Below are 230,686 nucleotides of genomic sequence, written 5' to 3' on the forward strand. Positions count from 1 at the left end.
CCGAGGGCGGTGCCGGTGCTGGCGTTCGTCCTGTCCGGGCCGGTGGTACCGGACGACCTGGGGAACGTCGTCGTCCACCTCGGCCGCGCCGCCGTCCCGCTGGCGCCCGCGCTGCGGCACCGGCTGGCCACCACCGCCCTCCACTCCCCCGAGGCGTATGCGCGGGCGACGCCCCTGCTGTCGGCGCTCGCCGCGCTGCGGGACGCGCGCGCCGTGCCCGAGGTGCTCCGGGTGGTGCTGGGGGTGCCCGAGGGGGTGCGGTCACGCGAGGTGCTGGTGGCGTCGGCGGTGCGGACGCTGGGGGCGTTCGGCCCCGCGGCCCAGGACGCGGCGCCGGTGCTCCGCTCCCTGCTCGACTCCGAGTGGGCGGTCACCGCGGCGGACGCGCTCTGGTCCCTCCAGGGCGACCCGGACGCCGTACGGCCGGTGCTGATGAGGGAGTTGGCGAACGAGCAGTCCCGGACACGGCTCGCGGCGGCCGACTCGCTGGCCAGGCTCGGGCAGGCGGCCCGTCCGGCACTGCCCGAGCTGCGCCGCATGGCGCGCTCCGCGCAGCCGTGGGAGCGGGTGGCGGCGGCGTGCGCGGTGTGGCGGATCGGAGGGGGCGAGGCGCCGGGGCGGATCGGAGGGGGCGGGGAGACCAGCGGGCCCGGCGGGGGTGACGGGAGCGCGGGTGGAGGGGACGCGGCCACGGCGGCGGCGGTGCTGCGGGCCGCCTGGGCGGAGGACCCGCTCACCCGCCGCCCGATCGCCGACTGCCTGGCCGCCCTCGGCCCTGCGGGCGCGCCCCTGCACGATCTGGTGCGCGCGGAACTCGCCTCGCCGCGCCGCCACACCGCCTCCCCCGGCGGGTGGGCGGGGCACGGCGCGTTCGCGGACGAGCGGCTGCTGCGGGTGTGCCGGGAGGTGCTGGAGGGTGGCTGAGCCCGCGGCCGGGGCGGCTCAGCCGGTCCTGCGGTCCCCCAGCGGGTCGAAGCGCGCCCATGCGACGTCCCAGCGGTCGAGCCGGTGGCGGCGCAGCCGGCCGCACAGGAGCCGGCCGCCGACGAGGGGCATCGCCGCCGCGCTCAGGCCCACGAGACCGCCGACGAAGGTGGCCCTGAGCCGGGCCTCGGCGGCGGTGGCGGGCTCGGACACCAGGCGGCCGACCCGGTCCGTCCACACGGTGACCGGGGTGCCGGCCACGCTGCCCGGGGCGACCCGGATCTGGCCGGTGGCGCGGGTGCCGTCCGGGGCGACCCAGCGGACGGTGCCCCACACCCGGTCACGGGAGTCGGCGGTCTCCCGGTCGGTGCGCCCCGGCGCCTTCTCGACGAGGACGCCCCGCACGACCGTCCACTCGACGCGCTCGCGCGCCATCCCGTTCTCGACGGACCGGGCCGCCGCATGCCCCGCGGACACCCCGAGCAGCGCGGTGAGCAGCCACGTGCCGAGCAGGACCCACGCCTCCACGGTGTCGGCACGGCGCTTGAGGGGGTTGCGCCGCCAGCGCCACAGCCAGACCCTCGGACCACGGAACGCCATCGAAGGCACCCTCCTCATGCGCGCACGACCTCCCCCGATCGCTCTCCCATACGCGCCGGGCGCACCGATTGCTCAGGCCCACGGCTGTGATCCGACGGTGGCGGCCGGCGGCCGCCGTGAGCGGACGTCCGCGCTCAGCGACCGCACTGGCCCCCGCGCTCCCCTCCCATCAACGCACCGACCTGCGGCGGCACCTCTTCCGAGGGGCACTGTCAGTGGTGGGGTGCAGACTGGCGAACAGCGGATGGCCCGGGGCGGTCGAGGCCGCGCCCGTCCCTCGGCGACCTCGGCCTCCCCGTCTCCTTCTTCCGCTTCGCCTGCCCCGCCCGCTCCGCCCGATCATCGGGTTACTGCCACTGCACCCGTCGCACCCGTAACTCCCTAACTCCCCTAACTCCCGTAGCTCCCGTAGCTCCCGTAGCTCCCGCTCGATCCTGCCCGTCCCTGTGAAAGGCGCTCATGAACAGCACCACCCGGCCCGGCCGGTCCCGCCTCGACCACTGGGTGATCTCCGTCTCCCGTACGGCAGTAGGGTGACGCCCGTGGCACCACGACCTTTGCATGAGATCGTCGAAGCAGGCTGGGCGGACGCCCTCGAACCCGTCGCGGGACGGATCGCCGAGATGGGGGACTTCCTGCGCGCGGAGATCGGCGCGGGACGCACCTACCTCCCGGCCGGGGCGAACGTCCTGCGCGCGTTCCAGCAACCCTTCGACGAGGTACGCGTCCTGATCGTCGGTCAGGACCCCTATCCGACCCCCGGGCACGCGGTGGGCCTGTCGTTCTCGGTGGCGCCCGACGTGCGGCCGCTGCCCGGCAGCCTCATCAACATCTTCCGGGAGATGAACACCGACCTGGGGCTTCCCCAGCCCTCCAACGGCGATCTGACGCCGTGGACGCGCCAGGGCGTCCTGCTGCTCAACAGGGCGCTCACCACCGCCCCGCGCAAGCCGGGCGCCCACCGCGACAAGGGCTGGGAGGCCGTCACCGAGCAGGCGATACGCGCGCTGGCCGGACGCGGCAAGCCGCTGGTCTCCATCCTCTGGGGCCGGGACGCCCGCAACCTCCGCCCGCTGCTGGGGCAGTTGCCCTCGGTGGAGTCGGCGCACCCCTCGCCGATGTCCGCCGACCGCGGCTTCTTCGGTTCCCGTCCCTTCAGCCGGGCCAACGACCTGCTGGTCGGCCAGGGCGGACAGCCGGTGGACTGGCGCCTGCCGTGACCGGCCGGGGTGGACGAGGGACCGGACCGGCGCGGCGAACCAGGCGGGACCGGCCGGACACGGCAGCCCGCGACGACACGGCCGGCACCGTCGGCACGGACCACGCGGGCGGCTCGGGCGGCTATCTCGCCGTCGACTCCGGTGGGTCGGGGCTCCGGGTGGCCGTCGGGACCGTGGCGCGCGGGGTGCTGGCCGAACGGCGCTCAGGTGAGCCGGTGCGGACGGGCCCGCGGGGCATCGACCCTGAGCATCTGATGGGGCAACTGGTGCCGATGGTGCGGGCGTTGACCGAGGAGAGCGGTGTCGGCCGCCTGGACACCGTCGTGGTCGGGGCCACCGGGCTCGCCACCCTCGGTGACGCGCTGCGCGCCGAGCTGCCGGCCGCCGTGAGGCGGGAGTTCGGGGCCGACACCCTCGCTCTGGCCGCCGACGCGGTGACCGCCTACGCCGGTGCCCTCGGCCCGCGTCCCGGCGCGGTGGTCGCGGCCGGCACCGGTCTGATCGCCCTCGGCACGGACCTCACCGGCTGGCGTCGGGCGGACGGCTGGGGGCATCTGCTCGGCGACTGCGGGGGCGGCGCCTGGATCGGGCGGGCCGGGCTCGAAGCGGCGTTGCGCGCGTTCGACGGCAGGGCGGGCGGCTCGACGGCGCTGCTGGCGTGCGCCGAGCGGGAGTTCGGGCCGATGCCGGGGCTGCCGGGGCTGCTCTATCCGCGGACCGACCGGCCCGCCGTGCTCGCGTCGTTCGCGCCCCGGGTCGCGGAGTGCGCGGCGGACGATCAGGTCGCGGCCGGGATCCTGCGGTCGGCGGCACGGGCGATGGCCGAGTCGGCGGCGGCCGTCTGCCCGGCCGGGGGCGAGCCCCGTGTGGCCTTCACCGGGGGCCTGTTCAAGATGGGGGACGTGCTCGTCGGGCCGCTGGCCGAGGAGTTGGCCCGGCTGGTGCCCGGGGCTGAGCGGGTGCCCGCGGCCGGGGACCCGTTGCTGGGGTCGGTGCGGATCGCGTCCGAGCTGGTCACCGGGTCGCTCACGCTGCCGTGTGACGACGCGTTGCTCACCGTCACGTCCGTAAGAGGCTGATTTCTTACCGCTGATCACTTCTGATCTGTACGTAACTCATCAGACAAAACCGGACGGATACCGCTCACCTGCACCCTCCCCGAACAGGGGAACCCGCTGAGCCAGTAACATGCGGCGCCATGAGCTCCCCCACTGGGCCCGCGTCCGGCCTGCCAGTACGAATGCCGCGACCCCGCCAGCCAGGGCGGCACCGCCGCCCCGAACCCCTGGCGGCTCCCGAGGGCGCGCCCGCGCTCGTCCTCGCGGTGCCGGGCACTCCCGGGTCAGCCACCCGCGGCCTCGCCGAGGAGGTCGTGAGCATCGCCCGCTCCGAGCTGCCCGGCCTCGACGCGCGCATCGGATATCTGGACGGGGACGACGCGGAGTTCCCCACGCTGCAGGCCGTGCTGACGCACGCCGCCGAGGTGCGTACGGCCCGCTACGAGCAGGCCAAGGCCGCCGGTCTCGACGTCAAGCAGCCCGACGGCCCGGTCGCCGTCGTGGTGCCGCTGCTGGCAGGGCCCGACAACTCGCTGCTGCGTCAGGTCAGGCAGGCCGTCATGGAGAGCCGGATCGCGGCCGAGCTGACCGATGTGCTCGGCCCGCACCCGCTGCTCGCCGAGGCGCTGCACGTGCGGCTGTCGGAGGCCGGTCTGGCCCGCGCCGACCGGGCCCGCCTGTTCACCGTGGCCACGGCGGCCGACGGCATCATCCTGGCGTCGGTGGGCGGCGACGAGGCGGTGCAGGCGGCCGGGATCACCGGCATGCTGCTCGCCGCGCGGCTGGCCGTGCCGGTGATGGCGGCGGCGCTCGACCAGGACGGTTCGATCGCGGACGTCGCCGAGCAGCTGCGCGCCTCGGGCTCGCAGCAGCTGGCGCTCGCGCCGTATCTGATCGGTCCCGAGATCGACCCCGGCCTGGTCGAGGAAGCGGCCAAGGAAGTGGGCTGCGCCGCGTCCGAGGCGCTCGGCCCCTATCCGGCGATCGGCAAGCTCGCCCTGGCCAAGTACACCTCGGCCCTGGGCATCGCCCCGCAGCAGCCGCAGGGGGCGCCGGTCCGCTGACGCGGGCACTGGACACCGTACCGACGAACGACGCCGAAGGGCCCGCCACGAGATCATCGGGGCGGGCCCTTCGGCGTGCGGGGTGAGGAGCGAGGCGGCGGGGAGCGGCGCGGCGGGGGCAAGGAACGGAGGGCAACAAGCGGGGAGCAAGGAGCGGGGAGCAGGGGGCGCGTGAGGCCGGCGGGACGGCCCGCCCACGCCCGCGCCGCGCCCGCCGCCCGGCCGCGCCGCGCACGCCATGCCCGCCCGCGCCTGCCGCGCCCGCCCGGCGGGGGAACGGCCCGCCGGTGCCTCAGGGCCGTGCGGCGCCCCTTCGCCTCCCGTCAGTCCAGGACGACGCAGGAGGCGGCCGGTACCGTGACGCGGCCGTCGTAGAGGGGCAGGCCGGTGTGCTGGTCGAGGGTGAACCAGGAGACGTCGCCCGAGCGCTCGTTGGCGCAGTACAGATAGCCGTCCGAGACGGTGATGGCGCGCGGCCAGTCGCCGCCGCACGGGGTGGTGCCGAGCAGCCGCAGGCGCGCGCCCGCGTCCTCGACGGCGAAGGTGGACAGGACGTCCTCGCCGCGGGTCGCCGTCCAGACGAAGCGGCCGTCGGGCGAGACGGCGATGCCCGACGGATAGGCGTCGCCGGCCGGGGCGGTGGGCAGGACCTGCGCCTCGGTGAGGGGCACCAGCGTGCCGTCCTCGCCCCGCCAGCGGCAGACGGTGACGGTCGGGGTGAGTTCGTTCAGCACGTACGCGTGGTCGCCGCCCGGGTGGAACGCCAGGTGGCGGGGGCCGGAGCCGGGACGCAGGGGGGCCTCGCGGTGCACGGCGAGCGCGCCGTCGCGCAGGGTGCAGACGCGGACGGAGTCGGTGCCGAGGTCGACGCTGACGGCCCACCGTCCGCTCGGGTCGGGCTGCACCTGGTGTGCGTGCGGGGCCTGTTGGCGGCGGCTGTGCGGTCCTGATCCGGTGTGCGGGAGCACGGCGGAGAGGGCGGGTGCCAGGGTGCCGTCGGGACGCACCGGTACGGCGGTGACGCTGCCCGAGCCGTAGTTGGCGGTCAGGACATGGCCGTCGAAGAGGCTGAGGTGGGTGGGGCCCTGGCCGCCGACGCGCACCGCGGGCCCGGCCTGTGCGGGCCGCTGACCGGTCAGCCGGTAGGCGGCCACCGCGCCCTCGGCCGTCTCGCTGACGGCGTACAGGAACCGGCCGTCGGGGGCGAGGGCGAGGTAGGACGGGTCGGGTACGCCGGTCACGCTGTGCAGGACGGTCAGCGCGCCCCCGCCGGGCGCCACGGCCGCCGTGACGATGCCGGGCCCGCCCGCCGCCGTGAACGACCCGATGAAGGCCCGCCTCCGTCGTGCGCCGCCGTCAGTCACCGCAGTCCCCTCTCGTCGTCTCGCCGGCTCGTCGTCTCGCCGGCTCGCAGTCTCGCGGCTGTGCCGTCCGGGGTGACGCTAGCAGCCGCTCTCTTGCGGTCTAGACCAAGGGGGTTCGGATGTCCTGACGTCCGGTCGGACGACGACCGGGCGGCTCGCCGGGAGCCCACCGCACGGCGGGTCGCGGGCGCGGTGCGCGGGCCGGTCGCGAGGCCCGTCGGTCGCTCAGGCGTCGGCCAGCCGGGCGCCCGGCGGGGTCCGCAGGGGTGCGGCGAGTTCGGCGAGGGCGCGTTCGAGGCCGTGCAGATGGGCGAGGGCGGGCTCGGTGGCGGGGGTGTACGCCGGGTGGGCGGCGAGGTCGCGCGCGTCGCCTCCGGTGAGGGCCTCCACCGCCGTCTCCACCCGCCAGCAGGCGGCGGCGAGCCGGGCGTCGTGGGAGGCCTCCGGGTCGGCGGCGACGGCGACCAGGCCGCGGACCTCGCGGGCGCAGTCGTCGAGCAGGGCAAGGACCCGGCGGGCCCGTCGTCTGCGCCCGGCCATCGGATTGAGCGGGTGCACGAGCGGGGCCACGGAGAGCCGTACCCGGCCGAGGAGTTGTTCGAGTTCGGCGACGCGCGGGGCGGGGTCGGCATCCGGTGCGCCGGCCAGCCGGGCGGCGGCCTCGGCGGTGCAGGCGTGCACGCAGCGCAGGGCGCGCTCGATCCAGGCGTGGGTGATCGCGTGCGTGGTCACGGGCAGGACGAGGAGGACGGCGAGCCCGGCACCGAGGGCGCCGACGGCGGTCTCCGCGATCCGCAGGGCGAGCAGGCCGGGGGTGAACACGCCCAGCAGCCCGTAGAGCAGTTCGGCGAGCAGGGTCACCCAGAGCATCATCCAGGTGTAGGAGACGGCGGCCGTGTAGAAGATCCCGAAGACGCAGACGGCGAGCAAGGCGGCCGTGGGGACGGCCGCCCCGTGCAGGGGCGCGACGAGCGGCAGGCCGAGCCCGATGCCGATCACGGTGCCGAGGACCCGGCGGAAGCCGCGCACCAGGGTCTCGCCCCGCGAGGTGGTGTTGACGAAGATCCACCAGGCGGCGCCGACGGCCCAGTACCAGCGTTCCCCCGACACGGCCTGGCCCACGACCAGCGCGAACCCCGCGCCCGCGGTCGCCTGGACCGCCTGCCGGGTGGTCACCCGGCGCAGCCCCGTGCCGCCGGGCGCGGCGGGCTGCGGGACGGATGGCCTGCCGCGTTCGTAGCACCACAGGCCGAACCGCACGCCGGCCGCGGTGAGCACGGACAGTACGACGGCGGCGGAGAGTTCGGGCAGCCGGTCGGTGGTCGCGTGCAGGAACTGCGCCACGAAGAAGGTCATGAACGCGAAGACGCCGAGGCTGTGCCCGCGCGGCCCCCATCGTCTGGCGTAGACGCCCGCGCCGACGACCGCGAGGAAGGCGAGGTCGCGGGCGGCGGGCCGGTCGTGGAGCCCGGCCGCGAGGGCGAGCACGGGCAGGCCGACGGCGGGCAGCAGCGCGGTGGTGAGCGCCTGCCCGCGGACGGTCGGGTCCGTGACGGTGAACAGGGCGAGCAGCGCGGCGAGTCCGCCGGTGACGACGCCGACCAGTGAGTGGCACGCCAGACCGCAGACGGCGACCGCGAGCCCGATGCCGACCACGGCCCGCGCGGCGAAGCGCAGCCGCGTCCGGCCCGGGTCCTGCGCCATGAACACCTTCCGCAGCACTGTCCCTTGCCCCCACTGTCACCGACTGTCGCCGGCACGAAAAAGGCGCCGCGGTATCCGCAGCGCCATCGACCACGCCCATGAGAGCATCCCGGCGCCACCGGCTCAACCGACCGCGTATCGGCTGGTCCATTGGTCCAGTGACGACGGGGGGCTCGGCACGGCGGATGCGCCATCGGACCAGGTCGGGCGGGGCACCGGGGTGGGCCATTGGTACAGTCGGGGAAGTTCAGGTTTCCGTGGGCAGGAGGGCCGGGAGCATGCCCGTCGACGCGTTGGACACCCGCATCCTGCGGCTGCTCCTGGAGCAGCCGAGGACCAGCGTGCGGGAGTACGCCAGGATCCTCGGTGTCGCGCGCGGCACCGTCCAGGCCCGTCTCGACCGTCTGGAGCGGGACGGCGTGATCACCGGCACGGGGCCCACGCTGTCGCCCGCCGCACTCGGCCATCCGGTGCTGGCGTTCGTGCACATCGAGGTCACCCAGGGCCATCTGGACGATGTCGGGGACGCGCTCGCGGCCGTCCCGGAGATCGTCGAGGCGTTCTCGATCACGGGCGGCGGCGATCTGCTGACCCGGGTGGTGGCGCGGGACAACGCCCATCTGGAGGACGTCATCCAGAAGCTGATCAGCCTGCCTGGCGTGGTCCGCACCCGGAGCGAGGTGGCGCTGCGCGAGCGGGTGCCGCAACGGCTGCTGCCGCTGGTGGAGTCGATCGGGCGGGCGAGCCGGACGTGACCCGGGCGACCGTCCGCCGCGGGGCCTTTGACATGCTGACGGCGTGAGCGGACTCCACGGCATCTCGGTCGTCTTCGACCTCGACGGCACCCTGGTCGACAGCGAGCCGAACTACTACGAGGCCGGCCGGCGGACCCTCGCCGCGCACGGCGTGCCCGACTTCTCCTGGGCCGAGCACGAGCGGTACGTCGGGATCAGCACTCGGGAGACGGTCGCCCTGTGGAAGCGGGCCTACGGTCTCACCGCCTCCGTCGCCGACCTCCTCGCCGACACCGACCGCCGCTATCTGGAGCTGGCCGCCGCCGGAACGCGCGTATACCCGCAGATGCGGGCGTTCGTGGAGCTGCTCGCGGCCGAGGAGGTGCCGATGGCGGTGGCGTCGGGGTCGTCGCGGGCGGCCATCGGCGCGATCCTCACGGGGACCGGCCTCGACGCGTACCTGCGCACGACCGTGTCGGCGGACGAGGTGGCCCGGGGCAAGCCCGCGCCCGACGTGTTCCTCGAGGCGGCCCGGCGGCTCGGCGCGGCCCCGGCCGACTGCGTGGTCGTCGAGGACGCGGATCCCGGCGCCGCCGCCGCGCGCGCGGCCGGGATGCGGTGCATCGCGGTTCCCTCTGTGCCGGCCCAGGCGGACGACCCGGCGTTCGCGGCGGCGGGGCTGCTGGTGCGGGGCGGCCAGCGGGCGTTCACGGCGGCGGACGCGTGGGAGTGGCTGGCGCGACGGAACGGCTGACTCGAACCGGTCGCTCCTGACCCGTTGACCGCCACCCGCCCCCTGCCTATCGTCTGGTCGGCACCTCGTACGTCGTTCGAGATAACGAACCGTTCCCTGGCGCGTGGCGCGTACTGGACAGCGCCCGTCCCCGACGGCCGGCGCGAGACGTCTCTCCCTCGGGGCCCTCCCTCGGGCCCCTCGCTCCGCACGCGCCGCCGCACGCACCGCCGCACGCACCGCCGCGCGCACCGCCGCGCGACCCGCACGCACCCAGGACGACCGGCCCACGGAGGCGCAACCATGGCACCGCCCCTCTCCCGACGTTCCCTTCTCCAGGCCGCGGCCCTCGCCGCCGCCACCCCCGCGGTCGTCCGGGCCGGCGCCGGACCGGCCGTCGCCTCGGCCGCCGCGCCGGCCGCCTGGACGGTCCGGCCCTTCGCGCTCTCCGACGTGACGCTCGGCGCGGGCGTCTTCGCCGACAAACGGGAGTTGACGCTCGACCACGCCCGCGGCTACGACATCGACCGGCTGCTCCAGGTGTTCCGCGCCAACGCCGGGCTGCCCACCGGCGACGCGGTGGCCCCCGGCGGCTGGGAGGGCCTCGACGGCGAGGCGAACGGCAATCTGCGCGGCCACTACACCGGCCACTTCCTCACCATGCTGGCGCAGGCCTTCGCGAGCACCGGGGAGCGGGTGTTCGCCGAGAAGATCGGCGCGGCCGTCGGCGCGCTCACCGAGGCGCGCGCGGCCCTGCGCGCGGAGCCGGCCGTGCTGAGCGTGCCGGGGCCGTTCGGCGCCGCCGCGCAGCAGGGCCGCGGCTCCTACCAGTACGTCGACCTGCCCGCCGGTGTCCTCGGCGGGGCGTCCGCGGTCACCCTGGCCGCCTGGGTGAAGCCCACGCACGACGACGCCTGGGCCCGCGTCCTCGACTTCGGCGACGACACCATCCGCTACCTCTACCTCGCCGCCCGCAACGCGAACGGCGTGCCCCGCTTCGCCGTCACGACCGGCGGGGCCGGTGGCGAGCAGGGCATCGACGGCACGGCCGCGCTGCCCACGGACCGGTGGAGCCATCTCGCGGTGACCGTCGCGGACGGCACCGGGACGCTGTACGTCGACGGCACCGCCGTCGGCCGCAACACGGCGATGACCCTCACCCCGGCCGCCCTCGGCACCTTGGCGCACCACTGGCTCGGCCGCTCCCCCTACCCGGCCGACCCGGTCCTCGCGGGCGCCTTCGGCGGGTTCGACGTCTGGTCGCGGGCGCTGGGCGCGGACGAGGTGGCGGCGCTGCGGACGGCCCGCCCGGCCGACACCCCCGCGGGCCGCGGCGACCTGGCCTCGTACGCCTTCGACGAGACCGGTGGCGGCCGGTTCGCCGACGCGTCGGGCCGCGGCCTCGCCGCCACCCTGCGCCGCACCTGGGGCGGTCCGAGCCACCCCGGGTTCCTGGCCGCGTACCCGGAGACGCAGTTCATCCGGCTGGAGTCGATGACCGGCAGCGACTACACCACGGTGTGGGCGCCCTACTACACCGCCCACAAGATCCTGCGGGGGCTGCTCGACGCGCACACGGCGACGGACGACGACCGGGCGCTCGACCTGGCGTCCGGCATGGGCGACTGGATGTACGCGCGGCTGTCCGCGCTGCCCGCCGCGACCCTCCAGCGGATGTGGGGGATCTTCTCCAGCGGGGAGTTCGGCGGCATCGTGGAGGCGGTCTGCGATCTCCACGCGGTCACCGGGAAGGCCGAACACCTCGCGCTGGCCCGGCTGTTCGACCTCGACCGGCTGATCGACGCCTGCGCCGCGAACACCGACACCCTCGACGGACTCCACGCCAACCAGCACATACCGATCTTCACGGGCCTGGTCAGGCTGTACGACGAGACGGGCGAGCAGCGGTACCTCACCGCCGCGAGGAACTTCTGGGGCATGGTCGTCCCGACCCGCATGTACGGCATCGGCGGCACCAGCACCGGCGAGTTCTGGAAGGCCGCCGGGGTGATCGCGGGGACGATCGGGGCGACGACGGCCGAGACGTGCTGCGCCTACAACATGCTGAAGCTGAGCCGGGCCCTGTTCCTTCACGAGCAGAATCCGGCGTACATGGACTACTACGAGCGGGCCCTCTACAACCAGGTGCTCGGCTCCAAGCGGGACCTGGCGGACGCCGAGAAGCCGCTCGTCACGTACTTCATCGGGCTGTCGCCAGGACATGTGCGGGACTACACGCCGAAGCAGGGCACGACCTGCTGCGAGGGCACCGGTCTGGAGAACGCCACCAAGTACCAGGACTCGGTGTACTTCGCGCGGCCCGACGGCAGTGCCCTGTACGTCAACCTCTACAGCCCGTCCACGCTGCGCTGGGCGGAGCGGGGCGTGACGCTCACACAGACCACCGGCTTCCCGAACGAGCAGGGCAGCACGCTCACGGTCGGTGGCGAAGAGGCGGCGTTCGCCCTGCGGCTGCGGGTGCCGGGGTGGGCGACGTCCGGGTTCGGGGTCACGGTCAACGGCCGTGCGGTGCCCGGCGATCCGGCACCCGGGACGTACTTCGAGGTGTCACGGACCTGGCGTCCCGGCGACGTGGTCCGGGTCGCGATCCCGTTCGGACTGCGGGTGGAGAAGGCCCTCGACGACCCGTCGCTCCAGGCCCTGTTCCACGGCCCGGTGCTGCTGGTCGCCCGCGACCGGGCCACGGAGTACCTGGAGTTGGGGCTGTACCGCAACGCGGCGCTCTCCGGCGACCTGCTCCCCGGCTTCTCCCCCGTGCCCGGCGAGCCGCTCCATCTCAGGCTGGGCACAACGGAGTTCGCGCCGTTCTTCGAGGGCACGGAGGACCCGTCGCACGCCTACTTCCGGCGGACGGAACCGGCGGTGGTGTTCGGCACCGTCGACTCCGGGGTCGCCAACCCGGCCCGCGCGGACGGGACATCGCTGCTGGACGAGATCTGGTCCGGGGCGCCGTTCTGCACCAAGGCCGCGCTGGTGACCCGGGTCCGCGCGACGGTGGCCACCTGGGTCACGGCCGGGCTGCTCGGCGCGACGGACGGCCGGACGGTCGTGGCGACGGCGGAGCGGGCGAGGTTCGTGGCGTGAGACGCGCACCCGCGTGAGGAGCACGCGGAATGTGAGGAGCGCGCGCGGAACGTGAGGCGCGCGCGGAAGGTGAGGCGCGCGCGGCGCGCTCGGAACCTGCGGAGTGCTCGGAGCGTGAGGGGCGCGCGGGGCTCCGTGGCGTGCGTGGGCCCCCATGGCGTGCGTGGGCCCCCATGGCGTGCGCGGGCCTCCGTGGCATCCGCGCGGACCCCCATGGCGCGTGCGGGACGGAAGTGGACGCGGTCACGCATGTGGCGTGAGTGGCCCGGGTCGCTGAAGCGACGGGGCGGGCCCGCCGGCGCTACGAGCGGCGGCGCGGCTTGCCCCGGTTGCCGCCGCGCGCTCCCTTGCCGGACGCCGGCTTCGCCCTGGGCGTGGCCGGCTTCCTGCGGGCCGCCGGGTCCGGCCGCTTCTCCTTCGGCTGCGGCTCGGGCTGCTTGCGGCCCCGCGTGCTGTTGACCGTGCGGCCCCTGACGATGCCGATGAAGTCCTCGACCAGCTCGGTGGTCGCCTCCTCGGGCCAGGACAGGCCGACGCTCGACTGCGGGGCGTCGACGACGGTCCGGTAGGTGAGGTCCTTGCGGTGGTGCAGCCGGGCCAGGGACTGCGGGACGACGAGGAGGCCGATGCCCGCCGCGACCAGCTCGACGGCGTCGGCCGTGTCCGCGGGCCGCTCGAAGGCCGCCTCTCCCGGCGGGCCGTCCCAGTCGAGGACGTCGTCGAGGGGGTGCAGGACGACCTCGTCGGCGAGGTCCTCCAGGGTCACCTCGTCGGCCGCGGTGATCACGTGGTCCTTGGGCACCAGGACGACCGTCGTCTCGGTGTACAGCGGGATCGCGCTGAAGAACGTCCGGTCGACCGGCAGCCGTACGAATCCGGCGTCGGCGCCGCCCGCGCGCATCAGGTCGGACGCCTCGGCGTCCGGGACGGCGTGCAGGGTCAGCGGGACGTCGGGAAGGCGCTCGTGCCAGACCCGCACCCACTTGGCGGGGGTCACCCCCGGGACGTACGCGAGGCGGAACATCGGGGAGGTCTCGGAGCCAGTCACTCCGCCAGGTTACCGTCCGTGGTCGTGGGTCCCCCACATGGTCGATACCCTGGACGGTATGAAGTCGCACCAGACCACCCAGACGATGAAGCCCGCGACCGCGGCGAAGAAGCTCGGGGTGTACCTAGAGGCCACCCCCGCCGAATTCCGCGAGGGTGACGTCTCGCGCACCCGGCTCGCCGAGCTGCAGGCCGACCCGCCCGAGTGGCTGCGCGAGCTGCGGGCCAACGGTCCGCACCCCCGCCCGGTGGTGGCGTCCCGGCTTGGCATCTCCATCGCCGGTCTCGCCCGCGGCGGGGTCACCGAGCCCCTCACCACCGCGCAGATCGAGGCGCTGCGGGCGGAAGGGCCCGAGTGGCTGGCCAAGGAGCGCGCCACGCAGGCCGAGGTCCGCAAGGAGACCGTGCGGATCAAGAAGCGGAACGCGGAGCGGGCGGCGGAGGCCGACGGCCCGCGTTCCTGAGAACGCCCGCCGCACGCCGTCGCCCCTCCTGACCCGCCCGGGGTGCTGCGGATGACACGTCTGACGGCCCGTCACGACGAAGGTCACAGAAGCGTATCGGACATATCGTTCCCCAATCTTCACACGGGGAGCACAAGTTGGCTAAGTTGACGCTCGGGCCGCACGACTCACTCCGGCGATCTCCGCCGGGTCACGCGGCCTCCGCCGAGTCCGGCCCGCCCCCGTGGCAGCCGGAGCCGGGACCCGACCGACACGTGGGGTGAATCGGCCCGTCCGCCCTCCGGGGCAGGGCCGTAGGGCGTGCCTTCCGCATCTTCCCCGCCCGAACCCGACAGCCGGCCCGGCAGGCGGAGGACGGAAGGAGTACGGCGCCCATGACGACGACCGAGGAGGGGCCGAGTCGCGAAGAGGTGCGGCGGCGGGTGAACACCCTCTACGACCGCGCCGAGAGCGACACCGGCACCTTCAACGCCACCCGCGCGATGAGCACGGGGTCCCGGGGGCGCGGCGCCCAGGGCGGCGGCCGGGGCGTCAGCGACGCGGACCTCGAGAACGTCACCCGGCGACTGTTCGACCTGGCCCGTTCGTCGGTCGGTCCGACGCTCCCCGCGGTGCTGCCCGCCGACCGGATGCCGGCCAGACCCGCCCCGCGTCCGGGCCGCCCGGCCGAGCCCGGGGCGCTGGAGCCACGGCAGGAGCGGCCCGCGCTGCCCACCGCCCGCGCCGTCCCCGAACTCCCGGCGGCCGGTCCCGTCCCTGAGCTGACCGCGCGGGCCGTCGCCGCGCTGCCACCCGCCGCACCGGCCCCGGCGCCGACGGCGCTCGAAGCCGCGCCCCGGCCACCGGAACCGGCCACCGCGCCGACCGCGATCCTCCCGGCGATACCGGAGCCCCGCCGGGGGTCGGCCGCCGAGGCACTGCCTCCGGCCCTCACCCCGGCGCTGCCCGTCGCGCCGAGCCCGGCGGCTCCGACGTCACGGCAGCCGTCCCGGCAGGCCGCGCTGCGCGAGGCCAAGGAGGCCGGCCGGCACAAGGTGGCCGCCGCGCGTGAGCTGCTGACCCGGCAGCTCGCCCAGCGCACCGGGCCGATCCCTGTGACGGCACCCGCGCCCGCGCCGGCAGAGCGGACGCCGACCGGCCAGATGCCCTTCGGACCGCCCCAGGCCCAGCAGACGCCGTTCCCGCAGACCACGTTCCCGCAGCCCGAGATCCCGCAGACCACATTCACCCAGCCCCAGATCCCGCAGACCGCGTTCCCGCAGCCCCAGATCCCACAGACGGCACTCCTACCCCCGATCCCGCAGACCGCCGCCCCCCAGCCCCAGATCCCGCAAGCCGCGGCCCAGCAGCCGTCCTTCCCGTTCGCTCAGCCTGAACAGGCCCCGGCCCCCCAGCAGTCGTTCCTGCCCACCGAAACCCACCAGGACTTCCCGGCCCACCAGGGCTTCCCTGCCCAGCAAGACTTGCTCGCCCACCAGCATCACCAGGCTCAGCAGGAATTCCCGGCCCAGCAGGTTCAACCGCTCCAGCAGGCCCAACCTGCCTACCAGCCAGCCGCGTTCGTCTTCACCGACCCCCAACAGCAGCTCCCCGAGACGCCGTTCTACTTCGGCGATGGCCAACAGGTCCCTGCCCAGCCGCCCTTCGAGCCCGTCCCTTCGCCCTCGACTCCGTGGCCGCAGGCCGCCGAGCAGGCCAGGCGGGCCGCCGAGGAGGAGTGGCGGCTGCGGCAGCCGAGCGTCCTGGACACGGGCGTCGCCCCGGCCGCGCCCACCGCTCCGGTGCGGGACGCCGGGATCGTCACCAAGGCGGACCGGGCGATCGCCTTCGCCCGCGCCCAGATCGGCAGGCCGTGCGTGTGGGGCGCCGCGGGACCGGGCTCGTACGACAACGGGACCCTCGTCCAGGCCGCCTGGCGCAGCGCCGGGGTGGCGCTGCCGAGGCTGGCGCACGAGCAGGCGGGCGCCGGCACGATCGTCCCGCTCGCCGAGGCCCGCCCCGGCGACCTGATCTTCTTCCACGACAACTTCAGCCATGTCGGCCTCTACACCGGCAACGGCCAGATGATCCACGCGCCGGGCCCAGGCGCCGCCATCCGGGAGGAGTCGGCCTTCTACGCCGGTGAGTCCGCCCTGCGGATCGCCGTACGGCCCGTCTGACGCGACCACCCGCCCCACCACTCACCCGGCAGCCCGCCCGGACCCGCCCCGGCCGAGGCTCCCGTCCTCGCGCTCCGCTCCCCTCTCAATGAGACGCCGTCCCTAGACGAGACCTCCGTTCCTAAATGAGACCCCCGTTTGCCTAAAAGCTTTAGGTAGTTTCATAATCGGTGGTGCCGAGTGGAAGGACGGGCATGGTGCGTCGTGTGGGACTGACCCCCGAGCGGCTGGCGCAGGCGGGAGCCGAGCTGGCCGACGAGGTCGGGTTCGAGCAGGTGACCGTCTCCGCGCTGGCCCGGCGGTTCGACGTCAAGGTCGCGAGTCTGTACTCGCACGTGCGGAACTCGCACGACCTCAAGACGAGGATCGCGCTGCTGGTGCTGCGGGAGCAGGCCGACCGGGCGGCCGCCGCGCTGGCCGGGCGGGCAGGCAAGGACGCCCTGGTCGCGCTCGCGAACGTCTACCGCGACTACGCCCACGAACACCCGGGCCGCTACACGGCGGGCCGGCTGCCGCTCGACCCGGCGACGGCCGCCGCGAGCGCCGGGGTGCGGCACGCCCAGATGACCCGCGCGGTGCTGCGCGGCTACGACCTCGCGGAGCCGGACCAGACCCACGCCGTGCGGCTCCTGGGCAGCACCTTCCACGGGTACGTGAGCCTGGAGCTGGCCGGCGGCTTCAGCCACAGCGCCCCCGACTCGCAGGAGAGCTGGACCCGCGTCCTCGACGCCCTCGACGCTCTGCTGCGCTCCTGGCCCACGGCCCCGCAGGCACCGTCAGAACCGTCCTGAAGCCCCAGGTGGAGAGCATGCACACCCCCTCGCACGACTGGATCACCACCCCGCTCACCGCCGCACTCCTGCGCGGCGCCCTCGATGTCGAGCGCACCGCGCACGGTCTGCTGCCGCACCGGCTGCCCGCCCGTGCCCGCGCCCAGTTCCACGATCCGCAGCTGGCCATGGCCGAGTCGCAGCCCTCCGGGGTCAGGCTGGCCTTCCGCACCCGGGCCACCGCGATCGAGCTGGACACCCTGCCCACCAAGCGCGTCTACGCGGGCGTGCCGCCCCGGCCCGACGGCGTGTACGACCTCGTCGTCGACGGCCGTCCCGCCGGTTCGGGGAGCGTCGCGGGCGGGAACACGCTCACGATCGACATGACGGTGGGCGGGGCGGAGCTGACGCCCGGCCCGGTCGGGACCCTGCGCTTCGCGGGGCTGCCCGACGCCGAGAAGGACGTCGAGATCTGGCTGCCGCACGACGAGACCACCGAACTGGTCGCGCTGCGCACCGACGCGCCCGTCGAACCCGCGCCGGACCCCGGCCGTCCCGTCTGGCTGCACCACGGCAGCTCGATCAGCCACGGCTCGTTCGCCGCGACCCCGACGACGACCTGGCCCGCGCTCGCCGCCTCGCGCGGCGGTGTGGAGCTGATCAACCTGGGCTTCGGCGGCAGCGCGCTGCTCGACCCGTTCACCGCGCGCGCCCTGCGGGACACGCCCGCCGACCTGATCAGCGTCAAGATCGGCATCAATCTCGTCAACGCCGACGTGATGCGGCTGCGCGCGTTCACGCCCGCCGTGCACGGGTTCCTCGACACGATCAGGGAGGGACACCCGACAGCGCCCCTGCTGGTCGTGTCGCCGCTGCTGTGCCCGATCCACGAGGACACCCCGGGGCCGAGCGCGCCCGACTTCAGCCGGATCGCCGAGGGTGAGCTGCGGTTCAAGGCGACGGGCGACCCCGCCGAGCGGGCGGCGGGGAAGCTGACGCTCACCGTGATCCGGGACGAGCTGGCGCGGATCGTGGAGCAGCGACGGGCCGACGACCCGCATCTGCACCACCTCGACGGGCTCGCCCTCTACGGCGAGCAGGACGCCGCCGAACTGCCGCTCCCCGACGGCCTGCACCCCGACGCCGCCACCCACCGCCGGATCGGCGAGCGGTTCGCCGCGCTGGCCTTCGGCGAGGCCGGGGCCTTCGCACAGCGGAACTGAGGGCACGCCAGAGCCGCAGGGCAGGGCCGGAGCCGAGAGGCTCGGCGCCCCGTTCCTGAACATCACGAGGCCGCCACCCCACACGCGGGTGGCGGCCTCGTCACGTCCAGGGCCCCCTGGGGTCCGGACACGGCGGGCGAGGTGACGGACACGACAGCGGGCGACGTCACGAACACGACAGCGGTCGAGGTCACGGGCGCGCGCCCGGCGACGCCACGGACGAGATCTCCCCGCCGAAATCTCCCTGACCTGTCTTGACATACCGAGGAAGCGATTCGTAGCTTGGGTGATCATTCAGCTTGATGAAAATAGTTCACGGACATGAACGGAGGAGTCATGGGCATCAGCCTCGACCTGTACTCGTCGGCGGCGTCCGGGCCCCGCCGCTCGACCCCGCGCCCGGCCGTGTGGCCCGGCCGGCGCAACTGATCGACCACGGCATGGAGGCTGTCCGCGCATGAGCACCACCGGTACGAAGATCCGGGAACTGATCGTCACCCCGATCGCGTTCCGCGACCCGCCGTTGCTCAACTCCAACGGCGTCCACGAGCCGCTCGCGCTGCGCTGCGTCCTCCAACTCAGGCTGGAGGACGGCACGGTGGGCCTCGGCGAGTCCCCCGGCGGCGCGGTCCGCCTGGAGCGCCTCGACGCGGCAGCGAAGGCCGTCGTCGGCCTGGACGTCTTCGACACGACGGCGGTGACGGCGGCCGTCGACGCGGTGCTGCTGCCGACCGTGCCCAGCTCCCACGAGCGGGGCTGGACGACGTCGGCCGTGGAGGTCGCCTGCCTCGACGCGCAGGGCAAGCTGCTCGGGCGGCCGGTCAGCGACCTGCTCGGCGGGCGGGTCAGGGACAGCGTGCCGTTCGCCGGGTACCTCTTCTACAAGTGGGGCGAACACCCGGCCCTTGACGGGCGCGAGGCGGTCGGCGACGACTGGGGCGAGGCGCTGGACCCGGCCGGGATCGTCGCGCAGGCGCGGCTGATGCGGGAGCGCTACGGCTTCCGCTCCTTCAAGCTGAAGGGCGGTGTCTTCCCGCCAGACGAGGAGATCGCCGCGATCCGGGCGCTGTCCGAGGCGTTCCCCGGGCAGCCGCTGCGCCTGGACCCCAACACCGCGTGGACGGTGGAGACGTCCCGGTACGTCGCCCGTGAACTGGACGGCTTCCTCGAGTACTTGGAGGACCCGACGGCGACGATCGCGGGGATGGCCGAGGTGGCGAAGGACTCGCCGCTGCCGCTGGCCACCAACATGTGCGTGATCGCCTGGGAGCACCTGCGGCCGGCCGTCGAGCAGAACGCGGTGCAGGTGCTGCTGACCGACCACCACTACTGGGGCGGCCTGCGCCGCACCCGTGAACTGGCAGCCGTCTGCGAGGCGTTCGGGATCGCGCTGTCGATGCACTCCAACTCACACCTGGGTATCAGCCTCGCCGCGATGACCCATGTCGCGGCGGCCATCCCGCACTTGGACCACTCCTGCGACACCCACTACCCGTGGAACCTGGCCGACGACATCGTCCGGCCCGGCGTCTTCGAACTGCGCGACGGGGAGGTGAAGGTGCCGACCGGGCCGGGGCTCGGTGTCGAACTCGACCACGAGGCCCTCGATCGGCTGCACCGGGTCTACCTGGAGTCGGGGATGCGGGGCCGCGACGACACCGGCTACATGCGCCGCGTCGAGCCCGATTACGAGCTGAGGCTGCCCCGTTGGTGACGGGCGGGCCCGCCGGGTCCCGCCGGGCTCAGGCGTCCCGGTACAGCTCGCCGAGGAGCGCGACGACGGCCCCGGTGGCGGGGTGCGGGTCGTCCCGCCACCAGGCGACCCTGACCGCGATGGGTTCGGCGTCGCGCACCGGACGGTAGACGACGCCGGGGCGCGGGTACTGATGGGCGGTCGACTCCGCCGTGAGTCCGACGGCCCGGCCACCGGCGATCACCGTCAGCCAGTCGTCGACGTCGTGGGTCTCCTCGGTGTCCGGGCGGGCGTCGGGCGGCCACAGGTCGGCGGTGGTGGTGCCGGTGCGGCGGTCGATCAGCAGGACCCGGTCGGCCAGTTCGGCGAGCCGCACCGAGCGGCGGCGGGCCAGCGGATCGTCCGCGCCCAGCGCGCACAGCCGCCGCTCCCGCCCCACGACGACCTGTTCGAACCGCCGCTCGTCCAGTGCCCGCCGGACAACGGCGAGGTCGCAGGTGCCCTCGGCGAGCCCGGCCGTCGTGGAGTTGACGCGGACCAGGTGCAGATCGGTCTCCGGGTGCTCCCGCGCCCAGCGGCGCTGGAAGGCGGAGGTGTGGCGGCCGACCGCCGACCACGCGTAGCCGATCCGCAGACCGGCGTGGCCCGAGGTGGCCGTCCGCACCAGTCCCTCGACCTCGCCGAGCACCCGGCGGGCCTGCGCCAGCACCCGCAGTCCGGTCGGGGTCGGCGCGACCTCGCGCGAGGTGCGGCGCAGCAGCCGGACGCCCAGGGTGCGTTCGAGGGAGGCCAGGGTGCGGGAGACGGCGGCCTGGGAGACGCCGAGGGCGATGGCCGCGTCGGTGAATCCGCCCTCGTCGACGATGGCCACGAGACAGCGCAGCTGCCGGAGTTCCACATCCATGACTCCAGCGTATAGACCGTGGCAGCGCCGTATTTTGCGCGTGGAACCGGGCGGCGCACGATCGGTCCATGTGCCGTGTGCCCGCACCCTCGACCACCGATCCCGTCGCCCTGCCGGCCCCCGCCGCGCCACCCGGCCGGCGTCGGCTGTTCGGCGTGGCCACCATGGTGGGCAGCGGTCTGTCCAACCAGACCGGTGCCGCGATCGGCTCGCTCGCCTTCCCCGTCATCGGCCCTGTCGGGGTCGTCGCGGTCCGCCAGTACGTGGCCGCGGTGGTTTTGCTGGCCGTCGGCCGGCCCCGGCTGCGCTCCTTCACCTGGCGGCAGTGGTGGCCGGTGCTCGCCCTGGCGGTGGTCTTCGGCGCGATGAACCTGTCCCTGTACACGGCGGTCGACCGGATCGGCCTGGGGCTCGCGGTCACCCTGGAGTTCCTCGGCCCGCTGACCATCGCGCTGGCCGCCGTCCGCAGGCGGGTGGACGCCTGCTGCGCGGTGATCGCGGCGGCCGGGGTGGTCACGCTGATGCGCCCGCGGCCCTCCACGGACTACGCGGGCCTGGGGTGCGGGCTGGTCGCGGCCGGGTGCTGGGCGGCGTACATCCTGCTCAACCGGACGGTCGGCAGCCGGATACCCGGCACGCAGGGGTCAGGGGCGGCGGCGGCCGTCTCGGCGCTGATGTTCCTGCCGGTCGGGGCCGTGGTGGTGGTCACCCGGCCGCCGACGCCGGCCGCGGTCGGATGCGCGGTGGTGGCGGGGGTGCTCTCGTCGGCGGTGCCGTACCTCGCCGATCTGATCACCCTGCGCCATGTGCCGGCCCAGGCGTTCGGCCTCTTCATGAGCGTCAACCCGGTCCTGGCGGCGCTCGTGGGGTGGGTCGGGCTCGGGCAGCGGCTCGGCTGGACGGAGTGCGCGAGCGTCGCCGCGATCGTCGTGGCGAACACCCTGAGCATGGCCACCCGCCGGAGCTGACACCGCGCGGACCGGCGGCGCCCTCCGGCCTCACGGCCCCAATGGCTGCTCCGTGAGGGCGAGTTGAAGCCAGGCCGCCGGAACCGGTGTCCGCGCCGGTGGAGCCGACGCGGACACCGGCCGGTGGGTCAGGAGCGGCGGGCGCGGGAGCGGGACGCCAGGTAGACGGCGCCGCCACCGAGGCCGAGGGCCACGACGGCGCCACCGGCGATCAGACCGGTGGACGAGTTCGCGCCGGTCTCGGCGAGGGGCGTGGCGCTGTCACTGGGCGAGGGCGCCGGGGAGGCCGGCGGCTTCGACGCCAGCGGCGGCACGTCCGAGGTGGTGGGCGGGGTGGAGGCGGAGGCGGGCGGCTTGCTCGCCTCGGCCGGGGGCGTGCTCTCCTTCGGCGGCGCGCTCTCCTCGGGGGTGCCCGGGGTGGCGGGCGTCCCGGGGGTCGACTCGCTCGGCGTCGGGGTGGGCGACTCCGGCTTGCCCGGCTCGCACGCCTTGTCGCCGCCGTTCCAGGCGGCGATGAGGTGGTACGGGGTCATGACGCCGGTGGGCTGGTCGGGCAGCGGGCCGTGGCCCTCCCCGGTCTTGCCGTCGTAGGTGACGTCGTCGCCGTAGAGGTCGATCTGGCCGTAGCAGTCGGGGGACTTGACCGTCAGCTTCTGCCAACTCCGCCCGTCGTCGCCGGATGTGGCGACGTCCTTGGCGTCCAGGTAGACGGTGCTCTTGTCGACGAGGGCCTGCTTGCCGGACGAGAACCAGTCAGGGCCCTCGGTGGTGTACTCGGCGAGGGAGACGGGGTAGGTGCAGCCCTCGCCGACCTTCTGGTCGGGGGCGAGGCGGACCTCGACGGTGCCGGGCGTGCTCTCCCACTGGTGGAAGCCGCCCTGCGAGGTCCAATCGGGGCCGACGGGCTTACCGTCGGCGTCGACCATGCGGTACTGGACGGTGGCGGACCGGCAGCCGCCGTCGGGCGTGGCGCTCGCCGTGCCCGCCACGAGGACGGGCAGGGCGCCGGCCGCGAACGCGGTCGCGGCGAGGGCGTACAGGGTGCGGGAACGTTGCCTACGAGACAAATCGGGCCTCTGTGCAATCGGAAGGTGTGGGAGGTGGCAGAGGGCACGGAACCGGGGCGTGCGGAGACGACCGCGGGCACACGGAACCGAGCCACTCGCGTCGCTTCGGTCACTTCGAACGCGGTGGCGAAGCGGACTGAATTCTTGTCACCTTCCACAACTCCCGTCAATTCTGCACCAGTTCAGCACAGAGAAAGGACGTGTGCGGTCACCGGGGCGACGGAAGAGGGGATTTGTCAGTCCACGTCGGGACGTTGCTCAGGGCGCAGCGAGGGCACGTCGAGGTCGGCCGGAAGCAGCCGGTAGACCTGGAGCCGCAGGTCGTAGTACTTGTCCGTCTCCCCCACCCACTCCATCCCGACCCGGCGCGCGGTCGCGGCGCCGCGCTCGTTGCGGGGCCGTACGACGGCGAAGATCTCGTCCGCGCCCGCGGCGAAGGCGTAGTGGGCCACCGCGTGCCCGGCCTCCGCCGCGAGTCCGCTCCCCCAGGCCGCCGGGGCGAGCTGCCAGCCGATCTCCAGGTCGCGGCGGTCCGGGGGCAGCGCGAGCAGCGCGATCCCGCCGATCACGGCTGTGTCGCCGCGCCGCTCGATCGCCCACCGTCCCTGCGGGGCGTCCAGGGTCTCGTCGAGCGCGATCCACCGTTCGAGCAGTTCCCGCATGGCCGCCGCGTCCGGCACCCGCTCCAGCGCCGGGGCCAGCCACCGCGCGACGTCCGGGACCCCGTAGATCCCGAGGGCCGCCTCCGCGTCGCCCGCCGTCCACGGGCGGAGCACCAGCCGGGGCGTGGTGATCCGTCTTCCCTCGATGACGACCCGGTGCTCACGTTCGGCCATACCGGCACGCTACCAACGGCTCCCCCATCCGGCGCGGCGGAGGCCGGGCCGCGGCAGCGCCCGACATTGACGCACCCGGCACTCTTCCCTACTTTCTGAGAGCGCTCTCATATTCGCCGGCCCGCCAGGGCCCCCTCTCCCCCGCTCCCCCCATCCGCGTCACCCCCACCGCACGCCCTGCTCCCCCACTCCCGTCACCCCCCACCGCGCGCCCCGCTCCCCCACCCACGCACCGGTGTGCCCCGCCCGCCCGGGCGGCGACGCGCCGTCCGGTGTGCGGCCCGGGGCATCGGACGACCAGGAAGGTCCCATGACCCCCACCCACCGTCTGCTGTCGCGCCCGCTGCTGCGGATCGCGGCGCTCCTTCCGACCCTGTCCGCGCTCGTCGTCCCGCTCGCGACACCGGCGTCCGCCGGCGGGGCCGGGAGCGGGGCCGGCACCGTCAAGGTCTCGCAGGCCCCGGCGACCGCGTCCGCCTCCCTCGCCGCCGCCGCGATCTGCAACAAGTACTGCGACGCCCGTGACCCCTCGCTCTCCCCCGGCGACCGCGCGCCGGTCACGGCGAGCGTCTTCTCCCGCACGGTCGTCCTGCACTTCGACGACGCCGACGCGATGGGCTGGGCGTCGATCGACAACGGCAGCCCCGGTGACGAGGTGTGGCTCGACCGGTCCTTCGACGGCGGCCGGAGCTGGGCCTCGGGCAGCAGGCTCGGCGACACCAACGTGCCGACGGGCGGGCGGGGTTGGCGCACCCAGATGTACAACGTGGACGACTGGAACAACGACGGTGTCGGCGCCCTGCGCGCCTGCGGCAAGGCGGGCGACCGGGCCGACATCGCCTGCACCCCGTGGGCCCGCACCACCTGGAACGCGGGCGAGCGGCGCACCGCGGCGGCCACCGGCCTGATGACGTTCTACAACAAGGGCACCGGCCTCTTCGACACCACCGGCTGGTGGAACTCCGCGAACGCCCTCACCGCGCTCATCGACAACATCCGGGTGACGGGCATGCCCAGTTACCGGTACGCCATCGCCAGGACCTACGACGCCAACATCAACGCGCGGGACGGGCAGTTCCGCAACGAGTACATCGACGACACCGGCTGGTGGGGCCTCGCCTGGGTCGCCGCGTACGACCTGACGGGCGACGGCCGTTACCTCGCCACGGCCCGCGCGGACGCCGACCACATGGCCGCCTACTGGGACACGACGTGCGGCGGCGGGGTCTGGTGGAGCACGGCGCGGACGTACAAGAACGCCATCGCCAACTCCCTCTACCTCCAGCTCAACGCGGCCCTGCACAACCGGGTCCCGGGCGACACCGCCTACCTGGCGCGGGCCCGCGCGGGCTGGTCCTGGTTCCAGGGCACCGGCATGGTGAACGGCTCGAACCTGGTCAACGACGGCATCGACCTGTCGACCTGCCGCAACAACGGCGCCGCCGTCTGGTCGTACAACCAGGGTGTGCTGCTCGGTGGTCTCGCCGAGCTGTACCGGGCCACCGGTGACAGCGGCGTCCTCAGCTCCGCGCGCCGGATCGCGGACGCGGCGACGACGACGTCCCAACTGCACACCGCCGACGGCATCCTGCGCGATCCGTGCGAGGGCGGGGACTGCGGCGGCGACGGACCCTCCTTCAAGGGCGCCCATGTGCGGGGGCTGGCCCGGCTCAACTCCGTTCTGTCGGACCACCCTTACACTGCCTACCTGCGCACCCAGGCCGCGCGTGCCCAGGCGAGCGACCGCAACGCCCTCGACCAGTACGGGCTGCGCTGGTACGGACCGCTCGACACGGTGGACGCGGCCCGGCAGCAGAGTGCCCTCGATCTGCTCGACGCGGCGTCATGACGACCCGACAACGTTGTCCCGAGCCGTCCCACGGAAGGCGTGCCACCGTGCTGAGACTCCCCGCCCCGCGCTCCGCCGTCCTCCCCCTGGTGAGACGGTCCCTGCGCCATCTGCTGACCGCCGCCGTGGTGTCGGCGCTGGCCGCGACGCTGCTCGCCACCGGCGCACCGCCCTCCCGGGCCACCGCGGACGACTGGACCCCGAGGCCCGCGCCGCAGACGACCCCGTGGACCGACCAGGTCTCCGTGGACCACCCGCTGCCCGACTACCCCCGGCCCCAACTCGTCCGCCCCGACTGGGCGAATCTCAACGGCATCTGGGAGTTCGCGGTCACCGCCCGCGGCGCGGCGCAGCCGGCCACCTTCGGTGAGCGCATCCGGGTGCCGTTCGTCCCGGAGTCCGCGCTCTCCGGCATCCAGCGCAGGATCACCGCGAACGACCGGCTCTGGTACAAGCGCACCTTCACCGTGCCGGCCGACTGGTCGGGGCGCCGGGTCCAGCTCAACTTCGGTGCCAGTGACGGGGAGACATCGGTCTGGGTCAACGGGCAGCAGGCGGGCGCCGTCCACCGGGGCGGCTACGACGCGTTCTCGTTCGACATCACACCGCTGCTGAACGGCGGCACCAACACGGTCGTCGTCTCCGCGTACGACCCGACGGAGTCCGGCGGGCAGGCCATCGGCAAGCAGCGCGTGCAGGACGTCACCCCGCACGCCGGCCACAGCATCGTCTACACCGCCGCGTCGGGCATCTGGCAGACGGTCTGGCTGGAGCCGACGGCCGCCGCGCACCTCACCCGCCTCGACATGGTCCCGCGCCTGACGGACGGCACCCTGCGGGTGACGGCGCGCGGGACCGGGGCGGACGGCGCGCGCGTCAAGGTGACCGTCTCCAGCGGCCGCACCCCGGTCGGCAGCGCCACCGGCGCGGTCGGCACCGAGTTCGCGGTACCGGTGCCGAACGCGCGCCTGTGGACGCCGGACGACCCGTTCCTGTACGACGTCACCGCCGAACTGACCGCTGCCCCAGGCGCCGACCGGGTCGTCGGCTACACCGGCATGCGGTCGATCGACGTGCGGGACGTGAACGGGGTGCGACGCCCGGTGCTGAACGGGTCGTTCGTCTTCCAGACCGGCACCCTCGACCAGGGGTACTGGCCCGACGGCATCTACACCGCGCCCACCGACGAGGCCCTCGCCCACGACCTCCGCAAGCACAAGGACCTCGGCTTCAACATGGTCCGCAAGCACATCAAGGTGGAGCCGCAGCGCTGGTTCTACTGGGCGGACCGGCTGGGTCTGCTGGTGTGGCAGGACATGCCGTCCATGGACAGCGGCAAGAGCCCCGACAGCGCGGCCCGCACCCAGTGGGAGACCGAGTACCGGGCCGTCATCGACCAGCACCGCAGCTCGCCCGCGCTCATCCAGTGGGTCGACCAGAACGAGGGCTGGGGCCAGTACGACCAGGCGCGCGTCGCCGACATGGTCAAGGCGTACGACCCCTCGCGCCTCGTCGACAACATGAGCGGCGTCAACTGCTGCGGCGCGCGGGACGGCGGCAACGGCGACGTCGTCGACCACCACAACTACGTCGGCCCGGGGAACACCCCGGCGGAGCCGGCGCGCGCCTCGGTCCTCGGCGAGTACGGCGGCCTCGGCTTCCGGGAGAGCGGCCACGAGTGGTATCCGGGCGGCGGGTTCAGCTACGAGGACCAGCCGACCCGGTCCGCGCTCGACGACCGTCTCGTCGGGCTGCTCGACGGGCTGCGGGAGAACTCCCTTCCCGCGGGCGGCCTTTCGGCGTCCGTGTACACGCAGATCACCGACGTCGAGAACGAGGCCAACGGTCTGATCAGTTACGACCGGCAGGTCGTCAAGGTCGACGAGGCGCGGGTCAGGGCCGCCAACCAGGCGCTGATCGCCGCGTCCCGCACGGTGGGGGCGCCGGTGCGGCTGCCGGTGGACCAGTACGTGTCGATCCGGGTCACCACCCCCGGCTACACCGACCGCTACGTCCGCCACTACGACGGGCTCGGCTCCACCGAGGTCGTCACCGAGGGCAGTTCCGCCCTGGTGAAGCAGGACGCCACCTGGAAGGTGCGGGCCGGACTCGCCAACCGGCTCTGCTACAGCTTCGAGTCCCGCAACTACCCGGGCGAGTACCTGCGGCACCGGGACTTCCGGGTCAGGCGCGAGGCGGTCGACGGCTCCGCGGTGTCGCGGGACGACGCGACCTGGTGCCCCGTCCAGGGCAGCGGCGGCGTCCGGCTGTCGGCGGCCGGCTTCCCCGGCCAGTACCTGCGGCACGCCAACGCCGAACTCTGGCTGGCGCGGCGCGGCGGCGGCCACGCCTGGGACGGTTCCGCGTCCTTCACCGAGGACACCACGTGGGCGATCGGAGCGCCCTGGGCACCGTGAGCAACGTGCGGACGGCGCTCCTTTCACCCGCGATCCGCCTGTAGTCACGTCGAGTTGAACTCCGGCGGCCGTCCCGGGCGGCGGCCGCCGGCTCCCTGTCCGTGCACGGCCCTCACGAAAGGGCGTGGTACGTCATGGCAGTTCGGCCCCACCGCATCCTCGGCGCGTTCCTGGCGCCGGTCGTCGCTCTCGCCGGCCTCGTCGCGCTCCCGACCGCCGCCCGCGCCGCGACCTCGGTCTGCGCCCTGGCGTGCGACACCCTCGACCCCTCGAAGGCGCGCCAGGTGACCTTCCCCGTGCCCGACAGGAACCTCAACGGGCGGGTCCTGCGGCTGCATGTCTCCGACCCCGACGACATGGCCTGGGCGAGCGTCGACAACGGCTCGACCGGCGACTCGGTCTGGCTCGACCGCTCCTGGGACCGGGGCGCGACCTGGGAGCCGCTGCTCGGCAAGGCGAGCGTCCCCGGCTCCTGGACCGGCACCCGCACCCTCATGTACAACCTCACCGACCCGCAGAACCACCGGCGCGGCTGGGTCCGTGCCTGCGGTGACGCGGCGGGCGTCAGCTGCACCGCCTGGGTGTACCCGACGGTGTGCGACGGCGCGTTCTGTGACGGCGCCGACCCGGCCACGGCCGCGGGCGACGACACCCCGGTGCCGTCGACGACCCTCTACGGGCGGACCATCAGCCTCCACGTCGACCAGCGCGACTCCGCCGCCTGGGGCGTCATCGCGGGCGGCGGCGCGGGCGACGAGATCTGGCTCGACCGCTCCTGGGACGAGGGCGCGACCTGGACCGAGGGTTCCTCGCTCGGCCGGACGAGCGTGTCGCCTGGCGCGACGACGGCCAGGACCGCGCTGTTCGCCACCCGCGACCCGCGAGGCCTGCTGTACGGCGGCGCGGTCCGCGCCTGCGGCCGTGAGTCCGCGCACCAGGAGGGCAGTTGCACCGCCTGGGTGCGCCCAACGCCGACCCGGGCGCGGGCGGCGGCGGACGCGCTGATGGCGTCGTACAACCCGTACGAGGGCTGGTGGCGCAGCAGTTGGTGGAACTCCGCCGCGACCCTCACCGCGCTCGTCGACTTCGCCCGGCGCTCCGGACGGCACGACTACGACTGGGCGGTCGCCCGCACTTTCGAGCAGAACCGGGGTGTCTTCCCCGCGGGCGTGCGCAGCGGCGACCCGGTCGAGGGCCACTTCATCAGCCGTGCCATCGACGACGCGGAGTGGTGGGCGGTGGCCTGGCTCGCGGCCTACGACCTCACGCACGAGCAGCGGTACCTGGACGAGGCGGTCACCATCACCGAGTACGTGCGCGGGTACTGGGACACCGGCACGTGCGGCGGCGGGGTGTGGTGGGACCGGGAGCGCACCTACAAGAACGCGGTGACGAACGGGCTGTACGTGTGGCTGACGACGTCGCTGCACCAGCGGATCGCCGGTGACACGGCGTGGGGCGGCCGGGCGGTGGCGGCCGGCGACTGGTACCTGGGCAGCGGGCTGATCGGCCCTTCGGGGCTCGTGAACGACGGGCTCACCGGGGGCTGCGCCAACAACGGTCAGACCGTGTGGAGTTACAACCAGGGGCTGGCCGTCGGCGCGTTCACCGAGTTGTGGCGCTCCACCGGTCGGAGCCGCTACCTGGACACCGCGAAGCGGTTGGCCGACACGGCGCTCTCGTCGTCGGCGCTGACCCGTGACGGGGTGCTGACGGAGTCCTGCGACACCGGCACGAGCAGGTGCGACGACAACCAGAAGCAGTTCAAGGGCGTCTTCGTGCGGCATCTCGCGGACCTCGCGGACGCCACCGGCTCCGCCGTCTACGCGGCGTATCTCAAGCGGCAGGCGGACTCGGTCTGGGCCACCGACCGGGACGCCCTGAACCGGTTCGGCGGGCGCTGGGCGGGCACGGCCCCGAACCAGCGGGACTGGCGCACCCAGGCGGGGGCCCTGGGGGCGCTGACGGCGGCGGAGGGCCGCTGATCCGGCGGGCGTGCGCCCCGCCGGCCGGGCCCGTCGGGGGCTCCGCGCGATTCGTGGGTACCCGGCGGGTTCCGGTCGGCCCGGTGTGGGCACCCGGCGCACCCCGGGAGTGAGGAGGCGGTCATGGCGGCGACGACGCGTGGCAGCGGAGGGAGCGGTGGCGGCGCGGAGGCTCCGCGTGCCGCCGTGTTCGACGTGGACGGGACCCTCGTCGACACCAACCATCTGCACGTGGTGACCTGGTGGGAGGCGTTCCGGCAGGCCGGTCACCAGGTCGCGACGCACGACATCCACCGGGCGGTGGGCCTGGGGTCGGGCGACCTCGTCGCGCGGCTGCTGGGCGAGGAGCGCGCCGGTGCGGAGGCGGAGGAGATCGGCGACGCGCACACGGTCCTCTACGCCCAGTATTTCGAACGCCTGTCCGCGTTCCGGGAGGCGAGCCGGCTGCTGCGGACCCTGGCGGGCGACGGCTGGCGGATCGTCCTCGCCACCTCCGCCGAAGGGCCCGAGCTGTCCGCGCTGCGCGCCGCGATCGACGCGGACGACGTCATCGAGGCGACGGCGAGCGCGGGCGACGTCGAACGGGGCAAACCCGCTCCCGAGCCGGTCGAGCGGGCCCTCGAACTGGTCGGCGCGTCCGCGCGGAGGTCGGTGTTCGTCGGCGACACGGTGTGGGACATGCGGGCGGGCAGCGGGGCCGGGGTGCGGTGCGTGGCGCTGCTCTGCGGCGGCATCCCGCGCCAGGACCTGGAGAAGGCGGGCGCCGACGCCGTCTACGACGACCCCGCCCACCTGCTGGCGTCCCTCGCGGAGAGCCCGCTGGCGTGAGAGGCGCGGGTGTTTTCCCTCGACGAGGAAGGGCACTCGCGGACATATGGTGGATATCGGATACACGATGATGACGGAGCAGGCGGGACCGAGGGACCTGGTGAACCACGTGGTCCGCGCGGAGGAGGCCGGGTTCGACTTCTCGGTCGCCTCGGACCACTCCTCGCCCTGGCTGCGGTCCCAGGGGCACGCCCCGTACGTGTGGAGCGTGCTGGGCGCCGCCGCGCAGGCGACCTCGCGGATTCCCCTGATGACGTACGTGACCTGCCCGACGGTGCGTTACCACCCGGCGGTGGTGGCGCAGAAGGCGGCCACCGTTCAGCTGTTGTCCGAGGGCAGGTTCCGCCTCGGGCTCGGGTCGGGTGAGAACCTCAACGAGCATGTGGTGGGCGCCGGTTGGCCCGCCGTGGACGTACGGCACGAGATGCTCGAAGAGGCGGTGGAGATCATCCGCGCGCTGTTCGACGGCGGCCATGTGACCCACCGCGGCACGCATTTCGACGTGGACTCGGCCCGGCTCTGGGACCTCCCCGACCCGCCGCCGCCCATCGGCATCGCCGTCTCGGGCGACCGGTCGTGCGAACTCGCGGGCCGGCTGGCCGATCTGGTCATCGCGACCGAGCCCAAGGGCTCCCTGATCGACGCCTTCGACCGGCACGGCGGCGCGGGCAAGCCGCGGGTCGGACAGCTCCCGGTCAGCTACGACCCGGACCGCGGTGCCGCGATCGGCCGCGCGCACGGGCAGTTCCGCTGGTTCGGGCTCGGCTGGAAGGTCAACTCCGAACTCCCGCACCCGGATTCCTTCGAGGCGGCGACCCAGTTCGTCACCGAGGACGACGTCGCCTCCGCCATCCCGTGCGGCGACGACCCCGACGCCTTCGTCGAGGCCGTACGTCCGTATGTCGAGGCCGGGTTCACTGAGGTCGCGCTCGTCCAGATCGGCGGCGACGCGCAGGAGCCGTTCCTCGACTGGTCCGAGAAGACGCTGCTGCCCCTTCTCCGCGAGACGTTCGCCTGAGCGCGCCCGCCCTCCGCACGTCGCGGGCTCACAGGCCCTGGCGGAGAAAGTGCGTACCGCACAGCCGGCAGAACGGCTCGGTCGCGGCCGTGCCCCACTTCTCGACCGGCTGTGTCTCGGCGTCCGCCGCGATCCGCTCACCGCAGAGGGCGTGGGTGGCGTCGGCCGACGTCATGTGCCAGACCTCCACACGCGGCAGCGCCGAGCCGCGTGAGGAGCCCGCCGCGTACTGCGCGCGCACCTCGTAGCCGGGAACCGCGTCGACCTGGCCGGCCACCGGAGCACCGTCCGCCGTGGACGCCCACACCGGAGCCTCGTCCGCCGTGGACGGCCGCCCGGCGGGAGCGGCCCGGCCGGGAGCGCAGGCCGCCCAGGCGAGCAGGGCGGTCACCGCGTCCTCGGCCACCGCGCCCGTCACCCGGCCGCCCACGGCGCCGCGCCACCGCGCGCCCGCGACGGCACCCAGCACGGCGGCGGCGACCCCGGTGGCCGCCGCTGCCGCCACCGGGGTCCCCGGCCGGTGACGGCGGGCCAGGACGGCACCTGACACCGCCCCGAACAGCATCCGGGGGCCGAGTCCGGCGGGGGCGAGGCGGCTCGGCGCGCGCGGCGACTTGTCCGCGACGAACTCCGCCAGCGCGGCCGTCGCCGTCGCCCCGCGCAGCCACGGACCGGCCCGGACGGCGTCCCGTCCGGCAGGACCCGCCCGTGCGTCGGGCGGGCTGCTCCAGGCCACCGCCGCCGCTCCCCACTGGCTGCGCAGACCGGTCGCCGCGCCGACGAGCGCGGCCCTGACGAGGGCGGAACGTCCCGTCGCGCTCATACCGGCCGCTCCCGGGTCGTGACGATGCCGTGGGGGACGCCGGACGGACGGCGGGCCCGGGTGTCTCCTTCGCCCGGAACGGGGCGGTCGCCGCGTCCGGCGACCGTCTGGGCGGGTCCGCCGCCGCGGGCCCGAGCCCGCCGCCTGGCCGTGTCCGGGCGGGTGACGGTGTTGCGGTCCAGGATGCCCGCGGCCACGGGGACAGCGCCGCGCACGAGTGAGTTCGCCATGCGGGCCGGGTTCCCTCTTCCCCACACCCGAACCAGCCCATAGCGGTCGCCGGGGTGGCGGATCTCCGTCCGGGCGCGGACCGCCGCCGCCGTGAGTGGCCCGGGACCCGGAACGGTGGTGTCCTGGGAACAGGCCACGCCGGCCGTGCGGACGCTCGGCGGCGAGCGACGCGGCTCAGCCGGAGCCGCGCGGTCCGCACGCCCCGGGATCTCCCCGACGCGCGCATCTCCCGCCTTCTCAGCCGCAGTCGCGAGCGGGCACACGCCGCCGCCCCGGCGAGCGCGCCGCGCCGTGACGACGCCGACGGGGCCGCCGAGGGCAGGCCGAGCCCGGCACGAGGACGACAGAGGAGCAGCGCCCATGACCACCTTCGACAAGCCGGGACGCCGGACCGCGCCCTCCGCCCTCGTCACGGGCGGCTCCCGGGGACTCGGTCTGAGCATCGCGCGCCGGCTGGCCGGTCGAGGATTCGTCGTCACGATCGTCGCCCGCGACCCCGGAGAACTCGAACGGGCCGCCGCCCTGCTGCGCGAGGAGGCGGGCGCCGAGGTACGGACCGCCGTGTGCGACGTGCGCGACCGGACGGCCGTCAGGGAAGTGATGCGGGCCACCCACGCGCGCGACGGCCTGGACACCGTGGTCGCCTGCGCGGGCGTCATCCAGGTCGCCCCGGTCGAGTCGATCGGCGCGAAGGAGTTCGACGACGCCCTCGACGTCATCTTCCGGGGCACCGTGCACACCGCCCTGGAAGCGCTGCCCTACCTGCGGCGCGCCAAGGGCCGCCTCGCGCTGATCGGTTCCGTGGGCGGCCTGCTCGGCGTGCCGCACCTGCTCCCGTACGCCTGTGCCAAGGCCGCGGTCGGCACGCTGGGCGAGGGCCTGCGCGCGGAGTACCAGGCGGACGGGGTCAGCGTCACCACGGTCCACCCCGGGCTGATGCGGACCGGCTCGCACCGGCAGGCCGAGTTCGGCGGTGACACCGGGGCCGAGTTCGGCTGGTTCAGCGCGCTGGCCGGCGCGCCGCTGGTGTCGATGGACGCCGATCGCGCGGCCCGCCGCATCGTGGACGCCGTCGTCCGGCGCAGAACCCGTCTCGTCCTCACGCCCGCCGCGAAGGCCGCCCAGCTCGCCCACGGCGTGGCGCCGGCCCTCACCACCCGCCTCACGGCGGTGGCGACGCGTCTGCTGCCCGCACCGGGCGGAGACGGGACCCTGCGTCAGGGACACGAGGCCGGAGCGCCCCGCGGCCCCCTGGCCCGCCGGCTGCGCGCCTGGGGCAGCGCACGCAACGACCGCGCCGCCCGCCGGCTGAACCAGACCAGGCCTGGCCCCCGCACCAGCTCCTGACGGACTCCCCCTTCGAGAGCGACGAAGAGGGTGCGGGAGAGGGAGATCGCCGGCCTCCGGGCGATGCCTTCTCCCGTGACGGAACCGGGCCGGTGGCGTCCGCGCGGTCGGGCGTGCCAGGTCCGCAGACCCGGCTGTCGGCAAGGTCAGCCGCGAGACGAGCGAAAGAGCGAACGAGCGAGAGAGCGAAAGGCGGACAGCATGCGCGCACTCACCTGGCAGGGCCGCCGCGACGTGCGGGTGGAGACCGTTCCCGATCCGGTGATCGAACAGCCCGACGACGTGATCGTGCGGGTCACCAGCACCGGGATCTGCGGTTCCGATCTGCACCTCTACGAGGTGCTCGGGCCGTTCCTCGCCCCCGGCGACATCCTGGGCCACGAGGCCATGGGCGTCGTCGAGGACATCGGTCCCGAGGTGCGCCGTCTGGCCCGGGGGGACCGGGTCGTCGTCCCCTTCAACGTCTCCTGCGGCACCTGCTTCATGTGCTCCCGCGGGCTCCACTCCCAGTGCGAGACGACCCAGGTGCGGGAGTACGGGAGCGGCGCCGCCCTCTTCGGCTACACCAGGCTCTACGGGCAGGTGCCCGGCGGGCAGGCCGAGTATCTGCGGGTGCCGTTCGGCGACCAGTTGCCCATCAAGGTCCCCGAGGGGCCCGCCGACGACCGCTTCGTCTACCTCTCCGACGTGCTGCCGACCGCGTGGCAGGCCGTCGAGTACGCGGCGCTCGAGCCCGGCGGCTCGGTCACCGTCCTCGGGCTCGGCCCGATCGGTGACATGGCCGCGCGCATCGCCAGGTACCGCGGCGCCGACCTGGTCATCGGCGTGGACCTGGTCGACGAACGCCTCGACCGCGCCGCCGGGCACGGGGTGACCTGCCTGGACCTGCGCCGCCACGAGAAGGACCTCGGCGAGGCCGTGCGGGAGCTGACCGACGGGCGCGGCACCGACGCGGTGATCGACGCCGTCGGCATGGAGGCCCACGGCAGTACCGGGGTCAAGGCCGCCCAGTGGGTGACCGGACTGCTGCCCGACGCGGTGGCCCAGCCGTTCATGGAGAAGGCGGGGCTCGACCGGCTCGGCGCGCTCTACGCCGCGATCGACCTGGTGCGGCGCGGCGGCACGGTCTCCCTCTCCGGCGTGTACGGCGGCGCCATGGACCCGCTGCCGCTGCTGCGCATGTTCGACAAGCAGCTCCAGTTCCGGATGGGCCAGGCCAACGTGCGGCGCTGGGTGCCCGACCTCCTGCCGCTGCTCACGGACGAGGACCCGCTCGGCGTCGACGGCTTCGCCACCCACCGTCTGCCGCTGGAGGAGGCTCCTCGGGCCTACGCCGATTTCCAGGCCAAGCGGGACGGCATGATCAAGACCCTGCTCAGGCCCTGACACCGCCCCCGCCGGGTGCCGTCGGCCCTCCCTGGCCCCTGTGGAGCCCCTGACCGTGCGGGCCGGGCATCGCTCCCGGTGACACCGGTACGTGTGGGACCGGGCTGAGAGGGGACTCGGTGATCGGACCGGGCCAGGTGCCCCCCTGGATCGGCCCGGTCCGGCTTCTCCGGTTCGGCCCGTGAGCCGGAGAGGCCACCCACCGAGGTCAGGGCGGCTGCCGCCCCCACCCGCACGGGGTCACCCGGCCGGTTCGGCGCCGGCGCCGGCGCCACGAGCGTCGACCACGAAAGCCCCCGGCCGTCACCGGCCGCCCCGAGGTTCTGGAGGACGCCACCATGACGACGCCACCGCCCGGCACGGTCCGCCGCCCGCCGCGCCTGCTCAGACCCCCCGGGGTGTACGCCCCGCAACTCGACACCCGGCTGCTCCTCGGTGCCCTGAGCCGGGAGCGGCTCACGGCGGGCGCGGAGCTGCTCGACGTCGGCACGGGGACGGGAGCGCTCGCGCTGTTCGCGGCGCGGCGCGGAGCCCGGGTGACGGCGCTCGACGTGTCCCGGCGGGCGGTGCTGGCCACCCGTCTCAACGCCCGGCGGTCCCACCTGCGGGTTCGGGTCCTGCGGGGTGACATGGCCTCGCTCACGGACAGTTCCTGGGACGTCGTCGTCAGCAACCCCCCTTACGTTCCGTCACCGTCCACGGCGGTGCCCACGCGGGGGAAGGCGCGCGCGTGGGACGCGGGCCGCGACGGGCGGGCGGTGCTCGACGGGGTGTGCGACGGCGCGGCGGGCACGCTGAAGTCCGGCGGTGTCCTGCTGCTCGTCCACTCGGGCCTCTGCGGAACGGGCGCGACCCTGCGCCGGCTGGAGGAGGCCGGACTGCGCGCGCGGGTGTGCGAGCGCGTCGTCATCCCCTACGGGCCCGTGCTCTGGTCCCGGCTGCGGTGGCTGTGCGACAACGGCCTCGCCTCCGAGACCGGATCGAGCGAGGAACTGGTGGTCATCCGTGCCGAACGCAGCTGACCGCCCCCGCCGCCTGACCGTCGAGCGCGACGGCCCGATCCTCATCGAGGGACCGGTGGAGATCGTGGGCGAGGACGGCACGGTCACCGTGTCGGACCGTTTCGTCGTCGCCGTCTGCACCTGCCGCCGCAGCCGCATCCTGCCGTGGTGCGACACCAGCCACCGCCGCCACGGCGCGGCCCCGCACTCCCGCGCGGACCGCGCCGGGCGCGACAAGAACGAGCCGGAAGAGACCGCCCCATGACCACGACGCCCGCCGGTCCCGCCCTGCCCGCCGCCCGGGGCCCCCTGTCGGCCGGCCTGCTCACCGCCCTCGCCTCGCCCTCCGACCCGCCTCCCGACCCCGGTGACGTCCAGGACGCCGACCCGTACGGCGACGATCTGCAACTCGCCCTGTACGCCCTCTACGAACTCCACTACCGCGGCTTCGCCGGCGTCGACGACGACCGGGAGTGGGACCCCGCCCTGATGCCGCTGCGCCGGGCGCTCGAGGAGCGCTTCCTCGGCGCACTGCGCGCCGACGCGCCCGCCGGCCGTTCACCGGACGAGGCGTTCGCGCTCCTGCTGACCGAGCCGGCCGGCCACGACCCGTCGAGCGTCACCCACCACCTCCGCGACAAGGGCGAACTCTGGCAGCTGAGGGAGTACGCGGCGATCCGCTCGCTGTACCACCTCAAGGAGGCGGACCCGCACGTCTGGGTCCTCCCGCGCCTGCGCGGCCGGGCCAAGGCGGGCATGGTCGCGGTGCTCTACGACGAGTTCGGCGCGGGCCGCGCCGAGCGGGTGCACGCCCGGCTGTTCGCGGACCTCATGGCCGACCTCGGGCTGGTCACGACGTACGGCCACTACGTCGACGAGGCGCCCGGCGCGATGCTGGCCGTCGTCAACCTGATGTCGCTCCTCGGGCTGCGCCGCTCGCTGCGCGGGGCGCTGACCGGCCACTTCGCCGTCGTCGAGGTCACGTCGCCGCCGGGTTCCGCACGCCTCGCGGACGCGATGAGGCGCACCGGGGCGGGCGAGGCGGCCGCGCACTTCTACGACGAACACGTCGAGGCCGACGCGGTCCACGAACAGGTCGTGCGCCACGAGGTCGTCGCCGGACTGCTGGCCGAGGAACCCGGCCTCGAACAGGACGTCGTGTTCGGCATCGAGACGACGACCCTCCTGGAGGACCGGCTCGGCGCGCACCTCCTGGAGCGCTGGCGGGACGGCAGGACCGCACTGCGCGCCCCGCGCCGGTGACCTCGCGTCACCCGGTCGAACGGCCACCGGGGATCATGACCGCCCCACTCCCGCCGGACCGTGCTCCTGTGGCGGGCACCGACCTCTTGGCGGAGGCTGTGAGCACCGTCGTCGCCCGTCCGGCGGACGCGTCGGGCAGCGCACGCCCGGCCGGTGACGGTCCGCGCCGCCGCCGCTCGCGCGGACCCGCGCCCGCACGGCCGCCCGCCCCTCGGGAGGCGACGGCGGGCCCACGAACCACACCCCACCCATCCGTACACCGGACGCCGCACGAAGGGCAGCACCATCCCATGACGGACAGCATGTTGTCGGCGAGTGTCCCGGCCGACGAGGACCCGGTCGGCCCGCCGCGCGACGGGACGGCGCCGGACGACGCCCGCGCGGAGGCCGCCGCACGGTTCGCCTCGGTGGTCGGGCTGATCGACGCCGGGGAACTCGCCTTCCCGCTGCCGGGGTCGGGGCGGACGGCGGCCCGGCTGTCCGCGCTCCAGGCCGTCGCCGAGGAGGACCTGTGCGTGGCCCGCCTGGTCGAGGGGCACGTGGACGCGCTCGCGATCCTCGCCGAACTCGACGGACCACCGCCGGGTCCCGGCCGGCGCTGGGGCGTGTGGGCGGCCGAACCGCCCGGCACCACCCTCGACGCCACACCCGCCGACGGGACCTGGCTCCTCACGGGCGTGAAACCGTACTGCTCCGGGGCGCACAGCTGCACCGACGCCCTCGTCACCGCCAGGACACCCGAGGGGCGCGCGCTCTTCGCGGTGGCCGTCGACCCGCGCACCAGCAGCCCCGTCGACGGCACCTGGCAGGCCGTGGGCATGGCCGGCAGCGACAGCCCGGACATGCGCTTCGACCGGGCGCCCGCCGTCGCCGTCGGCGGGGTCGACGCCTATCTGCGCAGGCCCGGCTTCCAGCACGGCGGGATCGGGGTGGCCGCCTGCTGGTACGGCGGCGCCCTAGCCGTCGCGCGCACCCTGCGGCACGCGGCGGCGCGGCGCGCGGACCCGCACACCGACGCCCATCTCGGCGCCGTCGACGCGCGGTTGCACGCCGCCGGGGCCGTACTGGCGCAGGCCGCGGCGGAGATCGACGACGACCCCCTGGACAGCGGCGGCGGGGCCCGCGCGCGCGGGCTGCGGGTCCGCGCCTTCGTCGAGTCGGTGTGCGCCGAGGTCCTGGCGCGGGCCGGCCGGGCCACCGGGGCGGGCCCGCTCTGCCACGACCCGCGCCACGCCCGCACCGTGGCCGACCTGACCGTCTACATCCGCCAGCACCACGGCGAACGCGACCTCGCCGAACTCGGCGCGCTCCTCGCCCGGCCGCAGGACACCCGGTGACCCGGCCTGCCGCGGACACCGCCCCCGCCGACCCGATCCAGGCACCGGGGACCGACGAGGCGCTCTGGCGCGAGTGGGCCGGGTGGGAGGCGCTGGCGGAGGCGGACCTGCCGTGGCGGGGCAGGGTCGTGGTGGTGGCCGCGCACCCCGACGACGAGGTGCTCGGTTTCGGCGGCACGATGGCCGTCCTCGCCGAGCGCGGCGTCGACCTGACGATCGTCTCGGTCACCGACGGCGAAGGCTCCCATCCGGGCAGCCGCGTCGTGACGCCGGCCGGCCTGGCGCGGCTGCGCGCCGACGAGCTGCGGTCCGCCCTCGGCGAACTCGGCGTCGACCCCGGGCGGCTCGTCCGGCTCCACGTCCCGGACACCTCCGTCGCCCGGCACGAGGAACGCGTCGCGGCGGCGCTCACGCCCCTGCTCCAGGGCGCGGAGCTGGTGGTGGCGCCCTGGACCCATGACGTGCACGGCGACCACGAGGCGGCGGGCCGGGCGGCCGAGCGGGCGGCGCGGAGCGCGGGCCTCCCGTGCCGGCTGTACCCCGTCTGGATGTGGCACTGGGCGACGCCCGGCGACCCGCGCGTGCCGTGGGGGACGGCGCGTCGCGTGCCGCTCCCCCCGCACGTCCTGGCCCGGAAGCGGGCCGCGGTCGACCGGTTCGTCAGCCAGATCCGCCCGCTCGGGCCGGGCCCGCGGGAGGCGGCCGTCCTCCCGCCCGAGGAACTCGCCCACCATCTGCGCACCACGGAGGTCCTGTTCCAGTGAGCACGCCACCCTCCTACTTCGAGGACATGTACCGCGGCGCGGCCGACCCCTGGCATCTGGCCGAGCGCTGGTACGAGCGGCGCAAGTACGACCTGACCCTCGCCGCCCTGCCCCGCCCCCGCTACCGCAGGGCGTTCGAACCCGCCTGCTCGGTCGGCGAACTCACCCTGCGCCTGGCGGAACGCTGCGACGCCGTGCTGGCCTGCGACCGGGTCGGGTCGGCGGCCGAGACCGCCGCCCGTCGCACCCGCGGGCTGTCCCACGTCGAGGTGCGCCGGCTGACGCTGCCGGGGCAGTGGCCGCCCGGCACGTTCGACCTCATCGTCCTGTCCGAACTGCTCTACTACTTCGACCTCCCCGAACTGACCGAGCTGCTGGGCAAGGCGGTGTCCGCGCTGGAGGAGGGCGGCACCCTCGTCTCGGTGCACTGGAACCACCCGGTGGCCGAGCACCTCCGCACCGGCGAGGAGATCGCCCGCCTCCTCGCGTCCGTTCCGGAACTGGCCCTGGCGTGCGAGCACCGCGAGGAGGACTTCGTCCTCCAGACGTTCGGACGCCGCGGGGCCGACGGAACGGCACCCTGCTCCCCGGCGGCGGCGGAGGGCCTGACGTGAGACCGCGCTCCCTCGCCGTCCTCGTCCCCGCGCACAACGAGCAGGAGCTGCTCCCCGCCTCGCTGGCGGCGATCCGGGCTGCCGCCCGGCATCCCGCGCTGCGCCAGGTCAGAGTCGTCACCGTGGTCGCCGCCGACGCCTGTTCCGACGGGACCGTGGCCGCGGCGCTGAGCGCGGGCGTCCAGGTCGTGCGGACCGGTGACCGCAACGTCGGGCTCGCCCGAGCGGCCGCCGCCCACCGGGCCCTGGAGACCCTGGGCGGCCCGGAGGGGCTCTGGCTCGCCTCCACCGACGCCGACAGCGTCGTACCGCCCGACTGGCTCGCCTTCCAGCACGCGCGCGCCGGTGAGGGCTGGGACGCGGTCGTGGGAACCGTGGCCGTCGCCCACGGCCCGCACACACCGCCCGGCCTGGCCGCCCGTCATCAACTGCGCTACGGCGCCTCCCGGCCGCAGCGGGGCGCCTGGCACCACCCCCATGTGCACGGCGCGAACCTCGGGGTCGCCGCGCACGCCTATCTGACGGTGGGAGGTTTCCCTCCCGTGCCGCTCAGTGAGGACCACGGCCTGGTGGCGGCCCTGGTCGGCCGGGGACACCGCGTCCTGCGCACCGCGGACTGCCCGGTGACCACCTCGGGCCGCCTGCGCCCGCGCGCCCGGGGAGGATTCGGCGACCACCTCGCCGCCCTCGCATCGCGGGAGAAGCTTCCGCGCGAGGGGCTTCCGCGGTAGGCCGGGGGGGGCGGGCCGTGCCCGGCCGGAAGGTGGCTGAGCCCGGCCGGGCTGCTCGTGACGTCCTCGGCGGGTGCCCTCGCCACCGCGGCGTCGGCCGTGGCGAGGGCCGGCCCGGTCAGTGTCCGGCGACGACGCCCGACAGCTCGTTGGTGCTCTTCGGCAGGGTGACGGAGGCGATCTTCTTCCCCGTCTCCAGGTCGACGGCGTGCAGCGCCTTCTTACCGGGTTCGGAGACGTAGGCGATGTGCCCGCGTACGAACAGGGTGGGCCGGGCCTGCTGCCAGTCCAGCGGCTCCCGCCACTCCCCCACGACGGGGATCTTCCTCTCGACCTCGCCGGTGTCCGGGTCGATGACGTGGAGGGCGCCGTCGGTGCCGAGGACCAGGGCCTCGCCGTGCGGGCCGCGGGCCAGCGAGCGGAAGGAGTAGCTGGTGCCCAGTTCGACCAGGCGCAGCTTCTTCTTCTCGGTGTCGACGAGGGAGACGCGGGTGGGCCGCTCCAACTCGGCCTCGGGGTCGGTCTTGTAGTCGCCCAGGAGGATCGGCGAGGCGTCGCTGCCGGCCTGGTTGCCGATGCGGCCGTAGTCGTCGGGGGCGTCGACCTTGGTGAACTCGCCGTCCTTGTAGATCAGAATGCCGTCCTCGCAGCCGACACCGACGGCCTCGTTCTCGGCGGCGGCCTCGCCGTGGACGCCGGGGCACTCCTCGTTGCGCGCGATCTCCTTGTCGTTCCGGTCGAGCACCAGCGCGCCGGTGCGCTTCTCCTCGGTGCCGAGGGTGCTCACGAGGCTGCCGTCGGCCAGTTCGATGGCGACGCCGTGGTGCGGCTCGGCGGAGGTGTAGGTGCGCCCCGCCGGCTTCTTCCCGCTGCTCAGCGCGGTGGGGTCGAAGACGTTGACCTCTCCGGTGCCGTCGGTGAAGAGCACGGTCTTCGCGGCGTGGCGGACCACGTGGCCCGGTTTGGCGCCCTTGTACTCGATGTCGGTGAGGGCCTGGCGGGTGGCGTCGAGGACGCGGAACCCGCTGTCGGTGGAGACGACGACGTGGTCCTTGTCGCCGGCCGGGTTGACCCGGTTGAAGCCGGGCAGGTCGATGGTCCCGGTGAGTTCCAGGCTCGCGCCGTCGAGGATGTACAGGCCGCCGTCGAAGGTGGCGACCAGCGGCTCCTGGACCGCCGCGGCGGGCGTGGCGCTCGCGGCCTTGCCGGACGCGGTGGCGGAGGGGGAGTTCTCTCCTCCGCAGGCGGTCAGGACCGTGGAGACCGCCAGGGCCAGTGCCGCTCCCGTGAGGGCTCTGCCGCGTATCGACTTGTTCATCGGCGTGTTCCTTTCTGCGCCGCGCGGTGGCGGCACGGGGGTACCAGGGGCCGGCGCCCGAAGTCCGGTGCGCCGGGAGGGGTTCGGGGGTCAGTCGCCGGTCAGGCCGGTGACCATGGCGGTGGTGTTGGCGCGCATCATCCGCTCGTAGGTGTCGGCGCCCCCGCCCTCGGCGGTCAGGGACTCCGAGTGGAGTTCGACGACGCGGACCCCGCCGCCCGTTTCCGCTCGCAGTACCTCGGCGAGCCGTCTGGGCTGGGAGGAGTCGGCGAAGACGGTGCGCACGCCCGCTCTCCGCATCGCCTCGGTGAGGGAGCGCAGGTCCGAGGAGCTGGGTGAGGCCAGCGTGGTGCCGCTGGGGATGACCGCGCCGATCACCTCGAAGCCGAAGCGGTCGGCGAGGTAGCCGAAGACGTGGTGGTTGGTGACCAGAGCCCGCCGGTCCGCGGGGACTTCGCCGAAGGACGTCTCCATCCAGGTGGTGAGGTCCGTGAGCCGCCGCGCGTAGCGGTCGGCGTTGGCCCGTACCGTGCCGGGGTCCACGCCTTCGACGTGCTCGATGACCTGGTCGGCCAGCAGGCCGGTGACCGCGCGCATCCGGTCGGGGTCGGTCCAGAAGTGCGGGTCGGGCTGTCCCTCCTCGCCCTCGGGGCCGCCGTCGTCGCCGGTGCGGAAGGTGAGCGGGTCGGCCGCCTCGCCGGCCGCGAAGGTGGCGACACCCGACGCGCGGGCGGCGTCGACGTGCCGCAGGACGTTCTCCTCCAGGCCGAGGCCGTTGTGGACGATCAGGTCGGCCTGTTCCAGCTCGGCGGCCTGCACCGCCGAGAGACCGAAGGAGTGCGGGTCGGCGTTGGGCTTCATCAGGACGGTGACGTCGGCCTCGTCGCCGACGATCTCGCGCGTGACGTCGCCGAGGATGTTGGTCGTGACGACGATGCCGGGCCGGTCGTCGCCGGCGCCGGTGGTGCACGCGGTGGCGGTCACGGCTGCCGCGAGGGCGAGCAGGCCCGCGATCAGGTGTCGCAGGCGAGCGACGCGCACCCGTGCGCGCCGCCTCGCCTCGGTCCGGCTCATCGTCCGGTCTCCGCCATGAGGACCGGCTTGACGTCCAGGTCGAACGAGCGCGCGATGCGCAGGCCGTCGTCGTAGTCGATCTCGAACACCCTGCTGCCCTCGGGGTCGTTGACGTAGGCGCGGCTGCGGTCGACCTCGATGACGGGTGCGCTGCGGTCGGAGCCGTCGGGTTCCCCTCCCGTCAGCAGCGGCTCGGTCCGCGCGGTCTGCTTCCCGGTCCCGATGTCGTAGCCGTGCACCGCGCCGTCGGTCTCCAGGACGAGCAACGGGGAGCCCTCGCCCGCCGTGTTGACCGCGACGACCGGTCCGGTGTCCACCCGCTTCCAGGTCCGTCCGGCGACATCGAGGACCCAGGCGGCGGTGTCGCCGGCCGGGGCGGTGAGGGTGTCGCTGCCGGGCCGGTGGCGGAAGGCGGTGGCGCGTTCCCGCGCCGGGACGTGCCGTCCGTACGGGATCTTCTCGGCGGTGAGGGCGCCGTCCCGCGCACGCACCAGCAGGGCGCCGTCGGCGCAGCCGAGGACCACGCCGCGCCGGGTGACGGCGTCTCCTTCGGGTGCCTGGCACGTCACGTCCGGGGATGCCACGCGTTCGCCCTCGCGGTCCAGGACGACGAGTTCGGTGGTGCCGCCCTTCTTCTCGAAGGCGAGCAGGTGTTCCTCGTAGGGCACGACGGCGCCGGCGTACGTGCCGGGCAGCTTCCGGGGAGTCGCGATCCGCCCCTTCTCCAGCGTGCCGCGGTCGTGGAGGACGGCGCGGCCGTTGTCGTCGGTCACCGCGGTCACGGCGATGTCGCTGCGTATCCGTGCCCGGCCGCCCTGGGGAAGCTCGCCCACGTCCCGCGCCGGCGCGCTGTAGTAGTGGACGTGGTCCCCGTGGTCCACCATCCAGGCGCCGCTGTCGAGCACATGGGTGCCGCCGGGCGTGTGCAGGTGGCCGAACCTGCCGTCCGTGCCCAGCATGACGGCGTTCTTCACCTGGGCCGTCCTGTGCACTTTGCCGGTGAGGAGGTCGAGAACCCCGGTGTCCCCGCTGTCGGGGTCGTTGAGGAGGAGTCGGGACTGCTGCTCGGCGGCCTCCTGGGCGCCCTCGACGTACCCGTGCGCGGTCGTGGACGGTGAACTCGCTTCGGGGCGTGCGGTGTCGGGTTTCTCCTGCGCGCAACTCGCGGTGAGCAGCGCGGTGAGCACCAGTGCTGCCGATGCCCGCGGAGCGACGGTTGTGCGGACGGTCATGCTGATCGCCTCTGGCTTCTTTCAGTTGGCTTCGAGGGGAGGTGCCGTGGAGCGGGCGCGGCGCGTTCGGCGGTCGCGCAGCCCGGACAGCACGTGGGAGAGGAAGAACAGGCTCACCGCGGAGGCCGCGACGGTGGCACCGGCCGCGGTGCTCAGATGCCAGGACAGCAGCAGGCCGGCGAAGGTGGCCGAGGTGCCGAGCAGGGCGGCGAGCACCATGACGCCGCGTACGGAGCGGGCCCAGGGCAGGGCAGCGGCCGGTGGTGCGATGAGCAGTCCGAGGACGAGCAGTGTTCCCACGATGTGGAACGAGGCCACGATCGCCAGGCCGAGCAGTCCGAGGAGCACGGCGTGCGCCAGGCGCGGCCTCAGCCCCAGGGTGTGGGCCTTGCGCGGGTCGAACGCCAGGGCCAGGAAGGCGCGGTGGCCGAGGGCGGACACCACGAGCGCGGCGAGCATGGCCGCCGCGAGCACGAGGAGGTCCCGCTGCCTGACGGCGAGGACGTCCCCGAAGAGGAAGCCGGTCAGGTCGACCGCGAAGGACTGCGAGCGCGACACGATGATCACGCCGAGCGAGAGCATGCCGACGAACAGCAGCCCGATGCCGGTGTCCTGGGACAGCCTGGGCGTACGGCCGAGCGCGGTGACGCCCGCTGTCATGACGGCGGCGCTGACCACGGCGCCCGCCATCAGGTTCCCCCCGAGGAGCGCGGCCACCGCGACGCCCGGCAGCAGTCCGTGGGACATGGCGTCGCCGAGGAAGGCCATCCCCCTCAGCACCACCCAGGTGCCCGCGAGCGCGCAGATGGCGGACACGAGCATCCCGCCCCAGAGGGCCCGCCGCACAAAGGTCACCTCGAACGGGACCGTCAACCATTCCACGCCCAGGACACTACAATGAAAATCATGTTCAACAAACCGCGCACCTCGCCCGCCCCGCCCCTCGACCGCCCCGCGCTCCTCCGCTTCACGGGACTGTGCGCCGGCTATCCAGGACGCCCCGTCCTCCATCACCTCAGCGGTGAGATAGCCGAGTTGAGCACGACGGCGCTCGTCGGCCCGAACGGCAGCGGCAAGTCCACCCTGCTCGGCGTGCTCGCCGGTGTGATCAGGCCGACAGCAGGCGACCTCCTCCGCGCCTGCCACCGGCCGCCCGCCTTCGTGCCGCAGCGCGGAGCGGTCGGCGACACCCTTCCGCTCACCGTCCGGCAGACCGTGGAGATGGGGCGCTGGGGCGAGCGCGGTCCGTGGCGCCGGCTGACCGCACGGGACCGCGCGACCGTGGACGCGGTGCTCGACCGCCTCGGCATCGGCGATCTCGCCTCCCGCCAACTGGGCGAGCTGTCCGGCGGACAGCGTCAACGCGCGCTCATCGCCCAGGGGTTGGCGCAGGAGTCGGAGCTGCTGCTCCTCGACGAGCCGACCACCGGCCTCGACTCGGAGGCGAGGGAGAGGATCGGGGCGCTGCTGACCGCGCTCGTCGCCGACGGGGTGACGGTCGTCCAGGCCACCCACGACCTCGACGTGGCGCGCGCGGCGGACGCCTGCCTCCTGCTCCAGGACGGTCGCCTCACCGGGCAGGGGCGTCCGGACCAGGTGCTCACCGCGTCGGCCCTGACCGGGGTCGGGCAGGCGCTCTGAGAGGCCCCGGCAGGGGCGTCGCGGCCGTGGCGCCTCCGAGGGCCGGGCGGGGGGATCAGCCGGTCGCGGCCCTCTCCGGCCGCCCGTGCGCGAGCGGTTGGGCCCCGTACGTGATGCGGATGACGCCGTCGGCGTGCCGTTCCGTCGTCGCCCGGACACCGAAGACGTCCCCGAAAACCTGCGGGGTCAGCACGTCGAGGACCGGCCCCGCGGCGACCACCGCTCCCTCGTGCAGGACGACCAGGTGGTCGCAGAGCCGGGCGGCGAGGTCGAGGTCGTGCAGGACGGCGAGGGTGGTGATGCCGGTGGCGCGGATCAGGTCGAGGAGCTCGAACCGGGCCCTGATGTCGAGGTGGTTGGTCAGCTCGTCCAGGACGAGGAGCTGCGGGCTCTGCGCCAACGCCCGTGCCAGCAGCACGCGTTGGCGTTCGCCACCGGAGAGGGAGGCGTAGTCCCGGTCGGCGTACGGTCGTGCGCCGCAGTGGTCGATGGCCTCCTGGACGGCCCGGTGGTCCTCGGCGCCGTCGCGGCCCAGCAGGCCGTGGTGCGGGGCGCGACCCAGGGCGACGATCTCCGTGACGGTCAGGCCGGTGGTGTTGCCCGTGGTGTCCTGGAGGACGGCGGCGGTGCGGAGGGCGGCGGTGCGGGCGGACACCGCCCACACGTCGTCGTCACCGACCCTGACGACGCCGTCCGCCGGGCGCAGGGAGCGGTAGACGGCGCGCAGCAGCGTCGACTTGCCGCTGCCGTTGGGTCCGACCAGGCCGACGATGTCGCCGCCGTGGGCTTCGAGGCTGACGCCGTGCAGGATCGGGGTGCGGTCCAGTGCGATGTGGAGTCGGTCGACAGTGAGTCTCATGGGTCAGTCCAGGCCCTTGTTGTGGCGCAGCAGCCAGAGGAAGAAGGGGGCGCCGAGGAGGGCCGTGAGGATGCCCAGCGGCAGTTCGTTGGGGCGGTCGAGGGTACGGGAGAGCAGGTCGACGAGGACCAGGTACACCGAGCCGAGCAGAGCGGTCAGGGGCAGCAGCCTGCGGTGGTCGGCGCCGGTCGTCAGGCGCACCAGATGCGGGATCATCAGGCCGACGAAGCCGATGCCGCCGGCGACGGCGACGACCGTGCCGGTCAGCAGCGCGCTGAGAACCAGCAGGACGGCGCGCAGCCGGTTGACGTCGACGCCGAGCGCGGTGGCGGACTCGTCCCCGGCCAGCAGGACGTTGAGACGCCGGCCGAGGAGCGCCAGGAGCACCGTCGTCACCAGCACCACGCCTGCGACCGGGGGCAGTTGGTCCCACTGGGCGCCGGCGACGCTGCCCAGCATCCAGAACATGACCGTCCGCAACTCCGATGGCGTCGCCTGGAGTTGCACGTAGCTGGTCGCGGAGAGGAAGACGTAGCCGACCGCGACCCCCGCCAGTACCAGCCTCGTGGGCGCGAGTCGGCCCCGCCGCTGTCCGAGGGCGAAGACCAGCGCGCCCGCCGCCAGCGCCCCGGCGAAGGCCGCTCCCGGCACCCCGAGCCCGGCGAGCGCGGCGCCGCCGCCCAGGGTGATGACGAGGACCGCGCCGAGCGTGGCGCCGTAGGAGAAGCCGAGCACGACGGGGTCGGCCAGCGGGTTGGACACCACGGTCTGCAGCACCGCTCCGGTCACCGCCAGGCCCGCGCCGACCAGGGCCGCCGACACGACCCGCGGGGTGCGGAAGTTCCAGACGATCTGGTCGAGCGCGGGATCGGAGGGGGCCGCTCCCGCGCCGGTGACATGGTGCAGGACGATCCCCCACACGTCACCGAGCGGGACGTTCACCGCCCCGACGCTGATCGCCACGATCATCGTGACGAGCAGTGCGGCCGGCAGGAGCGCGAACGCCAGCGGGGCCCCCAGCCGGCTCAGAAGGCGTCCGGGTGCAGCTTCTTGGCGATCTTCGCCACGGCGAGGTCGTTGCTGGGGCCGAGGTACATCGAGTCGGACACCGTCACGTACGCGTTGTTCCTGGCGGCCGGCCACTGGGGGAACTCCTTCAGCAGTTTCCTGGCGTAGGCCGCCGGGTTCGGGTCGTTGTAGGCGATGACGACGACGGCGTCGACGGCGGTGGCGGCCACCTTCTCCTTGCTCAGGTCGGCGAAGGTGGTCCGGGCGGCGCTCTCGAAGGCGTTGGAGGCGCCGGCCTTGGTGAGGATGTCGTTGATGATGCCGTTGGCGACGACCGAGCTGAACTCGTTGCCGCCCATCCGCATGGTGGAGAAAAGCACCATGACCTCGGGCTTCTTCTCTCCCTCGACCTTCTCGGAGACCGCCGCGATGTTCTCCTCTGAGGCGGCGATCAGCTTCTCTGCCCTGTCGCTGACGTCGAAGATCCTGCCCAGGTCGCGCAGCAGCCGGTAGCTGTCGGCGACGGTCATCTTCGAGGGGTCGTCGTCGCAGCCCTGCGGGGAGACATAGCTTGCGGCTCCCACCTGATCGAGCTGATCGCGGGTGGCGAATCCGTTCTTCTGGTCGAAGCCGTAGGTGGTGACGGACAGGACGAGGTCGGGGCGCAGGCCGAGCATGGCCTCGCGCGGAATGTCGTAGGCCTCGTTGAGCTTGACGTCACCGGTGGGCAGCTTCTTGATGGCCTCGGCGCGGCCCGGCACCTCGGACATGCCGTACGACTGCCCGTTGGCGACGATCCTGTCGCCGAGCCCGAGGGCGAGAAGCGTGGAGACCTCGGCCACGGAGGCACCGTTCATGACGACGACTCTGCTGGGGGCCCGCTCGAACGTCTCCTTCCGGCCGCAGTTCTCCAGGGTCACCGGGTAGCCGGTCTTCGAGGCCGCGGCCCCGGTCGTCCGGGCGCCCGCCCCGCCGCTGTCCGGGGAGTCGCCGCATGCCGCCGTGAGCAGACAGAGGGCCGCGGCCAGGGCGGTGGCGACCGGCCGGTTGATCGACATGCGGGCTCCTTGCGTGGGGGAGGTGCTGCTGCGCTGACAGGTTCCGTTGCAGTAGTCGGGGTGAGGTAGCCGCGAGTTCCCGGCAGGTTCCGGTGATCGACGGGACCGCTCGCTGCCGACGGTCACGTCCCGGCGGGCGTCCGGTCGTCCCGGCGGTCGCTCGTGGTGCCGGTGGTCACGTCGTGACGGTCGTCCGGTCGTCCCGGCGGGTCCCGGCGGCGCGGCCCGTTTCGGGAGCCGCGCCGCCGGGGAGGTGCCGCCGGGTCAGGCCGCCAGGACGCCCGACGTCTCGCTGTCCCTCACCAGCCGGTCAAGGGTGGCGCGGGCACGGAACACCCTGGAGCGGACCGTCCCGACGGGACAGCCGACGAAACCGGCCGCCTCCTCGTACGACAGTCCGACCACCTGGGTCAGCAGGAACGCCTCCCGCCGTTCCTCGGGCAGCGTCCCCAGGAGGTCGAGCAGGGCGACACCTTCGTCGAACCCCGGCAGACCGCACGGCTGGGCGCTCTCCTGCGCCGTCCGCCAGTCGACGGCGTCCGCGATCCGGGGGCGGACGGCGGCGCGGCGCAGGCTGTCGGCGACCGCCCGGCGCGCGATCGACAGCAGCCAACTGCGGGCCGAGGCCCGCCCCTCGAAGCGGTGCAGGCTGCCGAAGGCCCGCGCGAAGGTGTCCTGGGTCAGGTCGTGGGCGGTCTGCGCGTCACCGCTGAGGTAGGTGACGTACCGCAGCACATCGCCGTGCAGGGCGCGGACGAAGTGGTCGGCCGCGTCGGGGTCTCCGCCGCGGGCGGCCAGCGCCCAGGCGGTCGCCGACGCGTCCGCCGAGGCACGGTCCGCGCGATGCGCGGGCAGGACAGAGGTCATCACGTGGTGTCCTTCTCGGGTCTTCCGGTGCCCGGCCCGCACGGGGGCACGGCTCACCGGCACATGGGTGCGTCCGTACCCGGGAGGTACGGCGGTGCCCGGAACCCCTGCGGTTCTCCGCTCGCGGTGGCACGCACCTGAGCGGGAAGGGGGCATGGTGGTTCCGGGTGGTTCCGGCTGTCTCAGACGACAGCGGCACCCGCGGGTGGCCCGCGGAAGGTGAGCGAGCTGACCAGGAGCAGACGCACCGGGGCGTCGGCCGCGGGGGCGCGACGGCGATGCGCGGACGGACGGTCAGCCGGCGCGGGCAGGGCCACCAGCAGCCGCAGGGGCGCCGCCAGCCAGGCCGCCGTCGCCCGCAGGACCTGGAAGACGGCCCGCTCGCCGTGGGCCAGCCACAGTCCGCACAGGACGGCGGCCACCAGGTGCGCGGCGAACATGCCGACCGAGGCGGCACCGCTCATGCCGTGCGCCTGGTGGAGGCCGGCCATGCCGCCGACCGCGTGGGCGCCCGCCCCCATGTCCATCCCGCCCATGGACGGCATGGGCATCTCCATGGAGTGCATGTCCATGGAGTGCGTGGGCGTGGAGTGCGTGAGTGTGGCGTGCATGGAGGTGGACCCGGCACCCCGCGCGGGCGTCAGCGTCTGCGCCAGGGAGAAGGTCTCGTGGAGCACGGCCTGCGCCGCGGTCACCACCGCGACGATCACGGCACGGCCGCGTTCCCTCCCGGCGAGCAGCCAGCCCGCCGCGCCGGTCGCCGCCGCTCCCGCGGCCATGGCCCACCAGGGGACCGAGGCGCCCGACATGGTCGCGTGCCCGAGGGCGGCGAGCACCACACAGACGGCGGCGAACACGCCGGCCCGTACCGTGCGGCACCATCCTCGGACAGTCATAGCCCGCTCATCCTCGCACCCGGTGTCCGATCGTCGTCAGGGGGTACGTGCCGACCCCCGCTCCCCGACTCACCGAAGAAGAGGTGACACAGGTCACTTCCGCCCCGGGGGAACCAACTGACCGCGGGGAACGACTACTCGAAGGACACCGCGCCTGGCCGCACGACGACGGCCACCGCCTTCACGGGCCCGCCGCCCCGGAACTCCAGGGTGAACGACACGAGTTCACCCGGCCGCCAGCCGCGCGAGGGCGTCGGCACCGTGAGGTCGATCCCGCTCGGCGCCATGGCGAGGCGGGCGCCCGCGGCGACGGGGACGGAGCCGATCTCCGAGCGGTAGGCCGCGTTCTGCTGCCGCATACGGTGCCGGGAGAGCGTCACCTCGCCGGAGACGCCCCGCGCCGTGACCCGGACCAGGGTGTCGGGCGAACCGCCGTCGTTGGTGATGTCGAAGAACGCCGCGGTCTCGGGGACCCCGGCGGACGGCAGGAGCACCCGCCCGCCGGCGACCTCGATGTGTGCCGGGCCGCCCGCCCGGCCGGTACCGACCCAGGTGGTCAGGCCGGCCAGTGCCACGCCGCACGCCGCGACCGGCACGAGAGCGGCGAGCGCCCCGTCCCGCAGCCTCCGTCGGTCCACCCGCCCGAGCACGGGCCTCCGGTCCGTGATCCGGCTCATCGCGGGCCCGCCTTCGCACCTGCGCGCCGCGGTGGCCGCGACCCCGGGACGGAGCGGGCCGCCAGCCGCGCAGCCGCAGGCTGTTGGCGACCACCAGCACCGAACTCGACGACATCGCCGCGGCGGCGACCATCGGATCGAGCAGCCCCACCATCGCCAGCGGCACGGTGACGGCGTTGTAGCCGAACGCCCAGAGCAGGTTGACGCGGATGGTGCCCAGGGTCCGCCGGGCGAGGCGGACCGCGTCGACGAGCGCCTCGATGTCGCCGCGCACCAGGGTGAGGTCGGCCGCGCCGATGGCCACGTCGGTGCCGCCGCCCATGGCGATGCCCAGGTCGGCGGCGGCGAGCGCGGCGGCGTCGTTCACCCCGTCGCCGACCACCGCGACCCGGGCACCGTCCTCCTTCAACCGCCGTACGAGGGCGGCCTTGCCCTCGGGCGTGCACCGGGCGTGCACCTCGTCGACACCGAGCGCGGCGGCGACGGCGCCGGCGGGCGCCTCCCGGTCGCCGGTGGCGAGCACGGGGTGGATGCCGAGCCGCCGCAGCCGGTCCACGGCCCGGTAACTGCCGGGGCGCAGCAGGTCCCCGACGGCGACGAGCGCCCTGGCCCGGCCGTCGACCTTCACCAGAACGGGGGTGTGCGCGGCGTCCTCCGCCGCCGCGAGCGCCTCGGCCAGGGCGTGCGGCAGCCTGCCGTCCGGCGCGCACACCTCGACCGTGCGGCCCTCGACCAGGCCGCTGACCCCGTGGCCGGGTGCCGCGGCGAAGTCCGTGACGTCGGGGAGCGGTCCCGTGGTCCCCGTGCGGCGCGCGTACGCGGTGACGGCCCGCCCGATCGGGTGCTCGGAGCCCTGCTCCACCGCCCCGGCGAGACGCACCACCTCGTCCCGCCCGAGCGGGCCAGGCACCACGGTGACCCCGGCCACCGTCATATGGCCGGTCGTCAGCGTGCCGGTCTTGTCCAGGACGACCGTGTCCACGTGCTGGAGCGCCTCCAGCGTCCGCGGCCCGCTCACCAGCACGCCCAGTTGGGCCCCGCGTCCGGTGGCGGCCATCAGGGCGGTCGGCGTGGCCAGTCCGAGGGCGCAGGGGCAGGCCACGACGAGGACGGCCACACAGGCGGTGAGGGCCGCCTGCGGGTCGGCTCCGGCTCCCAGCCAGAAGCCGAGGACGGTCACCGCGACCGCCAGCACGGCGGGGACGAACACCCCGGCGACGGCGTCCGCGAGGCGCTGCGCCCGCGCCTTGCCCGCCTGCGCCTCCGTCACGAGGCGGGTGATCCGGGCCAGCCGGGTGTCCGCGCCGACGGCGGTGGCCTCGACGAGCAGCAGCCCGCCCGCGTTGACGGACCCGCCGACCAGGGCCGAGCCGGGGCCCACTTCGGCGGGTTCGCTCTCGCCGGTGACCAGGGAGAGGTCCACGGCGGAACTGCCCTCCGTGACCCGCCCGTCGGTGGCGACCCGCTCCCCGGGACGCACCACGAAGACCTCCCCCACCCGCAACTGCTCGATGGGGATGGACCGTTCACTGTTCCCGTCCCGTACGGACACCTGTTTGGCGGCCAGTTCGGCCAGCGAGCGCAGCGCCGCCCCGGTCCCCCGCTTGGCGCGCGCTTCGAGGAACCGCCCGGCCAGCACGAACAGCGGGACGCTCACGGCGACTTCGAGGTACAGGTGGGCCATGCCGTCGGAAGCGGAGGGCATCGGGCTGAACGACATCCGCGTCCCCGGCCGGCCCGCGCCCCCGAGGAACAGCGCGTACACCGACCAGGAGAACGACGCCACCACCCCCACCGACACCAGGGTGTCCATGGTGGCCGTGGAGTGCCGCAGCCCGCGCAGCGCCCGGAGGTGGAAGGGCCAGGCGCTCCACACGGCGACCGGCGCGGCCAGCACGAGGCACAGCCACTGCCAGTTGCGGAACTGGAGGTCGGGGATCATCGACAGGACCAGCACCGGCACCGCGAGCAAGGCCGTGACCAGCAGCCGTTCCCGCTCGCGGCGGGCCTCGATGTCGCCCCGGTCCGTCTCCACGGCGTCCGCGGTGTCCTCGGCCTCATCGGGCGCGGGCAGCGCGGCCCGGTAGCCGGCCCGCTCGACCGCGGTGACGAGATCGCCGGGAGCGACGCCGACCGGGTGGCTGACCCGGGCGACCCCCGTGGCCAGGTTGACCGTGGCGGTGACGCCCGCCAGCCCGGCCAGCCTCTTCTCCACCCGCCGCACGCAGGCCGCGCAGGTCATCCCGCCGACGGTGAGGTCCGTGACCAGGAGACGCGCCGTCAGGTCGGCCGTCATCACTCACCGCCCCCGTGGCCCATGCCCGGCATGTCGTCCATGCCGCCGCCGGTGGGGGACGTGTCGTCACCGCTTCCTCCGCTGCCGCCTGACCCACCGGTGCCGTGCATACCGGGCGCCACGGGACCGGCCGCCGAGCCGACCGCGTAGGACACCACGAACACCAGCACGAGCAGCAGCAGGAAGCCGCAGAGCGCGGGGGCGGGGAGAAGACTGCGGATGGTCACACCCGCGGGGCGGGGTGACAGCGGAACATCGGCCATGCCCGGCCTTTCCTGATCGCATCGAACGCCCTGCCTGAGCCGGCAGTCGTAGCCGTACCGCTCCAGTAGTCGGGCCGAGGGAACACCGGGTTCCGGCGGTCGATCGTGACGTGCGTCTCACGGCGCCGCGGGACATGGCGTCCCCGCCGACCCCGGCGGTGACCAGCGGTCCCGCGTCCGGGTACACCTCCACTCCTTCTTATTGCACACTGTTCGCAATAACTTATTCCGTGCAGGAAGGGGTGGGCATGGGATCTCCGATCGTGGGCTCTCCGATCGTGCTGGGCATCGAGTCGTCCTGTGACGAGACCGGCGTGGGGCTGGTCAGGAACGGGAGGCTGCTGGGCCACGCGCTGGCGTCGAGCATGGACGAGCACGCCCGCTTCGGCGGCGTCGTGCCCGAGATCGCCGCCCGCGCGCACACGCACGCCCTACGCCCGGTGATCAGGCAGGCACTGGACGCCGCCGGACTGCGACTGGCGGACGTCGGCGCGGTCGCGGTGACCACGGGACCTGGCCTGTCAGGGGCCCTACAGGTGGGCCTCGCCGGGGCGAGAACCCTGGCGTACGCGCTCGGCGTCCCGCTCTACGGCGTCCACCACCTCGCCGGCCATGTCGCCGCCGACACCCTGGGGCACGGGCCCCTGCCCGACCCCTGCGTGGTGCTGATCGTCTCCGGCGGCCACACCTCGCTCCTCCTCGTCCGCGACCTGGCCCGCGATCCGATCCTGCACCTCGGGGACACCCTCGACGACGCGGCCGGGGAGTGCTTCGACAAGGTCGCGCGGGCCTTCGGGCTGCCGTACCCCGGCGGTCCGGCCATCGACCGGGCGGCGCGTGCCGGGGATCCCCGCGCTGTCGCCTTCCCCCGCCCGCTGCCCGGCTCCTACGACTTCTCCTTCTCCGGTCTCAAGACGGCCGCCGCACGCTGGGCGGAGGGCCACGCGGGCCGTGAACTGCCGGTCGCCGACGGGGCCGCGTCCCTCCAGGAGGCGGTGGCCGACGTGCTGACCCGCAAGGCGGTGGCCGCCTGCCGTGAGCACGGTGTCGGCACGCTGGTCGTGGTCGGCGGGGTCGCCGCCAACTCACGGGTGCGCTCGCTGGCCGAGGAGCGGTGCCGGGCCGACGGCATCGAACTGCGCGTGCCGCCACTGGGGTTGTGCACGGACAACGGCGCGATGATCGCGGCCGTCGGCGACCTCCTCGTCCGCGCCGGCGCCGAACCCGCGCCGCTCGACGTGTCGATCGACCCGTCGGCGCCACTGGAGTACGCGGCGCTGCACCCGGTGGCGTCCCTGGCAGGTGCGGCCTGATGGACATCCGTGTCGTCGACGGCGCCGAACTCCTCGTCCACACCGCCGCCCTGCGCTCCGTCTACGCCGACGCCTTCCGCGCGCCGCCCTGGAACGAGGACGCGGAGAAGGCCGTCGAGTTCGCGGGCCGCCTGCCGGTGAACGTGCGGCGTCCGGGCTTCACCGCCGCGCTCGCCTTCACCGGTTCGCGGGTCACCGGCTTCGCCACCGCCTGGACCACCCCCTCGCCCTTCCCCACCGACCGCTGCCACCCCCAGGCCGCCGCCGGCCTCGGCCCCGAGCGCGCGGCGCGGTGGCTGTGCGGCTCACGCGAGATCGACGAACTCGCCGTCCACCCCGCCGCACGCGGCACGGGTCTCGGCGCCGGTCTCCTCGAAGCGGTCTCCGCCGAGGCCCCCGAGGGCCGTTCCTGGCTGCTCACCTCGCTCCGGTCGTCCCGCGCGCTGTCCTTCTACCGCCGCCAGGGCTGGACCCAGGCCACCCACCCCTCCCCCGGAGGCAGGGGTCTCGTGGTCTTCCTCGGCCCCCGCCATCCCGCCCGCTCCCTGGCCGCCCAGCCCCTGTGAGCCTCCACGGACCCGACGAGTGAGGTACGGGCTCCCGTCGTCCACGCGCCCGGGACAGACGACGCGACGACATCCATGAAGGACCCTCAGCCCCGCCACCCGCCTGATCAACTGTCGGCGCGTACAGCTCCGTTGTCAGGGCCGCTGACCGCCGAGATGCCGGCGCGCAGGAAGGTCATGGCGGCGGCGATGTCCTCGCGGCCGGGTGCGGGGCCGAGCGAGCTGACGAGGGCCGCTGCCGCCGCGGCGGCCAGGCGGGCGTCGCGCGCGTCGGGCGGCACGCCCATCTCCTCGGCGAGATGACGTGCCCCGTTCTCGACGATCTCGGCCACCCGCGCCTGATGAGGGGCCTGGAGCTGGGGGTTGAGCGTGAGCATGCGGTCCGTGAGCGCGTCCAGCTCGTCCTGGTGGCTCCGCTCCTCGTTCAGCCAGTGTTCGAGGGCGTCGATGACGCTCCACCCCGGCTCGCGCTCGCGCACGGCGGAGAAGATCCGCTCCTCGACGGCGTCGAGGTGCGCGAGGGCGATGCTGAGCTTGGTGGGGAAGTACAGGGTGACCGTGCGCCGGGAGACCCCGGCCTTCTCGGAGATGTCCGTGATGGTGGCCGCGTCGTAACCGCGCTCGGCGAAGAGTTCGTGGGCGGCGCTCACAATGGCCTCGCGTTTCCTGGCCTTGCCGCGCTCTCTGAGCCCCTCTGCCCTCATGACCAGCAACTCTACCACCGTGCTAATTTTGCCATGAGTGCAACTTTGGATCAGGGCGTGACGCTTACGTCCGTCCCGCGCGGAAGGAAGAATCGGATATGGCGTCTCGCCTGTATGCCTGGGCGCTCTGGGTGATCCGTCGCAGGGGACGGGTCACAGCCGGCTGGCTGCTGGTGCTCGCGGTGGTGGGAGGGCTGGCCCTCTCCCTGTCAGGCCGGACCAACGACGAGTTCACCGTCCCCGGCGTGGAGTCGCAACAGGCCCAGGACCTGCTGAAGGAGGAGTTCCCCCAGGCGTCGGGTGCGGTGGCCCGCGTGGTCTTCGCTTCGCCGGACGACGGGCGCGAGCTCACGGACCCCGGCTACGCCAAGGCCGTCTCGGCCGGCCTGAAGAAGGCAGCGGAGATATCCGGCGTCACGGCCGTGACGGACCCGGCACAGACCCACACCGTCTCCGCGAGCGGCACCGTCGCCTACGCCGACGTCACCTTCGACGTACCGCCCTCCGACCTCTCCGAGCAGGCCAGGAGCGAGGTCAGGTCGGCGATGGACTCGGCGCGCGAGGCCGGGCTCGAAGTGGAGTTCGGCGGGACGGCGATGGCTCCCCGCACGGAGATCGGCGGCATCCCCGAGGTCATCGGTGTGGTGATCGCCCTGATCGTGCTGGCCGTGACGCTCGGCAGCCTCATCGCCGCCGGTCTCCCGCTGGTCACCGCCGTGATCGGCGTCGGCATCGGCGTCCTGGGCGTCCTCTTCCTCACCCGCTTCGTCGACCTGTCCGGCACGGCCACCGTCCTGGCGGTCATGCTCGGCCTGGCCGTCGGCATCGACTACGCCCTGTTCATCATCGCCCGCCACCGTGAACAGCTCGCGGAACCCGGAAGCGATCTGGACGACTCGATCGCGCGGGCCGTCGCCACCGCGGGCAGCGCCGTCGTCTTCGCCGGTGCCACCGTCGTCATCGCTCTCGCGGCCCTGGCCGCCACCGGTATCCCGTTCCTGACGGCGATGGGCCTCGCCGCCGCGGCCACCGTCCTGCTCGCCGTCCTCATCGCCGTCAGCCTGGTGCCCGCCCTGCTCAGCTTCGCCGGCGAGCGGCTGCGCCCCCGCCGCCCAGCGCGCCCCGAGCGTCCGGCCCGCGAGGCGGGTGCGTGGGGCCGACGCTGGGGCAGCGCCGTCGCCGCGAGGCCCGTCGTCGTCCTGGTCACGGGCGTCATCGCGCTGCTGGCCCTCGCCGTTCCGGCTCTCGACATGCGCCTCGGGCTGCCCAGCAACGCCGCCCGCCCCACCGACTCGACCCAGCACAAGAGCTACGACCTGCTGACCGAGGGCTTCGGCCCCGGGTTCAACGCCGCCCTCGCCGCCGTCGTCGATGTCCGCGAGGTGCCCGACGACCGGCGGCAGACCACCGTGACCGCGCTGCGCGCGAAGCTGGCCGAGGACCGTGGCGTCGCCGCGGTCGCCCAGCCCGTCGCCAACGCCCACGGCACCGTGTACGTCATCGGCGTGGTGCCCAGGACAGGCCCCGACGACCAGGCCACCACCGATCTCGTGCACAGGCTGCGGGACAACGCGCCGGCGGTCGGCAAGACCGGCGCGACCCTCTACCTCGCCGGCACCACCGCGGCGGCCATCGACGTGTCCGGCAAACTCGCCGGCGCGCTGCCCCTGTTCGTCGCCATCATCGTCGTCCTGGCCTTCATCCTGCTCACCGCGGCGTTCCGGTCCCTGCTGATTCCCCTCAAGGCGGTCCTCGGTTTCCTGCTGTCCGTCGCCGCCGCGACCGGCGCCAGCGTGTGGGTCTTCCAGGACGGCCACCTCAACGGGCCGCTCTCGGTCGCCTCGGCGGCGCCCGTCACCTGCTTCCTGCCCGTGCTGCTGATCGGTGTGCTCTTCGGACTGGCCATGGACTACGAGGTCTTCCTGGTCAGCCGGATGCGCGAACACCACGAGCACACCGGTGAGGCGAAGGAGGCCGTCGTCGCGGGCATGGCCCGCAGCGGGCGGGTGGTCTGCGCGGCGGCGCTGATCATGACCGCGGTCTTCGCTGGATTCATCTTCAACGATGATCCGATCATCAAGTCGATCGGCTTCTCACTGGCCATCGGAGTCGCCATCGACGCCTTCATCGTCCGCATGGCCCTCGTCCCCGCGGCCATGGCACTCCTCGGCCGTCACGCCTGGAAGCTGCCCGCCTGGCTGGACAGGCTCCTGCCGCACATCGACATCGAGGGCGCCGGCCTGCCTCCTCGGGCTGCGACCAGCGCGGACAGGACTCCCGAGGCGTCCGCCGTCTAGGTCCCGTCGCGGGCGAAACGAGCGCGCGGCGACCGATCCGCGCCCCGGGGGGACCCCCGTACCGGTCGCCGCGGTCCTTCCGGCGGGCGCCCCAGGTCTCAGCCGGCCGCGTGGGCGGCGAGGAGCGCCACGGTCTCCTCCCACAGCTCCCTCTGTGCGACCGGGGACCGGCCGGGTTCGGGGCAAGGCAGGCGGCGGGCGTCGCGTACGGAGAGGTAGCCGCCGCTGGTGCCCGCGAGCGACGGGTCGGTGGCGAGTCGCACGATGATGCCCGCGCCTGTCCGGGGGTCGCCGATCCTCAGGGTGTTCAGCACCCGCTGAAGGGCGGCGGACCCCGGCAGGTCGCGGCCCAGGCCGGTGGCGTTGAAGCCGGGATCGCAGCAGTTCACCGTGGTCAGGCCCGGCTCCAGACGCCGGGCCAGCTCCTGCGTCCACATGATCGTCATCAGCTTGGTCAGCCCGTACCGGGACATCGACTCCCGGCGGGTGTGGGCGTCGGTGCGGCGCAGGTCCTCGGCCGGCGCGATGGCCTTGGCCCGCCGGGATGCCTCGGAGGCGACGTTGACGATCCGGGCCGGGGCCGAGGCGCCGAGCTTCTCCCGCAGCGCCTCCGTCAGGACGAAGGGGCTCAAGTAGTTCACGGCCGTCATCTCCGCGAAGCCTTCGGCGGTGACGCGCTGCGCGAAGGCGTGCAGGCCGGCGTTGTTGACCAGCACGTCCACGCGCGGGTAGTACGCGGCGATCTCCTCGCCCGCGCGGCGCGCCTCACGGATCAGGCTGAGGTCGGCGTGGAAGACGTCGACGGGCGCGTCGGTCACCGCCCTGAGCCCGTCGACGAGGGCCGCGGCCCTGTCGCGGGAGCGAGCCACGGCGCCGACGCGGTAGCCCCGCCGGGCCAGCTCGACGGCGGCCAGGCGGCCCAGTCCGGAGGTGGCTCCGGTGATCACGGCGACAGGACGGTCCATCCCACAACCCCATTCGTGAGGTACCTCATGATTATGGTGTGGGACGATACCCGAACCATGGAGGAGCACGGAACGACGACCACGGCCAGCACGCCGGAGCGGGTGGGCCTGTCCTTCCTCACCCTCGCCCACAGCCTGCGCGAACAGGTCGACCAGCACCTGACGGCCACCGCGGGGCTGTCCCTCTCCCGCACCAAGGTCCTCCAGGCACTGGCCGGCCACGGCACGCTGCACCAGGCGGAACTCGCCACCGTCCTCGGACAGGCCCCGCGCTCCGTCACCCAGATCGTGGAGGGCCTGGAACGCCTCGGCCTGGTCAGCCGCACCGGCCACCCTGAGGACCGCCGCCGCAAGACCGTCACGCTGACACCCGCGGGCCGCACGGCCCTGGCGGCGGCGGAAGAGGCGGGAACGCACGCGCTCCGTCAGCTCTTCGGCCCACTGACGCAGCGTCAACTAACAGATTTGGAAACGTTGTTGTCCCTTGTCAGGACCACCCTGACAGGCGACGAGGCGGGCTGACGCCCACCGTACGGCCTCGGACACGCAATGCCCCCAACGCGGCTCGCGTTCGCCCTGCGCCAGCGCCGCTTCCGAGCGCGGCTTGCGCCAAGAGCGGTCTGTGACAGGACAGTTGGGCGGTACGTTCGGCATGCGCGCGCCCTCCAGTCCCGGGTCGACGACGCCGATCGCAACCGGCACGACCCAGCTGAACGGCCTCGCTCAGCCCAGGAAGCTCAACCGCACCCGCCGCTCGGGGTTGTCGGTGTTCGTGTCCACCAGGCACACCGACTGCCAGGTGCCCAGTTCGAGCCGTCCGTCGATGACCGGCAGGGTCGCGTGCGGCGGGACGATGGCCGGCAGGACATGGTCGCGGCCGTGGCCGGGGCTGCCGTGCCGGTGCTGCCAGCGGTCGTCGGCGGGCAGCAGGGTGTGCAGGACGGCGAGGAGGTCGTCGTCGCTGCCCGCGCCCGTCTCGATGACGGCCACGCCCGCCGTCGCGTGCGGGACGAAGACGTTGAGGAGGCCGTCGCGGCCGGCCGCCGCCTCCGCGAGGAACGCCTCGCAGTCGCGGGTGAGGTCGACCACGCGCTCCCTGGAACCGGAGGAGACGGTGAGGACTCGGGTGGTGAAGGCAGCTGACATGCTCCCATCCTGACCCATCCGCCGGGCTCGGCGAATCACCCGCCGCTCACGGGGTGACACGGCGGGTCCATTTCGCGAGACGCCATTGACCGTGCGCGGGCCGACTGGCTACTTTCCTCCGCATGTTGCGTTCAGCCCTCCTCACCACGCGCGGTCACATCGACCTGCTGCGGGTGGCCTCCGCCGCGTGTCGCCGCGGCCGCTGACGCCCTTCCCCCACTGATCCACCGGCACGCCCGCCGTCCCGCCGTCCCCGCGCCCACCCGCGCCGCGCGGCGGCGCACCGGCGCGGCCGCTCCCCCGCCTCCCAGGCCGCTCTCTCCCCCCATGGAGCCCCCGTGAGCACCAGCCACGCCCCACCCGGCTCACCCTCGCACGACATGTCCCCCAAGTCCGCATCCGCGACGACCGAGGACCGGGACGACGATCCGGACGCGCCCGACCTGGAGACCCTCCGCCCCTCCGCCGCCCGCCGCACCCGCGTCCCCCGCTGGCTGCGCCGGACCACCGGTCCGGTGCTGCTCCTCGCCCTGTGGCAACTCCTCAGCTCCACCGGCGTGTTGAGCGCCGATGTGCTCGCCTCACCCGGCCGGATCGCCCGGGTCGCCGGTGACCTGATCGGCGACGGCTCGCTGGCCTCCGCGATGGGCACCTCGCTGCGCCGGGTGGCTCTCGGACTGCTCCTCGGCCTGCTGATCGGCGGCGGACTCGCCCTGCTCGCCGGTCTGTTCAGGGTCGGCGAGGACCTCGTCGACGCTCCGGTGCAGATGCTGCGGACCGTGCCGTTCGTCGGTCTGATCCCGCTGTTCATCATCTGGTTCGGCATCGGCGAGACCCCCAAGGTCGCCGTCATCACCCTCGGGGTGACCTTCCCGCTCTATCTGAACGTGTACGCCGGCATCCGTGGCGTCGACGCCCGACTCGTCGAGGCGGGCGAGTCGTTGGGGCTGACCCGGCGAGATCTGGTGCGGCACGTCGTGCTGCCGGCCGGGCTGCCCGGCGCGCTCACCGGGCTGCGCTACGCGCTCGGCGTGGCCTGGCTGGCGCTGGTCTTCGCCGAGCAGATCAACGCGGACGCCGGCATCGGCTTCCTCATGGTGCAGGCACGGGACTTCCTGCGGACCGACGTGATCGTGGTCTGCCTGATCGTCTACGCGTTCCTCGGTCTGCTCGCCGACTTCATCGTCCGCTCCCTCGAAAGGCTGCTGCTGCAATGGCGACCGACGTTCACCGGCCGGTGACCGGGCAGGCGGTCCATGTCGAGGGGCTCACCCGCTCCTTCGACGGCCGCGCCGTCATCGACGGCCTCCGACTCGACGTCCGTGCGGGCGAGTTCGTCGCCCTGCTCGGGCGCAGCGGCTGCGGCAAGTCCACGCTGCTGCGGATCCTGGCGGGCCTCGACCGTGACATCAGGGGCACGGTCCTGGTGCCGCGCCGCAAGGCCGTCGTGTTCCAGGCGCCCCGTCTGATGCCGTGGAAGAAGGTGTGGCGCAACGTCGTCCTCGGCCTGCCGGGCAAACCCGAACGGGCCGTCGCGGAGCGGGCGTTGGAGGAGGTCGGCCTCGCGCAGCGGTCCGACGCCTGGCCGAGGACCCTCTCCGGCGGTGAGGCGCAGCGCGCCGCCCTGGCCCGCGCATTGGTGCGGGAGCCCGATCTCCTGCTGCTCGACGAGCCGTTCGGCGCCCTCGACGCGCTCACCCGGGTCACGGCCCAGCGCCTGGTGGGCGAGTTGTGGCGGCGCAGGGGCTGCGCCGTGCTGCTGGTCACGCACGACGTGGAGGAGGCCGTCCTGCTCGCCGACCGGGTCCTCGTGATGGACGGCGGGGTGATCGCGCACGAGCAGCGCGTCGACCTCGACCGGCCGCGTGCGGTCACCGACCCCCGTTTCGCAGAGCTGCGTGCCGGTCTCCTCGCCCGCCTGGGCGTCGACGCGACGACCGAGGCGGCCTGAACTCCCGCTCACCGCAACCACGTTCCAGTCAGACCGCCGAGCCCCCCACGCCCCGCCTCGGCGGCCCCGCGCCTGCTCCGTCCACATCCCAGGACCCGCCCCCCCCAGTTCCACAGAACGGATCCGCCATGCGACGACACCTCGTCCCCACCGCCCTGTTGCTGCCCGTCGTCCTGCTGCTCGGTGCCTGCGGCGGGAACTCCGCCGCGGGCGCCGGGTCCGACGTCGACGGCAAGGGTTCGCTCACGCTCGACGTCGGTGACCAGAAGGGCGGCTCCGAGGCCATCCTGCGGGCCGCGGGAGAGCTGAAGGACCTCGACTACCGCATCGCGTGGTCGACGTTCACCTCGGGCCCGCCCCTGCTGGAGGCGGTGAACGCCGAGGCCGTCGACATCGGCGGGGTCGGCAACACCCCACCGGTCTTCGCGGCCGGCGCGGGTTCCCGGATCAAGGTCGTGGCCGCCTGGCACGGCACGTCCGACGGCGACGCCGTCCTCGTGCCCGACGGCTCGAAGCTGACCGATCCGCGGCAGCTCAGGGGCAAGTCCGTCGCGGTGGCCCAAGGGTCGTCCGCGCACTACCAGTTGGTGGCGTCGCTCAAGGCGGCCGGGCTCGGCATCGGTGACGTGAAGGTGAAGTACCTCCAACCGGCCGACGCGCTGGCCGCGTTCACGGCGGGCAAGGTCGACGCGTGGGCCGTCTGGGACCCGTACACCTCCCAGGTCCTCAGGTCGGGGCGGGGCCGGATCCTCACCACCGGGAAGGGCGTCACCAACGGGCTCTCCCTCCAGGTGGCGTCGCCGAGCGCGCTCGCGGACCCCCGGAAGGCCGCCGCCGTCAAGGACTATCTGGCGCGGCTGCGGCGGGCCACCGCCTGGGTGTACGGCCATCAGAAGGAGTGGGCCGAGGTGTGGGCGAAGGACACCGGGCTGCCCTACGAGGTGGCGCTCGCGTCGGTGCGGCGCACCAACGCCAGCCGGGTCGCGGTCGCCGTCGACCGGCCGCTGGTCGCCTCCGAGCAGCAGATCGCCGACGCCTTCACGACGCTGCGGCTGATCCCGGGGAAGGTCGACTTCGCGCGGTTCGTGGACACCCGCTACAACGGCGACCTGCCCGCGTCGACGTCCGCGCCGCGCGCCGTGAGGGGTTCGTGAGCAGGGCGGACGCGGAGGGGGAAGATCCGGCGCCCCGCCACCGTTGGTAGAAACGTGAACGACATACGCGAGGTCGAGGTCGTCGTCGTAGGCGCTGGTCAGGCGGGTCTGTCCAGCGCCTACCACCTGCGCCGCACGGGTTTCGAGCCGGAGCGGGACTTCGTGGTGCTCGACCACTCGCCCGCGCCAGGCGGCGCGTGGCAGTTCCGCTGGCCGTCGCTGACGTACGGCGTGGTCCACGGGATGCACGCGCTGCCCGGCATGGAGCTGACCGGCGCCGATCCCGCGCGGCCCTCGTCCGAGGTGATCGGCGGGTACTTCGACCGGTACGAGCGCGCCTTCGACCTGCGGGTGCGCCGTCCCGTCGACGTGCGGGCGGTGCGGCCGGGTGAGGGCGGGCGGCTGCTGGTGGAGACGTCCGACGGCGTCTGGTCGACGCGCGCGCTGATCAACGCGACCGGCACCTGGGACCGGCCGTTCTGGCCGCGCTATCCGGGCCAGGAGACCTTCCTGGGGCGGCAGTTGCACACCGCCGGCTATCGGGGGCCCGAGGAGTTCGCCGGGCTGCGGGTGGTCGTGGTGGGCGGCGGCGCCTCCGGAACGCAGCATCTGCTGGAGCTCGCCCCCTACGCGGCGGCCACCACCTGGGTGACCCGGCGCCCTCCGGTGTTCCGGGAGGGCCCGTTCGACGAGAGCCTCGGCCGGGCCGCCGTCGCGCTGGTGGAGGAGCGGGTCAGGCAGGGGCTGCCGCCCAGAAGCGTGGTGTCGGTGACCGGGCTGCCGCTGAACGACGCGATCCGGCGGGGGCTCGCCGACGGCGTCCTCGACCGGCGTCCGATGTTCGACCGCGTCACTCCGGACGGCGTCGCGTGGGCCGACGGGACGCGGGTGCGGGCCGACGTCATCCTGTGGGCGACCGGTTTCCGGGCCGTCATCGACCATCTGGCGCCGCTGCGGCTGCGCGAGCCCGGCGGCGGTATCCGGGTCGAGGGCACCCGCGCGGTGGCCGACCCTCGGGTCCATCTGGTCGGTTACGGCCCGTCCGCCAGCACCATCGGCGCCAACCGGGCGGGCCGCGCGGCCGTGCGGGACATCAGGCGGCTGCTGGCCGAGGAGCCGCTGGCACCGGCCGCCGTCTGACACGTCCTGCCGCGCGACGGGCGTTCTTCGGCGCGCCGGGCGGGTCCTCCGTGCGCCGGGCGCGTTTCTCCGCGTGCCGGGCGGGTTCCTCCGTGCGACGGACGCGTCTCTCAACTCGGCGGCGCGTTACTCCACTCGATGGGCGGGTTCCTCCGCGCGACGGCGAACAGGGCGCGCCCCGGGCTCACTTCGTCGGCTGCGGGCTCGCCTTCTTCTGGTTGGCGTTGAACTCCGCGACGTTGCGCTGGTGTTCCTCGTAGCTCGGCGTGAAGCGGGTGTCGCCCGGCTTGACGGTGACGAAGTAGAGCCAGTCGCCCGGCGTCGGGTTGATGGCGGCCCGCATGGCCTCCTCGCCCGGGTTGTCGATCGGCGTGGGCGGAAGTCCCATGCGCTGGTACGAGTTGTACGGGCTGTCGATGCGGGTGTCGCTCTCCGTGGTCTTCAACGTGGAGCGGTTCAGGGCGTAGTTGACGGTCGAGTCCATCTGCAACGGCATCCCGCGCTCCAGGCGGTTGAAGACCACCCGGGCCACCTTGCCCATGTCCTCGGCGGTGGCCGCCTCGGCCTGCACGATGCTCGCGATGGTGACGGCCTGGTAGACGTTCATCGCGTTGCGCTGGGCGCCTGCGGCGATCGGGGCGCCGTTGAACTTCCGGTCGGCGGTCCGCACCATGGCCGTGAGCAGCGACTCGGGGGTCGTCTTCTCCGCGAGCGGGTACGTCGCGGGGAAGAGGTAGCCCTCCGGGTTGCCCTCGGCGTCGTTGGGCAGTTTCAGGGCCGCCCTCGTGAGGGTCTTCTTGGTGCTTCCGGCGGGCAGCGCGAGGGCTTTGTCGATGGCGTCGTAGATCTGTCCCGAGCGCCAGCCCTCCGGGATCACCAGTGAGGTGGGCCGGGAGTCCCCGCCGCCTTCCAGGCTCAGCAGCGGCACCGCCACGGCGGTGGCGGCCACGACGGCTCCGGTCGCGATGAGGGCGAACCGGCCCCGGCGCGTCAGTCGAATCGTGCTCCGAGGCGGAGTGTTGATCTGCATGCGGGCACGGTAACCCGCATTTCGTCACAATTCCGGCATATCTTCAGCTTGTCGGTTCCAGTTGGGCATCTCGGCGTACCAGAGCCGCGTACCGTCCGTCCCGCGCCAGCAGCTCCTCGTGGGTGCCCCGCTCGGCCAGCCGTCCGGCGTCGAGGACCGCGATCTGGTCGGCGTCGCGGACCGTGGAGAGCCGGTGGGCGATGGTGATGGTGGTGCGGTCGGCCGACAGGGCGTCGATCGCGTCCTGCACGGCGGCCTCGGTACGGGTGTCGAGGGCGCTGGTCGCCTCGTCGAGGATCAGCACCGGCGGGTCCCGCAGGATGGTCCTGGCGATGGCGAGGCGCTGCTTCTCCCCGCCGGAGAACCGGTGTCCGCGCTCGCCGACGACGGTGTCGTAGCCGTCGGGCAGGGCCGCGATGTGGTCGTCGATCTGCGCCGCCCTGGCCGCCGCCCGCAGCTCCTCGTCGGTGGCGTCCGGCTTGGCGAAGCGCAGGTTCTCGGCGACGGTGGCGTGGAAGAGGTACGTCTCCTGCGAGACGACGCCGACCGCGCGGGCCAGGGTGTCGAAGTCGAGGTCGCGCACGTCGACGCCGTCCAGCGTGACACGGCCCCCGGTCACGTCGTAGAGCCGGGGCACCAGGTGGCCGAAGGTCGACTTGCCCGCGCCGGTCGGGCCGACGACCGCGAGGCTGCCGCCCGCCGGGACGCCGATGTCGATGCCGTCGAGTATCGCGGTCCCCTGGTCGTCGTAGCGGAACTCGACGTTCTCGAAGCGGACCTCGCCCCTGATCCGGTCGAGGTGCACCGGGCGCTCCCGCTCGGTGATGTCGACGGGCAGGTCGAGGTACTCGAAGATGCGCTGGAACAGCGCGAGCGAGGTCTGTATCTGCACGCCGGTCGCGAGCAGGCTGACGGCGGGCCTGAACAGGCCCTGCTGGAGCGAGACGAACGCGACGATCGTGCCGATCGACGTCTGCGGCCCGCCCGTGCGCAGCACCATGCCCGCCGTCCAGTAGATGACCGCGGGCATCGCGGCCATCACCATCGTGATGACGGCCATCCGCCAGCGGCCGGCCATGTTCGACCGTATCTCCAGGTCCACCAACTGCTCGGACTCGTCGGAGAAGGACCTGGTCAGCGAGTCGGTACGGCCCATCGTGCGGCCCAGCAGGATGCCGCTGACCGACAGCGACTCGGTGACCGTCGCGGCCATCGCCGCCATCTGCTTCTGCCGCTGGGTGGTGATCTTCTTGCGTTCGTTGCCGACCCGTCGGCTGATCCACACGAACACCGGCAGCAGGAGCAGCGAGACGACGGTCAGCCGCCAGTCGAGGGCGATCATCGCGACGATGGTGGCGATCACGCTGGTCGCGTTGGAGACCAGCGAGGTCGCGGTGGAGGTGACGGTGGCCTGCATGCCGCCGATGTCGTTGGCGATGCGGGACTGGACCTCGCCGGTGCGGGTCCGGGTGAAGAACGCCAGCGACATCCGCTGGAGGCGGTCGTAGACGGCGGTGCGCAGGTCGTGCATGACGCGCTGGCCGACGGTCGTCGATATCAGGGTCTGGAGCACACCGAAGACGCTGCTGAGGACGGCACTGAGGATCATGCCGAGGGCGAGCAGGCTGAGCAGCCCGGTGCGGCCCTGCGGGATCGCGACGTCGAGCGTCTCCTTCAGGAGGAACGGGGTGGCGACCGAGACCAGCGAGGCGGCGCCCACCAGCAGGCCGACGATCGCGAGCCGGGCGCGGTAGGGGCGGAAGAGACGGAGGATGCGGCGCACCTGCCGGGGCTGCTCACCGGCGTCGGCCGGTGGTGTCCAGCGGGATTCGAGATCGGGAGGCAATGGACTCCTAGGGACGTCGGATACGAAGCTTCACGGAGCTTAGCTCATTGTTACCTATGTTCACAATGAGCGTGGTCCTGATATTGTTCCCGCATGACCACGCCCGATTCCGACAGCCTGCTCGCCGAACAGCTGCTGCGGCTCACCCGCCGGGTGCACCGGATCCAGAAGCGGCACATCGAGGAGTGCGGCCTCGGCGTCACCCCGGCGCAGTCCAGGCTGCTGCGCACGCTGGCGCACTACGGCTCGCCGCCGCGCATGGCCGACCTCGCGGAGCGCCTGGAGGTGGTCCCGCGCGCGATCACGACACTGGTCGACGGCCTGGAGGCGGGCGGCAAGGTGCGGCGGGCCCCCGATCCGTCCAACCGCCGGGTGATCCGCATCGAACTCACCGAGGAGGGCCGGCAGGCGCTCGGGCGACTGCGCGGGGCGCGGCGCTCGGCCGCCGAGGAGATCCTCGCGGCACTCTCCGACGAACAGCGCCGGGCACTCGGCGGCCTGCTGGACACCCTGATGGACGGCGACGCCCCCACGCCGACGGAGCGGGGCCGGGGCGCGGGCGCGGGCTGACGCCGGCGGGTGCTTGCGGTCGCTCACGGACGTCTGCGGTCGCCTGCGGACGTCTACGGTCACATGTCGACGTCTACGGGCGCTTGCGGACGTCAGCGAGGTTGCGCCAGGTCAGCGGGGTGCGTCGACGACCGTCGACTTCAACTCCGTTCGACGGCGGGCGCCTTGACGACCGTCGAACCGGACGACGGGCCGGAGGAGCCGGGCGACGCGGGCGCCGCAGGTGGCTGCTTGCCGTCGAGGACCCGCTTCGCCCGGGGTAGGTCGAGGGCGCCCTCCCACCGGGAGACCGCGACGACCGCGACGCAGTTGCCGAGGTCGCCGAGCGGTTGGAGGTCGGTGGCCATGTCGGGCCACAGTTGCCCGACGACGACTGCGACCACGAGCGCGCAGGCGACCTGCGCGAAGAGTGAGGTACGCAGTATGCGTGCGACGCGTCGCACGCAACTCACCTCAGCAGCGGTCGCGTTCCTCGGTGAGCACTCCCTGCACGGTGGTCAACGCGCGGTCGTGGCAGCCGTCGGAGCCGTGGAGCCGGTAGCGCTCCCGGGTCGTCCCGACCGCGTGCCGTTCCTCGCGCGGCACCCCGGTGGTGTACGTCGCGTCACCGGCGTAGGTGTCGTCGAGCCTCGACCAGCCGACCCGTCGCCCGCCCACCGACGCGGTCACGGCGGCCCGGTCTCCGAGGGTCAGCTCGGTGCGCAGCCGGGCGTCCGCGCCGATCGTGGTGGCGCCGTTCATGGTGTACGTCCGGTGGGTGCGGGTGGTGCGGGCCGGACCCCGCCCCTCGTCGACCGTCACCGACTCGTCGTCGCTCCAGCGGGCGTCGAGCCGGTCCGTGTCCTCCCCGTCGGTCCACCGGTGCGTGGAGGTGTGGGCGAGGGCGCGGGTGACGGTGGTGGCGACCCGGCCGTGCGAGGTGTCGACGTACCCGGCGACGGTGAGCCGGTGAGCCCCCTCCGTCTCCACCCGTTCCTCCGAACCGGGTTCGTAGGTGGAGGAGTTGGTGAGGTCACCGACCCGGTGCGCGGTGAGCTTCCCGGTGACGTGCGCGCGCCCCGCGTCCTGCCAGACGAGCACGTTCACCGGGACGCTCCACCCGCCCTGCCCCTCGGGAACGCCGAGGACGGAGACCTCGACGCGGTGCGGGCGCCCGTCGTTGAGCAGCCCGGCGAACGGCGTCAGGTCGTACTCGATCGGCCGCACGTCGAAGGCGCGCGGGCCCGGTATCACGTACCAGAGGAAGGGGTTGGACCACCCTCCGGTCCACACGTGCGGGAACGGCGCGGCGATTCCGGCCAGTCGCCCGTCCACCGAGATCCGCACCTCCCGGTAGGGGCCGCCGTCGGCCTGGCAGGAGTAGGGCGCGGAGTCCGGCACGGTGAGGTACCAGAACTCCTCGCAGCCGCCGCCCGACCCGGTGGCGTACACCTCGGCGACGAGGCGCTCGCTGTTGCGCGGGGTGGTGACGGTGCCTCCCTCCCCCAGGGTGAGAACGCGGTCCGGGGCGGCGGCCTGCCGTCCGGCGTAGAAGGTCAGGGTCACCTTGACGTCGATCACGCCCGTGTACATGCCGTCGACGACGTTTCCGATGAGCATCTCGACGTCCCGCGCGCCCCGGAAGGTGTCGCTGTAGCGCGTGACGTCCTTCTCCACCGACCACTCGATGCCGTCGGGCGAGGGCTCAGGGGTCGAGGTGCGGAGCACCTCCACCCCGCCGACGTGGAGGTATCCGAGCCGGTCGTACTGGCGACCCTTGACCTTGCCGTCGAGCCGCAGCACGACCTTGCTCCACCGGGACCCGCACCCGGCGGGCGGTGTGTAGGTGCCCCGGTAGGGCGTGAAGTCGCGGAACCGCGCCTCGGCGAGGGTCACCCGGCAGGACTTTCCCGCGGGTCTCTCGACGGCCGGGGCCGCCGTCACCGGATCGTGCCAGTCGGTGCCGAACTCGGCGGGAACGTCGACCGATCGGGCCGTGGCCGTCCCGGACAGCGTGCTCAGGACGAGCATCGCCCCAGTGAGCATGGACATGATTAACCGTCTCTTCATGGCCGTGTTCTACGGGGTGCCGCCGCCCCTCCGCAATGCCGCCTCCGCCGCCGGCCCTACGCGGTCAGCGACGCCTTGTCCCCCATCACCACCACGGGGTGCCGGTCCGGATCGAGGGTGCGCAGCAGGGAACGCATCCCCTCCTCGGACAGGCTCACGCAGCCGGAGGTGCCGCTGCCGTGGTCCATGTGCAGCCAGATCCCGCCGCCCTTGGACTCCCCGTCGGGACGGGTCGGATCGTCGGGCGGGCTCCCCTTGACCCGGTTGTAGTCGATGGCGATCACATAGTCGAAGTCGTGCCAGTGGGACCTGTCCCACCAGCGCGGTGCCGCGAAGGACGCGGAGCGGGTGTAGGGCAGCCGGGCGCCGGGGTCCGCGAGCACGCCCCCCGCGTCGGTGAGCGTGAACACCCCGACCGGGCTGCGCTTGTCGCCCTCGTGGTGGTCGGCGGTCCATCCCTCCTTTCCGTTGTGCGCGGGCCAACTGTGGACCCTGGTCCAGGTCGCGCCCTGTCTCGTGTACAGGACGACCGTCGAGTCCGCCGAGTCGCGGCCGCTGCCGTAGACGGCGACGACCTGACGGGAGTCGGCGGGGATCCGATGCCGCAACCGGCCGCCGATGCCGTGGAGTTGGCCGGGCACGGCATCCGAGGCGGTCGCGGGTGCGGTCGCCGGGGTCCCCGTGGCCCCCGCCTTCCCGCGCCGGGTACCGGTCGTACCACTCGTACCACTGGCGCCGGTCGTACCACTCGTATTACTGGTTCCGCTCGTACCGCCGGCGTCGCTGGTGTCCCCGGCGCCAGGAGCCGGGCCGGTGTGACGTGTGGGGCCGTCGTGGCCGCACGCGGTCAGCACGGTCAGCAGGGTCCCCGCGACGGCCGTCGCGATCGTCGCGCGCAGTGCGTTGTGCATCGGCCCATAGTGGCACCACGTTCCGGACCATTACGCGCAGTTCGGTGGATAGGGGTCGGTGTGCCCGGCAGCCGATTCCGTACGGGGCGACGGAAAACCCCTTGCCCCCGACCCCGCCTCGCGGGGAACCTTGCACGGTTTGCTGCCGCCCCGCGCAGTTCTCCTCCCTCCCTGACACGAGCCACCTGGACGTCATCCGTCATGCAGATTCAAGACCTCCCTTACGCTGATCCGGGCGTGCCCGACGCCCGCTCGGGTCCCCGGTTTCTGTGGTGGCTCGGCCGCAACCAACTGGGCGGCCAGGCCAAGGCCCTGGCCTGGGGGCTGTTGCACTTCGCGTCGGTCTCCGCCCTCCCGTTCTGTGTCGGCATCGCCATCCAGGCCGTCATCGACCGCTCCGGCCGCCATCTCGCCCTGGCCGGCCTCCTCCTGCTGCTCGCCTGTGTCGGCAACGCGCTCGGCGACACCTTCCTGCACCGCGCCGCCGTCACCAACTGGATCACCGGCGCCGCCCGTGTGCAGCAACTGCTCGCCCGCAAGGCCGCGCTGCTGGGCTCGGCGCTGACCCGGCGGGTCGCGGCCGGCGAGGTGGTGGCCGTGTCGACAGGCGATGTCGAGAAGATCGGCTGGTTCGTGGAGGCCGTCTCCCGGTTCACGGCGGCCGCCGTCACCATCGTGCTGGTCTGCGTGGCGCTGGTGATCTACCAGCCCGCGCTGGGCCTGGTCGTCGCCGTGGGCCTGCCCGTGCTGGCGCTGGCCGTGCTGCCCCTGCTCCCCCGCGCCACCCGGCGGGCCGACTTCCAGCGCGAGAAGGCGGGGCGGGCCACCGAACTCGCCTCGGACACCGTCGCCGGACTACGGGTCCTGCGGGGCATCGGCGGCGAGGAACTCTTCCTCGACCGGTACCGCCGTGCCTCTCAGGAGGTCCGCCACGCGGCCGTGCGCAGCGCCCGCATGTGGTCCCTGATCTCGGCGATCCAGGTGCTGCTGCCGGGACTGCTGATGATCACGGTGGTCTGGTACGGCGTCCATCTGGCGCGGCAGGGCCGGATCACCGTCGGGGAACTGGTCACGGTCTACAGCTCGGTCATGGTCCTCACCTATCCTCTGCGGCATTTCGAGGAGATCGCCATGGCGTACTCCTTCTCCCGGCCTTCGGCGCAACGGGCCGCGCGGGTCCTGTCATTGGAACGAACCGTGCAAGTCGGTGGTTCCCGAGATGTCGGTCTTCTCTCCGGGGATCTGTACGACCCGGTGACCGGACTCCTCGCGCCCGAGGGCCTGTTCACGGCCGTGGTGTGCGGGGACCCTGACGCGGCGGGCCGGCTGGCGGAACGGCTGGGCGGGCACGCCGGGGAGGCGGTGGCGCCGGACGACGCCGTGTCCGAGCTGCGCGAACCCGACGCCAGGGAGGCCGGGGTCGGCCCTGCGGCCGAGGGGACGGCTTCCCAGGACGCCGCCGCCGACCAGGAGGACGGGGCGTCCGTCCTGCTGGGCGGGGTGCCGCTCGACGCCGTGCCGATCGGCTCGGCGCGCGCCGCCGTGCTGGTCCAGGACAAGGACCCGGTCCTGCTCTCCGGAACCCTGCGCGAACTGCTCGACGTGCCCGCCTCGGGTGCCGTCAGCGCGGAAGCGGCGCTGACCGCCGCGCAGTGCGACGACGTGCTCGCCGCGCTGGTCGAGGGGTCGCTCGACGCGGCCGACCCGATGGACGCCCGGATCACCGAGCGCGGCCGGTCCCTGTCCGGCGGGCAACGCCAACGGCTGGCGCTGGCCCGGTCGTTGATCACGGACCCGGAGGTGCTCGTCCTCGACGAGCCGACCTCGGCCGTCGACTCCCACACCGAGGCGCGGATCGCGGCGGGTCTGAAGGGGCTGCGCGCCGGGCGCACCACGGTGGTGTTCACCTCCTCGCCGCTCCTGCTCGACCAGGCGGAACGGGTGGTGCTGGTGCACCGGGGCGAGGTCGCCGCGGTGGGTGCGCATCGCGCGCTGGTGCGGAGCGATCCCCGGTACCGGGCGGTCGTCACCCGGGAGACCGAGAGCGAGACCGCCCCGCGGGGCGTGGACGACGAAACGGCCCTGCGGGGCGTTCTGGAAGAGATCGAGGAGACGGCATGATCGGCGTGGCGCCACCGGCGTACGACCCGGCGGCCCCGACGACGGCGAACACGCTGCCCGTCGGCGCCGGCCCGACCGTACGCGCCTATGTGACCGAGCTGTTCCGGCGGCACCGCCGGGCCCTGCTGGTCCTGATGGCGGTCAACACGGTGTCCGTGCTCGCGTCGATGGCGGGCCCCTGGCTCCTGGGCGACCTCGTGGAGCGGGTGTCGGACCAGGCCGCGGACCTGCATCTGGAGCTGTCGGCGGCCCTGTTCGTGGGCGCGCTGGTCGTCCAGGCGGTGTTCGTCCGGGAGGTCCGGCTGCGCGGGGCGATGCTCGGTGAGCGGATGCTGGCCGACCTGCGCGAGGACTTCCTGGTCCGTTCGGTGGGGCTCCCGCCGGGCGTCCTGGAACGGGCCGGCACCGGTGACCTGCTGTCCCGGATCACCACCGACATCGACCGGCTCGCCAACGCGATGCGCGAGGCCGTGCCGCAGCTCTCCATCGGCGTGGTCTGGGTCGTGCTGCTGCTCGGCGGCCTGGTCGTGACGGCTCCGCCGCTGGCCGCCGCCGTGCTGCTGGCCCTGCCGCTGCTCATCGTCGGCTGCCGCTGGTACTTCAAGCGGGCCCCCTCCGCCTACCGCTCGGAGGCCGCCGGCTACTCCGCCGTGGCCGCCGCGCTGGCGGAGACCGTGGACGCGGGCCGCACCGTCGAGGCGCACCGGCTCGGCGACCGTCGTGTCGCGCTCTCCGATGAGCGGATCGAGCAGTGGACCGCGTGGGAGCGGTACACGCTCTGGCTGCGTTCGGTGCTGTTCCCCTTCATCAACGTCACCCATGTCACCGTGCTCGCGTCGGTCCTCATGATCGGCGGGGTCTTCGTCCTGCACGGCTGGATCGACGTCGGCCAGCTCACCACGAGCGCGCTCATCGCGCAGATGCTCGTCGACCCCGTCGGGATCATCCTGCGCTGGTACGACGAGCTGCAGGTCGCGCAGGTGTCGCTGGCCCGTCTCGTGGGCGTCCGGGACATCGAGCCCGCCGCGGGTGACGCCTCGGTGGCGCCCGACGGCAGGCACGTGCACGCGGACCAGGTGCGCTTCGGCTACCGCGAGGGCGTCGACGTGCTGCGCGAGGTCTCCCTGAAGGTCGCTCCCGGCACCCGGCTGGCCCTGGTCGGTCCTTCCGGAGCGGGCAAGTCCACGCTGGGCAGGCTGCTCGCCGGGATCTACGCGCCCCGGGACGGCCGGATCACCCTCGGCGGCGCGGAACTCTCCCGGATGCCGGCCGAGCGGGTCCGCTCCCATGTGGCCCTCGTCAACCAGGAGCACCACGTCTTCGTGGGCTCCCTGCGCGACAACCTGCTGCTGGCGCGGACCGCCGCCGAGGACGCCGAGCTGTGGGCGGCGCTGGGTGCCGTCGACGCGGACGGGTGGGCGCGGGCGCTGGACGGCGGTCTGGACACCGAGGTCGGTTCGGGCGGACTCGCGCTCACCCCGGCCCAGGCCCAGCAGATCGCGCTGGCCAGGCTGGTGCTGGCCGACCCGCACACGCTGGTCCTCGACGAGGCGACCTCGCTGCTCGATCCGCGCGCGGCCCGGCATCTGGAACGGTCCCTGGCCAGGGTCCTGGACGGCCGTACCGTCGTCGCGATCGCCCACCGCCTGCACACCGCCCACGACGCGGACATCATCGCGGTCGTGGAGAGCGGCCGCATCACGGAGCTGGGCAGCCACGACGAGCTGGTCGCGGCGGACGGCGCGTACGCGGCGCTGTGGCGGTCCTGGCACGGATGAGCGGGCGGCCGGGTCGGCTCCGGGCGCGGCTCGTCGCGGGGCCGGTGCCCCGGTCGGCCGAGGGGCAGGCGATCGGCTGCGCCGGCTCGCTCCGGGGACCGTCCCAGGGCGGTCCCCGGACCCGTTCACGGCCTCGCGCGCCGTCGCCGAGGCCGCTCGCCGCCTGGCTCGCCGGGGCCTGTCGCGCTCCCCTCGTCCGCTCCGTGGCGTTGCGCGGTGGCGAACGGGGGTGGAAGGCTGGAGAGCGGCACCGACTCGGGGAGTGCCCTCCCACCGTGGTGGGAGTGGGTCCGTCCCCACCGCTTGGAGGTACCCGTGAACAGCTCCGACGGACGGGGAGACGACGTCTACCAGCCCGACGGGTCCGAGGTACAGGACGACGCGGGACTGCTCGACGCCGAGGACACCCTGGACGACGACGGTGTCGACGACCCCCTCGACCGGGGCTGGTCGCCGCCCGAGAAACCGTGGGCGGTGGACCACAGCGGTGTCACGGCCGCCGAAGGCCACCGGGGCGAGACGCTGGAGCAGCGGCTCGCCGAGGAGCGGCCCGACCTCGTCGGACCCGGCGGCGACGGCATCGGCGACTGCGAGGGCACCGACGGCGAACCCCTGGACAACGAGGTCGGCGCGGCCCGCTCCGGCCGGCTCGTGGCTCCCGACGAGGGGGTCCACGAGGACGAGGAGAGCGCGCTGATCGCCACGGACGTGGGCATCGACGGCGCCGGCGCCTCCGCCGAGGAGGCCGCCGTGCACATCGTCGACGAGGATGCCCTGTCCGGTTGAGGAGGAGCACCCATGCAGCAGGACAAGCACCCCGAGTACCGCCCGGTCGTCTTCCGTGACCGTGCCGCGGGCTACGCGTTCCTGACCCGGTCCACGGCGACCAGCGAGCAGACCATCGAGTGGGACGACGGCGAGAGCTACCCGGTGGTGGACGTGGAGATCTCCTCGGAGAGCCACCCGTTCTACACGGGCAAGGCCCGGACGGTGGACTCGGAGGGCCGGGTCGCCCGGTTCGAGCGGCGCTACGGCGGCAGACCGGGCGAGGGCTCCGGCCCGACCGGCTGACCGGTCCCGCCGGGCCTGTCCGACGCGACAAGCGGTACGGGTCTGTCCGTCGCGACAGATCGTGCGGGTCTGTCCGCCGCGACGCATTGTGCGGGTCTGTCCGCCGCGACGCATTGTGCGGGTCTGTCCGACGCCCCGTACGGTGCGGGTCTGTCCGCCGCCCCCGGCGGTGCGGGCCTCCGCGAAGCCCCTGGCAGCGGGGGTCGAGTCGTCCGTGCCGGGGCGCCCGGCTCTCAGATGAAGTTCAGCGCCGCCGCGCAGCCCACCCCGCCGAGCACCATGAACACCGGCATCAGCACCTTCAGCTCCACCCAGCTGCCGGCCCGGAACCGCATGGCCTTGGGCGGACCGATCGGGTACCAGCGCTTGCGGCCGACCGGGATCGGCCACAGGACCGGGCAGCCGGAGACGGTCAGCGCGTCCCCGATGTCGTGGACCAGGGCGCCCAGCACGATCGGCAGGCCCAGCCACAGGTACTCCTGGCCGGGATCCGGGAACAGCCAGCTGGAGCCGTTGCCGGGCTGGTCCAGAATACCGCCGAGGATCCACGCGCTGGTCGCCGCGAGCAGCCACACCAGGACGTCGCTGCTCGAGCCGCGCGCCGCCCGCCACAGCAGGCCCTCGATGGCCAGCACCATGTGGACGAAGAGGATGCCCAGCACGGCCCACCGGCCGCCGGTTATCGCCGCGACCGACGCCCCGCCGCCGATCAGGACCGCCCACAGCCAGGTGTGGGTGAGGGTGCGGTGGCCGCCCGAGCGGCGCGGGTCGCCCGGCTTCCTGGTCGCCTTGTAGACGGCGTAGGAGAGCTTGTCGACGATCTCGCACAGCCAGCGCGAGACCGGGCCGAAGGCCCGCGAGATGGTCGCCGCCTTGTGGTCGAGATCCGGGGCCAGGGCGGCGCCCGCGCAGATCAGGGCTCCGACCAGGAGGACCGGCCAGGGCATCGGGTGCCCGGCCGCGGCGGCAGCCGCGCCGACTCCGAGCCACGCCGCCGCGCCCGACAGTGAGTGTGCTGGTCCCATCATGGCCGTTCCCCGCCCCATTCCTCTTGTGCCGCTGTCCAGTTGACCGGGTGCGCTGACGCTCCGTCGGCGACCCAGGGTATCGGTCATGATCTTCGGCCGGGTGGCCGATTCCCCGGTGGGGGGTGAGGCCAGGCAAGATGGGTGTGTGACCCTCATCGATCAGCTGCCGCAGTCCGCAGACCCCGACGCCCTCTACGAAGCCTTCGAGTCGTGGGCCGAGGAGCGCGGTCTCACGCTCTACTCCCACCAGGAGGAGGCGCTGATCGAGGTGGTCTCCGGCGCGAACGTGATCGTGTCGACGCCCACCGGCTCCGGCAAGAGCATGATCGCGGCGGGCGCGCACTTCGCGGCGCTGGCCCGGGACGAGGTCACCTTCTACACGGCGCCGATCAAGGCACTGGTGTCGGAGAAGTTCTTCGAGCTGTGCAAGCTGTTCGGCACGGAGAACGTCGGCATGCTGACCGGTGACGCGTCCGTGAACGCTGACGCGCCGGTGATCTGCTGCACCGCCGAGGTGCTCGCGTCGATCGCGCTGCGGGACGGCAAGAACGCGGACATCGGCCAGGTCGTCATGGACGAGTTCCACTTCTACGCGGAGCCCGACCGCGGCTGGGCCTGGCAGATCCCGCTGCTCGAACTGCCCCAGGCGCAGTTCATCCTGATGTCGGCCACCCTCGGCGACGTCTCCATGTTCGAGAAGGACCTCACCCGGCGCACCGGCCGCCCGACCTCGGTGGTCCGCTCGGCGACCCGCCCGGTGCCGCTGTCCTACGAGTACCGGTTCAGCCCGCTCACCGACACTCTCACCGAGCTGCTCCAGACGAAACAGGCGCCTGTCTACATCGTCCACTTCACGCAGGCGCAGGCCGTGGAGCGGGCACAGGCGCTGATGAGCATCAACATGTGCTCGCGGGAGGAGAAGGACCGGATCGCCGAGCTGATCGGCAACTTCCGCTTCACCACCAAGTTCGGCCAGAACCTGTCCCGGTACGTCCGGCACGGGATCGGTGTCCACCACGCGGGCATGCTGCCCAAGTACCGACGGCTGGTGGAGAAGCTCGCGCAGGCCGGTCTGCTGAAGGTGATCTGCGGGACGGACACCCTCGGGGTGGGCGTCAACGTCCCCATCAGGACGGTGCTGTTCACGGCGCTCACCAAGTACGACGGCAACCGGGTGCGCACCCTGCGCGCCCGGGAGTTCCACCAGATCGCCGGGCGGGCGGGCCGGGCCGGCTTCGACACCGCGGGGTTCGTCGTCGCCCAGGCTCCCGAGCACGTCATCGAGAACGAGAAGGCGCTCGCCAAGGCGGGCGACGACCCGAAGAAGCGCCGCAAGGTGGTGCGGAAGAAGGCTCCTGAGGGGTTCGTCGGCTGGACGGAGAACACCTTCGAGAAGCTCATCGCCTCCGAGCCCGAGCCGCTGACCTCCCGGTTCCGGGTGACGCACACGATGCTGCTGTCGGTGATCGCCCGGCCGGGCAACGCCTTCGACGCGATGCGGCATCTGCTGGAGGACAACCACGAGCCGCGCAAGGCGCAGTTGCGGCACATCCGGCGGGCGATCGCCATCTACCGCTCGCTGCTGGACGGCGGCATCGTCGAGAAGCTCGACGAGCCCGACGCGACGGGCCGCGTGGTGCGCCTCACCGTCGATCTCCAGCAGGACTTCGCGCTGAACCAGCCGCTGTCCACGTTCGCCCTGGCCGCCTTCGAACTGCTCGACCCGGAGTCGCCGTCGTACGCGCTCGACATGGTGTCGGTCGTGGAGTCGACGCTGGACGATCCCCGGCAGATCCTGGCCGCCCAGCAGAACAAGGCGCGTGGCGAGGCCGTGGCCCTGATGAAGGCGGACGGCGTCGAGTACGAGGAGCGGATGGAGCGCCTCCAGGACGTCAGTTACCCGAAGCCGCAGGAGGAGCTCCTCTTCCACGCGTACAACACGTACCGCAAGAGCCACCCCTGGGTGGGTGATCACCCGCTGTCGCCGAAGTCCGTCGTCCGTGACATGTACGAACGCGCCCTGTCCTTCACCGAGTTGGTGTCGCTGTACGAGTTGGCGCGCACCGAGGGCATCGTGCTGCGCTACCTCGCCGGTGCCTACAAGGCGCTGGACCACACCGTCCCTGACGATCTGAAGTCGGAGGATCTCCAGGATCTGATCGAGTGGCTGGGCGAGATGGTGCGCCAGGTCGACTCCAGTCTGCTGGACGAGTGGGAGCAGCTCGCCAACCCGGAGGTGATGACCGCCGAGGAGGCGCAGGAGAAGGCCGACGAGGTGAAGCCGGTCACCACCAACGCGCGTGCCTTCCGGGTCCTGGTCCGCAACGCCCTGTTCCGGCGGGTCGAGCTGGCCGCTCTCGATCATGTAGACGCGCTGGGTGAGCTGGACGCCGACGCCGGGTGGGACGCCGACGCCTGGGGCGAGGCGATGGACAAGTACTGGGACGAGTACGACGACCTCGGGACAGGCCCCGACGCCCGTGGTCCCAAGCTGCTGGTCATCCAGGAGGTGCCGCAGGACGGCATCTGGCGGGTCCGGCAGATCTTCGACGACCCGAACGACGACCACGACTGGGGCATCAGCGCGGAGGTCGACCTCGCTGCCTCGGACGCGGAGGGCCGTGCCGTCCTGCGGGTCACCGCCGTCGGTCAGCTCTGAGCCAAGGAGACGTTCCCGCATGACGAACCCGGCCGAGAGACTGGTCGATCTGCTCGACCTGGAGCAGATCGAGGTCAACATCTTCCGTGGCCGCAGCCCGGAGGAGTCGCTGCAACGGGTCTTCGGTGGCCAGGTGGCGGGCCAGGCGCTGGTCGCCGCCGGCCGCACCACGGACGGTGACCGTCCGGTGCACTCGCTGCACGCGTACTTCCTGCGTCCTGGCCGGCCAGGTGTGCCCATCGTGTACCAGGTCGAGCGGGTACGGGACGGCCGGTCGTTCACGACCCGCCGGGTCACGGGTGTGCAGCAGGGCCGCACGATCTTCAATCTCACCGCCTCCTTTCACAAACTCGAGGTGGGTCCGTTCGAGCATCAGCTGCCGCCGGCCCGGACGGTTCCCGATCCCGAGTCCCTGCCGACCGTGGCGGACGAGGTCCGGGAGCATCTGGGCGCGCTTCCTGAGCAGTTCGAGCGGATGGCACGCCGCCAGCCCTTCGACATCCGCTATGTGGACCGGTTGCGCTGGAACACCGACGACATCCGGGGCGCGGAGCCGCGAAGTGCCGTGTGGATGCGCGCGGTCGGGCCGCTCGGCGACGACCCGCTCGTGCACACCTGCGCGCTGACGTACGCCAGCGACATGACCCTGCTGGACGCGGTCCGTATCCCCGTCGAACCGCTGTGGGGTCCGCGGAGCTTCGACATGGCGTCGCTGGACCACGCGATGTGGTTCCACCGGCCGTTCCGTGCGGACGAGTGGTTCCTGTACGACCAGGAGTCGCCCATCGCGACCGGCGGCCGAGGTCTCGCGCGTGGACGGATCTACGACCTGGAGGGCCGACTGCTCGTGTCGGTGGTCCAGGAGGGGCTGTTCCGGGCCCTGTAGGTCACACGCTCTGCTCCGCGCAGGCCCTGTAGGTCACACTCCGTATTCCGCTTCCCGATGCGGTACCGGGCGGCGGCCCGCGCGGCGCAGTCGGCCCAGCAGTCCGCGCGGACGGCGAGGTCGCGGCCGGTGCGTCACTCCGGCGCGGGGGACTGCGACGGGTGGTGGGGGCGGCGGGGGCAGGGTCCCGAACGCCGTTCCGCCGTCCTCGCCCAGCAGTGCCGCCGGGGCGGTCGGGCTCGGTGTCGGGCGGGGTGCGGGCTCCTGGGCGCGGGCTTCGGCGACGGTCTGCGCCAGGTCGGCCCGCAGCCAGTCGATCTCGTCCGGTTCGACGGCGGTCGCGATGCGCTCGGCCAGGTGCGCGGTGGGCGAGCCGGGTGAGCCGTGGGGCGCGGCCCGGGGCAGGAACCGGCCCAACTGCGCGCGCTCGTAGGGGTCCGGGACGATCTCGGCGACCTGGGCGGGATCGAGCAGGGACGCCAGGGCCGCCGCGCGAGCCCAGGGATGGCCGTCCGCCTCCCTCAGCAGGAACCCGAGATGGCGCCCCCGCCAGTTCCGGGCCCGCAGGTCCAGTCCCTCCTCCAGTTGCTCGCGCAGTCCGGACGGGGTACGCCCGGTCAGGAGTGGCTTGTTGTCGTCGGTGGCGGCGACCTGCCGTAGCTCCTCGGCCAGATAGCGCCAGACGACCGCGCGGTACCGGTTGAGGTAGAACGTCACCGGTACCAGCACGCCCAGCCGTGCCAGGCGGGTGAACCTGCCCGGTGACACACCCAGCAGTTCGGCGCCCTCTCTGGTACCGACGGTCTCGACGCGGGCGCGCAGCAGGTCGGGAAACCCGGTCTGGGCGCGCAACCGGTCGAGTTCGGCGTGGGTCACCCGCCGCCCGCCGCCGCCCTCGTCGGGGACGGTCCTGAGGTGCCCGAGCCGTACCGCGAGGTCGAACTCCCTGCGCCTGAGCGTCAGTTCGCGTGCGGCTCTGGCGGGTGCGTAGGTCTGGTCGTGCGCTGTCGAGACGGTGTCGCCGGACATGGTCGCTCTCCCCCGTGGAGTACGTGGTCGCGCCGTTCGCGCGGCCTCGGAAAAACCGTAGCCGCTTCGGCGGATCTCGTGGTGACCCTGTGGATAACTCCACGGAAGGGAAGAAAAGTGCAGGTCAGGACTCTGTTGCCGGTGCGTGTTCGGGTTCGCGGGTATCGACGGCGAGGTGTTCGCCCACCCGGTTGACGAGCAGTGTCATCTCGTAGGCGATCTGGCCGATGTCCGCTTCCGCCGCGCTGAACACGCACAGACAGCTGCCGGCACCGGCCGCGGTGACGAACAGCACCGCGTCGTCGAATTCGATCATGGTCTGTCTCACTCCGCCCGCGCCGAAGTGGCGGCCGGATCCCTTGGCGAGGCTGTGCAGTCCTGACGAGACCGCGGCGAGGTGCTCCGCGTCCTCGCGTCGTAAGCCCGTGCTCGCCCCGGTGACCAGTCCGTCGTTGGACAGCACCAGTGCGTGGCGCACGTGTTCGACGCGCTCCGTCAGATCGTCCAGCAGCCAGCCGAGTTTCTGGTTCTGCCCCATGGTCCCTGTGTCTCCCCGTGTGCCGACTCCCCCTGGCTGGAGGATCTCTCCGCAAGCCTTCCCCACCATGGGCGCGCGGACAAGCAGGATGGAAGCCATGGCACAGAAGATGACCGACGAGGAATGGCGGGCCTTCGTTTCCGAGGGAACCCGCACCGGAAAACTGTCGACCGTGCGGGCCGACGGCAGCCCGCACGTGGCCCCGATCTGGTTCCTGCTCGACGGGGACGACATCGTGTTCAACACCGGTGCCACCACGGTCAAGGGGCGGAATCTGACGCGTGACGGGCGGGCTGCCCTGTGCGTGGACGACGACCGCCCGCCGTTCGATTTCGTGGTGGTGCAGGGCAGGGTCGCGATCTCGGAGGACCCGGACGAGCTGAGGCGCTGGTCCGCGCGGATCGGCGGGCGGTACATGGGCGCGGACCGGGCGGAGGAGTTCGGGGAACGCAACGGCGTCCCCGGTGAGCTGCTCGTCCGGCTCAGGATCGGGAAGGTCCTCGCTCAGCGGGCCGTCGCGGGCTGACCGACGCGTCGCTCGAGGGCGGTGCTCGCGGCGGCGCGCAGGTCGAGCCGCCGCGCACCGTCCCGTACGACCGCCGCTGCGGGATCATGCGGGGCATGAGCGACGACCACACGCACGTCCAGGAATTCTTCGGAGCCCGCGCGGCCGACTGGGACAGCCGGTTCCCCGACGACGGCCCCGCCTACGCGGACGCCGTGGCCGCGCTGGGACTGCGCGAGGGCGGCCGGGTGCTCGACGCGGGCTGCGGTACCGGGCGGGCGCTGCCGCCGCTGCGCGCGGCGGTCGGGGCCTCGGGCGTGGTCGTCGGCGCGGATCTGACGCCGGCCATGCTCCAGGCCGCCGTCCGGGCGGGCCGGGACGGTGACGGACGGCTGCTGGTGGCGGACGTGGCCGCGCTGCCGCTGCGGACGGGGTCGCTGGACGCCGTGTTCGCGGCCGGTCTCATCGCGCATCTGCCGCACCCGGCCGAGAATCTGCGGGAGTTGGCGCGCGTGGTGCGTCCAGGGGGCGTGCTCGCGCTGTTCCACCCGATCGGCCGGGCGGCGCTGGCGGCGCGGCAAGGTCGGCAGATCACCCCGGACGACCTACGCGCCGAGCCCAACCTCCGCCCGCTGCTCGCCGGTTCGGGGTGGCGGATGACGTCGTACGTGGACGAGGACACGCGTTTCCTGGCTCTGGCCGCGCGGGCGCGCTGACTCCCGGTGGTCGCGGCGGACCTGCCGTCGGCCGTGTCCGAGGCCGTCGGGCCGGGTGGTCCATGAGCTGTCTCGTCGGCCGTCGGAGGTCTCGCGCGAGCGCGCACCCAGGCCCTTCAAGGTGGCCGACGGCGTGTTCGCGGTGGCCAGTGGGCGGTCGATTCGCCCCGTCGCGGTGAAAAACCGCGGTTCCGGGTGGGCCGCTGGGGGGTCGTGACAACGGGCTCGCCGGCGCACTAGGGTGCGCGCGGTTGGTCGAACGGATGAGGAGGCTGGGATGGCCGGGACGGACGAGGACGCCGTCGCCGCCGCGGACGACGCGCTCTATGTGCTCACGGCGGTGCTCCTGACGCCGGCGAAGTTCCCGAGTGTGCTGGGCGACGACTACCCGGAGGCCTGCGCGGCGCTCGGCCTCGCGCCGCTCGCCGACGGATACGGGCTGGTGCTCGGTCAGGACGAGGCCGGTGCGCGGTGGACGGTCGTCGTCGACGACGTCTCGCTGGTCGCTGTCGCCATCGCCTCCTGGGACTGCGGTCTTGAGTACGACCTGTCGCCCGGAGAGCGCACGGTGGTCGCCGCACTCCCCGGCTGGCCTCTCGCGGTCGCCGTGGCGGCCCCGCATGTTCCGGCGCCGCACGATCCCGCACCCGACGTCGCGGACGGTCCGCCGCTGTCGCCGCCTGACACCTCCGTCTGGGGTCCTGCCCAGCGGCGCCTGGGCGCGGACGAGATAGCGCTCCAGTGGGCGGTGTGGCGGGAGCAGCTCGACGACACGGACTTCCCGGTGTCCGAATCCGCTGACAGCGCCGCCGACACCGACCACACCGCCGACACCGCCGAGATGACCGACGGCAGTGGCGGCGCCCCGGACGACGACAACCAGGGCGTGGCCGCCTTTCAGGGCTCGCGGGGCGCTGACACCGGCATCCCGGCGCCGGGGAACCGGCGCGGTGTTCGCCGGGTTCTCGCGGAGGCGCGCGCGTACGTCGAGTCCCCGCCGCCTCTCGGGCGGGTCCGCTCCTCCTTCGCTCCGGGTGACGCACGGACCCTCCGGGCAGACGGACCTGGCTGGTCGCTGGTGGCCAGGACCGACGACATCGCGTTCGTGCTCCTCGACGAGGAGCCGGGCGAGGTGCTGCCGGTGGGGCGGGGGCCGGAGTTGCCGGGCCTGCTGAAGGCACTCGACAAGATGGCCGTCCGCCCCATCTGACGGCGTCAGGGTGTGACCGCGCGTGAAGGTCTCAGCGGCCCAGCTCCTTGCGGCTGACTCGGCGCAGCCTGCGCCGCTGGGCGGGGTCCAAGGTGAGGTACGCGGCGGCGGGCACTCCCAGGACTATCAGGAGCGCCGCCCACCAGGGCAGCCAGATCAACAGGATCAGCCCGACCGCCACACCACCCACGGCGATCTTCGTGTTCATCGACATGTGCGTCGCCTCCTTCGCGGCCACGGCCGCTCTCTGTTCTCAAAACGGCTCCGCGCCACGCACGGTTCCGACGGCGACCCTGAGACGTCCCTGACATGCGACCCCTAGTCGTCCCCTACATGGTCCTCCCTCATCGCCGTGCGGCCCAGATCTTCGGGCCGGTCACCCTGCGGGGCGAGGGCGTCACGGACCGGTCCCGGTGCTGCACCCTCGGCGACCCCGATCCAGTAGTCACATGTGAGCAATGCGGCATCTCCGTGCAGAGGATCCCTGCGGCAACACCCTCCGAGACCTCCGAACTGGCCCGCTGCCGCGCCGTCTTCACCCCGGGCGATCCGGCGCGTACCGGCACCGTCGCCTTCCAGCGGACGGACGGGACGGCACCGCAGTCGATCGCCACCGGCTCGGTCGAGACGCTGGCGGTCGCCCTCCCGGACGGCGACGGGGTCGCCCTGGTCGAGGTACCCGGCCGTCGTGGTCCTGGTGCGGGAGGCGCTGCCGGCGCTCACGCGTGCGCGTGCCGACGCGCACGCTCAGGCGGTCGCGTTCTGGGGCGCGGCCGCGGTGCTGGCCCTCCAGTTCGTGGCGCGAGGGCTGCTGCTACCCGGTCTGTCGCCGAGTGATCACGGTACGTGGCGTGTGGGTCCGCTCTCCACGGAGGATGTCGACCACGTCCGTCGGCTGGCCGCGGCGATGCCCCCGGAGGCGCACGCCGTCCCCTGGACGCCAGGGTTTCGTTGCGGCTGTCCGAGCCCGAGCGGCTGCTGCGCGGTTTCCTCGACGCGGTGGCCGCCGCGCTGCCCCGCTCCCCCGCGGCGACGCTCGTGACGGGCGTCCCCGCCTACGCCACGCGGCCACCTCTCACACTTCCCGAGCAGCATGCCTGGGCCACCGAGGTGGCGGCAGGTCACGACGCCGGTGTGCGGCTCTCCCTGCGGATCGAGGTGACCGGCCTTGAGGACACCGCGCCGGACGACACGCCGCCGACGTTCCGCGCCGTGCTCCAGGTGCGCTCCGTCGCCGATCCGACGCTGACGCGGGACGCCGCCAGGGTCTGGTCCGGGGATCCTGGCGAGGGCTTCGGCGCGGGCGCGCGGATGGACGTCCTGCGGGCGCTGCGCTGCGCCGCGCGGCCCTGGCCTGACCCGCGCTCGCCCCACTGCTGTCCGCCGAGGTGCCTGACGTCGAAGCCCGGCGTCTGCTCGTGGAGGCCCTTCAGGGCGACGGCGGGCCTTCGTCGTGTGGGGAGTTGACAGTCGCTCAGGACGCGGTGCGGCTGGCTGCCGGGGTCGTGGACGGGGCCGTGCTGGAGCGGCTCGCCGAAGGGGCCGGGTGGAGTGAGGAGGCGTTGGCCGCGGCGGTGCGGGCCTGGCGGGTGGGCGGTGCCGACGGGTTGGCCGTGTGGGTCGAGGAGTGGTCCGCCTCCGGTGAGGCGCTGGCACGCGCGCGTGCGGCGCTGGAGGCTGTGTGAGAGGCGGACGAGCGGCCCGTGCTGCGGGTCTCGCGGCGAGCCGGTGGACGGTCGTCGGAGGCGGTGCCCAGCTGCGTCTGGGGCGCGACGGGCGCTGGTGGCCCTACCGTCGGGAGCAAGAGCGTTGGGTGCCCGCGGGCGGGCCTTCGCGGGACCCGGCGACCGAGCTCGCCAGCTGTGCCGTACCGCGCGACGATGAGGCCCGCTGAGGTGCGTGCGGAGCGGTGGGCGGGCGGACGGTCCGGATGCTCGGGCCGCCGACGGCGTGCGCCTCTCGCCCGGTGGCCCGAGGGCGTGCGCCGCGCTTCCCTCTCGGTGACGGGAAGCGCGGCGCACGCACGCGCGCGTGGAGGCGCAGTTGTCCTGATGCGCGGACTCAGCCGCGGGCCACCAGCAGGTGGTCCATGGCCAGCTGGTCGAGACGCTCGAAGGCCATCCCGCGCGCGGCGGCGCCCTCGATGTCGAACTCCTCGAAGGACGCGCGGTCCGCGAGCAGTGCCTGGAGGCCGTCCTCCGCGGTCGGCTGGACCAGCTCGTCCAGGCGTGCGGCGCGCAGGGCCTCCTGCACCTCAGGGTCGGCGCGGAAGGCCGCGGCGCGGTCCTTGAGGATGAGGTAGTTGCGCATGCAGCCCGCGGCCGACGCCCACACCCCGTCGAGGTCCTCGGTCCGCGGGGGCTTGAAGTCGAAGTGGCGCGGGCCCTCGTACCCGGCCGTCTCCAACAGGTCGACCAGCCAGAACGCGGCCCGCAGGTCGCCGGCGCCGAAGCGCAGATCCTGGTCGTACTTGATGCCGGACTGGCCGTTGAGGTCGATGTGGAAGAGCTTGCCGGCCCACAGCGCCTGGGCGATGCCGTGCGGGAAGTTGAGCCCGGCCATCTGCTCGTGGCCGACCTCGGGGTTGACGCCGTACAGCTCCGGGCGCTCCAGGCGCTCGATGAACGCCAGCGCGTGGCCGACGGTGGGCAGCAGGATGTCGCCGCGCGGCTCGTTCGGCTTGGGCTCGATCGCGAAGCGGATGTCGTAGCCCTGGGAGGTGACGTACTCGCCGAGGAGGTCGAACGCCTCCTTCATGCGGTCGAGCGCGGCCCGCACGTCCTTGGCGCCGCCCGACTCGGAGCCCTCACGGCCGCCCCAGGCGACGTAGGTCTCGGCGCCCAGCTCGACGGCGAGATCGATGTTGCGGATCGTCTTGCGCAGCGCGTAACGGCGCACGTCACGGTCGTTGGCGGTGAACGCGCCGTCCTTGAAGACGGGGTGGGTGAAGAGGTTGGTGGTCGCCATCGGCACCTTCATGCCGGTCGCTTCGAGGGCTTGGCGGAAGCGCTTGATGTGCGACTCGCGCTCGGTGTCCGAGGATCCGAAGGGGATCAGATCGTCGTCGTGGAAGGTCACGCCGTGCGCGCCCAGTTCGGACAGGCGCTGCACCGACTCGACGGGGTCGAGGGCACGCCGGGTGGCGTCGCCGAACGGGTCCCTTCCCTGCCAGCCGACGGTCCACAGGCCGAAGGTGAACCTGTCCTCGGGGGTGGGCTGGTAGCTCATGCCGCGGCTCCTCGCTCGCTTGCGACTATTTCGTCATGGCGGTTTACAAATTAGTATGCGGACGCATCCCTGGGAAGGGACAAGATGTTCCCGAAGGGGTGAGGTCCCGGCCTATATGGCCGGAGCACCCTCGAAGCAGCAGGTCAGAGCCTTAGAACCGCAGAGCCGCGGAAAAGGGAGAGCCCGATGTCAGCAGCCGAGGGTCCGCTCGTCGTCGGCGTGGACACGTCCACCCAGTCCACCAAGGCACTCGTGGTCGACGTGGCCACCGGGCAGGTCGTCGCGAGCGGCCAGGCGCCACACACCGTCTCGACCGGCGCGGGACGTGAGAGCGACCCGCGCCAGTGGTGGGACGCTCTGCGCGAGGCGCTGCGCCAGTGCGGCGAGGCGGCGCACGAGGCAGCCGCGGTGTCGATCGGCGGTCAGCAGCACGGCCTCGTGACGCTGGACGAGCGGGGGGAGCCGGTGCGCCCCGCGCTCCTGTGGAACGACGTGCGTTCGGCGCCGCAGGCCCGCCGTCTCGTCGACGAGTTGGGCGGTCCCAAGGGCTGGGCGGAGCGCACCGGGAGCGTCCCCGGCGCGTCGTTCACCGTCACGAAGTGGGCGTGGCTCGCCGAGCACGAGCCGGAGGCGGTCCGCGCCACCAAGGCGGTGCGCCTGCCGCACGACTACCTCACCGAGCGGCTGACGGGCCAGGGCACCACCGACCGCGGCGACGCCTCAGGCACTGGCTGGTGGGCGGCCGGGAGCGAGTCGTACGACGAGGAGACCCTCGCGCGCGTGGGTCTCGATCCGGCGCTGCTGCCTCGCGTGGTGCGGCCCGGCGAGGTGGCGGGCACCGTGCGCGACAGCCACGACCTGCCGTTCTCGAAGGGCACGTTGGTCGCCCCCGGCACCGGTGACAACGCCGCCGCCGCGCTCGGTCTCGGCCTGCGCCCCGGGGTGCCGGTGCTCAGCCTCGGCACATCGGGCACGGTGTACGCCGTCTCCACGCGGCGCCCCGCCGACCCGACCGGCACGGTGGCGGGCTTCGCCGACGCGCAGGGCGACTGGCTCCCCCTGGCCTGCACGCTGAACTGCACGCTCGCCGTCGACCGGGTCGCCGCCCTGCTGAACCTCGACCGCGAGGCGGTGGAGCCGGCCTCCGACGTCACGCTGCTGCCCTATCTGGACGGCGAGCGCACCCCGAACCTGCCGAACGCCTCCGGGCTGCTGCACGGCCTGCGCCACGACACGACGGCCGGCCAGCTCCTCCAGGCCGCCTACGACGGCGCCGTGCACGCCCTGTTGGGCGCGCTCGACCTGGTCCTCGACGAGGACGCGGACCGCTCGGCTCCGCTGCTGCTGATCGGCGGCGGTGCCCGCGGCGCCGCCTGGCAGCAGACCGTCCGACGGCTCTCGGGCCGTCCCGTGCAGATCCCCGAGGCGAAGGAACTGGTCGCCCTGGGCGCGGCGGCGCAGGCGGCCGGGCTGTTGACCGGCGAGGACCCGGCGGCCGTCGCCCGGCGCTGGAACACCGCCGCGGGCCCGGTCCTGGACGCCGTGGAGCGGGACGACGCGACGCTCGCCAGGATCTCCGGGGTACTCTCCGACGCGGCCCCGCTGCTGGAGCGGGGCGACGACGGCCGTTGAGGGCACAGGGATGACCGCACCGCCGCACGAGGCGCACCCGGCCGGGCCGGGGCGGGCGCTGCCCGACACGCAACAGGGCATGCGCCGCCGCAACCTGGCCCGGGTGATGCACGCCGTGAGCGCCGGGGGGCCGCTGTCCCGAGCCGCGGTCGCCTCTCGCATCGGTCTGACCCGCGCGGCCGTGTCGAGCCTCGTCGACGAACTCATCCGCTCCGGGCTGCTCCAGGAGCTGGGTCCTGAGCGGCCGGGGCGGGTGGGACGTCCCGGCTCGGCGCTCGCCGTCAGCGGGCACGGTCCGGCCGGCATCGGCGCGGAGATCGGCGTCGACCACCTCGCGGTGTGCGCGGTCGACCTGCGCGGCGAGGTACGCGCGCGGATCGTGCGGCAGGGCGCGAACCGGGGACGACCGGCCGCCCCCGTGCTCGCCGAACTCACCACGCTGGTCCGCCGGGTCGTGGCGCGCGCCGAGCGGGCCGGGCTGTGGCCCGCGGGGCTCGCGGTCGCGGTGCCCGGCCTGGTGGCCCGGGACGCCCGGACCGTCGTACGCGCACCCAACCTGGAGTGGCGGGACACGGATCTCGGCGCCCTGCTGCCCGCCGAGTTCCCGCTGACGGTCGACAACGAGGCCAACTTCGGTGCCCTGGCCGAACTGTGGCTCGGCGCGGACACCCCGCCCGACTTCCTGCACGTGTCGGCGGAGATCGGCATCGGCGCCGCGGTCGTCGTGGACGGCGGACTGCTGCGCGGGACCCGCGGTTTCGCGGGCGAGCTGGGACATGTCCCGGTGCGCCCGGAGGGACCCGCCTGCCCGTGCGGCGGGCGCGGCTGCCTGGAGCAGTACGCCGGTGAGGAAGCGGTTCTGCGGGCGGCGGGCCTTGAGCCGGGCGAGGACCGGGTCGGCCTGCTCGCGGACCGTGCCGCCGAGGGGGACGAGGACGTACGACGGGCCCTGCGCGACGCGGGCACCGCCCTCGGCATCGCGCTGACCGGCGCGGTGAACCTGCTGGACCCCGAGGCCGTGGTCCTGGGCGGCGCGCTGTCGGGGCTCGCGCCGTGGCTGCTGCCCGCGCTGGAGGAGGAGCTGGACCGGCGTACGGCGGGCCCCGCGTGCCCGGTGTCGGTCTCCCGGCTGGGCCCGGAGGGCCCGCTGCTCGGCGCCGCGCACTCGGTGGTGCGGGCGGTGCTCGACGATCCCGCGGCTGTGGGCGAACGGGTCTGAAACCGGCCCCATCTCACCTGCCTCCAGGCCGACTTCACTCGTGTGAGTGAGCGAGTTGTCCACATTCGAGGTCCTGTCCACGGAACCTCGCCATGCCCTTCTACCGGCCCCTCCGTCGTCGTACCGTGAATCACGCGAGGCACTCCCGACGGGACGACAGCATCCGTCAGGTCGGGGTGAGTTGAAGGGGGATCCACGTGACGCGGGAGGCAGGGTTCGGACGGACACGGCGTCGTCGTCGCGCGGTGGTCGGGTGTCCGTCGGGCTCGGGGGCGCGGTCGTCGAGTGCTTGTCGGGGCTCGGCAGCGCGATGGTCGAGTGCTTGTCGGGAATCGGCAGCGCGATGGTCGAGCGCATGTTGGGGCTCAGCAGCGCGGCGATCGAGTCCATGTCGACCGGGTGCGCGTGGGCCGAGTACCGACCGACCGAGGGCCTATGGGTCGGGTGCCCGTGCGACGGGCACCCTGGGGACGGGCTCCCTCCGGACGGGCGCCCCTCGGCCAAGCCCCCGTCAGCCGATGTGCGTGACACCCGCCACCGCGACACCGACTTCCCGCGCAGCGCGGAGATCCGCGAAAGATGGCGGTCGCCGCGCGACACTCGCCGCGGGACACACGCGTGGCGACGGAAGACGCGCCGCAGGGCTCCCCCTTCGCGGCGGCGGACGCGCCGCGGGCCCCGCGGAACCGAACGGCTCCCCCACCCGGAAGGCAGCACCCGATGGACCGACCAAGACCAGGACTGAACAGGCGGCGATTCCTGAAGGGCACCGCACTCGCCGCCGTCCCGTACGCGTTACTCCCCGACGCGCGGGCCGGCGCGGAGGCACAGGCCGTGGACTATCCCCTCGCCGACTGGCAGCCCGCGAACAGCGGCAACTACACCGTCTCGAAGCGCCCGACCAGCTACCCGCTCGACTACGTCGTCATCCACGTCACCCAGGAGACCTACCCCAGCACCCTGGCCATCTTCCAGAACCCGGCGAAGAAAGTGTCCGCCCACTATGTCGTGCGCTCCGCCGACGGGCATGTGGCGCAGTGCGTGCGGGAGGCGAACATCGCCTGGCACGCCGGGAACTGGGACTACAACACGCGCAGCATCGGCATCGAACACGAAGGGTGGGTGGACCAACCGGCCTACTTCACGAACGCGCTGTACGAGCAGTCGGCCAAACTCACGGCGGCCGTCTGCGACACCTACGGCATCCCCAAGGACCGGGCCCACATCATCGGGCACTACGAGGTACCGGGCACCGACCACACCGATCCCGGCCCCAACTGGGACTGGACGCGTTACATCAGACTCGTCAACTTCGCCTGACTTTCCCGTTCACACAGTTCGTTCGGGTGACCCCGGTCCAAAAGGTTGTCCGCGCCGGTACCCGGAGTGACGATGTCCTCAGCCGCATCGCTCTCCGGGGAGGCCGCGTTGACCGATCAGTGGGTGGCCCTGGAACCGGGGGCCGACCCCGCCGCACACGCGCGGATGCTGCGGCGGGCGCACGAGACGTTCACCGCGGTCGGGACCGTGCCCCGGCCGGTGCGTTCCGTGGTCGCCGAATCCTGGCGGCGCTCCGCGCGGGCCGGCGTCGGACCTGACGGGACGGCGGACGTGGACCTCGTCGACGGCGACCTGGGCGCCTACCGCGCCGCGCACCCGCTCGCCCGGGTGATGCCGGTCTTCCGCGAACTGCTCGGGACGTTTGCGGCGGACGGCGAGCATCTGCTCGCGGTGTGCGACGCGCACGGAAGGCTCCTGTGGGTCGAGGGCCATCCCACGACCAGACGGCAGGCGCAGCGGATGAACTTCGTGCCCGGCGCCCGGTGGGCGGAGTCCGCGATGGGGACCAACGCGCCCGGGACGGCGGTCGCGCTGAACCGTCCCGTGCAGGTCTTCGCCGCCGAGCACTTCATACGCCGGGTCCAGCCGTGGACCTGCGCCGCGGCCCCGGTGCACGATCCGCGGACGGGGCGGGTGCTGGGCGCCATAGACATCACCGGCGGGAACGGGCTGGCGCATCCGCACAGTCTGGGGTTCGTGCAGGCGGTGGCGCGGGCCGCCGAGTCGCACCTGGCGCTGCTCACGCCCCCTGAACGCTCCTGCCAGGGCACACCGGAGCTGACGGCGCTCGGCCGCGACGAGGCGCTGCTGCTCGCCGCCGGCCGCAAGGTCAGGCTGAGCCGGCGGCACAGCGAGATCCTCGTCCTCCTCGCACGCCATCCGGAGGGCCTGACCGGGGACGAGTTGCAGTGCGCGCTGTACGAGGACGAGTCGGTGACGCCCGTGACACTGCGGGCCGAGCTGGCACGGTTGCGCCGGGTGCTGGGTCCGGGGCTGCTGGAGTCTCGGCCATACCGGCTGACGGTGCCGGTCGAGTGCGATGTCGCCGTCGTGGAGAGGAGGTTGGAGAGCGGCGCGGTGACTTCGGCGGTGGCGGCGTACACCGGGCCGTTGCTGCCGACCTCCCAGGCGCCCGCCGTGGTACGGCTCAGGCAGCGCCTCGCCGACGGGCTGCGGGCGGCGCTGATCACCGGCCGGGACCCCGACCTGTTGGCCGACTGGGCGCACGCGCCATGGGGCGAGGACGACCTCGACGTCTGGCGCGCGCTGGCGGCGGCCCGGCCGACAGCGGCGGTCCGGGCCCGGCTGACGGCACTGGAGTCGGAGCTGACGGCACCGGCGGACTGGCGGCGGGGCGGAGGACGTCGGGGGGTGAATGTCGGACGGGATGTGACCGGGGTGGGGTGACCGGGGGCGCCTTGGCCAGAGGTGACGTGACCGGAGGTGACGTGCGCAGAGCTGGGTGACCGGCGCCATGGCCGGAGGTGACACGACACCGGGGGCTTTTGGGGCGGGCTCGCGCGCTGAGGCGAGGGCTTGACGCGCGGGGCGGGACGGAGGAGGGCGGGGGCGGGGGGCGAGGGGGCGGGGGCGGGGGGCGAGGGGGCGGGGGCGGGGGGCGAGGGGGCGGGGGCGGGGGCAACGTAGTTGCAACGTTCGGCTGTCTAGCGTCGCCGCGAACGCTACCCAACGGCGGGCAGCGCATCTGAAGGAGGCAGACCGGCATGACTCGTTACGCGGCGCCCGGCACCGAGGGCGCGATCGTCTCCTACCAGGCGCGCTATGACCACTTCATCGGGGGCGAGTACGTACCGCCGGCCCGGGGCCAGTACTTCGAGAACCCGTCGCCGGTGAACGGTCAGCCGTTCACCGAGATCGCGCGCGGCACGGCCGCGGACGTGGAGCGGGCGCTCGACGCGGCGCACGCCGCCGCGCCGGCCTGGGGCCGCACGTCAGTGACGGATCGGGCCGGCATCCTGCTGAAGATCGCGGACCGGATGGAGGCCAACCTCGAAGCCCTCGCGGTGGCCGAGAGCTGGGAGAACGGCAAGCCGGTGCGCGAGACACTGGCCGCCGACATCCCGCTCGCCATCGACCACTTCCGGTACTTCGCCGGCGCGATCCGTGCGCAGGAGGGGTCGATTGGCGAGGTGGACGACGACACGGTCGCTTACCACTTCCACGAGCCGCTGGGCGTGGTCGCGCAGATCATTCCGTGGAACTTCCCGATCCTGATGGCGACCTGGAAACTCGCGCCGGCCCTCGCCGCGGGCAACGCGGTCGTCATCAAGCCCGCGGAGCAGACCCCGGCGTCCATCCACTTCTGGATGAGCCTGGTCGCGAACCTGCTGCCGCCCGGCGTGGTGAACATCGTCAACGGTTTCGGGGCGGAGGCGGGGAAGCCGCTGGCGTCCAGCGCGCGGGTGGCGAAGGTGGCGTTCACCGGCGAGACCACGACGGGGCGGCTGATCATGCAGTACGCCTCAGAGAACATCAAGCCGGTGACGTTGGAGCTGGGCGGCAAGTCGCCGAACATCTTCTTCGACGACGTGTGGGCCAAGGACGACGACTTCCGCGACAAGGCGCTCGAGGGCTTCACCATGTTCGCGCTGAACCAGGGCGAGGTGTGCACGTGCCCGTCGCGGGCGCTGGTGCAGCGCGGCACGTACGCCGAGTTCATGGAGGCCGCCGTCGCCCGTACCGAGCTGATCAAGCCGGGGCACCCGCTGGACACGGAGACGATGATCGGCGCGCAGGCGTCCAACGACCAGTTGGAGAAGATCCTCTCCTACCTGGACATCGGCCGTCAGGAGGGCGCGCGGGTCCTCACGGGTGGCGAACGGATCGTGCCCGAGGGTGAGTTGAAGGGCGGATACTACGTCCAGCCGACCATCTTCGAGGGCGACAACCGCATGCGGATCTTCCAGGAGGAGATCTTCGGCCCGGTCGTCTCGGTGACGTCCTTCGACGACTTCGACGACGCGATCAAGCTCGCCAACGACACGCTGTACGGTCTCGGCGCGGGTGTGTGGACCCGAGACATGAACACGGCGTACCGAGCGGGTCGTTCGATCCAGGCGGGCCGCGTGTGGACGAACTGCTACCACGCGTACCCGGCGCACGCCGCGTTCGGCGGGTACAAGCAGTCCGGGATCGGACGGGAGAACCACAAGATGATGCTGGAGCACTATCAGCAGACGAAGAACCTCTTGGTGAGCTACTCGCCGAAGAAGCTGGGCTTCTTCTAAGGCAAACGAAAGGGTGCCTGAATTGGGAAAATTCCCGTCAGGCACCCTTCCGATCCGTTGTTCAGACAGCAAGGCGAAATGCTTCCCTACTCCCACTTTGCCCCACCGTCATCCCAACACTGACCATCTGGTAAGCATGACGCACACCGAGCCGCCCGAATCACCACCCGGACGGCTCGTCACAACAAGGCGAACGTCGCCTGACGCGGCACTAAATCGACGCTGCCGCCTACCGCATCAATCCGCCGGGGTACCGGGTCGGTGGTGACCTGGAGGCGGGCCCAGATGGTGCTGTTATCGGCCCAGGACATGGACGTGGCCAAGATCGCCCAGGTGACGTTCACCAGCCCGGACCGGGCCCGGGACATGATCCACAACTTCAACGCCGACGGCTTCGCCTCGCTCTACCCGAAGTACAAGGGCGGCCGGCCCAAGACGTTCACGCTGCCCGAGCGGCGCGAGATCAAGAAGATCGCCAAGTCCAGGCCGGTCGAGCACGGCCTGCCGTTCTCGACCTGGAGCCTGGTCAAGCTGGCCGACCTCCTGGTCGCCGAGGGGGTGGTCGACGACATCAGCCACGAAGGCATGCGCATCCTGCTCCGCGAGGAAGGCGTCACCTTTCAACGCATGAAGACCTGGAAGACTTCGAAGGATCCCGACTACGCGGTCAAGAAGGCCCGTGTCGAGCACCTCTACGCCATCGCCGATGGCGAGGTTCTACCTGCGCCCGGCGAACCCGAGGCCGTGTTCTGCATGGACGAGTTCGGGCCGCTCAACCTTCAACCCCACCCCGGCCGCCAGTGGGCTGAACGCGGCGGGAAGCAGAAGGACTCCGACTGCGAGCCACGACGGCGGCGCCGCGCGACCTACACTCGCCCGCACTGGGTCCGGCACCTGTTCGCCGCCTACGACCTGGGCAAGGACCAGCTCTACGGCCACATCAAGAAGACCGAGAACCGTTCCAAGTTCACAACGCCACCGTCGGACGAGCCAACGTCGGCTGCGTGGTGCCCTGGTACACCTCAGAACTCGTCTACGGCAGTGCCTCCTACCCGTCCCTCGCCTCCCACGTCCAGCGCGCCCAGGCATCGGGACTCCCCGGCGCCACGTTCGCGAACCCGCTGACGAGGACCGAAGACGACACGATCATCAACACGAACCGTCAGACGGCCTGCGGAGACGCCCCCAGCATCACGGGCCTGAGCTGGGACGAATACCCCATCGCACGCTCCCGTGAAGGACTGTCCTCCGGTGGCGCACGCCGCACCTTCGACGGATGCCAGACGGCCAACGTGTTCTCTGGGACGGGTCCGATCGGCTTCAGCGTCTGCATGATCACGGCCACCGAGAACAACGCCCAGGGCGGCCTGAACACCCAGTTCTTCCGGGCTGAGCGTGTCCTTGACGGAGACCCCTTCAGAGTCACTGTCTCCTGACGCACCGTGCGGGTGCCGAGGGAAACCGAGGCACCCGCATCCGCGCAGTACGGTAGTGCCGTTCCGGGACGGCCCACGCACTGCCCGCCCCCGTGCAAACCGTGGCAGGCTTGCGCAGAGCGATGACGTACCAGCCGGGAGAGACATGGCCACGGCACGCAACGTGTACGTCCCCGAAGACACTTTCGGTGTCCTCGACGCTGGAGAAATCTCTGTCCAGACGGCGGACTGGAGCAACGGACTTGCCGTCCCCATGTCACCGGGGGCACTCATTGTCACGGGAATCCACACCGGCGCGATCCGGACCACGGCAACCGCCCTGACCGGTCCGCCGGCTGCGTCGGGGGACGACTCCTGGGAAGAGATCGTGGAAGTCAGCGTGCGCGTCCCCACGGGCCTCCTCCGGGTCGAGTCGCTCGAACAGGGCCCGGCCGACGGACTTGCCCTCCTCAGTCCGGCGGGACCTGGCTGGTACCGCCTCCGCGTTCACGCGCGAGGCCGCAACGTCCTTCCGGAAAAGGCCAGCGCCGAGCCGGTGGAGGACTACCTCTTGGTGACGTGGCCCGCGCCGCAGTCCGACGCACACATCATCCGCAGCAGCGACCGCATCGCCCACGCCCTCGCGCACGCCTCCGACAGGCCTCAACCGCAGCCCGCTCCTGCGCCGAGCCCAGAGCAGGAAGCCCTCCGCCGACGGTTGCTACGGGGGTAGACCGTTTCGTCTCAACAGAGCGCGTCTGCAAGGCGGGCTTCGAGAGCGGCGATGCGCCGGTCCTGGAAGCGGAGGTTGGAGCGGGCTGCCTTGAGCCGTTCGTCGAGGGTGCGGTTGTCGGCGGTCAGCTGACGGACCCGCTGCTTGAGTGCGGTGTTCGGTGGTGATCCGCTGCACGGCCACCTCGGTTCACTCGGCCTCCAAGTCGCTCATCTGGCCGAGGAGTTCGCCGATGCGGAGCGCTGGGCGAGGATCTCGGCGTGGGTGGCTTTGAGGGCGTCCTCGGCGTTCAGGGCGCGTTCGCCTCAGGTCGCCTCGTGTTCGGCATCCTGTTCAGCGAGCGTGCGGGATTGATGTTCGCCAGCCCGCGTCATCGCTGCGGCGACGGCGGCTCTGGCCCCAATGTTGTCATAGAGGAAGGTGCACGAGACGTCCGCGCGGCGGGCGACGGCGGCGACACTGACCTGGGCTTTCTCGCGCCGGAGCCGGGCGATGGCCTGGTGGACACGCTCAAGGGCGGCTTCGGTCCTGCGGCGGCGGGCGGCCAGAGCCGCCGCGGTGCGGGGTTCGGGAACGGTGGCGGTGTTCATGCAACTTCCTGTTCGGAGTCGCCAGCGGCGGCGTCCGAGACGTCCCACACCATGTCACCGGATACGGCTGTCTCTTCGGGCCGGGTCCCTGACGATCACGCTTCGGGGCACCGCAGGCATCCGCCCAGGTGGGTGCGAGGGAGCTCATTGCTGGGCCCCGAGGTCTTCTTCCTCACCACGCGCGGGCCTTCCATCCGGCTGGTTGGGGCCGCGGTGCGGTCACCGTAGGTTTCCAGCAGCGTGACCACGGTCAGGTCGCGACGGCGTGGACGCGATCCAGGGGCAACAGGCCTTCCACCGCCGCGGTTTGAGCCCCGTCTCCTTCGTGGCGACGCGGGCGTACGGCCGTCGTCATCGCCGGCTCGGGACGGCCGTCGTCATCGTCGGCTCGGGACGGCCGTCGCCCACGGGCCGAGGTCGAATCCGGCTCTGTTGCGTCGGACTTCCAGTGCGCCGGCACCACCGAAGTGTGCGGGGACGAGCAGTTCCCGTTCATCGGCCGCCCGCCCGAGAATCCGACGGCGACTTGCCACTGCTTGCTCCGGGTCCAGGCAGGCGCTGCTGTTGCAGCACGGATCGAGGATCTGTACCGGGCTGTGCAGGAGATCTCCCACGAAGACCGCCCGGTCGCTGCCGGAGGCCAGTCGCAGTACGGACGAGCCAGGGGTGTGGCCGGGGGCCGACTCCAGGGTGAGGTGTTCGTCGATCTGATGGAGGCCGTCCCAGAGCACGGCCTGTCCGGCCTCGTGGAGGGGCCTGATGCTGTCTTCGTAGATCAGGCGGTCGGCCTCCTGCGCACCGTTGCCGTACGCGTTGTCCGGACCGTAATGGAAGTCGTCGGCGGCCGGAATCAGGTACTGGGCGTGGGGGAACGTCGGTACCCATTGCCCGTCCGCGTCGAGGGTGTTCCAGCCGACGTGGTCGACGTGGAGGTGAGTGTTGACGACGACATCGACCTCCTGCGGGCGCACACCGGCCCGCGCCAGGAGGCCGAGGAAATCGCTGCGCGCCTGGTGGAAGGGCCCCATGCCCGGACGCTCCCGCCCATCACCCGCTCCGGTGTCGACCAGGACGGTCCGGCCACCGCTGCGCAGTACCCAGCTCTGCAGAGCAAGCACCGCCAGGTCGCTGTCCGGCTCCCAGTGGTCCGGTGCCAGCCACTCCTCGTTGGCCTTCCACACCTCGGTGCCGGCTCCCGGGAGCATGCCGGAAGTGGGCAGGAACGGCTCGTGCCACTCGACGATCCGGATGACCTCGACGTTCCCCAGCACCAGGCTCTGCACACGCTCGTCCTCGTTCATCATGTGGCCGACCTTAAGAAAGACCGAACGAGCCTCTCAATGCGCATCCGGCTCAACAAAATACGTGTGCGTCTCACGATTCATGCGGGAGATAGTCTGCGGAGATGGACGTGGTGAGCGACGCGATCTCAGCCGCGCACCTCGGGCATCCGTGGTTCCACCGGGTACGGACGGGCGGGAGCTGGTGCGCCCGCCTGGACCCCTACGACGGCGCGGGCTTCTACGTCGTCCTGAAGGGCAGTTGCTGGCTCCTGACCGACGGCGGCACCCCGGTGTCCCTCGGCGTGGGCGACGCGGTGCTGCTTCCGCACGGCACCGGCCATGTCATCGCCGACTCCCCCGTCGATACGGCGCTCACCGCCCAGCAGCCGGCACCGTTCGAGCAGTGGCTCGCGGAGACAGAGCCGCGAGCCCGGCAGGACCACGACGGGACGGAGATGCTCTGCGGCAAGTACTGGCTCGACTGCAGCCGCATGCACCCGCTGATGGCAGAGCTGCCGGAAGTCGTCCACCTTCCCAGCCGAGTGGGCAGCCACCGCGAACTCCGCGCCGCGATCGACCTGCTCGCCGGTGAACTGGACGAGGTGCGGCCCGGCTCCGGCGTCGCGCTCCCGAGCCTGCTCGACCTCCTCCTCGTCTACATGATCCGCTCCTGGATGACCGAGACCACCAGCGGAGCCTGGCCCGGCGCACTGGGCGACCCGGTGACAGCCGCCGCCCTGCGAGCACTGCACTCCGAACCGGCCGCACCGTGGAGCATCGACCGCCTGGCCACAGCGGCAGGCGTCTCCCGCCCCACCCTCGCGCGCCGGTTCACCACCCTGGTAGGCCGTCCCCCGATGACGTACCTGACCTGGTGGCGCGTCATCCTCGCCGCCACACTGCTCCGCGACACCAAGGACACCCTGGCCACCATCGCGGGCCGGGTCGGCTACGGCAGCCCGTACGCCCTCTCCCACGCCTTCGAGAGAGAGTTCGGCATCACACCGGGGAGGTACCGTGCGCACGCCGCTTCCGCAGTCGACGCGAACCGGCACCCAAAGTCGCGCGCACAGCCACTCGACTCGGGTGACCCGCAAGCCGGACCCGCATGAACGACACGCCCACCAGGTCCTCATCACCGGCTCCGAACGCGCCCGGTGACCAGCGCCCTGATCGCAGCCCCGTGGCCCAGCGGCTCCCGCCCGTCGCGGCGCACCGTACGGACGACCCGCGGGCTCGCCTTCGCCTTCAGGCCGTCGCCGTTCTTGCACGCTGCCTCCGCCGCGGCCCGCGGCGCAACCCGGTCAGGTCGACTCCACTCACGACTGCCCCACAAGGTGTAGCCAGGGTCCAGGTGTTGGAGGCATGAAAGGCCCTGCCCGTTCGGGACGAACACCCTGGTGAACAGGCGCCGCACGGAGTGCTCGCCGTACCGGATGATGTGATCGTGCGAGACCTGGCGGTCGGCGGCGGCGCGGTTGCGCCAGTTCAGCACCTGCTCGCGGGCAGGTCCTCAAGGAATTTCGAAGGGGAACGCCGACCGCAGGCAGAGCCTCGCGGCGTCTCGCGAGCCCGTCGTGCTGGTGCGGCTGGGCCGTGCGTCGCCTGACCGCGTTCCGGTGATCACCCGACAAAGGCGGTGCGGCGAATGTCGGGTGACCGGGGCCGGTGTCGCCGCACCATGAGGGCATGGACGACACCACCTTGGTATCCCGTTTCCTCCGCGACGGCTTCGTGAAGCTGGAGGGCGCTGTCGCGCCGCGCGTGGCCGCGGACTGCGCGCGGCTGCTGTGGCGGGAGACGGGCTGCGACCCGGACGCTCCCGCGACGTGGACGCAGCCCGTCCACTGGGTGGCCGGCCTGGCGCAGGGGCCGTTCGCCGCCGCGCCCAACTCCCCGTCTCTGCACCACGCGTACGACCTGCTCGTCGGCGCGGGACGCTGGGAGCCGCGCTACTCGCTGGGTACGTTCCCGCTGCGCTTCCCCCACGAGCAGGAGCCGGACGACGCGGGCTGGCACATCGAGGGGAGCTATCTGCCGGAGGGCGAGAGCTGGTACTTCACCAATCTGCGTTCCCGGGACCGGGCGCTGCTGATGCTGTTCCTGTTCAGCGAGGTCGGTGAGGAGGACGCTCCGACACGGATTCGAGTCGGCTCACACCTCGACGTGCCGAAGGTGCTGGAGAAGTACGGGGAGGACGGGGCGAGCGGGCTGACCCTCGCCCCCGATCTGGTGGCGGCGTCCGGCCATCGGCCACTCGCCTTTGCCACCGGGTCCCCGGGCGATGTCTTCCTGTGCCATCCGTTCCTGGTGCACGCGGCGCAACCGCACCATGGGGTACGGCCGCGCCTCATGGCGCAGCCGCCGCTGATGCCGGCCGCACCGTACGAACTGGAGCGGACCGACGGCACGTACTCACCCGTGGAGATAGCGATTCGCCGGGGCCTGGGACAGAACTCCCCCGGTCCGGATGGGGACGACACCGACCGCAGCGCGGCGTAAAACGTGCCCTACGGCCATCGCTGGCAAAGCAACCGCGAGGGAAGAGGAGGGAGGCCGGGCGTGCTGGAGCGACTGAACCAGGCCATGGAGCACATCGAGTGCCGTCTCGACCAGGCCGTCGACGTGGAGGAACTGGCACGGGTCGCGGGCACCTCGGAGTACCACCTCCGCCGGATGTTCTCCGCGCTCGCGGGCATGCCGCTGTCGGAGTACGTCCGGCGCCGTCGGCTCACCCTCGCAGGCGCCGAAGTACTCGCGGGACGTGCGACGCTGCTGCAGATCGCGGTGCGCTACGGATACGGCTCCGGCGAGGCGTTCGCGCGGGCGTTCCGTGCCATGCACGGCATCGGACCGGGCGAGGCCCGGCGCACCGGCGCCACGCTCAGCTCCCAGTCCCGGATGGCCTTCCGCCTCACCATTGAAGGGAGCAGCAGCATGCGCTACCGCGTCGTGGACAAGGCGGACTTCACCGTCGTCGGGCTCAAGACCCGGGTACCGCTGGTGCACCTCGGCCCCAACCAGGCGATCATGGACTTCGTCCGAGGGATCGCTCCGGGCACCATGGAGCGCCTGGACAAGCTGTCGGACCAGGAGCCGCACGGCATCGTCGCGGTCTGCGACGACCTGGATCCCAGCCGCGCCGAGGGCACCGAACTCGACTACTACCAGGGCGTGATCACGTCCTCGGCCGCCCCCGAGGGGATGACCGCGCTGACTGTCCCGGCCGGCACCTGGGCGGTCTTCACCACCTCCGGGCCGATACCGCAGGCCATCCAGGAGCTGTGGCGGGACGTGTTCACCGCGTGGTTCCCGTCGAACCCGTACCGCACCCGCACCGGCCCTGAGATCCTGCGCACCCGCCTGTCGCCGGACAAGACCGCGGCCGACGCCGAACTGTGGCTCCCGGTGGAGCCCGAGCACGGCTGAGGTGCTGACCGCCGGGCCCACCGGCCGCGCCACCCGCGCCGGGGCCGCGAGGACGGGGGAAGGGCGAGGGAGACCTAGGAGGCGAGGAGGACGCCGTTGGCGATGCAGCCGTTGTCCGTGGCGTAGAACCGGTCCACCAGGGCCAGGAAGCCGTCGTCTCGGACGAGAGGAAGGAAGCACCACTCATCGGCGCTCGGGCGTACCCAGCGTGCGGACCACGAGGAAGGAGATTGGCGTGATCAGGGCTCCGGTGACGAGAGCGGCGACATTCTCGTTCATTTCGAGTCGGCTGACGGCCAGGTAGAGGAGCGCTCCCGAGGCCACCAGATGGAAGACGCTGGATAGCGGATATCGGATATCGGAGAAAAGCGCCCCAGGTCGGAGAGGTAGGCAGGTGGGATAAGAATTGAGCACGAAGGAACCGACGACGCTGACGGCGAACGCGACGACATGCGCCGCGAGATAGGGGATCCGTGAGTTCAGGGCGACGTCGACGGCCTGGTACACGCCGGTATTGACGAACCCGATCAGCACAGAGGTCACGAACTGCCCGGTCGATGTCGGACGGCCTCGTGGTCGAGCGGCCGGTCGGCGGGGCGAGGGACCTGTCCCCGGGGCGGGGCGCTCGTCCGTGTCCCGGACCACGAAGGGCGGACGCCGCTTCACCTCGTGGTAGATGCGGCCGACGTATTCACCAGCCTCAGGGGCCGGTTGTCGTTGTAGGACAGCAGTCCGTTGATGCCGTAGTTCAGAAGGCGGCGGCTCCCCCACTTCGGGCGGCCGGCGAGGCGTTGGGGGTTCTGATAGGTGAAGGTGGCCGTGGTGTAGCCGATCCTGGAGAGATGCCTTTGCAGAACCGGTTGGCCTTCGGCAGCGACAGCGTCGTGTCGACCACTCGGCATGAGAGCAATCGGAAGTCTCCAGCGCCGTCGAGCACTTCCACATCCATGAGGTGGCGCACCAGCCTCGATCTTTCGTGGTTGGGACGACAGGAATTGATCCCATACCTGGATGACGCGCCGCCGACGCATCTCTCCGTACGTGTTGGCTTGGTGAAGGGCTGAGTCCCAGTGCCCAAGTCCTTGTAGGGCGGCCCGGATTTGGCCAGACTTGTCCTGGAACTTCTTCTAGTCGGGGGACGGAATGAGGCGTTCGGCAGGCAGTGATCCGGTAGAGGGCGGGTCGGGGCAGGTGGGGGCTTGGTCCGGTGGGGAGTTGGCGCGGAGGGATGCCGTCGGTGCCGGGCCCGCGCCCTCGCTCGCGGAGGTTGTCGGGACCGCCGGTGGGCTGCCGGAGGACGCGGTGCTGTGGATCGCGGCGGGGCTGGCCGGGGCACTGGCCGTGCTGCACCAGGCCGGGCGGGTGCACGGCGACGTGCGGGCCGGGAACGTGCTGCTGACGCGGGGCGGGCCGCGGCTGACCGGTGACGCGCCGGGGCGGCGCGCCGGGGCGTCCGGGCCCACGGCCGACATGGTCGCGCTGGGGACGCTGCTGGTCGCGGCGTACACCGGCGTCAGCAACCGACGGCACGACCTCGACAACCTGCCGGTGCGGCTGCGGCAGGTCGTCGCCGTATGCCTGGCCGAGGATCCGCAGGAGCGGGCGACCCCCGCACAACTGCTGGACTTACTGAGGGGGTTGGAGCCTGAGCCGCCTGTCTGGACGGTGGAGGTCGACGACCTGATCACCTCTCCCGACGGCCCCGCCGACACCGCTCCGCCATCGGACTCCCCCGTCGAGGCATCGCCACGCCGGAAGCCGCCCGGTCTGTCCGGGGCCCGGCTCGCCCTCGTGATCGTGGTCGCGGTCATCGTCGGCATGGCCGTCACGGCGCTGCTCCTGGTGCCGGGCCGCGACGGCGGCACCCGCACCACCGACGCGCCGGTGACGAGCCGACCGACCCGGCTCCAGCCGACCGAGGACGGCACACCGCAACCGCGGACGCCCCCGCAGCAGGAGCCGAGCGAGGAGCAGACCCCCTCCACGGCCCCCACTGGCCAGGCACCGCCCGCCCCGAGCCCGCAGCGGACCCGGCAGACCGGGACGATCGACGACTGCTCGGGCAAGCCCCTGACCGAGCCCGTCTCGCTCCTGCTGCTCTGCGGGGACGGCGGGGCCATGCTGCACGACCTGATCTGGACCGACTGGGGTAGCGCCACGACCACCGCGCAAGGTGTCGTCTCGGAGGTGGTCTGCCAGCCGAGCTGTGTCGACGGCCGGGAGGTCACCTCGGCCGCCACGGTCGTCGTCTCCGGACTTGCCGGCGGCCGCTACACCGTCATGGAGATCAGGGCCCCGCGGTCGCCGAGCGACCCCGACGCCCACTACAGTCTCGACCCGCTCGGCCCGACCTACCGGGGCTGACCCCGCTCACACCCCCCACGCCGTGAACGCCGCCCAGTGCACGGGGGAGGCGAAGGGACGTTCGTCGGTGTCGCGCTCGGGACGGGCATACCGTTCGGTCAGCGCCGCGAGGTGGGGGTGGGCGTCGGTGTAGCGCGCGAGGCCGGACCAGGTCAGCCACCGCAGCCAGCTCCGCGCCGCGCGCAGCGCGGACACCGGAGGCTCACCGTGGCCACCGTCGACGGGGGCGAGCAGCTCGTACAGGCGGGTCATCAGCAGCGCCGTCGCCAGGTCGTTCACCTGCCACAGGCTGGTGATCACGCAGGCGGCCCCGGCCTGGAGGAAGCCGCCCGGCAGCCCGGTGAACTCGTCGGGCGCGTCGATGGTCTCGTACCGCCCGGACTGACAGGATCCCGCCACCACCAGTCGGCAGTGCGGGAGTTGGCGTCGTACGAGCGCGTCCACCTTCAGGACGCCGTCCGCGAGCGCCAACGTGCCGCCCTGGCCGATGAGTTCCGCGCTCCCGTGGCAGCTCAGGTGCAGATACGACGCCTCCGTGAAATGTTCAAGCAGCCACTCGACCGTGGCGTCGTCCCCCACGGCGGACACGGTCTCCCCGCCCGCCGCGAACAGCGCCCGGATCGCGGCCAGTTCACTGCGCGCGCCCGGCAGCGAGCCGTCGGGATCCGAGACGGCGACCAGCCGTGGCACGGGCGGAGGTGGCCGACCGGCGGCGGCTCGGGAGGCGGCGTACACCCCGGCCGACGGAGCGAGCGTCAACGTCCCCAGATCATCAAGTGATTCGTCGCTCTCCCCCACCGGCACGGCCTGCAACGGCATCTGCCCGAGCAGCCCGGTCGGTACGACGACCACCTCGTGGCCCGGATCTTCCGCCAGCAGCCCGGCGAGGGGTCGCAGCAACGGGGCGAGCCCCCGCAACCGGTGCACCGCGCCTGGCAGTTCACGTCGCCGCTTGAGCGCACCGGCCTGCTGGACCAGGAACAGCCCTGCCTTCCGGGCCTCCAGGTCGAGCGTCAGGAGCCGGACGATCGAGGAGCTGGTCACCTCGGGGACGAACACGGCGCGCACCCCAGCCTGCGCGTCCCGCGGCACCACGAGGACGCAGCTGCCCCAGACCCAGTTCACCAGATAGGCGAGCGGCTTCCCGCCCGCCGCCCGGACCACGTCCGCCACCCCGGTCGTCCGCAGAAACCCCTCGAAACCGGGGATCGCTCGGATCTCGTCGACCACGGCGCGCACTTCGCGCTCGGCTGCGGCCTGCGCCCCCACGGAGGCGACGATCCCTCCGGCCGAGACGGCGAGTCCGCCGGCCGGGGCGACCCGCCCCGCGTCCGAGGTGACGAGCCCTCTGGTGGGGGCGGCGCCCGCTTCCTCGACCCCGGCGGCCACTACCCGGTACCGCTCCCGGGCATCCCGGTACCGGCGGGCCAGCAGCGGATCGACCCCCTCCAGCGCCGCCAGGTTCACCGTGTCCCGCCCGGCCACCACCGACAACTCACGGGCGAGGCCCCGTTCGATCACCTCCACCGCACGCTCCGGGCGCCCCGCGCGGGCCAGCAGGAACGCGGCCTGGCGGGCGGTTCCGCGCGTCAGCAGGAGCGCGCTCCGGCGGCCGGCGGTGGTGGTCTGGGCGTCGTAGAGCGCGTGGACGGCGGTCAGCATGTCCGACGCCACATCGGCCGCGCCGCCCCAGTCCTCGGCCGCCGCGAGCGTGTTGATCGCCTCCCGGGCGATGGACAGGTGCAGGAACGGAAGGACACGCGGCGGTACGGCGGTCAGCGCCGCGCGTCGCAGCCGTAGGCCCTCGGCGCTCCCCGGACCGTCGAGCAGGTCGGCGGTCCTGGCCAGGAGCCAGATGGCGCGGCTGATGTCGAGGAGTCCCGGGTGCGCGGCAGCGAAGGTGACGACGGCGGTCGCCGCGGCCTGGGCGCCGAGCGGGTCGGCGGCATCGCGCTCGGGGGCGAGCAGCAGGTCGGCCAGGTTGCACTGGAGCTGTGACCACAGCACGGGGTCGTCCTCCGGGCGCAGCCGACCGAGGGCCTCCCGGTAGCACCGCTCAGCCCGCTCCTGGTCGCCCGGTTCGCCGCGCCTGAACAGGAGCAGCCCGAGGTTGATCAGGGAGTAGACCCAGTCGACGCGGTTGCGTTCGGGGGAGCGTTCGCCCAGGCCGGCCTGGACGTGTTCGATACCAAGGGTCAGATCGGCGGGACCGCCACCTGGGCGCTGACCGAGCAGCAGCCCGTAGTTGGTCCGTACCCGGGCCCAGAGATCGCCGTGGGCGCGGCGGTCCACTGTGGCGGCGGCGCGGGCGAGCAGATCGCGGGCGGACTCCCAGCGCTCGATGTGGTCGCCGTCGTCACGGAAGTACTGGGCGGAGGCGAGGTTGGCGGCCACCTCGGCCCACTGGAGGGTGCCCTCCGGCAGTCGGGCGAGGGCGAGGTGCAGCACGCGCACCGCTTCGGCGGGGTCGGCAGGACGGGCCGTATGCAGGGAAGACACCAGCAACCCACCGAGCCGCGCCGCGAGTTCGACCTCCATCTCCATCTCGCCTGTCTGCTGGGCGAGTTCGAGCGCTGCACGGGCGAGCGGGATGATCTCCGGGCTGTCCGCGCCCCGAACCTCGTCGTACATCTCGTACAGCCTGGCCCGCAGTCCCTGCCCGAAGGCGGCCAGCGCTGCCGCGTAGCGCTCGATCGCCGTATCCACGGGCGTACGGCCGCCGCACAGATCCTCCAGCAGCCGTTGCCGCAGCCGCAGCGGCGCCTCTACCGGGGTGCCGGCAACCTCGCGCAGCTCCTGTGCCCCGGCATCGCGTACCAGGGTGTCGTCGGTGAGCCGGGGGTGTGCCCGCACCAGTTCGGCGAGCCGGTCCGGCATGGTCAGGGTGACGGCGTGCAACAGCTCGCGGACATCGGATCCCGCCGACTCCGCCGCCGCGTTGTCCAGGAAGATCCGGTAGTTGGCCACGGTTGGCGCCCCGTACGACGTCAACTCCGCGCACGCCGCCTCGGGATCCGCCAGGTCCCGTTCCGTGTCCCGGCTCAGCACGAACGGCAGCAGCCTGCGCGGCAGCACGACCACGTTCCCGCCGAACCGCCCGCTGGCGAAGGCCCCGGCGAGCCGCGCCTCCTCCACCAGCGCGGCCGCGCTCGCGGTGGCATCGTGCTGGAGTTCCGCAACTGAGGTGGCGAACAACGACGGTACGGGCGTTGCCGTCCGCAGCACCAGCAGCGGCGCCTCGACATGCTCCCGGGTCCCGCAGTCGGGGCAGTCCACGCAGTGCAACCCGGGCCCGAACCCGTCCGGCCCGTCGCGACTTTCGAGGACGTCGGCACGCTCACGGCTGTCGACGATGCGCCAGACCGGTGCCTGGCACTGCCGACCGCACTGTCCACAACACCACTCGTACAGCGTCCTCGTGGAGACTGTCACCGGGGGTCTACTTGCCGTCGGTGAGTTGGGAGAGCAGAGCCGTCAGCACCCTGGCGAGCGCCGCGTCCTTCAGGGCCCGCTTGTGCACGGTCACACTCCACCGCCCCTGAGTGTCCCGCTTGACCACGACCTCGGTCTGCAACAACGTGACGGCCAGCGCCCCCACGGACACGGACACCGGGTCGAACCGTTCCATCGGCGACCGCACATACTCCACGGCCTCAGCGACGACGCCGTCCCCGCTCAGCGCGAGATACTCCAACGCCGCCCGCGCGACGTCGCCTTCTCCTTCACCGGCGCCCGGTTCGACCCCCGCGGTCTCGAGGGCGTCCCTCAACTCCTTCTCGTGCACGGCAATTTCCGTGGCCGAGGACAGCAACCCCCTGTCCTCCACCAGCACCGTCAACGCCCGCACAGCCTCCACGTCGGAGAGCGCACGAATCTCGCGTACCTGCTCATCTCGCTGCGACATGAGCCAAGTCTGCTCCTCCCCGGGGCGTGCGGGGCCAGGTTGCGGGTGAGTCGTCACCACGGGTGGTGCGTCTGTTCGCCGCCGCAGAGGAGTTCGGCTGGATTTCCTGCGGTGAGCGAGCAACTGCCCAGCGGCGGCGTCGAGCTGTCACCCGACGAGATCGAAGCCCTCGACGCCAGATGGTCTTCCTGCTGGAGCCCGAGCGAGGTCGCGCAGCGGTTGGCCGGGGTCGGTACGCCCTGGTACGTGGCCGCGGGCTGGGCGCTGGACCTGTTCCACGGCAGGCAGACGCGCGCTCATGGGGACATCGAGATCGCGATCCCGGCCGCGAGCTTTCCCGAGGTCCGCCACCGCTTCCCCGGACACGTGTTCGACGCGGCGGGCAGTGGCCGGATCTGGGAGGACGCCACGCCGGAGGTACTGGCCGCGGTGCATCAGACGTGGCTCCGCGATCCGGCCACCGGCAACTACCTGCTCGACGTGTTCCGCGAACCGCACGACGGCGACACCTGGATCTGTCGACGCGATGAGAGGATCCGGCTTCCCTACGGCGACCTCATCCACCACACCCAGGACGGCATCCCGTATCTGGCGCCGGAACTGGTCCTGCTGTTCAAGGCCAAGCGTGCCCGCCGAAAAGACCGATCCGACTTCGAGGCGACCGTCCCCCACCTGTCCCCGGCTCAGCGCGAGACCCTGGCCGAGCTACTCGATCGGGTACACCCGGGGCACCAGTGGATCGCGGCTCTACAGGCGACTGCTGGCGGCAGTTGACGCGGAGAGGCCGCCAGTTCCGGGGCCTTCTGGGACGCGGTGAGCGAGCCGTGCGGGCTGCCGTAGTCGTTCGGCCGCAACGTGGACGCGTGGTCGGAGGCGATCGCAACTCGAGGCATCTCCCTCGGTGGTCCAGGGGGCGTTCGCATGCGTCACCGGAGCGCCTCGCTGCTCCGGCCGGCCGCGACCACGGTGCGCAGGGGGAACGCGATGAGTAGCGCGACGGCGACGAGAAACCCGCTCACCCACAACGGCCCGAGGTTCCCGGCCGCAGTGGTCAGGGTGGTTGCGGCGACGAGCGGTCCGGCGGCTGCGCCGATGTTGAGTGCGGCGGTCGCGTAGGAGCCGGCCATGGTGGGAGCCTCGGCCGCCTCGTAGAGGATCCGCGTGATCAGGGTGCTGCCAAGCGCGAACGACAGCGCACCCTGGACGAACACGAGGACGAGCAGCGCGACCGGCCGGTCGGCCAGCACCGCCAGGGCGGGCCAGCCGATGAGCAGCAGCGGGCCGCCGACGGCGAGGACCGACCCCGGGCGCTGGTCGGACAGCCGTCCGGCGACGGTGACGCCGACGAAGGAACCGGCGCCGAAGAGCACCAGGACGACGGGGACCCACAGCTCGCCCAGCCCGGCGGTGCCGGTCACGACCGGGGCGAGGAACGTGATGCCGGCGAAGGTCGCCGCGTTCACCAGCGCCGCGAGCAGCACGACCACGAGCAACCGCGGACTTCCGAGCTGTGCGAGCTCCGCTCGCAGGGTCGGCCCCTCAGCCGCGTCCTTCTGCCCGCGGCGCGCCGGGACGCCGGTGACGATGCCGATGGCCGCGGGCAGGCAGAGCGCGGCGACGGCCCAGAACGTGGCTCGCCAGCCGAGCAGGGTACCGAGCACCGATCCTCCGGGGACGCCGGCGACCATGGCCACCGTGGTGCCCGACAGCAGCACGGCGGGGGCGCGTCCCTTCTGGTCGGCGGGGACCAGCGTGGCGGCGGTCGTCAGAGCAACGGCGAGGAACCCGGCGTTCGCGAGCGCTGCGACCACCCGGGTCGCGAACAGGACCGGGAAGCCCTCGGTGGCGGCGCCCAGGGCGTGGGCTGCCAGGAACACGAGGACGAACCCGAACAGGCTCGCCCGTCCGGGCCGCTTGCGGGCGAGCGCGGCCATGAGCGGGGCGCCGACGATCATGCCGATCGCGTATGCCGAGGTGAGCGTGCCCGCTGTCCCGACGGTGACGCCGAGATCTGAGGCGATGTCCGGCAGGAGGCCGGCGAGCATGAACTCCGAGGTGCCCATGGCGAAGACCGCCAGGGCAAGCAGGTACAAGGGAAGAGGCATCGAGTGGGCTCCGAGGCGAGGCGAGGCACGAGAAGGTCATCTCGTCACCGCGGCCAGCCCCCGCGGCACATGTCGTCCGACCGCGGAACACGGCGTGACGACAGGCTGCGAGCTCAGTGGTTCAGGGGCTGACGGCGTGACCGAAAGCCCCCACCGTGTCTGACTCAGGACTCGACATGCCCCGCACGCTACCCGACCGACACCTGCCAAGGCATGCCAATTGCAACGGCGTTGACCCTCACGTCCCGCAACGACCAAGCGTGGCCGCGCGGGTACCCACGCGAGGGCTGCGGTCAGCCGAAGGGGTCGCCCAGGACGCCGTCGAGGCGGATGAGTCCGCGGCCGTCGTCGTCAGAAACCGCGTACACGGTGTGGGTCCAGCCGTGCTCGGCGGCGTACTGCCTGGTCCAGGCGAGGAGTTCGCCGATGTCGACCTGGTCCAGGATCTCGTACTCGTAGGATGTGTTGGTCGAGCGGTCCCAGAAGTAGACGCGGCAGTCGGCGTGGTCCTGTTCCCAGGTGGTGTCCCTTGGGTCAATGGTGCGAATCGCCATGGAGCCAGGCCGTCTCGTCGGCGCCATGGTCAACACGGCGCTGGAAGCCGGACCGGCGGTCGCCCTCGCCGTCCTGACGACCCTGGCCGCCGCCCGCGCCACCGGCCTCATCCACGCGGGAGGGACCACGGCGTCCGCGCTGAGCGGCGGATACGCGGCCTCGTTCTCCCTCGCTGCCGCGGTCTTCGCCGTCGCCGCGATGGGCACACTTGTCCTGCTGCCCGCCCGGCCTCGGGGAGACGGCCGCTGCCGGACCGGCCCCCGGCCCTCCGTCGCCCCGACATCCCGCCCTTGTTCCACGCCGTACGACACCTCTCAAGGAGCATCCCGTGACCGCCCGTTTCAAGGACAAGGTCGTCATCGTCACCGGAGCCGGATCCGGTATCGGCCGGGCCAGCGCCCGAGCCTTCGCCCGGGAGGGCGCCACCGTCGTCGCCGCCGGCGCCCGGCCGGAGAGCATCACGGAGACGGTCCGCCTCATCGACGAGGACGGTGGCACCGCCAGCGCGGTCGTCGCCGACGTCACCAGCCCCGAGGCCATCGAGGCCCTGGTGAGCACCACCGTCGAGCGCCACGGCGGCCTGCATGTCGCCCACAACAACGCCGGGGTCTTCGGCCGGCCCGCCCCGGTCGGCGACCTTGAACTGTCCTCCTGGCATTCGGTGTTGAACACCAACCTCACCGGCGTCCTCATCAGCATGCAGGCGGAGATCGCCCACATGCGGGCGCACGGCGGCGGCACCATCGTCAACACCGCCTCCAACATCGGCTATCACGGCCGTCGGCCGGGCATGGCCGCCTACGCCGCTTCAAAGGCCGCCGTCAGCACCCTCACCAAGGTCGCCGCCCTCGACCACATCAAGGACGGCATCCGCATCAACGCGGTCAGCCCAGGCGCCACGGACACCAGCATGTCGCTGCGTCCCGGCGAATCCGACGCCGACCGCGCTGCGCGCCTGGCCACGACCGTGCCGATCGGCCGCGTCGCGACGACCGATGAGATCGTCGCGGCCGTGCTCTGGCTGGCCTCCGACGAATCGAGCTTCGTGGTCGGCCACGATCTCGTCGCCGACGGCGGCGTCACCACCTGACGTCCCGCCCGCGCCCGGCCCAGGCGTCCCGGCTTAATGACCTGACGGTTGCGAAGCCGGGACGCCCTGCTTTCCGGCACAGATCCCTCCGTGGGCATCCCCCTGTGCAAGCTGGCCCGCCGACGCCGTGGTCTTCCTGCTGTCGGCCCAGACCTCGCACATCACGATGCCGGACCTCACCGTCGACGGCGTCGCGACCCCCGGCGTCCGGCTCCCGACCACGGCCGCCCCGCCGCGAGCGTCCTCCGGGGGAATCCCGCAAGCACGATCCGGAAGATCGAGCCTCGATCGGCGATCCCGCTCGCGCCCGCGCCGGTCCGGGCGGTCCGCGGGGCGACGGAGGGGTCGGGCCCGTGCGTGTGGGCCCGACCCCTCCGTCGCCCCGCTTCCGCCCGCACCCGGCGTCTCACCAACACCGGTCAGTGGCCGCCGCGTTGCTCCGACCGCTTCTCACCCGTCCCCCGTCGCCGGCGTCGACTCCGGTCGGTGGCTGGACAGTTCTTCGAAGCGGGTGATGGTGGCCGAGACGTCGTCCGGGATCCGCCTGCGTTGGGCGGTTCCGGTCTCGGGGGTGCCGATGTCCAGGACGCCGAGGAGGCGTTCGGGGCCGCGCAGGCCCAGGAACCGTCCTACCCCCGGGCTGGTGGCGAGCTGGCCGGTGCGCCAGATGCTGCCGTACTCCCTGGCGTGCAGGAGCAGCATCAGCGCGTGGGCCACGCAGCTCGCGGCGGCCAGTTGCTCCCACTCGGGGATGCGGTGCGCGCGGGGGACGAAGACCAGCGCGGCGGAGAGCGGCGCCCGCTGGTACTTGGCCCTGAGCGCCTCGGTCGCCGCCGCGTCGGCTCCGGTCTCCTCGGCTATCCGCAGGCCGAGTTCGGCGCGTTCGTCGCTGCGCAGCAGGATCCAGCGCCAGGGCCTGAGCCTGCCGTGGTCGGGGGCGAGGCTCGCGCCCCGCAGCAGGTAGGCGAACTCCTCGTCGTCGGGGGCGGGTGCGCGCAGGGTGTGCTCGCTGCGGCGGGTGAGTACGGCGGTCATGACGTCCATGGGGGGATGCCTCTCTCTGGCCGTGTCCGGGTGGAAAGTCGCCGGGCCGGGGTCCGTGCGTAGTGGACGAGTTCGAGCAGGAGTTCCGCCGGTTCCGGCAGGTACATGAAGGCCACGGTCATGCCTGGTCTGGCCCCGCGGCAAGGTGCGGCGTCGAGTGCGAGGAGGCCGCGCTCGCGCAGGGCGCGGGTCTCCAGGGCGAGGTCGTCGACGGTCAGGGCGAGGTGGTAGAGGCCGGGTCCCTGCTCGGCGAGGCGTCCGTCGACGGCGGAGCCGGGGCCGGTCGGGGAGACCAGCTCGATCTCGGTGCCCTCGGGATCGCCCGGCAGGCCCCAGAACTCGCAGGCGACCCGGTAGCCGTCGGCGACGCCCCGGTCGGTCCTGGTCAGGCCGAGTGCGCCGAGCTGGGCGCCGGCCGCCCGGGGGTCGGCGGTGGCGAGTCCGACGTGGTCGATGCCGAGGATCATGGCGGGGCTCCTGGTGCGCTCGCGCCGGTCATCCGGCGGGGGTGGCCCGGGTTTCGAGGCGGCGGTCGATCTCGTCGGCGAGTTCGCCGACCGTCCGGATGGTCAGGTAGTGGCGCAGGTCGAGCCGGACGCCGTAGGCCTGTTCGACGGTGGCGAGCAGGCGCACGGCGACCAGGCTGCCCCAGCGGCCGAGTCCGGTGAACGGCGAGTCGGCGGTGATCTCGTCCGCCGGGTGCCGGGTGACGCGGGCGACGAGGCCGGGCAGGGTGGTCATCACGTCAGGCATGGTCGAGTGCCTCCTTGGGCGTGAGCGCGATCCAGTCGGGGGTGAGGGTGCCGAGCGCGTCGAGGCGGGCCCGGTAGCGGGCGCCGTCGCCGTCCGTGCGGGCGAGGCCGGCCTCGGGGTAGAGGCGGGCTGCGGGTCCGTTGCGGCCGGTGGGGGTGAAGTCCGCCTCGACGAGGGTGGCGCCGGCCGCTCTGGCCAGGTCGGTGACGTGCTGGAGGACGGCCCGTTCGACGCCGCGGGAGAGCACCCGGCAGCTCAGGACCATGTTCCGCACCCGCCAGCTGTCGGGGCCGCGGTCGACCCAGACCCCGCCGACGACGCCCTCGGCGCCGAAGCGGTCGGTGACCTCCACGGTGAGCACGGCGTGGTCGGCGGAGTCGGCCATCCGGCGGGTGACGGCCTCTCCGTGCGCCGCACCGGTCATGTTGAACTGGTTAGTGCGGGAGGCGAGTTGGACGAGCCGGGGCAGGGTGTACGGGTCCACCGGGCGCACCTGGACGCGGATGCCGAGGCCGGTGAGGTACTCCTCGGCGGAGTCGTGCGCGGCGCCGAAGCGGTGCCGGTCGCGCCGTCTGCGGTAGAGCGCGGTGCGTTCGATGTCGGTGGTCGTGGTGCCCAACTGGGCCCATCTGGCCGGGTCCAGGACCTTCGAGGAGTGGTCGGCGGGGTCGCCGTCCAGGTGGACGACGTCCACCTGGGGAAGTGAGCCGCCGACCAGACCGCACTCGAAGGCGCTGTCGTCGGCGAACGCGAACGCGTCGAGCCCCAGGGCGAGTTCCTCGGCCAGTGCGGCGATCCGGCTGTCCTTGGGCTGCCAGTCGGCGAGGACGGCGACGAAGTCGTCGGGCCGCAGCACCATGTCGGGGTGGCCGGAGAGGACCTCGTCGACCGGACCGGCGTCGTTCTTGCTGCACACGGCGAGCAGTACGCCCTGGCGGCGCAGGGCGAGGGCCCGGCGCTGGAGGTCGGTGTAGCAGTCTCCCGGGTAGAGGGTGCCGAGTTCGATGCCGGTGGGGCCGTCGTCGCCGACGACGCCGCCCCACAGAGTGTTGTCGAGGTCGAGCACGAGGACCTTGCGGCCGAGGCCGGTGACGGCGCGGGCGAAGGCCGACGCCTCCCGGGCGCAGGCGAGTTCGGCGTGCGGGGTCCACGCCATCCGGCCGTGGCGGTAGCGCCGTTCGTCACGGGCCGGGCCTTCAGTGTCGGCGAGGGCGGCCTCCAGGTCGGCGGTGTACAGGCCGTCGTGCTCCTCGCCCGCCCGCAGCAGCAGGGTGTTGGTCTCGCGCCAGATCCGGCCGAGGGCGGCCCGGGAGCGGTAGCCGATCACGGTGTCCCGGTCGGGGCGGGGCAGCGGGACGGTGTGCAGCAGGACGGCGGAGCCGGTGCGTGCGGCGAAGGCGGCCGCCGCGCGGACGGTGGCCGCGGCCCGTTCCAGCAAGGTGGCGCGGACCCCGTCCAGGTCCGTGGGGTCCCAGTCGGCGGGGAGGAGGGCGCCGGAGTGCTGGAGGCAGAGCGTGATGTCGGGCCGGAACGCGGTCAGTTCGGAGGCGGGGTCGGTGAGTTGGTCGCCGAGGCGGTCGTAGGGGCAGAGGTGGATCTCGGAGTCGAGGCCCGCGGCGAGCAGCGCGGTCCGCAGCAGCGGCACCACGCCGTCGGCGGTGAAGGTGGCGGCGACGGCGATCCGCAGGGGCGTGGTCCGGCGTGGCGCGGCGCGGCGGACCCGGTCCGCGGTGACGTCGGCCAGCAGCAGTCCGGCCTCGCAGAGCAGCAACGGGTCGTCGCAGCGGGCGAGTTCGTCGCCGAGACCGGGGTCGGTGGCGGTCGGGTCGCCGAGCAGGGCGTCGACGCGGGCGAGCAGGGCGTCGGCGTCGGTGCCGGTCATGAGGGGCCGGGCGACCAGCGCGGCCGCTCGATGATCTCGACGACGGCGCACGCGTAGGTGAAGCCCATGCCGATGCCGCACAGGGCGATCCGGTCACCCGGCGCCGCCTCGCCGGTCTCCAGGAGGTGGGTGAGGCCGGCGATCTGGTCGGCGGCGCCGATGTGGCCGACCCGGCGGCCCCACTCCCAGGTGGTCTTCTCGTCGGTGATCCCGAACGTCTCGCGGAACGGGACGTCGTCCAGGGTGCGGCCGACGTTGGTGAGGACCCAGCGGTCGATGTCGGCCGCGTCGAGGCCGGCGTCGGCGAGGGCGACGGTGACGCTCTCCCGCTGCCGTTCGGTGAGCGACTGGACGATCTCCAGCAGGAGTTCGCCGTTCTCGGCGAGGTAGTCGTCGCGCCGGGAGCGCAGATCGACCGGCTCGTCGGCGGAACTCTCCTGCGCGAAGGGGCTGTTGCCGAGGTAGACGGCTCCGTAGGTGCCGTCGCTGATCACGGCTGTGGAGAGCAGGCGGGCGACGCCGCCGGTGCGGGAGAGCACCAGGCCGGTGCCGCCGTCGCCGAAGACGACGCCCTTGTCGGAGCGGTAGCGGTCGAAGCCGGGCAGCGCGAAGACGTCGCTGGTGGTGAGCAGGGCGGCGGCCGGTTCCGGGTGGTTGGCGAGGTAGGCGGCGGCGATCTCGACGGCGGCGAGCCCGCCGTTGGAGTACTGCTTGACCTCGACGGCGGCGGCGCTGCCGCCGACGGTGCGGCCCTGGACGTAGGAGGCCGGGGCGAAGTGGTCGAGGCCCTGGTGGTTGCAGCTGGAGTGGACGACCAGGCGGATGTCGTCGGCGCCCGCCGTGGCGCGGTCCATCACCAGGCCGCCCGCCCGCACGGCGAGTTCGACGGCGGGACCGTCGTCGGCGACGCTGATGGACAGGAAGCCGTCCGCGGCGGCCTCGTCGGCGTCGTAGCGGCCCTCCGCCACGGCGTCATCGGTCCGCTCGCCGCGGCCGAGCACGGCCGCGCAGGCATTGACATAGATTCCGTTCCACCGCATACGACGCGGTCTCCCTCCGGGTTGGTCGCCGATGTCGTTGTCGCCGCCCTCGTCGTGGGCGGTCAGCGCACGGTCTGTCCTGCCTCCCGCGCGAGCGCCGCGTCCGTGCCGGCGGGCGGGCCGCCCAGCGTGCAGCCGCAGCTGCCGGGCCCGTCGTCGGGGCGGGCCGATCGGGGCGCCAGGTCGAAGACGTCGGCGACGAAGGTGCGCCGCTCCTCGCCCAGGTCGCGTGCCATGTCGGCGGCTGCCAGCGCCCGGTTGTCCTCGTCGAGGTCCTGCGACAGCTTGAAGCGGCCGGTCAGTTCGTGGATGTCGACCTCGAACCCGACGACGTGGGAGAGGAGTTGGTCGATGCGTTCGTCGTCGGGCCGCAACCGGTAGGAGCCGGGCCGGGGTTCCGCCTGTTCGCACAGGCCGTTGAAGACCCGCAGCAGCTCGTCCCGGCCGGAGAAGAGGCGGGCGCGGCCGTGGACGTGGACGGACATCGAGTTCCAGGTGGGCAGCTTGTCCGTCTTCAGCACGTCGGGCGAGAGGTAGGAGTTGGGTCCGTGGAAGACGACGGTGACCGGCCGGTCGCGCAACAGCTCGACCTGGGGGTTGGACCGGTCGAGGTGGCCGATCAGGGTGCCGTGTTCGCCGCCGCGGTCGCGTTCCACCACCAGCGGGACGTGCGTCACCAGGACCCGGGCGTCCCGGTCGGCGGAGATGACGGTGGCGAAGTTGAACCGCTCCATCACGGCCCTGACGCGCTCCAGGTCCTTCTCCACGTAGTGGTCCGGCGGGTAGGGGCCGGCGGACGGCCGGTCCTCGGGGCGCCGGGCGCGGAGGTCGTCGATGATCCGCTGGGACCTGAAGGGCAGCAGCGAGAGCAGGGTGTCCCCGATGCCGTACGCCCCTTCCGCGTACCCCTGGACGTAGAACCCGGCGGTGAGGGATTCGTCTGCGTCGACCCGGCAGTCGGCGGAGACGAGCAGCGCGCCGAAGTCGTCGCGGCGCAGCAGCGGGTCGAGTCCGGCGAAGACGGCGGGGTCGAGTTCGCGGGTGTAGCCGGTCGCGAGGACCACGCCGTCGCAGATGGCCGTCCGGTCGGGGCCGCCGGTCCGGTCGCGCACCAGCACGTTCAGCCGGGGGCCGTCCTCGGTGATCCGGGTGACGTCGCAACCGCGGTGGACCACGAGGCGGGGTTCGCCGCGTACCTCGTCGGCGTAGGTGATGTCGTAGAGCGTGTCGAGGTAACCGGCTTCCACGGCACCGTAGTTGGTGTTGCGCAGCTCGGTTCTGAGGAGGGCACGGCGGTGCGGGTCGTCGGCGTAGAACGCGTCGGCGTTCTGCCGGTAGAACTGCTCGTTGACGAAGGGGTTGTTGTCGGTGGCCCGCAGGGCGTACCCGGGGACGAAGAGGTGGACCTTCGCGTTCGGGTAGTGGGTGAGCATGTGGGCGGCGATCTCGGCGGCGCTCTGCCCGTCGCCCACCACGCCGAGGTCGAGCGCGGCGTCGTGGTCGGGGAACCGGTGGGGGAAGGCGGGCAGGAACCGGGACGAGTGGATGACCGACGGGGTGTCGCAGATCCGGTCGGGGGTTCCGCGGCGCGGGGTGCCGCCGCCCGCGTGGACGACGTTGCGGGCGTAGAGGGAGTACGGCGTGCCGGTGGCGGTGTCCCGTACCCGGACGTGCAGCAGGTCGAGGGCCGTCGATCCCGGTCCGGTCACCGGGGTGACAGAGACGACCTCGGAGCGGTATCTGACGACGTCGGCGAAGTGGCCGGCGACCCAGCTCAGGTAGTCCTGGTACTCCAGGCGGGTGGGTCTGGTCACCCCGATGTTGACGAACTTCTCCAGCCTGCCCTTGGCCTTCAGATAGGAGAGGAAGGTGTAGGGGCTGGCCAGGTTCCGCAGGGAGACCAGGTCCTTGAGGTAGGAGATCTGCATCCGGGCGCCTTCGAGGAGCATGCCCGGGTGCCAGTGGACGCCGGTGTTGCGTTCGAGGAAGAGGCGGTCGGCTCCGGGGTCGAGTTCCTCGGCGGCGATGGCGAGGGCCAGGTTGGAGGGCCCGAAGCCGATGCCGATCAGGTCGAGGGGGTCGGCCGGGTCGGTTCCCCGGCGAGGTGCGGGACCGGCCTGGCCGGACGGCAGGCCATGGGCACTGGGGGTCACAGCTCCACCCTTCTTTGACATGGTCACAGCACTCCTGTGGTCCGGGTCTCGGTGAACGCCGCGAGGGCCGCAACGGTGGGGTCCTCGAAGAACCTCTGCGGCGGGATCTCGACGCCCGTCTCGTCCCGGATGCGGGCGACGAGCCGGGTGGCGAGGAGGGAGTGGCCGCCGAGGGCGAAGAAGTTGTCGTGGACGCCGACGCCGTCCAGGTGGAGCACGTCCTGCCAGAGGGCGGCGAGGGTCTCCTCGGCCGGGGTGCGCGGCGGGGTGCGGTCGTGCCGGGCGGGCCCGTCCGGACGGGGCAGGGCGGCCCGGTCGACCTTGCCGTTGGGGGTGCGGGGCAGGGCGTCGAGGACGACGAAGGCGGACGGGACCATGTAGCCGGGGAGCCTGGACCGCAGGTGCCGTTCGACGGCCGGGACGAAGTCGGCGTCGCCGCACGCGGGTTCGGGGGCGGCGACGAACTGGGCGGCGTCGCAGCCGGAATCAGGGGCGGGGACAAACTCGGCTTCGTCACGCCCGGATTCAGGGGCAGGGACGAACTCGGCCTCGACGCGACCGGATTCAGGGGCGGCGACGAACTCCGCGCCGCCACGCCCGGGTTCGGGAGCATCGACCAACTCGGCCTCTCCGCAACGAGATTCAGAGGCAGGGACGGACTCCGCGTCGTCGCGCCCGGATTCAGGGGCGGGGACGAGGTGGGCGATCAGGGTGGCGCCGGCGGGGCCGGTCTCGTCGACGGTCACCACCGCGTCGCCGACCAGGCCGGAGCCGTCCAGGACGCGTTCGATCTCCCCCAGCTCGATGCGGAATCCCCGCACCTTCACCTGATGGTCCACCCGCCCCCGGAACTCCAACTCACCCTCCGGCGTCCACCGCGCCAGATCCCCCGTCCGATACAGCCGGCCACCCTCCCCACCGAACCGGTCCGGCACAAAACGCTCCGCCGTCAGACCCGGACGACCCGAATAGCCCCGCGCCAGACCCGCACCGCCCAAGAACACCTCCCCCACCACACCCACCGGAACCAACTCACCCCACCCATCACACACATACACCCGCGTCCCCCCGATAGGACGCCCCACCGTCACCCCACCCGAACCCACCTCACACCACGTCGAATACGTCGTGTCCTCCGTCGGACCATACAAATTGAAAACACGCACACCCTCATCAACACCACGCACCCCCTCCACCACCGAAGAACGCAACACCTCCCCCGCCACATTCACCGCACCCACACCCACCGGAAACGCCCCCGCACCCACCAACGCCTCCACCGCCGACGGCACCGAATTAATCAACGAAGGAACCGGCACCACCCCACCCTCAACCAACTCCAACACATCACGCACCACCACCACCGACCCACCCACAGCCAACGGCGCAAACACCTCGAACACCGACAAGTCAAAACACACCGACGTCGAACCAAGAACCCGCGACAACAACTCCCCGCCAAACAAATTCACAGCCCACTCGACAAAAGCCACCGCACTCCCATGCGACAACACCACCCCCTTCGGCACACCCGTCGAACCCGACGTATAAATGCAATACGCCGCACCCCCCGAAAACACCTCCACACCCGGACCCACCAACGACCCAGCCCGCAACCCCACCTCATCCACACACACCACCACCACACCCTCACCCACCAACCCCTCAACCACCCCCACCACCGACCGATCACACACCACCACACCCACACCAGAATCAGCCGCCATAAACCTCAAACGCTCCACCGGATAACCCGGATCCAACGGCACATAACCAGCCCCCGCCTTCAACACCCCCAACATCCCCGCAACCATCCCCACACCCCGCGACACACACAAACCAACCAAACAATCAACCCCCACCCCCAAACCCACCAACCTCAAAGCAACCGCATTAGCCCACCCATCCAACTCCCCATAACTCACACCCACCCCACCACACTCCACCGCCACCACATCCCGACACCCCACCACCCGCCGCTCAAACAACTCATGCAAACCCACCACCCCACCACCCACCACACCCCCACCATCACCAAACCCCACCACCTCACCCCGACCCACACCATCCAGAACACCCACTTCATTCACCTGCATGTCCACTCCGTCCACCAGGCCCTCCAACAACACCGTGAACAACCCCACCAGCCGCTCCACAGAACCCCGGTCGAAAAGATCCGTGGCGAATTCGATCTCACCCTCCAGGCCGTTGCCGGGGCCGGTCTCGGAGAGGAAGAAGGCGAGGTCGAACTTGGCAGTCCTGGAGTCGTGTTCGTAGTAGCCGATGTCCAGGCCGGGGAGGGTGATGTCGCGGTTGCCGAAGCCGGGCACGGAGGTGCCGGGTTCGGCCTTGGAGCCGTGGGTCGTGGTGTAGCTGTAGGTCACCTGGAAGAGGGGGTGCCGGGAGAGGTCGCGGACGGGCTGGATCTCCTCGACGAGCTTCTCGAACGGCAGGTCCCGGTGGGCGTCGGCCCGCAGCATGGACGCGCGGACCTCGCGGAGCTGGGAGGCGAAGGTGTCGCCCGGGGCCAGCCGGGAGCGCAGGATCAGGGTGTTGACGAAGAGACCGATCAGGTTCTCGGTCTCCAGCCGGTCGCGGTTGCCCACCGCGTAGCCGACGCAGAAGTCGTCCTGGCCGCTGTAGCGGTGCAGCAGGATGTTGAAGGCGGTGGCGACCGTCATGAAGACGGTGGCGTCGTGGTCGTGGCTGATCTCCCGCAGGGCGTCGCTGAGTTCGGGGGTGAGGGTGAAGGAGACGGTGCCGCCGCCATGGCTGGGCACCGACGGGCGGGGACGGTCGGTGGGCAGGTCGAGGGCGTGCTCGGCGCCGTCGAGGTGGTCGCGCCAGAAGGCGAGGTGCCGCTCGACCTGGCGGTCTTCGAGCATGCGGTTCTGCCAGCGGGCGAAGTCGGTGTACTGGACGGCCAGTTCGGGCAGGTCGGCGGGCCGGCCGTCGACGAAGGCGCTGTAGAGGGCGGAGAGTTCGGTGAGCAGCACGTCGAGCGACCAGTCGTCGCCGAGGATGTGGTGCATGCTGACCATCAGGATGTGTCGGCGGGGGGCCAGCCTGACCAGGCCGATCCGGGTGAGCGGCCCCTCGGCGAGGTCGAAGGGCAGGTCGGCCTCCGCGGTGACCACCTCGTCGGCGGCGCGCCGGGGGTCCGGGGTCGCGGAGACGTCGATCAGGGGCAGCGGCCGGTGGACGAAGTCCTGTACGACGGGGTGCGGCACGCCGCCCCGCTCGGGGAAGACCGTCCTGAGCACCTGCTGCCGGCGGATGATCTCGTTGAGGGCGTGCTCCAGGGCGTCCGGGTCGAGGGCGCCGTCGAGCCGCCAGGCCGCGGCGATGTTGTAGAGGCTGCTGTTGGGGTTCATACGGTGCAGGAACCACATCCGCTGCTGGGCGTAGGAGGCGACGAGCGGCTCGTCGGCCGGGCCCGCGACGAGGGCGCCCTCGTCTACCCGGCCGGCCGCCTCCACCGTCTGCGCCAGGGCGGCGACGGTGGGAGCGTCGAAGACGTCGCGCAGCCGCACGTCCGCGCGCAGGACCTGGCGGATGCGGGCGACGAGCTGGGTGACGAGCAGGGAGTGGCCGCCGAGGGCGAAGAAGTTGTCGTGGACGCCGACGGAGTCCAGGTGGAGCACGTCCTGCCAGAGGGCGGTGAGGGTCTCCTCGGTCGGGGTCCTGGGCGCCGTGTGGGCGGGGTTCTGGGCGGCGGGGCGGGTCAGGGCGGACCGGTCGACCTTGCCGTTGGGGGTGCGGGGCAGGGCGTCGAGGACGACGAAGACGGACGGCACCATGTAGCCGGGCAGCGCGGACCGCAGGTGCCGTTCGAGGGCCGGGACGAAATCGGCGTAGCCGCAGGCGGATTCGGGGGCCGAGACGAACTCGGCTTCGCCGCGACCGGATTCAGGGCCGTCGAGCAACTCGGCCTCGCCAGAGCCGGATTCGCAGGCGGGTAGGAACTCTGCGTCGCCGCCACCGGATACAGAACCGGAGGCCAACTCGACGTCGCCGCTTCCGGATTCGAGGGCAGGGACCACGTGTGCCATGAGGGTGGCGCCGGTGGCGCCGGTTTCGTCGACGGTGACCACCGCCTCGCTCACCAGCCCCGAACGGTCCAGGGCGGCCTCGACCTCGCCGAGTTCGATGCGGAATCCCCGCACCTTCACCTGATGGTCCACCCGCCCCCGGAACTCCAACTCACCCTCCGGCGTCCATCGCGCCAGATCCCCCGTCCGATACAGCCGGCCACCCTCCCCACCGAACCGGTCCGGCACAAAACGCTCGGCCGTCAGACCCGGACGGCCCGAATAGCCCCGCGCCAGACCCGCACCGCCCAAGAACACCTCACCCACCACACCCACCGGAACCAACTCACCCCACCCATCACACACATACACCCGCGTCCCATTGATAGGACGCCCCACCGTCACCCCACCCGAACCCACCTCACACCACGTCGAATACGTCGTGTCCTCCGTCGGACCATACAAATTGAAAACACGCACACCCTCATCAACCCCACGCACCCCCTCCACCACCGAAGAACGCAACACCTCCCCCGCCACATTCACCGCACCCACACCCACCGGAAACGCCCCCGCACCCACCAACGCCTCCACCGCCGACGGCACCGAATTAATCAACGAAGGAACCGGCACCACCCCACCCTCAACCAACTCCAACACATCACGCACCACCACCACCGACCCACCCACAGCCAACGGCGCAAACACCTCAAACACCGACAAGTCAAAACACACCGACGTCGAACCAAGAACCCGCGACAACAACCCCCCACCCACACCACCAAACACACTCACAGCCCACTCGACAAAAGCCACCGCACTCCCATGCGACAACACCACCCCCTTCGGCACACCCGTCGAACCCGACGTATAAATGCAATACGCCGCACCCCCCGAAAACACCTCCACACCCGGACCCACCAACGACCCAGCCCGCAACCCCACCTCATCCACACACACCACCACCACACCCTCACCCACCAACCCCTCAACCACCCCCACCACCGACCGATCACACACCACCACACCCACACCAGAATCAGCCGCCATAAACCTCAAACGCTCCACCGGATAACCCGGATCCAACGGCACATAACCAACCCCCGCCTTCAACACCCCCAACATCCCCGCAACCATCCCCACACCCCGCGACACACACAAACCAACCAAACAATCAACCCCCACCCCCAAACCCACCAACCTCAAAGCAACCGCATTAGCCCACCCATCCAACTCCCCATAACTCACACCCACCCCACCACACTCCACCGCCACCACATCCCGACACCCCACCACCCGCCGCTCAAACAACTCATGCAAACCCACCACCCCACCACCCACCACACCCCCACCATCACCAAACCCCACCACCTCACCCCGACCCACACCATCCAGAACACCCACCTCACCCACCCGCACATCCACCCCGCCCACCACACCCTCCAACAACACCGTGAACAACCCCACCAACCGCTCCACAGAAACCCGATCGAAAAGGTCCGTGGAGAATTCGAAACCGCCCTCGATACGGCCCGAGGGTGTTTCCGAGAGCAGGAGGGAGAGGTCGAACTTGGCGGTGTTCTCCGTCAGGTCGACGCGTTCGAGGTCGAGGTCGCCCATGCGGAGTTCGCTCTCCGCGAGGTAGGTGAAGAGGGCCTGGAACAGGGGCTGGTGGTCGGTCCTGGCGCCGGGGGCGATCTCCTGGACGAGGCGGCCGAAGGGCAGGTCGCGGTGGTCGTAGGCGTCGATGAGGTTGCCGCGGACCTGGCGCACGAGTTCGTCGAAGGTGAGCCGGCCTGAGAGGTCGGAGCGCAGCACGAGGGTGTTGAGGAAGTAGCCGACGACGTGCTCGGCGTCGGGGTGGTCGCGGCCGTCCACGGGCAGGCCGACGCTGATGTCGTCCTCGCCGCACCACCGCGACAGCAGGGTCTGGAAGGCCGCGAGCAGCACCATGAACGGGGTCGCGTCGTTGCGCCGCCCGAGCGCGGTCAGGGACTCCACGAGGGGCGCGGGCAGGGTGAAGCGCACCACGTCGCCGCGGAAGCCGGGGGTGGCGGGGCGGATGCGGTCGAAGGGCATGTCGAGGGCGGCCGGGGCGCCTTCGAGGCGTCCTGTCCAGTAGTCGAGCAGTTCGCGCAGCCGGTCGCCGCTCAACGTCTCGCGCTGCCAGAGGGCGAAGTCGGCGTACTGGGCGACGGGTTCGGGCAGCGGGGAGGGCTCGCCGCGGCGGAACGCGTCGTAGAGGACGCCGAGTTCGCGGAAGAGGATGTCGAAGGAGGTCCCGTCGATCATGATGTGGTGGGCGGTGACGGCGAGGACGTGCTCCCGCTCGCCGGTGCGCACGAGTTGGAGCGACATCGGGCAGCGGTCCGCCAGGTCCAGGGGTGCGGCGGCGGCCGTGCGCAGCAGCGCGCGCAGCGCCTCGTCGCGTCCGGCGGACGGCACGGCGGTCAGGTCGTGGAGTTGGAGGGCGGGCGGGGCGGCGGGTTCGACCGTCTGCCGGGGCACTCCGTCGACGTCGGGGTAGCGGGTGCGCAACGCCTCGTGCCTGCGGACCAGTTCGGTCAGCGCGGCGCGCAGGGCGGGCTCGTCCAGGGTGCCGCGCAGCCTGACCGCCGACTGCTCGTGGTAGGCGGCGCCGGTCTCGCCGGTCCGGTCGAGGAACCAGAGTCCTTCCTGACCGAGGGAGAGGGGGGTCGCGGCGGGGCGGGGGACGCGCGCGAGGGGCCGCCGGTCGCGGTGGGCGGGGGCGGAAGGACGCTCGGTGCCGTCCGTCTCGGCCCGCAGCAGGTCGGTGATCTCCGCCTTGGCCTCGCGCAGCGCGGCCGTCCGCGCGGCGCTCAGCCCGTCCGGCGACCGGTACCGCAGCCGGTCGCCGTGCACCCACAACCGCACGCCGTCGGCGCGGAGTTCGTCGAGGAGTCGGCGGGCGTCGGTCTGCTGCGGCGATCCAGTCATGGCGGAGCCTTTCTGGCACGCGGAATCGGCCGGTCGAGGAGGGCGGCCTGGGACGGTCCTGGCGGCGGCGTCCCGCGCGGGGCACGGGGCGCGCCCGATTCCGGGAGCGGAGGTGACGCGGGGATTTCCCCTGTGACGAGGGCGCTTCGGCGCGGCGCCGAGGGTGGGCCGGGGTGCAGTCTCGATCACCGTAGGCAGCCCCCACGGACCCGTCAATCAAGAGTGCGCACGGCCGCCGCGAGGGCCTTTCAACCGCGGTTCGGCCCCGGTTGAACGCGCCGAACCCGGGCGGCCGGCAGCGGGTGTGTTCCGGCGGGACGTGCGCCGCCGTGACCGCCGGGTCACCCTGGCCGGTGGGGGACGCGCGCCGCCCGGCGCCGTCCTGACCCACGACAGGGGGCGTGATCGGCCGTGATCGACGAGCTGCTTCAGGAGCTGCGTGGCAGCAACGTGCGCGTCTGGGCGAAGGACGGGCGGCTGCACTTCGACGGGCCGAAGGACGTGATGACCCCCGAGCTGCTCGCTGTGCTGCGCGGCCACAAGGAGGAGTTGCTGCGGCGGCTGGCGGACGGACCGCGGGAGCGGCCCGCCGCGCGGGCGGCGGCGCCGGGCGCGGACCGGGACGCCGGGGCCGGGGTCCGGCTGAAGGTGCTCGCGCGCGCCGCCCGCGGTCTCGTGGTCTTCGTCCTGCCGCCGGCCGGGGCCGGGCCCTCCCTCTTCCACGCGTGGGGCGCCGCCGCGCCCGCGGGTGTGGAGGTGGTGGTGGTGCACGCGCCGGGCCGGGAGGACCGGATCGACGAGCCGCCCTACCGGGGGGTGGCCCCGCTCGCCGACGCGGTCGCCGCGGCGGTCGACGGCTACGGGGACCGCCCGTTCGCCGTCTTCGGGCACAGCGCGGGCGCCCTGGTCGGGCACCAGGTGCTGCGCAGGGTGCGTCCTGGCGGGGCGCGGCTGCTGGTGACGGCGGCGGCCACGCCGCCCGACCGGGTGGTGGGCGACGTGGCGGGGATGAGCGACGGCGATCTGCTGGCCGCGATGGCGGCGTGGGGCGGCACACCGGAGCAGGTCCTCGACGATCCGCTGGGCCGCGACGCGTTCCTGCCGTGTCTGCGGGCGGATCTGGAGGTCGTCGAGTCGTGCGCACGCGCCGAGGGCGACGTGGAGCCCGTCGACGTGCCCGTCCTCGCCCTGGCAGGCACCGACGACCCCTTCGCGCCGCTCTCCGAGTGCCTGCGCTGGGCCCGCTGGAGCACCGCGGGCTTCCGGGCGCACCTGGTGCCGGGCGGCCACTTCTTCCCGGCCACCGAGGGCGCCGAGATCCTGTCCCTGATCCAACGGCACGCGACGGGACGGGAACAGGGCGCCTGACAGCGGGCAGCGGGCAGCGGGCAGCGGGGACATCGCCGCGCCGACGACCGGCCCGGAGCCGCAGGGGCTCCGGGCCGGTCGTCGTCTTCGGCGTCTTCGGCGTCCTCTGGGCCTTCGGCATCTCCGGCGGGGGCGGCGTCCACGTCGGTGTCCGCCGCGCCCCGGGTCAGATCTCGTCGAAGACGAGGCTCTCCTCCGTGATCCGGCGGAGCCGTCGCGCGAGGTCGGCCGCGTTGTCGCCGCGCAGCAGGGTGAGGTGGTTGCCGGGGATGACGTCGCGGACGAGGTCGGGGACGACGCCGCGCCAGGCCGTCTCGTCCTCGTCGGGGGTGGGGACGGCGGTGGCGACCGGGAGCGGTTCGGCGGCCCGCAGGAGGTGGACGCGGCCGTCCCACGGCTCGGGCCGGTGGGCCAGCAGCGCCCGCCGGTTGCGCTCGGTGACCTGGACGAGGTCCCCGCCGAGCGTGTCCAGGTCGACGCCCTCGGCGGCGCCGATGTCGAGGTCCTCGATGGCCCGGCGGACGCGTTCCCGCTCGCCGGGGGTGGCGCAACTGGCCGCCGGGGGCCAGCTGTCGAGCATGACCGTCGCGTCGACGGGGGCCGAGCGGCGTTCGGCCTCGCGGGCCATCTCCAGGGCGATGGAGCCGCCCATGGACCAGCCCACCAGGAAGAGGGGGCCGTGCCCGCGCACGGGTTCGAGTTCGTCGAGGTAGCGCAGGGCGAGTTCCTCGACGGTCCCGGCGCCGGGCGTGTCGGGGCCGGGTGCCTGGAGGGCGTGGACGGACAGCTCCCCGCCCAGGTGTTCGGCGAGTTCGCGGAAGGGCAGCGCGGAGCCGCTGGCGGCGTGCACGAAGACCAGGGTGGGCGCTCCGGCGCTGGGCGCGAGGGGCACCAGGCAGCGGGCGGCGCCGGAGCGCGGTCCGCGGACCCGGGCGGCGAGGTCCCTGACCGTGGGCGCGGCGAAGATCTCGGCGACGTCGAGTTCGACGCCGAACTCCGCGGTACAGGCGGAGATGAGCCGGAAGACCAGCAGGGAGTGGCCGCCGAGGGCGAAGAAGCCGTCGGTGACGGCGAGCCGTTCGACGCCGAGGACGCGCCGGAAGAGGGCGGCCATCCGCTCCTCGGTGTCGTCGGCGTAGCCGGGGGCGTCGTCGGTGGGTGCCTCGGGCAGGGCGCCGCGGGCGGTCCGGCCGGCGAGGAGGGCCGCGCGGTCGGGTTTGCCGTTGACGTTGGTGACGATGGTGTCGACGATCTCGATGGTGGTGGGGAGCATGTACCTGGGCAGCATGCGGGCCGCGTCCGCGGCGATCCGGTCGGGGTCGGGCCGTGCGCCGTCCTCGGCGACCACGAAGGCGGCCAGGTGCTGTTCGTCCGCCTCGGTGACGACGAGGACCACGCACCGTTCGACGCCGTCCTGTTCGGCGATGACGGCTTCGAGTTCGGCGGGTTCGATGCGCATGCCGCGGATCTTGACCTGGTCGCCGATCCGGCCGAGGTGTTCGAGGACGCCGTCGTCGCGGTAGCGGCACAGGTCGCCGCTGCGGTACATGCGGGAGCCGGGTGGTCCGAAGGGGTCGGGCAGGAAGCGTTCGGCGGTGAGCGCGGAGCGGTTGAAGTAGCCCTGGGCCAGGCCGACTTCGGCGGCGATGAAGGCTTCGCCCGGGACGCCGACGGGCACCGGGTCGAAGTGCTCGTCGAGGACGTGCAGCCGGAAGTTGTCGGAGGGGCGGCCCAGCGGGACGACCGGGTTGCCCGGGTCGCGGGGCACGATCATGTCGGTGACCCGGCCCGCCTCGGTGGGCCCGTAGCCGTTGACGAGTCGGGCGCCGAGGCGGGCGTGGCAGGCGTCCCGCAGCCGTGGGGTGACCGGTTCGCCGCCGGAGATCATCCAGCGCAGCGAGGTGCACTGGCCGTCGGTCAGCTCGTCGAGGAAGACCTGGAGCTGGGTCGGGATGACGTAGGCGGTGGTGACCTGGTATTCGTCGATCATCCGGGCGAGGTAGCGGACGTCCCAGTGTTCGCCGGGGCGGCAGACGGCAACGCGGGCGCCGGTGTAGAGGGGCCAGCACAGTTCCCAGAGGGAGACGTCGAACCCGTAGGAGGTCTTCAACAGGGCGGTGTCGCCCGGGTGGTAGGGGTAATTGCGCTGCATCCAGAGGATGTCGGCGATCGATCCGGCGGCGTCCGAGGCGACCGCCTTGGGGCGGCCGGTGGAGCCCGAGGTGTAGAGCAGGTGGGAGACCTGGTGCGGCACCGCCCGGTCGGGGTCGGTGGCGGGCCGGTCGGCCCAGGGCCGCGGGTCGTCGAGGGAGATCACCTCCCAGGGTCCCGCGGGCACCCGGTCGCGGGCGGTACCGGCGGTGAGGACGGTGGTCGGCCCGGTGTCCTGGAGCATGAACCGGATTCTGTCGGCGGGGAGTTCGGGGTCGAGCGGGACGTAGGTGCCGCCGGCCTTGGCCACCGCGTAGACGGCGACGACCATGGCGAAGCCGCGGTGCGTGCACAGGGCGACCCGGGTGCCGGGTCCGACGCCGCGGGCGGCGAGGTGGTGGGCCAACCGGTTGGCCCGCGCGTTGAGTTCGCCGTAGGTGAGGGTTCCCTCGTCGCCGATGAGGGCGGTGGCGTCGGGGCGCAACCGTACCTGTTCCTCGAACGGCTCGGCGAGGGACCGGTAGGGGTGGTCGGGGCGGGCGTAGGCGTTGAGGCCGTACAGGACGCGGTCGCGTTCGGCGTCGGTGATCAGCGGGTGGCTCGCCGTCTCGGCGTCGGGGTCGTCGAGGAGCCGGTCGAGCAGGTGGGTGTACATGGCGGCGAACCGGGTGACGGTGGCCTTGTCGAAGAGGTCGGCGGAGCACTCCATGAGCCCGCTGAGGCCGTCGGCGGTCTCGGTGAGGACGAGGGCCATGTCCCACTTGGCGGTGCCGTACTCGGCGAGGCCGCTGGGGTCGGTCCGGTAGCCGTCGGCGGCCGGTCCCTCGGCGGTCTGGAGCGAGAACTGGGCCTGGAAGACGGGGTCGACGCCGAGGTCGCGGGGCACGTCGAGGCGGGCCACGACGTCGTCGTAGGGGACGTACTGGTGGTCCTGTGCCTCCAGGACGGTCCGGTGGACGGCGCGGACGGCGGCGGCGAAGGTGGCCCGCTCGGGGAGTTCGGTGCGCAGCGCGACCGACTTCACGAAGCAGCCGAAGATGTCCTCGGTGAAGGGCTGGTCGCGGCCGGCGAAGACGCCCCCGACGACCAGGTCGCGCTGGCCGCCGAGGCGGGCGAGCAGGACGTGGTAGGCGGCGAGGGCGACGACGTACAGGGTGGTGTCGTGCTCGCGGGCCAGGCGGGCGGCGCGGGCCAGCGGGCCGGTGCCGATCCGGACCGGGACGCTGTGTCCGGCCCGGGTGGAGACCTTGGGCCTGGGCCGGTCGGCGGGCAGGGCGAGGACGGGCAGCGGTCCGGCGAGCTTCCCGGTCCAGTAGGCGAGGTCCTCCTCGGCGCGGCGCTCGTCGTGGTGGTCGTGCAGCCAGGCCGCGTAGTCGAGGAAGTCCGGCCCCCGCGGGTCGGGTTGGTCCTCGGGGGCGGGGGCGTCGAGCAGTCCGACGAACTCGTCGACGAGCCGGGTCCAGGACCAGTGGTCGGCGATGACGTGGTGGAAGCCGAGCACGAAGGCGGCCCGGCCGTGCGGCATCCGGATCACCGAGAACCGCCACAGGGGCGGCCGGTCGGGGCGCAGCACCTCGCGCGAGCAGGCGTTGGCGATGTCGGTGGCCCGCCGTTCGGCCTCGTCGTCCGGGTGCCCGGTGAGGTCGTACCAGGTCACGTCGGGGTCGTGGGTGCCGCAGTCCTCCTGGACGGGTTCGCCGTCGACCTCGGAGAGCCGCAGCCGCAGGGCGACGTGGCGCCGGACGAGGACGCGCAGGGCGGCCTTGAGGCGGTCCTCGTCGGGGGTCCGGTCGACGTGCACGAGGTCGAAGACGTTGTACTCGTTGCTGTCGGCGTAGAGCCGGGAGAAGAACCAGATGCGGCGCTGGGCCGGGGTGAGGGGGACCTTGGCGCCGGGCGGCACGCGCGGTATCCGGTCGGGCGCCGCGCCGGACGTCTCCCCTGCCAGCAGTTGCCGCAGCAGCCGGTCCCGGGCGGATTCGGTGGTGGTCATCGCGCCTGATCCCCCTTCAGTTCGGCGAGCAGGCCCGCCGCGTCGTCGTCGGACAGGGCGGCGGTCATCTCGCGCAGCAGGCGGTCCACGGTGGCGGCCATCTGGCTGATCGTCGGGCCGGCGAAGAAGTCGCGCACCGTGAACTTGATGTGGAAGGCGGCGTTGATCCGGTTGAGGATCTGTAGCGACTTGAGTGAATTGCCGCCCACGGAGAAGAAGTTGTCGTCGCGGCCGGGTTCCTCGACGCGCAGCACGGCGCGCCACAGCTCGGCGATCCGTTCTTCGAGGGCGGTCAGCGGGGGCTCGGAGGCGGTGCTCCTGGCCGCCCGGTCGCGGGCCGTGGGGGCGGGCAGGGCGCGCCGGTCGAGCTTGCCGGAGGAGCCAAGCGGCAGGGCGTCGAGGGCGACGTAGACGCCGGGCAGCATGTAGGCGGGCAGGTACTCCTCGGCGTGCGCGGCGAGGCGTTCGACGGCCGCGCGGTCGCCGACCACGTAGGCGACGAGTTCGGCGGCGCCCTCGTCGTCGGGCCGGGCGACGACGGCGCAGTCGGCGCCGCCGCGCGCGAGGACCGCCTCGACCTCGCCGGTCTCGACCCGGCAGCCGCGGATCTTGGTCTGTTCGTCGGCCCGGCCGCGGTAGCCGAGCACGCCGTCCTCGTCGAAGGCGGCGAGGTCGCCGGTCCGGTACAGCCGCTCCCCCGGGCGCACCGGGTAGGGGTGCGGCACGAAGCGTTCGGCGGTGGTGCCGGGGCGGCCGAGGTAGCCGCGGGCGAGTCCGCCGACGCCTGAGACGCAGAGTTCGCCGGTGACGCCTGGCGGGACGGGGCGCAGCGCCTCGTCGAGGACGAACAGCCGGTAGACGCCGATCTGGCGGCCGAGCGGCAGGTGTCCGGTGCCGTCGTGGGCCCGCCCCTCCCAGGCGGCGACCTCGGAGGTCTCGGTCTGCCCGTAGAGGTTGTGGCACTCGGCGTCGAAGTGGTCGGCGAACCGTTCGAGGAGCCGGGCGGGCACCGCCTCGCCGGAGAGCTGCACCCAGCGCAGGGAGGGGTGGCGGGCGGCGGGGGCGTGCCGCAGGTAGGCGTCCAGCATGGAGGGGACGAAGTGGGTGAAGACGGTGTTCTCGGCGGTGAGCAGCTCGGTGAGGTGGGTGACGTCGGACTCGGCGTCCGGGTCGGCGGGCAGCAGGGTGGCGCCCGCGGCGAGCGGTCCGAGGATCTCCCAGATCGCCACGTCGAAGATGAGGGGCGTCTTGTGGACGACGCGGTCGCCGGGGCCGAGCCGGTAGCGGCGGCCGAGCCACTCCAGGCGGACGGCGGCGGTGTGGTGGTCGAGCACGACGCCCTTGGGCCGCCCGGTCGACCCGGACGTGTAGTAGACGTACGCGGCGTGGTCCATGCGGACGGCGGGGACGTCGGGGGCGTCGGCGCCGCCCTCGGTGGGCACGGTGGTGAGCGGGACGCCGTGGGCGGCGAGCCGGTCCGTGAACCGTTCCTGGGTGACGATGGTGGTGAGCTTGGCGTCGCTCGCGATGAACTCCACCCGCCGGTCGGGCATCCGCGCGTCGAGCGGCACCATGGCGGCGCCGGTCTTCCAGATCGCGAGGAGGGCGACGATCAGGTCGACGGAGCGTTCGACGAGGACTCCGGCGGTGCGTTCGGGGCCGAGGCCCTGGGCGATCAGCCGGTGGGCGAGGAGGTTGGCGCGCCGGTCGAGCGCGCCGTAGCCGATCGAGCCGGTGGTGGACTCGACGGCGGTGAGGTCGGGCCTGGCGCGGGCCGTCTCCTCGAACGCGGCGTGCACGGGCCGCAGTTCGGGGTAGGTCTCGTAGCCGCTGTTGATCGCCGCGACGGTGGCGTCGAGCCGGTCGCCGGGGAGCATCGGCAGGGCGTGCAGGCGGCTGTCCGGGTGGCCGGCGGCGTGCGCGAGGAGGGTGGCGAAGGACTCGGCCCAGGACCGGGCGGCGCTCTCGGTGGCCTCGGCCCGGTCGTACTCGAGGACGGCGCTCCAGGCGTCGCCCGCGTGGGTGAGGCGCAGCGAGATCCCGGTGGCGGCGGCCGTGGTGCGCAGCGGCAGATGGCGGGTGCCCGCGGGGTCGGGCGCGGGAAGGGCGGGGGCGGGTCCCGGCGGCACGAACTCGGCCCGGAGGGCGGGGGCTGAGGGGTCGCGCCGGTCGGCGAGGATCGCGTCGAGCGGCGGACCCGAGCGGGCTCCGGCCTCCTCGACGGCGGTGTGGGCGGCGGCGAGGAGTTCGCCGAAGCGCGTCTCGCGGGCGACGGGGACCAGCAGGGGCACGGTGCGGGCGAGGTTCCCGACGGCCCCGGGGGCGGCGGGGCGCGCGGCGGGGACGGCGACGAGGGTGTGGTCCTCCTGGACGTACCGGTGCACGGTGGCCAGGTACGCGGTGAGCAGCACGGTGTCCGTGGAGGTCGCCGTGGCGCGCGCCAACTCCTCGACGGCGCGGCGCACTTCGGCGCGGACGGTGAAGGTGACGGCGGCGCGCGAGGCGGGCAGTGCGGTGCCGCGCGGGGCCTCGATGCCGAAGCGGGGCAGCGGCAGCGGGAGGTCGAGGCGGTCCCTCCAGTAGGCGCGCCGCTCCTCGTCCGTGACGGTGGCGGGCGGGGCGTCCTCGGGTCCTGGGGCGGGCGCCTCGGGCAGGTCGTGGCCCGCGCACAGGGTGCGGAACTCCTCCCAGAGCACGGTCATCGACGACTCGTCGCACCGGGCGCGCGGTGCGGCGAGGGCGAGCAGGACGGCGTCGGGTCCGAGCCGGATCAGGCAGCCGCGCAGCGGCGGTTGCGCGGTGAGGTCCCAGCGCGCCCCGGCGTGCGCCTCGGCGGTCCGCAGGGCGTCCTGTTCGGTGGCGGCGTCCGCGCGGTGGGCGCGCGGTGGGGGGACGCCGTCGGCGCGCAGCGCCGGGTGCCGTGCGGTGAGCGCGCGCAGCGCGGCGTCGACCCGGTCGGCGGGGACCGGTCCGGTGAGGCGGGCGGCGCGGGCGGCGGTGCCGTCCTCGGGGGCGGCGGGGCGCCAGTCGGGCAGGGTGCCGGGTTCCCGCCGCGGCGCGGCCTGGGACCCGTGGGTCTGACGGTGGTCGAGGTCCACGGACACCATGTACTCCAGCTCTGTCGGGGTCGGCGGGGCGTCGTGCCGGGTGGGCCGCGTCAGCGGCGGGTGAGCGCCAGCGGGACGGTGCGGTAGCCGCGGAAGAAGTTGGACTCCAGGCGCCGGGGCACGCCGGCGAGTTCGGCGTCGGCGATCTGCTCGGAGAGTGCCTGGACGATCGCGCCGACCTCGATCCGGGCGAGCGCGGCGGCGATGCAGTAGTGCGCGCCGTGCCCGAAGGTGAGGTGGCGGCTGCCCGCGCGGTCGAAGCGCAGTTCGTCGGGGTGGTCGAAGACGTCCTCGTCGCGGTTGGCGGAGCGCAGCCAGAGGGTGACGTACTCGCCCTCGCGCAGGGTGACGCCGCCGATCTCGGTGTCCGCGAGCAGGACCCGCATCACATGGCTGACCGGGGCCTCGAAGCGGAGCAGTTCCTCGGTGGCGCCGGCCACGCTCGTGCGTTTCTCGCGCAGGCCCTGCCAGGCCGCGCGGTGGGTGACCATGGTCAGCGCGGCGGCGCCCGAGGTGTGCCGGGTGGTCTCGTTGCCGCCGGCGATCAGGTCGTGGCAGTTCATGACGGCGATCTCGCGGTTCATCGGCTTGCCGTACATGGTGGCGTTGGCGAGCACGGTCGCGACGTCCTCGCCCGGGGTGCGGCGCTTCTCCCGGATGAGGTGGTCGCTGTAGGCGAACAGTTCGGCGTGGGCGGCGAGTTGGCTGGTGGAGGTGGCGTAGCCGGAGCCGCTGAACGCGGACCGGGTGAGCCGCAGCACGTGGTCGCGGTCGCTCGGGGGGACGCCGAGCAGGTCGCAGATGACGATGGCGGGCAGGGGGGCGGCGACCGCGTCGACGAAGTCCACCGGGCTGCCGTCGGCGGCCTCGGCGACCAGGGTGCGGGCGATGTCGAGGGTGCTGTCGGTCAGCTTGCGCATGAGGCGCGGGGTGAAGGCGGCGCCGAGGGCGCGCCGCATCTCGCCGTGCGCGGGGTCGTCGGTGACCAGCAGGGACATGCCGCCGGCCGCCGGGCCCGCGAGGGTGTCGGACTTCTTCTCGCCGAGGTGCATGCCCATCTCGGAGGAGAAGCGGTCGCCCTGCCGGTAGACCTCCTCGATGTGCCGGTAGCGGGTGACGGCCCAGTGGTCGCGCAGGCCGTGGGAGCGGACCGGTCTGCCGACGGCGCGCAGGGTGCGCCAGACGCGTTCGGGCTCCTCGCTCGCGTAGAGCTTCTCGTCGGTCAGGTCGACTTCCAGGGCCCGTTCGGGGAGGTCGAAGTCGCTGTCGTGCGCCATGGCCGGTGCCTTCCTCGCGGTGCTCAGCGCGCGGCGGGCGCGGAGAAGGGGCGGGAGAGGGGGCGCAGGGGGCGCGGGTCGCGGTTGGCGAGCCAGGCGGGGCGCGGCTGGGGTACTGGGCGCAGCGGGTTGTGGACGCTGTTGTAGCGGATGAAGATGATCGTGCGGGGGCGTCCGGAGAGGTTGGGCGGGGAGCAGTGCAGCAGGCGGCCGTCGAAGACGCAGACCGTGCCGGGCTTGCCGCGGACCGACTCGAGGCCGTAGGTGTCGGCGAGTTCGCCGAGCGCCTCGGGGCTGATCTTGTGGCGGAAGTCGGCGTTGAGGGTGTTCTCCCAGCCGCCGCGGACGGTCCTGGTCTCCCGGTCGAGGGAGAGCAGGTGGGAGCCGGGCATGACGAAGACCGGCCCGTTGAACTCGTCGACCTCGTCGAGGAAGACGGCGACGTTGAGGGCCCGCGGTTCGGCCATGCCGTCGTCACGCTCCCAGTAGAGGTAGTCCTGGTGCCAGTCCCAGACGTCACCGGCGAAGGGGGCCTTGGGGTTGAGCTGGGTCTGGTGGATGTAGACGTCGCCGTCGAGGAGGGTGCGCGCGGGTTCGAGGGTGCGCGGGTCGCGGGTGAAGCGTTCGAAGGCGTCGCTGTGCTGGTGGACGGCGTAGACGGAGCGCACCTGGGTGCCGTCGCTCTCCATGATGCGCTGCGGGATGTCCAGGTCGGCGAGCCTGCGGGCCTCGGAGAGCAGGAGGTCGGTCTCGGCCGCGTCGAACTGTCCGGGCAGCAGCAGGTAGCCGCGCTGCCGGTAGGTGTCCTCGTCCTGGGGGGTCAGCATGTCGGCCGCCTTTCGCCGGGGGCTCGGTGGGTGGGTCGGGGGTCGGGTTCCGGGTCGGCGAGGAGCCGGCCGGGGGTCTCGCCCGAGCGGGTGGGCGCCTGGTGCAGCAGGCGGGTCAGGAGCGCGGCGTAGCGGGCCGCGGTGGACTCGTCGTAGATGTCCAGGGGGAAGCTGAGGGAGCCTTCGAGGCCGGTGGGCGCGTCGTCGGGTCCGAACGTCTCGGCGATGTCGAAGCAGAGGTCGAACTTGGCGACGCCGGTGTCGACGTGCTGGAAGCGGGTGTCGAGGCCGGTGAGGGCGGGCGGCAGCGCGGGCCGCACCTGGAAGGCCAGCATGATCTGGACGAGCGGGGTGTGGGCCAGGGTCCTGGCGGGGCGCAGCACGTCGACGACCTGCTCGAAGGGGAGGTCCTGGTGGGCGAGGGCGGCGAGGTCGGTCTCCCTGGCCCGTTCGACGAGGGTGTCGAAGTCGGGGGCGCCGTCGGTGCGCACCCGCAGCACGACGGTGTTGGCGAAGAAGCCGACCAGGTCGTCGAGGGCGTGGTCGGTGCGGCCCGCGACGACCGCGCCGACGGCGATGTCGGGTCCGGCGCCGAGGTGGTCGAGGAGCGCGGTGACGGCCGCGTGGACCACGGTGAAGACGGTGGTGCGGCGGCTCCTGGCGAAGGCGGCGAGCCGGGCGTGGGCGTCGGCGGGCAGGGTGAGCGGGACGGCGCCGCCGGCGGCGGAGCGGATCTCGGGCCTGGGCCGGTCGGTGGGCGTCGCGGTCAGCTCCGGCAGGCCGGCGAGCGCCGAGGCCCAGTAGGCGGACTGGCGTTTGACGAGGGTGTGCGGGTCGCGGTCGGGGTCGAGCAGGTCGCGCTGCCAGAGCGCGTAGTCGGCGTACTGCACGGGGAGCGGGGGCGGCCCGCCGTCCGGATCCGGTTGCCCGGTACGGGAGTTGAAGGCGGCGGCCAGGTCGCGCCAGAAGGGGGCGACGGACGCGCCGTCGCACGCCACGTGGTGGACGACGACGAGCAGGACGTGGGTGTCCTCGGGCGCGTCGGTGATCCGCAGCAGCAGGGCGCGCAGCGGCGGGTCGGCGGCCAGGTCGAAGGGGCGTGCGGTCGACTCCCGCATCGCGGCGGGCAGTCGGGCCTCGGTGACGTCGGTGACGGGCAGCGCGGTCCTGGGCTGCCCGGGTGGGGCCACCCGCTGGCGGGGCTCGCCCTCGGCGGAGACGGTCAGCACGGTGCGCAGCGCCTCGTGGCGGGCGATCACGTCGTTCAGGGCGGCTTCGAGGACGGACGGGTCGAGGCGGCCGGTCAGCCGCAGCGCGAAGGGTTCGTTGTAGCGGGGGCTCGGGCCCTCCAACTGGTCGACCAGCCACAGGTTCTGCTGGGCGTGGGAGGCCCTCGGCTCGGCCGGGCGGGGCCGCGCGGGCCGCAGTTCGGGCCGTTCCTCACCGGCGGTGGTGAGCGCGTGGGCCCACTCGGCGACGGTGGGCCGCCCCAGGATGACGTCCACGCCCAGGGCGAGCCCGAGGCCGGTCCTGACCTGTGCGGCGAGTTCCGAGCCGAGCAGGGAGTTGCCGCCCAGCTCGAAGAAGTTGTCGTCGGTGCCGACCTGCCCGCACTGGAGGACCTGTTCGGCGATCCGGCACAGGGCGTGCTCGGTCGGGGTGGCCGGGGGTCTGCCGGGGGCGACGTGCGGGGCGGGCAGGCCAAGCCGGTCGAGCTTGCCGTTGGGGTTGACCGGCAGGGCGTCCAGCAGGGTGAAGGTGGCGGGGATCATCGGCGCGGGCACGGTGCGGGCGAGCAGCGCGCGGGTGGCGGCGACGACGTCCACGGCGCCGGGTGCGGGCACCAGGTAGGCGTCGAGCCGCTGCCGGCTGCCGGTGCCGGCGGCGATCACGGCGGCGTCCTGGACCTGCGGGGTCTGCCGGATCGCCGCCTCGACCTCGCCGAGTTCGACCCGCATGCCGCGGATCTTGAGCTGGTGGTCGGTGCGGCCGAGGAACTCCAGGCGGCTGTCGGCGCGGAGGCGGACGACGTCGCCGCTGCGGTACATGCGGCTGCCCGCGGCTCCGAACGGGTCGGGCAGGAACCGTCCGGCGGTCTGCGCGGGGCGCCGGTGGTAGCCGCGGGCCAGGCACCGGCCGGCGATGTACAGCTCGCCCGGCACCCCGGGCGGTACCGGGGCCAGGTCCTCGTCGAGGACGTACAGGCGGGTGTTCCACAGGGCCTCGCCGATGGGGGTGTTCTCGGGCCAGTCGGCGACGTCCGCGGGCATCAGGAGGGCGGTGGCCGCGTGGGTCTCGGTGGGGCCGTAGAGGTTGTAGAGGCGCCGGGGCACGGCCGCGTGGAACTCCTTGGCGGCGGCGCTGAGCACCAGGGGTTCGCCCCCTTGCGCGATCTGCCGCAGCTCGGGCAGCTCGACGCCCTGCGCAAGGGCGGCCCGGTAGATGGCCTCGATCATCACGGTGGGCGCGTACAGGTCGGTGATGCGGTGCTCGCGGAGCCAGTGCACGAACTCCGCGGGGTCGCGCCGCAGTTCCTCGGGCGGGACGACCAGGGTGCCGCCCGCGAGCAGGGTGCCGAGGAACTCCTGGACGGTCGGGTCGAAGCCGAGCGCCGCGAAGTGGGCGGTGACGTGGCCGGGCCCGGCGGGCAGATGGCGCATGTTCCAGGCGATGAGGTTGACGATCGCCGCCGTGCCCATCGAGATGCCCTTGGGCGTGCCGGTGGAGCCCGAGGTGTAGAGGAGGTAGACGGGGGTGTCGCCGGTGACTCCGGCGACCTGCGGCGCGGTGTCCGGCTGCCGGTCGATCAGCGGGTCGGTGTCGGTCTCGACGAGGGCGGCGGCCGGGATCTCCTCGGGCACCAGGTGCCGGGTCGCGGAGTCGGTGACGACGAGGGCGGGTGCGGCGTCGGCGAGCATGGTCCGCAGCCGCGTCTCGGGGAGCCCCGGGTCGGCCGGCATGTAGACGGCGCCCGCCTTCAGCACCGCGAGGAAGGTGATGACGAGCTGGTCGGAGCGGGGCAGCAGGACGGCGACGACCTGTTCGGGGCCCGCGCCGCGGGCGGCGAGCAGCCGGGCGAGCCGGTTGGCCCGCGCGTTCAGCTCCGCGTACGTCCAGACGGCCCGGTCGCAGCGGATCGCCGCGGTGTCCGGGGTGCGCGCGACCTGCTCCTCGAACCAGGCGCCGAAGGTGGTGTCGGGCACCTCCCGCGCGGTGTCGTTGACGGTGTGCAGCAGGTGGTGGCGCTGCTCCTCGTCGAGGATGTCGAGCCGGTGGACGGGCGCGTCGGGGTCGGCGAGGGCCGAGGCGAGGAGCCGGTCGAGGTTGCGCAGGAACCGGTCGGCGGTGGCGGGTTCGAAGATCCGGCGGGCGTGGTGGAGCCGGTCGGGTCCCGGGCCGCCGACGTCGAACCAGAGTTCGGCCTCCGGGTGCGGCGCGGCGCCGGTGGTGGAGACGCCCACCTGGAAGAGGGGCCTGCCGGGGGTGTGCCGGGCCCGGTTGACGGCGTCGCGCACCTCGTCGGCGGTGACGGCGGCGTGCCGCGCCGCCTCTTCCCGGCGCGCGGCCACCCGGGCGACCAGTACGCGGAAGGAGGGGCGGCCCGACACGTCGATCCGCAGGACGGCGGGGTGGCCGCCCGCGCCGGTCACCGCGAGCGGCAGGTCGGTGCCCGCGCCGAGCCGGTGGACGAGCGCGGCGACCGCGGCCTCGTGGACGGCGGCGACCGGCACCCCCGCGGCGGCCGCGAACGCGGCGGCGTCCGCCCTGCTGCGCGCCGGCGGCCGGTGCTCGGCGCGGTCCAGGACGCGGTCGGGGAGCGCGGGGCGCGGCCGGTCGGTGGGGAGGTCGTGCTGCTCCGCGAGACCGGCGAACACCGTGAGCCAGTGGTCGAGCGGGGCCGGGTCCGCGGGGGCGGTGCGGTTGCCGTTCATGGGCACTCTCCACGTGGTCGCAGGGTTTCGGACGGCCGGGGGTCCCGGTCGGCGGCGCTCAGCTGACCAGCACCGCCTTGAGGGCCGTGCCGTCCGCGACGTCCCGCAGCGCCGAGGCGCAGTCCCCCAGCGGGTAGGTGGTCACCAGCCGCCCCAGCTCGAAGCGGGCGCCCAGGTCGGGCAGGAGCGCCACGTAGCGGGCGAGGTGGGCGCCGGTGAACGCCCACGAGCCGACGACGTCGAGCTGCCGGTGGACGATCTGGTGCGGGTTGATCAGGGCGTCGCCGCTGTCGGTGTACTGGCCGACCACCAGGTACGAGCCGCCCCTGCGGGCGAGCCCGAGGCCCTGTCCGACGGCGGCGGGCACCCCGGTGCACTCGACGACCAGGTCGGCGCCGCGCCCGCCGGTGCGGTCGAGGACCTCGGCGAGCGCGCTCTCCTGGTCCGCCGCGCCGACGACGTCCACGTGGTCGGTGCCGATGCCGAGTTCGGCGGCGAGACGCAGCCGTCCGGCCGGGCCGCCGGCCACGATCACCCGTCGGGCGCCCGCGAGGTGGGCCATCGCTGCGGCGGCGAGCCCCACCGGGCCGCTGCCCTGGACGACGACGGTCTCGCCGAGCCGCACCGGCCTGCGTTCGAAGGCGTGCGCCATGGTGGGTCCCGCGCAGGCCAGCGACATGGCGGTGCGGGCGTCGACGCCGTCCGGGAGTCGGATCACCGTGGTGCCGGGGGCCAGTTCGATGTGCTCGGCCCAGGAGCCGGCCAGCGGTGCCGGCCCGGTGGCCGGGCGGTTGACGCCGTAGGTCCTGCGCCGCTCGCACAGGGTGGGCTCCAGGTGGGTCGCGCAGGGCACGCAGCTCCCGCACGCGATCGACGACGCCCACATCACCGTGTCGCCCACCGCGAGCGGGGTGCCCTGGCTGTCGAGGCGGACGCCGTCGGCGAGTTCGTGCACGGTGCCCAGTCCCTCGTGGCCGAGGACCAGCGGGAGCGGCACGTCCAGGTGCCCCTGCCCGAGGTGGAGGTCGGTGCCGCAGACGCCGCCGTAGCGGGAGGCGACGACCATGCCGCCGGGCGGGGCGGTGGGCAGCGGGAACTCTCTCAGCGCGAGGGGGGCGCCGAACCGTTCGAGCACGACGGCGCGGCTGGTCCGGTCGGTCATCGGATGAGGTCTCCGTCCGTGATGGGCTCGTCGTCGGCGCGCAGGGTCCGGGTGTCGCGGCCGACCAGGTAGTCGGGGCGGGCGGCCCCGGCCGGACTCGGCTGGTTGCGGACGTCGTTGTAGGTGGCGATCAGCAGCCTGCGGGGCTGCGGCGACATGTTGGTGGCGGAGCCGTGCACGATCTCCGGGTGGAAGAGGACCACCGAGCCGGCCGGTCCCTTGGCGCTCTCCATGCCGTGCCGGGCGACGAGTTCGCGCATCTCGTCGCGGCCGAGCGCGATCTCGTCGGGGTCGACGTGGCTCGCGCCGACGGCGCCGCGGGGTGTCCCGCCCGGGGCGCCGCGGCGGTGCGAGCCGGGCACGAAGATGACCGGGCCGTTGTGCTCGGTGGCGTCGTCCAGGAAGAGCGCGGCGTTGAGCAGCCGGGGTTCGGCGAGGTTGTCGGCGGCCCGCCAGGCGGCGAAGTCCTGGTGCCAGGACCAGCCGCCGCCGCTGAACGCGGGCTTGCTGTTGATCTTGAACTGGTACATGTACACGTCGGGGCAGAGGAGTTGGCGGACCGGGCCGAGCAGCCGAGGCGAGCGGATCAGCGCCGCGAACTCGGGCCGCCGCTGGTGCGAGGCGTAGACGGCCCGCAGCTCGCCGCCGTCCTCAAGGACCCGGTGCGGGCCCGGCTCCCGGGCGTCCCGGGTGAAGGCCGCCCGGAGCGACTCCACCTCCTCGGCGTCGAACAGGGCGCGCAGGACGACGAATCCCCTTTCCTGATACGCGTTCACCTGACCAGGGGTCAGCCTCATTTCACCCTCCGTCCGACGGAAAACACCATGGCCTTCCGGGTATTCATCGGCTCTCCTCCGGAATTCGGCGTCGAAACGACATTACGTGGAACGGTCAAAAGGAAGCGCCACACTTGAACACGGAGGACAGCCGCACTTGAACACGCGCGGGAAAGGGGATCCGAGGCGGACGGTTCCGTCAGCGCGAGGTGACGGTGATCGGCAGCCGGTCGAGGCCGCCGGTGATGTACGACGGGATGCGCCGGGGCTCGCCGGCGAGCGCGATCTCGATCCGCTCGTCGACCAGTTCGTCAAGGAGCGCGGCGATCATCAGCCGGGCGAGCGGCGCCCCGATGCAGAAGTGGCCGCCGCCGCCGAAGCTGGCGTGCCGGTTGGGACGGCGGTCGAGCCGGAACTCCTCCGGCCGCTCGAAGACGCTCTCGTCCCGGTTCAGCGACGGGAGCCAGACGCTGACCGCCTGGCCCGCGCCGATCGGCACCCCGGCGACCTCGGTGTCGGCGAGCGCGGTGCGCATGATGTGGTTCACCGGCGCCGACCAGCGCAGCATCTCCTCCACCGCGTGCTTCCTGCTGATCTCGCCCCGGCGCAGCGCGGCGGCCTGCTCGGGGGCGTCCAGCAGGGCGAGCAGCCCGGCGCCGGTGACCTGCCGGGTCGTCTCGCCCGCCGCGACCACCAGGTTGTCGCAGGTGAGGATGATCTCCTCGTCGCTGATGTCCAGTCCCTCCGCCTGGGCCAGGACGAACGCGGAGACCACGTCGTCACCCGGCCGTCGGCGGCGGTCCTCCAGGACCTCGGCGTAGTACTGGAGGACCTCCAGATGGGCCTGTTGGGCGGTGCTGCCGTCGATGTCCACGATGTTGTCGGCGGCCGTGCCGGTCCAGGCGGCCACCCGGTCCACGTCCTCGGGCGCCACCCCGAGGAGTGCGGCGGTCACCGCCAGCGGGTAGCGGGCCGCCACGTCGTCGACGAAGTCGCGCGGGCCCGCGTCGGTGACCTCGGCCATCAGCCGGTGGGCGACCTCGCCCGCCCTGGCCTCGAAGGAGCGGGCGGCGCGCGGGCTGAAGAGACGGCTGAGCACCCCGCGCAGCACACCGTGGCGCGGCGGGTCGGTGAGCGTCATCATCCGGCCGCCGCCGGGGAACGGGTCGGAGAGGTTGGGGCGCAGGAAGGTGCCGCGGGTCGAGCTGAAGCGGCTGGAGTCGGTGAGGACGTCGAGCCCCTCGGGGTAGGTCGTCACCGCCCAGAAGCCCTCGTGGCCGGGCTCGTCGTGCCAGGAGACCGGGGCCTCGCGGCGCAGCCTGGCCCAGACGGCGTGCGGGTCGCCGTGCGCGTACAGGGCGGGGTCCGTCAGCGCGAGGCCGGGATCGGCCGGCGCGTACCGCTCAACCACCACGGGTCACTCCTTCGTCGGGACGGTGTCCATGGCGCCCGGCCGGGGCCACTCGGCCTCGTCGGGCAGGTCGCGGACCCGTCGCAGGGGGGACCTGAACAGGAACAGCACGCTCAGGAAGCCGCCGACGACCGCGATCCAGAGGGTGGGGCGGACCCCGAGAAGGGTGCCGAGGGCTCCGGCGACCAGCGCGCCGACCGGGCGGACGCCGTAGCTGATGGCCATCTGCGCGCCCTGCATCCGGGACCTGAGCCGGTCGGGGGTGATGGCCTGCTGGAGGGTGGCGCCGCTGATGTCGAAGAGCATCAGGCCGAAGGCGGAGACGAACTCGCCCGCCACCAGCATGGCGACGACCAGCCACTGCGGGCCGTGCGCGAGCGGGGTCATGACCAGCGCGGCGGGGAAGACCAGACAGCCGACGAGGTACGTGGGGCCGAGCCCGACGCGCCGGGAGAACCGCGTGGTGACGGCGGAGCCGATCAGCGCGCCGACCGCGCCGACGCTCACCACCGCGCCGACCAGACCGGCCGAGAGGCCGAGGTCGCGGGCGGCGAAGAGGATGAGCAGCGTCGAGTAGACGGTGTAGAAGAAGTTCAGGGCGGTGCCGGAGACGAACTTGGCGCGCAGCACGGCCGTGGCGACGAGGAAGCGCAGCGCCTCCCTGATGCCGTCCCGCGGCTTGCCCGCGTCCTCCTGCGTCGCCTCCGCCTTCTCCTGCCCCTGCTCCCCCTCGTCCTTCCCGGTGGCCTCCCGGTCCGGGATGGCCCGCAGCAGCACGGTGGCGACGAGGAACGAGAAGACGTCGAGGACCAGGGCGAAGGGCGCGGAGAGGATCTGCACGACGGCGCCGCCGACGCTGGGTCCGGCGACGAAGGAGAAGGAGTAGCTGGCCCTGCTCAGCGAGGTGGCGCTCAGGTACTGCTCGCGCGGGACCAGGGAGGCGAAGAGGCCGGGCACGGCGACGCTGAACACCACCGCGAGGGTGCCCGTCACGAAGGAGACGGCGTACAGGTGCGGCAGCGTCAGCGAGCCGGTGAAGTGGGCGAGGGGGACGGTGGCCACGGTCGCCGCGCTGGCGAGGTTGGCCGCGATCATCGTGGATCTGCGCCGGCCGCGCCGGTCGACCCAGGCGCCCGCGTGCAGCGAGAACAGCAGCAGCGGCAGTTGTTGCAGGGTCACCAGCAGACCCATGTCGGCCGCGGAGGCGTCGAGCGTCATCACCGCGATCAGCGGCAGGACGATGGACGTGACCTGGTCCCCCATGTAGGAGACGGTCTGCGCGGTCCAGAAATTACGGAAATCCCGCTGGCGCAGCACGGCGGGAATTCTGTCCGTCAGGCGGGGCGGCGCGACCACATTCAACGTCTGAATCCGTCCTGGGTTCCGTTGGCTTTCCTTCGACATTCCGGCGGCATTCCGTCAGGGTCCGTCGGTGTATTCGGGCGGTGTTCCGGCGGTGGCCGCCGGGGAACGGCGGCCGGAGGCCGGCGGCCGGACGCTCCCCGGCGGGGTTCACGGCAGGTCGTCCAGGCGGCCCCGCACCACGGCGGGCCCCGCCACCAGGACCCGGTCACCGGCGAGGGTCACCGACAGGCGCCCGCCGCGCTCGGAGAGCTGGAGGGCGGACATCGTCTCCCTGCCCGTCCGCTCCGCCCAGTACGGCGCCAGTTTGCAGTGCGCGGAGACGCAGACCTGGTCCTCGTCGACCCCGAGGGCGGGGAAGAAGGTGCGGGAGACGAAGTCCGCGCCGCCGCCCCTGGCGGTCACCACGTGCCCGCGGCAGTCGATCGCCGCGAGCGCCTCGAAGTCGGGCTTGAGGGAGGCGACGTCGTCCACCGACCCGACCTCGACGAGGATGTCGTCCTCGGCGCGCTCGCACGCCGTGACCTCCACCCCGAGCGCCTTCTCGAGGCCGGGCGGCGGGGTGATGGGCACGGTGCGCATCACCGGCAGGTCGATGGCGAACCCGCCGTCCACCCGGTGGGTGTACAGCTCGCCCGCGCCGGTCTCGAAGACCAGCGGGAGCGCGTCGTCGACCCCGCCCGCCTCGTGCAGGTAGCAGGCGCTCGCCACGGTGGCGTGACCGCAGATGTTGAGTTCCTTGCCGGGGGTGAACCAGCGCACCCGGTAGCGGTCCTCGGTCAGCCGGTGCAGGAAGGCGAGGGTGGGCAGCCCCGCCGCGCGGGCGGCGCCCTGCATCCGGTCGGCCGGTGGCAGGCCGTCGGGGCAGAGCACGACACCGGCCGGGTTGCCCCGGAACTCGGCGTCCGCGAAGGCGTCAACCAACCAGATCTCCGTCACGGGGCACCTCGCTCATGGTCCGGAACATGCGGTCCACCGCCTGGAACATGCCCCACACCTCGGTGTACGGGGGCCCGTGGTCGCCGCTGTCGATGTCGCGCTGGCGCGCGTAGGCCGCGGTGGTCCACGCGTCGGTGGTCGGATAGCGGTGGTGGTAGTCGTGGTTGGGCAGGTCGCCCACCACGACCAGGCACCTGCTGGGCAGGTGGTAGAAGACCGTGCCGAGGAGCCAGCCGGCCCAGGCCGCCGCGGCCCGCCCGGCGGGCAGGCCCCGCTCGGGCACGGGGGCGCCGCAGAACCGGGCCGAGGTGGCGGGCACCGTGTAGAAGCGGTTGTCCTGGTCGGGGTCGGCGGGGGTCAGCCAGGCGTGTTCGCCGAGCCGGTCGAGGAGCGCGCTGAGCTGGGAGAGGAAGATCACCGGCAGCACGAAGGCGAGCAGCAGCGTCGAGGTGCCGTGCGGCAGCCAGAACGGCAGCGAGAGCCAGAACCCGGCCCAGAGCGCGAAGCCCGCCCGCCGCCAGGTGCCGGTGGTCAGGTTGGAGCGCAGCCGCCCGCCGACGGTGACGGCGTAGAAGCGCGGCGAGAGGAACACCGCGAACGCCCTGCGCCACAGCCGGCCGCGGCTCATCGACGGCAGGAACCCGAAGTGGAAGAGGAACTGCACCGGCGGGTCCTGCTCGGTGGCGAAGATCGACCGCCGGTGGTGGTTGTCGAAGTGCTCCTCCTTGAACTCCTGGAAGGTGTTGTAGATGTTGAGGACCGTGACCAGTTCGCCGAAGAATCTGTCGAGCGAGCGGTTCCCGGAGAACTTGCGGTGCAGCGCCTGGTGCGCGATGACGAGGATCATCGTGCGGGCGCCCTGGAGGGTCAGGACCCATCCGGCCACCAGGGCCAGGCCCCACAGCGGGAACCTGGCCGACACGGCCGTCGCGGAGAGGGCGAGCCCGCCGAGGAACGTCACCAGCGTCACCGCGGTGTAGCTCGCCCAGGTGTGCCGGATGAGGGGTTCCTGGTGGGGCAGCGCCCGCCCGGTGGCCCAGGTCCAGAAGTGCTGGGTCCACCCGGGGAAGCGCAGGTAGGAGGCGCGGACGTCACTCATCGCGGCGCCGGTCCGAGGGGGCGGCCACGCCGGTCTCCACGCTGAGCCGGTCGAAGAAGGCGGTCCAGCGGTCCCACATCTCCTCGGCCGCCTTCAGCACCGTCGTCTCGTCCTGCGGGGAGAACCCGTCGAGCAGGGCGTGGTTGGCCTCCTCCACGTGGTCGGGCTCCTGGGCGACGTGGATGTCGACCCACGCGTTGCGGGTGGTGCCGGACTCGCGGGTGACGGCCTCGCCGATGCTGGAGACCATCAGCAGGTCGGTCACCTCGGTCGCGTAGATGCCGCCGAGGGCGGCGAACCGCTCACCGGAGAGCCGTTCGTAGCAGGCCACCAGGTCGGCGGTCTCCGGGAAGGGCGCGGACCCGGTGACCTTCTGCCGGTCGTAGCCCGCCTTCTCCATGCTCCGGGCGTAGATCACCTCGTGGGCGCCGCGCGCCGATCCGGCCCCGGCCTCCTGGCTGAGGATGCGGGTGATGGCGCTCTTGGACTCGATGTCGGGCAGCACCGCGATGCAGCGGGCCAGGAAGGTGGTGAAGTAGTGCAGCGGATGCCACCACTGGCCGAGGTAGGTCTCCACCTGGTCGTGGTCGAGGGCCCTGGAGTGGACCTGCTTGAAGAAGTCGTGCCCGGCGAAGCGGGCGTGCACCTCGTTGCCCGCCAGCCGGCCGGCCAGGGAGGTGGCGGTGCTCTCGGTCGTCATGATGTTCCTCCGTCGGTGGTCTGCGCGGAACGTTCCATCAGGAAGAACCGCAGCTCCTCCTGGATCTTCGTGCGCACCGCCTGGTCGGGGCAGCGGCGGCCGATCTCCGTCAGGGTCCGCCAGACGAAGTCCTCACCGCCGTCCCTGCGGTAGTGCTTCTTGATGACCAGGCCGAGGACGTCGCGGTAGTTCTCCAGGTCCACGACGTCGGCCAGCCGGTACAGGGCTTCGAGTTCGGCGTCGGTGAGCGAGGGCCGCTTGCTGATCCGGTCCTCGGGTATCCCGCCCGACAGCTCCAGCGGGAACCTGACGACGTCGGCCGCGTCGGCGGCGTCGGTGAAGTCGAGGATCAGATGGGTGCGGCTGCGGGTGGTCAGGGCGGCGGCGCCGTGCACCTTCGACGCGTCGAAGAACCAGACGTCGCCGACCGCCATCCGGTACACCACGTTGTCCTCGGTGAAGAGGGCGCCCTCGTTGGTCTCCAGCGGGATGTGCATGCGGTGGGCGTTGCGCGCCTCCTGCGGGATGTCCTCAAGCTCCAGCAGGTCGCGGTGCGGGACGGTGACGCTGTTGGTCATCTCCGCGATGCGCGCGAAGTTGAGGTTCTCCAGGTGGAAGTTGCGCTCCACCACCTGCCGCAGGTACGGCAGTTGCTCGCCGAAGGCGGTGACGGACGACTTCCGCGCGTGGTCGTAGTTGGTGATCAGCCCGTCGCCGCCCTCACCCCCGGAGGCGAACAGCATCAGGCTCTTCCACAGCCCGCCGCAGAGGTAGTCGCTGTACGCCTCGGAGAAGCGGAAGCCGGCCGCGCGGGCGAGGTCCTCGGCGACCGCGGCGGGGTCGATGTCGACCCGCCCGGCCAGTTGGGTGTCGGCCATCAGGCGCTCCTCGGGCGGGTGATGAAGGGTTCGTCCCACGCGTTGGTGGTCCGCATGGTGTTGAGGCCGTCGTCGTCCTGCCCGGCCAGCAGCACGCAGCCGTGCCGGGCCAGGTCGAAGTGGTGGCCGAACTCGTGGAACCCGGTCATGCCGCCGTAGACCCGGACCGAGGGCGGGACGACCCGGACCGAGAAGCCCATCCGCTGCCTGCGGCTGGTGTTGGGGTGCGAGCCGTGGATGGTGCGGGCGGTGAAGAGCACCACCTCGCCCGGGGCCATCTCGTGGTGGACGACGTCCTCCTGGTCGGGGTCCCAGTCCTTGTCGAGCCGGAGTTCGCCGTAGTCGTAGCCGAAGAACGTGTTGTCCTTGCCGGTCCCGTTCCAGGAGATCGGCCGGGTCTCGTCGTAGCGCCAGCGGCGGTGGCTGCCCGGGATCATCTTCAGGCAGCCGTTCTCCTTGGTCGCCTCGGTGAAGGCCACCCAGGCGGTCAGCTCCATCGGGACGCCCTCGGTGCGCTCGCCCGGTTCGAGCATCCCCTTCTCGGCCTCACCGATCGCGTACGTCTCGACCTGGTGCCAGCCGGTACCGGAGTCGCCGGGGTTCTTCGGGAAGAACTCGGTGCGCCAGCACAGCACATCGGGTCCGATGACGCTCTGCATGCGTTCCACGATGGCGGGTTCGCTGATCAGGGTGCGCAGCCCGGGGACGTCCAGGTGCCGGTCGTAGTTGACCGGGTTGTCGAAGACGGCCCGGCTCTTGTGCGCGGGGTCCAGGAGGTAGGCCCGCTGCTCCTTCCACCAGGCCGTCATGACGTCCGGGTCCCAGAGCTTGAAGGGCCCCATGAACCCTTTCTCGTCGAACTGGCGGCGCTCGGCCTCAAGATCCATCGCTGTCGTTCCCCTTCCCGATGTCGTCCAGAACCCCGTCGACCGCCCCGGCGAGCACCGTGACGTGCGGGGAGGTGAGGATGCCGGTGTGGTCGCCCGGCACCTCGTGCACGCGCACGGCCCCGCCGACGACCTCGCGCAGCCCGGCCCGCAGCAGGGCGCGGGTCTCGGCACCGGTCGCGCCGGCCTGGAACAGGTCCACGTCGCCCGGGTACGGGCGGGCGGTGTGCGCGGCCAGGGCGCCCATGCTCTGCCGGGCCATCGCCAGACTGCGCCGCAGGTGCCCGGCCTTGACGCCGACGGCGGGCGCCCCGCCCATCAGCCCCACCCAGTCCCGGTCGGCGGCGAGTTCCGCGACGTCGAGCGACTCCTCGCCGTCCGCGGCCCGCCGGTCGACCTCGTCCAGGACCTGCCCGAGCAGCGCCCGGTAGGGCGTCTCGGCGGGCGCGACCCCGCTCAGCGGGTCGAGGACCGGGTTGGCGTCGATCAGCCCGAGGAAGGCCACCTCCTGCCCCGACTCCCGCAGCAGGGTGGCCACTTCGAGGGCGAGCACCCCGCCGAAGGACCAACCGGCCAGCAGATAGGGCCCGTCGGGCTGCACCGCCCGGATCTGCTCGTGGTGGGCGCGCGCCATGTCCGCGAGGGAGGGTTCGCGGCCCGCCTCGGCCGGACCCGCCGCCCAGCGCACCCCGAGCACCCGCACCGGCGACTCCATGCGCCGCGCCAGCTCCCGGTAGGTGAGCAGTTCACCGCCGAGCGGATGGAAGAGGTAGAGCACGTTCCCGGCCGATCCGGGTCTGAGCGTGATGAGTTCGGACGGCGGCCGGTCCGCGGGCGGGGCCGCGGGACCGGCGGCGAGGAACGCGGCCAGCTCGTCGACGGTGGTGTTGCGCAGGATCACCGAGAGTTCGACCTCACGGCCCGCGAGCCGGCTCAGCTCGGTGACCACCCAGGCCGCGAGCAGCGAGTCACCGCCGACGTCGAAGAAGTCCTCGTCGCGCTCGAACTCGTCGTGTCCGAGCACCCGTTGCCAGACGGCACTCACCTCGGCGGCGAGCGTCTCGGCGTCCCCCGCGGTCCGCTTCCGGTCGCCCGGCTCGGGCAGCGGCACCTCGGCGAGCCTCCTGCGGTCGGCCTTCCCGGTGGAGCTGAGCGGCAGGGCGTCGATGAAGGCGAACCTGGCCGGCACCATGTAGGCGGGCAGCGACGCGCGCAGCGCCGCGGAGAGCACCGAGACCGACGGCGGCGCCCCCTCCTCCGCCACCACGTAGGCGACCAGCGCCCGCACCCCGTCGGCCAGGGTGCGCACCCCGACCGCCGCCTCCCGCACCCCGGGGCAGCGGGACAGCGCCAGCTCCACCTCGGCGGGTTCGACACGGTAGCCGCGGACCTTGAGCTGGTCGTCGGTGCGGCCCAGGAAGTGCAGCAGCCCGTCGGCGTCCCGCCGGGCGAGGTCCCCGGTGCGGTACATCCGGGCGCCCGGCTCGTCGGCGAACGGGTCGGGGAGGAAGCGGTCGGCGGTCGGGGCGGGCGCGCCCAGATAGCCGCGGGCCAGTGCCGCGCCCCTGACGTGGATCTCGCCGGGCTCCCCGGCCGCGACCGGGGTGAGGCCGGGGCCGAGCAGCAGGACGTCGGCTCCGTCGACGCTCCGCCCGATCGGCGGGGTGCGCGGCCAGCCGCCCCGGTCGTCGCCCAGGGTCAGGCTGCTGACCAGGTGGGTCTCGGTCGGGCCGTAGTGGTTGTCGAGACGGCAGCCGGGCAGCGCGCCGAAGAACTCGGCGACCGCGTCGGTGATCACCAGTTGCTCCCCGGCGGTCACCACGTGCCGCAGCGAGCGGGGGAACCGGCCGGTGCGCCGCGCGGCCAGGGCCAGTTGGCCCAGCGCCACGTACGGCAGGAAGACCCGCTCGACGCCCTCCTTCTCCAGGACGGCGAGCAGCTGCTCGGGGTCGCGCCTGGCCTCCTCGGAGACCAGGCAGAGGCGTCCGCCGGTCGCGAGGGTGCCCAGGATCTCCTGGAAGGTGACGTCGAAGCCGGGCGAGGTGAAGCTCACCGTCGTCAGGCCGCCAGGGCCGTCCGCCGCCTGCCAGCGGATCAGCCGGCTCAGCCCGCGGTGCGTCATCGCCACGCCCTTGGGGCGGCCGGTGGAGCCCGAAGTGCTCATCACGTAGGCCAGGTTGTCCGGGTGCGGGGCGACCGGCCCCGCGCCGTCGGCGGTCGCCGGTGCGGCGTCGCCGGGGTGGGCGACCCGGCCGACCAGGTCGCTCACCCGCCGGGGCGTCTCCCGGTCGGTCAGCAGCACCCGGGCACCCAGGTCCGTGACGATCGCGGCGACCCGCTCGTCCGGGCAGGTGTCGTCGATCGGCGCGTAGACGCCGCCCGCCGCCAGGACCGCCAGCATCGTGACGACCAGGTCGGGCGAGCGCTCCAGCCGGACGGCCACCGGGACCTCGGGGCCCACGCCCCACTCCCGCAGCGCCCCGGCCAGGCGCTCCCAGCGTTCGAGGAGTTCCCGGTAGGTCACCTGGGCACCGGCGCCGTCGGTCAGGGCGACCGCGTCCGGCCGGGCGAGCGCCCGCTCCCGCACCTGTCGGTGCACGAGCGCGCCGGGTTCCCACCCGGGGCTTGGCATGTGCGAAGAACGTGTCTGTCCCATACGGAGAACTCCGACCGCTGTCGTCGATTCGATGCCGGAAAAGGCGACCGAGAGAGGAAGGGAATCAAGAATTCTTGTTCTGGGCGGCGGCCATGGCGGCCCGCAGGCTCGCCGGACGCATGTCGGTCCACAACTCCTCGATACGGCCGAGGCAGTTCTCCTTGATGTCGGGACCTTCCACCGTCTCCCACCCCGAGGGCACCGGCTTGTCGCTGCGCCAGATCGAATACTGCTCCTCGTGGTTGCGGACGACGAAATAGAGGTCGCCCTGCCTCTCGCGGGACACGTCCTCGCTCACGGTTCCTCCAGTGGATCGGCTCCTGCGAACGGGTAGCGGGCCGTACTCGGGCACGCCGTGAAGGCGCGGGCCGGCGCCCTCGGCATGCGAGTGGAACAACGAAAACCCGGGTCCGTGGGGCAGGAACTCCCGAACCGGGCCACGCCGCATCGACCGGGTCCATCGAACAATCGGGGTCCCGCTCAAGTAAAGGCGACGTTCAACCGAGGGATGTTCCCGGTTGAACGGCCGGGCGGCGGCCCGCGCGACGCGACGATAAAGGGTCAACCAGACACACGAAAAACATCGGGCCCCGATTTCCGGGCCGGAGAAATCCCGCACCCCGCGTGCGGGCGGGACGCGCGCGGGCGCCACCGGCCGGCCGCGGCGGCGCCGCCGCTAGGATCACCGGATGGGCGGAGTCTTCAACGGGTGGACGGAGCAGGCGTTCGAGGTGCTGCTGCGGCTGGAGGGCGACCCCCCGCCCCGACTCCGTGAGAGTCTGCGCCGGGACCGGGAGGTCCACGTCAGGCAGCCCATGATCGCCCTGCTGAACGACGTGGCCGACGCCGTCCCCGCCCTCGACGACTTCTCCGTCTGGGGTTTCCGCAAGGAGATCTGGTGGTGGCAGCACCAGAGCGCGGTGATCCGGATCGCCCGCCAGGTCGAGATCGGGCTGCGCTTCGATCTCGACGGCCTCCACCTCAAGGCCGGTTGGCACTACCCGGACCCCGGCCAGGTCCCGCGCTACCGGGCCGCCGTCGCCGCCCTGACCAGCGGCACCGACCTCGCGGAACTGGTCGCCCGGCTCGCCGCTGACGGCTACGAGATCACCGGCGACCTCATGAGAAGGGTGCCGCGCGGGACGCCCGCCGACCATCCGCGCGCCGAACTGCTGCGGCACCGCTCGCTGCTGGCGGCCCGGCCGCTCGTCACCGACACCGCCGCGCTCACCCCGTCCGCCGTCGACCGGGTGACCGCGGCGGCGCGCGAGCTGGCGCCCTTCCTGTCCTGGCTCGCCCACCATGTGGCGGCGACACCTCGCCGCCCGATCTGAGAATTCGGACCGGGCGCGGACGGCCTCCGCCGGAAGGCGGGAGCGACGGACGACGGCCCCCGGCGGCGCACGGCACCCGTCCGCCGGGACCCGCGACACGCGCCCCCCGCACCCGTGTTCAACCCCGGACCTGAACACTCCGCCGGCCCTGAATCACCGTCCGATGGCACCGCCAACTAACGCTACACACAACCGTGTTGGCGCACCCGGTGACCGTTCTTCAGGTTCTTGAGTCAACTCGACTTAAAAAAGGGGCTATTGGGGACACCGTTGCAGCCCTCAGAGACCCTTGTTAGTCTCAAGCCGCTTCGACCGCCCGCCCCCCCACCACCTGACAAGGGTGTTCGTACCGCCCCCGGCTCCGGCCGGCGCCTCTCGTGCCACCGACTCGGTGCCGCACGATGTTGTCATTTCCGGAGTTTGCTCTTTCTGATCAGTGCGTCCCCTGTGGTTGCCCGTATCGCTTACCCCGCCGATACACGACTGACGGAAGGACCGTATATGTTCCCTGCGCACATAGCGTCCCTTCAGTGCATTCCCACTCCCGAAGAATGCATGGTGGAAAGACCGGAGTCACACAGTTCGGCACCGCCGGAAACGAGAGAACCGGATCAGGGCACGATCGAAACAATCGCAACGGACGCTCTGCTGCCCGCCGACTCCCCCAGGACCGCAGGTCTCGACGAAGACCACGTCCGGGCTCTGGCCGATGTTCTCGAAAGCCTCCCGCCCCTCCTCGTGGAGCGGAATTCTCTCCGGGTCATCGACGGAATGCACCGGCTCCTCGCCGCCCGCCTCAAAGGGCACGAGCATGTGCGGGTCCAGTTCTACGACGGCGACGCCGACCAGGCGTTCCTGCACTCCGTCCGCATCAACGTGCGGCACGGGCTGCCGCTGACCAGAGCGGACCGGCGGGCCGCCGCCGAGCGCCTGTTCCGTACGCACCCGCAACTGTCCGACCGGGCCATCGCGGCGATCGCGGGGCTGGCAACCAAGACCGTGGCACGGCTGCGTCTCACCCTGATCGGCTGCTCCTCCTCCGACGTCCGGGTCGGCCAGGACGGCAGACGCCGCCCGGTGAACAACGCCGACGGCCGCCTGGCCGCGAGCCGGGTCATCGCCCTGCGTCCTGAGGCGTCCTTGCGGGAGATCGCCCGTGAGGCGGGCATCTCCGTCGGCACCGCGCACGACGTCAAGGAGCGCATCAGACAGGGCAAGGACCCGCTGCCCGACGGCGTGCGCGAGAAGACCCTGGAGATCGCGCCGGCCCCCGCGGACGACACCCGGAGCCCGGCGGCACCCGCCGAGCCGCCCGAACGCACGGTCGCGCAGGACATGCAGGAGGTGCTCCAGCGGCTGCGCCAGGATCCGTCCCTGCGCTACACCGAATCCGGCAGGTCGCTGCTGCGCTGGCTCGGGACCAGCACCGTGATCCCGGCCGAACTCCCGGTACCGCTCAAACAGGTGCCCGCCCACTGCGCGGTGAACGTGAGCCGGCTGGCCAGGTCCTGCGCGGCGGCCTGGCTCGAACTGGCCCTCCACCTGGAGAGCGGCACGTCCCGCTGAACCGTTGAGCCGCTGAACCGCCGGATCACCACGGCCATGGCGAACAGCCACGGCGCACCACGGCCCACGAACCGAGACCGGAACCGGAACCGGGAGCGGAACCGACGACCGGACCAGAGCGACCGAGACCCGGCTGCCGCCAGCCCGCAGCCCGCAGCCCGCAGCCCGCAGCCCGCAGCCCGCAGCCCGCAGCCCGCAGCCCGCAGCCCGCAAGGATCGCGTACCCCCACCCCCACCGCCCTTCCATCCAGGGAGCCACCTCGTGCGCAGCCGATCCGTCATCCCCGCCACCGCGACCCGCAGGGCGCGCGGGTGTCCTGGCCGTCCGGCGGACACCGCCCACCGGCCCACCGGACCCGGCGGACGCTCATGAACGCTTCGCAGACGGTGCAACTCCTCGTCGCCCTGGCCCTGATCCTCGGGGTGGCGCGCACGATGGGAGCGCTGGCCCGCAGGCTCGGCCAGCCCGCCGTCATCGGCGAGATCCTGGCCGGTGTCATGCTGGGCCCCACGCTGCTCGGTGACGACCTCTCCATGGAACTCTTCCCGGCGGACGTCCGCTCGCTGCTCGGCGCGCTGGCCGCGGTGGGCGTCGCGCTCTTCATGTTCCTCGTCGGCTCGGAGCTCGACCTGGGCCTGCTGCGCGGCAGCGGGCGGGCCACGATCTCGACGTCGCTGTGCTCGACGCTGCTGCCGCTCGGCCTGGGCGCCGCACTGGCCTGGCCGCTGATGGACGCGCACCACGAGGGCGACCCCACCGGCTTCGTGCTGTTCTTCGCGGTGGCCATGGCCGTGACGGCGTTCCCCGTGCTGGCCAGGATCATCGCCGACCGCGGACTCGCGTCGACCCGGCTCGGGACGACCTCGCTGGCGTGCGCGGCCATCGCGGACCTGCTGGCCTGGTCGCTGCTGGCCGTGGTCGTGGCCGTCGCCACCGGCGGGCGGCTGGAGTGGAGGCTCGCGCTGCTGATCCCCTACGCCGTCCTGATGGTCACCGTCGTACGGCCGCTGCTGCGCAGGGCGAGCACCTGGGACGCGCCGAAGGGCGGCGGCCCAGGCCGGAACTTCGTGGCGCTGGTGCTGGGCGGGCTGCTGCTGTCGGGGGCCTGCACGGAGTGGCTCGGCATGCACTACGTGTTCGGGGCGTTCCTGTTCGGCGCGGTGATGCCGCGCGGGCTGAACGGGAAGCTGCGCGACGGTGTGCTGGAGCGGATCGAGCCCCTGTGCGGGCTGCTGCTCCTGCCGGTGTACTTCGTCCTGTCGGGGCTGAAGGTCGACCTCTCCCGACTGAACGGTTCGGATCTCGGCGCACTCGCCGCGATCATGGCGGTGGCGGTCGGCGGCAAGTTCCTCGGCGCGTACGGCGGGGCCAGGTGGGGAGGGCTCGACCGGCGCGACGCGGCGGCCCTCGGCGCTCTGCTCAACACCCGCGGGCTGACCGAACTGGTGGTCCTGGGCGTGGGACTTGAGATAGGGGTCCTGGACAACCGGCTCTACTCGCTGATGGTGGTGATGGCGGTGACCACCACCGCGCTCACCGGCCCGCTGCTCGGCGTCATCCTCCGCGACCGTTCCCCCGACGGCGCGGACGTCCCACGGCCCGCCGGCACGACCGATCCGCCGGACGCCGCGGAGGCGGCCCCTGACGACTCCTCGGCCTCGCCCGCGCCGAACGCCTCGCCGGCCAAGCCGTCCTGACGGGGACCGCCGCCCGGCCGGCCCTCTCCCGGACGGGCCACGACGTCCCGACGACGGCCTCTCCTGCGCCGGATCGGCGCCGGGCGAGGGTACGGTCCGGTCATGGCAACACGCATCGACCTGACCCTCGACTGCACGGACGCGAAGCTCCTCGCGGAGTTCTGGAAGACGGCCCTGGGCTACGTGGACGAGCCGCCGCCCGCCCCGTTCGAGACCCGCGAGGAGTGGTTCGCGCAGTTCGACCTGCCCGAGGACGATTCCGTGGACGACGCCCAGTGGCTCTGCGACCCGGACGGCACGGGACCGAGGCTCTCCCTCCTCAAGGTCCCCGAGCCGAAGACCGCGAAGAACCGTCTCCACCTCGACATCCGGGTACCGGGCCACGGCAGCGCGGCGGAGCGGTGGGCGCGGATCAGAGCCGAGTCGGAGCGTCTGGTGGAGGCGGGCGGGAGCGTTCTGGCCCGGTTCGACGAGCACCACATCGTGATGGCCGACCCGGAGGGCAACGAGTTCTGCGTGGCGGCCGCCGCGAACTGAGAACGGCGGACACAAGGCCGGGAGCGCGCCCGGACGTGCCCTCGACGCCGCGTCGGATGTCCGCAACACCGTCCGTCCCACTTTTCGTGAAGTGCCGTGCCGGCGGCGGCACTTCGAGTGGCTTCGCCGACTGGCTTCGCCCCCGCCGAACTGCCGTCGCCGGCCAGGGCTTTGGAGCCGGCGGGGCGATCGGTACAGCCCGGAGCCTCCGCCCCGCTCACCAACTGGTCCCCGTTGCTACGATCTTCGACGTGGCGAAGCGCAAGGTGCGACGGCGGGCCGAGAAGATTCTCGGGGCAGAGCCCGCCGCTCTGGTGTGGTGCTCCCTTCCGCGAGCGATCCCCAAGCCGCCGAAGGAAGTACACCGGGCCGCGGGCAAGGGGCCGTTGAGGAAGCGACGGCACTGGCTGTTCTACGTCGGTGCCGTGGTGTTCTGCTTCGTCGGGGCCGTGGTCCTCCTGCTCGACCTGCTGGAGTCGCTGTTCGACCGGATGCTCGGCATCAAGGAACCCGACGAACGCCGCACCAGCAGTGGTGACGCCGACCCCAGACCGTCAACTTCCGGGCGCCCAGGCGGCGGTGGGGTCTTCGACGGCGACTGGAACCTGACGGCCGGACAGTGGCTGCTGCGCTGGTACTCCCAGGCGCCGTCCCAGCGCCGGCTGGTGCTGCTGGACGGAGACCGCGTCCGCGTCGCCGCCTCGCCCCGCCGCCGGCTCATGGAGACGCGCGCCACCGATTTCCGGATCATCGCCACGTTCACGCCGGACGAGGCGCGGATCGAAGCCGACGCGGCGCAGCGGCGTGCGCTGGCCTCCTTCCGCATCCGGTTCGCGGACGGATCCTGGCTCGTACTGGGCGATCTCGACACGTCCAAGGACGCCGACCACTTCCTGAACACCGCCCTGTCCGACGACTGACCGTCGACGCGGCGGCTGTCCCCCATTCCGTCAGCTCCACGTCATGCGCGTCGCCCACCGCCGAGAGACCGACGCCACCGCTTCCGCCGTACCGTCCCGGCTCCGGCCGTAGAGCCACGCCTCGCTGTCCACTGCGCGGGACAGGATCCCGCGAAGCCGGAGTCGCGGCTCACAGATGAAAACTCCGCTGCTCCCCCATGGCCGACCTTGGCTCCGGCGGTCCTGGCGGTGGTCGGACGTTGGCACGGCCGACCCTCCGGTCATGTCGCCAGATCCAGCCACTCCCCCACGGCCAGCACGTGGGCGCGCCGTCCGGCGTGGGTGCGGAACTCCTTCTCCGGGTCGGAGACCTCGACGTAGCCCGCGATCTTGTCGGGCTGCTCCGTCTCGTAGTGGATCGGCACCGCGTATCGGGCGTCGAGGATCTCCGCGGCCACTGCGGCCTGCCTCGGGTCGAGCGCGGCGGGCAGGGGGCTCGGCGGCCGCAGGTGCGGCGCGTCGACCACCGCGCCGTTGGCGGGCAGGAACACCGCGTCTAACGGGCTGAACCGGCGCGCGATGAGCCACCAGTAGCCGTGGAACATCGTGTCGCCGCCGTGGAAGACCCGCTGACCATCGGCCTGCACCACCCAGTTCAGCTGTGGGTCGCCCAGCCCGTCGACGGAGGGGACGGCGGTGACGCGGAACGGCCCCATCTCGCGGGTGGACCAGGGATCCACGACCTCGGTGGCAAGCCGGTGTTGGCGCAGCTCGCGCTCGGCCGGCAGCGTCGTCACGTTGTCCACGTCGTCGCCGTGACCGGGCGCCGGCCGCAGCACCGGCGCACCCGGCGTCAGCGCCTCCGCGAGCGCGGACGCGTCGGTGTGGTCCCGGTGCAGGTGGGTGAGGAGTGCGGCGGTGGCCTTCCCGCTCGGCTCCAGCAGCCCCTCGCCCGCCTTCCACCCCGTGAACAGCGGCGAGATGTCCCGTACGTAGTCGATCACCAGTCGCTCACCGTCCGCCTCGACCTCCAGTCCGGCCCAGCCCAGTCGTCGTACCCGCATCCCGCACTCCTTCGTCTCGGTGACCGACCCGGAATTTAGCGTACGGTCGCCCCCTAAAACAATAGCGAACGGGCGTACGCTATTCTCGTCGTATGTCACCACGACGCTCAGCGGCCGAAGCGCAGGCAACCAGGGGCAAGATCCTCGGCCGTGCCGCCGAGATCGCCTCCGCGGAAGGGCTGGACGGCATCACCATCGGCCGGCTCGCCGAGGAGCTGGAGATGAGCAAGTCCGGGGTGCACAAGCACTTCGGCACCAAGGAGACGTTGCAGATCTCCACGCTGGACAAGGCGTTCGTGGACTTCTGGCACCGGGTGGTCGAGCCCGCGCTGACCGAGCCGCCGGGCCTGCGGCGGCTGCGCGCGGTGTGCGCCAACTCCGTGGGCTACCTGGAAGCGCCGCTGCTGCCCGGCGGCTGCCTGATGACCGCGGCACTCAGCGAGTACGACGGCCGCCCCGGCCGGGTCCGCGACGCGGTGGCCGAGGTGTGGTCGCGCTGGCGGGAGCAGTTGCGGGCGGACCTGACCGCAGCGGTGGAGAAGGGCGAGTTGCCCGCCGGGTTCGACGTCGACCAGGCGCTGTTCGAGATCGTCGCCGCCGGGCTGGCGCTGAACGCGGCCATGCAGCTCCAGCACGACCGGACGGCCGCAGGCCGGGCCCGCCGCGCGATCGAACGGGCCCTGGACCAGTCCTGACCGCCCGCCAGACCGGTCACCGGCCGAGCACGTCGAGCGAGAGCCCTGCCCATCGGCGATCGAGCGAGCCCCGCCGAACTCACGCAACCATCAAGGGAAATGGCGCCTCGGCGAGGAAACGCCCTACGCGACGTGTCCGGCGGGCTCGCAGCCGGGCTACGCGACGCCGATCGCGTCGAGGCCCGCGAGGACCAGGTGGGCCCGGTGGTTCCAGGTGTGGCGGTGCAGGAACTGGTGACGCGCCGCGTCGCCGAGTGCCCCTCTGAGGGCGGTGTCGGTGACGAGGCGCCTGAGGGCCTCGGCCCAGCTCTCCTGATCGTCGGGCGGACGCAGGAGGCAGTTGACCCCGTCCTGGAGGACTTCGCGCAGCACGGGCAGGTCGGAGGCGATGATGGCGCGTCCATGCGCCATGTACTCGAAGATCTTCATCGGGGACGCCCAGCGGCCCGTTTCGCCGTGGCCGCCGGCGGTGTAGATCTTCGCCTGGTAGGGGGCGAGAACGACGTCGAACAGCGCGTAGTACTCGGCGACGGCAGCCGGCGGCAGGTGACCGTGGAAGTGCGCGTTCGATGGCCTGGCCTCGTTCCGCCAGCGGGCGAGGTCCTCGGGAGCGCCGCCGACCAGGTGGAAGTCGCAGTCCGGGAAGCGCCCGGCCAGCGCCAGGACGAGGCCGATACCGCGTCCTTCGTAGAGGTGTCCGACGTATCCGATGCTCGGTGCGCCCGGTCTTCCCGGTATCGGCGGCGGGTTTTGCGGGCGGGTGAGCGTGCGGGGATCTTCGGCGGCCTCCGGAGCGACGACGATCGGAAGTGTGCCCAGGTGGCCGTAGGCGAGGCGGTAGTCCTGCCCGAGGGCGCGGGTGATCACGACGATGCGGGCCGGCGGGGTACGGCGGAGCAGATCCTCCTCCATGCGCAGGGTGTTGGGGTCGTCCCGCATGCGATGGGTCTCGTAGACCAGTGGCGCCACATCGGCCGCCGCGGCGAGGGCGTACAGGTCGTGACCGTAGATGAGGTCCGGTGGGTCGCGTGTCAGCAGGGAGCGGACGCGTTCGGCGCGCTCCCGGTACCCGGCCGGTGAGTAGTCGGGGCTCTCGACCGTCGCCACGGTGAAGCGGTGGCGCACCCCGTAGTAGCTGTGCGGGTCCGGAACGGTGTAGGTGCCCGGTGCGGTGTAGAGCGTGACGTCGTGACCGGCCTCGGTGAACGCGTCGCACATCCGCATGGCGTGGATGCTGTTGGCGTAGAGCGAGGGGACACTCCCCGGGTGCAGATACGCGATCCGCAGGCCCGTCCGGGCGGTCGGTCCGTACCGTGACTCCCCTTCGCGTGGCCGGACTTGCCGTGCGGGGCGAGGTTCGGTCACGTCCGGCTCCGATCGTCTGCGCACCGAGCGCTTCGCGGCGGCGCCCGGTGGGCGTGTTCCGCGGTGGGCGGGGCTGCGGCGGAGTTGTCGCCGACGACTCGACGGACTTGGCCGGCGCCGCCCGCCCGGCCGCGCAGCGGCTTGTCGTCATCGCGGTCCAGCCACACCAGGATGGCAGCCCCGCGCCGCCCGAACAACACCAGGAGACGGACGACGGCGTCGCACCGGCGATGTTCGACGGCCGCCTCCACAGGTGTTTAGCGGGACATCTGTGGATCAGGGCATCGTGGATGCCGGCGAGGTTGGCGCGACGGTGGGCCACCGTCGGCAGGGCTTCGGCCGCAGGTGCGAGATCCGCTCCGGATCGAACCGCCGCGACCCGCGGACCCTCACGGCCGGTCCCACCAGGAGAACGCCGCGATCCGCCATCCCTCCGGCGTGCGGACGAACTGCATGGTCTTGGTCCCGCCGCCCTCGAACGGCTCGCCGTCCAGGACGCCGGCCTTCCGGTACTCGCCGAAGCGCGACGCGATGTCGCCCGCGATCTCGGTTCGCTCGGAGGTCTCCCACTCCGCGAACTCGACCAACCGGCCGTCGGCGAGCAGGCGTTCGCGCGGCTCGATGAACTCGTCCACGGTGTAGGCCGTGTACTTCGGCCCGGTCAGCACGATCACCCCACCCGGAATGACCAGCCGGCGGATCCGGGCCACGTCCGCGGCCTTGCCGCCGCGGTTGTCGAAGGCCCCGAAGAACTCGGCGGTCAGCGCGTCGATCTCGGACTTGGACATGGCGGGACGCTAACACCGCCGGGCGGCAACGGACATGGCGTCGGGGCGACTTCGGCCCAGGGCACCCGCCGGAACCCGGTCAGCCGCGCTTGCCCTCTCGCCCCCGTCGGGACGTCGCCCAGGAGCGGAGCGAGGCGCCGGCCTCGCCGATGGCGACCAGAAGGGCGGCCGACGCGGCGCACGCCCAGAAGCCCGCGGGCTGGTCCACGATCAGGCCGAGCAGCCAGAGGGCCAGGGTGAGCAGGAGCCACCAGGCGGCGAGGGAGGCGACTTGCCGCCACAGGCGCGCACGGCCGCTCGGGGCGGCAGCGCTTCCTTGGGCCGGCTCCGGACGGGAGCGCGCGGGGGTCACGACGGCGGTACCTCCAGAAGGGCGGGCCGGGGCGGGGCGACGGGCCGGTCTTCGCCACGTCCGCCTCAGCCTATCCGCCGTCCAGGCCGCTCCCGTTCAACTCGTTCGGCCCCTCGCCCGGTTGACGAGCCCGCCGCGCGGGCCGCGGACCCGGTGCTCGGGCCGTCTGGCGCGGACGGCCGCGGTCCGGAGCCGAGGCCGGCGGTGAGTATGCCCGCCTCCTCACCGGTGAGACGGCGGGCAGGTTCGGCGTTCGCGCAGGTCATCGTCGCGGCCATGGCCCGTTCGGTGACCGGCCGGTTGCGTGCCGATCCGGCCGACAGGTCGGCGGCGGGCCGCGCCGGCCGCGGCGGGGCCCGCTCCTCGGGGCCGGTCCCGCGTCGCGGACGTGGTCTTGAAGATGGGTGCCGCCACCCATACCACGATCGCCACATTCCGCACGATCATGATCACTTCGGGTTACGGGGGTCCCGAGTGCGCGTCCGACGGCGTCGGGCGGGTGGTGCTGACGTTGCCCCCTGCCCCGGCGCCGACCTATCCGATCCGGACAGGTCGGTGATCGCGCCCGTCACCACCGTGCCGGGCGCCGGACGAGCGACCGGAGTCCTGACGATGCGTCAACCTGAACCGCCTGAAGGCAGATCCGCCCGGCACCGGAGGAGACCCGGCTGGGTAGCGGGGAGCCTCTGCCTGGCCCTCGCCGCCTCTCTCCTCGAAGGCGTCTTCACCGGCGCCGTGGCCGCGCCCCGCGCGGAGCCGCCCGAGGCCCCGGCAGCGGCCGCCGCCTCCGAGGCCGCCGACATCCCGTCCGCCCGCGTCGCGGCTCGCCTGTCCGGCAAGCGGGTCGAGGCGCTCGCCGAACGCACCGAGACCTCGACCACGTGGGCGAACGCCGACGGCACGCTCACCACCGAACTCAGCGCCGGCCCGGTGCGGTTCAAGGACGACGACACCGACACCTGGCGGACCGTCGACCTGGACCTGGTACGGACCGAGGACGGCACCGTCCGTCCCAAGGCGCACCCCGGAGGGCTGCGCCTGGCCGGGAAGACCGGCACGGTCGCGCGCTCCCTGCGGGCGACCCGGTCCGCCGACGCCACCGACCTGGTCACGCTCGGCGACGGGGACCAGCGGGTCACCCTCCAGTGGAAGGGCGGTCTGCCGAAGCCCGCGCTGGACGGCACCCGGGCCACCTACGCCGAGGCGGTGCCAGGCGCCGACGTCGTGGTCGAGGCCACCCGCACCGGCTTCGAGCAGTTCGTCGAGATCAAGCAGCGTCCCACCGGGGACGCCTACACCTACACCCTGCCGTTGCGGGCCGCAGGGCTGAAGGCCGAGCAACTGAAGGACGGCAGCGTCCGGTTCACGGACGGCGGGAAGAAGACCCGCGCGGTCATGCCCGCGCCGGTCATGTGGGACGCCTCCGTCGACAAGCGGTCCGGCGAACACACCCGCAAGGCGAAGGTCGGGATGGAGGTCGTCCAGAAGGGCTCCTCCATCGACCTGGTGATCACCCCGGACAGCGCGTTCCTCGATGATCCCGACACGGTGTACCCGGTCACCGTCGACCCGTCCGCCTCGGCGCTGTCCAACGTCTTCGACACCTACGTCCAGCAGGGCGAGACCGTCGACTGGTCCAACGACACCGAGCTGGACTTCGGCAATCCCGGCACCACCAACGCCAACGGCACGCCCAGGACGGCCCGTTCCTTCGTCACCTGGAACACCTCGCCGATCCAGGACGCGCTGGTCTCCAGCGCCAAGCTGTCGCTGTGGAACTTCCACTCAGGCAACACCGACTGCAAGGTCCAGCCGTGGGAGGTGTGGTCGGCGGGAGCGGCGTCCACCTCGTCGCGCTGGACCGCGCAGCCCGCGTGGACGGCGCTGAAGGCCACCTCGACGGAGACCCGCGGCAACGCCTCCTGCGCGGCGACCCAGCCGAAGGGCTGGATCAACGCCGATGTGACCGGCCTGGTGCAGGAGTGGGCCTCGGCGAAGGCCACCCGCGGTCATCTGGGGCTGCGGGCCACCAGCGAGACGGTGGTCGCCCAGTGGAAGCGGGTCAACTCCGCCAACGCGGCGAGCAATCCGCCGAAGCTGGTCGTGAACTACAACTACCGGCCGCGCACCGGCACCAAGCAGGAGGCCGGGCCGCCGTACTTCTCCTACGGTGGCGCCTGGGCGGTCAACACCCTCAGGCCCACCCTGCGCGACACCTTCGTGGATGCCGACGGTGACCAGGTCAACGGCACCTTCCAGATCTACGACAGCGCCACCGACACCCAGGTCGGGGGCGTCCTCGTGTCGCCGTACGTGCCGTCCGGCCAGACCGCCGAAGTGACCGTGTCCGCCGGGGTGTTGGCGAACGGCAAGACGTACAGGTTCCGCACCTCGCCCTACGACGGGACGCACTACAACAACGGCTGGTCGGCCTGGAAGACCTTCACCGTCGACACCACCGCCCCCTCCGCGCCCTCCGCGATCACCTCGACGCACTACCCGACCGGCTCGTGGGTCAAGGGCGCGGGCCAGGCGGGCACGTTCACCGTCACCCCGCCGTCCGGTACCGACCACAACTGGCTCGAGTGGTCGCTCGACGGCGTGACCTGGACCAAGGTCGCCACCGGTGGCGCCTCCACACCCAAGGCCCTCAGCATCGCCCCGCCCAAGGACGGCACCCACACCCTCCAGGTCCGCGCGGTCGACAAGGCCGACAACAAGTCCGAGGCCGCGGAGTACGTCTTCCACGCCGGCCCCGGCGGCTTCGTCCAGCCCGCCGACGGTGAACGCACCGCCCGGCGCCTGCCGTTGGTCGCCGAGGCCGACGCCGGCCGCTACGACAAGGTGTCCTTCTCCTGGCGCCGTTCCGAGGCCGACGCGTGGACGGCGATCCCCGCCGCCCACGTCACCTCCGGGGGCACACCGCTGTCCGGCTGGCCCGTGCCGCTCACCGGGGGCCGCAACGTCGCCCTGGTGTGGAACACCACGCAGACCGTCGACCCGGACGGCTCGATCCAGATCAAGGCCGACTTCACCGGCCCGAACAGTGCCTCGGGCAGCACCCAGCCGCTCACCGCGGTCGTGGACCGCGACGCGAACGGCGCCGCCGCCGCGGAGGCCGGTCCTGGCTCGCTGAACCTCCTCACCGGTGACTACACGCTGTCCGGTACCGACGTCTCGCTGTTCGACACGTCGGTGACGCGCGCCGCGTCCTCGCGCACCCCCCAGGCCGGGGCGGCGCAGCAGGGCCAGGCCGCCATCTTCGGCAAGGAGTGGACCAGCGGCACCGCGGCCCAGGCCGTGGAGTCCGACTACACGCAACTGGTCAAGACCTCCGCGTCGTCGCTCGACGTGGTGAGCACCGACGGCATGACCGTCGCCTTCACCGCAGACGCGGCCCGCACCGGGTGGGTCGCCGAGCCGGGATCGGAGAACCTGACCCTCAAGGGCGCCTTCGCCTCGGGCGACTTCACCCTCGCGGACACCGAGGGCGCCGTGACCACGTTCCGCCGGGTCAACGCCTCCGCCGACGCGTGGGTCGTCGTGCGCTCCCTGATCGACGGCGAGGCCCACTCGACCACCGAGGTGGTCTCCGAGGCCGTCACCGTGGACGGCAAGGTCCTGGCCCGGCCCAAGCATGTGATCGTCGCCAGCAGCGCGGTCACCGTCGGCGCCTGCGAGGCGTCTCCCGCCACCCGCGGCTGCAAGGTCCTGGAGTTCGTGTACGCGACGTCCACCACCGCCACGTCCAGTGCGCTGGGCGACGTGAAGGACCAGGTGGCGGAGATCCGTGCCTGGGCCACCTCGCCCGGCGCGACCGCGTCGACGGCGACGGCCGTCGCGAAGTACGCCTACGACAGCGCGGGCCGGCTGCGCGAGACCTGGGACCCTCGCATCTCCCCGGCGCTGAAGACCACGTACGGCTACGACAGCGCCGGACGTGTCACCGGCATGACGCCGCCGGGGCAGCTTCCCTGGACCTTCGTCCACGGCAAGGCCGGCGCGGCCGCGGTGGCTGGTGACGGCATGCTGCTGAAGGTCTCCCGTCCCACCCTCTCGGCCGGTTCGGCCGATCAGCCGGACGGTTCGGCGGCCGTGACCTCGATCGTCTACGGCGTGCCGCTCACCGGCACCCGGGCTCCCGCCGCGTTCGGCGCGAGCGACGTGCGGGCGTGGGGCCAGTTCGACGCGCCGAGCGACGCGACGGCCGTCCTGCCGAGCGGCTCCGCACCGGCCTCGCACGACGGTGCCGACCTGACCGCGACCACCTACGGCCGCGCCATGGTCCACTACCTGAACGCGTCCGGCCGCGAGGTCAACACCCTCGATCCCGCGAAGAACGTCACGACCACGGAGTACGACGCGGCGGGCAACGCGGTGCGGGAGCTGTCGGCGGCCAACCGGGCGCTCGCGCTCGGAGCCACCAACGCAGACCAGGCACGCCTGAACGACCTCGGCATCGCCGTGCTGCCCGCCGCCGAGCGGGCCGAACTCCTCTCCAACAGGGGCGTCTACAACGCCGACGGCTCCCGCGAGCTGGAGACCCTCGGGCCGCTGCACCGCGTGGTGCTTGAGGCCGATCTGAAGGAGGGCAGCACCACCGTGGCGGCGGCCGGCGACCAGCTGGCCGTGCGGCACCGCACCGTCAACGAGTACGACGGGGGCCGTCCCACCGACGGCACCGCGACCGTCTCCGACAAGGTCACCCAGAGCACCGAGGGCGGGCAGCCCCGCAACTGGCCGGCGCTGACGGCCGACGCCCGGACCGTGCGGACCGGGTACGACTGGGTCCTCGGCAAGCCGACCAGCACGGTCCAGGACCCCGGCGGCCTCGCCATCACCGAGAAGGCCGGCTACGACGGCGACGGTCGCCAGACCAGCCGCAGCCTGCCCGGCTCCACCGGCTCCGACGCCGGGACCGTCCTCACGGACTACTACGCCGGGACAGGTACCGGCGTGTGCGGCGGGCGCCCCGAGTGGGCGGGCGAGGTGTGCCGCACCCGGCCGGCCGCGGCCGTCACGGGCGGCGGGTCCAACCCGTCGGAGCTGGTGACCACTGTCGCCGAGTACGACCGCTGGGGGGAGACCGCCAAGCTGACGGAGACCGCGGGCGGCGCGACGCGGGTGAAGTCCACCACGTACGACGCGGCGGGCCGCGCCCGGAACGTCACGGTCACCGGAGGTCTCGGCACCGCCGTCCCCGCCGTCACCACGACGTACGACGCCGGCAGCGGCAAGGTCGCCACGATCACCTCGACCGACGGCGGCACCATCACGAAGGCGTACGACCGGCTGGGCCGCCTCATCTCGTACACGGACGCCGACGGCGCCACGACCACCAGTTCCTACGACGCGCAGGACCGCCCGGTCGTGGTCGGCGACACCGTGCCGTCCACCACGACGTACGCCTACGACACGGCGGTGGATCCGCGCGATCTGCCGACGTCGCTGACCGACTCGGTGGCCGGCACGTTGTCGGTCCGCTACGACGCCGACGGGCAGGTCCGCAGCCAGCAGCTACCCGGCGGCTACACCCTCGCCCAGAGCACCAACCCGGCGGGCATGCCGACCCAGCGCGTCTACACCCGCGACAGCGACGGGACGGTCGTCTTCTCCGAGACCCTCGTCCCCACGGTGCACGGGCAGCGGTCGCTGTACACCGGCTCCCTGGGGCAGACGTCCACCCAGAGCTACCGCTACGACAAGGCCGGCCGTCTGACCCGGGCCGAGGACGACACCGTCGACGCCGTCTGCGTCACCCGCAGCTACGGCTTCGACAAGAACTCCAACCGCACCGCCCTGGCCACCTCCGCGGCGCAGCCCGGTCTGGCCTGCACCACCGGCGGAGCGACGACGGTCAACCACACCTACGACAGCGCCGACCGGCTGGTCGACCCCGGCTACGTCTACGACGCCTTCGGCCGCACCACCTCGGCGCCCGGCACCACGCTGGCGTACTTCGCCGACGACCTGGTGCGCCAGCAGGTCTCGGGCGGGCAGCGGCAGACCTGGACCCTCGACTCCCAACTCCGCACCCGCGGCTGGACGGTGGAGTCGAACGCGTCGGGCACCTGGACCCGCACCGCGTCCAAGGTCAACCACTACGGATCCGACGCGGACTCCCCGCGCTGGATCGTGGAGGACACCGCGACCGGCTCGATGACGCGCCATGTCGACGGATTCGACGGCCAGTTGGCGGCCACCACCGCCAAGTCGGGCAACACCGTCCTGCACCTGGTCAACCTGCACGGCGACGTGGTCGTCCAACTGCCGTTGGACGCGAGCCAGGCGCCGACGGTGCAGCGCACGGACGAGTACGGCAACGTCTCCGGTGCGTCAGGCGTCCGCTACGGCTGGCACGGCGGCATGCACCGGTCGACCGAGACACTCACCGGGCTCACCCTGATGGGGGTGCGCCTCTACAACCCCACGACGGGCCGGTTCCTGTCGGCCGACCCGATCCCGGGCGGTAGCTGCAACGCCTACGACTACGCCTGCGCCGACCCCGTCAACAGCGACGACGTCACCGGCTGCGCCACCTGCCGGGTCCCCAAGCACGCCTGGACCGGCCGGAGTTTCACCACGGTGCTGCGCACCACACGGTGGAGCTACGGCAGTTGGCACAACTACAACTACCACTGGTTCTGGGACGTCGTCAGCGGCGACAAGGGGCCGGTGCCGATCACCGCGTGGAAGCGGCAGTACCGCTACCGCAACCAGTACGTGTTCAAGTGCAAGGTGGTGGCCTGGTACGGCTACGGCCGGCAGAAGATCCTGGCCACGTACGAGACGCGCTACCAGTACTCCTACCGTGACCGCACCTCCTACCGGATCGCGTTCACCGGCATCAAGTGGACGCGGACGGGCGGCTGGAGCTGGACGAGGACGTCCAGGACCTACGTCTCCAGTTCCAGCATCGTCTACACGAAGGGCTGAGGCCGCTGCCTCCCGGCGGTGCCCCGCGGTCAGTTCCGCGGGGCACCGCCCTCTCCGCGTTCGGGGCCGGCCCGGCACCCGGACGGCTCGACGCCGTCCGGGAACCACCGTGTCCGTCCTGACCGCCGTCACCGTCGAGCCGTCGAGCAGTCGGCCGTCGACCGCTTCGTCGTGGCAGCCGCGCTCGGTCCGCCGTCCGCGCGTGCCCGGTGCCTGACGCGCGCTACTTCTCCGTCTGGTCGCGGAGTGCCTTCGCCACATCGTCCGGGTGGGTGAGGATCGTTTCGTGCGTTCCCGGGACAAGGACCGGCTCCACGCCGGCACGGGCGGCGAGTTCAGCGCCCGGCGCGGCGAGCGCGCGGTCGTTCTCGGCTAGGAGATAGGTGATCGGCACCTCCGCGGCGGTGAGGTCGACGGTGTCGAGCGCGTCGAGCATGTAGCCGCCGGGCTGCGGCACCAGCAGGTCGTGGACCAGACGCTGGAGGTCCTCCGGCTCGTCCTGCATGAGTGAGGCGCGGAACGAGGGGAAGTCCACCCCGATGGTGTGGTCCGGTGAGGCCGCGATCGTCGCGCGCACATAGCCGCCGATCTCCGGGCCCATCGCGTCGGCCATCGACTCGCCGGGCCGCGGGACGAACGCGCTGACCAGGGCGATGCCCGACAGGCGTCCTGCCAGCCGCCGCACGGCGCCGGCGATCGGTATGCCGCCCCAGCTGTGGCCGACCAGCACCACGTCGGTCAGGTCCCGGCGCTCGATCTCGGCCGTCAGGTACTCCACCGCGTCGGCCAGTCGCAGTGCGCGCGGGTCGTCACCGGGCGAGAGACCGGGCATGGTCAGCGCGACGGCCCGATGACCGGCACCGGCCATCCGCTGTGCCACCGGGTGCCACGACCAGCCACCGTGCCAGGCCCCCGGAACGAACACATAGGTCATCAGCAACTCCCCTGCTCAGGATCTCGAACGCGGAATTGGACTATACGCCTCACCAGTAGAGCCATCACCACTCGCCAGAGTCAGGCTCTGATGAACCGAGCGGTACCATGCCGCTGTGTCGACCAGAGAATCGAAGAAGGCGGCCGGCGGCAGGCGGGCCGAGTACGCGGCCGCGACGCGCCAGGCGATCCATGAGGCCGCGCGCGAGCTGTTCACCGGCAAGGGCTACTTCGCGACCACCGTCGACGACATCGCCACGGCCGCACGCGTCGCGCCGGCCACGGTGTACGCGGTGGGCGGCGGAAAGCAGGGGCTCCTCAAGGCGATCATCGAGACCAGGACGACCGCGCCTGACGTGGAGGAGACCTACGGGCACATCGCGGGAACGGCGGACGCCGACGAGCTGCTGCGCTTCATCACCCACGCCACCCGGGTCCACTTCGAGGGCTCCCGCGGCCTGATGCGCGTCGTCATCGACACCGCTCCCCACGACGCCGCCGCGGCACAGGCGCTGCGGACCGCGCACGCCAGCCTCCGCGACGGCCTCGCCAGGACCGCGCGACGGCTGGCCGAGCTGGGCGCCCTGCGGAACGGGATCGATGTGCGGGAAGCGACCGACACCCTCTGGTTCTACCTGGGCAACGGCGCCTACTTCACCCTGACCGACGACAACGACTGGCCGTTGGACAAGGTCGAGCAGTGGCTGCACACGTCGCTCCGCACGGCGCTGCTCCGATCCGGATCAGCCGACCGGAGCGCGTCCGACCAGTGACCACCCAGCGGGTGTACGGCCGCGACGGCGGGGACACGGACCCGCGGCCATCCACCCGGGCCGACAGGGCGACCCCGGGTCGAGCGCACGGGCGCGCAGCCCTCAGTCGAGAGCGTGCGCGCGGCAGGTCCGCAGGATCTCGTCGGACAGTTCGGGCTGGACGTCGCTGACGGCGCGGGCGAGGACCATCGCCCCTACCAGTCGGCTGAGCAGCAGCACCGCACGGTCGCGCGCCTCCTGTGAGGTGATCTCCCCTTCGTGCTCACGGGCGAACTCCTCGGCGAATCCCGTGAGATAGCCCTCCACGCCGGTCGCGTAGGCGCTCTGGACCGTGTCGGTGTGCCGTCCGGCGTCGATGACCAGGGAGGCGGAGGGACAGCCGCCGTCCGACGCGTCGCGGTGGGCGGCCGAGAGGTAGGTGTCCACCACGCGCTTCAGCGGGGGGCCATTGCGGTCGGCGCCCTCTTCGATGATCTGGCGCAGGCCACCCAGAGAGGCTTCGAACGAGGTGCCGCACGCCTCGGTGGCCAGATCGCCCTTGGACGCGAAGTGGTTGTAGAAGCCGCCGTGGGTCAGGCCCGCTTCCTTCATCAGGTCGGCGATCCCCACGGCGTCGACGCCCTGTGAGCGGAACATGCGCCCGGCCGCCTCGACGATGTTCTGCCGGTTCCTGGCCTTGTCTTCCTTGGTGATCCGCGGCATGGCCGCCCTCCCGCGTCGGCGCTGATTGACGTTTTCGATGTTACCCCTCATCATTCTTTTTAATGTTGCCCATCATCAAAGAGTCGAGGGGGCACCCATGCGCACCGTGGAGTACACCCGCCGAGGGAACCCCGCACAGGTACTGACGCTGAGGGAGAAGCCCCACCGGCCGACCCCCGGCAGCGGGGAGGTTCTGGTCCGCGTGCTGGTCAGTCCCGTTCATCCGGGGGACCTGATCGGTGTGGAGGGTCCGCCGGGGCCACCGGAACAGCAGGAGGAGGCCCGGACTCCCGGAGTGGAGGGCATGGGCGTCGTCGAGAGCGTCGGAGCGGACGTGCGGGCGCAGCGGCCGGGGCAGCGGGTGGCGGTTTTCCCCGCGCCGGGAACGTGGAGCGACTTCGTCGTGGTGCCCGCCGAGCTGGCGGTGCCGGTGCCGGACGGGGTCAGCGACGAGACCGCGGCCCTGATGCTGGTCAACCCGCTGACGCTGCGCATGCTGTACCGCGCGGTGGAGGACGCCCTGCGCGGGCGGCCGGGTCCTGTCCTCCAGACCGCCGCCGGATCGTCCATCGGCAGGCTGGTCAGCGCGACCGCCGCCCGGCACGACGTGCGGTTGATCAACCTCGTGCGCAGTGCTTCCGGCGCCGAGAGACTACGTGCGCTCCACCCCTCCCAGCCCGCGGTCGCGACCTGCGACGACGACTGGCGGGCACAGGTCAGCCTCTACGCCGGCGAGCGGGGCGTGCGGGTGGTCCTCGACAGCGTCGGCGGCGCCATGACCCGCGACCTCGCCGAACTGCTCGCCGACGACGGCACCTTGGTCTCCTACGGACAGCTGGGTTCCGGCACGACCCCGCTGGAGGCGCTGCCCCTCATCGGGCGGGCGCTGACGGTGCGGGGCGTGACCGTCCTGCGCTGGACGAGCCGCACCCCGCAGGAGCGGGCCCAGGACGTCGCGTTCGCCCAGGAGTTGGCGCGTAGCAGGCCCGACCTGCTGGAAGTCGCGGGCAGTTACGACCTCGCCGACTTCAAGGCGGCCATCGAGCACGCCCGCCGCCCGGCCAAGAGCGGAACGGTCCTGCTCACCACCGCACGCACCACCGGCTCAGGACAGGAGGGCGCCCGCTGAGGATCGGCACGCTCAAAGCCGGGGTGTTCGCCCAGGCCATGGCCCGGCACGCGATCCGCCACGGCCACGAGGTCGTGCTCAGCAACACGGGAGGCCGGCTCATCCAGCTCGGCGACCCGCTGTCGGCCCTCCACGCCCTCCACGCCCTCAGACAGGACTGATCCCGCCCCACCGCCGTGCCGCTCGTGTCCGCATCGACGCATTCCCCCTCATTTCCGCATCTCCCTATTCCCCTCCTTTCCGCACCTCCCTGTCCCCGTATCCCCGTGAGCAGCGTCTCCCACCGCGAAAGAGATCCCGATGTCCGACCAGACCCCCGCACCCGGCGCCCAGCCCCTCCTTCAGCCCGTTCGGCTGGGCGCGCTCGACCTGCCCAACCGCGTCGTGATGGCTCCCATGACGCGCGCTCGGGCCGACAACGAGGAACTGGCCCCCACCGCCCTGCACGCCACCTACTACAGCCAGCGCGCCGGCGCCGGCCTGATCGTCAGCGAGGGGACCTGGGTCAGCACGGACGCGATCGGCTTCGTCAACGTCCCCGGCCTCTACACGGACGCCCAGACCGCGGGCTGGGCGAAGGTCACCGAAGCCGTGCACTCCGCGGGCGGGAGGATCGTCTCGCAACTCGGCCACGTCGGCGCGGTCTCCCACCCCGACTACCACGGCGGCAGGCTCCCCGCGGGACCTTCTGCGGTCAATCCCCACGAGATGTCCTTCACCCCTGAGGGCCCGAAGGACACCGTCACGCCTCGCGCCCTGAGCGCCTCGGAGATCGCCGCCACGATCGGCGCCTACCGGCAGGCGGCCACCAACGCACTGCGCGCCGGATTCGACGGCCTGGAGATCCACGCGCAGGTGTCCCACCTCGTGGCCCAGTTCCTCAACCCCCGTCTCAACCGGCGCACCGACGCCTACGGCGGCAGCGGTGAGAAGCGGGCGCGGTTCCTCCTCGACATCCTGGACGCCGTCAGCGGGGTGTGGGGCAGCGACCGCGTCGCCGTCAAGCTCTCCCCCTACTGGCGTCACGAACCCGCCTTCACCGCGGACGACGAGCAACTCGCCGAGTACGACCAGCTCCTCAAGCGCCTCGGCGACAGCGGACTGGCCTATCTCCACCTCCTCGGCCCGGAACCCGGCGGGGCGAGCGACGACACCCTCGCCGCGTTCAGCCGCTACCGCGCCCACTACCGCGGCGCCATCGTCGCCAACCTCGGCTTCACCCGGGCGAGCGGCAACGACCTGCTCGAACGGGGTCTGGCCGACGCGGTCTCCTTCGGCGCCCCCTTCATCGCCAACCCGGACCTCGTCGATCGGTTCACCCACGGCCGCCCGCTGGCCACCGGCGACCGCGACACGTACTTCGCGAGTGGCGTGAAGGGACCCGAGGGATACACGGACTACCCGGCGGTGAACGGGTCGTAGGGCTTTTCAGCCGGCTCGGGCGGCGCCGTCAAGCAGGCACGGAAACATCGCGCCCATCGTCGAGTAACCGGAATTTTCCGAGAATTCACGAGGGGTCGATTACCGTCCCGTGACCGGAACACAGAAGGGTGTCCCACCGTTCGTCGATAAGGTGACCGGCGACAGTTTCACAAGAAATCACCGACCTCGATCGACGACACATGTGACCACACATGGTGAGGATGGGAGGAGGCAGCATGACTGCGCCCAAGGAGAAATCCCCGACGAAACTCGCGACGATGCTGGACGCCATCGGCAGGATTTCCCCCAAACTGCGGCAGAACAGCGGGACCGCCGAGTCCGAGCGCTGGATACCGAAGGAGAGCATCGAACTGCTCGAGGAGGCGGGCGTCTTCCGTGCCGCGGTTCCCGAGCGTTTCGGCGGGCTCGATCTCTCCGCGGCCGAACAGGCGTCGGTGCTGACCGAGATCGCCCGCAGTTGCGGTTCGACGGGTTGGGTCGCCTCCGTCTGGATGTCCAGCGCGTGGATCGTGAGCCTGTATCCGGACAAGGCCCAGGAGGAGATCTTCGCGAACGGCTCCGTGCGGGTGTCGGGCGGTTTCACGCCGACGGGCACAATGAAAGCGACCGACGGCGGATACATCCTGAATGGCACCTGGCGTTTCAACACCGGGGTGCGCGGGGCCGAATGGAACATCTGCGCCGCCATGGTGGAGACTCCGGACGGCGGGCACGAGGAACTCTTCGCCGTCGTGCCGATCTCCGAGGTCTCCGTCGCGGACGACTGGGACACCTTCGGCGCGGCGGGCACGGGAAGTGTCACCTCGTCGGTCCGTGACGTTTTCGTACCGGCGCACCGCGTGGTGGACGGAAGCGTGTACGACGCCTCCACCGGTGACCGGTGGAACGAGAAGGTGAACGGCCGGAACTACAACCTCACCAGTTACATCCTGGCGACGTGCGCACCGGTGTACATCGGGCTGGCGAAGGCCGCGCTCGACCTCTTCACCGAGCGGCTCCCCGGCAAGAAGATCACGTACACGGAGTGGACGGACCAGAGCCGGCACCCGTACACCTGGGTGCAGTTGGCGACGGCGGCGAACAAGATCGCCGCGTGCGAGGCGCTCCAGCGCACCTGGCTGGAGAGCATGCAGGGCGCGGAGGACGCGGGCGAGAAGATGACCGTCGAGGCCAAGGCCGCCGTCCGCGGCCAGGTCGGCTACGTCGTGCAGACCGCGAAGGAGGCGGCCGAGATCCTGTACAACATCAGCTCCGCCTCGACGATCTCCCGCAGCAACGCGTTCCAGCGCGCCTACCGGGACATCGTCGCGCTCTCCCTGCACGGCCTGCTGACCCCCGTCAGCTCGCTGGAGGCGCACGGCCGGGTCCTGCTGGGCCTTGAGCCCGGTACGGACTACATCTGACGGGAGGCGGACCGGCCGCGTTCCGCCCGACCTGGTCGGGACGGGCCGGGTCCGACGCCCCGGGCGTGGGCCGGTGTGCGGGCATCCCGTGCGCCCGCGGCGCCTCCGCTCCCCGGTTCCGCTCCTCACCGTGAAAGCCCCCGACCGTAACGACGGTCGGGGGCTTTCGCGTTGCTCGCCGGACTTTTCGGGCACGTCGGGCGGAATGCGGGGTCCTCGATCTCGGAGAGTGCCGTCGATTTCCCGCAGAGTATCCGCGCAAACATGAATGTGCGGAAAATTACCGGGCCGTGGACGGACAGAGAACATGCGATGACGCGGCACGTTTAAAGTTTCGACAACGCCTCGGCACAGGGAAACAAGGGTGTTTTGCGCCGAGGTACGTAACCGGGGGAAGAACATGAAGAGAACCAGGTGGGGGACACCCGACACACACAGCAGATGATCATCTCCTGCGGCACATCCGTCCCGAGGCAGTGCGGCCTCCAGCTGTGACGTGATGTCCGCTTTCCCATAGCCGTCCGCGCCGCTTTCCCGGGGGGAGCGACAGCGCGGAGCGCGCTGTGACTCAACCCTTCTCGCGGAAGGCCGGCGCCTCGGGCACCGGCGTCGTCGACGACGAACTGACGGGGTTCGTTCTCGGCGCGTCCATTTCCTGACACGCCTGCCCGCGGGCCGCTCCCCGGCTCATTCCGTGCGCCCGCGCACGGTGCCCGCTGAATTCCGCGTGCCCTCCTCAGCCTAATGGCGAGGACCTGACAACCACAAGCGAGTGGAGTTGTTTTCCATGTCTTTCCGTCGCTCTGCGTCCAACCCCGCGGCCGACGGCCGTCTCGGCCGCCGAAGTCTGCTCAAGGCCGCCGGTGCTTCGGCGCTCGGCGCCACGCTCCTGTCGACGACCGTCGGTGCGGGCCGAGCCCACGCCGCCACGGCGGCGGACGTCATCATCATCGGCGCCGGCTACGCGGGAGCCACCGTGGCCAGGGAGTTGGCGCTCAAGGGCCTGAAGCCGCTGGTACTCGAAGCCCAGAACCGCATAGGCGGCCGGGTCTTCACCACCACCTACGCCGGGGCCCAGATCGAGGCGGGCGCCGGCTGGCTCGGGCCGCAGCAGCCGCTGATCCACGAGGAGTTGCGGCGCTACAACATCGGGACGTACGAGGACGTCGCCGCGGAGCAGTTCATCCTGCCCGGCACCCAGGGCTTCCAGACCCTCGACCCCACGGCCGCCCTCACCTCCCTCGACCAGCTCTGGAGCACGTTCTACTCCGGGTCCGCGAACTACTTCGAGCGGCCCTACGATCCGCTGTACCGCGCGGACCTCCTCCAGTCGGTCGACCCGCTGTCGCTGGCCGACCGGCTCGGTCAACTCTCGCTGTCCCCCACCGAGAAGCAGTGGCTGAACAGCGAGACCTCCGTCTACTCCGGCGGTTCCAGCAGCCTGGGCGCGCTCACCGGCATGGCCCAGTGGATCCAGCTCGCCGGTGGCACCTACGGCGAGTACACGACCACCATGAGCCTGCGCCCGGTGGGCGGCATGATCGCGGTGCTGCAGAAGATGCTCACCGAGGCCCAGGCCGATGTGAGGCTCAGCTCGCCGGTCAAGAAGGTCACGCAGTCGGGCGGGACGGTGACCGTCGAGACCACGTCGGGGGCCACCTTCACCGCACCGGCGGTGGTCGTGGCCACGTCCACCAACACGTGGAAGAACATCACCTTCAGCCCCGGGCTGCCGACCGCCCACAAGCGGGCGTCGAGCGAGGGCATCGGGATACCGCACGCCACCAAGGTGTGGGTCCATGTGCAGGGCAGCATCCCGCCCTCGGTCGCCCAGGCGGGCGAGGGTTCTCCGATCCTGATGATGGTGCCGCAGGTGAAGACCGCGAAGGGCCGTCTGTACGTGGCCTTCACCGGCCCGTCGCTCGACGTGGCCAACGCGAGCGCCGTGCAGACGGCCGTGCAGCAGCTCCTGCCCGGCACCACCGTCCTGGAGTACCAGGCGATGGAGTGGGCGAAGCAGCAGTACACCGGCGGCTGGGGGCTGCGCCGTCCCGGCCAGCTCCTCGGGCTCTTCCCCGCCATCGAGCAACCGCACGGGCGGATCCTGTTCGCGGGCGGCGACATCGCCAAGGGCTGGCACGGCGCCTTCATCGAGGGTGCGATCGAGTCCGGTTTCCGCGCCGCGGGTCAGGCCGCCACGCTGATCTGAAAGACCGGCGCGCCGCCGTCGACGACCGGTTCGCCGTCGACCGCGCCCGTCCGGCGGTGCCGGCGGGCGCGGAACGCCGGGTGTGGGCTGTCTGAGGTGCGGACTCCGGCAGACCACACCCGGCCGTCTCAGCCCGCCTGCTTCTTCAGGATCTCGATGAGGCTGGAGAAGCTGTTCTCGGCGAAGCCCTTGTCCATGCCCGCGTGGAAGATCGCGGAGACGGCGTCGAGGAGGGTGGTGTTCACGCCGGCGTCCGCGTGGGTGTGCGTGACGTGGTCGATGCTGGCCGCGCCCATCGCGAGGCGGTCGACGTCACCCGGGTAGGAGGCGGTGTCGACGTGCTGGGCGTACAGGTCGAGGAAGTGCGGCATCATCGCGAACTGCATCTTGGCGTAGGGCAGCAGGTCCTGCGCCGTGACACCGTTCGCCTGCCCCAGGGCCAGGGCCTGGTAGAAGCTGAGCATCGAGGTCCAGAAGATGGTCATCTGGGCCTGGTAGTACATCGCGGCGAGGCCGGCGTCCTCACCGCGGTGGTCGGCCTCGGTGAGGACCTTCAGCGCCTCCTCGTGGGCGTCGAAGACGTCCTTGGGGCCGCTGTAGTAGGTGGACGAGCCCGGCTTGCCGATCAGCGGCGGCGGGACCTGCACACCACCGGTCAGGTGCTTCGCACCGTGCTTGGCCGCCCACGCGGCCGCCTCACGGGCCTTCTCGGGAGTGTCCGAGGTGAGGTTGGCGATGACCTTCCCGGAGAGGGAGCCGGCGGCCGGCTCCAGGACCGCGTACACCGCGTCGTAGTCCGTGAGGCTGAGCACCACCAGCTCGTTGGCCGCCAGCGCCTCCTCGACCGTCGGCGCGAGGACGGCGCCGCGCGCGACCAGCGGCTCCGCCTTGGCGGCGGTGCGGTTCCAGACGGTCACCTGGTAGCCGTTGTCCAGGTAGGTGTTCACCATGGCCTGGCCCATCGGGCCCAGACCGATGAGCGTCAACGACTTGTTACCCATGCGTATCTCCCTTAGAACGAACGCTCTATCTAGGAGTCAATGTAGCAGCCTTTAGAACGATCGCTCTACCAAGTAGATTGTTCGCATGAAAACGAAGCCGCAGGACGCGGGCGCGTCGCCCGCGGGAGCAGGTCTCGGCACCCGCGAGCGCGTGGTGCGAGCCGCGTCGCGGCTCTTCCAGCGCCAGGGGTACGAGGGCACGGGCATCAAGCTGATCGCCCAGGAGGCGGAGGCGACCCTCGGCTCCGTCTACCACTTCTTCCCCAACGGCAAGGAGGAGCTGGCCGTCGCCGCGATCCAGCACGGCGACCGGGAGTTCGCGGAGATGCTCAGCTCCGGGCTGGCCGGCTCCGACGACCCCGCGGTGGCGGTGGAGAACTGCGCCCGCACCCTCGCCACCGCCCTGCGCGAGTCGGACTGGGCCGAGGGCTGCCCGGTGACGGCGACCGCCCTGGAGACGCTCGGCCGCACCCCCTCGATCCAGCAGGCCTGCCTGGAGGCGCTGCGCAACTGGCAGGCCGTCCTGGCCGCCAAGTTCCGGGCCAGCGGCTTCGACGACGAGGAGGCCGAGGAGCTGGCCTGCACCGTGCTGTCGGCCCTGGAGGGCGCCGAGGTGACGTCGCAGGTCTTCCGCAGCGAGAAGCCCCTGCTGACCACGGGCCGCCGCATGGCCCAGCTGATCCGCTCCCGCTCGTAGCCAGGCGAGGAGCGCACGCGTGAGGGGGGTGTCCCGTGCGGGACACCCCCCCTCACGCGTGTGCCGGGCCGGTCAGCCGGCGGGCGGGAAGTGTCCTTCCTCGACGAAGAACCTGACGTAGGTCGCGAAGAGTTCCTCGGTCAGCGGCGGGCACTCGATGCCCGTGGCGGCCAGCGCCGCCTCCGTCTCGCTGGTGTCGAGGCGCGGATAGAAGGCGTCCGTGTCCGAGGTCATCAGCTCGAAGGCGTGCAGGAGGGGCAGCAGCGCGTTGGTGCGGTCGGCCCTGACGGCGGCGCTCCAGTCGTCCCGGTCCGTCTCCCGCAGGGAGTAGCCCATCCCGCGCAGCCGGGAGACGCAGTCGGCCAGGCTCAGCGAGTCCTTGTTGAAGAGGTGGTAGGTGCCGCCGGTCTCCTCCGGGCGGCCTGCGATCCCGACGATGGCCGCGCTGACGTAGTCGACCGGCAGCAGGTGGAAGCGGCCCTCGACGCCGGCCGGCACGGCCCCCGCCTGGAGCAGCCCCTTGAGGCTGAGCCACACGAAGTCGCGGGTCTGGCAGGCGCCGTTGTCCCGGTCGCCCGAGATGACGTCCACGCGGTAGACGGAGACGGGCAGTCCCCTCTCCCTGGCCAGTTCCACGAGCTGTTCGGCGACCCACTTGCTCTGCAGGTAGCCGCTCGGCAGCGCCTCGGCGGGCCCGGTGGGGTCGTCCACCTTCAGCGGGACGCCCGGGACACGGGCGCCGTTGAAAACGCCGACGGTGGAGACGTGGTGGACGGGGACCGTGCGGTGGCGGGCGGCCAGCCGCAGGATCTCCTCGGTGCCGCGGACGTTGGCGGCGCTGAGCGCCGTGTACGGGTGCAGCCAGTGGACGGTCGCCCCCGCGTGGTAGATCACGTCGACGGTGCGGGCCAGCCGGTCGTGGACCTGCTCGCTCAGGCCGAGTCCCGGCTCGGCGAGATCGCCCGCGAGGACGTTCAGCCGGTCGGGGTCGATGTCGTCCCAGACGCGGTACCACACGAGGCTCGCGCGCAGCCGTTCGTACGCGGCCTCCCGGTCCTTCCCGCGCACCAGGCAGTGGACGCGGGCCCCGGTGGTGCGCATCAGGTCGCGCAGCAGGAAGGCGCCGAGGAACCCGCTGGCTCCCGTCAGCAGGATCTCCCGGGGAGGCGCGCCGGGTTCGACGGACTCGGCGGCGGGCCGGATGTCGTCGGCGAGGCGGATGTCCGCCGCGTAGTCGACGGCGGCCGGGGGCGCGGCGTCGCCTGCCTCGTCGTCCGCGGTGAGGAGGTCGTCGAGGAGGCGCTCCGCCAGGTCCTTGGGGGTGGGGTGGTCGAAGACCAGGGTGGCGGGCAGCCGCAGGCCGGTGAGGGCGGTGAGGCGGGCCCGCAGCTCCACCGAGGTGAGCGAGTCGAAGCCGAGCTGGTTGAAGGGCTGTGCGGGGTCGAGGTCCCGGCCGCCGCCGTGTCCGAGGACGTCCCGCATGGCGTCGAGGAGTGCCGTCAGGACCGTCTCGCGCTGCTCGGGCCGGTCGAGGCCGGTCAGCCGCTGCGCGAGTCCGGTTCCCGTGTCGGACGCGGTGGTGGCGACGGCTCGCCTGGGGGTGCGGATCAGGGACCGCAGGACGGCGGACACCTGCGGCTGGGAGCGCAGCGCCGTCTCGTCCAGGGTGGTGGCGACGGGCGCGGGGTGGCCGAGGCGCAGCGCGAGGTCGAGCAGGGCGGGCCCCTGTGCGCCGGTCACCGGGCGGAACCCGCTGCGGGCGATGCGCCGCAGGTCGGTCTCGGTGAGGCCGCCGGTCAGGCCGGTGGTCTGCTCCCAGAGCCCCCAGGCGAGGGAGGTCGCGGGCAGTCCGTGGGCGGCGCGGTGCCGGGCGAGGCCGTCGAGGTAGCTGTTGGCGGCGGCGTAGGTGGACTGTCCCGGCCCGCCGATCACGCCGGCGACGGACGAGAAGAGGACGAAGGCGGTCAGTCCCGCGTCCCGGGTCAGTTCGTGCAGGTGCCAGGCCGCGTCGGCCTTCGGCCGCAGCACCGCCTCCAGCCGCTCGGCGGTCTGCGCGGTGACCAGCCCGTCGTCCAGGACACCCGCGGTGTGGACGACTCCGGTCAGGGGGTGGTCGTGCGGTACCCGGGAGAGCAGGTCCGCGAGGTGGGCGCGGTCGGAGACGTCGCACGCCTCGACCGTGACGGTGGCGCCCAACTCGGTGAGCGCGGCCACCAGTTCGTCGGCGCCGGGCGCCTGCCGGCCCCGGCGGCCGGCCAGCAGCAGGTGCCGCACGCCATGGGCGGTCACGAGGTGGCGTGCGAACACGGCGGCGAGGGAACCGGTGCCGCCGGTGATCAGGACCGTGCCGCGCGGATCCCAGACCGGGTCCTGGCCGGTGGCCTCGGGGCCGACCCGGGCGAGCCGGGGCAGCAGGACCGAGCCGTGGCGCAGGGCGGCCTGCGGCTCACCGGCGGCGAGCACGCCGGAGAGCAGTCCGCGCGTGGCGTCGTCGACGTCGCCGGCCGCGGTGCCGGACGGCAGGTCGACGAGGACGATCCGACCGGGCGCCTCGGACTGCGCGGAGCGCAGCAGCCCCCAGGCCGCCGCACCGCCCAGGTCGGTGACGTCGTCGCCGTCGGCGGCCGTCATGGCTCCGGTGGTCAGCACCACGAGGGGCACATCGGTGAGCGTGTCCTCGGCGAGCCAGGCGCGGGCGAGTTCGAGGGCGCGGCCCGTGGTGTCGCGGACGGCTTCCGGGCCGCCGGTGACCGTGTGGGCCGAGGTCAGCCTGACGCGTACGGCGTCGACGGGGGCGCCGGTGCCGATCGCGGCGGCGGCCTCCGCCACGGTCGGGTAGCCGGGGGTGTCCGGGTTCTCGGGGACACCGAGCACGGCCCAGCGGGTGTCGGCTCCGGCCGCCGGGGGGACGGCGACGCGCGTCCAGTCCGTCGTGAACAGCGCGTCGTGGGGGCGGATCCGGGCGGCGGCCACCTCGTCGGCGGGCAGGGGCCGTACGGTCACGGCGTCGATCTCGGCGACGAGCCGGCCGGCCGCGTCCTGGAGGCGGACGGTGTAGGTGCGGCCGTCCGGGTTCCGCGTGTCGTCCCCGTCGGCGGGCCTGAGGTGTGCGCGGACCGTGCGCGCGTGGGTGGCGTGCAGGCGGACGCCGCGCCACCGTACGGCCGCCGCCGCCTGGTCGGCCGGGTTCCCGGTCAGCAGCGGCTGGAGCGCGGTGTGCAGCAGCGCGGGGTGCAGCCCGTACGCGTCGGCGCGCTCGGCCTCGGCGGCGGGCAGGGTGACGTCGGCGAACAGTTCGCCGTCGCGCTCGTGGAGAGCGGTGAGGCCCTGGTGGGAGGGTCCCTGGTGCACGCCGAGTTCGGTGAGGCGCGCGCGGACGTCGGCCACCGGCAGCGGGCGGGCGTCCGTGGGCGGCCACGGCGTGGCCTGCGGCGCCGGGGGTGTGAGCAGCGGGGCGGTGCCGAGCAGGCCGTGGGCGTGGCGGACCCAGGAGGCGGCGGTGTCGTCGGGGCGGGAGTGGACGGCGAGGGGCCGCCGCCCGGAGGGGTCGGGGGCCCCGACGGTGACCCGCAGGTGGACGCCTGTGTCGGCGGGCAGCGCCAGGGGTGTCTCGGTGGTGAGTCCGTCCAGGGCGGTGCAGCCGAGTTCGTCGCCGGCCCGGACGGCGAGTTCGACGAGTGCGGCGGCCGGGAGCAGGGCGGTGCCGTGCACGCAGTGGTCGGCCAGCCAGGGGTGGGTGCGCAGGGACAGCCGGCTGGTGAAGACGGCTTCGTCGCGCTCGTCCAGCAGCAGGGCGGCGCCGAGCAGGGGATGTTCGGCGGGGCGCAGGCCGAGGTCGGTGGCGTCGGCCCGGGGTTCGGGGCTGTCGACCCAGTAGCGCTCGTGCTGGAAGGCGTAGGTGGGCAGCTTCACCCGGCGGGCGCCCGTCCCGGCGAAGTACGCCGGCCAGTCGGGGCGGGCCGCGGTCAGGTGCAGTCGTCCGAGTCCCGCGGCCAGGGTGTGGGGCTCGGACCGGCCGCGGCGGAGCAGTGCCAGGGCGGTGGTGCCGGGCCGGTCGTCGAGGGCGTCCTCGACGAGTGAGGTCAGTGCGGCGTCGGGGCCGGTCTCCACGAAGGTCGTGACGCCCTCGTCCTTGAGGGTGGTGACGGCGTCGGCGAACCGGACGGCCTGACGGACCTGAGCCGTCCAGTAGTCGGCCGACCGCAGATCGTCACCCGACGCCCGACGCCCCGTCACCGTCGACACCACCGGAATCAACGGCTCACCGAACGACACCCGCTTCACCGCCGTCCGGAACTCCTCCAGCATCCCGTCCATCAACGGCGAATGAAACGCGTGCGACACCCGCAACCGACTCGTCCGACGCCCACGCCTGCGGAAAACCCCCACCACCTCCTCCACCGCCTCGACGGCACCCGACACCACCACCGACGACGGACCGTTCACCGCCGCCACACCCACCACACCCCCACAACCAGCCACCACCTCCACAACCTCGGCCTCACCCGCCTCCACCGCCACCATCACACCGCCACCCGGCAACGCCTGCATCAACCGCCCACGCACCGCCACCAGATACGCAGCGTCCTCAAGACCCAACACCCCCGCCACATGAGCCGCCGCCACCTCACCCACCGAATGCCCCACCACCACATCCGGCCGCACACCCCACGACTCCAACAACCGGAACAACGCCACCTCGAACGCGAACAACGCCGGCTGCGCGAACCCGGTCTCCCGCAGCGACTCCGCCTCGGCCGACCCCTCCTCGGCCGTCATCAGCGACACCACCGAACGCCCCACATGCGGCTCAAGCGCCGCGTCCACCTCACCCAGCACCTTCCCGAACAGGGGATAGGCGGCGGCCAGTTCAGCCCCCATGCCCACGCGCTGAGCACCCTGGCCCGAGAACACGAACCCGGTCCGGCCCGACGATCGCGCCCCTCGCACCGCGCCACCGGCCGCGAGCGACTCCAGCCCCGCGATCAGCTCACCGCGATCCCCGCCGACGACGGTCAGGGCGTGTTCGTGGGCGGCGCGGGTGGTGACGAGGGAGAGGCCGATGTCGGCGATGTCCACGTCGGTCCGTGTCCTGGCGTACTCGGCCAGCCGGGCGGCCTGGGCGCGCAGGGCGTCCTCGGTCCTGGCGGAGATCGTCCAGGGCACCACGGGAAGCGCGCGTTCGACGGGCGGCCGTTCCTCGGCGGTCCTGGTGTCCCGGGGCTCCGGCTCCTCGATGATGACGTGCGCGTTGGTGCCGCTGACGCCGAAGGCGGAGACGGCCGCGCGCCGGGGGCCGTCCTGACGCCTGGGCCACGGGCGGGCCTCGGTGAGCAGTTCGACGGCGCCGGACGACCAGTCGACCATCGGGGTCGGTTCGGTGACGTGCAGCGTCCTGGGCAGGACGTCGTGCCGCATCGCCTGCACCATCTTGATGACACCGCCGACACCGGCCGCCGCGACGGTGTGTCCGATGTTCGACTTCAACGAGCCGAGCAGCAGCGGCCGTTCACGTCCCTGGCCGTAGGTGGCCAGCAGCGCCTGCGCCTCGATCGGATCGCCCAGACGGGTCCCCGTCCCGTGCGCCTCCACCGCGTCGACGTCCGAGGGCGAGAGGCCCGCGCTCGCCAACGCGCCCCGGATCACCCGCTCCTGAGCGGGACCGCTCGGGGCCGTCAGACCGTTGCTGGCGCCGTCCTGGTTCACCGCCGAACCCCGCACCACCGCCAGCACCCGATGCCCGTTGCGCCGCGCGTCCGACAGCTTCTCGACGACGAGGAGGCCGACGCCCTCCGACCACGCGGTGCCGTCCGCCGTCGCCGAGAACGACTTGATGCGGCCGTCGGGGGCGAGTCCCTTCTGCCGGGAGAAGTCGATGAATCCACCCGGGGTCGCGGTGACGGTGGCGCCGCCGGCGAGGGCGAGGGTGGACTCGCCGCGGCGCACCGACTCCACGGCGAGGTGGAGGGCCACGAGCGACGAGGAGCAGGCCGTGTCAAGGGAGAGGGCGGGCCCTTCGAGGCCGAGGGTGTAGGCGATCCGGCCGGAGGCGACGCTGCTGAGCTTGCCGGTCATGAGGTGGCCCTCGAACTCCTCGGGCCCGTAGAGACCGAGGTAGCTCTGCTCCACCACCCCGGCGAAGACACCGGTCCTCGACCCCTTGAGGGTGGCGGGGTCGATCCCGGCGTCTTCGAGGGCCTCCCACGCGGTCTCCAGCAGCACGCGCTGCTGGGGGTCCATGGCGAGCGCCTCGCGCGGTGAGATGCCGAAGAAACCGGCGTCGAAGTGCGCGGCGCCGTCGAGGAACCCGGCCTCGCGGGCGTACGAGGTGCCGGGCTCCTGCGGGTCGGGGCTGTAGAGAGACTGGAGGTCCCAGCCGCGGTCCGCGGGGAACGGGCCGATGGCGTCCGTGCCGTCCGCGACGGTCCGCCACAGTTCGTCGGGTGAGGTCACCCCTCCGGGGAAGCGGCAGGCCATGCCCACGATCGCGACGGGTTCGCCGCGGGACGTCTCCAACTCGGTGATGCGTTCCCGTGCCTTCTGGAGATCGGCCGTCACCCACTTCAGGTACTCGACCAGTTTCTGCTCTCGGTCCTGGGCCTGCTGTTCGTCACGGCTGTCTGCGGACATGCGGAATCAGTCTCTCCTCGTACGGCGTGGTGCCGGGAACTCGTGGGACGGGCCGGACGGTCAGCTCGCGGCGCGGCCGAGCTGGGTGTCGATGAAGTCGAAGATCTCGTCGGCGGAGGCGGAGGCGATCGGGTCGGGCCGGGGGGCGGGGTCGTTAGGGTCTGCGGCCGTGCCGACGGGTGCGCTCACCTTGGCCAGCAGGGTCTGGAGCCGTACGGAGACCCCGACGCGGGACGCGTCGTCGGTGAGCCGGTCCAACGCGGCTTCCAGGGAGTCGAGTTCGTCGTGGACGCGGTCGGCGGGGTCGGCCGGGCCCGGTGCCGCCTCGGCTCGCAGGTACGCGGCGAGGGCGGCGGGGGTCGGGTGGTCGAAGACGAGGGTGGCGGGGAGCCGGACGCCGGTCGCCGCCGCCAGCCGGTTGCGCAGCTCGACACCGGTCAGGGAGTCGAAGCCCAGCTCCTGGAAGGGCCGTTCGGGAGCGATGCCGGCCGGGCTGACGTGCCCCAGGACGGCCGCGACCGTCGCGGTGACGGTCTCCAGCAGATAGCGCTCCTGCTGGTCCTCCGTCAGCTCGGCCAGGTGCTCGGCGAGGGACGGCGCGCCGTCCTCCTCCGCCGCCGGTGTCTCCTGCGCGCCGGGGACGGTGCCGCCCGCCGCCGCGGGGGCGGGCGGCGAGGCCATCAGGGCGGGGAGGGCCGAGGCCACGCCCCGGTCGAACAGGGCGAGCCCTTCGGCGTCGGCGATCCGGCGGAACCCGTCGCGGGCATACCTGTTCAGGTCCTGGTCGCTCAGGTGCGCGTTCATGCCCCGGTCCCGCCACAGGCCCCAGGCGAGCGCGGTGGCGGGCAGGCCGCGGGCCGCGCGGTGGATGGCCAGCGCGTCGAGGAAGGCGTTGGCCGCCGCGTAGTTGGACTGGCCGGGTGCGCCGAGGACGCCGGCCATGGAGGAGAAGAGGACGAAGGCCCGCAGCTCGGAGCGGCGGGTCAGTTCGTGCAGGTGCCAGGCGGCGTCGGCCTTCGGGCGCAGCACGGCCCGCAGCCGGTCGGCGTCCTGTGCGCCGAGGAGCGCGTTGTCGAGGACGCCGGCCGCGTGGACGACTCCGGTCAGCGGGTGCTCGTCGGGGATGCCGTCGAGGACGGCGGCCAGCGAGCGCCGGTCGGAGACGTCGCAGGACTCGACGGTGACGGTGGCGCCGTGTCCGGTCAGCTCGGCCACCAGCTCCCCGGCGCCCTCGGCCCGCCTGCCGCCGCGGCTGACCAGGAGGAGGTGGCGCACCCCGTGCTCGGTCACCAGGTGCCGGGCGAGCATCCCGCCGAGCGCTCCGGTACCGCCGGTGATCAGGACCGTTCCGTCGGGGCCCCACGGGGAGTCGGCCGGTTCCTGGTCGGTCACGGCGGTGAGGCGCGGCAGGAGCACCCGGTCGTCGCGTACGGCGGCCCTGGGGTGTCCGGCGGCCACGACGGCGGAGAGGGTCGCCTCCGTGAGGGCCGGGGCGTCGAGGACGGTGATCCGGCCGGGTGCCTCGGACTGTGCCGAGCCGATGAGTCCCCAGGCCGCGGCGGCGCCCAGGTCGGTGATGTCGTCGCCGTCCACCGCGGCGACGGCACCGCAGGTGCGGAGCACCAGCCGGACGTCCGCGAGGCGTTCGTCGGCCAGCCATTGCTTGACGAGGTCCAGCGCGTACCGGGGGCCGTGGGCCCAGTCGTCGGGGGTGGCGTCGGAGGGGAAGGGGGCGAGGACGGTGTCGACGCGGGCGCCGGCCGCGACGGCGGCGGCGAGGTCGGCGACGGTGGTGTAGCGGGCCGTACCGGCGGGCAGCGGTTCCGCGGTCGCCCGGTCCGGTGCGAGGAGCGCCCACTCATGGGTCGCCCGCGGACCGGGCGGGTCGAGCGGCTCCCAGGTCTGCCGGAAGAGTGCCTGTTCCGCGGTCCGGGGTGCGGCGGGTTCGGGCCGCAGCCAGAAGGGGTCCCGTTGGAAGGCGTAGGTGGGGAGGTCCACGGTCAAGGCCCCGGTGGGGGCGAAGAAGGCCGTCCAGTCCACTTCGGTGCCCCGGCAGTGCAGGGTGGCGAGGGCGGCGGTCAGCGACTCGGATTCGGGCCGTCCGCTCCGGACGGCGGGCACGGCGAGGGTGGTGTCGGCGGCGGACTGCGCGACGAGGCCGCTGAGCACCGGGCTCGGGCCCACTTCGAGCAGGGTGGTGACGCCTTCGGACTCCAGGGTGGTGACGGCGTCGGCGAACCGGACGGCCTGACGGACCTGAGCAGTCCAGTAGTCGGCCGACCGCAGATCATCACCCGACGCCCGACGCCCCGTCACCGTCGACACCACCGGAATCACCGGCTCCCCGAACGACACCCGCTTCACCGCCGTCCGGAACTCCTCCAGCATCCCGTCCATCAACGGCGAATGAAACGCGTGCGACACCCGCAACCGACTCGTCCGACGCCCACGCCTCCGGAAGACCCCCACGACCTCCTCCACCGCCTCCGCGGCACCCGACACCACCACCGACGACGGACCGTTCACCGCCGCCACACCCACCACACCCCCACAACCAGCCACCACCTCCACAACCTCGGCCTCACCCGCCTCCACCGCCACCATCACGCCACCACCCGGCAACGCCTGCATCAACCGCCCACGCACCGCCACCAGATACGCAGCGTCCTCAAGACCCAACACCCCCGCCACATGAGCCGCCGCCACCTCACCCACCGAATGCCCCACCACCACATCCGGCCGCACACCCCACGACTCCAACAACCGGAACAACGCCACCTCGAACGCGAACAACGCCGGCTGCGCGAACCCGGTGTTCTCCAGTGATTCGGCCTCGGTCGACATCAGCGACACCACCGAGCGCCCCACATGCGGCTCAAGCGCCGCGTCCACCTCACCCAGCACCTTCCCGAACAGGGGATAGGCGGCGGCCAGTTCAGCCCCCATGCCCACGCGCTGAGCACCCTGGCCCGAGAACACGAACCCGGTCTGCCCCGACGAACGCTCGCCCCGCACCACACCGCCGACCGCGCCACCGGCCGCCAGCGACTCCAGCCCCGCGATCAGCTCACCCCGTTCCCCGCCGACGACGGCCGCGCGGTGGGTGAAGTGGCTGCGGGTCGTGGCCAGGGAGTGGGCCAGGTCGAGGGTGGTCACGTCGTCGCGGCCGGCCACCGCGAGGAGCCTGCGGGCCTGCTCGGTCAGCGCCTGCGGTGTCCGCGCGGACAGCAGCCAGGGGACCGGTGGGGCATCGGTGCGCGGCTGCGCACGGCGGACCGCCGGTGCGACCTCGTCGTCCTCGGTGTCCAGCGGCTCGTCCGGCGGCGCCTGTTCGAGGATGACGTGCGCGTTGGTGCCGCCGAATCCGAAGGAGGAGACGGCGGAGCGGCGGGGCCGGTCGGTCCGCGGCCACGGGGTCTCCCGTGTGAGCAGTTCGACGGCACCGGAGTCCCAGTCGACGTACGGGGAGCGCTCCTCGGCGTGCAGTGTCCTGGGCAGGACACCGTGGCGCATCGCCTGCACCATCTTGATCACACCGCCGACACCGGCAGCCGCCTGGGCATGACCGATGTTCGACTTCAACGACCCCAGCAGCAGCGGCCGTTCACGTTCCTGGCCGTAGGTGGCCAGCAGCGCCTGCGCCTCGATCGGATCGCCCAGACGGGTTCCCGTCCCGTGCGCCTCCACCGCGTCGACGTCCGAAGGCGACAGGCCCGCGCTCGCCAACGCGTCCCGGATGACCCGCTCTTGAGCGGGACCGTTGGGAGCGGTCAGACCGTTGCTCGCGCCGTCCTGGTTCACCGCCGAACCCCGCACCACCGCCAGCACCCGGTGACCGTTGCGCCGCGCGTCCGACAACCGCTCAACCAGCAGCAGCCCCACACCCTCCGACCAGCCCGTCCCGTCCGCGTCGGCCGAGAACGACTTGCACCGGCCGTCCGTGGAGAGGCCGCGCAGCCGGGAGAACTCGACGAACGCCACCGGGGTGGACATGACGGTGACCCCGCCGGCCAGGGCCAGGTCGCACTCCCCCGCCCGCAGCGCGTTCGCCGCCAGGTGCAGGGCGACGAGCGACGACGAGCACGCCGTGTCCACGGCCACCGCGGGGCCCTCGAAGCCGAAGGTGTACGACAGCCGGCCACAGGCGATGCTCCCGGCGCTGCCGCTGAACAGGTAGCCTTCCGCGCCGTCCGGCGGGAGGTGCGGTCGGGAACCGTAGTCGTTGTACATCACGCCGGTGAAGACGCCGGTGCGGGAGCCGCGCAGCGCGTTCGGGTCGAGTCCCGCGCGCTCCAGCACCTCCCACGCCGTCTCCAGCAGCAGGCGCTGCTGCGGGTCCGTGGCCATCGCCTCACGCGGCGACATCCCGAAGAACTCACGGTCGAACAGATCCGCGTCGTGCAGGAACCCGCCGTGCCGGCTGTACGACGTACCCGCCCGATCCGGATCAGGGTCGTACAACCCCTCCAGATCCCACCCACGGTTCGACGGGAACTCCGACACCGCGTCCACGCCATCGCTCACCAGACCCCACAGGTCCTCGGGCGAAGTCACCCCGCCCGGGAACCGGCACGCCATCCCGACAATCGCGATCGGCTCCCGCTGTCGGTCCTCGGCCTCGCGCAGCTTCCTGCGCGCGTCGCGCGCGTCCGATATGGCCCGCTTGAGGTAGTCGCGGAGCTTCCCCTCGTCCGCCATGGCTGTCAACTCCTGCGTGTCGTGTGGTCGATGGCATCGGGTGGCGCCGGGGGCGCCGCGCGCTCAGTCGAGTTCGTCGACGAGGGCGAACAACTCCTCGTCCGAGGCGGTCTCCAGAAGGCCGTCCGGGTCGTCGGCGGTCCCGTCCGTCCGGAGGGCGCCGTGCGCGAGGTCCGCCGCGTCGAGCAGGTCGCGCAGTTGTGCGGTGATGCGCTGGTAGGTCGCGGCGTCGGAGGCGGATTCCTCGATCGCCGACCTGAGCCTGGACAGCTCGGTCAGGACCGGCTCGCCCTCAGGTGTCTCGGCCACCAGCCGGGTCAGCAGGTGCGCCGCGAGCGCCCTGGGGGTGGGGTGGTCGAAGACGGTGGTGGTGGGCAGCCGCAGTCCGGTCGCCGCGTTGAGGTGGTTGCGGAGTTCGACGCCGGTCAGCGAGTCGAAGCCGAGTTCCGTGAAGGCGCTGTCGGCGTCGATCTCCGCGCTGTGGTGGCCGAGTACCGAGGCGACCCGGGCGCTCACCAGGGCGGTGAGGGTGCGCTCGCGTTCCACGGCGGTCATCGGGGCGAGCCGCCGCGCGAGTGCCTCTCCGCCGTCGTCGTTGGCGGACGCGGTGGTGGCGGACCCGCGGGGCGCGGTGGCGGGGACCAGGGCCCGCAGCAGCGGTGGGACGGGGGCGCCCGAGGCCCGGAGTCCCGCGATGTCGAGGCGGCTGACGCCGAGCACCGCCTCGCCGGTGGCGGGTGCGGCGTCGAACAGGTCCATGGCGTCGTCGGCGGCCAGCGGCAGCAGGCCCGAGCGGGCCAGTCGGCGCAGGTCCGCGTCGCCGAGGTGGGCGGCGATGGAGTCGGTTCCCGCCCAGAGTCCCCAGGCGAGGGAGAGTCCGGGCAGCCCCTGGGCCCGGCGGTGCGCGGCCAACGCGTCCAAATACGCGTTGCCCGCGGCGTAGTTCGCCTGACCCGCCGTCCCCAGCAACCCCGCGATCGACGAATACACCACGAACGCGTCCAGACCCGACCCACGCGTCAACTCGTGCAGATGCCACGCCGCGTCGACCTTCGCCCGCAGCACACCGTCCAACCGCTCCACCGTCAGACCGTCGAACGGCACATCGTCCAGCACACCCGCCGCATGCACCACCGCACCCAACGGATTACCGGCACCGAACCGCCCCACCACCTCGGCCAACGCCGAACGATCCGCGACATCCACAGCGGCGAACCCGACCTCCGCACCCGCAGCCCGCAACTCCCCCGCCAACTCCTCCGCACCCGGCGCATCACCACCACGCCGACTCACCAACAGCAGCCGCCGCACACCGTGCCGCTCCACCAGATGCCGGGCGACGACGGTGCCGAGCGCTCCGGTGGCGCCGGTGACCAGGACGGTGCCGCGGTCCCAGCGCGGGGTGTCCTCGCCCTGGGTCGTGGCGGTCTGTGCCGCCGGCCTGGCCCGGATTAGCCGTGGGACCAGGGGCCGGGCGGCGCGCACGGCGATCTGGGGTTCGTGGCGGTGGGCGGCCAGTGCGGGCAGGGTGGCGTCGGCGGTGCCGTCGGTGTCGAGGAGCACGATGCGGCCGGGGTTCTCGGTCTGCGCGGACCGCAGCAGGCCCCACACCGGGGCGTGCGCGAGATCGGTGACGTCCTCCTCGGGGCCGGTCGCGACGGCGCCCCGGGTCACCACGGCCAGCCGGGCGTCGGCGAGCCGCGCATCGGCCAGCAGGGTCTGCACGTCCGTCAGCACGCGGTGGGTGGCGTCCCGCAGCACGGCGGGCAGTTCCTCCCCCACGGCCGGCCGCGCGGAGACGGTCAGCAGCACACCGGAGGGCGCGGGCTCGCCCCGGTCCAGGTCCCGGACGAGCGCCGCGACGTCGGGACGGACGCGGGCCGGGGCGTCGAGCAGCGCGGGCACGACGGACGTCTCGTCCCCGAGGACGATCCAGCCGGCCGGGTCGGCGGTGCCGTCCGGTGTGTCCGGCAGGGGGATCCAGTCGAGGCACAGCAGGCCGTCCGCGGCGCCGGACGCGCGGAGCGCCCCGGCGGACAGCGGGCGCAGGGTGAGCGCGTCGACGGCCGCGACGGGCGTGCCCGTGCCGTCGGCCACGGTCAGGCGGACGGTGGGTGAGGCGCCGTCGCCGTCCTGCCGCGCGAGGCGGACCCGCAGGGTCGTGGCGCCGCGGGTCTCGACCGTGACGCCCGACCAGGCGAACGGGAGCAGGGAGCGGCCCTCGTCACCGGTGACCCCTGGGAGCAGGGGGTGCAGCGCCGCGTCGAGCAGCGCGGGGTCGAGGACGAACCGGGCAGCCTCGGCGCGCCGTTCCTCGTCCAGGGCGACCTCGGCGTAGAGGCCGGTCTCCGTGGTCCACAGTCCGCGCAGGTTGCGGAAGGCCGGGCCGTAGGCGTAGCCGTGTTCCGCGAGCCGCTCGTAGACGCCGGTGAGGTCCGTCTCGACCGCGCCGGGGGGCGGCCAGTCCGTCAGGTCGTCCGTGGGCAGCCTGTCGGCTGCGGTGCCGAGGCGGCCCTCGGCGTGCAGGGTCCAGGCGCCGTCGTCGTCGCCCGCCGTGCCGGTGGGCCGGGAGTAGACCCGCACCGGGCGTCCGCCGCCGTTGTCGGTGGCCCCGGCGACGAGTTGGACCTGTACCGCGCCGTGTCCGGGCAGGATCAGGGGCTCCGCGAGCGTCAGGTCGTCGACACCGGGGGTGCCGAGCTGTTCACCGGCCTGGAGGACGAGGTCGAGGAGGCCGGTGCCGGGCAGCAGGACGACACCGCCGACGGCATGGTCGGCCAGCCAGGGGTGGGTGCGGACGGACAGCCTGCCGGTGATGACGTGTTCGTCGCGGTCCGCGAGGGAGACGGCGGCGCCGAGCAGCGGGTGACCGGTGGCGGTCAGGCCGAGTCCGGCGGCGTCCCGGTCCGGCGTGGCGGGGTCCTGGATCCAGTACCGCTGGTGCTGGAAGGCGTATCCGGGCAGGTCGACGGCGCGGGCCCCGGGGAAGACGGCGTCCCAGGCCAGGTCGGCGCCGCGGGCGGCCAGCAGGCCGAGGGCGGCGGCGAACACCTGGTCGTCGTCGCGGCCCCGGCGCAGGGCGGGGGCGAGCGCGCCCGTCCCGGTGGGGAGCGCGTCCATGACGAGCGTGGTGAGGACGCCGTCCGGTCCGAGTTCCAGCCACTCGGTGACGCCTTCGGCCGCCAGCAGCCGGACGCCGTCGAGGAAGCGGACCGTGCCGCGGATCTGCGCCACCCAGTAGTCGGGGGAGGTGAGTTGTTCGGTCGTCGCGAGTTCCCCGGTGACGTTGGAGACGATCGGGATGCGCGGCGGGCGGAAGGTGAGCCCCTCGGCGACGGCCCTGAACTCGGCCAGCACCTCGTCCATGTGGGACGAGTGGAAGGCGTGGCTGACGGTGAGGCGCTTGGTGCGGCTGCCGCGCTCCGCCCACAGGGCGGTGAGGGCGTCGACCGCGGACGTGTCACCGGAGATCACGGTGGAGCGGGGGGCGTTGACGGCGGCGACGCCCACGCTGTCGCCGTGTCCGGCGAGAGTGGCGCGGACCTCCTCCTCCGTCGCCTCGATGGCCGCCATCGCCCCGCCCTCGCGGGCGGCCTGCATCAGCCGGCCGCGCTCGCTGACCAGGCGGCAGGCGTCGGGCAGGTCGAGGACTCCGGACAGGTGGGCCGCCGCCACCTCGCCGATGGAGTGGCCGATCAGGTAGTCGGGGGTGAGTCCGTGGTGTTCGGCCAGTCGGAAGAGGGCGGTCTCGACGGCGAACAGCGCGACCTGGGTGTAGGCCGTCAGGTCGAGCAGGGCGGAGTCGGCGGAGTCCTCGGCGGCGAAGATCACGTCCTTGAGGGGGCGTTCGAGGAACGGGTCGAGGTGGGCCGCGACCTCGTCGAGCGCGGCGGCGAACACCGGGGAGGACGCGTACAGTCCGCGGCTCATGCCGGGGCGTTGCGAGCCCTGTCCGGTGAGGAGGAAGGCGGTCCTGCCGCGGGGTGTGCGGTCCGCGTGGACGACGGCGGGCGAGGGTTCGTCGTCGGCGAGGGCCGTCAGCGCGGTGCGCAGGGCGTCCCGGTCGCCGGCGAGGACGGCGGCGGCGTGGCTGTGCAGGGCCCGGGTGGTGGCCAGGGAGTGGCCGAGGTCGCCGAGCCGGGTGTCGGGGTGGGCGTCGAGGTGGGCGGCGAGCCGTGCCGCCTGGGCCTTGAGCGCGCGGGGGCCGCGGGCGGAGACGAGGAAGGGCGCGACGGGCAGCGCGGCCGGCGGGGTGGGTTCGTCCTCGGTGGGCGCCGTGTCGACGTCGGGGCCCTGTTCGAGGATGACGTGGGCGTTGGTGCCGCTGATGCCGAAGGAGGAGACGGCGGACCGGCGGGGCCGGTCGGTCCGCGGCCACGGGGTCTCCCGCGTGAGCAGTTCGACGGCACCGGAGTCCCAGTCGACGTACGGGGAGCGCTCCTCGGCGTGCAGCGTCCTGGGCAGGACACCGTGGCGCATCGCCTGCACCATCTTGATCACACCGCCCACGCCGGCAGCCGCCTGGGCGTGACCGATGTTCGACTTCAACGACCCCAGCAGCAAGGGCCGTTCACGTTCCTGGCCGTAGGTGGCCAGCAGCGCCTGCGCCTCGATGGGGTCGCCCAGACGGGTTCCGGTGCCGTGCGCCTCCACCGCGTCGACGTCCGAGGGCGAGAGGCCCGCGCTCGCCAACGCGTCCCGGATGACCCGCTCCTGCGCGGGACCGTTGGGAGCGGTCAGGCCGTTGCTCGCGCCGTCCTGGTTCACCGCCGAGCCCCGCACCACCGCCAGCACCCGATGCCCGTTGCGCCGCGCGTCCGACAGCCGCTCCACCAGGAGCAGTCCCACTCCCTCGGACCAGCCTGTGCCGTCGGCGTCGGCGGAGAACGACTTGCACCGGCCGTCGGGGGCGAGTCCCTTCTGCCGGGCGAACTCGACGAAGGCGACCGGGGTGGACATGACGGTCACTCCGCCGGCCAGGGCGAGGTCGCACTCCCCCGCCCGCAGCGCGTTCGCCGCCAGGTGCAGGGCGACCAGGGACGACGAGCACGCCGTGTCCACCGTCACCGCGGGGCCCTCGAAACCGAAGGTGTACGACAGCCGGCCGGAGACGACGCTGGAGAGGTTGCCCGCCAGCAGGAAGCCCTCGTACTCGGCCGGGCTCGCGGAGAGCCGGGAGGCGTAGTCGTCGTACATGGCGCCGGTGAAGACGCCGGTGCGGGAACCGCGCAGCGCGCCCGGGTCGAGTCCCGCGCTCTCCACCAACTCCCAGGCGGTCTCCAGCAGTAGACGCTGCTGCGGGTCCGTGGCCATCGCCTCACGCGGCGACATCCCGAAGAACTCACGGTCGAACAGATCCGCGTCGTGCAGGAACCCGCCGTGCCGGCTGTACGACGTACCCGCCCGATCCGGATCAGGGTCGTACAACCCCTCCAGATCCCATCCCCGGTTCGACGGGAACTCCGACACCGCGTCGACACCACCCCGCACCAGACCCCACAGGTCCTCCGGTGAAGCCACCCCGCCAGGGAACCGGCACGCCATCCCCACGATGGCGATCGGGTCGTCGGCGACGGCGGCGGCGCGGGGTTCGGGGCGGTCGGTGGCGGGCCGGGTGCCGGGCAGCCGGGAGAGGAGGAAGTCGGCCAAGGCCGTGGCCGAGGGGTGGTCGAAGACGGCGGTGGTGGGCAGCCGCAGTCCGGTCACCGCGTTGAGGCGGTTGCGGAGTTCGACGCCGGCGAGGGAGTCGAATCCGAGGTCCTTGAAGGCGCGTCGCGGGTCGAGCGTGCCGGCTTCGGCGTGGCCGAGGACGGCTGCCACGGTGCTCCGCACCAGGTCGTGGACCGTGTCGTGGCGCGTCTGCGGGGGCTGGGCGGCGACGCGGGCCGCCCAGCCGTCCGCCGTGCCGGAGGCGGCGCGGGCCGCGGCGCGGCGCGGACGCGTTCCGCCGGGCCCGCGGAGCAGGGCCGGTGCCTCGTCGGCTCGGGCCCTCGGCACGGACAGGTCGAGGGCGGCGGGTATCCGCAGGGCCGGGCCCTCGGCGAGTGCCCGGTCGAAGAGGGCGAGTCCGTCCTCGGGGGTGAGGGGGGTGATGCCCATGCGGCGCCAGCGGGCGAGGTCGGTGTCGCCGAGGGCGGCGCCCATGCCGTGGGTGCCGTCCCAGAGTCCCCAGGCGAGGGAGAGTCCGGGCAGCCCCTGGGCCCGGCGGTGCGCGGCCAACGCGTCCAAGTACGCGTTGCCCGCAGCGTAGTTCGCCTGACCCGCCGTCCCCAGCAACCCCGCGATCGACGAATACACCACGAACGCGTCCAGACCCGACCCACGCGTCAACTCGTGCAGATGCCACGCCGCGTCGACCTTCGCCCGCAGCACACCGTCCAACCGCTCCACCGTCAGACCGTCGAACGGCACATCGTCCAGCACACCCGCCGCATGCACCACCGCACCCAACGGATTACCGTCACCGAACCGCCCCACCACCTCGGCCAACGCCGAACGATCCGCGACATCCACCGCGGCGAACCCGACCTCCGCACCCGCAGCCCGCAACTCCCCCGCCAACTCCTCCGCACCCGGCGCATCACCACCACGCCGACTCACCAACAGCAGCCGCCGCACACCGTGCCGCTCCACCAGATGCCGCGCGAACAGGGCACCGAGGCCGCCCGTGCCGCCAGTGACGAGCACGGTCTTCTCGGGGTCGAGGGGCGGCGCTGTGCGGGGGCCGGCGGCCGGGTCGCGCACGATCCGGGGGACCGTCATCCGGCCCGCCCGTACGGCGAGTTGGGGTTCGCCGGTGGCGAGGGCCGCGGCGACCAGGGTCTCCGCGGCGGCGGGCTCCGTGCCGTCGTCGGGGTCGAGGTCAAGGAGGACCAGGCGGCCCGGGTGCTCGGACTGCGCGGCTCGGCCCAGGCCCCACACGGGGGCGCTCGCGAGCCCGGCGACGCCCTCGCCCCGCTCCACCGCCACGGCGCCCCGGGTGACCAGCACCAGCCGGGTGTCGTCGTACCGCTCGTCGGAGAGGAAGCGCTGGGTCAGGGAGAGTACGGCGGCCAGCGTCTCGTGGGCCGTGGTGACCTCGTCCCGACCGGGGTCCTCGGTCAGGAGCCGGTCGACATGGACGAGGACGGCGTCGAGGTCTGCCTCGCCGGCCGCCCGCCCGTGGGGCAGTTCGCCGTGCGGGGCCTCCGCGATCCGGGGTGCCGCGGGCGCCGTGGCGGGGAGCGGGAGGACTGTCCACGCCACGGTGTGGAGGGCGGCGGGGCCCTCGTCGGCCGGGGCGAGGCGGTCGCGGGGTACGGGCCGCAGGGTGAGCGACCCGACGGAGACCACGGCGCGGCCCGTGGTGTCGGTCGCGGTGACGGCGAAGGTGTCGGTGCCGGTGGGCGAGATACGGACGCGGAGGTCGGTCGCCCCGGTGGCGTGCAGGACGGTGTCGTTCCAGGAGAACGGCAGGCGAATCGCGCCGGACCCGTCCGTCCCGTCCGTCCCGTCAGGGGTCGCCGAGGCGGCGGCGTGCAGGACCAGGGGGTGCAGGACGGCGTCGAGGAGCGCCGGGTGGGCGGTGAAGCGGTCGGCGTCCGGGTGCTGTTCCGCGGGCAGGGACACCTCGGCGTACAGGTCGCCGTCCCGGTGCCAGAGGGCCTTGAGCCCCTGGAAGGCGGGCCCGTAGTGGTAGCCGAGGTCCGCGAGGCGGTCGTAGACGGCGTCGAGCGGCTGCGCCGTGGCCCCTTCGGGCGGCCACACCTCCTGCGTGCCGGCGGTGACGGGCTCCCCCGTGCCGCCGAGGACACCCGAGGCGTGGCGGGTCCAGGTGCGGTCGTCGCCGGGGTCGCCGTCACGGCGTGCGAAGACCGTGAAGGAGCGCGTTCCGGCGGCGTCGGGCGCGTCGACGGAGACCTGGAGGCGGGCCGCTCCCCGGGCCGGCAGGACGAGCGGGGCCTCCAGGGTGAGTTCCTCGACCCGCTCGGCTTCGAGCAGTCCGCCCGCGGTCAGGGCCAGTTCGAGGAAGGCGGTGCCGGGGAGCAGGGCCGTGCCGCCGATGACGTGGTCGGCGAGCCAGGAGTGTTCCGACGCGCTGACGCGGCCGGTGAGGAGCCGGTCCTCACGGCCCGCGAGGTCCACGGCGGTGGTCAGCAGCGGGTGGTCGGCGGGGTCGAGGCCGAGGCCGCGGGCGTCGGTGCCGCCGCTGTCGGCGGGGAGCCAGTGGCGGGCCCGCTGGAAGGCGTAGGTCGGCAGGTCGACGCGGTGGGCGTCCGGGAAGAACGACGCGGCGTCCAGGGGCGCGCCCCGGGTGAGGGCGGTCGCCAGCGCGGTGGTCAGCGTCTGCGGCTCGGGGCGCCCCGCGCGCATGAGGGGCACGGCGGCCGGTTCGCCCGACAGGCTGTCGCGCACCATGGACGTGAGGACGGCGTCGGGGCCCGCCTCGATGAAGACGGTGGCGCCGTGCCGCTGAAGCGTGCGGGCCGCGTCCATGAAGCGGACCGTGCCGCGGATCTGCCCGGCCCAGTGGTCGGGTGAGGTGAGGGTGTCGGCGCCGGCCGTCTCGCCGGTGACGGTGGAGACGATCGGGATGCGCGGCGGGTGGAAGGTGAGCCCCTCGGCGACGGAACGGAACTCCGCCAGCACGTCGTCCATGTGGGGCGAGTGGAAGGCGTGGCTGACCTGGAGGCGACGGGTCCGGCGGCCGCGGGCCCGCCAGTGCGCGGCGACCTCTTCGGCCGCGTCCTGGTCGCCGGAGATCACCAGGGAGGTCGGGCCGTTGACGGCGGCGACGGCGAGCGCGGCGGCGTGGCGGGCGAGGTCGTCGGCGAGTTCGGCCTCCTCGGCCTCGATCGCGATCATGGCGCCGCCGGACCTCGCCGACTCCATGAGGCGCCCCCGGGCGGCGACGAGCAGCGCCGCGTCGTCGAGCGAGAGGACACCGGCGACGTGGGCGGCGGTCACCTCGCCGATGGAGTGCCCGGCGAGGAGGGCGGGGGTGAGGCCGTGGTGCTCAAGGAGCCTGAACAGGGCGGTGCCGACGGCGAAGAGGGCCGGCTGGGTGTACGCGGTGCGGTGCAGCAGCGCGCCGTCGTCGCTGTCGGCGGGGGCGGACAGCACGGCGCGCAGGGGGCGGCGCAGATGCGGATCGAGGGCGGCGCACACCTCGTCGAGGGCGGCGGCGAAGACCGGGGACGACGCGTACAGCTCGCTGCCCATGCGGGCGCGCTGGGCGCCCTGTCCGGTGAACAGGACCGCGGTGCGGCCGGTGCCCGCGACGTCGCCGGTGACCAGGTGGGGCGCGTCGGTGCCCGAGGCCAGGGCGTCGAGGCCGGCCAGGAAGGTGTCGCGGCCGGTGCCGAGGACGACCGCCCGCCGGTCGAGGCGGGCGCGCGTGGTGGCGAGCGCGCGGCCGATGTCGGCGGGGTGGGCCTCGGTGGTGCGGAGGTGGTCGCGCAGCCGGGCGGCCTGGGCGCGCAGGGCCGCGTCGTCCCTGGCCGTGATCAGCCAGGGGGCGGGCGCGGTGGGCTCGGGCCGTTCGGGGCCGGCCGGGGGCGCCGGTTCGGTGGCGGGGTCGTGCTCGACGATGAGGTGGGCGTTGGTGCCGCTGATGCCGAACGAGGAGACGGCGGAGCGGCGCGGGCGGCCGGTGTCCGGCCACTCGGTCTCGCGGGTGAGCAGTTCGACGGAGCCGGAGTCCCAGTCGACGAACGGGGTGGGCGCGTCCACGTGCAGGGTGCGCGGGAGCACGCCGTGGCGCATCGCCTGGACCATCTTGATCACGCCGCCCACACCGGCGGCGGCCTGGGTGTGGCCGATGTTGGACTTCAGGGAGCCCACCTGGAGCGGGTGCGCGCGGTCCCGTCCGTAGGTGGCGATGAGCGCCTCGGCCTCGATGGGGTCGCCGAGCCTGGTGCCGGTGCCGTGCGCCTCGACGGCGTCGACGTCGGCGGGGTCGAGTCCCGCGTCCGCGAGGGCCTGCCGGATGACGTGTTCCTGGGAGGGGCCGCTGGGCGCGGTGAGCCCGTTGCTGGCGCCGTCCTGGTTGACGGCCGAGCCGCGGATGGTGGCGAGGACCGGGTGGCCGTTCTTGAGGGCGTCGGAGAGCCGCTCCACCACGAGCAGACCGACGCCCTCCGCCCAGGAGGTGCCGTCGGCGCCGGCGGCGAACGACTTGGAGCGTCCGTCGGCCGCGAGACCGCGCTGCCGGGAGAACTCCACGAACATGCCGGGCGACGACATCACGGTGGCGCCGCCGGCCAGGGCGAGACCGGTCTCCCCCGAGCGCAGCGACCGCACCGCGAGGTGCAGGGCGACCAGGGACGAGGAGCAGGCGGTGTCGATGGTCACCGCGGGGCCGACGAAGCCGAACTGGTAGGCGATGCGGCCGGACATGACGCTGGGGGCGGTGCCGGTCAGGACATGGCCCTCCACGGTGTCGGGGGCCTGGTGCATGCGCGGTCCGTAGTCGAGCGCGGTGGCGCCGACGAACACGCCGGTGCGGCTGCCGCGGAGGGTGTCCGCGTCGAGTCCGGCGCGTTCCAGGGCCTCCCAGGCGGTCTCCAGGAGCAGCCGTTGCTGCGGGTCCATGGCCAGCGCCTCGCGCGGGGAGATCCCGAAGAGGGTGTTGTCGAACAGCGGGGCGTCGTAGAGGAATCCGCCCTCGCGCACGGAGCTCTTGCCGTTCCGCCCGGCGTCCCGGTCGAACAGTTCCTCGTCCCAGCCGCGGTCGGTGGGGAAGCCTGAGATCGCGTCGCCGCCGTCGGCGAGCAGCCGCCACAGGTCCTCGGGGGAGGCGATGCCGCCCGGGTAGCGGCAGGCCATGCCCACGATGGCGATGGGTTCCGTCGAGGTCTCGGCGCGGAGTACGGGGGCGGTCGCCTCGGCGCCGCTGCCTTCGAGGAGGGTGGTGAGGTGGTCGATGAGCGCGGCGGGGGTGGGGCGGTCGAACAGCAGACCGCTCGGCAGGCGCAGTCCGGTGGCGGCGGCGAGGGTGTCGCGCAGCTCCACCGACATCAGCGAGTCGAACCCGAGTTCCCTGAAGCTGGCGTGCGGTTCGACGCGGCGGTCGGCGGGGTATTCGAGGACGGCCGCGATCCGGTCGGTGACCAGGCCGGGGAGGTCGGTGAGGTCCGCCGGCGCCGCCGGGACCGCCGGGGTCGCGGCAGCGGTGGCGGGGGCCTCGGGGAGCGAGGCGGCCGGGCGCGCCGGTCCGGTGATCCAGTGGCGCTCGCGCTGGAAGGCGTACGTGGGCAGGGTCACCCTGCGGCCGTCCCCGACCGTGGGCACGGCCGCCCAGTCCACCTCGGCGCCCCGGACGAACGCGGCGGCCACGCCGGTGAGCAGGGCGTGCGGTTCGGGACGGCCGGCGCGCAGCGTGGCGACCGGCGCCATGGCGTCGGTGTCGTCGAGGCACTCGACGGCCATCGGGGAGCAGACGGCGGCCGGACCGAGTTCGAGGAGGGTGGGCACGCCGGCGGACTTCAGGGTGCGGACCGCGTCCAGGTACCGGACCGGCCGGCGGATCTGCCCGACCCAGTACTCGGGGGAGGACCACTCCCCCGGTCCGACGGGGCGTCCGGTCACCGTGGAGACGGCGGGGAGCGTCGGCTCGTGGAAGGTGAGGTCCGTGACGGCCCGGCGGAAGTCCTCCAGCATCGGGTCCATCAGCGGGGAGTGGAAGGCGTGGGAGACGGTGAGCCGGCGGACGTTGCGGCCCTGGGCGCAGAGCCGGCCGATGATCCGCTCGACCGCGTCCTCGTCCCCCGACACCACCGTCGACAGCGGGCCGTTGACGGCGGCTATCGCGGCCAGGGGCTCGTCGGCGAGGAGCTTCGCCACCTCGTTCTCGTCGGCCCGCACGGCGGCCATGACCCCGCCGGGCGGGAGGGCCTGCATCAGCCGGCCGCGGGCGGCGACCAGGCGTGCGGCGTCGCCGAGGGAGAGCACTCCGGCGGCGTGCGCGGCGGCCACCTCGCCGATCGAGTGCCCGGCCACCTGCGAGGGGACCACGCCCCAGGAGCTGACCAGGCGGTACAGCGCCACTTCCACGGCGAAGATCGCGGGCTGGGTGAACCCGGTGTCGTCCAGGCCGTCGCCGGATTCGATCACCTCGCTCAGCGGCCGGTCGAGCAGCGGGTCGAGGTGGGCGCACACCTCGTCGAACGCCTCGGCGAACACCGGGAAGGCGGCGCGCAGTTCGCGCCCCATGCCGACGCGCTGGGAGCCCTGTCCGGTGAAGACCACGGCCGGGCGGTCCGGGCGGGCGACACCGGCCCCTGTCCCGGAGGCGGCGAGGGCGGCGAGCCCGTCGAGCAGGGTGCCGCGGTCGCCGCCGAGCACGACGGCGCGGTGGTCGAAGACGGTGCGGTGCGCCGCGAGGGTCAGCCCGACGTCCGCGGGGTCGAGCGTCGCGTCGGCGGTGACGGCGGCGTGCAGCCGGGCGGCCTGGTCGCGCAGCGCGGCGGCGTCGCGGCCGGTGACCACCCAGGGCACGGGGGCCGGGTCGGTCGCGGGTGCGGACGGCGGGAGGGCCGCCGGTCCCGGTGCGGCGGCCGACCGCGACCGGGGGGTCTGTGCGGGTTCGGGGCGGGGCGCCGGGGCCGGGTGCTCGGCGAGCACGACGTGGGCGTTGGTGCCGCCCATGCCGAAGGAGGAGACACCGGCCAGCAGCGTGCGGTCGGGCTCCGGCCAGTCGGACGGCGCGCTCTGCACCCTGAGACCCAGCTCGGCCAGCGGTATCCGCGGGTTCGGGGTCTCGAAGTTGAGGCTGGCCGGGATCGTGCGGTGCGAGAGGGCCAGCAGTGCCTTGATGAGGCCGGCGATCCCGGCGGCGCCCTCCAGGTGGCCGATGTTGGTCTTCACCGACCCGACCCGCAGGGGCCGTTCGGGGTCGCGCCCGCTCCCGAGGACCGCGCCGAGCGCCGCGGCCTCGATCGGGTCACCGACCGGGGTACCGGTGCCGTGCAGCTCCACGTACTGCACCGCCGCGGGGTCGACGGCGGCCTTCTCGTAGGCGTGGCGCAGCACCTGCTCCTGGGAGGCGCGGTCGGGGACGGTGAGCCCGGGGGTGGCGCCGTCGTTGTTGACGGCGCTGGCGAGGATCACCCCGTGGACGCGGTCGCCGTCCGCGACGGCGCGGGCCAGCGGCTTGAGGATGACGGCGCCGCCGCCCTCGCCGCGCACGAACCCGTTGGCGCGGGCGTCGAAGGCGTAGATCGTGCCGTCGGGTGAGAGTCCGCCGAAGCGCTCCGCGCTGGCCGCGCTCTCGGCGAGGATGTTGAGGTGGACGCCCGCCACCACGGCCGCCTCCGACTCCCCCGACCGCAGCGACTCGCAGGCCAGGTGGACGGCGACCAGCGACGACGACTGGGCGGAGTCGACGGTCATGCTGGGGCCGCGCAGCCCCAGGTGGTAGGAGACCCGGTTGGCGATGACGCCCCGGTTGACGCCCGCCATGGTGTGCTGGGTGATCGCCCGCTCACCGTGCTGGTAGAGCAGGGCGGAGTAGTCGTCGCGCTGGGTGCCGACGAAGACGGCCGTGCGGCTGCCCGCGAGCGCGGCCGGCAGGGTCCCGGCGTCCTCCAGCGCCTCCCACGCCAGTTCGAGCACCAGGCGCTGCTGGGGGTCCATGGTGACGGCCTCGCGCGGGGAGATGCCGAAGAAGGCGGCGTCGAAGGTGTCGAGGTGGGCGAGGAAGCCGCCCCGGCGGGTCCCGGCGCCGGAGGTCGCGTCCGCAGGCCCGGAGCCGTCGACGGCCGGCTGTGAGGCGCCCTCCGCGCTCACCGGCTGCCAGCGTCCTTCCGGTACGGCGGTGACGGCGCTGGTGCCGGTGCTCAGCAACTCCCAGAAGGCGGCGGGGCCGTCGGCGCCCGGCAGTCGGCAGGAGAGTCCGACCACCGCGATGGCCTGGTCTCCTTCCCCACGCGCCGCGGACGTCCCAAGGTGCTGCTCGTTCGTCATGGCGCTCGACTACCCTTCCGGCTGAACCGACCGAAACCCCAAGGCATTTGAGGCAACTCTGCGAATGGATCGTAGGCAGCGGCCTCCTCGCGGAATTCAACGTGCGACCTTTTTCGGGTAATCGGCCGGGCGGCGGGCGGGCAGATCACGGTGTGACCCGGCGGTTCCCGCACTGTTGCGCGGGATGAAATACCGTCTCGACCGTGGAACTCAGCCACCTCACTCACGGAAGGCGGGCCTGAACTCTCATGTCGCGAATAATCGCTGATCTGGAAAAGCGCACCGAACTCTATGTCGATGCCTTCAACGCGGGCGACGCGGACGCACTCGAGGATTTCTACACCGAAGAGGCCATCGCGGTCTGGGAACCGGGCAAGCCGCTGACGGGGCAGGCCCGCAGGGACTACCAGCGCGCGTTCCTGTCCCGCGGGCCGCGGATCACCGCCGTGCCGCGGCAGTCCTTCGTCACGGGTGACACCGCGCTGCTGATCGTCGACTGGACCATCGACACGGTCGACGAGTCGGGGACGGCCGAACAGCTGCGCGGGATCGGCGTGGACGTGCTGCGCCTGGGCGAGGACGCGGTCTGGCGCTACGCGGTGGACGACCCCTACGGCCAGGAGGACTGAGCCCCTACCCCGACGCACCAGTCCCGTTCAGCCACCATCCAGCAGAGAGGCAGGCCGGTTCACATGGCCTTCAACTTCGCCGTCGACTTCGACCCCGCCCACCCCGACCTCACCAGTGACGCCGAGGTCGCGAACGAGATCTTCCTCCAGGTCTTCAACTCCGGTGACGGCGAGCTGTTCAACCGCCTGTACCTGGAGGACTCCATCTCGAACTTCTCCGGCGAGCCCCTCACCGGCGCGGCGCGCCTGGCCTTCTTCAAGGAGTTCCTCTCCTCGAAGCCGACGCTGAAGGCCGCGATCACGTTCTCGTACGTCGCCGGTGACGTGGCGCTCATGGGTGTCGACTACAGCATCAGGGGCACCGGCCCGGACGGCTCACCCACCCTCCTCGAAGGCGTGTGCACGGATGTCCTGCGGCGCCAGAAGGACGGCCGCTGGCTGATGGCCGTCGACCGTCCGGTGGCCGCGAAGGGACTCGTCTCCGAATAGGGCGCGGGTCCCCCGGCCCCACGCACGGAAGAACCCCCCGAACGCACCGCCGGGGGGTTCTTCCGCCTTTTCGTCTTCTTCTCGGAACGCCCGGCACGTACGTGTGCGCGGGCGTTCCCTCTCATTTCTGCGCGCGGGCGTTCCCGCTCGTTCCCGTGCTCGGGAGTTCCCGTTCGCTCCTTGTGCGCGGGCGCGACCGCCCGTTCCTGCGTGCGGCGTTCCCGGTCGTCCTTGTGTGCGGCGTTCCCGGTCGTTCCTGTGTGCCGGTCCCGCGGATCGTCTCCGCGGGCCGGCACACAGGACGACGCCGTGCGGTCAGCGCGTGGACGGCTCCGGGCGGCCGAAAGAGCCGTTGACGAAGATCAGTTCGTGACCGTCGCTGCCGCGCCCGGCCTCCAGCACCGTCCCTATGAAGATGGTGTGGTCGCCGAACGAGTGCGCGTCGGTCAGTTCGCACTCCACCCAGGCCAGCGAGCCGGCGAGCAGCGGGGCGCCCGTGTGGGTGCCTGGCCACCACTCGATCCCGTCGAACTGCGCGGCACCGAGGGTGCGGTTCTTGTCGGCGAAGTGCCGGGCGAGGGGCTCCTGTTCGGCTCCGAGGATGTTGACGGCGAACCGGCCGGAGTCGGTCAGCGCCTGGTGCATCACGGCGCCGTGGCCGACGCTGCACAGCACCGAGGGCGGGTCGAGCGACACGGAGCTGAAGGCGTTCGCCGTCATGGCGTGCAGATGCTCCTGACCGACGGTGATGACCGTGACGCCGGTCGTGAAACGGGACATCACCTCCCTCAGCCGGCCGGGCCCCACCCAGCGCGGTGCGGAGGGGGAAGCCGAAGGGTCGAGTTCAGCGGACGCGGAATTCATGCCACCTTCTCCGGGGGTCGTGGGGGCGCACGCGACCCGTGACAGAGACAAGGACGGGCCTGCGGATTCCTCAACGTACCGGCGCCCGGACGCGTCTCCTCCACCGTCGGGTAACCGGCGCACCGGCCGCCCGCGGGCGCCGCCGTGGTGACCGTGCCGTGAGTGCCGCCTTACCTCCCGGGCGCACCCTGTGGCCATGACTCCCACAGACTCCGCAGCGGCCCGGCCCGAGACCACCGAGCCGGAGCTCGCCGAACCGCACCTGCGTGCGGTGCTGGACACGGCGGGACTGGCCGTCGAGTACGTCCGGGCCCAGGACAACACGCTGTTTTGGCTCGACGAGGACGGCACCGAGATCGCCGTGACGGACTTCGCCGGCGGGTACGGCTCCGTCCTGCTCGGCCACAACCGGCCCGAGATCGTCGAGCGCGCGAGGGAACTGCTGGCGTCAGGCACCCCGGTGCACGCGCAGTTCTCCAGCCACCCCTACGCCAACCGGCTCGCGGCCGAGCTGAACCGGATCGTGGGACGCGAACTGGACACCGACGAGCCGTACTTCGCCATCTTCGGCAATTCGGGCGCGGAGGCCGTCGAGGCCGCGATCAAGCACGCCGAGATGGACCGGGGCATGCGACTGGCGGCGCTGCGTGAGGAGTTGGCGCGGCACACCGCGAGCGTCCGCGCGGCGGTGGCGGCCGGCGAGGCGAAGGTGACCTCGCGGGCCCTCGCGGGTGCCGGGCTCGACGCGACGGCGCCCGGCGGTGACTTCGAGACACTCGCCGCCGAGTTGGAGCGTCACAACGCCGAACTGTTCGCCAGGCCGCCGCTGTTCCTCAGCCTTGAGGGCGGCTTCCACGGCAAGCTGGCGGCGAGCGTGCAGCTGACCCACAACGAGGGGTACCGCGCCCCGTTCAAGGCGCTGGCGGCGCAGGCCCGTTTCGTGCCCCGTGAGCGGCCCGAGGCGCTGAAGGAGATCTGGGCCGAGGAGCGCGGCACACTCCGGGACGTGCGGGTCTTCGAGGGCCGGGTCGAGGTCACCGAGCGCGAGTTCCCCGCGTTCTGCGCCTTCCTGGTGGAGCCGATCCAGGGCGAGGGCGGCATCCACGTCCTGTCGGAGGAGTTCGCCGCGGAGATCCAGCGGTTCTGCGCGTCGATCGGGTGCCCGGTGATCGTCGACGAGATCCAGAGCGGCATGGGCCGCACCGGTGCCCTGCTGGCGAGTGCCCAGATCGGTCTGCGGGGCGACTACTACACGCTGGCCAAGACGCTGGGCGGCGGCATCGCCAAGACGTCGGTGATGCTGGTGCGACAGGCCTGGTACCGCGAGGAGTTCGAGATCGTCCACAGTTCGACGTTCGCGAAGGACAGTTTCTCCTGCCACATCGCGCTCAAGGTGCTCGAACTGCTCGAGGCGGACGGCGGCGCGGCCTACCGGCGGGCGGCCGAGCGGGGCGACGCGCTGCGCCGCACGCTGGAGTCGGTCGCCGCGGACTTCCCCGGCGTGGTCAAGGAGGTGCGGGGCCGTGGCCTGATGCTCGGCGTGGAGTTCCACGACCAGTCGGGGTCGGCGTCACCCGCGCTGCGGGAGGCCGCCGCCGGTGGTCTCTTCGGCTATGTGCTCGCCGGGCATCTGCTGCACCGGCACGCCATCCGCACGTTCCCGACCGCGAGCGCTCTCAACACCCTCCGTTTCGAACCGTCGCTGCTGCTGAGCGATGCCGAGATCGCCCGGCTCGACGGCGGTCTGCGGGACGTCTGCGCCATCATGCGCGACGCGGCCGGCGAACGGCTGGCAGCCGGCCGGGCCGGCTGAGGGGACACCTTCGGGACCCGCGTGGGCGGTTCCTGGTCCGCCGATCGGCCCGCCGGGCGGGCCAGGGGGCCGGGAACCGCCCTCCAGCATGCCCGCCGGCGGTCGTCCGGGGTGCGGGCCGAGCGACGGGAAGCGGCGGGGCGGGACCCTGATCCTGTGATCCGGGTCCCGCCCCGCCGCTTCCCGTGCGCGTCCTGCGTCCGCGTTCACGGCCGCCCGCGGCCGACGGACGCGCCGGCCGACCGCTTCGGGGGACGCCCGGGGCGGGCCTCAGCCGCCGGCGAGGGGGCCGGGGCGGCGCCGGTGCGGATGGCGCGGGCCAGGACGCCGAGCGCCTCCGTGCCCGCGGGGTGGGCCGTCGGCAGCGTCACCGCCGCGCACTCCAGCAGCAGGGCCGCCGCGACGACCTGCTGTTCGGGGGTGGGCGGCGGCGTCACGAGGGCGGCGGGCGGCAGGCCCATGGCGTCGCGCAGCACGGCCTGGGCCCAGACGAGCAGTCCACGCCGGGGCGGGCGGTGCCGCGCGCCGCCGACCGGTCCCGGGGCGGGCAGAGCGGTCTCGAAGGCCCGCAGGATCGTCGGGGCGTATCTGGTGAGCAGCGCCACGGCCGACCCGTGCTCCGGCTGCGCGGGACGCGGCGGGCGGGGGCCGGCTGCCGCGGGGTCGACGGACGGCGGAGACAGCGGCGACGGCTGGGACCGCGAGGACGGAGGTACCGGAGGGGACGGCGGTACCGGCGGGCGGGCCGGGGTCCGTCCGGCGGCGCGCGCCCGGCGCAGCCCCGCGTCGAGTTCCTCGACGAATTCCCTGCCCACGAGCGCGGCCAGGGTGAACTCCGCACGCTGTGCGGGAGATGGCGTGGAGACGTCGGTATCCATGAGTCAAGGGAAGCAAGCGGGCGGCCCGTTGGGTTCACCCCTCGGTCACCGGTCCGCATGCCGGGCCACGAACGGTCCATGGTCGGACGGACGGCGGATCCCTCGCGCGCCATGGCGCGGGAAGGACGCCGGTGGGACGAAGTTCTCGGGCGTGTGCTGCTGGTCCGTGAAGCGCGTGACGAAGTCCTCCCGGGGCGTCGTCCAGCGCTCCAGGGTGAGGGTGCCCGCGTGGCGTTGCCCGCTGCCCCAGAAGGGCCGGCGTTCGAGCAGTTCGGGCCGGGCGGCGGCCATCACGAACAGGGGCGCGGGGCGCGCGGTGGCGACGAGCCTCTCCACGCAGTCCAGGAACGGGTCCTCGGAGCGGTGGACGTCGTCGAAGCAGAGCACGATGGGCCGTTCGCGGGCGGCCAGCGCCACCACCTCGATCCAGCTGGCGTGCACCTCGTCGTGGCTGGTGCACCGGCCGGCCGGTCCCATCAGCGGGATGAGGTGGTACAGCAGCCGTTCGGCCGCTCCGCTGCCCGCCAGCCGGCGCACGGCCTCGGTGAATCGGCCGTCCACCCCCGCCCCTGGCGGCAGTCCGCAGCAGGCGGCGAGGATGTCGCGGGCCAGGCGCGGCGAGTTCCCCCCGCTGGCCGCCCCTCCGACGCGTATCACCCGCACCTCCGGTGAGACGTCGGTGACCTGCTGCTCGAAGTCCTCCAGGAACCGGGTCTTCCCGACGCCTTCCTCGCCGAGGATCGTCATGAGGTACGGCGCGGCGGTGCGGCGGCTGTGGTCCAACAGGTCCATGGTGATGGACAGTTCGTGCTCGTGGCCGACGGGTTCCTTCGGCGGCCCGGTGACGGTGCCCGCCGCGTCGGCCCAGGAGGACAGCGGGGGCAGCGGCGGCAGCGGGGAGAGCGGGCGCTCGTGTCCCGGTGCCTGCGGTGGTCTTCCGGAGCGGGCGGTGGAGTGCCGGTTCCTCGGCTCGGGGATGCGGGCGGCGTCGCCGCTGATGTGCACCTCGCCTGGCGGGACGGCGCCCAGCAGGGTCAGGGCGTCGTCGAGCAGCCGCCCGGCGACGGTGACCGGGACGGTCGGGTCGTGGGGGTCGTGGCGCACCAGCGCCGAGCCCGCGATCACGGCGGCGTGGAAGGTGGGCCCTGGTATGTCGGCGAAGCGGTCGCGTACGGCGAACGCGGCGGCCACGGCGTCGAGCGACGCCGCGCGGGGCTCGCCGCGCAGTCCGAACACGGCGACCGAGACATAGCCGAGGGAGCCGACGACGGTGCCGCCGAACTCCTCGACGCCGTCGGCGAACGCGTTGCCTGCGGCGTGCAGCGCCGGGGCGGTGCGGTCGTCGCCGAGCGCGTCGGTCTCGGCGGTGAACCCCGTGCGGACCAGGACGGCACTGACCTGACGGCGTTCGGTCACCGGCCCGTCCGCCGTCCGCCGCCGCACGTCCTGGCCGGCGGCCGGCGGGGCGGGTGAGCCGCTGCCCGCCGGGTCCACCGGGTCCGCCGGGCGGGGCGCGGGCCGGTCCTGGGCCCGGTCCGCGCCGTGTGCGGCGGCGGAGGCGCGGGGGCTCGCCACGTGGAGTCCCCGTGCTTCCGGCGCGGTGTTCCCGGTCCGCGGGGCACCTTGCAGGGGGCGTACCTCCGCGAGGACGACGGGTTCCCCGCCGGTGACCGCGGGAGCGGCGAGCGCGGGGTCGTGGGTGAGGATGCTCTGCTGCAGCAACTGCAGTTCCCTGGAGGGTTCGAGGCCGTACTCCTCGACCAGCGCCCGGCGTACCCGGGTGAACGCGCTGAGGGCCTCGGCCTGCCGGCCGCAGCGGTAGAGGGCGAGCATGAGCTGCCTGCACAGCCGTTCGCGGAGCGGCTGTTCGGCGACGAGGGAGACGAGTTCGCCCAGGACGGCCTGGTGGCGTCCGCAGCGCAGTTCGGCTTCGAAGCGGTCCTCCATGACGTCCAGCCTCAGCTGTCCCAGCACGGTCAGTTCCGGCCAGGCGACGTCGTGTTCGGCGAGGTCCGCGAGGGCCGGTCCGCGCCACTCCGCGAGCGCCTCCCGCAGCAGCCGCGCGGCCTCCTCCGCGTCACCCGCGGCCAACCGGGCGCGGCCTTCGGCGACTTGCCGCTCGAACCGGTTGACGTCGAGGCTGCCGGAGTCGACGCGCAACAGGTATCCCGGTGCCTGGGTGAGCAGTTCGGGACGGCGGCTCCCCGGCGGATCCTCGTCGCCCGGCGGTGGACTGAGCAGGGCGCGCAGGCTCCAGATGGCGTTCTGCACGATCTTGCGGGCTGTGGCGGGGAGTTCTTCCTCCGGCCACAGCCCGGTGAGCATCTCGCTGGTGGCCACGACCCGGTTGGCCCGCAGCAACAGCAGTCCCAGCGCGGCGCGTTGCTTGAAGCCCCCCAGGGGGAGCACCTGGTCGTGGAACGACACCTCTAACGGACCCAGGATCCTGAACTGCACGCTTGACTCCTCGTGGGCGAAGTGTGTGCCGACCCCGGGGTGCGGGCCGCGATCTGGCGTACGGCCCCGGTCAGGGCGGCCGGCATGGAGGCGATGACTGTCCCGTTCCTCTTCTCGCCACGGGCAGGGCCGGTGGTGCCGGCTCCCGTGCGGTGCCGCGCACAGGGGTCCCCCCGTTCCGGCGCCGCCGGAGGTGAGCGGGTGCGCGGGGCGTCGGGACGGGGGGAACGTCGTGCGGGGCGTTACCGGGCGCGTGGGGCGACCGGTCGGGACGGCAGCAGGCCGGCGATCGCCTCGGCCACCGTGTCGAGCTGGTCACCCAGGTAGAAGTGGCCCCCGGGGAACATCAGCGTCTCGGACGTCGCCGAGGTCAGGTCGGCCCAGGCCGCCGCCGCCCGCTGCGGCACGAGGGGGTCGTCCGCCCCGACGAAGACGCTGAGCGGTGTGCTCAGCATCGGCTCGGCGGTCCAGCGGTAGTCGGCCAGCGCGGCGTAGTCGGCGCGCAGCACGGGCAGGGCGAGGGCGACGAGTTCGGGGTCGTCCAGCACGGCGGCGCCGGTGCCGCCGAGCCGTCGGACGGCCGCGAGGATCGCGTCGTCGCCGTCGAGCCGGTCGTGGGGGTCGGGGGTCGTCGTGGGCGCTCCGCGGCCGGAGAGGATGAGCCGGGCCGGGGCGGGCGCGCCGTGGCGGGCGAGGACCCGGGCGGTCTCGTAGGCGACGAGGGCGCCCATGCTGTGGCCGAAGAGGGCGTACGGTCCGCGGGTGCCCTCCAGCAGCCGTTCGGCGATCCGTACCGCGAGCGCGGTCAGGCTGTGCTCCGGGGTCTCGTGTCTGCGGTCGTGCCGTCCCGGGTACTGGACGGCGTACACGTCGAGGCGGGGTGCCAGCCGGCGGGCCAGTCCCGCGTAGCTTCCGGCGGCGCCGCCCGCGTGCGGGAAGCAGATCAGCCGCGTCCGGGGCGTGTCGTCGACGGGCCGGTGGTAACGCCGGAACCACCTGCTGTCCACGACGCTCGTTTCTGCGTTGCGCACGGTCACTCTCCCAAGCAGTGGTGCGTGGCGGGTTCGTACGGTTCGGTCTCGCGGGCCCGGCGCAGGGCGCGGGCCCACCAGCCGAGCCGGTCGAGCATGGCGCGAGCGGCGTCGAGACCGGTGTTGAAGGGGCAGCCGGCGGTGTCGAGGCCGTTGTACCGGTCGAGGCGGTCCTGGTCGTGGTGGGCGTGGAAGCTGACGGTCTCGCGCACGGTCACGGCGTGCGCCTCGGCGAAGATCTGCCGGAGCTGGGCGACCGCGCACAGGCCGCTCGACGCTCCGCCGTAGGAGAGGAAGGCGACAGGCTTGGCGCGCCACTCCTCGTCGTACCAGTCGATGGCGCTTTTCAGGGAGGCGGGGAAGCTCCGCTTGTACTCGGGGGTCACCACCACGAACGCGTCGGCCTCGGCCAGCCACGGTGCCAGGTCCTGGACGGCCTGTGGCTTGCACTCGGCGGGGTCCATGAACATCACGTCCGGCAGCCAGACGGTGTCGAGGTCGATGACATCGATATCAAAGTCGGTGCGCAGCCCCGCCTGGGAGGCCAGCCACTCGGCCGCCACGAGGCCGAACCGGCCGTGCCGCACGCTGCCGACGATGATCACCAGCCGCATCCGGTCCGTGCGCGTGTCCGGGTCCGCACCCGCGTCCACGTCGGTGCCCGCGTGCGTGTCCGTGCCCGTGTCCGTGTTCAACTGTTCGCCTCCTCGCGTGACGCCCCTCCCGCCGTAGATCACTGTGCGGCATGCCGCTTCGGATTCTCTTCGGACGCACTTCGGAAAGGCCGCCGGGAACGGCGTTTGCTGTAAGTCCACTGTGAACACTCTGAGTTAAGCTCGTGCATATGCAATTCAGGGTGCTGGGGTCACTGGAAGTGTGGGCGACCGAGGAACGGTTGGTCAGAGTCCCCGAGGTGAAGGTCCGGGCCCTGCTCGCCAATCTGCTCGCGCACCCCGGGCGGGTGGTGGCGGCCGAGCGGCTCATCGAGGCGCTCTGGGGCGGTTCGACGCTCCCCACCAACCCGTTGGGCGCCCTCCAGGCCAAAGTGTCCCAGCTGCGGCGGGCGTTGGAGGACGCCGAGCCCGGCGGCCGGGAGCTGATCGCGCGCCAGGCCCCCGGCTATGTGCTGACGGCCCCGGCGGTGTCGGTGGACTCCGGCCGCTTCCAGGCCCTGGTCAGCGACGCCACCGCGCTCCAGGACCCGCGGGCCAAGGCCGCCGCCCTGGGGGACGCGCTGTCGCTGTGGCGCGGGCACGCGTTCGCGGACTTCGTCGACGCGCCCTTCGTCCGGGCCGCCGCCGACTCCCTGGAGGAACAGCGCCTCACCGCGATAGAGGAGCACGCCGAGGCCCGTCTTGAACTGGGCGAGCACAGCACCCTCATCGCCGAACTCACCGCGCTCGTGGCGGCGCATCCGCTGCGCGAGCGGCTGCGGGCCGCGCAGATGCGTTCCCTGTACCGGGTCGGGCGTTCCTCTGAGGCGCTCGGCAGCTACGCGGAGTTACGAAGGCGCCTGGACCGCGAACTGGGCCTCTCCCCCGGTCCCGCCATCGAGGCGCTCCAGCAGGCGATCCTCCGCCAGGATCCGGCCCTCCAGGACACCGCGGGGACGACGCCCCCGCCCCTGGGCACCCGCTCCCGCACCAACCTGCCCGCCCGCCTCGGCTCCCTCGTCGGACGGGACGAGGCGGTGGCCGAACTCCGTGACCTGGTCCGCGAGGAGCGGCTGGTCACCCTCACAGGACCGGGGGGTGTGGGCAAGACCAGGCTCGCCGCCGCCACCGCGCGCCGACTGGACGACGCGTTCCCCGACGGTGTCTGGCTGGTGGAGTTCGCCGGGCTGAGCAGCGCCACAGGGCTGACGTCGCTGGCCGAACACGTGATGGCGGTGATGGGCATCCGGGGCGACTCCGACACCGCTCCGGTCGCCGCCGACGGGGCGGGCGGCGCGGTGCAGCACCTGGTGACCGCCCTGGCCACCCGCCGGCTGCTGCTGGTCCTCGACAACTGCGAGCACCTCGTCGACGCCGTCGCCGAACTGGTCACCCGGCTCCTCGACGCCGCTCCGGAACTGCACCTGGTGGCCACCAGCCAGGAACGGCTGCACCTGCCCGGTGAGACGGTGTGGCCGGTGCCGCCGCTCAACCTGCCGCTGCCCGACAGCGACCCCGCCACCCTGCGCGGGTGCAGCGCCGTCCAGTTGTTCGCCGCCCGCGCCAGGTCCGTCGACCCGGGCTTCGTCCTCGACGACTCCACCGCCCCCGTGGTGGCCGCCATCTGCCGGCGCCTCGACGGGCTGCCCCTGGCCCTCGAACTGGCCGCCACGCGCGTGCGCTCCCTCGGCCTGCGGGACATCCTCGACCGCCTCGACGACCGCTTCCGCGTCCTCACCCGCGGCTACCGCGGCGCACCCGCCCGCCAGCAGACCCTCCAGGCGGCCATCGACTGGAGCTGGAGCCTGCTCAGCGGTCAGGAACAGGATCTGCTGCGCTCGCTCGCCGTGCACGCCGAGGGCTGCACGCTGGAAGCCGTGGAGCACCTGAACGCCGACTCGGCCGGGGACGAGGAGGTCCTTGACGTCCTGACCCGGCTGGTCGACCGCTCCCTGGTCATCACCCACTGGCCGCGGTACCGGCTCCTGGAGTCCGTCGCCGCCTACGCCCAGCGCAAGACCCACGAGCTGGGCGAGAGCGCCGAGTTGGCGCTGCGCCACCTGCGGTACTACACCGAACTCGCCGAGCTGGCCCGCCCTCATCTGCACGGCCACAACCAGCGCCGCTGGCTCCAGCGCCTGGACGCGGAGAGCGCCAACTTCCAGCACGCCCTGGACGAGGCCGAACGCATCGGCGCGGCCTCCTGGGCCCTGCGCCTGGCCAACGCCCTCTCCTGGTACTGGTTCCTGCGCGGCCGGCTCGGCGAGGGGACCCGGGCCCTGCGCCTCGCGCTCGCCGTCCCGGGCCTGGCGCCCGAGGCGGACCGGGCGGAAGCACGCGCGTGGCACACGGGGTTCGCGATGCTCATCGGGGAGCACCGGCCGGGGGCCGCCCCCTCCTCTGACGGTTCCCCGGCCGCCCCGGCCGGGGAGCGCGCGCACCTCACGGCCGGGGAGCGGACCGTCGGCCGGGCGCGCGCGGAGTGGTTCCTCGGCTTCGCCGAGTGGAGCCTGGGCGCCCTCACCGCCGGTGAGCGGCGCGTGAAGGGCGCGCTGACCGACTTCCGGGTACTGCGCGACGTCTGGGGTGTCGCCGCCGCCCTGAGCACCCTGGCCGCGCTCGCGATGGCCCGCGGCAACCTGGAGGGGATGCGCGGCAACGCGCTGGAGGCCCGGACCCACTTCATCGCGCTCGGCGACGCCTGGGGGCAGCTCAAGGCGACCGAGGTGCTCAGCGTCCTCGCGGAGATCAACGCCGACTACGACGAGGCGGCCAGGCTGCATTCGGAGGGGCTGCGGATCGCCGAGTCCCTCGAACTGTGGTCGGAGGTGTCCCGCAAGCTCTCCGGGCTCGGCCGGATCGCCCTGCTCACCGACCGGCTGACCGAGGCCGACGAACTGCACTCGCGCGCGCTGCGGCTCGCCGTCGACCAGGGCAACCGTCCGGTGGAGCAGTTCGCCGAGCTGGGGCTCGCTCTCGCCGCCCGCCGCCGGGGCCGTCTCGACGTCGCCGAAGGGCATCTGCGGCCGTGGCTCGAGTGGAACCGCTGCCACCACGCCCTCACCGGACTCGCCCTGGTCCTGGCGGAGTTGGGGTTCGTCGCGGAGCAGCGCGGGGACGCCACGGCCGCGCTCCGCCTCCACCAGGACTGTCTGGCGACGGCCCGCGCCACCGGTGACGCCCGCGCGGTGGCCCTGGCGCTCGAAGGACTCGCCGGGGCGCACTCCCTCGCCGGACAGCATGTCCGCGCGGCCCGTCTGCTGGGCACCGCGGCCCACACCCGTGAGGAGTGCGAAGCCCCGCTGCCGCCCGCCGAACGCGGCGACGTGGAGCGGGTCTTCGCCCGGGTCCGTGCGGCGCTCGGCGCGGAGGGGGTGCGCGCGGCGCTCGCCGAGGGCGCCGCCCGCGACCACGACACCGCGGCGGACGAGGAGGAGAGCCACGGCGGGTAGGCGCTCCCGCGCCACCCGTCCGCCGGGCCCCCGGGCCTGACCGCCGTCCGCTCGCACCGCCCCCGCCGGCGGGTTCCCGAAGACCCGGGAGCGGGCGGCGCGCGACGCGCGCGACACCGCCAACTCCTCTTGATCGCACCCTTGTTCGTGTTCTACTCGATGGCATGAGACCGAGTCATATACATGACGGGGCAGCGGCCGACGACAGGGGTCCCATCCTGGTGACCGGTGCCACCGGGAAGACCGGCAGACACGTCGTGGAACATCTGCGGCGGCTCGGCGCGGACGTCCGGGCCGTCTCCCGCGGCTCCGCCCCGGTGCGCTTCGACTGGTTCGACGAGTCGACCTGGCCGGCCGCGGTGTCGGGCGCGCGGGCCGCCTATCTGGTCGACGCGCAGAACGAGCACGCCGCCGAGCGGATGCGCGCCTTCGTGACGTTCGCGGCCGAGCGCGGCCTCACCCGGCTGGTGCTGCTCTCCGCCCGCGGCTGGGCCGACTCGGGCGACCCCGGGCTGCTCGCGACCGAGGAGGCGCTGCGGGAGTCCTGCGACGCCTGGACCATCCTGCGGCCGACCTGGTTCATGCAGGGGTTCACCGAGGACGACCTGCTGCGCGCCCCGGTGCGGGCCGGCTCCGTGCGGCTGCCCGCCGGCGCCGGCGGCGAGCCCTTCGTCGACGCCCGGGACATCGCCGAGGTCGCGGCGGCGGTGCTCACCCGGGACGGCCACACCGGCGTGATCCACTCCCTGTCAGGACCGCGCGCCCTCTCGATCGAGGAGGCCGTCGGCACCATCGCGCGGGTGACCGGCCGCACCATCGGCTACCGGTCCGTCAGCCCCGACGAGTACGTCGCCGACCTCATGGCCCGTGACGTGCCCGAGGACGAGGCGCGGTTCCTGGCCCGGCTGTTCACCTGGATCCGCGAGGGCGAGGACGCCCATCTGTCGAGCGGCGTCCAGGACGTGCTGGGCCGCGCCCCCCGGGACTTCGCGGACTTCGCCGAGGAGGCCGCCGCGACCGGCGTCTGGGCCGCCTGACCGGCCCCGGGAAGACCGGACCTGGACGGCCCGCTCTTCCCGGGGGCCGGGCCGGTCAGGCGCGGCCGGCCCGGTCCAGGATCTCCGCGGCGATCCTGTCCGGCACCTGCTGGGGCTGCCAGTGCGAGACCCCTGGCAGCCGGACGAAGCGGTACTCCCCCGTCACATGGTCCGCGGTGCGCTCCGCGGCGAAGATGCCCACCGCCGGGTCGTCCTCGCTCCAGATGTGGGTGGTGGGCACGGTGACGGGCCCGAGCGGGTCGCCGTCGTTCTGGAGGGTTCCCGCCCGGTACCACTTCAGCGCGGCCCGCAGGGTGCCGGGACGGGTGTGGGTGCGCACGTACCGCGCGATCTGCTCCTCGCTCAGCGCGCCCTCGGACTGCCGGTACCAGCCGGTCAGGCCGGCCGCGTCGTCCGCGAGGAAGGAGTCGGCGGCGTCCACCGCGCTGAGCGTGGCGAGGTAGCCGGAGTGCAGCCGCTGCTCGGGGTCGACCCGCAGCGCGTACCGGTAGGCGTCCAGGTGCGGGAACCCCGCCGCCGTGAGACTCCGCACCTGCTCGGGGAAGCGTGCCGCCAGGTACCACCCGACGACGGCACCCCAGTCGTGCCCGACGACATGCGCGGCGCGCACCCCCAGCGCGTCCAGGAGGCCCAGCGCGTCGGCGCCGAGTTCGGGCAGGGCGTACGCCTCCACCGCCTCGGGGCGGGCGCCGGGTGAGTATCCGCGCTGGTCGGGGGCCACCGTCCGGAACCCGGCCCGGTGCAGGAGGGGCGCGACGTCGGTCCAGGACTCCCGGCTGTGCGGGAACCCGTGCAGCAGCAGGACCGTCGCGCCCTCCTCGGGGCCCGCCACATCGACGTCGAAGACCAGGTCGTTCACCGGGACTCGCATCATGTCTCCGTCTCCGCGCGGGCTCGTCAGTCGGACCGCAGCGCCTTGCGCACCCAGTCGGCGTGCAGCGCCTGCGGCGGGTCGACGAGGGAGATAACGCGGGTGTAGGCGGCGGCGATCGCGCCGTCGTACCGCGCGGCCTCCAACACCCGTCCCATGTGCTCCTGTTCGGCGAGGATCTCCGGCGTCCTGTCCCCCGTCACCTCCGGGAAGCCCAGGTCGTTGCAGAGCGCCTGACGCCATGCCTCGTCGACGGCGTCCCGCGCCAGGTCGCGGAAGTAGGCGGCGGGATCGGGCACTTGGCCGCCCGCCACATGGTCGCGCAGCACCTTCGCCCCCAGCGCCACGACCGTCATGCCCTGTCCGTAGGTCGGGTTGAAGCTGCACACCGCGTCGCCCAGCGCCAGCAGGCCGGTCGGCAACCGCTCCACCAGCTCGTACCGGCGGCGCAGGCTCGCCGGGAAGCGGTGCGACACCGGGTCGTCGAGCGGCGCCTCGTTCTCCACCATCGCCTCGTAGATCTCGGGCGAGGACAGCGACTTGAGGAAGTCGAGGAAGCCCTCGGGGTCCGCGGGCGGCACATCGCCCAGGATCCCGTACGCGGTCACCACCTGCACCCCGCCGTCGATCCGCGCGCAGACGGCGCCTCGCGGGTAGTCCGGCGTGGCAACGATGTCGACGGAGAAGTCCGCGGGGGACGGCTGCGGTCCCGCCCGGTAGTGCCGCGTGGTGTAGGTCAGTCCCGCCGGGGTGTTCTCCTCGGGGACCTCGGGCCAGCCCTGGTCCACGAGCCATCGCTGGACCCGCGACCCACGTCCGAGGGTGTCCACCACCAGGTCGGCCGCGAGGGTGGAGCCGCTCGCCGCGTCGCCGGTCTGCACGGTGCGCACCCCGGTGACGCGCTGCCCATCGGGCGAGAACCGCAGACCCACCACCTCGGTCCTGTCCAGTAACCGCACGCCCGCCAAACCCCTTACCCGGCGCCGCACATGGGCCTCAAGGGTGGGGCGGGACACCGAGACCGTGAGGAGGTTGGCGTGTCCCTTGCTGATCGGGACGCCGTCCATGATCCAGCGGACATCGCCCGCCACGTCGCCGACGACGGCGCCCGCCGCCCGCAACTCCTCGGTCATCCCGGGGAAGAACTCCTCAAGGATCTGCCGCCCCCGCGCCAGGAGTCCGTGCACATGCCGGTCCTGGGGCGTTCCCCTCCGGTTCGCCGACTCCTCAGGCAGCACATCGCGGTCCACCACGACGACCTCGTCGAACGACTCGGCCAGCGCCCGCGCCGCCAGCAGGCCCCCCATGCTGCCGCCCATCACAACGGCCCGTCGCCCCGCGACCGCGGTCACACCGTCCACAGCGCCCTTCCTCCTCAGGTTCATCACCGACCCCATGCGTCACAGACAGTAGGACTTCTCGGTAAGCGTCCGCCCACGAACCGGTAATCGCCCGTCCTCGCGCCATTGACGGGAGGCCGGGGAGATGGTGGGCGGACGGGCCGCGGGTCTCCGACGCTCTGGCACCCCGTCCCTCTGTCCCTCCGTCTCTCCGTCCCTCCGGGCCTGGTGCGGGGATTCGGTGGGACGTGCCTGGTCGCAAGGAGAGCGAAAGCCACCCGGAAACACCGGCTCGATCGCGTTCCACCGCCGCCTAGGCTTCGACGCGAGGAGGGTCGACGACTACGACGGTCCCGGCCGGGCCATGGTCGCCTTCCGTCGTGCTCTGCCGTTCGACGCCGTACAGCCCTGAGCGACCGGCCGTCCCGTCACCGGCGGGGCGGCGTGCCGTGGTCGGGCTCGGGCGTCCCGGTCTGCGCGGTCAGCGCCGCGAGCAGCCAGTCGTGGGCGGTGCCGGGGGTCGGCTCGGGTCGGCCGCCCGGCGGGGTGATCACCTCGGCCACCAGTTCCCAGTAGCCGTCGAGCCGCGGATCGGCCGCGAGCCGCCCGGCCAGTACCCGCCGGAAGCCCGGAGTGTCCCGGACGCCGTACGCGCTGGTGTAGGCCGTGACGAATCCGTCGAGCGCCTCACCCGGGTGCGGTGCGCGTCCCCGGCGCAGGTGTGCGCCGGCCAGCTCGTACGCCTCCGCCAGCCCGGCGTAGAGCACGGCCGCGCCGCGGGGCCCGGCGGCCCGGTGCGCCTCGGGCTGGGACCTGCCGGTGCCAGGACACGGAGCGAGGGTGAGGGCGTTCAGCCGGGCGAAGGCGAGGAGTTGGGCCGGGGTGGGATCGTCGGGCGGCCGCGGCACCGCCACGTCCAGGAACGCGTCGGCCGAGCGGGCGGGGATCCGGGCCGGCAGCCAGCCGCGCCAGAACCGGACCAGCGGGGCCGTGCTGGGCGGCACGGACACGGCGCCGATCAGCCGCAGCCGGCCGGCCCGCTCGCCGGGCGGGCACTCCTGCACCAGCCGCAGCGCGGCCTCCCGCCAGCGCAACGCCCGCAGCTCGGAGCCGAGTTCGCGCAGCTGCCCGGCGACCGCGGCCTCCAGCGCGCCGCCCGCCCGGCCCCCGCCGCCCGCTCCGTCCTCCTCGTCGACGATCCGCCGGACCTCGGGAACGGAGAGGCCGAGGGCGCGCAGGGAGCGGATCGTGCGCAGCCGTTCGAGCGCCTCGGGACCGTACCGCCGGTGCCCGCCCGCGCTGCGCGCGGCCTCCGGGAGCAGACCGCGGTCGGAGTAGAAGCGGACCGTCTTGACGGTGACCCCGGCGCGCTCGGCGAGTTCCCCGATGCCGCACAACCCGTCGGACGACGTCGCCACTTGAACCTCCCTCAGGGGGAGTTCCTACCGTACCGGCGAGCGCGGACCGGAGATCGGGCCGGTCCCGCGGACTGCGGGCGCGACGGCGTACCGGCGTCGTGCCGTACGGGTACGGAGGAGAGACCATGACCGTGTTCATCCTGGTGTCGGGCATGTTCACCGGCACACACATCTGGCGGGACACCGCCGCGCGCCTGACCGCCGCGGGCGCCGAGGCGCACCCGGTCGCCCTCACCGGGCTCGAAGGGCCGGGCGCGGCGCCGGGGGACGGCACCGACCTGGAGACGCACGTCGAGGACGTGCTCGCGGTGATCGACTCGGTCGGCACGGCGGCGGGCCGGGAGATCGTGCTGGTCGGACACGACTACGGCATCCACCCGGCGCTCGGTGCCGCCGACCGGCGGGCGGAGCGCGTCGGGAGGGTCGTCTACCTGGACGCGAACATGCCGAGGGACGGCGTCCCGGCCCTGGCCACCGTCCCCGACCAGTCGCTGCGCGAGCGGCTGGCCGGACTCGCCGGGGCGGGCGGGGACGGCTCGGCCGGCGCGGTACTGCCACCGCCCGCCCACGACGCGTGGCCGCTGTGGGGCAGCACCGAGGGTGTCGCGGGGGCGGACCTCGACCAACTCACCGCGCTCGCCGCCCCGCAGCCGCTCGGCACCCTGCTCCAGCCGCTGCGGCTGACCGGCGCGGTCGACTCGGTGCCCACCACGGGCGTGCTCTGCACCGGCAACGGCACGAGCATCGAGATGCTCCAACTGCTGGTCGGCTTCGGCGATCCGGCGCTGCGGGCGCTGGTCGACCCCCGGGTGACCTTCTTCGAACTGCCCACCGGGCACTGGCCGATGCTGTCCCGCCCCGCCGAACTCACGGACGTGCTGCTGCGGGCCGCGGCCGGCGAGGGGCACCGTCTCGACCCCGTCGACGCCGAACGGGGCGCGCACCGGCGGCAGTTCCTCCTGGACGTGCCCGACGTCCCGCGGGAGCGGCACGGGACCGTCGACCTGTACCTGCCCGACGCCGCCGAGCCGCGGCCCGCGGTGGTCCTCGTGCCGGGCGGCCCGGTCCCGGCCGACGCCCGGCCGACCCCGTGGGACTGGCCGACCCTGTCCGGGTACGCGCGGTACGCGGCCGGGAGCGGGGTGGTGGGCGCGGTCCTCGACCACCGGCTGCACGGCCTGGCCGACTACGGGCGGGCCGCCGACGACGTGGCCGCCGCCGTCGAGCTGGTCAGGGCCGATCCCCGGGTGGACGCCGACCGGATCGCGCTGTGGTTCTTCTCCGGCGGCGGCCCGATCGCGGCCGACTGGCTGGACGCGCCCCCGGTGTGGCTGCGCTGCCTGGCGGCGACCTACCCGATCCTGGCCCCGCTGCCCAACTGGGGGCTGCCCGACGGCCGGTTCCGCCCGGCGCGCGCGGTGGCGAACGCGGGTGCGCTGCCCCTCGTCCTGACCCGCGTGGGGCTGGAGATGCCCGAGATCGCCGCCACCGTCGAGGAGTTCCTGTCCGCGGCGGAGGACTGCGGCGCGGACGTCGAGGTGATCGACGTCCCCCGCGGCCACCACGCGTTCGAGACCCGCGACCCGACCGACACGTCCCGCGAGGCCGTACGCCACGCGATGCGGTCGGTGCTGAGCCACGTCGGCCGGCACGACACGCCGTGAGGGTGTAGTCGGCGGTGACCGGTGTGTCCGGGGTGGTGTGGACGAGGAGGCCGTTGCGGGGCCTGACGGTGCGCGGCTGGGGGGGGGTGGTCGGGGCCGACCGCCAGGTTTCTCGCACGGACGCTGCGCATCTCCGTCGACGGACTGCGCGCCGTCCACCGCGCGCCACTGCCCACCGAGGCGGCCCCGCCGTTGCGACTCCCGCAGAGGTGAGCGGTCCCGAGGCGCCGGCCGGGGCCGCGGACCGGCGGACCTGAACGGGAGAGGTGGACCGTCGGGCGTTTCGCACGCGGCGGCCCGCTTCCCCCTTCCCCCTTCCCCCGTTCTCCGCTTCTCCGCTTCTCCGGTTCTCCGCTTCTCCGGTTCTCCGGTTCTCCGCGTGTCCGGTGCCCGAGTCGCGGGCACGGGTCAGTCGTTGAGCGGGGCCCGGGTGGCGGTGACGCGGAGGAAGTCGAGTTGTTCCGCGGCCGGTGTTCCCGCGGCCACCGTGTAGGCGACGATCCTGAGGTCCGATCCCGGCACCGTGAGGATGTCGCAGTCGAGGGTGATGTCCCCGACGACCGGGTGGGTGACGGTCTTGCGGTCGTGGCCGAGCGCCCCCGCCGCGCCCTGCGACCAGAGCAGCGCGAAGCGCGGACTGCGGGTGGTGCACTCCTGGATGAGTCCGCGCAGACGGGGGTCGTCGGGGAAGGTGCCCTGCGCGGTCCGCAGATCGGCGACGAGAGCGGCCTCCATGGCCTCCCGGCCGCGTTCGGACCGGGGAAGAGGTGCGGAGGCGGACTCGGGCAGGAACGTGTCGCGCACCAGGTTGCGCCGGTCCGCGGGGTCGTGCGCGGGCTCCCCGAAGAGTGAGCCCCACAGCGGAGTGCACGTGATGAGCGTCCAGTCGGCCGCGAAGACGGCCAGCGCCTGGCCGGTGAGGGCGGCGAGCAGGCGTTGCACGCTGGGCGGGATGTGCGTGGAGATCCGCCCGGCTCCCGGCAGGGGAAGGTGCGCGAGGCGGTAGAGGTGATCCCGTTCGGACGTCTCCAGGTGCAGGGCGCGGCTCAGCGCCGCGGCGACCTGTTCGGACGGCCGGGTGGCGCGCCCCTGTTCGAGGCGGACGAGGTAGTCGACGGAGAGCCCGGCGAGCGCGGCGAGTTCCTCGCGCCGCAGGCCCGCGGCGCGGCGCCTGCCCGCGGTCGGCAGACCCACGTCGGCCGGTGCGAGCCGGTCGCGCCACCGACGCAGCGCCGTGCCCAGCTGGTTCTGTTCCTCGGTCACCGTCTCAGTATCTCCGCCGGGCCCGCGGTGAGGGTGGTACTGCGATTCCTACCGTCGCGGATTGCCCTGGTTGCGGCCCCCGTGCCGGTCGACAGTGGTCGCACCAGGCGACCCGGCTCGGCTCACCGAGTCCGAGCGGGCGGTCGCGGTGGTTCGTCACGAAAGGCCCAGATCATGTCTGTCATCACGCCCGTCCGGAATCTGATCGACGGGGAGTGGAGCGGGTCCGGCTCGGTGCGGGAGTCGGTCGACCCCTCCGACGGCGAGGTCGTCGGCACGTATGTCTCGGCGGGCCGGGCGGAGGCCGAGGCCGCCGTCGCCGCGGCGCGCACCGCCTTCGACACCACCGGCTGGTCCCGTGACCCGGCGCTGCGCTCCCGGGCGCTGTCCGAGCTGGCCGACCGGATCGCCGAGCGCGTCCCCGCGCTGAGCCGGACCCTGACCCGGGAGAACGGCAAGCGCCTGGAGGAGACGGCGTGGGAGGCCGCGATCTCCGTCGACTGGCTGCGCTACAGCGCCGCTTCCGCGCTCACGCAGGTGGCCGGCCGGGCCGCCGAGCCGGTGCCTGGCCAGTACTTCCACTCGTCGCCCGAGGCGATGGGGGTCGCCGGCATCATCTCGCCGTGGAACTCCCCGCTGTGCCTGACGGTGCGTGCCCTCGGTCCCGCGATCGGCGCGGGCTGCACGGCGGTGGTGAAGCTCCCCGGGCAGACCGCCCTGACCAACGCCCTGTTCTCCGAGGCCGTCGCCGCCACCGAGTCCCTGCCCCCTGGCGTGGTCAACGTCCTCACCGAGGCGGGCAACGAGGTGGCGCCGCTGCTGGTCGAGTCGCCCGACGTGGACGTGCTCAGCTACACCGGCAGCACCCACGTCGGCCGCCTCATCGCCGCCGCGGCCGCGCCGACGCTCAAGCGGCTCAACCTCGAACTGGGCGGCAAGGCCCCGCTGATCGTCTTCGACGACGCGGATCTGGACGCCGTCGTCCCGCAGCTGGTGCTGGCGCTCACCCTCATGAACGGGCAGTTCTGCTGCACCGGTTCACGCGTCCTCGTGCAGCGCGGCATCGCTGACGACCTGCGCACCCGGCTGGCGACCGCGCTCGAAGCGGTCAGGGTCGGGCCCGCGACGGACCCTTCCGCCCAGCTCGGCCCGCTGATCGACAAGGCCGCCGTCGCACGGGTCGAGAGCCTCGTCGAGGAGGCCGCCGCCTACGCCAAGGTCATCGTCAGGGGCGGACCCGTCACCGAACCCGCCCTGGCGGGCGGCGCGTTCTTCCGGCCCGCCCTGCTGGAGGTCGAGCGGCTCGATGTCCCGCTGGTGCGGCAGGAGGTGTTCGGCCCGGTCCAGACCTTCGAGATCTTCGAGGACGAGGCGGACGCGGTCCGGCGGGCCAACGCCACCGAGTTCGGCCTGGCAGCGTCGGTGTACACCCACGACGACCTGCGGGCCCGCCGGGTCGGACGCGACCTCCGGTTCGGCGGGATCTGGGTCAACACCTGGGGCTCGATGTCCGAGCACTTCGAACAGGGCGGATTCAAGCAGAGCGGAATCGGCGTGCTGTGCGGGCCCTCGGCCATCCACGAGTTCCAGAACCTCAAGACCTACGTCACTGTCGCGCCGCGACCGTCCTGAGCCGCGGCCCGCGCTCCTGCTCCGCGGCCCGGTTCGGCACGCCGGTCCGCGCCGCGGAGCCCTCACCGGGGGCGTACCGGCGCGTCCCCCTGTTCGTTCCCGTTCTCCCAGGAGTGCGTCGTGTCCAAGAAGCCACCCCAGCATCAGGAACTCGTCGTCGTGACGGGGGCGTCGACCGGAATGGGCGCGGCCACCGCGCGGGAGCTGGCCCGCCGCGGCTTCCATGTCCTCGCCGGCGTAAGGCGCACGGGCGACGGCGAGGCCCTGCTCGCGCCCGGCATAGAGCCGGTGCTCCTCGCCATCACCGACCAGGACCACATCGCGGCGTTCACCGAGGCCGGCGTGAACGCCGACACCGCGGCCCGGACGATCGCCAAGGCCGCGACCGCCCGGAAACCCCACACGCGCTATGCCACCGGGGCGACGGCCGGCCTCCTCATCCGCGCCGGCCGCTTCCTCCCCGACCGCGTGCTGGACCGCATGACAACGTCCGATCCGCGCAAGCACCACCCGGACCGGACCGCGCCAGGCCACCGGGACACGACGGCTGCGATCCGATGACGTCCCGCGTCAGCGACTGACCGACAGAGCGCATACCGAGACCGGTTGCCCAAGTGATTCGCCGCTGCTGAGAACAACCACCTCCCCCTACTGGCATGTTGTCAGCGCGGTCCTCGCCAGTGTGCGCAGCCAGGTGTGGGCGGGGTCGGTGTCGTAGCGTTGATGCCACGACAAGTAGACCGGCGCCGAAGGCAGTTCGAGCGGCAGCGGAAGCACGACCAGGCCGAGGTCCGCGACGGCGGAGCGCGTGGTGGCCTCGGGCGCGGTGGCCAGGAGGTCGGATTCACGCGCGAACTCGAACGCGGCGGCTTCCGTGGGCGCGGTCGCCACCACGCGGCGGGTGAGGCCGAGTTGGGCCAGGGCGTCGTCGACGACGTTGCTGAGCCTTCCGCGTCGCGAGATGTTGATGTGCTCGGCGGCGGCGTACTGCTCGGCGGTCACCGCCTCGACGCGGGTCAGCGGATGCCCCTGCGCGGCGACGATGACGGGGCGGCTCTCGGTCACCCTCTCGGCGCGGACGTCAGGTGCGCTCGCCCTGCTCGCGTTCGCCTCCAAGTCGACCTCGCCACGCCGTAGTTCGGGGGTGTCGACGCTCGATTCCGGGACGAAGCGCAACCGCACGCCCGGCGCCTGGCCGCGCACGGCCGCGAGCAGCGCGGGGCCGCTCAGGGCGACCAGCGAATCGTGCCAGCGGAGGGTGAAGGTGCGCTCCAGGGTCGCCAGATCGAGTTCACGGCTCGGCGCCAGCACTCCCCGCACCTGGTGCAGGAGCGCGTGCACCTGTTCCCGAACGGCGATCGCGTACGGCGTCGGAGTCATCGTGCGGCCGGTGCGCACCAGGATCTGATCCCCGGTCGTGCGCCGGATGCGGCCCAGGCTGCGGCTCATCGCGGGGGCGGTGACGTGCAGGCGAGCTGCTGCCCCGGCCACGCTGCCCTCCTCCAGCAGTGCGTCGAGCGCGGCGAGCAGATTCAAATCCAGTTGCATGAGAGTAATGCTAGCCGTGCTGCACATGCATTTGCGGTTAATCAAGGGGGTGCCTACCTTCGAGGTGAGGGCGCAAGGGGGAACGCACCGCTTGGCCCGATCGACCTCACCCCCTCGACCCAGACGGGAACACCGCCATGTCGGAAACCATGCGGACCACCGATCGCACCGGCTCGGACGCCGCCCTGCTCGCGGGGACCGTGATCGCCGTACGCGCGGCCGGTTCGGTGCTGCGCGAGCGCTTCGGCGACGTGGTCGCCCACCAGAGCCGCGACGAGTTGATGCGGGCTCTCGCCGCCAACGACGACGCGGCCCTCGGCATCCTCCGCCCCAGCCTCACGGATCTGCGTCCGCAGGCGCGCTGGGTGGAGGAGGAGCTTGAAGGCGGCGCCCTGCCGCCCGGCGAGTGGTGGGTCGTCGACCCGGCCGAGGGCAACATCAACCATCTGCACGCGCTGCCGGAGTGGGCGGTGACCGCCACCCTCGTGCGCGACAACCAGCCGGTCCTCACCGCCGTCCACCTGCCGCTGACCGGCGAGACCTACACCGCGCTCGCCGGCGGCGGCGCCCACCTCCACGACCGGCCCCTGCGCGTCTCCGCCCCGGCGGGGCTCGGCTTGAGCATCGTGGCGACCAGCCAGGCCAGGCCGGACGAGGACGAGCGGGTCGTGCGACGCGTCGGCTCCTCGATCACCGCGATGCTCG

165 protein-coding genes and 6 pseudogenes (2 of these 171 only partly in view) are annotated in these 230,686 nt (G+C 73.0%); 87 read left to right on the plus strand and 84 right to left on the minus strand.

Annotation, left to right across the window (positions count from 1 at the left end):
• Window positions 1-924 carry the 3' end of a HEAT repeat domain-containing protein gene (locus DDJ31_RS03825; RefSeq protein ID WP_127181706.1) on the plus strand. It extends 1,212 nt beyond the left edge of the window, so the window shows 924 of its 2,136 coding nt (coding positions 1,213-2,136); its start codon lies beyond the left edge, outside the window; the stop codon is at window positions 922-924.
• 18 nt (window positions 925-942) lie between these two features.
• On the opposite strand, the gene DDJ31_RS03830 is transcribed toward DDJ31_RS03825, so the two are convergent.
• Entirely contained in the window at window positions 943-1,524 is a 582-nt protein-coding gene (locus tag DDJ31_RS03830; RefSeq protein ID WP_127181705.1) for an Rv1733c family protein, read from the minus strand.
• Between the two features lie 542 nt (window positions 1,525-2,066).
• On the opposite strand from DDJ31_RS03830, the gene DDJ31_RS03835 reads away from it, so the two are divergent.
• From DDJ31_RS03835 to DDJ31_RS03845, 3 genes are all read left to right on the plus strand, one after another.
• A complete protein-coding gene (locus tag DDJ31_RS03835; RefSeq protein ID WP_127181704.1) occupies window positions 2,067-2,744 on the plus strand; it encodes a uracil-DNA glycosylase in 678 nt (225 codons plus the stop codon).
• The gene (locus tag DDJ31_RS03840; protein WP_127181703.1) at window positions 2,741-3,823 is read left to right on the plus strand and encodes an N-acetylglucosamine kinase; all 1,083 of its coding nucleotides are present in this window, start codon (window positions 2,741-2,743) and stop codon (window positions 3,821-3,823) included. Before DDJ31_RS03835 ends, DDJ31_RS03840 begins: the two co-directional genes overlap by 4 nt.
• A 119-nt stretch (window positions 3,824-3,942) precedes the next feature.
• Window positions 3,943-4,866, plus strand: coding sequence for a sirohydrochlorin chelatase (locus DDJ31_RS03845; protein ID WP_127181702.1), 924 nt, complete (start codon window positions 3,943-3,945; stop codon window positions 4,864-4,866).
• Between the two features lie 323 nt (window positions 4,867-5,189).
• On the opposite strand, the gene DDJ31_RS03850 is transcribed toward DDJ31_RS03845, so the two are convergent.
• Both DDJ31_RS03850 and DDJ31_RS03855 read right to left on the minus strand, forming a co-directional pair.
• On the minus strand, window positions 5,190-6,230 hold the full coding sequence (locus tag DDJ31_RS03850; RefSeq protein ID WP_127181701.1) for a lactonase family protein: 1,041 nt from the start codon (window positions 6,228-6,230) through the stop codon (window positions 5,190-5,192).
• Between the two features lie 225 nt (window positions 6,231-6,455).
• On the minus strand, window positions 6,456-7,952 hold the full coding sequence (locus tag DDJ31_RS03855; RefSeq protein ID WP_127181700.1) for an FUSC family protein: 1,497 nt from the start codon (window positions 7,950-7,952) through the stop codon (window positions 6,456-6,458).
• 260 nt (window positions 7,953-8,212) lie between these two features.
• Here DDJ31_RS03855 and DDJ31_RS03860 point away from each other — a divergent pair, with 260 nt between their 5' ends.
• The 3 genes from DDJ31_RS03860 to DDJ31_RS03870 all read left to right on the plus strand — a co-directional run bounded on the left by DDJ31_RS03860 (window position 8,213) and on the right by DDJ31_RS03870 (window position 12,506).
• The gene (locus tag DDJ31_RS03860; RefSeq protein WP_127181699.1) at window positions 8,213-8,689 is read left to right on the plus strand and encodes an Lrp/AsnC family transcriptional regulator; all 477 of its coding nucleotides are present in this window, start codon (window positions 8,213-8,215) and stop codon (window positions 8,687-8,689) included.
• A 43-nt stretch (window positions 8,690-8,732) separates the two neighbouring features.
• Window positions 8,733-9,422 carry an HAD family hydrolase gene (locus tag DDJ31_RS03865; protein WP_127181698.1) on the plus strand — a complete coding sequence of 230 codons (690 nt, stop codon included), beginning with the start codon at window positions 8,733-8,735 and terminating at the stop codon, window positions 9,420-9,422.
• 282 nt (window positions 9,423-9,704) lie between these two features.
• A complete protein-coding gene (locus tag DDJ31_RS03870) occupies window positions 9,705-12,506 on the plus strand; it encodes a beta-L-arabinofuranosidase domain-containing protein (protein ID WP_127181697.1) in 2,802 nt (933 codons plus the stop codon).
• Window positions 12,507-12,807: 301 nt separating this feature from the next.
• Here DDJ31_RS03870 and DDJ31_RS03875 read toward each other — a convergent pair whose 3' ends face one another.
• The gene (locus DDJ31_RS03875) at window positions 12,808-13,554 is read right to left on the minus strand and encodes a LysR family substrate-binding domain-containing protein (RefSeq protein WP_127181696.1); all 747 of its coding nucleotides are present in this window, start codon (window positions 13,552-13,554) and stop codon (window positions 12,808-12,810) included.
• A gap of 58 nt (window positions 13,555-13,612) precedes the next feature.
• On the opposite strand from DDJ31_RS03875, the gene DDJ31_RS03880 reads away from it, so the two are divergent.
• The 5 genes from DDJ31_RS03880 to DDJ31_RS03900 all read left to right on the plus strand — a co-directional run bounded on the left by DDJ31_RS03880 (window position 13,613) and on the right by DDJ31_RS03900 (window position 19,883).
• A complete protein-coding gene (locus tag DDJ31_RS03880; RefSeq protein ID WP_127181695.1) occupies window positions 13,613-14,017 on the plus strand; it encodes a DUF5997 family protein in 405 nt (134 codons plus the stop codon).
• Window positions 14,018-14,391: 374 nt separating this feature from the next.
• Window positions 14,392-16,176: an NlpC/P60 family protein gene (locus DDJ31_RS38875; protein WP_253302952.1), complete on the plus strand. Its 1,785-nt coding sequence runs from the start codon at window positions 14,392-14,394 to the stop codon at window positions 16,174-16,176.
• A 197-nt stretch (window positions 16,177-16,373) separates the two neighbouring features.
• Window positions 16,374-16,967 carry a TetR/AcrR family transcriptional regulator gene (locus DDJ31_RS03890; protein WP_127182968.1) on the plus strand — a complete coding sequence of 198 codons (594 nt, stop codon included), beginning with the start codon at window positions 16,374-16,376 and terminating at the stop codon, window positions 16,965-16,967.
• A gap of 17 nt (window positions 16,968-16,984) precedes the next feature.
• Window positions 16,985-18,169 carry a GDSL-type esterase/lipase family protein gene (locus DDJ31_RS03895; RefSeq protein WP_127181692.1) on the plus strand — a complete coding sequence of 395 codons (1,185 nt, stop codon included), beginning with the start codon at window positions 16,985-16,987 and terminating at the stop codon, window positions 18,167-18,169.
• A 457-nt stretch (window positions 18,170-18,626) separates the two neighbouring features.
• Window positions 18,627-19,883, plus strand: coding sequence for a glucarate dehydratase family protein (locus tag DDJ31_RS03900; protein ID WP_127181691.1), 1,257 nt, complete (start codon window positions 18,627-18,629; stop codon window positions 19,881-19,883).
• 28 nt (window positions 19,884-19,911) lie between these two features.
• Here DDJ31_RS03900 and DDJ31_RS03905 read toward each other — a convergent pair whose 3' ends face one another.
• Complete coding sequence (locus DDJ31_RS03905) at window positions 19,912-20,766, minus strand: LysR family transcriptional regulator (RefSeq protein WP_127181690.1); 855 nt, start codon at window positions 20,764-20,766, stop codon at window positions 19,912-19,914.
• A gap of 68 nt (window positions 20,767-20,834) precedes the next feature.
• On the opposite strand from DDJ31_RS03905, the gene DDJ31_RS03910 reads away from it, so the two are divergent.
• The gene (locus DDJ31_RS03910) at window positions 20,835-21,734 is read left to right on the plus strand and encodes an EamA family transporter (RefSeq protein WP_127181689.1); all 900 of its coding nucleotides are present in this window, start codon (window positions 20,835-20,837) and stop codon (window positions 21,732-21,734) included.
• Window positions 21,735-21,862: 128 nt separating this feature from the next.
• On the opposite strand, the gene DDJ31_RS03915 is transcribed toward DDJ31_RS03910, so the two are convergent.
• Complete coding sequence (locus DDJ31_RS03915) at window positions 21,863-22,801, minus strand: LAETG motif-containing sortase-dependent surface protein (RefSeq protein WP_127181688.1); 939 nt, start codon at window positions 22,799-22,801, stop codon at window positions 21,863-21,865.
• Between the two features lie 236 nt (window positions 22,802-23,037).
• Window positions 23,038-23,637, minus strand: a complete 600-nt coding sequence (locus DDJ31_RS03920; protein ID WP_127181687.1) for a GNAT family N-acetyltransferase — start codon at window positions 23,635-23,637, stop codon at window positions 23,038-23,040.
• Between the two features lie 310 nt (window positions 23,638-23,947).
• On the opposite strand from DDJ31_RS03920, the gene DDJ31_RS03925 reads away from it, so the two are divergent.
• The 5 genes from DDJ31_RS03925 to DDJ31_RS03945 all read left to right on the plus strand — a co-directional run bounded on the left by DDJ31_RS03925 (window position 23,948) and on the right by DDJ31_RS03945 (window position 31,734).
• On the plus strand, window positions 23,948-25,486 hold the full coding sequence (locus DDJ31_RS03925) for a glycoside hydrolase family 76 protein (protein ID WP_127181686.1): 1,539 nt from the start codon (window positions 23,948-23,950) through the stop codon (window positions 25,484-25,486).
• Window positions 25,483-27,903: an AbfB domain-containing protein gene (locus tag DDJ31_RS03930; RefSeq protein WP_431028808.1), complete on the plus strand. Its 2,421-nt coding sequence runs from the start codon at window positions 25,483-25,485 to the stop codon at window positions 27,901-27,903. Before DDJ31_RS03925 ends, DDJ31_RS03930 begins: the two co-directional genes overlap by 4 nt.
• A 134-nt stretch (window positions 27,904-28,037) precedes the next feature.
• Window positions 28,038-29,888 carry a glycoside hydrolase family 76 protein gene (locus DDJ31_RS03935; protein WP_127181685.1) on the plus strand — a complete coding sequence of 617 codons (1,851 nt, stop codon included), beginning with the start codon at window positions 28,038-28,040 and terminating at the stop codon, window positions 29,886-29,888.
• Window positions 29,889-30,011: 123 nt separating this feature from the next.
• Window positions 30,012-30,716 (plus strand): HAD family hydrolase, encoded by a 705-nt coding sequence (locus DDJ31_RS03940; RefSeq protein WP_127181684.1) that lies wholly within the window; start codon window positions 30,012-30,014, stop codon window positions 30,714-30,716.
• Window positions 30,717-30,762: 46 nt separating this feature from the next.
• Window positions 30,763-31,734: an LLM class F420-dependent oxidoreductase gene (locus DDJ31_RS03945; protein ID WP_127181683.1), complete on the plus strand. Its 972-nt coding sequence runs from the start codon at window positions 30,763-30,765 to the stop codon at window positions 31,732-31,734.
• A gap of 28 nt (window positions 31,735-31,762) precedes the next feature.
• Here the strand turns inward: DDJ31_RS03945 and DDJ31_RS38745 are convergent, their stop codons facing one another.
• Together DDJ31_RS38745 and DDJ31_RS03955 are read right to left on the minus strand one after the other, a co-directional pair.
• On the minus strand, window positions 31,763-32,557 hold the full coding sequence (locus DDJ31_RS38745) for a hypothetical protein (protein ID WP_206280729.1): 795 nt from the start codon (window positions 32,555-32,557) through the stop codon (window positions 31,763-31,765).
• On the minus strand, window positions 32,554-32,787 hold the full coding sequence (locus tag DDJ31_RS03955) for a hypothetical protein (RefSeq protein ID WP_127181682.1): 234 nt from the start codon (window positions 32,785-32,787) through the stop codon (window positions 32,554-32,556). Before DDJ31_RS03955 ends, DDJ31_RS38745 begins: the two co-directional genes overlap by 4 nt.
• A 361-nt stretch (window positions 32,788-33,148) precedes the next feature.
• Between DDJ31_RS03955 and DDJ31_RS03960 the strand changes: the two genes are divergently transcribed.
• The 9 genes from DDJ31_RS03960 (at window position 33,149) to DDJ31_RS04000 (ending at window position 41,231) form a co-directional block, all read left to right on the plus strand.
• Entirely contained in the window at window positions 33,149-34,135 is a 987-nt protein-coding gene (locus tag DDJ31_RS03960; protein WP_127181681.1) for an SDR family NAD(P)-dependent oxidoreductase, read from the plus strand.
• Between the two features lie 201 nt (window positions 34,136-34,336).
• On the plus strand, window positions 34,337-35,521 hold the full coding sequence (locus tag DDJ31_RS03965; protein ID WP_127181680.1) for a zinc-dependent alcohol dehydrogenase: 1,185 nt from the start codon (window positions 34,337-34,339) through the stop codon (window positions 35,519-35,521).
• Window positions 35,522-35,859: 338 nt separating this feature from the next.
• A complete protein-coding gene (locus DDJ31_RS03970; RefSeq protein WP_127181679.1) occupies window positions 35,860-36,543 on the plus strand; it encodes a HemK2/MTQ2 family protein methyltransferase in 684 nt (227 codons plus the stop codon).
• A complete protein-coding gene (locus tag DDJ31_RS03975) occupies window positions 36,527-36,787 on the plus strand; it encodes a CDGSH iron-sulfur domain-containing protein (RefSeq protein ID WP_127181678.1) in 261 nt (86 codons plus the stop codon). The genes DDJ31_RS03970 and DDJ31_RS03975 overlap by 17 nt, the downstream gene beginning before the upstream one ends.
• A complete protein-coding gene (locus tag DDJ31_RS03980; RefSeq protein WP_127181677.1) occupies window positions 36,784-37,785 on the plus strand; it encodes an iron-containing redox enzyme family protein in 1,002 nt (333 codons plus the stop codon). The genes DDJ31_RS03975 and DDJ31_RS03980 overlap by 4 nt, the downstream gene beginning before the upstream one ends.
• Before the next feature lie 302 nt (window positions 37,786-38,087).
• The gene (locus DDJ31_RS03985) at window positions 38,088-39,122 is read left to right on the plus strand and encodes an acyl-CoA dehydrogenase (protein ID WP_127182966.1); all 1,035 of its coding nucleotides are present in this window, start codon (window positions 38,088-38,090) and stop codon (window positions 39,120-39,122) included.
• Window positions 39,119-39,886, plus strand: coding sequence for a PIG-L deacetylase family protein (locus DDJ31_RS03990; RefSeq protein ID WP_127181676.1), 768 nt, complete (start codon window positions 39,119-39,121; stop codon window positions 39,884-39,886). Before DDJ31_RS03985 ends, DDJ31_RS03990 begins: the two co-directional genes overlap by 4 nt.
• On the plus strand, window positions 39,883-40,500 hold the full coding sequence (locus DDJ31_RS03995; RefSeq protein WP_127181675.1) for a class I SAM-dependent DNA methyltransferase: 618 nt from the start codon (window positions 39,883-39,885) through the stop codon (window positions 40,498-40,500). The genes DDJ31_RS03990 and DDJ31_RS03995 overlap by 4 nt, the downstream gene beginning before the upstream one ends.
• Window positions 40,497-41,231 carry a glycosyltransferase gene (locus tag DDJ31_RS04000; RefSeq protein WP_127181674.1) on the plus strand — a complete coding sequence of 245 codons (735 nt, stop codon included), beginning with the start codon at window positions 40,497-40,499 and terminating at the stop codon, window positions 41,229-41,231. Before DDJ31_RS03995 ends, DDJ31_RS04000 begins: the two co-directional genes overlap by 4 nt.
• 118 nt (window positions 41,232-41,349) lie before the next feature.
• Here the strand turns inward: DDJ31_RS04000 and aztD are convergent, their stop codons facing one another.
• The 4 genes from aztD to aztB all read right to left on the minus strand — a co-directional run bounded on the left by aztD (window position 41,350) and on the right by aztB (window position 45,737).
• Window positions 41,350-42,549, minus strand: coding sequence for a zinc metallochaperone AztD (gene aztD / locus DDJ31_RS04005; RefSeq protein WP_127181673.1), 1,200 nt, complete (start codon window positions 42,547-42,549; stop codon window positions 41,350-41,352).
• 90 nt (window positions 42,550-42,639) lie between these two features.
• The gene (aztC, locus tag DDJ31_RS04010; protein WP_127181672.1) at window positions 42,640-43,623 is read right to left on the minus strand and encodes a zinc ABC transporter substrate-binding protein AztC; all 984 of its coding nucleotides are present in this window, start codon (window positions 43,621-43,623) and stop codon (window positions 42,640-42,642) included.
• The gene (locus tag DDJ31_RS04015) at window positions 43,620-44,855 is read right to left on the minus strand and encodes a hypothetical protein (RefSeq protein WP_127181671.1); all 1,236 of its coding nucleotides are present in this window, start codon (window positions 44,853-44,855) and stop codon (window positions 43,620-43,622) included. The genes aztC and DDJ31_RS04015 overlap by 4 nt, the downstream gene beginning before the upstream one ends.
• A 21-nt stretch (window positions 44,856-44,876) precedes the next feature.
• Complete coding sequence (gene aztB, locus DDJ31_RS04020) at window positions 44,877-45,737, minus strand: zinc ABC transporter permease AztB (protein WP_127181670.1); 861 nt, start codon at window positions 45,735-45,737, stop codon at window positions 44,877-44,879.
• A 15-nt stretch (window positions 45,738-45,752) separates the two neighbouring features.
• Here aztB and aztA point away from each other — a divergent pair, with 15 nt between their 5' ends.
• Window positions 45,753-46,496: a zinc ABC transporter ATP-binding protein AztA gene (gene aztA, locus DDJ31_RS04025; RefSeq protein WP_127181669.1), complete on the plus strand. Its 744-nt coding sequence runs from the start codon at window positions 45,753-45,755 to the stop codon at window positions 46,494-46,496.
• Window positions 46,497-46,551: 55 nt separating this feature from the next.
• On the opposite strand, the gene DDJ31_RS04030 is transcribed toward aztA, so the two are convergent.
• The 8 genes and pseudogenes from DDJ31_RS04030 to DDJ31_RS04065 form a co-directional block, all read right to left on the minus strand.
• A complete protein-coding gene (locus DDJ31_RS04030; RefSeq protein ID WP_127181668.1) occupies window positions 46,552-47,355 on the minus strand; it encodes an ABC transporter ATP-binding protein in 804 nt (267 codons plus the stop codon).
• Window positions 47,356-47,358: 3 nt separating this feature from the next.
• Window positions 47,359-48,324, minus strand: a complete 966-nt coding sequence (locus tag DDJ31_RS04035; protein ID WP_127181667.1) for a FecCD family ABC transporter permease — start codon at window positions 48,322-48,324, stop codon at window positions 47,359-47,361.
• Between the two features lie 56 nt (window positions 48,325-48,380).
• Entirely contained in the window at window positions 48,381-49,421 is a 1,041-nt protein-coding gene (locus DDJ31_RS04040; RefSeq protein ID WP_127181666.1) for an ABC transporter substrate-binding protein, read from the minus strand.
• A 264-nt stretch (window positions 49,422-49,685) separates the two neighbouring features.
• A complete protein-coding gene (locus DDJ31_RS04045) occupies window positions 49,686-50,288 on the minus strand; it encodes a sigma-70 family RNA polymerase sigma factor (RefSeq protein ID WP_127181665.1) in 603 nt (200 codons plus the stop codon).
• A gap of 182 nt (window positions 50,289-50,470) precedes the next feature.
• Entirely contained in the window at window positions 50,471-51,184 is a 714-nt protein-coding gene (locus DDJ31_RS04050) for a hypothetical protein (protein ID WP_127181664.1), read from the minus strand.
• A 134-nt stretch (window positions 51,185-51,318) separates the two neighbouring features.
• Window positions 51,319-51,861, minus strand: coding sequence for a copper chaperone PCu(A)C (locus DDJ31_RS04055; protein WP_127182965.1), 543 nt, complete (start codon window positions 51,859-51,861; stop codon window positions 51,319-51,321).
• A gap of 37 nt (window positions 51,862-51,898) precedes the next feature.
• Window positions 51,899-54,157 (minus strand): annotated as a pseudogene (locus DDJ31_RS04060) (heavy metal translocating P-type ATPase); the annotation flags it as partial.
• The gene (locus tag DDJ31_RS04065) at window positions 54,157-54,420 is read right to left on the minus strand and encodes a hypothetical protein (protein WP_127181663.1); all 264 of its coding nucleotides are present in this window, start codon (window positions 54,418-54,420) and stop codon (window positions 54,157-54,159) included. The gene DDJ31_RS04065 and the pseudogene DDJ31_RS04060, both read right to left, overlap by 1 nt.
• A 248-nt stretch (window positions 54,421-54,668) precedes the next feature.
• On the opposite strand from DDJ31_RS04065, the gene tsaD reads away from it, so the two are divergent.
• On the plus strand, window positions 54,669-55,733 hold the full coding sequence (tsaD, locus tag DDJ31_RS04070; RefSeq protein WP_171480768.1) for a tRNA (adenosine(37)-N6)-threonylcarbamoyltransferase complex transferase subunit TsaD: 1,065 nt from the start codon (window positions 54,669-54,671) through the stop codon (window positions 55,731-55,733).
• Window positions 55,733-56,299 (plus strand): GNAT family N-acetyltransferase, encoded by a 567-nt coding sequence (locus DDJ31_RS04075; RefSeq protein ID WP_127181662.1) that lies wholly within the window; start codon window positions 55,733-55,735, stop codon window positions 56,297-56,299. Before tsaD ends, DDJ31_RS04075 begins: the two co-directional genes overlap by 1 nt.
• Before the next feature lie 107 nt (window positions 56,300-56,406).
• Here the strand turns inward: DDJ31_RS04075 and DDJ31_RS04080 are convergent, their stop codons facing one another.
• A complete protein-coding gene (locus DDJ31_RS04080; protein WP_127181661.1) occupies window positions 56,407-57,003 on the minus strand; it encodes a TetR/AcrR family transcriptional regulator in 597 nt (198 codons plus the stop codon).
• Between the two features lie 98 nt (window positions 57,004-57,101).
• Here DDJ31_RS04080 and DDJ31_RS39610 point away from each other — a divergent pair, with 98 nt between their 5' ends.
• Complete coding sequence (locus DDJ31_RS39610) at window positions 57,102-59,300, plus strand: MMPL family transporter (RefSeq protein ID WP_127181660.1); 2,199 nt, start codon at window positions 57,102-57,104, stop codon at window positions 59,298-59,300.
• A 98-nt stretch (window positions 59,301-59,398) separates the two neighbouring features.
• Here DDJ31_RS39610 and DDJ31_RS04090 read toward each other — a convergent pair whose 3' ends face one another.
• Window positions 59,399-60,265, minus strand: coding sequence for an SDR family NAD(P)-dependent oxidoreductase (locus tag DDJ31_RS04090; protein WP_240678291.1), 867 nt, complete (start codon window positions 60,263-60,265; stop codon window positions 59,399-59,401).
• Between the two features lie 57 nt (window positions 60,266-60,322).
• On the opposite strand from DDJ31_RS04090, the gene DDJ31_RS04095 reads away from it, so the two are divergent.
• Window positions 60,323-60,787, plus strand: coding sequence for a MarR family winged helix-turn-helix transcriptional regulator (locus DDJ31_RS04095; RefSeq protein WP_240678290.1), 465 nt, complete (start codon window positions 60,323-60,325; stop codon window positions 60,785-60,787).
• Window positions 60,788-60,988: 201 nt separating this feature from the next.
• On the opposite strand, the gene DDJ31_RS04100 is transcribed toward DDJ31_RS04095, so the two are convergent.
• Window positions 60,989-61,411: a secondary thiamine-phosphate synthase enzyme YjbQ gene (locus DDJ31_RS04100; protein ID WP_127181659.1), complete on the minus strand. Its 423-nt coding sequence runs from the start codon at window positions 61,409-61,411 to the stop codon at window positions 60,989-60,991.
• Window positions 61,412-61,533: 122 nt separating this feature from the next.
• Between DDJ31_RS04100 and DDJ31_RS39830 the strand changes: the two genes are divergently transcribed.
• From DDJ31_RS39830 to DDJ31_RS04120, 5 genes are all read left to right on the plus strand, one after another.
• Window positions 61,534-61,617, plus strand: a complete 84-nt coding sequence (locus tag DDJ31_RS39830) for a putative leader peptide (RefSeq protein ID WP_313884353.1) — start codon at window positions 61,534-61,536, stop codon at window positions 61,615-61,617.
• Window positions 61,618-61,749: 132 nt separating this feature from the next.
• The gene (locus DDJ31_RS04105) at window positions 61,750-62,652 is read left to right on the plus strand and encodes an ABC transporter permease (protein WP_127181658.1); all 903 of its coding nucleotides are present in this window, start codon (window positions 61,750-61,752) and stop codon (window positions 62,650-62,652) included.
• The gene (locus tag DDJ31_RS04110; protein WP_127181657.1) at window positions 62,625-63,362 is read left to right on the plus strand and encodes an ABC transporter ATP-binding protein; all 738 of its coding nucleotides are present in this window, start codon (window positions 62,625-62,627) and stop codon (window positions 63,360-63,362) included. The genes DDJ31_RS04105 and DDJ31_RS04110 overlap by 28 nt, the downstream gene beginning before the upstream one ends.
• Before the next feature lie 128 nt (window positions 63,363-63,490).
• The gene (locus DDJ31_RS04115) at window positions 63,491-64,516 is read left to right on the plus strand and encodes an ABC transporter substrate-binding protein (protein ID WP_127181656.1); all 1,026 of its coding nucleotides are present in this window, start codon (window positions 63,491-63,493) and stop codon (window positions 64,514-64,516) included.
• A 54-nt stretch (window positions 64,517-64,570) separates the two neighbouring features.
• Entirely contained in the window at window positions 64,571-65,656 is a 1,086-nt protein-coding gene (locus DDJ31_RS04120) for an NAD(P)-binding domain-containing protein (RefSeq protein WP_127181655.1), read from the plus strand.
• Window positions 65,657-65,840: 184 nt separating this feature from the next.
• On the opposite strand, the gene mltG is transcribed toward DDJ31_RS04120, so the two are convergent.
• Together mltG and DDJ31_RS04130 are read right to left on the minus strand one after the other, a co-directional pair.
• Entirely contained in the window at window positions 65,841-66,686 is an 846-nt protein-coding gene (mltG, locus tag DDJ31_RS04125) for an endolytic transglycosylase MltG (RefSeq protein ID WP_127181654.1), read from the minus strand.
• Between the two features lie 43 nt (window positions 66,687-66,729).
• Complete coding sequence (locus DDJ31_RS04130; RefSeq protein WP_127181653.1) at window positions 66,730-68,532, minus strand: ABC transporter ATP-binding protein; 1,803 nt, start codon at window positions 68,530-68,532, stop codon at window positions 66,730-66,732.
• Window positions 68,533-68,625: 93 nt separating this feature from the next.
• Between DDJ31_RS04130 and DDJ31_RS04135 the strand changes: the two genes are divergently transcribed.
• Window positions 68,626-69,102 (plus strand): MarR family winged helix-turn-helix transcriptional regulator, encoded by a 477-nt coding sequence (locus DDJ31_RS04135; RefSeq protein ID WP_127181652.1) that lies wholly within the window; start codon window positions 68,626-68,628, stop codon window positions 69,100-69,102.
• A 281-nt stretch (window positions 69,103-69,383) separates the two neighbouring features.
• On the opposite strand, the pseudogene DDJ31_RS39995 reads toward DDJ31_RS04135, so the two are convergent.
• The 3 genes and pseudogenes from DDJ31_RS39995 to DDJ31_RS04150 form a co-directional block, all read right to left on the minus strand.
• Window positions 69,384-69,554 (minus strand): annotated as a pseudogene (locus tag DDJ31_RS39995) (C4-dicarboxylate transporter DctA); the annotation flags it as partial.
• Between the two features lies 1 nt (window position 69,555).
• Window positions 69,556-71,151: a peptide-N4-asparagine amidase gene (locus DDJ31_RS04145; RefSeq protein WP_346656296.1), complete on the minus strand. Its 1,596-nt coding sequence runs from the start codon at window positions 71,149-71,151 to the stop codon at window positions 69,556-69,558.
• A 56-nt stretch (window positions 71,152-71,207) separates the two neighbouring features.
• Window positions 71,208-72,062 carry a L,D-transpeptidase family protein gene (locus DDJ31_RS04150; RefSeq protein ID WP_127181649.1) on the minus strand — a complete coding sequence of 285 codons (855 nt, stop codon included), beginning with the start codon at window positions 72,060-72,062 and terminating at the stop codon, window positions 71,208-71,210.
• Between the two features lie 201 nt (window positions 72,063-72,263).
• On the opposite strand from DDJ31_RS04150, the gene DDJ31_RS04155 reads away from it, so the two are divergent.
• The 4 genes from DDJ31_RS04155 to DDJ31_RS04170 all read left to right on the plus strand — a co-directional run bounded on the left by DDJ31_RS04155 (window position 72,264) and on the right by DDJ31_RS04170 (window position 77,032).
• Window positions 72,264-74,183, plus strand: a complete 1,920-nt coding sequence (locus DDJ31_RS04155; protein WP_127181648.1) for an ABC transporter transmembrane domain-containing protein — start codon at window positions 72,264-72,266, stop codon at window positions 74,181-74,183.
• A complete protein-coding gene (locus DDJ31_RS04160) occupies window positions 74,180-75,961 on the plus strand; it encodes an ABC transporter ATP-binding protein (protein ID WP_127181647.1) in 1,782 nt (593 codons plus the stop codon). Before DDJ31_RS04155 ends, DDJ31_RS04160 begins: the two co-directional genes overlap by 4 nt.
• A 315-nt stretch (window positions 75,962-76,276) precedes the next feature.
• Window positions 76,277-76,747 carry a DUF5709 domain-containing protein gene (locus DDJ31_RS04165; RefSeq protein ID WP_127181646.1) on the plus strand — a complete coding sequence of 157 codons (471 nt, stop codon included), beginning with the start codon at window positions 76,277-76,279 and terminating at the stop codon, window positions 76,745-76,747.
• Between the two features lie 12 nt (window positions 76,748-76,759).
• Window positions 76,760-77,032: a type B 50S ribosomal protein L31 gene (locus DDJ31_RS04170; RefSeq protein WP_127181645.1), complete on the plus strand. Its 273-nt coding sequence runs from the start codon at window positions 76,760-76,762 to the stop codon at window positions 77,030-77,032.
• A gap of 233 nt (window positions 77,033-77,265) precedes the next feature.
• Here the strand turns inward: DDJ31_RS04170 and DDJ31_RS04175 are convergent, their stop codons facing one another.
• Window positions 77,266-78,060: a metal-dependent hydrolase gene (locus tag DDJ31_RS04175; RefSeq protein ID WP_127181644.1), complete on the minus strand. Its 795-nt coding sequence runs from the start codon at window positions 78,058-78,060 to the stop codon at window positions 77,266-77,268.
• 145 nt (window positions 78,061-78,205) lie between these two features.
• Between DDJ31_RS04175 and DDJ31_RS04180 the strand changes: the two genes are divergently transcribed.
• Complete coding sequence (locus DDJ31_RS04180; protein ID WP_164785049.1) at window positions 78,206-80,719, plus strand: DEAD/DEAH box helicase; 2,514 nt, start codon at window positions 78,206-78,208, stop codon at window positions 80,717-80,719.
• Window positions 80,720-80,738: 19 nt separating this feature from the next.
• Window positions 80,739-81,605, plus strand: coding sequence for an acyl-CoA thioesterase (locus tag DDJ31_RS04185; RefSeq protein WP_127181642.1), 867 nt, complete (start codon window positions 80,739-80,741; stop codon window positions 81,603-81,605).
• A gap of 33 nt (window positions 81,606-81,638) precedes the next feature.
• On the opposite strand, the gene DDJ31_RS04190 is transcribed toward DDJ31_RS04185, so the two are convergent.
• Together DDJ31_RS04190 and DDJ31_RS04195 are read right to left on the minus strand one after the other, a co-directional pair.
• Entirely contained in the window at window positions 81,639-82,634 is a 996-nt protein-coding gene (locus tag DDJ31_RS04190; protein ID WP_127181641.1) for a DUF6397 family protein, read from the minus strand.
• Window positions 82,635-82,758: 124 nt separating this feature from the next.
• The gene (locus DDJ31_RS04195) at window positions 82,759-83,172 is read right to left on the minus strand and encodes a roadblock/LC7 domain-containing protein (RefSeq protein ID WP_127181640.1); all 414 of its coding nucleotides are present in this window, start codon (window positions 83,170-83,172) and stop codon (window positions 82,759-82,761) included.
• Window positions 83,173-83,269: 97 nt separating this feature from the next.
• On the opposite strand from DDJ31_RS04195, the gene DDJ31_RS04200 reads away from it, so the two are divergent.
• The 3 genes from DDJ31_RS04200 (at window position 83,270) to DDJ31_RS04210 (ending at window position 85,603) form a co-directional block, all read left to right on the plus strand.
• On the plus strand, window positions 83,270-83,698 hold the full coding sequence (locus tag DDJ31_RS04200; protein ID WP_127181639.1) for a PPOX class F420-dependent oxidoreductase: 429 nt from the start codon (window positions 83,270-83,272) through the stop codon (window positions 83,696-83,698).
• Between the two features lie 95 nt (window positions 83,699-83,793).
• Complete coding sequence (locus DDJ31_RS04205; protein WP_127181638.1) at window positions 83,794-84,393, plus strand: class I SAM-dependent methyltransferase; 600 nt, start codon at window positions 83,794-83,796, stop codon at window positions 84,391-84,393.
• A gap of 277 nt (window positions 84,394-84,670) precedes the next feature.
• Complete coding sequence (locus DDJ31_RS04210; protein ID WP_127181637.1) at window positions 84,671-85,603, plus strand: hypothetical protein; 933 nt, start codon at window positions 84,671-84,673, stop codon at window positions 85,601-85,603.
• Between the two features lie 31 nt (window positions 85,604-85,634).
• On the opposite strand, the gene DDJ31_RS04215 is transcribed toward DDJ31_RS04210, so the two are convergent.
• Complete coding sequence (locus tag DDJ31_RS04215; RefSeq protein ID WP_127181636.1) at window positions 85,635-85,817, minus strand: hypothetical protein; 183 nt, start codon at window positions 85,815-85,817, stop codon at window positions 85,635-85,637.
• Window positions 85,818-86,074: 257 nt separating this feature from the next.
• Here DDJ31_RS04215 and DDJ31_RS38890 point away from each other — a divergent pair.
• Both DDJ31_RS38890 and DDJ31_RS40000 read left to right on the plus strand, forming a co-directional pair.
• Window positions 86,075-87,045: pseudogene (locus tag DDJ31_RS38890) on the plus strand (ATP-dependent helicase); the annotation flags it as partial.
• A gap of 21 nt (window positions 87,046-87,066) precedes the next feature.
• On the plus strand, window positions 87,067-87,288 hold the full coding sequence (locus DDJ31_RS40000; RefSeq protein WP_127181634.1) for a hypothetical protein: 222 nt from the start codon (window positions 87,067-87,069) through the stop codon (window positions 87,286-87,288).
• 376 nt (window positions 87,289-87,664) lie between these two features.
• Here DDJ31_RS40000 and xylA read toward each other — a convergent pair whose 3' ends face one another.
• The gene (gene xylA, locus DDJ31_RS04230) at window positions 87,665-88,831 is read right to left on the minus strand and encodes a xylose isomerase (protein WP_127181633.1); all 1,167 of its coding nucleotides are present in this window, start codon (window positions 88,829-88,831) and stop codon (window positions 87,665-87,667) included.
• Between the two features lie 186 nt (window positions 88,832-89,017).
• On the opposite strand from xylA, the gene xylB reads away from it, so the two are divergent.
• From xylB to DDJ31_RS04275, 7 genes and pseudogenes are all read left to right on the plus strand, one after another.
• Window positions 89,018-90,463: a xylulokinase gene (xylB, locus tag DDJ31_RS04235; protein WP_127181632.1), complete on the plus strand. Its 1,446-nt coding sequence runs from the start codon at window positions 89,018-89,020 to the stop codon at window positions 90,461-90,463.
• 10 nt (window positions 90,464-90,473) lie between these two features.
• Window positions 90,474-91,682 (plus strand): ROK family transcriptional regulator, encoded by a 1,209-nt coding sequence (locus DDJ31_RS04240; RefSeq protein WP_127181631.1) that lies wholly within the window; start codon window positions 90,474-90,476, stop codon window positions 91,680-91,682.
• Between the two features lie 720 nt (window positions 91,683-92,402).
• Window positions 92,403-93,002 (plus strand): N-acetylmuramoyl-L-alanine amidase, encoded by a 600-nt coding sequence (locus DDJ31_RS04245; RefSeq protein WP_127181630.1) that lies wholly within the window; start codon window positions 92,403-92,405, stop codon window positions 93,000-93,002.
• Window positions 93,003-93,110: 108 nt separating this feature from the next.
• On the plus strand, window positions 93,111-94,430 hold the full coding sequence (locus DDJ31_RS04250) for a GAF domain-containing protein (protein WP_127182961.1): 1,320 nt from the start codon (window positions 93,111-93,113) through the stop codon (window positions 94,428-94,430).
• A gap of 317 nt (window positions 94,431-94,747) precedes the next feature.
• Complete coding sequence (exaC, locus tag DDJ31_RS04260) at window positions 94,748-96,271, plus strand: acetaldehyde dehydrogenase ExaC (protein WP_127181629.1); 1,524 nt, start codon at window positions 94,748-94,750, stop codon at window positions 96,269-96,271.
• A 240-nt stretch (window positions 96,272-96,511) separates the two neighbouring features.
• Window positions 96,512-97,240: pseudogene (locus DDJ31_RS04265) on the plus strand (helix-turn-helix domain-containing protein); the annotation flags it as partial.
• A gap of 612 nt (window positions 97,241-97,852) precedes the next feature.
• Entirely contained in the window at window positions 97,853-98,419 is a 567-nt protein-coding gene (locus tag DDJ31_RS04275) for a hypothetical protein (RefSeq protein WP_127181628.1), read from the plus strand.
• A gap of 305 nt (window positions 98,420-98,724) precedes the next feature.
• On the opposite strand, the gene DDJ31_RS38900 is transcribed toward DDJ31_RS04275, so the two are convergent.
• Window positions 98,725-99,009, minus strand: a complete 285-nt coding sequence (locus tag DDJ31_RS38900) for a DUF6262 family protein (protein ID WP_240678288.1) — start codon at window positions 99,007-99,009, stop codon at window positions 98,725-98,727.
• Between the two features lie 377 nt (window positions 99,010-99,386).
• Window positions 99,387-100,313 (minus strand): MBL fold metallo-hydrolase, encoded by a 927-nt coding sequence (locus DDJ31_RS04285; protein WP_127181627.1) that lies wholly within the window; start codon window positions 100,311-100,313, stop codon window positions 99,387-99,389.
• Window positions 100,314-100,414: 101 nt separating this feature from the next.
• Here DDJ31_RS04285 and DDJ31_RS04290 point away from each other — a divergent pair, with 101 nt between their 5' ends.
• From DDJ31_RS04290 to DDJ31_RS04300, 3 genes are all read left to right on the plus strand, one after another.
• Window positions 100,415-101,404, plus strand: coding sequence for an AraC family transcriptional regulator (locus DDJ31_RS04290; protein WP_127181626.1), 990 nt, complete (start codon window positions 100,415-100,417; stop codon window positions 101,402-101,404).
• A 577-nt stretch (window positions 101,405-101,981) separates the two neighbouring features.
• Complete coding sequence (locus DDJ31_RS04295) at window positions 101,982-102,794, plus strand: phytanoyl-CoA dioxygenase family protein (RefSeq protein ID WP_127181625.1); 813 nt, start codon at window positions 101,982-101,984, stop codon at window positions 102,792-102,794.
• Between the two features lie 60 nt (window positions 102,795-102,854).
• Entirely contained in the window at window positions 102,855-103,721 is an 867-nt protein-coding gene (locus DDJ31_RS04300) for an AraC family transcriptional regulator (RefSeq protein WP_127181624.1), read from the plus strand.
• A 183-nt stretch (window positions 103,722-103,904) separates the two neighbouring features.
• Here DDJ31_RS04300 and DDJ31_RS39835 read toward each other — a convergent pair whose 3' ends face one another.
• Window positions 103,905-104,264 carry a GtrA family protein gene (locus tag DDJ31_RS39835; RefSeq protein WP_346656295.1) on the minus strand — a complete coding sequence of 120 codons (360 nt, stop codon included), beginning with the start codon at window positions 104,262-104,264 and terminating at the stop codon, window positions 103,905-103,907.
• A gap of 672 nt (window positions 104,265-104,936) precedes the next feature.
• Here DDJ31_RS39835 and DDJ31_RS04310 point away from each other — a divergent pair.
• Window positions 104,937-106,085, plus strand: coding sequence for a hypothetical protein (locus DDJ31_RS04310; protein WP_240678287.1), 1,149 nt, complete (start codon window positions 104,937-104,939; stop codon window positions 106,083-106,085).
• A gap of 6 nt (window positions 106,086-106,091) precedes the next feature.
• Here DDJ31_RS04310 and DDJ31_RS04315 read toward each other — a convergent pair whose 3' ends face one another.
• Window positions 106,092-109,517: a CHAT domain-containing protein gene (locus DDJ31_RS04315; protein WP_127181622.1), complete on the minus strand. Its 3,426-nt coding sequence runs from the start codon at window positions 109,515-109,517 to the stop codon at window positions 106,092-106,094.
• A 7-nt stretch (window positions 109,518-109,524) separates the two neighbouring features.
• Window positions 109,525-109,989 (minus strand): hypothetical protein, encoded by a 465-nt coding sequence (locus tag DDJ31_RS04320; RefSeq protein ID WP_127181621.1) that lies wholly within the window; start codon window positions 109,987-109,989, stop codon window positions 109,525-109,527.
• A 111-nt stretch (window positions 109,990-110,100) separates the two neighbouring features.
• On the opposite strand from DDJ31_RS04320, the gene DDJ31_RS04325 reads away from it, so the two are divergent.
• Window positions 110,101-110,763, plus strand: coding sequence for a nucleotidyltransferase domain-containing protein (locus DDJ31_RS04325; RefSeq protein WP_127181620.1), 663 nt, complete (start codon window positions 110,101-110,103; stop codon window positions 110,761-110,763).
• 152 nt (window positions 110,764-110,915) lie between these two features.
• Here the strand turns inward: DDJ31_RS04325 and DDJ31_RS04330 are convergent, their stop codons facing one another.
• Together DDJ31_RS04330 and DDJ31_RS04335 are read right to left on the minus strand one after the other, a co-directional pair.
• Window positions 110,916-112,094 (minus strand): Cmx/CmrA family chloramphenicol efflux MFS transporter, encoded by a 1,179-nt coding sequence (locus DDJ31_RS04330; protein ID WP_127181619.1) that lies wholly within the window; start codon window positions 112,092-112,094, stop codon window positions 110,916-110,918.
• Window positions 112,095-112,387: 293 nt separating this feature from the next.
• Entirely contained in the window at window positions 112,388-112,648 is a 261-nt protein-coding gene (locus DDJ31_RS04335; protein ID WP_127181618.1) for a hypothetical protein, read from the minus strand.
• Window positions 112,649-112,977: 329 nt separating this feature from the next.
• Between DDJ31_RS04335 and DDJ31_RS04340 the strand changes: the two genes are divergently transcribed.
• The gene (locus DDJ31_RS04340; protein WP_127181617.1) at window positions 112,978-113,739 is read left to right on the plus strand and encodes an SDR family NAD(P)-dependent oxidoreductase; all 762 of its coding nucleotides are present in this window, start codon (window positions 112,978-112,980) and stop codon (window positions 113,737-113,739) included.
• A gap of 450 nt (window positions 113,740-114,189) precedes the next feature.
• Here DDJ31_RS04340 and DDJ31_RS04345 read toward each other — a convergent pair whose 3' ends face one another.
• From DDJ31_RS04345 to DDJ31_RS04375, 7 genes are all read right to left on the minus strand, one after another.
• The gene (locus DDJ31_RS04345) at window positions 114,190-114,774 is read right to left on the minus strand and encodes a nitroreductase family protein (protein WP_240678286.1); all 585 of its coding nucleotides are present in this window, start codon (window positions 114,772-114,774) and stop codon (window positions 114,190-114,192) included.
• Window positions 114,771-115,250: a VOC family protein gene (locus DDJ31_RS04350; protein WP_127181615.1), complete on the minus strand. Its 480-nt coding sequence runs from the start codon at window positions 115,248-115,250 to the stop codon at window positions 114,771-114,773. Before DDJ31_RS04350 ends, DDJ31_RS04345 begins: the two co-directional genes overlap by 4 nt.
• Window positions 115,251-115,278: 28 nt before the next feature.
• Complete coding sequence (locus tag DDJ31_RS04355; protein ID WP_127181614.1) at window positions 115,279-115,536, minus strand: acyl carrier protein; 258 nt, start codon at window positions 115,534-115,536, stop codon at window positions 115,279-115,281.
• On the minus strand, window positions 115,529-117,418 hold the full coding sequence (locus DDJ31_RS04360; protein ID WP_127181613.1) for an HAD-IIIC family phosphatase: 1,890 nt from the start codon (window positions 117,416-117,418) through the stop codon (window positions 115,529-115,531). The genes DDJ31_RS04355 and DDJ31_RS04360 overlap by 8 nt, the downstream gene beginning before the upstream one ends.
• A complete protein-coding gene (locus DDJ31_RS04365; RefSeq protein WP_164785047.1) occupies window positions 117,415-118,458 on the minus strand; it encodes a ketoacyl-ACP synthase III family protein in 1,044 nt (347 codons plus the stop codon). The genes DDJ31_RS04360 and DDJ31_RS04365 overlap by 4 nt, the downstream gene beginning before the upstream one ends.
• 62 nt (window positions 118,459-118,520) lie before the next feature.
• On the minus strand, window positions 118,521-120,611 hold the full coding sequence (locus tag DDJ31_RS04370; RefSeq protein WP_164785046.1) for a SidA/IucD/PvdA family monooxygenase: 2,091 nt from the start codon (window positions 120,609-120,611) through the stop codon (window positions 118,521-118,523).
• Window positions 120,612-120,634: 23 nt separating this feature from the next.
• Entirely contained in the window at window positions 120,635-127,600 is a 6,966-nt protein-coding gene (locus DDJ31_RS04375; protein ID WP_127181611.1) for a non-ribosomal peptide synthetase, read from the minus strand.
• A 411-nt stretch (window positions 127,601-128,011) separates the two neighbouring features.
• On the opposite strand from DDJ31_RS04375, the gene DDJ31_RS04380 reads away from it, so the two are divergent.
• On the plus strand, window positions 128,012-128,968 hold the full coding sequence (locus tag DDJ31_RS04380; RefSeq protein WP_127181610.1) for a thioesterase domain-containing protein: 957 nt from the start codon (window positions 128,012-128,014) through the stop codon (window positions 128,966-128,968).
• A gap of 166 nt (window positions 128,969-129,134) precedes the next feature.
• Here DDJ31_RS04380 and DDJ31_RS04385 read toward each other — a convergent pair whose 3' ends face one another.
• The 16 genes from DDJ31_RS04385 to DDJ31_RS38920 all read right to left on the minus strand — a co-directional run bounded on the left by DDJ31_RS04385 (window position 129,135) and on the right by DDJ31_RS38920 (window position 154,423).
• Window positions 129,135-133,112: a non-ribosomal peptide synthetase gene (locus tag DDJ31_RS04385; RefSeq protein WP_127181609.1), complete on the minus strand. Its 3,978-nt coding sequence runs from the start codon at window positions 133,110-133,112 to the stop codon at window positions 129,135-129,137.
• Window positions 133,109-136,219, minus strand: a complete 3,111-nt coding sequence (locus tag DDJ31_RS04390; RefSeq protein ID WP_127181608.1) for a non-ribosomal peptide synthetase — start codon at window positions 136,217-136,219, stop codon at window positions 133,109-133,111. Before DDJ31_RS04390 ends, DDJ31_RS04385 begins: the two co-directional genes overlap by 4 nt.
• A 50-nt stretch (window positions 136,220-136,269) precedes the next feature.
• On the minus strand, window positions 136,270-137,496 hold the full coding sequence (locus DDJ31_RS04395) for a cytochrome P450 (RefSeq protein ID WP_127181607.1): 1,227 nt from the start codon (window positions 137,494-137,496) through the stop codon (window positions 136,270-136,272).
• Between the two features lie 23 nt (window positions 137,497-137,519).
• Window positions 137,520-138,323 carry a phytanoyl-CoA dioxygenase family protein gene (locus DDJ31_RS04400; RefSeq protein WP_127181606.1) on the minus strand — a complete coding sequence of 268 codons (804 nt, stop codon included), beginning with the start codon at window positions 138,321-138,323 and terminating at the stop codon, window positions 137,520-137,522.
• Window positions 138,317-142,255 carry a non-ribosomal peptide synthetase gene (locus DDJ31_RS04405; RefSeq protein ID WP_127181605.1) on the minus strand — a complete coding sequence of 1,313 codons (3,939 nt, stop codon included), beginning with the start codon at window positions 142,253-142,255 and terminating at the stop codon, window positions 138,317-138,319. The genes DDJ31_RS04400 and DDJ31_RS04405 overlap by 7 nt, the downstream gene beginning before the upstream one ends.
• Window positions 142,256-142,313: 58 nt before the next feature.
• Window positions 142,314-143,417, minus strand: a complete 1,104-nt coding sequence (locus tag DDJ31_RS04410; protein WP_127181604.1) for a zinc-binding dehydrogenase — start codon at window positions 143,415-143,417, stop codon at window positions 142,314-142,316.
• On the minus strand, window positions 143,414-144,214 hold the full coding sequence (locus tag DDJ31_RS04415; protein ID WP_127181603.1) for a phytanoyl-CoA dioxygenase family protein: 801 nt from the start codon (window positions 144,212-144,214) through the stop codon (window positions 143,414-143,416). Before DDJ31_RS04415 ends, DDJ31_RS04410 begins: the two co-directional genes overlap by 4 nt.
• A 178-nt stretch (window positions 144,215-144,392) precedes the next feature.
• Window positions 144,393-145,607 carry a cytochrome P450 gene (locus DDJ31_RS04420; RefSeq protein ID WP_127181602.1) on the minus strand — a complete coding sequence of 405 codons (1,215 nt, stop codon included), beginning with the start codon at window positions 145,605-145,607 and terminating at the stop codon, window positions 144,393-144,395.
• A gap of 3 nt (window positions 145,608-145,610) precedes the next feature.
• On the minus strand, window positions 145,611-146,921 hold the full coding sequence (locus tag DDJ31_RS04425; protein WP_164785045.1) for an MFS transporter: 1,311 nt from the start codon (window positions 146,919-146,921) through the stop codon (window positions 145,611-145,613).
• A 195-nt stretch (window positions 146,922-147,116) separates the two neighbouring features.
• Window positions 147,117-147,905, minus strand: a complete 789-nt coding sequence (locus DDJ31_RS04430; RefSeq protein ID WP_206280727.1) for a PhzF family phenazine biosynthesis protein — start codon at window positions 147,903-147,905, stop codon at window positions 147,117-147,119.
• Window positions 147,883-149,004 (minus strand): fatty acid desaturase, encoded by a 1,122-nt coding sequence (locus DDJ31_RS04435; protein WP_127181599.1) that lies wholly within the window; start codon window positions 149,002-149,004, stop codon window positions 147,883-147,885. Before DDJ31_RS04435 ends, DDJ31_RS04430 begins: the two co-directional genes overlap by 23 nt.
• The gene (locus tag DDJ31_RS04440) at window positions 148,997-149,704 is read right to left on the minus strand and encodes a TenA family transcriptional regulator (RefSeq protein ID WP_127181598.1); all 708 of its coding nucleotides are present in this window, start codon (window positions 149,702-149,704) and stop codon (window positions 148,997-148,999) included. Before DDJ31_RS04440 ends, DDJ31_RS04435 begins: the two co-directional genes overlap by 8 nt.
• Window positions 149,701-150,582: an aspartyl/asparaginyl beta-hydroxylase domain-containing protein gene (locus DDJ31_RS04445; RefSeq protein ID WP_127181597.1), complete on the minus strand. Its 882-nt coding sequence runs from the start codon at window positions 150,580-150,582 to the stop codon at window positions 149,701-149,703. The genes DDJ31_RS04440 and DDJ31_RS04445 overlap by 4 nt, the downstream gene beginning before the upstream one ends.
• The gene (locus DDJ31_RS04450) at window positions 150,582-151,469 is read right to left on the minus strand and encodes a chlorinating enzyme (RefSeq protein WP_127181596.1); all 888 of its coding nucleotides are present in this window, start codon (window positions 151,467-151,469) and stop codon (window positions 150,582-150,584) included. Before DDJ31_RS04450 ends, DDJ31_RS04445 begins: the two co-directional genes overlap by 1 nt.
• On the minus strand, window positions 151,459-154,101 hold the full coding sequence (locus DDJ31_RS04455) for an amino acid adenylation domain-containing protein (RefSeq protein WP_127181595.1): 2,643 nt from the start codon (window positions 154,099-154,101) through the stop codon (window positions 151,459-151,461). The genes DDJ31_RS04450 and DDJ31_RS04455 overlap by 11 nt, the downstream gene beginning before the upstream one ends.
• An 88-nt stretch (window positions 154,102-154,189) precedes the next feature.
• Window positions 154,190-154,423: an MbtH family protein gene (locus DDJ31_RS38920; protein WP_240678285.1), complete on the minus strand. Its 234-nt coding sequence runs from the start codon at window positions 154,421-154,423 to the stop codon at window positions 154,190-154,192.
• Between the two features lie 391 nt (window positions 154,424-154,814).
• Between DDJ31_RS38920 and DDJ31_RS04465 the strand changes: the two genes are divergently transcribed.
• From DDJ31_RS04465 to DDJ31_RS04485, 5 genes are all read left to right on the plus strand, one after another.
• Window positions 154,815-155,459 carry a DUF2461 family protein gene (locus DDJ31_RS04465; protein WP_127181593.1) on the plus strand — a complete coding sequence of 215 codons (645 nt, stop codon included), beginning with the start codon at window positions 154,815-154,817 and terminating at the stop codon, window positions 155,457-155,459.
• 771 nt (window positions 155,460-156,230) lie between these two features.
• A complete protein-coding gene (locus tag DDJ31_RS04470; protein WP_240678284.1) occupies window positions 156,231-157,025 on the plus strand; it encodes a streptomycin biosynthesis protein in 795 nt (264 codons plus the stop codon).
• A gap of 369 nt (window positions 157,026-157,394) precedes the next feature.
• On the plus strand, window positions 157,395-158,723 hold the full coding sequence (locus tag DDJ31_RS04475) for a cation:proton antiporter (protein WP_127181591.1): 1,329 nt from the start codon (window positions 157,395-157,397) through the stop codon (window positions 158,721-158,723).
• 102 nt (window positions 158,724-158,825) lie between these two features.
• Window positions 158,826-159,260: a VOC family protein gene (locus DDJ31_RS04480; RefSeq protein ID WP_127181590.1), complete on the plus strand. Its 435-nt coding sequence runs from the start codon at window positions 158,826-158,828 to the stop codon at window positions 159,258-159,260.
• A gap of 251 nt (window positions 159,261-159,511) precedes the next feature.
• Window positions 159,512-160,180 (plus strand): hypothetical protein, encoded by a 669-nt coding sequence (locus DDJ31_RS04485; RefSeq protein WP_127181589.1) that lies wholly within the window; start codon window positions 159,512-159,514, stop codon window positions 160,178-160,180.
• A gap of 260 nt (window positions 160,181-160,440) precedes the next feature.
• On the opposite strand, the gene DDJ31_RS04490 is transcribed toward DDJ31_RS04485, so the two are convergent.
• On the minus strand, window positions 160,441-161,223 hold the full coding sequence (locus tag DDJ31_RS04490; protein WP_127181588.1) for an MBL fold metallo-hydrolase: 783 nt from the start codon (window positions 161,221-161,223) through the stop codon (window positions 160,441-160,443).
• A gap of 92 nt (window positions 161,224-161,315) precedes the next feature.
• On the opposite strand from DDJ31_RS04490, the gene DDJ31_RS04495 reads away from it, so the two are divergent.
• Window positions 161,316-161,918 carry a TetR/AcrR family transcriptional regulator gene (locus DDJ31_RS04495; protein ID WP_127181587.1) on the plus strand — a complete coding sequence of 201 codons (603 nt, stop codon included), beginning with the start codon at window positions 161,316-161,318 and terminating at the stop codon, window positions 161,916-161,918.
• Window positions 161,919-162,074: 156 nt separating this feature from the next.
• Here the strand turns inward: DDJ31_RS04495 and DDJ31_RS04500 are convergent, their stop codons facing one another.
• The 3 genes from DDJ31_RS04500 to DDJ31_RS04510 all read right to left on the minus strand — a co-directional run bounded on the left by DDJ31_RS04500 (window position 162,075) and on the right by DDJ31_RS04510 (window position 164,423).
• The gene (locus DDJ31_RS04500; RefSeq protein ID WP_127181586.1) at window positions 162,075-163,283 is read right to left on the minus strand and encodes a glycosyltransferase family 4 protein; all 1,209 of its coding nucleotides are present in this window, start codon (window positions 163,281-163,283) and stop codon (window positions 162,075-162,077) included.
• 389 nt (window positions 163,284-163,672) lie between these two features.
• Window positions 163,673-164,071 (minus strand): DUF4440 domain-containing protein, encoded by a 399-nt coding sequence (locus DDJ31_RS04505; protein ID WP_127181585.1) that lies wholly within the window; start codon window positions 164,069-164,071, stop codon window positions 163,673-163,675.
• A 79-nt stretch (window positions 164,072-164,150) separates the two neighbouring features.
• Complete coding sequence (locus DDJ31_RS04510) at window positions 164,151-164,423, minus strand: hypothetical protein (protein ID WP_240678283.1); 273 nt, start codon at window positions 164,421-164,423, stop codon at window positions 164,151-164,153.
• A 612-nt stretch (window positions 164,424-165,035) separates the two neighbouring features.
• Between DDJ31_RS04510 and DDJ31_RS04515 the strand changes: the two genes are divergently transcribed.
• Entirely contained in the window at window positions 165,036-171,359 is a 6,324-nt protein-coding gene (locus tag DDJ31_RS04515; protein ID WP_127181584.1) for a DNRLRE domain-containing protein, read from the plus strand.
• A 223-nt stretch (window positions 171,360-171,582) separates the two neighbouring features.
• Here the strand turns inward: DDJ31_RS04515 and DDJ31_RS04520 are convergent, their stop codons facing one another.
• Complete coding sequence (locus tag DDJ31_RS04520) at window positions 171,583-172,293, minus strand: alpha/beta fold hydrolase (protein ID WP_127181583.1); 711 nt, start codon at window positions 172,291-172,293, stop codon at window positions 171,583-171,585.
• 115 nt (window positions 172,294-172,408) lie between these two features.
• On the opposite strand from DDJ31_RS04520, the gene DDJ31_RS04525 reads away from it, so the two are divergent.
• Window positions 172,409-173,065 carry a TetR/AcrR family transcriptional regulator gene (locus DDJ31_RS04525; protein ID WP_127181582.1) on the plus strand — a complete coding sequence of 219 codons (657 nt, stop codon included), beginning with the start codon at window positions 172,409-172,411 and terminating at the stop codon, window positions 173,063-173,065.
• Window positions 173,066-173,167: 102 nt separating this feature from the next.
• On the opposite strand, the gene DDJ31_RS04530 is transcribed toward DDJ31_RS04525, so the two are convergent.
• Window positions 173,168-173,767, minus strand: a complete 600-nt coding sequence (locus DDJ31_RS04530; protein ID WP_127181581.1) for a TetR/AcrR family transcriptional regulator — start codon at window positions 173,765-173,767, stop codon at window positions 173,168-173,170.
• 97 nt (window positions 173,768-173,864) lie between these two features.
• Here DDJ31_RS04530 and DDJ31_RS04535 point away from each other — a divergent pair, with 97 nt between their 5' ends.
• The 5 genes from DDJ31_RS04535 (at window position 173,865) to DDJ31_RS04555 (ending at window position 179,951) form a co-directional block, all read left to right on the plus strand.
• The gene (locus tag DDJ31_RS04535; RefSeq protein ID WP_127181580.1) at window positions 173,865-174,896 is read left to right on the plus strand and encodes an alcohol dehydrogenase catalytic domain-containing protein; all 1,032 of its coding nucleotides are present in this window, start codon (window positions 173,865-173,867) and stop codon (window positions 174,894-174,896) included.
• Window positions 174,897-174,919: 23 nt separating this feature from the next.
• Window positions 174,920-175,057, plus strand: coding sequence for a hypothetical protein (locus DDJ31_RS38925; RefSeq protein ID WP_240678282.1), 138 nt, complete (start codon window positions 174,920-174,922; stop codon window positions 175,055-175,057).
• A 139-nt stretch (window positions 175,058-175,196) separates the two neighbouring features.
• The gene (locus DDJ31_RS04545; protein WP_127181579.1) at window positions 175,197-176,318 is read left to right on the plus strand and encodes an alkene reductase; all 1,122 of its coding nucleotides are present in this window, start codon (window positions 175,197-175,199) and stop codon (window positions 176,316-176,318) included.
• A 236-nt stretch (window positions 176,319-176,554) separates the two neighbouring features.
• A complete protein-coding gene (locus DDJ31_RS04550) occupies window positions 176,555-177,742 on the plus strand; it encodes an acyl-CoA dehydrogenase family protein (RefSeq protein WP_240678281.1) in 1,188 nt (395 codons plus the stop codon).
• A 787-nt stretch (window positions 177,743-178,529) separates the two neighbouring features.
• Window positions 178,530-179,951, plus strand: coding sequence for a flavin monoamine oxidase family protein (locus tag DDJ31_RS04555; protein WP_127181577.1), 1,422 nt, complete (start codon window positions 178,530-178,532; stop codon window positions 179,949-179,951).
• 128 nt (window positions 179,952-180,079) lie between these two features.
• On the opposite strand, the gene DDJ31_RS04560 is transcribed toward DDJ31_RS04555, so the two are convergent.
• Entirely contained in the window at window positions 180,080-180,952 is an 873-nt protein-coding gene (locus DDJ31_RS04560; RefSeq protein WP_127181576.1) for an NAD(P)-dependent oxidoreductase, read from the minus strand.
• 85 nt (window positions 180,953-181,037) lie between these two features.
• Here DDJ31_RS04560 and DDJ31_RS04565 point away from each other — a divergent pair, with 85 nt between their 5' ends.
• Entirely contained in the window at window positions 181,038-181,649 is a 612-nt protein-coding gene (locus DDJ31_RS04565; protein ID WP_127181575.1) for a TetR/AcrR family transcriptional regulator, read from the plus strand.
• Window positions 181,650-181,721: 72 nt separating this feature from the next.
• Here DDJ31_RS04565 and DDJ31_RS04570 read toward each other — a convergent pair whose 3' ends face one another.
• The 3 genes and pseudogenes from DDJ31_RS04570 to DDJ31_RS04580 all read right to left on the minus strand — a co-directional run bounded on the left by DDJ31_RS04570 (window position 181,722) and on the right by DDJ31_RS04580 (window position 206,921).
• Window positions 181,722-188,207 (minus strand): thioester reductase domain-containing protein, encoded by a 6,486-nt coding sequence (locus DDJ31_RS04570; RefSeq protein WP_431029278.1) that lies wholly within the window; start codon window positions 188,205-188,207, stop codon window positions 181,722-181,724.
• A gap of 132 nt (window positions 188,208-188,339) precedes the next feature.
• Window positions 188,340-192,956 (minus strand): annotated as a pseudogene (locus DDJ31_RS04575) (SDR family NAD(P)-dependent oxidoreductase); the annotation flags it as partial.
• A gap of 84 nt (window positions 192,957-193,040) precedes the next feature.
• Complete coding sequence (locus DDJ31_RS04580) at window positions 193,041-206,921, minus strand: type I polyketide synthase (protein ID WP_127181572.1); 13,881 nt, start codon at window positions 206,919-206,921, stop codon at window positions 193,041-193,043.
• 248 nt (window positions 206,922-207,169) lie between these two features.
• On the opposite strand from DDJ31_RS04580, the gene DDJ31_RS04585 reads away from it, so the two are divergent.
• Both DDJ31_RS04585 and DDJ31_RS04590 read left to right on the plus strand, forming a co-directional pair.
• Window positions 207,170-207,550 (plus strand): YybH family protein, encoded by a 381-nt coding sequence (locus DDJ31_RS04585; RefSeq protein WP_127181571.1) that lies wholly within the window; start codon window positions 207,170-207,172, stop codon window positions 207,548-207,550.
• Between the two features lie 63 nt (window positions 207,551-207,613).
• Entirely contained in the window at window positions 207,614-208,039 is a 426-nt protein-coding gene (locus DDJ31_RS04590) for a YybH family protein (RefSeq protein WP_127181570.1), read from the plus strand.
• Between the two features lie 315 nt (window positions 208,040-208,354).
• On the opposite strand, the gene DDJ31_RS04595 is transcribed toward DDJ31_RS04590, so the two are convergent.
• The gene (locus tag DDJ31_RS04595; RefSeq protein ID WP_240678280.1) at window positions 208,355-208,819 is read right to left on the minus strand and encodes a flavin reductase family protein; all 465 of its coding nucleotides are present in this window, start codon (window positions 208,817-208,819) and stop codon (window positions 208,355-208,357) included.
• 280 nt (window positions 208,820-209,099) lie between these two features.
• Here DDJ31_RS04595 and DDJ31_RS04600 point away from each other — a divergent pair, with 280 nt between their 5' ends.
• A complete protein-coding gene (locus DDJ31_RS04600) occupies window positions 209,100-210,716 on the plus strand; it encodes an aspartate aminotransferase family protein (protein WP_127181568.1) in 1,617 nt (538 codons plus the stop codon).
• A gap of 206 nt (window positions 210,717-210,922) precedes the next feature.
• On the opposite strand, the gene DDJ31_RS04605 is transcribed toward DDJ31_RS04600, so the two are convergent.
• The 4 genes from DDJ31_RS04605 to DDJ31_RS04620 form a co-directional block, all read right to left on the minus strand.
• Window positions 210,923-211,594, minus strand: coding sequence for a hypothetical protein (locus tag DDJ31_RS04605; RefSeq protein ID WP_127181567.1), 672 nt, complete (start codon window positions 211,592-211,594; stop codon window positions 210,923-210,925).
• 45 nt (window positions 211,595-211,639) lie between these two features.
• Window positions 211,640-214,051 (minus strand): BTAD domain-containing putative transcriptional regulator, encoded by a 2,412-nt coding sequence (locus DDJ31_RS04610; RefSeq protein WP_127181566.1) that lies wholly within the window; start codon window positions 214,049-214,051, stop codon window positions 211,640-211,642.
• Between the two features lie 242 nt (window positions 214,052-214,293).
• Window positions 214,294-215,082 (minus strand): thioesterase II family protein, encoded by a 789-nt coding sequence (locus DDJ31_RS04615; RefSeq protein WP_240678279.1) that lies wholly within the window; start codon window positions 215,080-215,082, stop codon window positions 214,294-214,296.
• Between the two features lie 2 nt (window positions 215,083-215,084).
• Window positions 215,085-215,696 (minus strand): NADPH-dependent FMN reductase, encoded by a 612-nt coding sequence (locus tag DDJ31_RS04620; RefSeq protein ID WP_127182955.1) that lies wholly within the window; start codon window positions 215,694-215,696, stop codon window positions 215,085-215,087.
• Between the two features lie 230 nt (window positions 215,697-215,926).
• On the opposite strand from DDJ31_RS04620, the gene DDJ31_RS04625 reads away from it, so the two are divergent.
• Together DDJ31_RS04625 and DDJ31_RS04630 are read left to right on the plus strand one after the other, a co-directional pair.
• Window positions 215,927-219,187: a BTAD domain-containing putative transcriptional regulator gene (locus DDJ31_RS04625; protein WP_127181565.1), complete on the plus strand. Its 3,261-nt coding sequence runs from the start codon at window positions 215,927-215,929 to the stop codon at window positions 219,185-219,187.
• A 221-nt stretch (window positions 219,188-219,408) separates the two neighbouring features.
• Window positions 219,409-220,224, plus strand: a complete 816-nt coding sequence (locus tag DDJ31_RS04630) for an NAD(P)H-binding protein (protein ID WP_346656294.1) — start codon at window positions 219,409-219,411, stop codon at window positions 220,222-220,224.
• 55 nt (window positions 220,225-220,279) lie between these two features.
• Here DDJ31_RS04630 and DDJ31_RS04635 read toward each other — a convergent pair whose 3' ends face one another.
• Both DDJ31_RS04635 and DDJ31_RS04640 read right to left on the minus strand, forming a co-directional pair.
• A complete protein-coding gene (locus DDJ31_RS04635; RefSeq protein WP_206280725.1) occupies window positions 220,280-221,119 on the minus strand; it encodes an alpha/beta hydrolase in 840 nt (279 codons plus the stop codon).
• A 23-nt stretch (window positions 221,120-221,142) separates the two neighbouring features.
• Window positions 221,143-222,477 carry an FAD-dependent oxidoreductase gene (locus DDJ31_RS04640; protein WP_240678278.1) on the minus strand — a complete coding sequence of 445 codons (1,335 nt, stop codon included), beginning with the start codon at window positions 222,475-222,477 and terminating at the stop codon, window positions 221,143-221,145.
• A gap of 262 nt (window positions 222,478-222,739) precedes the next feature.
• Between DDJ31_RS04640 and DDJ31_RS38930 the strand changes: the two are divergent.
• Window positions 222,740-222,868 (plus strand): annotated as a pseudogene (locus tag DDJ31_RS38930) (GNAT family N-acetyltransferase); the annotation flags it as partial.
• 16 nt (window positions 222,869-222,884) lie between these two features.
• On the opposite strand, the gene DDJ31_RS04645 reads toward DDJ31_RS38930, so the two are convergent.
• The gene (locus DDJ31_RS04645) at window positions 222,885-223,874 is read right to left on the minus strand and encodes a MerR family transcriptional regulator (RefSeq protein ID WP_127181563.1); all 990 of its coding nucleotides are present in this window, start codon (window positions 223,872-223,874) and stop codon (window positions 222,885-222,887) included.
• Window positions 223,875-223,999: 125 nt separating this feature from the next.
• Between DDJ31_RS04645 and DDJ31_RS04650 the strand changes: the two genes are divergently transcribed.
• Entirely contained in the window at window positions 224,000-225,538 is a 1,539-nt protein-coding gene (locus tag DDJ31_RS04650) for an alpha/beta hydrolase (protein WP_127181562.1), read from the plus strand.
• Between the two features lie 408 nt (window positions 225,539-225,946).
• Here DDJ31_RS04650 and DDJ31_RS04655 read toward each other — a convergent pair whose 3' ends face one another.
• Complete coding sequence (locus tag DDJ31_RS04655) at window positions 225,947-226,801, minus strand: helix-turn-helix domain-containing protein (protein WP_127181561.1); 855 nt, start codon at window positions 226,799-226,801, stop codon at window positions 225,947-225,949.
• Window positions 226,802-226,975: 174 nt separating this feature from the next.
• Here DDJ31_RS04655 and DDJ31_RS04660 point away from each other — a divergent pair, with 174 nt between their 5' ends.
• Window positions 226,976-228,433, plus strand: coding sequence for an aldehyde dehydrogenase family protein (locus DDJ31_RS04660; RefSeq protein WP_127181560.1), 1,458 nt, complete (start codon window positions 226,976-226,978; stop codon window positions 228,431-228,433).
• A 120-nt stretch (window positions 228,434-228,553) separates the two neighbouring features.
• The gene (locus DDJ31_RS04665) at window positions 228,554-228,994 is read left to right on the plus strand and encodes an SDR family NAD(P)-dependent oxidoreductase (protein ID WP_240678277.1); all 441 of its coding nucleotides are present in this window, start codon (window positions 228,554-228,556) and stop codon (window positions 228,992-228,994) included.
• Between the two features lie 87 nt (window positions 228,995-229,081).
• On the opposite strand, the gene DDJ31_RS04670 is transcribed toward DDJ31_RS04665, so the two are convergent.
• Complete coding sequence (locus tag DDJ31_RS04670) at window positions 229,082-229,981, minus strand: LysR family transcriptional regulator (RefSeq protein WP_127181559.1); 900 nt, start codon at window positions 229,979-229,981, stop codon at window positions 229,082-229,084.
• Between the two features lie 137 nt (window positions 229,982-230,118).
• On the opposite strand from DDJ31_RS04670, the gene DDJ31_RS04675 reads away from it, so the two are divergent.
• On the plus strand, window positions 230,119-230,686 hold the 5' portion of the coding sequence (locus DDJ31_RS04675) for an inositol monophosphatase family protein (RefSeq protein ID WP_127181558.1). It continues 251 nt past the right edge of the window; only the first 568 of its 819 coding nucleotides appear in the window; it begins with the start codon at window positions 230,119-230,121; its stop codon lies off the right edge, out of view.

This window comes from Streptomyces griseoviridis, assembly GCF_005222485.1.
In the GTDB taxonomy this organism is placed as follows: domain Bacteria; phylum Actinomycetota; class Actinomycetes; order Streptomycetales; family Streptomycetaceae; genus Streptomyces; species Streptomyces hintoniae.

Bases quoted from the DNA above. Each gene is read 5' to 3' on its own strand.
- DDJ31_RS03830 (WP_127181705.1), bottom strand. From the start codon at position 1,524: ATGGCGTTCCGTGGTCCGAGGGTCTGGCTGTGGCGCTGGCGGCGCAAC.
- DDJ31_RS03845 (WP_127181702.1), top strand. From the start codon at position 3,943: ATGAGCTCCCCCACTGGGCCCGCGTCCGGCCTGCCAGTACGAATGCCG.
- DDJ31_RS03860 (WP_127181699.1), top strand. From the start codon at position 8,213: ATGCCCGTCGACGCGTTGGACACCCGCATCCTGCGGCTGCTCCTGGAG.
- DDJ31_RS03870 (WP_127181697.1), top strand. From the start codon at position 9,705: ATGGCACCGCCCCTCTCCCGACGTTCCCTTCTCCAGGCCGCGGCCCTC.
- DDJ31_RS03880 (WP_127181695.1), top strand. From the start codon at position 13,613: ATGAAGTCGCACCAGACCACCCAGACGATGAAGCCCGCGACCGCGGCG.
- DDJ31_RS38875 (WP_253302952.1), top strand. From the start codon at position 14,392: ATGACGACGACCGAGGAGGGGCCGAGTCGCGAAGAGGTGCGGCGGCGG.
- DDJ31_RS03895 (WP_127181692.1), top strand. From the start codon at position 16,985: ATGCACACCCCCTCGCACGACTGGATCACCACCCCGCTCACCGCCGCA.
- DDJ31_RS03900 (WP_127181691.1), top strand. From the start codon at position 18,627: ATGAGCACCACCGGTACGAAGATCCGGGAACTGATCGTCACCCCGATC.
- DDJ31_RS03905 (WP_127181690.1), bottom strand. From the start codon at position 20,766: ATGGATGTGGAACTCCGGCAGCTGCGCTGTCTCGTGGCCATCGTCGAC.
- DDJ31_RS03910 (WP_127181689.1), top strand. From the start codon at position 20,835: ATGTGCCGTGTGCCCGCACCCTCGACCACCGATCCCGTCGCCCTGCCG.
- DDJ31_RS03920 (WP_127181687.1), bottom strand. From the start codon at position 23,637: ATGGCCGAACGTGAGCACCGGGTCGTCATCGAGGGAAGACGGATCACC.
- DDJ31_RS03925 (WP_127181686.1), top strand. From the start codon at position 23,948: ATGACCCCCACCCACCGTCTGCTGTCGCGCCCGCTGCTGCGGATCGCG.
- DDJ31_RS03930 (WP_431028808.1), top strand. From the start codon at position 25,483: ATGACGACCCGACAACGTTGTCCCGAGCCGTCCCACGGAAGGCGTGCC.
- DDJ31_RS03935 (WP_127181685.1), top strand. From the start codon at position 28,038: ATGGCAGTTCGGCCCCACCGCATCCTCGGCGCGTTCCTGGCGCCGGTC.
- DDJ31_RS03940 (WP_127181684.1), top strand. From the start codon at position 30,012: ATGGCGGCGACGACGCGTGGCAGCGGAGGGAGCGGTGGCGGCGCGGAG.
- DDJ31_RS03945 (WP_127181683.1), top strand. From the start codon at position 30,763: ATGGTGGATATCGGATACACGATGATGACGGAGCAGGCGGGACCGAGG.
- DDJ31_RS38745 (WP_206280729.1), bottom strand. From the start codon at position 32,557: ATGAGCGCGACGGGACGTTCCGCCCTCGTCAGGGCCGCGCTCGTCGGC.
- DDJ31_RS03955 (WP_127181682.1), bottom strand. From the start codon at position 32,787: ATGGCGAACTCACTCGTGCGCGGCGCTGTCCCCGTGGCCGCGGGCATC.
- DDJ31_RS03960 (WP_127181681.1), top strand. From the start codon at position 33,149: ATGACCACCTTCGACAAGCCGGGACGCCGGACCGCGCCCTCCGCCCTC.
- DDJ31_RS03965 (WP_127181680.1), top strand. From the start codon at position 34,337: ATGCGCGCACTCACCTGGCAGGGCCGCCGCGACGTGCGGGTGGAGACC.
- DDJ31_RS03970 (WP_127181679.1), top strand. From the start codon at position 35,860: ATGACGACGCCACCGCCCGGCACGGTCCGCCGCCCGCCGCGCCTGCTC.
- DDJ31_RS03980 (WP_127181677.1), top strand. From the start codon at position 36,784: ATGACCACGACGCCCGCCGGTCCCGCCCTGCCCGCCGCCCGGGGCCCC.
- DDJ31_RS03985 (WP_127182966.1), top strand. From the start codon at position 38,088: ATGTTGTCGGCGAGTGTCCCGGCCGACGAGGACCCGGTCGGCCCGCCG.
- aztD (WP_127181673.1), bottom strand. From the start codon at position 42,549: ATGAACAAGTCGATACGCGGCAGAGCCCTCACGGGAGCGGCACTGGCC.
- aztC (WP_127181672.1), bottom strand. From the start codon at position 43,623: ATGAGCCGGACCGAGGCGAGGCGGCGCGCACGGGTGCGCGTCGCTCGC.
- DDJ31_RS04015 (WP_127181671.1), bottom strand. From the start codon at position 44,855: ATGACCGTCCGCACAACCGTCGCTCCGCGGGCATCGGCAGCACTGGTG.
- aztA (WP_127181669.1), top strand. From the start codon at position 45,753: ATGAAAATCATGTTCAACAAACCGCGCACCTCGCCCGCCCCGCCCCTC.
- DDJ31_RS04030 (WP_127181668.1), bottom strand. From the start codon at position 47,355: ATGAGACTCACTGTCGACCGACTCCACATCGCACTGGACCGCACCCCG.
- DDJ31_RS04035 (WP_127181667.1), bottom strand. From the start codon at position 48,324: ATGATCGTGGCGATCAGCGTCGGGGCGGTGAACGTCCCGCTCGGTGAC.
- DDJ31_RS04040 (WP_127181666.1), bottom strand. From the start codon at position 49,421: ATGTCGATCAACCGGCCGGTCGCCACCGCCCTGGCCGCGGCCCTCTGT.
- DDJ31_RS04045 (WP_127181665.1), bottom strand. From the start codon at position 50,288: ATGACCTCTGTCCTGCCCGCGCATCGCGCGGACCGTGCCTCGGCGGAC.
- DDJ31_RS04050 (WP_127181664.1), bottom strand. From the start codon at position 51,184: ATGACTGTCCGAGGATGGTGCCGCACGGTACGGGCCGGCGTGTTCGCC.
- DDJ31_RS04055 (WP_127182965.1), bottom strand. From the start codon at position 51,861: ATGAGCCGGATCACGGACCGGAGGCCCGTGCTCGGGCGGGTGGACCGA.
- DDJ31_RS04065 (WP_127181663.1), bottom strand. From the start codon at position 54,420: ATGGCCGATGTTCCGCTGTCACCCCGCCCCGCGGGTGTGACCATCCGC.
- tsaD (WP_171480768.1), top strand. From the start codon at position 54,669: ATGGGATCTCCGATCGTGGGCTCTCCGATCGTGCTGGGCATCGAGTCG.
- DDJ31_RS04075 (WP_127181662.1), top strand. From the start codon at position 55,733: ATGGACATCCGTGTCGTCGACGGCGCCGAACTCCTCGTCCACACCGCC.
- DDJ31_RS04080 (WP_127181661.1), bottom strand. From the start codon at position 57,003: ATGAGGGCAGAGGGGCTCAGAGAGCGCGGCAAGGCCAGGAAACGCGAG.
- DDJ31_RS39610 (WP_127181660.1), top strand. From the start codon at position 57,102: ATGGCGTCTCGCCTGTATGCCTGGGCGCTCTGGGTGATCCGTCGCAGG.
- DDJ31_RS04090 (WP_240678291.1), bottom strand. From the start codon at position 60,265: ATGGACCGTCCTGTCGCCGTGATCACCGGAGCCACCTCCGGACTGGGC.
- DDJ31_RS04095 (WP_240678290.1), top strand. From the start codon at position 60,323: ATGGAGGAGCACGGAACGACGACCACGGCCAGCACGCCGGAGCGGGTG.
- DDJ31_RS04100 (WP_127181659.1), bottom strand. From the start codon at position 61,411: ATGTCAGCTGCCTTCACCACCCGAGTCCTCACCGTCTCCTCCGGTTCC.
- DDJ31_RS39830 (WP_313884353.1), top strand. From the start codon at position 61,534: ATGTTGCGTTCAGCCCTCCTCACCACGCGCGGTCACATCGACCTGCTG.
- DDJ31_RS04110 (WP_127181657.1), top strand. From the start codon at position 62,625: ATGGCGACCGACGTTCACCGGCCGGTGACCGGGCAGGCGGTCCATGTC.
- DDJ31_RS04115 (WP_127181656.1), top strand. From the start codon at position 63,491: ATGCGACGACACCTCGTCCCCACCGCCCTGTTGCTGCCCGTCGTCCTG.
- mltG (WP_127181654.1), bottom strand. From the start codon at position 66,686: ATGCAGATCAACACTCCGCCTCGGAGCACGATTCGACTGACGCGCCGG.
- DDJ31_RS04135 (WP_127181652.1), top strand. From the start codon at position 68,626: ATGACCACGCCCGATTCCGACAGCCTGCTCGCCGAACAGCTGCTGCGG.
- DDJ31_RS04145 (WP_346656296.1), bottom strand. From the start codon at position 71,151: ATGAAGAGACGGTTAATCATGTCCATGCTCACTGGGGCGATGCTCGTC.
- DDJ31_RS04150 (WP_127181649.1), bottom strand. From the start codon at position 72,062: ATGCACAACGCACTGCGCGCGACGATCGCGACGGCCGTCGCGGGGACC.
- DDJ31_RS04155 (WP_127181648.1), top strand. From the start codon at position 72,264: ATGCAGATTCAAGACCTCCCTTACGCTGATCCGGGCGTGCCCGACGCC.
- DDJ31_RS04160 (WP_127181647.1), top strand. From the start codon at position 74,180: ATGATCGGCGTGGCGCCACCGGCGTACGACCCGGCGGCCCCGACGACG.
- DDJ31_RS04170 (WP_127181645.1), top strand. From the start codon at position 76,760: ATGCAGCAGGACAAGCACCCCGAGTACCGCCCGGTCGTCTTCCGTGAC.
- DDJ31_RS04175 (WP_127181644.1), bottom strand. From the start codon at position 78,060: ATGATGGGACCAGCACACTCACTGTCGGGCGCGGCGGCGTGGCTCGGA.
- DDJ31_RS04185 (WP_127181642.1), top strand. From the start codon at position 80,739: ATGACGAACCCGGCCGAGAGACTGGTCGATCTGCTCGACCTGGAGCAG.
- DDJ31_RS04190 (WP_127181641.1), bottom strand. From the start codon at position 82,634: ATGTCCGGCGACACCGTCTCGACAGCGCACGACCAGACCTACGCACCC.
- DDJ31_RS04195 (WP_127181640.1), bottom strand. From the start codon at position 83,172: ATGGGGCAGAACCAGAAACTCGGCTGGCTGCTGGACGATCTGACGGAG.
- DDJ31_RS04200 (WP_127181639.1), top strand. From the start codon at position 83,270: ATGGCACAGAAGATGACCGACGAGGAATGGCGGGCCTTCGTTTCCGAG.
- DDJ31_RS04205 (WP_127181638.1), top strand. From the start codon at position 83,794: ATGAGCGACGACCACACGCACGTCCAGGAATTCTTCGGAGCCCGCGCG.
- DDJ31_RS04210 (WP_127181637.1), top strand. From the start codon at position 84,671: ATGGCCGGGACGGACGAGGACGCCGTCGCCGCCGCGGACGACGCGCTC.
- DDJ31_RS04215 (WP_127181636.1), bottom strand. From the start codon at position 85,817: ATGTCGATGAACACGAAGATCGCCGTGGGTGGTGTGGCGGTCGGGCTG.
- xylA (WP_127181633.1), bottom strand. From the start codon at position 88,831: ATGAGCTACCAGCCCACCCCCGAGGACAGGTTCACCTTCGGCCTGTGG.
- xylB (WP_127181632.1), top strand. From the start codon at position 89,018: ATGTCAGCAGCCGAGGGTCCGCTCGTCGTCGGCGTGGACACGTCCACC.
- DDJ31_RS04240 (WP_127181631.1), top strand. From the start codon at position 90,474: ATGACCGCACCGCCGCACGAGGCGCACCCGGCCGGGCCGGGGCGGGCG.
- DDJ31_RS04245 (WP_127181630.1), top strand. From the start codon at position 92,403: ATGGACCGACCAAGACCAGGACTGAACAGGCGGCGATTCCTGAAGGGC.
- exaC (WP_127181629.1), top strand. From the start codon at position 94,748: ATGACTCGTTACGCGGCGCCCGGCACCGAGGGCGCGATCGTCTCCTAC.
- DDJ31_RS04275 (WP_127181628.1), top strand. From the start codon at position 97,853: ATGGCCACGGCACGCAACGTGTACGTCCCCGAAGACACTTTCGGTGTC.
- DDJ31_RS38900 (WP_240678288.1), bottom strand. From the start codon at position 99,009: ATGAACACCGCCACCGTTCCCGAACCCCGCACCGCGGCGGCTCTGGCC.
- DDJ31_RS04285 (WP_127181627.1), bottom strand. From the start codon at position 100,313: ATGATGAACGAGGACGAGCGTGTGCAGAGCCTGGTGCTGGGGAACGTC.
- DDJ31_RS04290 (WP_127181626.1), top strand. From the start codon at position 100,415: ATGGACGTGGTGAGCGACGCGATCTCAGCCGCGCACCTCGGGCATCCG.
- DDJ31_RS04295 (WP_127181625.1), top strand. From the start codon at position 101,982: ATGGACGACACCACCTTGGTATCCCGTTTCCTCCGCGACGGCTTCGTG.
- DDJ31_RS04320 (WP_127181621.1), bottom strand. From the start codon at position 109,989: ATGTCGCAGCGAGATGAGCAGGTACGCGAGATTCGTGCGCTCTCCGAC.
- DDJ31_RS04330 (WP_127181619.1), bottom strand. From the start codon at position 112,094: ATGCCTCTTCCCTTGTACCTGCTTGCCCTGGCGGTCTTCGCCATGGGC.
- DDJ31_RS04335 (WP_127181618.1), bottom strand. From the start codon at position 112,648: ATGGCGATTCGCACCATTGACCCAAGGGACACCACCTGGGAACAGGAC.
- DDJ31_RS04345 (WP_240678286.1), bottom strand. From the start codon at position 114,774: ATGACCGCCGTACTCACCCGCCGCAGCGAGCACACCCTGCGCGCACCC.
- DDJ31_RS04350 (WP_127181615.1), bottom strand. From the start codon at position 115,250: ATGATCCTCGGCATCGACCACGTCGGACTCGCCACCGCCGACCCCCGG.
- DDJ31_RS04355 (WP_127181614.1), bottom strand. From the start codon at position 115,536: ATGCCTGACGTGATGACCACCCTGCCCGGCCTCGTCGCCCGCGTCACC.
- DDJ31_RS04360 (WP_127181613.1), bottom strand. From the start codon at position 117,418: ATGACCGGCACCGACGCCGACGCCCTGCTCGCCCGCGTCGACGCCCTG.
- DDJ31_RS04365 (WP_164785047.1), bottom strand. From the start codon at position 118,458: ATGCGGTGGAACGGAATCTATGTCAATGCCTGCGCGGCCGTGCTCGGC.
- DDJ31_RS04375 (WP_127181611.1), bottom strand. From the start codon at position 127,600: ATGACTGGATCGCCGCAGCAGACCGACGCCCGCCGACTCCTCGACGAA.
- DDJ31_RS04385 (WP_127181609.1), bottom strand. From the start codon at position 133,112: ATGACCACCACCGAATCCGCCCGGGACCGGCTGCTGCGGCAACTGCTG.
- DDJ31_RS04390 (WP_127181608.1), bottom strand. From the start codon at position 136,219: ATGGTGTCCGTGGACCTCGACCACCGTCAGACCCACGGGTCCCAGGCC.
- DDJ31_RS04395 (WP_127181607.1), bottom strand. From the start codon at position 137,496: ATGGCGCACGACAGCGACTTCGACCTCCCCGAACGGGCCCTGGAAGTC.
- DDJ31_RS04400 (WP_127181606.1), bottom strand. From the start codon at position 138,323: ATGCTGACCCCCCAGGACGAGGACACCTACCGGCAGCGCGGCTACCTG.
- DDJ31_RS04405 (WP_127181605.1), bottom strand. From the start codon at position 142,255: ATGAACGGCAACCGCACCGCCCCCGCGGACCCGGCCCCGCTCGACCAC.
- DDJ31_RS04410 (WP_127181604.1), bottom strand. From the start codon at position 143,417: ATGACCGACCGGACCAGCCGCGCCGTCGTGCTCGAACGGTTCGGCGCC.
- DDJ31_RS04415 (WP_127181603.1), bottom strand. From the start codon at position 144,214: ATGAGGCTGACCCCTGGTCAGGTGAACGCGTATCAGGAAAGGGGATTC.
- DDJ31_RS04435 (WP_127181599.1), bottom strand. From the start codon at position 149,004: ATGAGTGACGTCCGCGCCTCCTACCTGCGCTTCCCCGGGTGGACCCAG.
- DDJ31_RS04440 (WP_127181598.1), bottom strand. From the start codon at position 149,704: ATGACGACCGAGAGCACCGCCACCTCCCTGGCCGGCCGGCTGGCGGGC.
- DDJ31_RS04445 (WP_127181597.1), bottom strand. From the start codon at position 150,582: ATGGCCGACACCCAACTGGCCGGGCGGGTCGACATCGACCCCGCCGCG.
- DDJ31_RS04450 (WP_127181596.1), bottom strand. From the start codon at position 151,469: ATGGATCTTGAGGCCGAGCGCCGCCAGTTCGACGAGAAAGGGTTCATG.
- DDJ31_RS04455 (WP_127181595.1), bottom strand. From the start codon at position 154,101: ATGCCAAGCCCCGGGTGGGAACCCGGCGCGCTCGTGCACCGACAGGTG.
- DDJ31_RS04465 (WP_127181593.1), top strand. From the start codon at position 154,815: ATGGGCGGAGTCTTCAACGGGTGGACGGAGCAGGCGTTCGAGGTGCTG.
- DDJ31_RS04470 (WP_240678284.1), top strand. From the start codon at position 156,231: ATGCACCGGCTCCTCGCCGCCCGCCTCAAAGGGCACGAGCATGTGCGG.
- DDJ31_RS04475 (WP_127181591.1), top strand. From the start codon at position 157,395: ATGAACGCTTCGCAGACGGTGCAACTCCTCGTCGCCCTGGCCCTGATC.
- DDJ31_RS04480 (WP_127181590.1), top strand. From the start codon at position 158,826: ATGGCAACACGCATCGACCTGACCCTCGACTGCACGGACGCGAAGCTC.
- DDJ31_RS04490 (WP_127181588.1), bottom strand. From the start codon at position 161,223: ATGCGGGTACGACGACTGGGCTGGGCCGGACTGGAGGTCGAGGCGGAC.
- DDJ31_RS04495 (WP_127181587.1), top strand. From the start codon at position 161,316: ATGTCACCACGACGCTCAGCGGCCGAAGCGCAGGCAACCAGGGGCAAG.
- DDJ31_RS04505 (WP_127181585.1), bottom strand. From the start codon at position 164,071: ATGTCCAAGTCCGAGATCGACGCGCTGACCGCCGAGTTCTTCGGGGCC.
- DDJ31_RS04515 (WP_127181584.1), top strand. From the start codon at position 165,036: ATGCGTCAACCTGAACCGCCTGAAGGCAGATCCGCCCGGCACCGGAGG.
- DDJ31_RS04520 (WP_127181583.1), bottom strand. From the start codon at position 172,293: ATGACCTATGTGTTCGTTCCGGGGGCCTGGCACGGTGGCTGGTCGTGG.
- DDJ31_RS04530 (WP_127181581.1), bottom strand. From the start codon at position 173,767: ATGCCGCGGATCACCAAGGAAGACAAGGCCAGGAACCGGCAGAACATC.
- DDJ31_RS04535 (WP_127181580.1), top strand. From the start codon at position 173,865: ATGCGCACCGTGGAGTACACCCGCCGAGGGAACCCCGCACAGGTACTG.
- DDJ31_RS04545 (WP_127181579.1), top strand. From the start codon at position 175,197: ATGTCCGACCAGACCCCCGCACCCGGCGCCCAGCCCCTCCTTCAGCCC.
- DDJ31_RS04550 (WP_240678281.1), top strand. From the start codon at position 176,555: ATGACTGCGCCCAAGGAGAAATCCCCGACGAAACTCGCGACGATGCTG.
- DDJ31_RS04555 (WP_127181577.1), top strand. From the start codon at position 178,530: ATGTCTTTCCGTCGCTCTGCGTCCAACCCCGCGGCCGACGGCCGTCTC.
- DDJ31_RS04560 (WP_127181576.1), bottom strand. From the start codon at position 180,952: ATGGGTAACAAGTCGTTGACGCTCATCGGTCTGGGCCCGATGGGCCAG.
- DDJ31_RS04565 (WP_127181575.1), top strand. From the start codon at position 181,038: ATGAAAACGAAGCCGCAGGACGCGGGCGCGTCGCCCGCGGGAGCAGGT.
- DDJ31_RS04580 (WP_127181572.1), bottom strand. From the start codon at position 206,921: ATGACGAACGAGCAGCACCTTGGGACGTCCGCGGCGCGTGGGGAAGGA.
- DDJ31_RS04585 (WP_127181571.1), top strand. From the start codon at position 207,170: ATGTCGCGAATAATCGCTGATCTGGAAAAGCGCACCGAACTCTATGTC.
- DDJ31_RS04590 (WP_127181570.1), top strand. From the start codon at position 207,614: ATGGCCTTCAACTTCGCCGTCGACTTCGACCCCGCCCACCCCGACCTC.
- DDJ31_RS04595 (WP_240678280.1), bottom strand. From the start codon at position 208,819: ATGTCCCGTTTCACGACCGGCGTCACGGTCATCACCGTCGGTCAGGAG.
- DDJ31_RS04600 (WP_127181568.1), top strand. From the start codon at position 209,100: ATGACTCCCACAGACTCCGCAGCGGCCCGGCCCGAGACCACCGAGCCG.
- DDJ31_RS04605 (WP_127181567.1), bottom strand. From the start codon at position 211,594: ATGGATACCGACGTCTCCACGCCATCTCCCGCACAGCGTGCGGAGTTC.
- DDJ31_RS04620 (WP_127182955.1), bottom strand. From the start codon at position 215,696: ATGCGGCTGGTGATCATCGTCGGCAGCGTGCGGCACGGCCGGTTCGGC.
- DDJ31_RS04625 (WP_127181565.1), top strand. From the start codon at position 215,927: ATGCAATTCAGGGTGCTGGGGTCACTGGAAGTGTGGGCGACCGAGGAA.
- DDJ31_RS04635 (WP_206280725.1), bottom strand. From the start codon at position 221,119: ATGATGCGAGTCCCGGTGAACGACCTGGTCTTCGACGTCGATGTGGCG.
- DDJ31_RS04650 (WP_127181562.1), top strand. From the start codon at position 224,000: ATGACCGTGTTCATCCTGGTGTCGGGCATGTTCACCGGCACACACATC.
- DDJ31_RS04660 (WP_127181560.1), top strand. From the start codon at position 226,976: ATGTCTGTCATCACGCCCGTCCGGAATCTGATCGACGGGGAGTGGAGC.
- DDJ31_RS04670 (WP_127181559.1), bottom strand. From the start codon at position 229,981: ATGCAACTGGATTTGAATCTGCTCGCCGCGCTCGACGCACTGCTGGAG.